The organism is Sphingomonas sp. JUb134, from assembly GCF_004341505.2.
Classification (GTDB): domain Bacteria; phylum Pseudomonadota; class Alphaproteobacteria; order Sphingomonadales; family Sphingomonadaceae; genus Sphingomonas.
The window spans coordinates 1,536,546-1,758,934 of sequence record NZ_SLYP02000001.1; the positions used below are offsets into that span (position 1 = coordinate 1,536,546).

At 67.9% G+C, this 222,389-nt stretch carries 228 protein-coding genes, 2 tRNA genes, 1 pseudogene and 1 riboswitch (2 of these 232 cut by a window edge); of the genes and pseudogenes, 138 read left to right on the top strand and 93 right to left on the bottom strand.

Annotated features, from left to right (window positions below; translation table 11 throughout):
- From rpsL to EDF69_RS07445, 36 genes and pseudogenes are all read left to right on the top strand, one after another.
- Window positions 1-364, top strand: partial view of a 30S ribosomal protein S12 gene (gene rpsL, locus EDF69_RS07270; RefSeq protein ID WP_086129340.1) — the 3' portion only. Its footprint begins 8 nt before the window's first position; 364 of the gene's 372 nt are visible here — the last part of the coding sequence; the start codon falls outside the window, past its left edge; its stop codon occupies window positions 362-364.
- A gap of 52 nt (window positions 365-416) precedes the next feature.
- Window positions 417-887 carry a 30S ribosomal protein S7 gene (gene rpsG, locus EDF69_RS07275; RefSeq protein ID WP_125961416.1) on the top strand — a complete coding sequence of 157 codons (471 nt, stop codon included), beginning with the start codon at window positions 417-419 and terminating at the stop codon, window positions 885-887.
- A 95-nt stretch (window positions 888-982) separates the two neighbouring features.
- A complete protein-coding gene (gene fusA / locus EDF69_RS07280; RefSeq protein WP_132883262.1) occupies window positions 983-3,076 on the top strand; it encodes an elongation factor G in 2,094 nt (697 codons plus the stop codon).
- A 76-nt stretch (window positions 3,077-3,152) separates the two neighbouring features.
- Window positions 3,153-4,349, top strand: coding sequence for an elongation factor Tu (gene tuf / locus EDF69_RS07285; RefSeq protein ID WP_125961414.1), 1,197 nt, complete (start codon window positions 3,153-3,155; stop codon window positions 4,347-4,349).
- Between the two features lie 241 nt (window positions 4,350-4,590).
- The gene (rpsJ, locus tag EDF69_RS07290; RefSeq protein WP_033921125.1) at window positions 4,591-4,899 is read left to right on the top strand and encodes a 30S ribosomal protein S10; all 309 of its coding nucleotides are present in this window, start codon (window positions 4,591-4,593) and stop codon (window positions 4,897-4,899) included.
- 306 nt (window positions 4,900-5,205) lie between these two features.
- Window positions 5,206-5,955, top strand: coding sequence for a 50S ribosomal protein L3 (gene rplC, locus EDF69_RS07295; protein ID WP_125961413.1), 750 nt, complete (start codon window positions 5,206-5,208; stop codon window positions 5,953-5,955).
- 2 nt (window positions 5,956-5,957) lie between these two features.
- On the top strand, window positions 5,958-6,584 hold the full coding sequence (gene rplD / locus EDF69_RS07300) for a 50S ribosomal protein L4 (RefSeq protein ID WP_125961412.1): 627 nt from the start codon (window positions 5,958-5,960) through the stop codon (window positions 6,582-6,584).
- On the top strand, window positions 6,577-6,894 hold the full coding sequence (locus EDF69_RS07305) for a 50S ribosomal protein L23 (protein ID WP_125961411.1): 318 nt from the start codon (window positions 6,577-6,579) through the stop codon (window positions 6,892-6,894). Before rplD ends, EDF69_RS07305 begins: the two co-directional genes overlap by 8 nt.
- On the top strand, window positions 6,894-7,742 hold the full coding sequence (rplB, locus tag EDF69_RS07310; protein WP_125961410.1) for a 50S ribosomal protein L2: 849 nt from the start codon (window positions 6,894-6,896) through the stop codon (window positions 7,740-7,742). Before EDF69_RS07305 ends, rplB begins: the two co-directional genes overlap by 1 nt.
- Window positions 7,743-7,745: 3 nt before the next feature.
- On the top strand, window positions 7,746-8,024 hold the full coding sequence (gene rpsS, locus EDF69_RS07315; RefSeq protein WP_125961409.1) for a 30S ribosomal protein S19: 279 nt from the start codon (window positions 7,746-7,748) through the stop codon (window positions 8,022-8,024).
- Complete coding sequence (gene rplV / locus EDF69_RS07320; RefSeq protein ID WP_125961408.1) at window positions 8,024-8,401, top strand: 50S ribosomal protein L22; 378 nt, start codon at window positions 8,024-8,026, stop codon at window positions 8,399-8,401. The genes rpsS and rplV overlap by 1 nt, the downstream gene beginning before the upstream one ends.
- The gene (gene rpsC / locus EDF69_RS07325; protein ID WP_125961407.1) at window positions 8,401-9,108 is read left to right on the top strand and encodes a 30S ribosomal protein S3; all 708 of its coding nucleotides are present in this window, start codon (window positions 8,401-8,403) and stop codon (window positions 9,106-9,108) included. The genes rplV and rpsC overlap by 1 nt, the downstream gene beginning before the upstream one ends.
- 11 nt (window positions 9,109-9,119) lie before the next feature.
- Window positions 9,120-9,551: a 50S ribosomal protein L16 gene (gene rplP, locus EDF69_RS07330; RefSeq protein ID WP_125961406.1), complete on the top strand. Its 432-nt coding sequence runs from the start codon at window positions 9,120-9,122 to the stop codon at window positions 9,549-9,551.
- 2 nt (window positions 9,552-9,553) lie between these two features.
- Complete coding sequence (rpmC, locus tag EDF69_RS07335; protein WP_125961405.1) at window positions 9,554-9,757, top strand: 50S ribosomal protein L29; 204 nt, start codon at window positions 9,554-9,556, stop codon at window positions 9,755-9,757.
- A 12-nt stretch (window positions 9,758-9,769) separates the two neighbouring features.
- On the top strand, window positions 9,770-10,042 hold the full coding sequence (gene rpsQ, locus EDF69_RS07340; protein WP_125961404.1) for a 30S ribosomal protein S17: 273 nt from the start codon (window positions 9,770-9,772) through the stop codon (window positions 10,040-10,042).
- Window positions 10,043-10,216: 174 nt separating this feature from the next.
- Window positions 10,217-10,585 (top strand): 50S ribosomal protein L14, encoded by a 369-nt coding sequence (gene rplN, locus EDF69_RS07345; RefSeq protein ID WP_125961403.1) that lies wholly within the window; start codon window positions 10,217-10,219, stop codon window positions 10,583-10,585.
- Window positions 10,585-10,899, top strand: a complete 315-nt coding sequence (gene rplX / locus EDF69_RS07350; protein WP_125961402.1) for a 50S ribosomal protein L24 — start codon at window positions 10,585-10,587, stop codon at window positions 10,897-10,899. Before rplN ends, rplX begins: the two co-directional genes overlap by 1 nt.
- Window positions 10,892-11,476 (top strand): 50S ribosomal protein L5, encoded by a 585-nt coding sequence (rplE, locus tag EDF69_RS07355; RefSeq protein ID WP_125961401.1) that lies wholly within the window; start codon window positions 10,892-10,894, stop codon window positions 11,474-11,476. The genes rplX and rplE overlap by 8 nt, the downstream gene beginning before the upstream one ends.
- Before the next feature lie 96 nt (window positions 11,477-11,572).
- Window positions 11,573-11,878 carry a 30S ribosomal protein S14 gene (gene rpsN, locus EDF69_RS07360; protein WP_125961400.1) on the top strand — a complete coding sequence of 102 codons (306 nt, stop codon included), beginning with the start codon at window positions 11,573-11,575 and terminating at the stop codon, window positions 11,876-11,878.
- An 11-nt stretch (window positions 11,879-11,889) separates the two neighbouring features.
- Complete coding sequence (gene rpsH, locus EDF69_RS07365) at window positions 11,890-12,285, top strand: 30S ribosomal protein S8 (RefSeq protein WP_125961399.1); 396 nt, start codon at window positions 11,890-11,892, stop codon at window positions 12,283-12,285.
- On the top strand, window positions 12,285-12,818 hold the full coding sequence (gene rplF / locus EDF69_RS07370; protein ID WP_125961398.1) for a 50S ribosomal protein L6: 534 nt from the start codon (window positions 12,285-12,287) through the stop codon (window positions 12,816-12,818). Before rpsH ends, rplF begins: the two co-directional genes overlap by 1 nt.
- Window positions 12,818-13,177 (top strand): 50S ribosomal protein L18, encoded by a 360-nt coding sequence (rplR, locus tag EDF69_RS07375; protein WP_125961397.1) that lies wholly within the window; start codon window positions 12,818-12,820, stop codon window positions 13,175-13,177. The genes rplF and rplR overlap by 1 nt, the downstream gene beginning before the upstream one ends.
- A gap of 1 nt (window position 13,178) precedes the next feature.
- The gene (gene rpsE, locus EDF69_RS07380; RefSeq protein WP_132883263.1) at window positions 13,179-13,883 is read left to right on the top strand and encodes a 30S ribosomal protein S5; all 705 of its coding nucleotides are present in this window, start codon (window positions 13,179-13,181) and stop codon (window positions 13,881-13,883) included.
- 4 nt (window positions 13,884-13,887) lie between these two features.
- A complete protein-coding gene (rpmD, locus tag EDF69_RS07385) occupies window positions 13,888-14,064 on the top strand; it encodes a 50S ribosomal protein L30 (protein ID WP_132883264.1) in 177 nt (58 codons plus the stop codon).
- A 97-nt stretch (window positions 14,065-14,161) separates the two neighbouring features.
- The gene (gene rplO / locus EDF69_RS07390) at window positions 14,162-14,689 is read left to right on the top strand and encodes a 50S ribosomal protein L15 (RefSeq protein WP_132883265.1); all 528 of its coding nucleotides are present in this window, start codon (window positions 14,162-14,164) and stop codon (window positions 14,687-14,689) included.
- Between the two features lie 208 nt (window positions 14,690-14,897).
- Entirely contained in the window at window positions 14,898-16,265 is a 1,368-nt protein-coding gene (gene secY / locus EDF69_RS07395) for a preprotein translocase subunit SecY (protein WP_132883266.1), read from the top strand.
- A gap of 22 nt (window positions 16,266-16,287) precedes the next feature.
- Window positions 16,288-16,935, top strand: coding sequence for an adenylate kinase (locus EDF69_RS07400; RefSeq protein WP_132883267.1), 648 nt, complete (start codon window positions 16,288-16,290; stop codon window positions 16,933-16,935).
- Between the two features lie 367 nt (window positions 16,936-17,302).
- Complete coding sequence (gene rpsM, locus EDF69_RS07405; RefSeq protein WP_125961391.1) at window positions 17,303-17,671, top strand: 30S ribosomal protein S13; 369 nt, start codon at window positions 17,303-17,305, stop codon at window positions 17,669-17,671.
- An 86-nt stretch (window positions 17,672-17,757) separates the two neighbouring features.
- Window positions 17,758-18,147 carry a 30S ribosomal protein S11 gene (rpsK, locus tag EDF69_RS07410; RefSeq protein ID WP_129342170.1) on the top strand — a complete coding sequence of 130 codons (390 nt, stop codon included), beginning with the start codon at window positions 17,758-17,760 and terminating at the stop codon, window positions 18,145-18,147.
- Window positions 18,148-18,246: 99 nt separating this feature from the next.
- A complete protein-coding gene (locus tag EDF69_RS07415; protein WP_132883268.1) occupies window positions 18,247-19,311 on the top strand; it encodes a DNA-directed RNA polymerase subunit alpha in 1,065 nt (354 codons plus the stop codon).
- 229 nt (window positions 19,312-19,540) lie between these two features.
- Entirely contained in the window at window positions 19,541-19,963 is a 423-nt protein-coding gene (gene rplQ, locus EDF69_RS07420; protein ID WP_132883269.1) for a 50S ribosomal protein L17, read from the top strand.
- 185 nt (window positions 19,964-20,148) lie between these two features.
- The gene (locus tag EDF69_RS07425) at window positions 20,149-22,251 is read left to right on the top strand and encodes a prolyl oligopeptidase family serine peptidase (RefSeq protein WP_425336669.1); all 2,103 of its coding nucleotides are present in this window, start codon (window positions 20,149-20,151) and stop codon (window positions 22,249-22,251) included.
- A gap of 176 nt (window positions 22,252-22,427) precedes the next feature.
- Window positions 22,428-23,987, top strand: coding sequence for a glutamine-hydrolyzing GMP synthase (guaA, locus tag EDF69_RS07430; RefSeq protein WP_132883270.1), 1,560 nt, complete (start codon window positions 22,428-22,430; stop codon window positions 23,985-23,987).
- 300 nt (window positions 23,988-24,287) lie between these two features.
- On the top strand, window positions 24,288-25,427 hold the full coding sequence (locus tag EDF69_RS07435) for a hypothetical protein (protein ID WP_132883271.1): 1,140 nt from the start codon (window positions 24,288-24,290) through the stop codon (window positions 25,425-25,427).
- Window positions 25,420-25,524, top strand: a pseudogene (locus EDF69_RS19945) (hypothetical protein); the annotation flags it as partial. The gene EDF69_RS07435 and the pseudogene EDF69_RS19945, both read left to right, overlap by 8 nt.
- 37 nt (window positions 25,525-25,561) lie before the next feature.
- Window positions 25,562-26,119, top strand: a complete 558-nt coding sequence (locus EDF69_RS07445; protein WP_239555356.1) for a hypothetical protein — start codon at window positions 25,562-25,564, stop codon at window positions 26,117-26,119.
- A gap of 107 nt (window positions 26,120-26,226) precedes the next feature.
- On the opposite strand, the gene EDF69_RS07450 is transcribed toward EDF69_RS07445, so the two are convergent.
- From EDF69_RS07450 to EDF69_RS07470, 6 genes are all read right to left on the bottom strand, one after another.
- Complete coding sequence (locus EDF69_RS07450; protein ID WP_165890015.1) at window positions 26,227-27,810, bottom strand: LA2681 family HEPN domain-containing protein; 1,584 nt, start codon at window positions 27,808-27,810, stop codon at window positions 26,227-26,229.
- A gap of 1,791 nt (window positions 27,811-29,601) precedes the next feature.
- The gene (locus EDF69_RS07455) at window positions 29,602-32,781 is read right to left on the bottom strand and encodes a hypothetical protein (protein ID WP_204991331.1); all 3,180 of its coding nucleotides are present in this window, start codon (window positions 32,779-32,781) and stop codon (window positions 29,602-29,604) included.
- A gap of 297 nt (window positions 32,782-33,078) precedes the next feature.
- Window positions 33,079-33,570, bottom strand: a complete 492-nt coding sequence (locus EDF69_RS19590; RefSeq protein ID WP_239555358.1) for a DUF3883 domain-containing protein — start codon at window positions 33,568-33,570, stop codon at window positions 33,079-33,081.
- Window positions 33,504-33,908 (bottom strand): hypothetical protein, encoded by a 405-nt coding sequence (locus EDF69_RS19595; RefSeq protein ID WP_239555360.1) that lies wholly within the window; start codon window positions 33,906-33,908, stop codon window positions 33,504-33,506. Before EDF69_RS19595 ends, EDF69_RS19590 begins: the two co-directional genes overlap by 67 nt.
- 42 nt (window positions 33,909-33,950) lie before the next feature.
- On the bottom strand, window positions 33,951-34,376 hold the full coding sequence (locus EDF69_RS07465) for a type II toxin-antitoxin system VapC family toxin (RefSeq protein ID WP_132883274.1): 426 nt from the start codon (window positions 34,374-34,376) through the stop codon (window positions 33,951-33,953).
- Window positions 34,376-34,618: a type II toxin-antitoxin system prevent-host-death family antitoxin gene (locus EDF69_RS07470; RefSeq protein ID WP_132883275.1), complete on the bottom strand. Its 243-nt coding sequence runs from the start codon at window positions 34,616-34,618 to the stop codon at window positions 34,376-34,378. The genes EDF69_RS07465 and EDF69_RS07470 overlap by 1 nt, the downstream gene beginning before the upstream one ends.
- A 70-nt stretch (window positions 34,619-34,688) precedes the next feature.
- Between EDF69_RS07470 and EDF69_RS07475 the strand changes: the two genes are divergently transcribed.
- Together EDF69_RS07475 and EDF69_RS07480 are read left to right on the top strand one after the other, a co-directional pair.
- Window positions 34,689-35,870 (top strand): hypothetical protein, encoded by a 1,182-nt coding sequence (locus tag EDF69_RS07475; protein WP_132883276.1) that lies wholly within the window; start codon window positions 34,689-34,691, stop codon window positions 35,868-35,870.
- 34 nt (window positions 35,871-35,904) lie between these two features.
- Window positions 35,905-36,147, top strand: coding sequence for a hypothetical protein (locus EDF69_RS07480; protein ID WP_204991332.1), 243 nt, complete (start codon window positions 35,905-35,907; stop codon window positions 36,145-36,147).
- 53 nt (window positions 36,148-36,200) lie between these two features.
- Here the strand turns inward: EDF69_RS07480 and istB are convergent, their stop codons facing one another.
- From istB to EDF69_RS07500, 4 genes are all read right to left on the bottom strand, one after another.
- Window positions 36,201-37,034, bottom strand: coding sequence for an IS21-like element helper ATPase IstB (gene istB, locus EDF69_RS07485; RefSeq protein ID WP_204991410.1), 834 nt, complete (start codon window positions 37,032-37,034; stop codon window positions 36,201-36,203).
- A 14-nt stretch (window positions 37,035-37,048) separates the two neighbouring features.
- On the bottom strand, window positions 37,049-38,536 hold the full coding sequence (istA, locus tag EDF69_RS07490; RefSeq protein WP_132884630.1) for an IS21 family transposase: 1,488 nt from the start codon (window positions 38,534-38,536) through the stop codon (window positions 37,049-37,051).
- A gap of 567 nt (window positions 38,537-39,103) precedes the next feature.
- A complete protein-coding gene (locus EDF69_RS07495) occupies window positions 39,104-40,462 on the bottom strand; it encodes a PQQ-dependent sugar dehydrogenase (RefSeq protein ID WP_132884390.1) in 1,359 nt (452 codons plus the stop codon).
- The gene (locus tag EDF69_RS07500) at window positions 40,462-40,911 is read right to left on the bottom strand and encodes a DUF2231 domain-containing protein (RefSeq protein WP_132884391.1); all 450 of its coding nucleotides are present in this window, start codon (window positions 40,909-40,911) and stop codon (window positions 40,462-40,464) included. Before EDF69_RS07500 ends, EDF69_RS07495 begins: the two co-directional genes overlap by 1 nt.
- Before the next feature lie 179 nt (window positions 40,912-41,090).
- Between EDF69_RS07500 and EDF69_RS07505 the strand changes: the two genes are divergently transcribed.
- From EDF69_RS07505 to EDF69_RS07515, 3 genes are all read left to right on the top strand, one after another.
- The gene (locus tag EDF69_RS07505; protein ID WP_132884392.1) at window positions 41,091-41,387 is read left to right on the top strand and encodes a hypothetical protein; all 297 of its coding nucleotides are present in this window, start codon (window positions 41,091-41,093) and stop codon (window positions 41,385-41,387) included.
- Between the two features lie 117 nt (window positions 41,388-41,504).
- On the top strand, window positions 41,505-42,824 hold the full coding sequence (locus EDF69_RS07510; protein ID WP_339538019.1) for an erythromycin esterase family protein: 1,320 nt from the start codon (window positions 41,505-41,507) through the stop codon (window positions 42,822-42,824).
- A 94-nt stretch (window positions 42,825-42,918) separates the two neighbouring features.
- Window positions 42,919-43,362: an NIPSNAP family protein gene (locus tag EDF69_RS07515; protein WP_132884394.1), complete on the top strand. Its 444-nt coding sequence runs from the start codon at window positions 42,919-42,921 to the stop codon at window positions 43,360-43,362.
- A 54-nt stretch (window positions 43,363-43,416) separates the two neighbouring features.
- Here the strand turns inward: EDF69_RS07515 and metE are convergent, their stop codons facing one another.
- Both metE and EDF69_RS07525 read right to left on the bottom strand, forming a co-directional pair.
- Window positions 43,417-45,705 (bottom strand): 5-methyltetrahydropteroyltriglutamate--homocysteine S-methyltransferase, encoded by a 2,289-nt coding sequence (gene metE, locus EDF69_RS07520; protein WP_132884395.1) that lies wholly within the window; start codon window positions 45,703-45,705, stop codon window positions 43,417-43,419.
- Between the two features lie 107 nt (window positions 45,706-45,812).
- Window positions 45,813-46,033: riboswitch (cobalamin riboswitch) on the bottom strand.
- Between the two features lie 112 nt (window positions 46,034-46,145).
- Window positions 46,146-48,428 carry a TonB-dependent receptor domain-containing protein gene (locus EDF69_RS07525; protein ID WP_132884396.1) on the bottom strand — a complete coding sequence of 761 codons (2,283 nt, stop codon included), beginning with the start codon at window positions 48,426-48,428 and terminating at the stop codon, window positions 46,146-46,148.
- Window positions 48,429-48,572: 144 nt separating this feature from the next.
- Here EDF69_RS07525 and EDF69_RS07530 point away from each other — a divergent pair, with 144 nt between their 5' ends.
- Complete coding sequence (locus EDF69_RS07530) at window positions 48,573-49,142, top strand: hemerythrin domain-containing protein (RefSeq protein ID WP_132884397.1); 570 nt, start codon at window positions 48,573-48,575, stop codon at window positions 49,140-49,142.
- 57 nt (window positions 49,143-49,199) lie between these two features.
- On the opposite strand, the gene EDF69_RS07535 is transcribed toward EDF69_RS07530, so the two are convergent.
- A complete protein-coding gene (locus EDF69_RS07535) occupies window positions 49,200-50,219 on the bottom strand; it encodes an SDR family oxidoreductase (RefSeq protein WP_132884398.1) in 1,020 nt (339 codons plus the stop codon).
- A 144-nt stretch (window positions 50,220-50,363) separates the two neighbouring features.
- Between EDF69_RS07535 and EDF69_RS19600 the strand changes: the two genes are divergently transcribed.
- The 3 genes from EDF69_RS19600 to EDF69_RS07545 all read left to right on the top strand — a co-directional run bounded on the left by EDF69_RS19600 (window position 50,364) and on the right by EDF69_RS07545 (window position 52,513).
- A complete protein-coding gene (locus EDF69_RS19600) occupies window positions 50,364-50,750 on the top strand; it encodes a hypothetical protein (protein ID WP_239555362.1) in 387 nt (128 codons plus the stop codon).
- Window positions 50,747-51,169: a GNAT family acetyltransferase gene (locus tag EDF69_RS19605; RefSeq protein WP_339538020.1), complete on the top strand. Its 423-nt coding sequence runs from the start codon at window positions 50,747-50,749 to the stop codon at window positions 51,167-51,169. The genes EDF69_RS19600 and EDF69_RS19605 overlap by 4 nt, the downstream gene beginning before the upstream one ends.
- Window positions 51,170-51,277: 108 nt before the next feature.
- Entirely contained in the window at window positions 51,278-52,513 is a 1,236-nt protein-coding gene (locus EDF69_RS07545; protein WP_132884400.1) for a family 1 glycosylhydrolase, read from the top strand.
- A gap of 147 nt (window positions 52,514-52,660) precedes the next feature.
- Here EDF69_RS07545 and EDF69_RS07550 read toward each other — a convergent pair whose 3' ends face one another.
- Window positions 52,661-52,840 carry a hypothetical protein gene (locus EDF69_RS07550; RefSeq protein ID WP_125961375.1) on the bottom strand — a complete coding sequence of 60 codons (180 nt, stop codon included), beginning with the start codon at window positions 52,838-52,840 and terminating at the stop codon, window positions 52,661-52,663.
- 143 nt (window positions 52,841-52,983) lie between these two features.
- On the opposite strand from EDF69_RS07550, the gene EDF69_RS07555 reads away from it, so the two are divergent.
- The 9 genes from EDF69_RS07555 (at window position 52,984) to EDF69_RS07595 (ending at window position 60,654) form a co-directional block, all read left to right on the top strand.
- Window positions 52,984-53,505 (top strand): TPM domain-containing protein, encoded by a 522-nt coding sequence (locus EDF69_RS07555; RefSeq protein WP_132884401.1) that lies wholly within the window; start codon window positions 52,984-52,986, stop codon window positions 53,503-53,505.
- 146 nt (window positions 53,506-53,651) lie between these two features.
- On the top strand, window positions 53,652-54,605 hold the full coding sequence (locus EDF69_RS07560) for a hypothetical protein (RefSeq protein ID WP_132884402.1): 954 nt from the start codon (window positions 53,652-53,654) through the stop codon (window positions 54,603-54,605).
- 164 nt (window positions 54,606-54,769) lie between these two features.
- Window positions 54,770-55,117, top strand: coding sequence for an ArsC family reductase (locus tag EDF69_RS07565; protein WP_132884403.1), 348 nt, complete (start codon window positions 54,770-54,772; stop codon window positions 55,115-55,117).
- A 49-nt stretch (window positions 55,118-55,166) separates the two neighbouring features.
- A complete protein-coding gene (gene panB / locus EDF69_RS07570) occupies window positions 55,167-56,033 on the top strand; it encodes a 3-methyl-2-oxobutanoate hydroxymethyltransferase (protein ID WP_132884404.1) in 867 nt (288 codons plus the stop codon).
- Window positions 56,034-56,101: 68 nt separating this feature from the next.
- Window positions 56,102-56,824 (top strand): tetratricopeptide repeat protein, encoded by a 723-nt coding sequence (locus tag EDF69_RS07575; RefSeq protein WP_132884405.1) that lies wholly within the window; start codon window positions 56,102-56,104, stop codon window positions 56,822-56,824.
- Complete coding sequence (locus tag EDF69_RS07580) at window positions 56,821-58,155, top strand: outer membrane protein assembly factor BamB family protein (protein WP_132884406.1); 1,335 nt, start codon at window positions 56,821-56,823, stop codon at window positions 58,153-58,155. Before EDF69_RS07575 ends, EDF69_RS07580 begins: the two co-directional genes overlap by 4 nt.
- 18 nt (window positions 58,156-58,173) lie before the next feature.
- Complete coding sequence (gene der / locus EDF69_RS07585) at window positions 58,174-59,529, top strand: ribosome biogenesis GTPase Der (RefSeq protein ID WP_132884407.1); 1,356 nt, start codon at window positions 58,174-58,176, stop codon at window positions 59,527-59,529.
- Window positions 59,526-59,729, top strand: a complete 204-nt coding sequence (locus tag EDF69_RS07590) for a sulfurtransferase TusA family protein (RefSeq protein ID WP_132884408.1) — start codon at window positions 59,526-59,528, stop codon at window positions 59,727-59,729. The genes der and EDF69_RS07590 overlap by 4 nt, the downstream gene beginning before the upstream one ends.
- A 145-nt stretch (window positions 59,730-59,874) precedes the next feature.
- Window positions 59,875-60,654 (top strand): SDR family oxidoreductase, encoded by a 780-nt coding sequence (locus tag EDF69_RS07595; protein ID WP_132884409.1) that lies wholly within the window; start codon window positions 59,875-59,877, stop codon window positions 60,652-60,654.
- A 42-nt stretch (window positions 60,655-60,696) separates the two neighbouring features.
- Here the strand turns inward: EDF69_RS07595 and EDF69_RS19800 are convergent, their stop codons facing one another.
- Window positions 60,697-61,635, bottom strand: coding sequence for an aromatic alcohol reductase (locus EDF69_RS19800; protein ID WP_132884410.1), 939 nt, complete (start codon window positions 61,633-61,635; stop codon window positions 60,697-60,699).
- Window positions 61,636-61,700: 65 nt separating this feature from the next.
- Here EDF69_RS19800 and EDF69_RS07605 point away from each other — a divergent pair, with 65 nt between their 5' ends.
- Complete coding sequence (locus EDF69_RS07605) at window positions 61,701-62,129, top strand: winged helix-turn-helix transcriptional regulator (RefSeq protein ID WP_132884411.1); 429 nt, start codon at window positions 61,701-61,703, stop codon at window positions 62,127-62,129.
- A gap of 74 nt (window positions 62,130-62,203) precedes the next feature.
- Here the strand turns inward: EDF69_RS07605 and bfr are convergent, their stop codons facing one another.
- The 4 genes from bfr to purL form a co-directional block, all read right to left on the bottom strand.
- Window positions 62,204-62,695, bottom strand: a complete 492-nt coding sequence (bfr, locus tag EDF69_RS07610) for a bacterioferritin (RefSeq protein WP_125961468.1) — start codon at window positions 62,693-62,695, stop codon at window positions 62,204-62,206.
- 106 nt (window positions 62,696-62,801) lie between these two features.
- Entirely contained in the window at window positions 62,802-62,972 is a 171-nt protein-coding gene (locus EDF69_RS07615) for a (2Fe-2S)-binding protein (RefSeq protein WP_125961363.1), read from the bottom strand.
- A 92-nt stretch (window positions 62,973-63,064) separates the two neighbouring features.
- On the bottom strand, window positions 63,065-64,321 hold the full coding sequence (locus EDF69_RS07620; RefSeq protein ID WP_132884412.1) for a DUF418 domain-containing protein: 1,257 nt from the start codon (window positions 64,319-64,321) through the stop codon (window positions 63,065-63,067).
- Between the two features lie 369 nt (window positions 64,322-64,690).
- A complete protein-coding gene (gene purL / locus EDF69_RS07625) occupies window positions 64,691-66,910 on the bottom strand; it encodes a phosphoribosylformylglycinamidine synthase subunit PurL (RefSeq protein WP_132884413.1) in 2,220 nt (739 codons plus the stop codon).
- A gap of 154 nt (window positions 66,911-67,064) precedes the next feature.
- Between purL and EDF69_RS07630 the strand changes: the two genes are divergently transcribed.
- Complete coding sequence (locus EDF69_RS07630; RefSeq protein WP_132884414.1) at window positions 67,065-67,487, top strand: VOC family protein; 423 nt, start codon at window positions 67,065-67,067, stop codon at window positions 67,485-67,487.
- Window positions 67,488-67,499: 12 nt separating this feature from the next.
- On the opposite strand, the gene EDF69_RS07635 is transcribed toward EDF69_RS07630, so the two are convergent.
- Together EDF69_RS07635 and EDF69_RS07640 are read right to left on the bottom strand one after the other, a co-directional pair.
- Window positions 67,500-67,904 carry a Dabb family protein gene (locus EDF69_RS07635; protein WP_239555364.1) on the bottom strand — a complete coding sequence of 135 codons (405 nt, stop codon included), beginning with the start codon at window positions 67,902-67,904 and terminating at the stop codon, window positions 67,500-67,502.
- 78 nt (window positions 67,905-67,982) lie between these two features.
- Window positions 67,983-69,539, bottom strand: coding sequence for a DUF1570 domain-containing protein (locus tag EDF69_RS07640; protein WP_239555366.1), 1,557 nt, complete (start codon window positions 69,537-69,539; stop codon window positions 67,983-67,985).
- Window positions 69,540-69,674: 135 nt separating this feature from the next.
- Between EDF69_RS07640 and nadA the strand changes: the two genes are divergently transcribed.
- On the top strand, window positions 69,675-70,685 hold the full coding sequence (gene nadA / locus EDF69_RS07645) for a quinolinate synthase NadA (RefSeq protein WP_132884415.1): 1,011 nt from the start codon (window positions 69,675-69,677) through the stop codon (window positions 70,683-70,685).
- Between the two features lie 38 nt (window positions 70,686-70,723).
- Window positions 70,724-71,560 (top strand): AIM24 family protein, encoded by an 837-nt coding sequence (locus EDF69_RS07650; protein ID WP_132884416.1) that lies wholly within the window; start codon window positions 70,724-70,726, stop codon window positions 71,558-71,560.
- Window positions 71,561-71,579: 19 nt separating this feature from the next.
- On the opposite strand, the gene EDF69_RS07655 is transcribed toward EDF69_RS07650, so the two are convergent.
- Both EDF69_RS07655 and EDF69_RS07660 read right to left on the bottom strand, forming a co-directional pair.
- Window positions 71,580-72,482 (bottom strand): transporter, encoded by a 903-nt coding sequence (locus tag EDF69_RS07655; RefSeq protein WP_132884417.1) that lies wholly within the window; start codon window positions 72,480-72,482, stop codon window positions 71,580-71,582.
- Between the two features lie 10 nt (window positions 72,483-72,492).
- The gene (locus EDF69_RS07660) at window positions 72,493-74,382 is read right to left on the bottom strand and encodes an alkyl sulfatase dimerization domain-containing protein (RefSeq protein ID WP_204991333.1); all 1,890 of its coding nucleotides are present in this window, start codon (window positions 74,380-74,382) and stop codon (window positions 72,493-72,495) included.
- A 751-nt stretch (window positions 74,383-75,133) separates the two neighbouring features.
- Between EDF69_RS07660 and EDF69_RS07665 the strand changes: the two genes are divergently transcribed.
- The 6 genes from EDF69_RS07665 to EDF69_RS07685 all read left to right on the top strand — a co-directional run bounded on the left by EDF69_RS07665 (window position 75,134) and on the right by EDF69_RS07685 (window position 80,575).
- Window positions 75,134-75,976, top strand: coding sequence for an MlaA family lipoprotein (locus EDF69_RS07665; RefSeq protein WP_339538021.1), 843 nt, complete (start codon window positions 75,134-75,136; stop codon window positions 75,974-75,976).
- A 229-nt stretch (window positions 75,977-76,205) separates the two neighbouring features.
- Complete coding sequence (locus EDF69_RS07670; RefSeq protein ID WP_132884420.1) at window positions 76,206-77,912, top strand: DEAD/DEAH box helicase; 1,707 nt, start codon at window positions 76,206-76,208, stop codon at window positions 77,910-77,912.
- 99 nt (window positions 77,913-78,011) lie between these two features.
- On the top strand, window positions 78,012-79,037 hold the full coding sequence (locus EDF69_RS07675) for an IS110 family transposase (protein WP_132884636.1): 1,026 nt from the start codon (window positions 78,012-78,014) through the stop codon (window positions 79,035-79,037).
- A gap of 318 nt (window positions 79,038-79,355) precedes the next feature.
- The gene (locus EDF69_RS07680; RefSeq protein ID WP_132882675.1) at window positions 79,356-79,685 is read left to right on the top strand and encodes a hypothetical protein; all 330 of its coding nucleotides are present in this window, start codon (window positions 79,356-79,358) and stop codon (window positions 79,683-79,685) included.
- Window positions 79,686-79,751: 66 nt separating this feature from the next.
- Window positions 79,752-80,174, top strand: coding sequence for a lysozyme inhibitor LprI family protein (locus EDF69_RS19615; RefSeq protein WP_132882676.1), 423 nt, complete (start codon window positions 79,752-79,754; stop codon window positions 80,172-80,174).
- Window positions 80,175-80,182: 8 nt separating this feature from the next.
- A complete protein-coding gene (locus EDF69_RS07685; protein WP_132882677.1) occupies window positions 80,183-80,575 on the top strand; it encodes a barstar family protein in 393 nt (130 codons plus the stop codon).
- 10 nt (window positions 80,576-80,585) lie between these two features.
- On the opposite strand, the gene EDF69_RS07690 is transcribed toward EDF69_RS07685, so the two are convergent.
- Window positions 80,586-80,984 carry a GFA family protein gene (locus EDF69_RS07690; protein WP_132882678.1) on the bottom strand — a complete coding sequence of 133 codons (399 nt, stop codon included), beginning with the start codon at window positions 80,982-80,984 and terminating at the stop codon, window positions 80,586-80,588.
- 159 nt (window positions 80,985-81,143) lie between these two features.
- Window positions 81,144-81,590 carry a hypothetical protein gene (locus EDF69_RS07695; protein ID WP_132882679.1) on the bottom strand — a complete coding sequence of 149 codons (447 nt, stop codon included), beginning with the start codon at window positions 81,588-81,590 and terminating at the stop codon, window positions 81,144-81,146.
- Window positions 81,591-81,792: 202 nt separating this feature from the next.
- On the opposite strand from EDF69_RS07695, the gene EDF69_RS07700 reads away from it, so the two are divergent.
- On the top strand, window positions 81,793-82,107 hold the full coding sequence (locus EDF69_RS07700; RefSeq protein ID WP_132882680.1) for a YdeI/OmpD-associated family protein: 315 nt from the start codon (window positions 81,793-81,795) through the stop codon (window positions 82,105-82,107).
- A gap of 122 nt (window positions 82,108-82,229) precedes the next feature.
- Here EDF69_RS07700 and EDF69_RS07705 read toward each other — a convergent pair whose 3' ends face one another.
- A complete protein-coding gene (locus EDF69_RS07705) occupies window positions 82,230-82,886 on the bottom strand; it encodes a L,D-transpeptidase family protein (protein WP_239555370.1) in 657 nt (218 codons plus the stop codon).
- Window positions 82,887-83,151: 265 nt separating this feature from the next.
- On the opposite strand from EDF69_RS07705, the gene EDF69_RS07710 reads away from it, so the two are divergent.
- The 4 genes from EDF69_RS07710 to EDF69_RS07725 all read left to right on the top strand — a co-directional run bounded on the left by EDF69_RS07710 (window position 83,152) and on the right by EDF69_RS07725 (window position 86,355).
- The gene (locus EDF69_RS07710) at window positions 83,152-83,814 is read left to right on the top strand and encodes a murein L,D-transpeptidase catalytic domain-containing protein (RefSeq protein WP_239434672.1); all 663 of its coding nucleotides are present in this window, start codon (window positions 83,152-83,154) and stop codon (window positions 83,812-83,814) included.
- 486 nt (window positions 83,815-84,300) lie between these two features.
- Window positions 84,301-85,146 (top strand): carboxylating nicotinate-nucleotide diphosphorylase, encoded by an 846-nt coding sequence (nadC, locus tag EDF69_RS07715; RefSeq protein ID WP_132882682.1) that lies wholly within the window; start codon window positions 84,301-84,303, stop codon window positions 85,144-85,146.
- A gap of 61 nt (window positions 85,147-85,207) precedes the next feature.
- Window positions 85,208-85,642, top strand: coding sequence for a hypothetical protein (locus tag EDF69_RS07720; RefSeq protein WP_132882683.1), 435 nt, complete (start codon window positions 85,208-85,210; stop codon window positions 85,640-85,642).
- Window positions 85,639-86,355: a ribonuclease T2 family protein gene (locus tag EDF69_RS07725; protein WP_132882684.1), complete on the top strand. Its 717-nt coding sequence runs from the start codon at window positions 85,639-85,641 to the stop codon at window positions 86,353-86,355. Before EDF69_RS07720 ends, EDF69_RS07725 begins: the two co-directional genes overlap by 4 nt.
- Before the next feature lie 21 nt (window positions 86,356-86,376).
- Here the strand turns inward: EDF69_RS07725 and EDF69_RS07730 are convergent, their stop codons facing one another.
- The 6 genes from EDF69_RS07730 to EDF69_RS07755 all read right to left on the bottom strand — a co-directional run bounded on the left by EDF69_RS07730 (window position 86,377) and on the right by EDF69_RS07755 (window position 91,503).
- A complete protein-coding gene (locus EDF69_RS07730; protein ID WP_132882685.1) occupies window positions 86,377-86,811 on the bottom strand; it encodes a DUF4112 domain-containing protein in 435 nt (144 codons plus the stop codon).
- Between the two features lie 5 nt (window positions 86,812-86,816).
- Complete coding sequence (locus tag EDF69_RS07735; RefSeq protein ID WP_132882686.1) at window positions 86,817-88,295, bottom strand: ABC transporter substrate-binding protein; 1,479 nt, start codon at window positions 88,293-88,295, stop codon at window positions 86,817-86,819.
- A gap of 40 nt (window positions 88,296-88,335) precedes the next feature.
- Window positions 88,336-88,421: transfer RNA gene (locus EDF69_RS07740), tRNA-Leu, on the bottom strand.
- Between the two features lie 64 nt (window positions 88,422-88,485).
- Window positions 88,486-88,764: an integration host factor subunit beta gene (ihfB, locus tag EDF69_RS07745; RefSeq protein WP_132882687.1), complete on the bottom strand. Its 279-nt coding sequence runs from the start codon at window positions 88,762-88,764 to the stop codon at window positions 88,486-88,488.
- Between the two features lie 143 nt (window positions 88,765-88,907).
- Window positions 88,908-90,617 carry a 30S ribosomal protein S1 gene (gene rpsA, locus EDF69_RS07750; RefSeq protein ID WP_125962415.1) on the bottom strand — a complete coding sequence of 570 codons (1,710 nt, stop codon included), beginning with the start codon at window positions 90,615-90,617 and terminating at the stop codon, window positions 88,908-88,910.
- Window positions 90,618-90,879: 262 nt separating this feature from the next.
- Window positions 90,880-91,503 (bottom strand): (d)CMP kinase, encoded by a 624-nt coding sequence (locus tag EDF69_RS07755; RefSeq protein WP_125962414.1) that lies wholly within the window; start codon window positions 91,501-91,503, stop codon window positions 90,880-90,882.
- A 208-nt stretch (window positions 91,504-91,711) separates the two neighbouring features.
- On the opposite strand from EDF69_RS07755, the gene EDF69_RS07760 reads away from it, so the two are divergent.
- The 6 genes from EDF69_RS07760 to EDF69_RS07785 all read left to right on the top strand — a co-directional run bounded on the left by EDF69_RS07760 (window position 91,712) and on the right by EDF69_RS07785 (window position 97,375).
- Window positions 91,712-92,032, top strand: coding sequence for an FYDLN acid domain-containing protein (locus EDF69_RS07760; protein ID WP_125962413.1), 321 nt, complete (start codon window positions 91,712-91,714; stop codon window positions 92,030-92,032).
- A 150-nt stretch (window positions 92,033-92,182) separates the two neighbouring features.
- Window positions 92,183-92,258, top strand: a tRNA-Ala gene (locus EDF69_RS07765).
- A gap of 511 nt (window positions 92,259-92,769) precedes the next feature.
- Entirely contained in the window at window positions 92,770-93,285 is a 516-nt protein-coding gene (locus EDF69_RS07770) for a Csu type fimbrial protein (RefSeq protein ID WP_165889987.1), read from the top strand.
- A 100-nt stretch (window positions 93,286-93,385) separates the two neighbouring features.
- The gene (locus EDF69_RS07775) at window positions 93,386-94,024 is read left to right on the top strand and encodes a fimbrial biogenesis chaperone (RefSeq protein WP_165889988.1); all 639 of its coding nucleotides are present in this window, start codon (window positions 93,386-93,388) and stop codon (window positions 94,022-94,024) included.
- 109 nt (window positions 94,025-94,133) lie between these two features.
- The gene (locus EDF69_RS07780; protein WP_204991335.1) at window positions 94,134-96,422 is read left to right on the top strand and encodes a fimbria/pilus outer membrane usher protein; all 2,289 of its coding nucleotides are present in this window, start codon (window positions 94,134-94,136) and stop codon (window positions 96,420-96,422) included.
- A complete protein-coding gene (locus tag EDF69_RS07785) occupies window positions 96,413-97,375 on the top strand; it encodes a Csu type fimbrial protein (RefSeq protein WP_132882691.1) in 963 nt (320 codons plus the stop codon). The genes EDF69_RS07780 and EDF69_RS07785 overlap by 10 nt, the downstream gene beginning before the upstream one ends.
- A gap of 124 nt (window positions 97,376-97,499) precedes the next feature.
- On the opposite strand, the gene EDF69_RS07790 is transcribed toward EDF69_RS07785, so the two are convergent.
- The 3 genes from EDF69_RS07790 to EDF69_RS07800 all read right to left on the bottom strand — a co-directional run bounded on the left by EDF69_RS07790 (window position 97,500) and on the right by EDF69_RS07800 (window position 98,663).
- On the bottom strand, window positions 97,500-97,685 hold the full coding sequence (locus EDF69_RS07790) for a DUF3606 domain-containing protein (RefSeq protein WP_132882692.1): 186 nt from the start codon (window positions 97,683-97,685) through the stop codon (window positions 97,500-97,502).
- 74 nt (window positions 97,686-97,759) lie between these two features.
- On the bottom strand, window positions 97,760-98,320 hold the full coding sequence (locus EDF69_RS07795; protein ID WP_132882693.1) for a YetF domain-containing protein: 561 nt from the start codon (window positions 98,318-98,320) through the stop codon (window positions 97,760-97,762).
- Between the two features lie 148 nt (window positions 98,321-98,468).
- A complete protein-coding gene (locus EDF69_RS07800; protein ID WP_132882694.1) occupies window positions 98,469-98,663 on the bottom strand; it encodes a hypothetical protein in 195 nt (64 codons plus the stop codon).
- Between the two features lie 346 nt (window positions 98,664-99,009).
- Here EDF69_RS07800 and EDF69_RS07805 point away from each other — a divergent pair, with 346 nt between their 5' ends.
- The 20 genes from EDF69_RS07805 (at window position 99,010) to EDF69_RS07895 (ending at window position 116,605) form a co-directional block, all read left to right on the top strand.
- Complete coding sequence (locus EDF69_RS07805) at window positions 99,010-99,807, top strand: SDR family oxidoreductase (protein WP_274611205.1); 798 nt, start codon at window positions 99,010-99,012, stop codon at window positions 99,805-99,807.
- Window positions 99,808-99,865: 58 nt separating this feature from the next.
- Window positions 99,866-100,741 carry an alpha/beta fold hydrolase gene (locus EDF69_RS07810; protein WP_132882696.1) on the top strand — a complete coding sequence of 292 codons (876 nt, stop codon included), beginning with the start codon at window positions 99,866-99,868 and terminating at the stop codon, window positions 100,739-100,741.
- 89 nt (window positions 100,742-100,830) lie between these two features.
- Window positions 100,831-101,616, top strand: a complete 786-nt coding sequence (locus tag EDF69_RS07815) for an SDR family oxidoreductase (protein WP_132882697.1) — start codon at window positions 100,831-100,833, stop codon at window positions 101,614-101,616.
- Window positions 101,617-101,624: 8 nt separating this feature from the next.
- Window positions 101,625-101,954, top strand: coding sequence for a hypothetical protein (locus EDF69_RS07820; RefSeq protein WP_204991336.1), 330 nt, complete (start codon window positions 101,625-101,627; stop codon window positions 101,952-101,954).
- A 23-nt stretch (window positions 101,955-101,977) separates the two neighbouring features.
- Window positions 101,978-102,739, top strand: a complete 762-nt coding sequence (locus EDF69_RS07825; RefSeq protein WP_239555376.1) for a DUF72 domain-containing protein — start codon at window positions 101,978-101,980, stop codon at window positions 102,737-102,739.
- Window positions 102,740-102,818: 79 nt separating this feature from the next.
- Window positions 102,819-103,676, top strand: a complete 858-nt coding sequence (locus EDF69_RS07830; protein WP_132882699.1) for a type 1 glutamine amidotransferase — start codon at window positions 102,819-102,821, stop codon at window positions 103,674-103,676.
- A 91-nt stretch (window positions 103,677-103,767) separates the two neighbouring features.
- Complete coding sequence (locus tag EDF69_RS07835; RefSeq protein ID WP_165889989.1) at window positions 103,768-104,433, top strand: HAD-IA family hydrolase; 666 nt, start codon at window positions 103,768-103,770, stop codon at window positions 104,431-104,433.
- The gene (locus EDF69_RS07840; RefSeq protein WP_239555378.1) at window positions 104,408-105,316 is read left to right on the top strand and encodes a formate/nitrite transporter family protein; all 909 of its coding nucleotides are present in this window, start codon (window positions 104,408-104,410) and stop codon (window positions 105,314-105,316) included. Before EDF69_RS07835 ends, EDF69_RS07840 begins: the two co-directional genes overlap by 26 nt.
- A 162-nt stretch (window positions 105,317-105,478) precedes the next feature.
- Window positions 105,479-105,604 carry a hypothetical protein gene (locus EDF69_RS19805; RefSeq protein WP_274611206.1) on the top strand — a complete coding sequence of 42 codons (126 nt, stop codon included), beginning with the start codon at window positions 105,479-105,481 and terminating at the stop codon, window positions 105,602-105,604.
- The gene (locus tag EDF69_RS07845) at window positions 105,601-106,053 is read left to right on the top strand and encodes a DUF2243 domain-containing protein (protein ID WP_132882701.1); all 453 of its coding nucleotides are present in this window, start codon (window positions 105,601-105,603) and stop codon (window positions 106,051-106,053) included. The genes EDF69_RS19805 and EDF69_RS07845 overlap by 4 nt, the downstream gene beginning before the upstream one ends.
- 227 nt (window positions 106,054-106,280) lie before the next feature.
- A complete protein-coding gene (locus EDF69_RS07850; protein ID WP_125960615.1) occupies window positions 106,281-106,529 on the top strand; it encodes a glutaredoxin domain-containing protein in 249 nt (82 codons plus the stop codon).
- A 22-nt stretch (window positions 106,530-106,551) separates the two neighbouring features.
- Window positions 106,552-107,586 carry a patatin-like phospholipase family protein gene (locus EDF69_RS07855; RefSeq protein ID WP_165889990.1) on the top strand — a complete coding sequence of 345 codons (1,035 nt, stop codon included), beginning with the start codon at window positions 106,552-106,554 and terminating at the stop codon, window positions 107,584-107,586.
- Window positions 107,587-107,699: 113 nt separating this feature from the next.
- Window positions 107,700-109,922, top strand: a complete 2,223-nt coding sequence (locus tag EDF69_RS07860) for a hypothetical protein (protein ID WP_132882703.1) — start codon at window positions 107,700-107,702, stop codon at window positions 109,920-109,922.
- Window positions 109,923-109,924: 2 nt separating this feature from the next.
- Window positions 109,925-110,665 carry an SDR family oxidoreductase gene (locus EDF69_RS07865; RefSeq protein WP_132882704.1) on the top strand — a complete coding sequence of 247 codons (741 nt, stop codon included), beginning with the start codon at window positions 109,925-109,927 and terminating at the stop codon, window positions 110,663-110,665.
- Between the two features lie 39 nt (window positions 110,666-110,704).
- On the top strand, window positions 110,705-111,757 hold the full coding sequence (locus tag EDF69_RS07870; RefSeq protein ID WP_132882705.1) for a zinc-dependent alcohol dehydrogenase: 1,053 nt from the start codon (window positions 110,705-110,707) through the stop codon (window positions 111,755-111,757).
- Complete coding sequence (locus EDF69_RS07875; RefSeq protein WP_132882706.1) at window positions 111,754-112,497, top strand: SDR family NAD(P)-dependent oxidoreductase; 744 nt, start codon at window positions 111,754-111,756, stop codon at window positions 112,495-112,497. The genes EDF69_RS07870 and EDF69_RS07875 overlap by 4 nt, the downstream gene beginning before the upstream one ends.
- A 142-nt stretch (window positions 112,498-112,639) precedes the next feature.
- Window positions 112,640-113,365 carry a hypothetical protein gene (locus EDF69_RS07880; RefSeq protein WP_239555381.1) on the top strand — a complete coding sequence of 242 codons (726 nt, stop codon included), beginning with the start codon at window positions 112,640-112,642 and terminating at the stop codon, window positions 113,363-113,365.
- Window positions 113,366-113,460: 95 nt separating this feature from the next.
- Complete coding sequence (locus tag EDF69_RS07885; protein WP_132882708.1) at window positions 113,461-114,261, top strand: MipA/OmpV family protein; 801 nt, start codon at window positions 113,461-113,463, stop codon at window positions 114,259-114,261.
- Between the two features lie 259 nt (window positions 114,262-114,520).
- Window positions 114,521-115,582, top strand: a complete 1,062-nt coding sequence (locus EDF69_RS07890) for a DUF47 family protein (protein ID WP_239435436.1) — start codon at window positions 114,521-114,523, stop codon at window positions 115,580-115,582.
- A gap of 9 nt (window positions 115,583-115,591) precedes the next feature.
- A complete protein-coding gene (locus EDF69_RS07895) occupies window positions 115,592-116,605 on the top strand; it encodes an inorganic phosphate transporter (protein WP_132882709.1) in 1,014 nt (337 codons plus the stop codon).
- A 13-nt stretch (window positions 116,606-116,618) separates the two neighbouring features.
- Here EDF69_RS07895 and EDF69_RS07900 read toward each other — a convergent pair whose 3' ends face one another.
- On the bottom strand, window positions 116,619-117,431 hold the full coding sequence (locus EDF69_RS07900; RefSeq protein WP_132882710.1) for an SGNH/GDSL hydrolase family protein: 813 nt from the start codon (window positions 117,429-117,431) through the stop codon (window positions 116,619-116,621).
- Window positions 117,432-117,559: 128 nt separating this feature from the next.
- Here EDF69_RS07900 and EDF69_RS07905 point away from each other — a divergent pair, with 128 nt between their 5' ends.
- Complete coding sequence (locus EDF69_RS07905) at window positions 117,560-117,961, top strand: MerC domain-containing protein (RefSeq protein WP_125960605.1); 402 nt, start codon at window positions 117,560-117,562, stop codon at window positions 117,959-117,961.
- A 1-nt stretch (window position 117,962) separates the two neighbouring features.
- On the opposite strand, the gene EDF69_RS07910 is transcribed toward EDF69_RS07905, so the two are convergent.
- From EDF69_RS07910 to EDF69_RS07935, 6 genes are all read right to left on the bottom strand, one after another.
- Window positions 117,963-118,859 carry a bestrophin family protein gene (locus EDF69_RS07910; RefSeq protein WP_132882711.1) on the bottom strand — a complete coding sequence of 299 codons (897 nt, stop codon included), beginning with the start codon at window positions 118,857-118,859 and terminating at the stop codon, window positions 117,963-117,965.
- A gap of 64 nt (window positions 118,860-118,923) precedes the next feature.
- Complete coding sequence (locus tag EDF69_RS07915) at window positions 118,924-119,910, bottom strand: Gfo/Idh/MocA family protein (protein ID WP_132882712.1); 987 nt, start codon at window positions 119,908-119,910, stop codon at window positions 118,924-118,926.
- A complete protein-coding gene (locus EDF69_RS07920) occupies window positions 119,907-120,884 on the bottom strand; it encodes an MDR/zinc-dependent alcohol dehydrogenase-like family protein (RefSeq protein WP_239555383.1) in 978 nt (325 codons plus the stop codon). The genes EDF69_RS07915 and EDF69_RS07920 overlap by 4 nt, the downstream gene beginning before the upstream one ends.
- A gap of 24 nt (window positions 120,885-120,908) precedes the next feature.
- Window positions 120,909-121,844, bottom strand: coding sequence for a glycosyl hydrolase (locus tag EDF69_RS07925; protein WP_132882713.1), 936 nt, complete (start codon window positions 121,842-121,844; stop codon window positions 120,909-120,911).
- Window positions 121,841-122,647 carry a TIGR04290 family methyltransferase gene (locus EDF69_RS07930; RefSeq protein ID WP_132882714.1) on the bottom strand — a complete coding sequence of 269 codons (807 nt, stop codon included), beginning with the start codon at window positions 122,645-122,647 and terminating at the stop codon, window positions 121,841-121,843. The genes EDF69_RS07925 and EDF69_RS07930 overlap by 4 nt, the downstream gene beginning before the upstream one ends.
- The gene (locus EDF69_RS07935) at window positions 122,644-123,231 is read right to left on the bottom strand and encodes a histidine phosphatase family protein (RefSeq protein ID WP_239555385.1); all 588 of its coding nucleotides are present in this window, start codon (window positions 123,229-123,231) and stop codon (window positions 122,644-122,646) included. The genes EDF69_RS07930 and EDF69_RS07935 overlap by 4 nt, the downstream gene beginning before the upstream one ends.
- A gap of 228 nt (window positions 123,232-123,459) precedes the next feature.
- Between EDF69_RS07935 and EDF69_RS07940 the strand changes: the two genes are divergently transcribed.
- The 8 genes from EDF69_RS07940 (at window position 123,460) to EDF69_RS07975 (ending at window position 131,397) form a co-directional block, all read left to right on the top strand.
- Window positions 123,460-124,572 (top strand): NAD-dependent epimerase/dehydratase family protein, encoded by a 1,113-nt coding sequence (locus EDF69_RS07940; RefSeq protein ID WP_132882716.1) that lies wholly within the window; start codon window positions 123,460-123,462, stop codon window positions 124,570-124,572.
- Window positions 124,569-125,669, top strand: coding sequence for an SDR family NAD(P)-dependent oxidoreductase (locus EDF69_RS07945; RefSeq protein WP_132882717.1), 1,101 nt, complete (start codon window positions 124,569-124,571; stop codon window positions 125,667-125,669). The genes EDF69_RS07940 and EDF69_RS07945 overlap by 4 nt, the downstream gene beginning before the upstream one ends.
- Window positions 125,669-126,772 carry a glycosyltransferase family 4 protein gene (locus EDF69_RS07950; RefSeq protein WP_132882718.1) on the top strand — a complete coding sequence of 368 codons (1,104 nt, stop codon included), beginning with the start codon at window positions 125,669-125,671 and terminating at the stop codon, window positions 126,770-126,772. Before EDF69_RS07945 ends, EDF69_RS07950 begins: the two co-directional genes overlap by 1 nt.
- Complete coding sequence (locus EDF69_RS07955; RefSeq protein ID WP_132882719.1) at window positions 126,769-127,881, top strand: CgeB family protein; 1,113 nt, start codon at window positions 126,769-126,771, stop codon at window positions 127,879-127,881. The genes EDF69_RS07950 and EDF69_RS07955 overlap by 4 nt, the downstream gene beginning before the upstream one ends.
- Window positions 127,878-128,966: a glycosyltransferase family protein gene (locus EDF69_RS19880; RefSeq protein WP_132882720.1), complete on the top strand. Its 1,089-nt coding sequence runs from the start codon at window positions 127,878-127,880 to the stop codon at window positions 128,964-128,966. Before EDF69_RS07955 ends, EDF69_RS19880 begins: the two co-directional genes overlap by 4 nt.
- Window positions 128,963-130,048, top strand: a complete 1,086-nt coding sequence (locus EDF69_RS07965) for a CgeB family protein (protein WP_132882721.1) — start codon at window positions 128,963-128,965, stop codon at window positions 130,046-130,048. Before EDF69_RS19880 ends, EDF69_RS07965 begins: the two co-directional genes overlap by 4 nt.
- Window positions 130,048-131,100: a UDP-glucuronic acid decarboxylase family protein gene (locus EDF69_RS07970; protein ID WP_239555387.1), complete on the top strand. Its 1,053-nt coding sequence runs from the start codon at window positions 130,048-130,050 to the stop codon at window positions 131,098-131,100. The genes EDF69_RS07965 and EDF69_RS07970 overlap by 1 nt, the downstream gene beginning before the upstream one ends.
- A gap of 147 nt (window positions 131,101-131,247) precedes the next feature.
- Entirely contained in the window at window positions 131,248-131,397 is a 150-nt protein-coding gene (locus tag EDF69_RS07975; RefSeq protein ID WP_165889986.1) for a hypothetical protein, read from the top strand.
- A gap of 26 nt (window positions 131,398-131,423) precedes the next feature.
- Here the strand turns inward: EDF69_RS07975 and EDF69_RS07980 are convergent, their stop codons facing one another.
- Complete coding sequence (locus EDF69_RS07980) at window positions 131,424-132,713, bottom strand: MFS transporter (protein ID WP_125960593.1); 1,290 nt, start codon at window positions 132,711-132,713, stop codon at window positions 131,424-131,426.
- A 131-nt stretch (window positions 132,714-132,844) separates the two neighbouring features.
- On the opposite strand from EDF69_RS07980, the gene pgsA reads away from it, so the two are divergent.
- Genes pgsA through EDF69_RS07995 form a run of 3 tightly spaced genes read left to right on the top strand, consistent with a single transcriptional unit; the run spans window position 132,845 to window position 134,102 of the window.
- Window positions 132,845-133,411, top strand: a complete 567-nt coding sequence (gene pgsA / locus EDF69_RS07985) for a CDP-diacylglycerol--glycerol-3-phosphate 3-phosphatidyltransferase (protein WP_132882722.1) — start codon at window positions 132,845-132,847, stop codon at window positions 133,409-133,411.
- On the top strand, window positions 133,411-133,668 hold the full coding sequence (moaD, locus tag EDF69_RS07990; protein ID WP_132882723.1) for a molybdopterin converting factor subunit 1: 258 nt from the start codon (window positions 133,411-133,413) through the stop codon (window positions 133,666-133,668). The genes pgsA and moaD overlap by 1 nt, the downstream gene beginning before the upstream one ends.
- On the top strand, window positions 133,665-134,102 hold the full coding sequence (locus EDF69_RS07995; RefSeq protein WP_132882724.1) for a molybdenum cofactor biosynthesis protein MoaE: 438 nt from the start codon (window positions 133,665-133,667) through the stop codon (window positions 134,100-134,102). The genes moaD and EDF69_RS07995 overlap by 4 nt, the downstream gene beginning before the upstream one ends.
- 36 nt (window positions 134,103-134,138) lie before the next feature.
- Here EDF69_RS07995 and EDF69_RS08000 read toward each other — a convergent pair whose 3' ends face one another.
- On the bottom strand, window positions 134,139-134,795 hold the full coding sequence (locus EDF69_RS08000) for a fasciclin domain-containing protein (RefSeq protein ID WP_132882725.1): 657 nt from the start codon (window positions 134,793-134,795) through the stop codon (window positions 134,139-134,141).
- 109 nt (window positions 134,796-134,904) lie between these two features.
- Window positions 134,905-135,807, bottom strand: coding sequence for a hydrogen peroxide-inducible genes activator (locus EDF69_RS08005; RefSeq protein WP_132882726.1), 903 nt, complete (start codon window positions 135,805-135,807; stop codon window positions 134,905-134,907).
- Between the two features lie 154 nt (window positions 135,808-135,961).
- Between EDF69_RS08005 and epsC the strand changes: the two genes are divergently transcribed.
- Window positions 135,962-136,642 (top strand): serine O-acetyltransferase EpsC, encoded by a 681-nt coding sequence (epsC, locus tag EDF69_RS08010; RefSeq protein ID WP_125960587.1) that lies wholly within the window; start codon window positions 135,962-135,964, stop codon window positions 136,640-136,642.
- Window positions 136,642-136,986 (top strand): DUF2794 domain-containing protein, encoded by a 345-nt coding sequence (locus tag EDF69_RS08015; RefSeq protein WP_132882727.1) that lies wholly within the window; start codon window positions 136,642-136,644, stop codon window positions 136,984-136,986. The genes epsC and EDF69_RS08015 overlap by 1 nt, the downstream gene beginning before the upstream one ends.
- Window positions 136,987-137,093: 107 nt before the next feature.
- On the opposite strand, the gene EDF69_RS08020 is transcribed toward EDF69_RS08015, so the two are convergent.
- From EDF69_RS08020 to EDF69_RS08055, 8 genes are all read right to left on the bottom strand, one after another.
- The gene (locus EDF69_RS08020; RefSeq protein WP_132882728.1) at window positions 137,094-137,417 is read right to left on the bottom strand and encodes a hypothetical protein; all 324 of its coding nucleotides are present in this window, start codon (window positions 137,415-137,417) and stop codon (window positions 137,094-137,096) included.
- A gap of 71 nt (window positions 137,418-137,488) precedes the next feature.
- Complete coding sequence (gene phoB / locus EDF69_RS08025; RefSeq protein WP_125960584.1) at window positions 137,489-138,181, bottom strand: phosphate regulon transcriptional regulator PhoB; 693 nt, start codon at window positions 138,179-138,181, stop codon at window positions 137,489-137,491.
- A 9-nt stretch (window positions 138,182-138,190) separates the two neighbouring features.
- Window positions 138,191-138,889: a phosphate signaling complex protein PhoU gene (gene phoU, locus EDF69_RS08030; protein ID WP_125960583.1), complete on the bottom strand. Its 699-nt coding sequence runs from the start codon at window positions 138,887-138,889 to the stop codon at window positions 138,191-138,193.
- Between the two features lie 10 nt (window positions 138,890-138,899).
- A complete protein-coding gene (pstB, locus tag EDF69_RS08035; protein ID WP_239435476.1) occupies window positions 138,900-139,646 on the bottom strand; it encodes a phosphate ABC transporter ATP-binding protein PstB in 747 nt (248 codons plus the stop codon).
- Window positions 139,647-139,681: 35 nt separating this feature from the next.
- Complete coding sequence (pstA, locus tag EDF69_RS08040; protein ID WP_425336606.1) at window positions 139,682-140,977, bottom strand: phosphate ABC transporter permease PstA; 1,296 nt, start codon at window positions 140,975-140,977, stop codon at window positions 139,682-139,684.
- A complete protein-coding gene (gene pstC / locus EDF69_RS08045) occupies window positions 140,970-142,346 on the bottom strand; it encodes a phosphate ABC transporter permease subunit PstC (RefSeq protein ID WP_125960581.1) in 1,377 nt (458 codons plus the stop codon). The genes pstA and pstC overlap by 8 nt, the downstream gene beginning before the upstream one ends.
- A gap of 7 nt (window positions 142,347-142,353) precedes the next feature.
- Window positions 142,354-143,385 (bottom strand): substrate-binding domain-containing protein, encoded by a 1,032-nt coding sequence (locus EDF69_RS08050; RefSeq protein ID WP_132882730.1) that lies wholly within the window; start codon window positions 143,383-143,385, stop codon window positions 142,354-142,356.
- 73 nt (window positions 143,386-143,458) lie between these two features.
- Window positions 143,459-144,670 carry an ATP-binding protein gene (locus EDF69_RS08055; RefSeq protein ID WP_132882731.1) on the bottom strand — a complete coding sequence of 404 codons (1,212 nt, stop codon included), beginning with the start codon at window positions 144,668-144,670 and terminating at the stop codon, window positions 143,459-143,461.
- Window positions 144,671-144,789: 119 nt separating this feature from the next.
- On the opposite strand from EDF69_RS08055, the gene EDF69_RS08060 reads away from it, so the two are divergent.
- Genes EDF69_RS08060 through EDF69_RS08075 form a run of 4 tightly spaced genes read left to right on the top strand, consistent with a single transcriptional unit; the run spans window position 144,790 to window position 147,375 of the window.
- Window positions 144,790-145,197 carry a hypothetical protein gene (locus EDF69_RS08060; protein WP_239435460.1) on the top strand — a complete coding sequence of 136 codons (408 nt, stop codon included), beginning with the start codon at window positions 144,790-144,792 and terminating at the stop codon, window positions 145,195-145,197.
- A 23-nt stretch (window positions 145,198-145,220) separates the two neighbouring features.
- On the top strand, window positions 145,221-145,514 hold the full coding sequence (locus EDF69_RS08065; protein WP_132882732.1) for an HPr-rel-A system PqqD family peptide chaperone: 294 nt from the start codon (window positions 145,221-145,223) through the stop codon (window positions 145,512-145,514).
- Window positions 145,511-146,374, top strand: a complete 864-nt coding sequence (locus EDF69_RS08070) for an HprK-related kinase A (RefSeq protein ID WP_132882733.1) — start codon at window positions 145,511-145,513, stop codon at window positions 146,372-146,374. Before EDF69_RS08065 ends, EDF69_RS08070 begins: the two co-directional genes overlap by 4 nt.
- Window positions 146,371-147,375 (top strand): nucleotidyltransferase family protein, encoded by a 1,005-nt coding sequence (locus EDF69_RS08075; protein ID WP_132882734.1) that lies wholly within the window; start codon window positions 146,371-146,373, stop codon window positions 147,373-147,375. Before EDF69_RS08070 ends, EDF69_RS08075 begins: the two co-directional genes overlap by 4 nt.
- Before the next feature lie 3 nt (window positions 147,376-147,378).
- Here EDF69_RS08075 and EDF69_RS08080 read toward each other — a convergent pair whose 3' ends face one another.
- The 3 genes from EDF69_RS08080 to EDF69_RS08090 are packed head-to-tail and all read right to left on the bottom strand — an operon-like array spanning window position 147,379 to window position 149,343.
- Window positions 147,379-147,852: an OsmC family protein gene (locus EDF69_RS08080; RefSeq protein ID WP_132882735.1), complete on the bottom strand. Its 474-nt coding sequence runs from the start codon at window positions 147,850-147,852 to the stop codon at window positions 147,379-147,381.
- An 8-nt stretch (window positions 147,853-147,860) separates the two neighbouring features.
- Window positions 147,861-148,652, bottom strand: coding sequence for an SDR family NAD(P)-dependent oxidoreductase (locus tag EDF69_RS08085; protein WP_132882736.1), 792 nt, complete (start codon window positions 148,650-148,652; stop codon window positions 147,861-147,863).
- A gap of 7 nt (window positions 148,653-148,659) precedes the next feature.
- Entirely contained in the window at window positions 148,660-149,343 is a 684-nt protein-coding gene (locus EDF69_RS08090; RefSeq protein ID WP_132882737.1) for an HAD-IA family hydrolase, read from the bottom strand.
- A gap of 75 nt (window positions 149,344-149,418) precedes the next feature.
- On the opposite strand from EDF69_RS08090, the gene glmU reads away from it, so the two are divergent.
- The 10 genes from glmU to EDF69_RS08140 all read left to right on the top strand — a co-directional run bounded on the left by glmU (window position 149,419) and on the right by EDF69_RS08140 (window position 162,479).
- Entirely contained in the window at window positions 149,419-150,777 is a 1,359-nt protein-coding gene (gene glmU, locus EDF69_RS08095; RefSeq protein WP_132882738.1) for a bifunctional UDP-N-acetylglucosamine diphosphorylase/glucosamine-1-phosphate N-acetyltransferase GlmU, read from the top strand.
- 1 nt (window position 150,778) lies between these two features.
- Complete coding sequence (glmS, locus tag EDF69_RS08100; RefSeq protein ID WP_132882739.1) at window positions 150,779-152,602, top strand: glutamine--fructose-6-phosphate transaminase (isomerizing); 1,824 nt, start codon at window positions 150,779-150,781, stop codon at window positions 152,600-152,602.
- 140 nt (window positions 152,603-152,742) lie between these two features.
- Entirely contained in the window at window positions 152,743-154,608 is a 1,866-nt protein-coding gene (locus EDF69_RS08105; protein WP_132882740.1) for a putative bifunctional diguanylate cyclase/phosphodiesterase, read from the top strand.
- A gap of 80 nt (window positions 154,609-154,688) precedes the next feature.
- On the top strand, window positions 154,689-156,389 hold the full coding sequence (locus EDF69_RS08110; protein WP_132882741.1) for an ATP-binding protein: 1,701 nt from the start codon (window positions 154,689-154,691) through the stop codon (window positions 156,387-156,389).
- Between the two features lie 132 nt (window positions 156,390-156,521).
- Window positions 156,522-158,576, top strand: a complete 2,055-nt coding sequence (locus tag EDF69_RS08115) for a carbon starvation CstA family protein (protein ID WP_425336671.1) — start codon at window positions 156,522-156,524, stop codon at window positions 158,574-158,576.
- Complete coding sequence (locus EDF69_RS08120) at window positions 158,573-158,767, top strand: YbdD/YjiX family protein (RefSeq protein ID WP_132882743.1); 195 nt, start codon at window positions 158,573-158,575, stop codon at window positions 158,765-158,767. Before EDF69_RS08115 ends, EDF69_RS08120 begins: the two co-directional genes overlap by 4 nt.
- A gap of 80 nt (window positions 158,768-158,847) precedes the next feature.
- The gene (locus EDF69_RS08125) at window positions 158,848-160,140 is read left to right on the top strand and encodes an Hsp70 family protein (RefSeq protein ID WP_132882745.1); all 1,293 of its coding nucleotides are present in this window, start codon (window positions 158,848-158,850) and stop codon (window positions 160,138-160,140) included.
- Window positions 160,141-160,235: 95 nt separating this feature from the next.
- A complete protein-coding gene (locus tag EDF69_RS08130; protein ID WP_132882747.1) occupies window positions 160,236-160,808 on the top strand; it encodes a putative colanic acid biosynthesis acetyltransferase in 573 nt (190 codons plus the stop codon).
- 85 nt (window positions 160,809-160,893) lie between these two features.
- Entirely contained in the window at window positions 160,894-161,328 is a 435-nt protein-coding gene (locus tag EDF69_RS08135; protein WP_132882749.1) for a hypothetical protein, read from the top strand.
- Window positions 161,325-162,479 carry an SGNH/GDSL hydrolase family protein gene (locus tag EDF69_RS08140; protein WP_132882750.1) on the top strand — a complete coding sequence of 385 codons (1,155 nt, stop codon included), beginning with the start codon at window positions 161,325-161,327 and terminating at the stop codon, window positions 162,477-162,479. The genes EDF69_RS08135 and EDF69_RS08140 overlap by 4 nt, the downstream gene beginning before the upstream one ends.
- A gap of 4 nt (window positions 162,480-162,483) precedes the next feature.
- Here EDF69_RS08140 and EDF69_RS08145 read toward each other — a convergent pair whose 3' ends face one another.
- From EDF69_RS08145 to EDF69_RS08205, 13 genes are all read right to left on the bottom strand, one after another.
- Window positions 162,484-163,752 (bottom strand): hypothetical protein, encoded by a 1,269-nt coding sequence (locus EDF69_RS08145; RefSeq protein ID WP_132882751.1) that lies wholly within the window; start codon window positions 163,750-163,752, stop codon window positions 162,484-162,486.
- Window positions 163,752-164,519, bottom strand: a complete 768-nt coding sequence (locus tag EDF69_RS08150) for a glycosyltransferase (RefSeq protein ID WP_132882752.1) — start codon at window positions 164,517-164,519, stop codon at window positions 163,752-163,754. Before EDF69_RS08150 ends, EDF69_RS08145 begins: the two co-directional genes overlap by 1 nt.
- On the bottom strand, window positions 164,516-165,727 hold the full coding sequence (locus EDF69_RS08155) for a glycosyltransferase (protein ID WP_165889992.1): 1,212 nt from the start codon (window positions 165,725-165,727) through the stop codon (window positions 164,516-164,518). Before EDF69_RS08155 ends, EDF69_RS08150 begins: the two co-directional genes overlap by 4 nt.
- 26 nt (window positions 165,728-165,753) lie before the next feature.
- Window positions 165,754-166,662, bottom strand: coding sequence for a glycosyltransferase family 2 protein (locus EDF69_RS08160; RefSeq protein ID WP_132882754.1), 909 nt, complete (start codon window positions 166,660-166,662; stop codon window positions 165,754-165,756).
- Complete coding sequence (locus EDF69_RS08165) at window positions 166,659-167,960, bottom strand: hypothetical protein (RefSeq protein WP_132882755.1); 1,302 nt, start codon at window positions 167,958-167,960, stop codon at window positions 166,659-166,661. The genes EDF69_RS08160 and EDF69_RS08165 overlap by 4 nt, the downstream gene beginning before the upstream one ends.
- Window positions 167,957-169,180: a WcaI family glycosyltransferase gene (locus EDF69_RS08170; RefSeq protein WP_132882756.1), complete on the bottom strand. Its 1,224-nt coding sequence runs from the start codon at window positions 169,178-169,180 to the stop codon at window positions 167,957-167,959. Before EDF69_RS08170 ends, EDF69_RS08165 begins: the two co-directional genes overlap by 4 nt.
- Window positions 169,168-170,124: a GDP-L-fucose synthase gene (gene fcl / locus EDF69_RS08175; RefSeq protein ID WP_132882757.1), complete on the bottom strand. Its 957-nt coding sequence runs from the start codon at window positions 170,122-170,124 to the stop codon at window positions 169,168-169,170. Before fcl ends, EDF69_RS08170 begins: the two co-directional genes overlap by 13 nt.
- Entirely contained in the window at window positions 170,114-171,181 is a 1,068-nt protein-coding gene (gene gmd / locus EDF69_RS08180) for a GDP-mannose 4,6-dehydratase (RefSeq protein WP_132882759.1), read from the bottom strand. Before gmd ends, fcl begins: the two co-directional genes overlap by 11 nt.
- A gap of 25 nt (window positions 171,182-171,206) precedes the next feature.
- The gene (locus EDF69_RS08185) at window positions 171,207-171,962 is read right to left on the bottom strand and encodes a hypothetical protein (RefSeq protein WP_132882760.1); all 756 of its coding nucleotides are present in this window, start codon (window positions 171,960-171,962) and stop codon (window positions 171,207-171,209) included.
- Window positions 171,959-174,145 (bottom strand): GumC family protein, encoded by a 2,187-nt coding sequence (locus EDF69_RS08190; RefSeq protein WP_132882761.1) that lies wholly within the window; start codon window positions 174,143-174,145, stop codon window positions 171,959-171,961. The genes EDF69_RS08185 and EDF69_RS08190 overlap by 4 nt, the downstream gene beginning before the upstream one ends.
- 11 nt (window positions 174,146-174,156) lie before the next feature.
- Window positions 174,157-174,843 carry a polysaccharide biosynthesis/export family protein gene (locus tag EDF69_RS08195; protein WP_132882762.1) on the bottom strand — a complete coding sequence of 229 codons (687 nt, stop codon included), beginning with the start codon at window positions 174,841-174,843 and terminating at the stop codon, window positions 174,157-174,159.
- Entirely contained in the window at window positions 174,840-176,222 is a 1,383-nt protein-coding gene (locus EDF69_RS08200; RefSeq protein WP_132882763.1) for an O-antigen ligase family protein, read from the bottom strand. The genes EDF69_RS08195 and EDF69_RS08200 overlap by 4 nt, the downstream gene beginning before the upstream one ends.
- Before the next feature lie 130 nt (window positions 176,223-176,352).
- Window positions 176,353-176,496 carry a hypothetical protein gene (locus tag EDF69_RS08205; protein ID WP_165889993.1) on the bottom strand — a complete coding sequence of 48 codons (144 nt, stop codon included), beginning with the start codon at window positions 176,494-176,496 and terminating at the stop codon, window positions 176,353-176,355.
- Between the two features lie 403 nt (window positions 176,497-176,899).
- Here EDF69_RS08205 and proS point away from each other — a divergent pair, with 403 nt between their 5' ends.
- The 3 genes from proS (at window position 176,900) to EDF69_RS08220 (ending at window position 181,615) form a co-directional block, all read left to right on the top strand.
- Entirely contained in the window at window positions 176,900-178,432 is a 1,533-nt protein-coding gene (proS, locus tag EDF69_RS08210; protein ID WP_132882764.1) for a proline--tRNA ligase, read from the top strand.
- 346 nt (window positions 178,433-178,778) lie between these two features.
- Window positions 178,779-181,037: a ribonuclease R gene (gene rnr, locus EDF69_RS08215; protein WP_132882765.1), complete on the top strand. Its 2,259-nt coding sequence runs from the start codon at window positions 178,779-178,781 to the stop codon at window positions 181,035-181,037.
- A gap of 56 nt (window positions 181,038-181,093) precedes the next feature.
- Window positions 181,094-181,615, top strand: coding sequence for a hypothetical protein (locus tag EDF69_RS08220; protein WP_132882766.1), 522 nt, complete (start codon window positions 181,094-181,096; stop codon window positions 181,613-181,615).
- A 75-nt stretch (window positions 181,616-181,690) separates the two neighbouring features.
- Here the strand turns inward: EDF69_RS08220 and EDF69_RS08225 are convergent, their stop codons facing one another.
- Window positions 181,691-181,948, bottom strand: coding sequence for a hypothetical protein (locus EDF69_RS08225; RefSeq protein WP_132882767.1), 258 nt, complete (start codon window positions 181,946-181,948; stop codon window positions 181,691-181,693).
- An 87-nt stretch (window positions 181,949-182,035) separates the two neighbouring features.
- Window positions 182,036-183,778, bottom strand: a complete 1,743-nt coding sequence (locus EDF69_RS08230) for an ABC transporter transmembrane domain-containing protein (protein WP_239555838.1) — start codon at window positions 183,776-183,778, stop codon at window positions 182,036-182,038.
- A 210-nt stretch (window positions 183,779-183,988) separates the two neighbouring features.
- Between EDF69_RS08230 and EDF69_RS08235 the strand changes: the two genes are divergently transcribed.
- On the top strand, window positions 183,989-185,221 hold the full coding sequence (locus EDF69_RS08235) for a polyhydroxyalkanoate depolymerase (RefSeq protein WP_132882769.1): 1,233 nt from the start codon (window positions 183,989-183,991) through the stop codon (window positions 185,219-185,221).
- Between the two features lie 15 nt (window positions 185,222-185,236).
- Here EDF69_RS08235 and EDF69_RS08240 read toward each other — a convergent pair whose 3' ends face one another.
- From EDF69_RS08240 to EDF69_RS08255, 4 genes are all read right to left on the bottom strand, one after another.
- Window positions 185,237-185,623, bottom strand: a complete 387-nt coding sequence (locus EDF69_RS08240) for a YkvA family protein (RefSeq protein WP_239555389.1) — start codon at window positions 185,621-185,623, stop codon at window positions 185,237-185,239.
- Window position 185,624: 1 nt separating this feature from the next.
- The gene (locus tag EDF69_RS08245; protein ID WP_132882771.1) at window positions 185,625-186,101 is read right to left on the bottom strand and encodes a pyridoxamine 5'-phosphate oxidase family protein; all 477 of its coding nucleotides are present in this window, start codon (window positions 186,099-186,101) and stop codon (window positions 185,625-185,627) included.
- 69 nt (window positions 186,102-186,170) lie between these two features.
- Window positions 186,171-188,150: an alpha/beta hydrolase family protein gene (locus tag EDF69_RS08250; protein WP_132882772.1), complete on the bottom strand. Its 1,980-nt coding sequence runs from the start codon at window positions 188,148-188,150 to the stop codon at window positions 186,171-186,173.
- Between the two features lie 147 nt (window positions 188,151-188,297).
- Window positions 188,298-189,326 carry a DNA topoisomerase IB gene (locus EDF69_RS08255; protein ID WP_132882773.1) on the bottom strand — a complete coding sequence of 343 codons (1,029 nt, stop codon included), beginning with the start codon at window positions 189,324-189,326 and terminating at the stop codon, window positions 188,298-188,300.
- A gap of 111 nt (window positions 189,327-189,437) precedes the next feature.
- Here EDF69_RS08255 and EDF69_RS08260 point away from each other — a divergent pair, with 111 nt between their 5' ends.
- Both EDF69_RS08260 and EDF69_RS08265 read left to right on the top strand, forming a co-directional pair.
- On the top strand, window positions 189,438-190,034 hold the full coding sequence (locus EDF69_RS08260) for a type 1 glutamine amidotransferase domain-containing protein (protein WP_132882774.1): 597 nt from the start codon (window positions 189,438-189,440) through the stop codon (window positions 190,032-190,034).
- 87 nt (window positions 190,035-190,121) lie between these two features.
- Window positions 190,122-191,066 (top strand): right-handed parallel beta-helix repeat-containing protein, encoded by a 945-nt coding sequence (locus tag EDF69_RS08265; RefSeq protein WP_132882775.1) that lies wholly within the window; start codon window positions 190,122-190,124, stop codon window positions 191,064-191,066.
- A gap of 3 nt (window positions 191,067-191,069) precedes the next feature.
- Here the strand turns inward: EDF69_RS08265 and EDF69_RS08270 are convergent, their stop codons facing one another.
- The 3 genes from EDF69_RS08270 to EDF69_RS08280 are packed head-to-tail and all read right to left on the bottom strand — an operon-like array spanning window position 191,070 to window position 194,341.
- The gene (locus tag EDF69_RS08270) at window positions 191,070-192,818 is read right to left on the bottom strand and encodes a hypothetical protein (RefSeq protein WP_132882776.1); all 1,749 of its coding nucleotides are present in this window, start codon (window positions 192,816-192,818) and stop codon (window positions 191,070-191,072) included.
- A gap of 7 nt (window positions 192,819-192,825) precedes the next feature.
- Window positions 192,826-194,202, bottom strand: coding sequence for a putative O-glycosylation ligase, exosortase A system-associated (locus tag EDF69_RS08275; protein ID WP_132882777.1), 1,377 nt, complete (start codon window positions 194,200-194,202; stop codon window positions 192,826-192,828).
- Window positions 194,195-194,341, bottom strand: a complete 147-nt coding sequence (locus EDF69_RS08280; RefSeq protein WP_165889994.1) for a hypothetical protein — start codon at window positions 194,339-194,341, stop codon at window positions 194,195-194,197. The genes EDF69_RS08275 and EDF69_RS08280 overlap by 8 nt, the downstream gene beginning before the upstream one ends.
- Before the next feature lie 87 nt (window positions 194,342-194,428).
- Here EDF69_RS08280 and EDF69_RS08285 point away from each other — a divergent pair, with 87 nt between their 5' ends.
- Together EDF69_RS08285 and EDF69_RS08290 are read left to right on the top strand one after the other, a co-directional pair.
- On the top strand, window positions 194,429-195,667 hold the full coding sequence (locus tag EDF69_RS08285) for a TIGR04063 family PEP-CTERM/XrtA system glycosyltransferase (protein WP_132882778.1): 1,239 nt from the start codon (window positions 194,429-194,431) through the stop codon (window positions 195,665-195,667).
- The gene (locus tag EDF69_RS08290) at window positions 195,637-196,464 is read left to right on the top strand and encodes a hypothetical protein (RefSeq protein ID WP_165889995.1); all 828 of its coding nucleotides are present in this window, start codon (window positions 195,637-195,639) and stop codon (window positions 196,462-196,464) included. Before EDF69_RS08285 ends, EDF69_RS08290 begins: the two co-directional genes overlap by 31 nt.
- A gap of 3 nt (window positions 196,465-196,467) precedes the next feature.
- Here the strand turns inward: EDF69_RS08290 and EDF69_RS08295 are convergent, their stop codons facing one another.
- The gene (locus tag EDF69_RS08295; protein WP_204991338.1) at window positions 196,468-196,782 is read right to left on the bottom strand and encodes a hypothetical protein; all 315 of its coding nucleotides are present in this window, start codon (window positions 196,780-196,782) and stop codon (window positions 196,468-196,470) included.
- Window positions 196,779-196,961 (bottom strand): hypothetical protein, encoded by a 183-nt coding sequence (locus EDF69_RS08300; RefSeq protein WP_125960534.1) that lies wholly within the window; start codon window positions 196,959-196,961, stop codon window positions 196,779-196,781. The genes EDF69_RS08295 and EDF69_RS08300 overlap by 4 nt, the downstream gene beginning before the upstream one ends.
- A gap of 90 nt (window positions 196,962-197,051) precedes the next feature.
- Here EDF69_RS08300 and EDF69_RS08305 point away from each other — a divergent pair, with 90 nt between their 5' ends.
- Window positions 197,052-197,669: a S24 family peptidase gene (locus EDF69_RS08305; protein ID WP_132882780.1), complete on the top strand. Its 618-nt coding sequence runs from the start codon at window positions 197,052-197,054 to the stop codon at window positions 197,667-197,669.
- A 3-nt stretch (window positions 197,670-197,672) separates the two neighbouring features.
- Here the strand turns inward: EDF69_RS08305 and EDF69_RS08310 are convergent, their stop codons facing one another.
- Window positions 197,673-197,849: a hypothetical protein gene (locus EDF69_RS08310; protein WP_165889996.1), complete on the bottom strand. Its 177-nt coding sequence runs from the start codon at window positions 197,847-197,849 to the stop codon at window positions 197,673-197,675.
- Between the two features lie 141 nt (window positions 197,850-197,990).
- Here EDF69_RS08310 and EDF69_RS08315 point away from each other — a divergent pair, with 141 nt between their 5' ends.
- From EDF69_RS08315 to EDF69_RS08325, 3 genes are all read left to right on the top strand, one after another.
- The gene (locus EDF69_RS08315) at window positions 197,991-199,961 is read left to right on the top strand and encodes an autotransporter assembly complex protein TamA (protein WP_132882781.1); all 1,971 of its coding nucleotides are present in this window, start codon (window positions 197,991-197,993) and stop codon (window positions 199,959-199,961) included.
- A complete protein-coding gene (locus EDF69_RS08320; RefSeq protein WP_204991339.1) occupies window positions 199,958-204,127 on the top strand; it encodes a translocation/assembly module TamB domain-containing protein in 4,170 nt (1,389 codons plus the stop codon). Before EDF69_RS08315 ends, EDF69_RS08320 begins: the two co-directional genes overlap by 4 nt.
- A gap of 67 nt (window positions 204,128-204,194) precedes the next feature.
- Window positions 204,195-205,970 carry an SLC13 family permease gene (locus EDF69_RS08325; RefSeq protein WP_132882782.1) on the top strand — a complete coding sequence of 592 codons (1,776 nt, stop codon included), beginning with the start codon at window positions 204,195-204,197 and terminating at the stop codon, window positions 205,968-205,970.
- Window positions 205,971-206,067: 97 nt separating this feature from the next.
- Here the strand turns inward: EDF69_RS08325 and EDF69_RS08330 are convergent, their stop codons facing one another.
- Genes EDF69_RS08330 through gltX form a run of 3 tightly spaced genes read right to left on the bottom strand, consistent with a single transcriptional unit; the run spans window position 206,068 to window position 209,018 of the window.
- Entirely contained in the window at window positions 206,068-206,271 is a 204-nt protein-coding gene (locus EDF69_RS08330) for a hypothetical protein (protein ID WP_125960531.1), read from the bottom strand.
- On the bottom strand, window positions 206,271-207,554 hold the full coding sequence (locus tag EDF69_RS08335; protein ID WP_132882783.1) for a citrate synthase: 1,284 nt from the start codon (window positions 207,552-207,554) through the stop codon (window positions 206,271-206,273). The genes EDF69_RS08330 and EDF69_RS08335 overlap by 1 nt, the downstream gene beginning before the upstream one ends.
- An 18-nt stretch (window positions 207,555-207,572) precedes the next feature.
- The gene (gene gltX, locus EDF69_RS08340) at window positions 207,573-209,018 is read right to left on the bottom strand and encodes a glutamate--tRNA ligase (protein WP_132882784.1); all 1,446 of its coding nucleotides are present in this window, start codon (window positions 209,016-209,018) and stop codon (window positions 207,573-207,575) included.
- 40 nt (window positions 209,019-209,058) lie between these two features.
- Between gltX and EDF69_RS08345 the strand changes: the two genes are divergently transcribed.
- On the top strand, window positions 209,059-211,245 hold the full coding sequence (locus EDF69_RS08345; RefSeq protein ID WP_132882785.1) for a ComEC/Rec2 family competence protein: 2,187 nt from the start codon (window positions 209,059-209,061) through the stop codon (window positions 211,243-211,245).
- 396 nt (window positions 211,246-211,641) lie between these two features.
- Here the strand turns inward: EDF69_RS08345 and lexA are convergent, their stop codons facing one another.
- The 6 genes from lexA to EDF69_RS08375 are packed head-to-tail and all read right to left on the bottom strand — an operon-like array spanning window position 211,642 to window position 216,365.
- Window positions 211,642-212,316 carry a transcriptional repressor LexA gene (gene lexA, locus EDF69_RS08350; RefSeq protein WP_132882786.1) on the bottom strand — a complete coding sequence of 225 codons (675 nt, stop codon included), beginning with the start codon at window positions 212,314-212,316 and terminating at the stop codon, window positions 211,642-211,644.
- A 54-nt stretch (window positions 212,317-212,370) separates the two neighbouring features.
- Window positions 212,371-213,549, bottom strand: coding sequence for a molybdopterin-binding protein (locus tag EDF69_RS08355; RefSeq protein ID WP_132882787.1), 1,179 nt, complete (start codon window positions 213,547-213,549; stop codon window positions 212,371-212,373).
- Complete coding sequence (gene moaC / locus EDF69_RS08360) at window positions 213,546-214,013, bottom strand: cyclic pyranopterin monophosphate synthase MoaC (protein ID WP_132882788.1); 468 nt, start codon at window positions 214,011-214,013, stop codon at window positions 213,546-213,548. The genes EDF69_RS08355 and moaC overlap by 4 nt, the downstream gene beginning before the upstream one ends.
- On the bottom strand, window positions 214,010-214,789 hold the full coding sequence (trpC, locus tag EDF69_RS08365; RefSeq protein ID WP_132882789.1) for an indole-3-glycerol phosphate synthase TrpC: 780 nt from the start codon (window positions 214,787-214,789) through the stop codon (window positions 214,010-214,012). Before trpC ends, moaC begins: the two co-directional genes overlap by 4 nt.
- Window positions 214,786-215,781 carry an anthranilate phosphoribosyltransferase gene (gene trpD / locus EDF69_RS08370; RefSeq protein ID WP_132882790.1) on the bottom strand — a complete coding sequence of 332 codons (996 nt, stop codon included), beginning with the start codon at window positions 215,779-215,781 and terminating at the stop codon, window positions 214,786-214,788. Before trpD ends, trpC begins: the two co-directional genes overlap by 4 nt.
- Window positions 215,778-216,365, bottom strand: a complete 588-nt coding sequence (locus tag EDF69_RS08375; protein WP_125960522.1) for an anthranilate synthase component II — start codon at window positions 216,363-216,365, stop codon at window positions 215,778-215,780. Before EDF69_RS08375 ends, trpD begins: the two co-directional genes overlap by 4 nt.
- Window positions 216,366-216,455: 90 nt before the next feature.
- Between EDF69_RS08375 and EDF69_RS08380 the strand changes: the two genes are divergently transcribed.
- Window positions 216,456-216,872: a hypothetical protein gene (locus EDF69_RS08380; RefSeq protein WP_125960521.1), complete on the top strand. Its 417-nt coding sequence runs from the start codon at window positions 216,456-216,458 to the stop codon at window positions 216,870-216,872.
- Between the two features lie 296 nt (window positions 216,873-217,168).
- On the opposite strand, the gene trpE is transcribed toward EDF69_RS08380, so the two are convergent.
- Together trpE and EDF69_RS08390 are read right to left on the bottom strand one after the other, a co-directional pair.
- On the bottom strand, window positions 217,169-218,671 hold the full coding sequence (gene trpE, locus EDF69_RS08385) for an anthranilate synthase component I (protein ID WP_132882791.1): 1,503 nt from the start codon (window positions 218,669-218,671) through the stop codon (window positions 217,169-217,171).
- A gap of 17 nt (window positions 218,672-218,688) precedes the next feature.
- Window positions 218,689-220,632, bottom strand: a complete 1,944-nt coding sequence (locus EDF69_RS08390) for a peptidylprolyl isomerase (protein WP_132882792.1) — start codon at window positions 220,630-220,632, stop codon at window positions 218,689-218,691.
- 124 nt (window positions 220,633-220,756) lie between these two features.
- Here EDF69_RS08390 and tpiA point away from each other — a divergent pair, with 124 nt between their 5' ends.
- Window positions 220,757-221,503, top strand: coding sequence for a triose-phosphate isomerase (gene tpiA / locus EDF69_RS08395; protein WP_132882793.1), 747 nt, complete (start codon window positions 220,757-220,759; stop codon window positions 221,501-221,503).
- 424 nt (window positions 221,504-221,927) lie between these two features.
- Here tpiA and EDF69_RS08400 read toward each other — a convergent pair whose 3' ends face one another.
- Window positions 221,928-222,389, bottom strand: partial view of a choice-of-anchor A family protein gene (locus tag EDF69_RS08400; protein ID WP_132882794.1) — the 3' portion only. The gene runs 570 nt beyond the window's last position; the window shows 462 of its 1,032 coding nt (coding positions 571-1,032); the start codon falls outside the window, past its right edge; the stop codon is at window positions 221,928-221,930.

A 222,389-nucleotide genomic window follows, 5' to 3' on the forward strand; every position in this document is an offset into this window, starting at 1 on the left:
GATCAACCAGCTGGTCCGCAAGGGCCGCGAACTGCAGAAGACCAAGTCCAAGGTCCCTGCGATGGAGCAGAACCCGCAGAAGCGCGGCGTCTGCACCCGTGTGTACACGACGACCCCGAAGAAGCCGAACTCGGCTCTGCGCAAGGTGGCCAAGGTTCGCCTGACCAACCAGCGCGAAGTCATCAGCTACATCCCGGGCGAGGGCCACAACCTCCAGGAGCACTCGGTGGTGCTCATCCGCGGCGGCCGTGTGCGCGACCTTCCGGGCGTGCGCTACCACGTGCTGCGCGGCGTGCTCGACACCCAGGGTGTCAAGGACCGCCGTCAGTCCCGCTCCAAGTACGGCGCCAAGCGTCCGAAGTAAGCCGGCCGCTGTTGCGGTCCATTCAGGCTGAAGTTTTAAAGGAATAAAGCAGATGGCACGTCGTCGTCGTCCCGAAAAGCGGGAAATCCTGCCGGATCCCGTCTACGGGGATCAGGTTCTTTCGAAGTTCATGAATTCGGTGATGCTGGACGGCAAGAAGTCCGTCGCCGAAGCCATTGTCTATGGTGCGTTCGAGACCATCGAAGCGCGCGCCAAGCGTGACCCGATCGGCGTCTTCCACGACGCGCTCGGCAACGTGAAGCCGGGCATCGAGGTCCGCAGCCGCCGCGTCGGCGGTGCGACCTACCAGGTTCCGGTCGAAGTCCGTCCGGAGCGTGCGCAGGCGCTCGCGATCCGCTGGCTGATCGCCTCGGCCCGCAATCGCAGCGAGAACACCATGGCAGCCCGTCTGTCGGGTGAGCTGATGGACGCCGCCAACAACCGCGGCAACGCGGTCAAGAAGCGCGAAGACACGCACCGCATGGCGGAAGCGAACCGCGCCTTCTCGCACTACCGCTGGTAACAGCGGGTCCGGCGGTCTTCCGCTGGCAACACAACCGACCTATATGATGGGGAGCCGGTCACGCCGGCTCCCCACATCGCTAAGGAAGAACGATCATGGCCCGCAGCCATCCGCTCGAGCGCTATCGCAATATCGGCATCATGGCGCACATCGACGCCGGCAAGACGACCACGACCGAACGCATCCTCTATTACACCGGCAAGTCCTACAAGATCGGCGAAGTGCACGAAGGCACCGCGACGATGGACTGGATGGAGCAGGAGCAGGAGCGCGGGATCACGATCACCTCGGCGGCGACCACGTGCAAGTGGCGCGCTGAAGAGGGCAAGGGCGAAGAGCACCTGATCAACATCATCGACACCCCCGGCCACGTCGACTTCACGATCGAAGTTGAGCGTTCGCTGCGCGTGCTCGACGGTGCGGTTGCGTGCTTCGACGGCGTTGCCGGCGTGGAGCCGCAGTCGGAGACCGTGTGGCGCCAGGCGGACAAGTACAAGGTTCCGCGGATGTGCTTCGTCAACAAGCTCGATCGCACCGGCGCGAACTTCTATTACTGCGTGGACACGATCGTCGAGCGTCTCGGCGCGCGTCCGGCCGTGCTGTATCTCCCGATCGGCGAGGAAGGCGGCTTCAAGGGCCTGGTCGACCTGGTCGAGAACCGCGCGATCATCTGGCTCGACGAGAGCCTGGGCGCGAAGTTCGAATATCGCGAGATCCCCGACGAGCTGAAGGAAAAGGCCGCGAAGTATCGCAGCGACCTGATCGAGATGGCCGTCGAGCAGGACGATGCGCTGATGGAAGCGTATCTCGAGGGCAACGAGCCGTCGGTCGCCGACCTCAAGAAGCTGATCCGCAAGGGCACGCTCGAGATGTCGTTCGTTCCGATCCTTTGCGGTTCGGCGTTCAAGAACAAGGGCGTTCAGCCGCTGCTCGACGCGGTGGTCGACTATCTGCCGTCGCCGCTCGACATTCCCGACGTGCAGGGCGTGAAGCTCGACGGCGAGACCGCGGACTCGCGTCCGCCGGAAGACAATGCGCCGTTCTCGGCTCTGGCCTTCAAGATCATGAACGATCCGTTCGTCGGCTCGCTCACCTTCACCCGCATCTATTCGGGCACGCTGACCAAGGGCAGCTACCTGAACTCGGTGAAGGACAAGAAGGAAAAGATCGGCCGTATGCTCCTCATGCACGCGAACTCGCGTGAGGACATCGAGGAAGCACGCGCCGGCGACATCGTCGCCATCGCGGGTCTCAAGGAGACCACGACCGGCGACACGCTGTGCGACGCGTCCAACCCGATCATCCTCGAGCGGATGGAATTCCCCGAGCCCGTGATCGAGCTGTCGGTGGAGCCGAAGACCAAGGCCGACCAGGAAAAGATGGGCATCGCGCTCAACCGCCTGGCTGCCGAGGATCCCTCGTTCCGCGTTTCGACCGACCACGAGTCGGGCCAGACCATCATCAAGGGGATGGGCGAGCTCCACCTCGAGATCCTGGTCGACCGCATGAAGCGCGAGTTCAAGGTCGAGGCGAACGTCGGTGCACCGCAGGTGGCGTATCGCGAATATCTCGCCAAGCCCGTCGAGCTGACCTACACCCACAAGAAGCAGTCGGGTGGTTCGGGCCAGTTCGGTGAAGTCAAGGTTCAGGTGAAGCCGGGCGAGCGTGGCTCGGGCTACCAGTTCTTCGACGAGATCAAGGGCGGTAACATCCCGCGCGAATACATCCCGTCGGTGGAGAAGGGCTTCCGCGAGACGGCGCAGACGGGCTCGCTGATCGGCTTCCCGATCATCGACTTCGAAGTGCACCTGATCGACGGTAAGTACCACGACGTCGACTCGTCGGCGCTGGCGTTCGAAATCTGCGCCCGTGGCGCGATGCGCGAGGCCGCTCAGAAGGCCGGCATCAAGCTGCTCGAGCCGGTCATGAAGGTCGAGGTCGTCACCCCGGAAGAATATCTGGGCGACGTCATCGGCGACATGAACAGCCGTCGTGGCCAGATCCAGGGCACCGACAGCCGCGGCAACGCGCAGGTGGTCGAGGCGATGGTGCCGCTGGCCAACATGTTCGGCTATGTGAACCAGCTCCGCTCGTTCACCCAGGGCCGTGCGCAGTACTCGATGCAGTTCTCGCATTACGACGAAGTGCCGCAGAACGTGGCCGACGAAGTGAAGGCGAAGCTGGCGTAACCCTGAAACAGTCGCTATGGGGCCGCGTTCGCGTGGCCCCTGATGCGGCAGCGGATTCGAATCAGAAGGTAGGAAAATGGCAAAAGCGAAATTCGAGCGGAACAAGCCGCACCTCAACATCGGTACCATCGGCCACGTCGACCACGGCAAGACGTCGCTGACCGCTGCGATCACGAAGATCCTGGCTGAGAACGTTGCGGGTAACGCTGCGGTCGACTTCGCCAACATCGACAAGGCTCCGGAAGAGCGCGAGCGCGGCATCACGATCTCGACCGCACACGTCGAGTACGAGACCGACTCGCGTCACTACGCGCACGTCGATTGCCCGGGCCACGCCGACTATGTGAAGAACATGATCACCGGTGCGGCGCAGATGGACGGCGCGATCCTGGTGGTTGCAGCGACCGACGGCCCGATGCCGCAGACCAAGGAGCACATCCTGCTCGCTCGCCAGGTTGGCGTGCCGACCATGGTGGTCTTCCTCAACAAGGTCGACCTCGTCGACGACGAGGAAATCCTTGAGCTGGTCGAAATGGAAATCCGCGAAGAGCTCTCCAAGCGTGAGTTCGACGGCGACAACATTCCGATCATCCGTGGCTCGGCGACCGCAGCTCTCTCGGGCTCGGACGACAAGCTCGGCAAGGACGCGATCCTGGCCCTCATGGCAGCAGTCGACGAGTCGATCCCGCAGCCGGAGCGTCCGCTCGACAAGCCGTTCATGATGCCGATCGAAGACGTGTTCTCGATCTCGGGTCGCGGCACCGTCGTCACCGGCCGCGTCGAGACCGGCGTTGTGAAGGTTGGCGAGGAAGTCGAGATCGTCGGCATCCAGGAAGCCGTCCGCAAGACCGTCGTCACCGGCGTTGAAATGTTCCGCAAGCTGCTCGACCAGGGCCAGGCAGGCGACAACATCGGCGCGCTGATCCGTGGCGTTGGCCGTGAGGAAGTTGAGCGTGGTCAGGTTCTGGCCAAGCCGGGTTCGATCAAGCCGCACACCGACTTCCAGTCGTCGGTCTACGTGCTGTCGAAGGACGAGGGTGGCCGTCACACGCCGTTCTTCGCCAACTACCGCCCGCAGTTCTACTTCCGCACCACGGACGTGACCGGCACGATCGAGCTGCCGGAAGGCACCGAGATGGTCATGCCGGGCGACGAAGTCGCGCTGGGCGTCAAGCTCATCGCACCGATCGCGATGGACGTTGGTCAGCGCTTCACCATCCGTGAGGGCGGTCGTACCGTCGGCGCGGGCGTGGTCAGCGAAATCAACAAGTAAGCCGCTCACAAGGCGACTGACAACAGCCGCCCGGCATCCCCAAAAAGGGGGTGCCGGGCGGTTGCCTTTTTGTAGAGGCCTCTGTAAGGGCGGCCTTCCAGTTTTTTTGAGTTTCGGCTCTTTCTCCGCCATCCTGGTTTCTACCGGGATCTCAACCCGCCGGCGCTGCGCCTGCGGCACGAGCCCTCAGCTTCGGTTGGGGTGACGGCCGGGGTCGTGACCATTTCGCATCGGTAGGGATATGGACAACAACATCCGCATTCGCCTCAAGGCGTTCGACCATCGCGTGCTCGACCAGGCAGCCGGCGACATCGCCGACACCGCCCGTCGTACCGGCGCGCTGATCCGTGGTCCGATTCCGCTGCCCACGCACATCGACAAGTTCACCGTGAACCGCGGTCCGCACATCGACAAGAAGTCGCGCGAGCAGTTCGAGACCCGCACCTACAAGCGTCTTCTCGACATCGTGCAGCCGACCCCGCAGACGGTGGACGCGCTCATGAAGCTCGACCTCGCCGCCGGCGTTGACGTCGAGATCAAGCTGGCGTAATGCGCCGGCACCGCGACGCTTGGTGATTCACCGGGCGTCGCGCTTTCGCTTCCCGCGCTAAGTCGCGGTAGAGGCTGGGAAAGCAGCTACGGGATACCGAACGGCAGGGGATCATTCGATCAAAGCCGTTGTCCGCGTCCCCGCTATCGAGGGAAAAACAGGCGGTTCGTCCGCGGTGTTCCTCGATGACCGGCCCTGGCGGGGGCGTTTGTCGTGAGGGCTGGGGCTCCGGAGCGTGAAAGCGGCCGGGGCCTTTTTCGTTGGCAAGCTCGCCGGGATGGCGAGCCTCTGTTGGAGGAGTGGGTCATGCGCACTGGCGTGATCGCTAAGAAGATGGGAATGACCCGGTTGTTCCAGGATGACGGGCGCCACGTGCCCGTGACCGTCCTGGCGCTGGAAGAGGTTCAGGTGGTGGCGCAGCGCACTGCGGACCGCGACGGCTATGTCGCGGTGCAGATCGGTGCCGGCACTGCCAAGGCGAAGAACGTCGCCAAGCCGCAGCGCGGCCACTTCGGCAAGGCCGAGGTCGAGCCGAAGATGGAAGTCTGCGAGTTCCGCGTTGCCGAAGATGCGCTGCTGGACGTCGGTTCGACGATCTCGGCGGACCATTTCGTCGCCGGCCAGCTCGTCGACGTGTCCGGCAAGACCCAGGGTAAGGGTTTCGCGGGCGCCATGAAGCGCTGGAACTTCGGTGGTCTGCGCGCGACGCACGGCGTTTCGGTCTCGCACCGTTCGCACGGTTCGACCGGTAACCGCCAGGATCCGGGTCGCGTCTTCAAGAACAAGAAGATGGCCGGCCACATGGGCGACCGCAACCGCACGCAGCAGAACCTCGAGATCGTCTCGACGGACGCTGAGCGTGGTCTCATCTTCGTCAAGGGTTCGGTCCCGGGCCACAAGGGCACCTGGCTGATCGTCAAGGACGCGGTGAAGGTCGCGCGCCATGCCGACGCGCCGTACCCCGCCGGCCTGAAGGCCGTCGCCAACAGCAACGAAACCCCGGCCGAGGCGCCCGCACAGGCGGCTCCCGAGGCGACCGAAGGCCAGGAGGGCTGAACGTGAAGGTCAAGGTACAGACCCTCGACGCCGCCGAGAGCGGCGACATCGAGCTGAAGGACGAGGTGTTCGGCGTCGAGCCGCGTGCCGACATCCTGCACCGCGTCGTGACGTGGCAGCTAGAAAAGCGCCGCGGCACCGCCCGTGGCACCCGCGAGCGTGCGGACGTCGCACGCACCGGCAAGAAGCTCGGTCGCCAGAAGGGCGGCGGCGTCGCCCGTCACGGCGATCGTCGCGCTCCGATCTTCGTCGGCGGCGGTAAGGCACACGGTGCTCGTGTTCGCGACTTCAATCCGTCGCTGAACAAGAAGATCCGCGCGCTGGGCCTGCGCATGGCGCTGTCGAGCCACGCCAAGGCGGGTTCGCTGATCGTCGTCGACGGCCTCACGGTCGAGGACGGCAAGACCAAGGCGCTGACCGGCAACCTGTCGAAGCTGGGCTTCGGCAAGACCGCGCTGGTGATCGACGGCGACGCCGTCGAGACGAGCTTCGCGCTCGCTGCTCGCAACCTGCGGGCCGTGAACGTGCTGCCGGCCGGTGGTGCCAACGTCTACGACATCCTGAAGCATGACACGCTGGTGCTCACCCGCGCCGCTGTCGAAAAGCTGGAGGCGCGCTTCCATGGCTAAGGCAAGCAAGGCGGTCGACGTCCGCCACTACGACGTGGTGCTCGCGCCCCACATCACCGAGAAGTCTACCCTGGTGTCGGAGCAGAACGCAGTCGTGTTCAAGGTGGCGAAGACCGCCTCCAAGCCCGAGATCAAGGCGGCGGTCGAAGCGCTGTTCGACGTAAAGGTCACCGGCGTGAACACGATCGTCGTCAAGGGCAAGACCAAGCGCTGGAAGGGCGAAGCCTACAAGCGCACGGACATCAAGAAGGCGATCGTTACCCTGGCCGAAGGTCAGTCGATCGACGTAACGCAGGGGACCATGGCGTAATGGCACTCAAGCATTACAACCCGACCTCGCCGGCACGGCGCGGCCTGGTCCTCGTCGACCGTTCGGGTCTGTTCAAGGGGCGCCCCGTAAAGGCGCTGACCGAGGGCAAGACCAAGACGGGCGGCCGCAACAACAAGGGTCACGTGACCTCGCGCGGCATCGCCGGCGGCCACAAGCAGCGCTATCGCATCGTCGATTTCAAGCGTCGCCTGTGGGACGTCGAGGGCACCGTCGAGCGGATCGAGTACGATCCCAACCGCACGGCCTTCATCGCGCTCGTCAACTATGGCGAGATCGACGGCAAGCAGAGCCTGGCCTACATCATCGCCCCGCAGCGTCTGGGCGTTGGTGACAAGGTGATCGCCGGTCGCAAGACCGACGTGAAGCCGGGCAACGCGATGGAGCTGGGCCAGGTGCCCGTCGGCACCATCGTCCACAACGTCGAGATGAAGCCTGCCAAGGGCGGTCAGATCGCACGTTCGGCCGGCACCTATGTGCAGGTCGTGGGCCGCGACAAGGGCATGGTCATCGTTCGCCTGAACTCGGGCGAGCAGCGCTACATCCGTGCAGAGTGCATGGCGACGGTGGGTGCGGTTTCGAACCCGGACAACCAGAACCAGAACCTCGGCAAGGCTGGCCGCACCCGTTGGCTGGGCAAGCGCCCGCTGACCCGCGGCGTTGCCAAGAACCCGGTCGACCACCCGCACGGCGGTGGTGAAGGCCGGACCTCGGGCGGCCGTCATCCGGTCACCCCGTGGGGCAAGCCGACGAAGGGTGCGCGCACTCGTCACAACAAGGCGACCGACAAGATGATCATCCGGTCGCGTCACGCGAAGAAGAAGGGCTGATAGATGGCTCGTTCTGTTTGGAAGGGCCCGTTCGTCGAACTGAGCCTGCTGAAGAAGGCGGAGGCCGCTCAGGAAGCCGGTACGCGCGCTGGTCCGATCAAGACCTGGTCGCGTCGTTCGACGATCCTGCCGCAGTTCGTCGGCCTGACGTTCAACGTGTACAACGGTCGCAAGTTCGTGCCGGTGTCGGTCAACGAAGAGATGGTGGGCATGAAGCTCGGCGAGTTCGCTCCCACCCGCTTCTTCCCCGGCCACGCCGCCGACAAGAAGGGTAAGCGCTGATGAGCAAGCAGGCAGCCCCTCGCCGCGTGGGCGAGAAGGAAGCACTGGCAGTCGCCACGCAGGTGCGTGGCTCGGCCCAGAAGCTGAACCTCGTCGCCGGCCTCATCCGCAACCGCTCTGCCGGTGAAGCGATGAACATCCTCGCCTTCTCGAAGAAGGCGATGGCCGTGGACGTCCGCAAGTGCCTCGCTTCGGCGATCGCCAACGCGGAGAACAACCACAACCTCGACGTCGACGCTCTCGTCGTGAAGGAGGCTTCGGTCGGCAAGTCGATCACCATGAAGCGGTTCGCTACCCGCGGCCGTGGTAAGTCGACCCGCATCCTGAAGCCGTTCAGCCGCGTGCGCATCGTCGTTGCCGAGGTGGAGGAAGCGTAATGGGTCAGAAGTCGAACCCCATCGGTCTGCGTCTGCAGATCAACCGCACCTGGGACAGCCGCTGGTTCGCGGAAGGCCATGACTATGGCCGTCTGCTGCTGGAGGATCTCAAGATCCGCAAGTACATCACCGAGACGCTGCCGCAGGCCGCGATCTCGAAGGTGGTGATCGAGCGCCCGGCCAAGCTGTGCCGCGTGTCGATCTATGCGGCCCGTCCGGGCGTGATCATCGGCAAGAAGGGCGCCGACATCGAGAAGCTTCGCAAGAAGCTCGCTGCGATGACCTCGTCCGACGTGTCGCTGAACATCGTCGAGATCCGCAAGCCCGAGATCGACTCCAAGCTGGTGGCACAGGGTGTCGCGGACCAGCTCGAGCGTCGCATCGCCTTCCGTCGCGCCATGAAGCGCGCGGTGCAGTCGGCGCTTCGTCTGGGCGCCGAGGGCATCCGGATCACCTGCGCCGGCCGTCTCGGCGGCGCCGAGATCGCACGTACCGAATGGTACCGTGAGGGTCGCGTTCCGCTGCACACGCTGCGCGCGAACGTCGACTATGCCGAAGCGACTGCACACACCGCCTATGGCGTGTGCGGCGTGAAGGTGTGGATCTTCAAGGGTGAGATCCTCGGCCACGACCCGATGGCGCAGGACCGGCTGATGCTGGAGGCTCAGACCTCCGGCGTGCGTCCGGCCCGCGATGACCGCCGCTAAGGACTAGGAAAATGCTGCAACCAAAGCGCACCAAGTTCCGCAAGGCCTTCAAGGGCCGCATCCATGGCGACGCCAAGGGTGGCACCGCGCTCAACTTCGGCTCCTACGGGCTGAAGGCGATGGAGCCGGAGCGGATCACCGCACGCCAGATCGAGGCGGCTCGCCGCGCGATCACGCGCCACATCAAGCGCCAGGGCCGTCTCTGGATCCGCGTGTTCCCGGACGTTCCGGTTTCGTCGAAGCCTGCCGAAGTCCGCATGGGCTCGGGCAAGGGTTCGCCGGAGTTCTGGGTCGCCCGCGTCAAGCCGGGCCGGATCCTGTTCGAGCTGGACGGCGTTCCCGGCCCGCTCGCGGCTGAGGCATTCGAGCGTGCAGCGATGAAGCTGCCGATCGCGGTCAAGGTCGTTGCCCGTCTGGGCGACACCTCGCACCTGGAGGGTTGAAAATGACCAAGGCAACCGATCTGCGCGCCAAGAGCGACGATCAGCTGACCGAGGAGCTGGGCAACCTGAAGCGTGAGGCGTTCAACCTCCGCTTCCAGGCTGCGACCAGCCAGATGGAAAAGCCGAGCCGCGTCAAGGAAGTCCGTCGCGACATCGCACGGATCAAGACGCTGCAGAGCGAGCGCACGCGCTCGCAGGCCAAGTAAGGGACGACTGACATGCCGAAGCGCGTGCTGACCGGGACGGTCGTCTCGGACAAGACCGACAAGACGGTGGTGGTGAAGGTGGAGCGCAAGGTGAAGCACGCGCTCTACGGCAAGATCATCCGCCGTTCGAAGAAGTACCATGCCCATGACGAGGGCAACGAGTACCGCGAGGGCGAGACCGTGCGCATCGAAGAGACCGCGCCGATCTCCAAGCTCAAGACCTGGAAGGTCGTGGACCGCGTGAACACCCACGCGACCCCGGCCCAGGTGGCGGCGGAGGCCTAAGGGCCTCCACCTCCGGCCTTTCGGGGCCGGAAAACGGGAATTGGGGCAGGGGCTTGCGTTCCTCCCCAGGGACGGCTAGTTGGCCGCTCCCCCTGGCGCGGTTGCCCGCGCCGGGGGTTCGTTTTTGAAGGCGGGCGCCGGTCGGAATCGGGCCCATAGAGAAGGAAGCGCATCATGATTCAGATGCAGTCCAATCTCGACGTCGCAGACAACAGCGGCGCGAAGCGGGTGCAGTGCATCAAAGTGCTGGGCGGCTCCAAGCGCCGCACGGCAGGTGTGGGCGACGTCATCGTCGTCTCCATCAAGGAGGCCGCACCCCGCGGCCGCGTGAAGAAGGGTGACGTGCACCGCGCCGTCATCGTTCGGACCGCCAAGGACATCCGTCGCACCGACGGTTCGGTGATCCGTTTCGACGGCAACGCCGCGGTGCTGGTCAACAAGAACGAGGAGCCGATCGGCACCCGTATCTTTGGCCCGGTGGTTCGCGAGCTGCGTTCGCGCGGCTTCATGAAGATCATCTCGCTCGCGCCGGAGGTGCTGTAATGGCTGCCGCCAAGATCAAGAAGGGTGACCAGGTCATCGTCCTGTCCGGCAAGGACAAGGGCAAGACCGGCGAAGTCGTCCGTTCGATGCCGAAGGACGGCAAGGTCGTGGTGTCGGGCGTGAACATCGCCGTGCGCCACCGCAAGCCGACCCAGGTCAACCCGCAGGGTGGCCTCGAGCGTTCGGAAGCGCCGCTCCACATCTCGAAGGTCGCGCACGTCGTTGACGGCAAGCCGACCCGCGTCCGCTTCGAAGAGCGCGACGGCAAGAAGGTCCGCGTGGCCGTGAAGACGGGGGATGTCATCAATGGCTGACAAGTACACGCCGCGGATGAAGTCGATCTACGACGACCGCATCGTCAAGGCGATGACGGAGAAGTTCGGCTACAAGAACGCGCTCGAAGTGCCGCGGATCGAAAAGATCGTGCTCAACATGGGCGTGGGCGAGGCGACGCAGGACAAGAAGAAGGTCGAGCAGGCGGCTTCCGAAATGGAGCTGATCGCCGGCCAGAAGCCTGTCGTCACCAAGGCGAAGAAGTCGATCGCGCAGTTCAAGCTGCGTGAAGGCATGGCGATCGGCTGCAAGGTCACGCTGCGCCGGGAGCGGATGTACGAGTTTCTCGACCGCTTCATCACGATCGCGCTTCCCCGCGTCCGCGACTTCCGCGGCCTGAACCCGAAGTCCTTTGACGGTCGCGGCAACTATGCCTGCGGCATCAAGGAGCAGATCGTGTTCCCGGAAATCAGCTATGACCGCGTCGACAAGGTGCGCGGCATGGACGTGATCGTCACCACCACCGCCAAGACCGACGACGAAGCTCGTGAGCTTTTGCGTCTGTTCGGCTTCCCGTTCCCGCAGGCGCAGGACGGCGAGCAGCAGAAGGCGGCCTAACCCATTGATGGGATCGCCCCGGCCATCGGTCGGGGCGGTGCCGCAACAAGGGCTTCGGCGCGTTGCCGGGGCCACGACTAGGAAGAGCTTAAGTCCATGGCGAAACTGAGTTCGATCAACAAGAACGAGCGTCGCAAGCAGCTGGTGAAGAAGTACGCCGGCAAGTATGCGAAGCTGAAGGCGCAGGCAGCGGACACCTCGCTGGACGAGACCGAGCGCCTGATCGCGCGCCTGAAGATGGCCGAGATCCCGCGCAACGGCAATCCGACCCGGATTCGCAACCGCTGCGAGGTCACTGGCCGCCCGCGCGCCTATTACCGCAAGTTCCGCCTCGCCCGCGTGATGCTTCGTGATCTTGCCAACCGCGGCATGATCCCCGGCGTCGTCAAGTCGAGCTGGTAAGGACCGTACCGATGGCATTGACCGATCCCCTGGGTGATATGCTCACCCGCATCCGCAACGGCCAGCGCGCGCGCAAGGACTCCGTCCTGTCGCCGGCGTCCAAGCTGCGGACCCGCGTCCTCGACGTGCTTCAGCGCGAGGGCTATATCCGTGGCTACAGCGAAGAGCAGATGGGCCCCGCGGCCGGCGTCCGCATCGAGCTGAAGTATTTCGAGGGTCAGCCGGCGATCAAGCACGTCGCGCGCGTCTCGAAGCCCGGTCGTCGCGTCTACTCGGGCAGCCAGGAGCTGCCGCGCGTTCGCAACGGCCTCGGCATCACGATCGTCTCGACGCCGCGTGGCGTTCTCTCCGACGCCGAAGCGCGCGAGCAGAACGTCGGTGGCGAAGTGCTGGCGGAGGTGTTCTAATGAGCCGCATCGGCAAGAAGGCAGTCCCGGTTCCGGCCGGCGTCACTGCCAACATCGCCGGCCGTGAGCTGAGCGTGAAGGGTCCCAAGGGCACCCTCTCCATGCCGCTCGCGGACGACATCGCCTACGAAGTCACCGACGGTGGCATTTCGGTCCAGCCGGCGAACGACACCAAGCGCGCCCGTGCCTTCTGGGGCATGCAGCGTACCCTGGTGCAGAACCTGGTGACCGGCGTGACCGAGGGCTTCTCCAAGAAGCTGCTCATCACCGGCGTCGGCTATCGTGCAGCAGCGCAGGGCAAGGTGCTCAAGCTGCAGCTCGGCTATTCGCACGACGTGAACTTCGACATCCCCGAGGGGATCGAGGTGAAGACCCCGGATCAGACCACGGTCGAGATCTCGGGCATCGACAAGCAGAAGGTCGGCCAGGTCGCCGCTGAGATCCGCCGCTGGCGGAAGCCGGAGCCCTACAAGGGCAAGGGCATCAAGTACGACGGCGAGTTCATCTTCCGCAAGGAAGGGAAGAAGAAGTGATGTCTACCAAGGGTATGTCGCTGTTCGAGAAGCGCCGCCGCCGCAACCGTACCGCGCTTCGTGCGCGCTCGGGCGGTCGTCCGCGCCTGTCGATCCACCGTTCGGGCAAGCACATCTATGCCCAGGTCATCGACGACGCCGAGGGCCGCACGGTCGCTTCGGCTTCGACGCTGGAAAAGGACGTGCGTGGCCAGAGCGGCGCGAACGTCGATGCCGCCAAGGCGGTGGGCCAGCGCGTCGCGGAGGCCGCAAAGGCTGCCGGCGTGACGCAGGTGGTGTTCGATCGTGGTGGGTTCCTCTTCCACGGACGCGTCAAGGCGCTGGCGGAAGCCGCGCGCGAGAGCGGATTGGAGTTCTAAGATGGCCGACGAGAACAACCAGGCCGAAACCCCCGCCGTCGAGGCGACGGGTGCAGAGGCAGGCGCGCCCCAGGGCCGTGGTCCGCGTGGCGGCCGTGGTCGCGGCGGCGAGCGTGGTCGTGGCGGCCGGGACGGCAACCGCGGGCGTCGCGACGATCGTCGCAACGAGGATGGTGGCGAGGAGCTGATCGAAAAGCTCGTCCACATCAACCGCGTTTCGAAGACCGTGAAGGGCGGTAAGCGCTTCGGCTTCGCAGCCCTCGTCGTCGTCGGCGACGGCAAGGGCCGCGTCGGCTTCGGTCATGGCAAGGCGCGCGAAGTGCCGGAAGCCATTTCCAAGGCGACCGCGTCGGCGAAGAAGGCGATGGTCCGCGTTCCGCTCAAGGACGGTCGCACGCTGCACCACGACGGCAACGGCCACTTCGGTGCCGGTCGCGTGACGCTGCGTTCGGCGCCTGCCGGTACCGGCATCATCGCGGGTGGCCCGATGCGCGCCATCTTCGAGAGCCTGGGCGTGGCCGACGTCGTGACCAAGTCGGTCGGCACGTCGAACCCGTACAACATGATCCGTGCGACCTTCGAGGCGCTGAACGAGCAGACTTCGCCGAAGTCGGTCGCACAGCGTCGTGGCAAGAAGATCGCCGACCTGCTGGGTCGTGGCGGATCGCAGGCTGCCGAGGCGGAAGCCGCGGCGGTGGTGGAGTAATCCCATGGCTACCGTGAAGATCACGCAGACCGGTTCGCCGATCCGGCGCACCAAGGACCAGCGCGCGACCCTCGTCGGCCTGGGCCTCAACAAGATGCACAAGACGGTCGAGCTGAACGACACCCCCGAGGTGCGCGGCATGATCCGCAAGGTGCAGCACATGGTGTCGGTCGAAGGCTGAAGCCTTCACCTTCACCGGTGACAAATAAGGGGAAGGGGGCTATGCGGCCCCCTTCCTCATTTCATCAGCGCGTAAAAAGCGAAAGCGAGTGCAACTCATGAAGCTCAACGAACTCACCGACAACCAGGGCGCCCGTCACCGCAAGATGCGCGTTGGCCGCGGCATCGGCTCCGGCAAGGGCAAGACCGCAGGTCGTGGTCAGAAGGGCCAGAAGAGCCGCGAAGGCGTCTCGATCAAGGGCTTCGAGGGCGGTCAGATGCCGCTCCACATGCGTCTGCCGAAGCGTGGCTTCAACAACATCTTCGCCAAGGATTATGCTGAGGTGAACCTCGGCGCGATCCAGAAGCTGGTGGACGCCGGCACGCTGACCGCGACCGACATCGACCACGCAGCGCTCAAGGCCGTTGGCCTGGCCCGCGGCGGCAAGGACGGCGTGCGTCTGCTCGGCAAGGGCGAGCTGACCGCCAAGCTGACCTTCACCGTCGCCGGCGTGTCGGCTTCGGCCCGCGAGGCAGTCGAGAAGGCTGGCGGCACCGTCAACGTGATCGAGGTCGTGCCGGCTGCCGAGAAGGCGAAGGCCAAGAAGGGCCAGACCCTGGCCGCCAAGAAGGCCGCGCGCGCCTGATCGGCGCCGCCTGAACGTCGTTCGCGTCGGGCCCGTCCGCTTCCGCTCTGCTTCCGGCTTCGGCCGAGCGGGCAGGGGTGGGCGGGCCCGCTCGTTTGAAAGGGCCGCCGGCGTTTCGCCGCGGACCCGTTAGACATCCCGGCCTTAAGCCCTATATGGGCGCCGGGGGTGGGGCATCAGCGCCCGCCAGCATCATCGGGACACATTCATGGCAGCGGCATCCGACGGCCTTGCAACCAACCTGAACCTGGCCAAGTTCGGCCAGGCGACCGAGCTCAAGAAGCGCCTGTGGTTCACGCTGGGCGCGCTGATCGTCTTCCGCATGCTCAGCTACGTGCCGCTGCCGGGGATCGATCCGACCCAGCTCGGCCTGCTCGCCAACCAGACCCAGGGCGGCGTGCTCGACTTCTTCAACACCTTCTCGGGCGGCGCGCTGACGCGCATGTCGGTGGTGGCGCTGGGCGTCATGCCGTACATCACTGCCTCGATCGTCGTGCAGCTCGCCAGCTCGCTGTCGCCGCAGCTCGCCGCGATCAAGAAGGAAGGCGAGTCGGGCCGCAAGAAGCTCAACCAGTACACCCGCTACGGCACGGTCGCGCTGACGGCCGTCCAGGGCTATTTCATCGCCGTCGGGCTTGAGGCGTTCGGCGCTCAGGCTGGCGCACAGGCGGTGATCGAGCCGGGCATGACGTTCCGCATCGCGGCGGTCATCTCGCTGATCGGCGGCACCATGTTCCTGATGTGGCTGGGCGAGCAGATCACCAGCCGCGGCATCGGCAACGGCATCTCGCTCATTATCATGGCGGGCATCGTCGCCCATCTGCCGACCACGCTGGTCCAGCTGTTCGAGGGCAGCCGCTCGGGCACGCTCGATCCGCTCAAGCTCGTGGGCATCACCGTCGCGGTGATCGGCCTCGTCCTGTTCATCTGCTTCATGGAGCGCGCCCAGCGCCGCATCCTGATCCAGTATCCCAAGCGCCAGACCGCGCGCGGGGTGCAGGCGGACCGCAGCCACCTGCCGCTCAAGATCAACACCGCGGGCGTGATCCCGCCGATCTTCGCCTCGTCGCTGCTGCTGATGCCGGTCACCATCACCCAGTTCGCCGGCCAGGCGGCAGAGGGTCAGAGCTGGTGGGGTGATTTCGTGATCAGCCTTAACCAGTATCTCCAGCACGGCAGCCCCGTGTACATGCTGCTCTACGGCGCCGGCATCATCTTCTTCTCGTTCTTCTACACCGCCGTGGTGTTCAATCCGGAAGAGACCGCCGACAACCTCAAGCGCTACGGCGGCTTCATTCCCGGCATCCGTCCGGGCAAGAACACCGAGGCGTATTTCGACTATGTGCTGACCCGCATCACCGTGATCGGTGCGGCCTATCTGGTCATCCTCTGCCTGCTGCCGGAGTATCTGGTCTCGGCGCTCGCTATTCCCTTCTATCTTGGTGGGACTAGCCTTCTGATCGTGGTCAACGTAACCATGGATACGGTGACGCAGATCCAGTCGCACCTGCTGGCGCATCAGTATGGCGACCTGATCAAGAAGGCCAAGCTCAAGGGCGGCCGCGCGCGTCGCTGATCGATCGAAGAGGGGAAGACACGTGGACATCATCCTGCTCGGACCGCCGGGCGCCGGCAAGGGTACGCAGGCGAGCCGTCTGGAGCATGATCGCGGGATGGTGCAGCTGTCCACCGGCGACATGCTGCGCGCGGCGGTGAAGGCAGGCTCGCCCGTGGGGCTGAAGGCGAAGGCGGTGATGGAGGCGGGTGAGCTCGTTTCCGACGCGATCGTCTCGGCCCTGATCGGCGAGCGCCTCGACCAGCTCGAGGAAGGGCAGGGCGCGATCTTCGACGGCTATCCGCGCACCGCGGCCCAGGCCGACGCGCTCGACCTGCTGCTCGAGCATCGCGGCCGTCGCCTCGCCTATGTCATCGAGCTGGTGGTGGACGAGGATGCGCTGGTCGAGCGCATCGTCGGCCGCTTCACCTGCGCGGTCTGCGGCACGGGCTATCACGACAAGTTCAAGCTGCCCAAGGTCGAGGCGACCTGCGACGCCTGCGGCTCGATCGAGTTCAAGCGCCGTCCGGACGACAACGAAGAGACGGTGCGCACCCGCATGGCCGAGTATCGCGCCAAGACCGCGCCGATCCTGCCCGGCTACGAAGAACGCGGGCTCGTCGAGCGAGTCGATGGCATGGCCGACATGGACACGGTCGCCACGCAGATCGCGGAAATCCTCAACCGCTGAGGCGGGCGGGGGCTTCGGTCCCCGCCTTCCTGTACCCCGGCGACGGCCGGGGCCCAGCTACGGCACGGGCGCGACTCTCGCCGGGGCCTCTCCAACTAGACCCCGGCCGGCCCGCTGAAGCGGGCGAACCCCCGGCTCCGGTCCTGTCGCACCCTCTCTCACGACCACCCGCACGCTCCATCGCAAATTTGGTTCCGCCGGGCAGTTGACAGCTTCCCCGCCCGGGCTTACCTGCGCTTTACCCCGACACACCGGTCCCGGCGGCGCGCACGCGTGTCCGCCGCAATCGTGCGTTTCGGGTCAACGCTACGAGATGGGGCGCGCGTATAGCCATGCGGTGCCTCGTGGAGCTGGGAGAATAAAGTTCATGGCACGTATCGCGGGTGTTAACATCCCGACCAACAAGCGCGTCATCATTGCGCTTCAGTACATCCACGGCATTGGTCCTGCGAAGGCCAAGCAGATCACCGACGCGCTGGGCATCGCTGCCGAGCGTCGCGTGCAGGACCTGAGCGATCAGGAAGTGCTGCAGATCCGCGAGACGATCGACGCCAGCCACACCGTCGAGGGTGACCTCCGTCGCGAAACCGCGATGAACATCAAGCGCCTGATGGACCTGGCCTGCTACCGCGGCCTGCGTCACCGCAAGGGCCTGCCGGTCCGTGGCCAGCGCACGCACACCAATGCGCGCACCCGCAAGGGCAAGGCCAAGCCGATCGCGGGCAAGAAGAAGTAAGCGCAGCGCGCTTGCTTCTCCGCAGGCCGGTGAGAGGCTGAACGCCTCCCGGCCTTCGTCACACGATATCAGGTCAGGATTACCCCATGGCACAGGCACCGCAGCGCCTTCGTCGGCGCGAACGCAAGAACATCACCGCAGGCGTCGCGCACGTGAACGCCAGCTTCAACAACACCATGATCACCATCACCGACGCGCAGGGCAACGCGATCAGCTGGTCTTCGGCCGGCATGATGGGCTTCAAGGGTTCGCGTAAGTCGACCCCGTACGCCGCCCAGGTCGCAGCCGAAGACGCAGGCCGCAAGGCTGCTGACCACGGCGTGCGCACCCTGGAAGTCGAAGTGAAGGGCCCGGGTTCGGGTCGCGAGTCGGCGCTGCGCGCGCTGCAGGCCGTTGGCTTCCAGATCACGTCGATCCGCGACGTGACCTCGATCCCGCACAACGGCGTGCGCCCCTCCAAGCGCCGCCGCGTTTGATCGATCCCGTCCGGCCGTCGCGACCCTTTGTTGGCTGCGCGGCCGGATCGTCATTCGGCGCGGGCAGCCCCCGCCTGCGCCCACAACTAGGGGAAGCCCGTGTCTGTCAACGCTAAGAACTGGCAGGAACTCAAGAAGCCCAGCGGCCTCGAGAAGAAGGCTGGTGGCGATTCCAAGCGCAAGGCGACCTTTGTTGCCGAGCCGCTGGAGCGTGGCTTCGGCCTGACGCTCGGCAACTCGCTGCGCCGGGTGCTGCTGTCGTCGCTGCAGGGCGCCGCGGTCACCTCCATCAAGATCGAGAACGTGCTGCACGAGTTCTCGAGCCTGGCGGGCGTGCGCGAGGACGTGACCGACATCGTCCTCAACGTGAAGCAGATCGCGCTCAAGATGCAGGGCGAGGGCGCCAAGCGCCTCCAGCTGTCCATGACCGGCCCGGCCGAAGTCAAGGCTGGCGACATCGCCGTTTCGGGCGACATCGAGGTGATGAACCCCGAGCTCGTGATCTGCCACCTCGACGAGGGCGCGACGCTCAACATGGAACTGACCGCCGAGAGCGGTAAGGGCTATGTGCCGGCTGCGAGCAACCGTCCGGCCGACGCGCCGATCGGCCTCATCCCGGTCGACGCGCTGTTCTCGCCGGTGCGCCAGGTGTCGTACAAGGTCGAGAACACCCGCGTGGGTCAGGAGCTCGACTACGACAAGCTGACGCTGACCGTCGAGACCGACGGCACGGTGACCCCGGAGGACGCGATCGCCTATGCGGGCCGCATCCTTCAGGACCAGCTGGCGCTGTTCGTGCACTTCGACGACTCGTCGGTCACCCGTCAGGCGCCGACCGGTGCTGCGGCTCCGGCACAGGTCGCCGAGTCGGCCGGCGACACCGCGCAGATCAACCGCTTCCTCCTCAAGAAGGTGGACGAGCTCGAACTGTCGGTGCGTTCGGCCAACTGCCTGAAGAACGACAACATCATCTACATCGGCGATCTGGTTCAGAAGACCGAGGCAGAGATGCTGCGCACCCCGAACTTCGGCCGCAAGTCGCTCAACGAGATCAAGGAAGTGCTCTCGTCGATGGGCCTGCGCCTCGGCATGGAAATCCCGGGCTGGCCGCCCGAGAACATCGAGGAAATGGCCAAGAAGCTCGAGCAGGAGATCATGGGCTGATCCGCACGCCCGCAGCGTTGCTGCGGGCGAGACGGAACAGCCCCGGCCGGCGGGCCGGTGCAAACCGGCCCGTTCGACGTCGCGGCTTTGCCGCGACGGGCTCCGGGTTCAGAGCGCTAGGTTTAAAGATGCCGGCATCGCCGGCATGACGGTTTTGATGGGTGGCTCACCGTCCCACCTGGTCTGGGGTTTCCGTGACACGGCCCCTTAACGAACGAAGGAAGATATCATGCGTCATCGCGTTGGCGGTCGTAAGCTGCAGCGTACCTCGGCCCATCGTCTGGCCCTGTTCCGCAACATGTCGGCCGCACTGATCAAGCACGAGCAGATCACCACCACCGTCGCCAAGGCGAAGGAACTGCGTCCCTACGTCGAGAAGCTGGTGACGCTGGCGAAGAAGGGTGGCCTGTCCAACCGTCGTCTCGCCCACGCCCGTCTCCTCGACGATGCGCAGCTGGTGAAGCTGTTCGACGTGCTGGCGACCCGCTATGCCGATCGCAACGGCGGCTACACCCGCATCATCAAGGCCGGCATCCGCGCGTCGGACGCCTCGCCGATGGCGATCATCGAGTTCGTCGACCGCGACGTCTCGGCGAAGGGCCAGGACTCCGGTCCGGTCTTGACCGAAGAGGACTTCGACGAAGCCGCATAATCGGCGACGTCGCCTCCGCTTCTAAGCGGTTGCAAACAAAGAAGGGCCGGGCCAGTTTGGCGCCGGCCCTTTCTTTTTTCTCCGGAGAGCACCTGGTGTCACGACGCGTCTGCGCGACTGCAATGGCTTTGGTTTCGCTGGCGCTCGCCGGCTGCGGCAAGTCCGATCCGGGCTTTCGCGCCGGCATGCCCGGCCTTTCGCAGTCGCCGTCCCACAAAGCCGAGGTAACCATGTCCTACCCCGAAACCCGCCGGGTCGATCAGGTCGACAAGCTCTTCGGCGAAAAGGTCGAAGATCCCTACCGCTGGCTCGAGAACGACGTCCGCACCGATCCCGAGGTGGCCGCCTGGGTCGCGGCACAGAACCGCGTGACCGACGCGTACCTCGCGACGCTGCCCGGCCGCGCCATCTTCAAGGAACGGCTGCGTACCCTCATCGACTATGAGCGCTTCGGCCTCCCGACCAAGAAGGGCGGCCATTATTTCTACACGCGCAACAGCGGCGTGCAGAACCAGTCGGTCCTCTATGTCCGCGACACCCTCGACGGCCCGGGCCGCGTGCTGATCGATCCCAATGGCTGGGCGGCGGACGGCGCCACCGCGCTGTCCGAATGGGTGCCGTCGGAGAACGGCCGTCTGATCGCCTATGGCATTCAGGACGGCGGCACCGACTGGCGCACGCTCAAGGTGCTCGACGTCGCCACCGGCAAGCCGCTCGAAGACGAGGTCAAGTGGGCGAAGTTCACTGCCGTCGCCTGGGCGCACAACGGCTCGGGCTTCTTCTACTCGCGCTTCCCGGAACCCGAACAGGGCGCCGCGTTCCAGGCGCTCAACCTCAACCACGCGCTCTATTTCCACAAGATCGGCACGCCGCAGTCGGCCGACATCAAGGTCTATTCGACCCCGGAGAAGCCCAAGCAGAGCCACGTCGGCCAGGTCACCGATGACGGCAAGTGGCTGGTGATCACCACGTCGGAGGGTACCGACAACCGCTACGAGATCACGCTGATCGACCTGACGGACGCCCGCATGCGGCCCCGCACGCTGGTGCGCGGGCTGGAGAACAGCTGGGATCTCGCGGGCAACATCGGCAGCACCTTCTACTTCGTGACCGACAAGGACGCGTCGCGCGGCCGCATCGTCGCGATGGATGCCGCCGCCTCGACCGATCGCCTGCGCGAGATCGTGCCGCAGGATGAGGCGACGCTGCAGGGTGCAAAGATCACCGGCGGCAAGCTGATGGCGAGCTACCTGGTCGACGCGAAGACCGAGGTGCGCCGCTATACGCTCAACGGTGCGCGCGACGGCGCGGTGCCGCTGCCCGGTATCGGCACGGCCAGCGGCTTCGGCGGCGACCAGGACGATCCCGAGACCTTCTTCGCCTTCACCAGCTTCGCCACGCCCACGACGATCTACCGCTACGACGTCCGCACGGGTCAGGCGACGCCGTGGCAGACGCCGAAGGTTGCGTTCAATCCTGCCGACTATGACGTCGCTCAGCGCTTCTACGGTTCCAAGGACGGCACCCGCGTGCCGATGTTCCTGGTCCGCAAGAAGGGGACGACCGGCCCTGCGCCGACGCTCCTCTACGGCTATGGCGGCTTCAACTCGTCGGTGCTGCCGGCCTTCTCCTCCAATCGCCTGGCGTGGCTGGAGCAGGGCGGGGTGCTCGCGGTCGCCAACATCCGCGGCGGCGGCGAGTACGGCAAGGCGTGGCACGACGGTGGCCGCCTCGCCAACAAGCAGAACGTCTTCGACGACTTCATCGCCGCGGCCGAGGATCTGATCGCGCAGGGCGACACCACCAAGGACAAGCTGGTGATCCAGGGCGGCTCCAACGGCGGCCTGCTGGTCGGCGCGGTCGTCAACCAGCGCCCGGACCTGTTCGCCGCCGCCCTGCCGGCCGTGGGCGTCATGGACATGCTGCGCTTCGATCGCTTCACCGCGGGCCGCTACTGGGTCGACGACTATGGCGATCCGGCGGAGGAAGCCGACTTCAAGGCCCTGCGCGCCTACTCGCCGTACCACAACATCCGCAAGGGCAAGGACTATCCCGCAATCCTCGCCACCACTGCGGACACCGACGACCGCGTCGTGCCGGGCCATACGTTCAAGTACGTTGCGGCGCTTCAGGCGGCAAAGATCGGCGACAAGCCGCATTTGGTGCGCATCGAAACCCGCGCAGGCCACGGCTCGGGCAAGCCGACCGACAAGGTGATCGAGGAATATGCCGACCTCTGGGCGTTCGCGGCCCGCTGGACCGGCATGGAGGTCAAGCCGGTCGAGTAACCTTTCCGTTTGTTTCGAGTAGCCGTCGAGCTTGTCGAGACGGCGTGTCGAGAAACCGGCCGCGGTTCTCTCGACAAGCTCGATCCCTGCTCGAGACGAACGGAAGGCGGGATGCGGAGTAGGGCTCTCGCCAAAGGGGCTGGCAGCGCGCACAAGCTCTGCTATCGCGCGCTGCCATGAGCGTTCATCCCACAGACTCCATCCTGATCGTCGACTTCGGCAGCCAGGTCACGCAGCTGATTGCCCGCCGCGTCCGCGAGGCCGGCGTCTACAGCGAGATCGCGCCCTTCCAGTCGGCCGCCGAAGCGTTCGAGCGGATGCGCCCGCGCGGCGTGATCCTGTCGGGCGGCCCCGCCTCGGTGCCGGAGGAGGGGAGCCCGCGCGCACCCCAGGCGATCTTCGATTCGGGCGTGCCGGTGCTCGGCATCTGCTACGGCCAGCAGGTCATGACCCAGCAGCTCGGCGGCACCGTCGAAAAGGGCATGAGCGGCGAGTTCGGCGAAGCCTATATCGGGGTCGAGGACCGCTGCGGCCTGTTCGACGCGCTCTGGGATGAGGGCGATCGCCATCAGGTGTGGATGAGCCACGGCGACAAGGTGACGGCGCTCGCCCCCGGCTTCCGCGTGGTCGCGACCAGCCCCGGCGCGCCCTTCGCGGTGATCGCCGACGATACGCGCCGCTACTACGGCACCCAGTTCCACCCCGAAGTCGTGCACACGCCGGACGGCGGCCGCCTGATCGGCAATTTCGCGCGCCACGTCTGTGGCCTCACCGGCGACTGGACGATGGCCGAGTTCCGCGAAGCCAAGATCGCCGACATCCGCGCCCAGGTCGGCAGCGGCCGCGTGATCTGCGGCCTGTCGGGCGGCGTCGATTCGGCGGTGGCCGCGGTGCTGATCCACGAGGCGATCGGCGAGCAGCTCACCTGCGTGTTCGTCGACCACGGCCTGATGCGCACCGGCGAGGCCGAGCAGGTCGTCTCGCTGTTCCGCAACCACTACAACATTCCGCTCGTGCACGTGAACGCGGAACCGCTGTTCATGAACGGCCTCGCCGGCGTCACCGACCCGGAGGCCAAGCGCAAGTTCATCGGCAAGACCTTCATCGACGTGTTCGAGGACGAGGCGAAGAAGATCGGCGGCGCCGAGTTCCTGGCCCAGGGCACGCTCTATCCGGACGTGATCGAGAGCGTCAGCTTCACCGGCGGCCCGTCGGTGACGATCAAGAGCCACCACAATGTCGGCGGGCTGCCCGAGCGCATGAACATGAAGCTCGTCGAGCCCTTGCGCGAGCTGTTCAAGGACGAGGTCCGCGAGCTCGGTCGGGAACTCGGCCTTCCCGACGCGTTTGTCGGCCGTCACCCGTTCCCCGGGCCCGGCCTTGCGATCCGCATCCCGGGCGAAGTCACCAAGGAGCGCTGCGACATCCTGCGCAAGGCCGACGCCATCTACCTCGAAGAGATCCGCAACGCGGGCCTCTACGACGCCATCTGGCAGGCGTTCGCGGTGCTGCTGCCGGTCCGTTCGGTCGGCGTGATGGGCGACGGCCGCACCTATGATTCGGTGCTGGCGCTGCGTGCCGTCACCTCGACCGACGGCATGACCGCCCAGGCGTTCCAGTTCCCCGGCGACTTCCTGCCGCGCGTGGCGACCCGCATCGTCAACGAGGTGAAGGGCATCAACCGCGTCACATACGACTATACGAGCAAGCCCCCCGGCACGATCGAGTGGGAGTGACGGATACAAACGGTGGCAATAGCGTAGTTTCGGCGGTGATCTTCGCCTTTGCTTATTCGCCTTCGCTTGATTGCTGTTCTCCTTCATTTCCCACTACCTTCATGCGGACTCACACCATTTATGTCTTTCACAACTAATCTGCGATCACTCTCGAGACGATGTAAAGCCGCTTCGACAAGTGAGAGTGCCCTGGCGTAGGATAGCGTGGAAAAAGGCGGGGCTGCTTTGCTTCCAGAAAGCGACTGACGCTGTTTCCAGGCGGTCCTTGGCAATTTAGCCGAGCTGTTTCAAAGTGCAAAAATGAGCGGGAAAAAGGGTAAGGGCGCGAGGAAAGCGAAGGTAGCCGCTCAGCAGTCAGCGGAGCGTGACGATCTCATCAGGGATGCGGGCGGCTACGACTGGGGCTGGCCCGCCATCGAGATGGTCATGGCCAATATGGAGCTGTCGCAGCGCCTGGCCGCCGGCGGCTTTTCGGGCTGCGGCTATGGCATCATCCCTGATGATCTGCCCTTCATAACGCTCGTTGGCTCCAACATTCGCGGAATGCAGTCCGCGCTCGCGCTGCTGAAGGAATGGACCACGCTGTCTGGACCGAACGCGGTCCGCCTTGAGATCGCTTATGATGGGCCGGGCTACGTGCTCGCGATCTCGCAGCAGGTCGATCTCCTGCGCTGGCGCGTTGCCGGCATCGATACGGTTCGCCAGCCGCTGATGATGGTGACGAGCCATATCAAGCGCATGGATTCGCGGCATTGGATGCTCGATCAGCTCGCCGATTATGCCGAGCAGCCGGTAGCGCCTCTGCGGCTGATTGTGGCGGAGATGCCGGAGAGCGTCTCGCGCGGAGGCGGCAGCCGCGACTTCGGCTTCACGCCTAATTGGGATAACGCCATCCTCCTGCCCGGCATTGAAGTCTATCGGCGGCCTGAGGATCGACCGCCTCACACGATGGCGAGAACCGAGGCCGAATTCGAGGCAAGGACGAAGAATGGTCCGGATCCCGGCTGGCCGCCATCCCCGGAACAGGATCCCGCGAGCGTCGCGAGCGCCCGTGAGCGGCGGCTCGCCGCGTCGATGCCCAAGACGCTCCACGTGCTCCGCAACACTCACCGAGGTGCCGCGTTTCTGGAGCAGGCGTTGGTGCTGCGGTGCGCCCGGTGGCAGGTCGAGCAGGCGATCTGCAATATTCGGTCGGCCGATTTTCTTGCCTATCAGCCAAGCGGTGGACGCAAGCGCCTCGCCATGATCGACGCCGTCCGTCATCGGGTGCTGGAGCCGGCCTCAATGGACGTCGATCTCACCGTCATCTCGAACGACCAGATTAGCGCCCAGATCGGGCTCGACACCGCCTTCCTGTTGCGGCGTCTCGAACCCGACCGTGAGATCGGGGACGCCGTCGCTGAGCGGATCGAGCGCATTCGGGAGCTCGGTTATGGCTGACCCGCCCCTGCAGCGGGCGACGGCGGACCGCCTGCGGGTCTTCATCAGCTCGACAATCGGCGAGTGCGCGACCGAGCGGGAAGCCGCGCGCGCCGCTATCCGGAGTCTCAACTTCGAGCCTGTGCAGTTCGAGCGTGAAGGCGCGCGAGCGGATCTGCGCGAGCGGGCTGGACCATATGGTCGTGCGTCATCGCCCCGACGACGATTTGAACCTTGTCCTTCGGCTAGGCAGCACGCAGCGCCTGCTTTTCACCGTGCGCACCGATGGCAAGAAACCTGAATCCATGTTCGTGGCGCTGGTGATCGGAGCCTTCCTCGACGCCTTTGCAGATGAGCTTTCGGACATTCTCTCGCCCGACCTGTTGGAAGAGGGTGCCGCGATTGACGTCCATGTCTTCGGCCAGGTAGTCGAAAGCAAGACGGTCGCGGACTTTTTTCGCGAAGGTCTCAAGGACAAGCCCGTTGCGACCGCCCGGATCATCGCGAAGGAGGGCGAGGAGCCACCCATCGTGGTCTTTGCGCGGAAGGATGCGATCGAGGCCCTGACAGCGAGCGAGGAACGGGGTGGGGAACTCGAGATCATGCTAGCGCGCGTCCTTGACGAAGTCATCTTCGTTACCACGGGTCGTAGCGTCGACGACGAGATTTTCTCCGCGAAGATCAGAGATCTGCTCATCTCAATCCTGCGATAGCGCGTCACGGCCAAACGGCTCGCCTCAGCCAAATCGGCGCAGCGCGTGGTCGGTTTGCAGAGGTCATCGGAGCGATGGGTCGAGTTGGCGATGGGCAGGGGCCACGACTACCAGCTGGGGTCGCGCCGCTTTCGTCTTTCCTCAAGCGCGTATAGAGGCATCGACCCGATCAGCCGGTCCGGCGCCGCTGCGGCTTTGTTGCGCTCCTCGACGCCGATAGCGAGCGCCAGTTGGATCAACGCTGCCCTCGCGATCTTCATCATCCGGAGCGCTTTGGCTTCGAGCAGATCGCTGTTGATCGACAGGCCTAAGCCGTTGGACGCGGGCAAGGTGAGCATCAGATCCCATGCCCATCCCTCATGGACCTGCAGGTATTTATGCTCGAGCGCGTTGCGGATGTCGTGCAGCTCGCGGGCATCCGCCGCGGTCGTACGCTTGATCTCGTCATCGAACAGCTCCTTCGACAACCAGTAAAGGCCACGCAGTGGCCAGTTTGGATAGGCTTTGAAGCGGTCTAGCAGGCGCGGCTTGCCCTCAACCATCCAGACATTCTTGAAATTGATTCGGTCGGCGATCTTGCCGAGCTTCCAGACATGATCGACGAGGAACGCCACCTTGTCGAGCAACGAGTAAGCGATGCGGTAGGCGGTGCGAACGCGCTCGGTCGCTAACGAATGCGCCGGATAGTCGAGCGTATCGAATAGCCGTACGCCAAGGTCGGAGAAATGGAGCTTGGTGCTATTCAGGCCCTCGTACAGCATAAAGCGTGCTGAGGCATATTCCTGCTTCATCTGGTTGAAGAAGCCGAACACCGGCGCCGGAGTGAAGGCGCCGGGCCGGTCAGCAAACGACTCCATGATCGTCGGCAACACGAGATCGTCGAACGCCGCCACTGTGAAAGCGCCGAGATCATTCAGCGGGTTGAGGAAGAGCCTACGGTCTAGGCACCAGCGTCGATAGGCTCGCTCGGCCTTGCTGCGCCCGAGACCGGTGCCGTCGAGATCCTGCAAGGCGCGTATGCGATCCAGATCGGCCGCCGCGGCATATTCGGCGGCGGTCGCGGCGAACTGCCGCCGCAGGCCGATCTGATCCTCGCCTTCATAAATCGCATCGGGCGCAAGCGCGGCGGCGAAACCATCATGTGCGTGTAGCAGGAGGATCGCTCGTTCACGATCATCCTCCAGCAGCCCGGCATAATGTTTGAGGCCGAAGCCGCGGTTCGCCAGCGCCATCGCAAAATTGGGGACGATTTGCAGCGCCTTGTCCCAGCCCTCGATCGCGTCGACGAAGCGCCCCATGGTGTCGAGTTGATTCGCGCGATTGGTCAGGATCTGGCAGCAGCGGACGATGTCGAGCTCGGCGAAGCCGGGGTGTGCGGCGGCGCGGGACAGCGCCAAGATCTGCTGTTCCCGCTCGGCATGCTCCCAGTCCCAAGAACCGCGCTCACCCGCCAACTCTTCCTTGGCGCTCCAGGCATTCGCGCGAAAATACTCAATGAGAGCACCTTGCCTGGGCGTCAGCTCGCGCTTCGCCAACTCGTCGAGCAGATAAAGCGCGCGTTCCACACCGCGCTGGAACTGCGCGTCGAGTGACGTGTCGACTAAGGTCGCGATATGGTCGAGCGCGGCGTCGGCATCGAGCTTGGCGATCGAACGCTCGCGTAACTTTTCCATTTCCGCCGTTGTCGGCATACGTCGTCCCTTCGTCGGCGGTCCGTGTCCAGTGTGATGACCTGGCATCAGTCGCTCGCGCGGCGCTACGAGCGCCCGCGTCGGCATTTGGGAGGTCGGGTCATCGTCAGCGAAGCAGGTCGGGAAGTTCGTAGAGCAGCTTTAGCGCCTCTGACCAACCAACGTCCGAAAATAGGCGCAGGATCTCGACGAGCGCGGCGCGGCGTGTGTTATCCTCGAAGATCGAGCGGTGGTCGGCGATATAGCGGGTGATCATCCGTACGATGACCGGCGCGGCAAGGCCTTCGTGATGATAGCCCTCGCGCGCGGCCGGGCCTGTCAGCAGCGCATGGAGCGCGTCGAACACGCCGGCCGGATCGCCGGGGATCAGAAACTCGTAGAGTTCGACGAGATGATGGTGTGTCGAAGGTTCGTGTGAGGTCGCCAGCAGAGCGAGCATCGGGCGATAATCGACAAGGAACCGGTGTATGGTGTCGGGGGACGTGAGCCCGACCTTCGCCTCGCGATTGTCGGCATGCGCGCCCGAGCCGAAATAGACCTGGTTCATCAGGTGGCCGATCACCGATTCCGCCGCCTTGTAGGTGGCGATGGCGGCCTCGCGTTCGGCGCCCTCAACCGTTTCGCCCATGACCGCGGCATGGCTGGCGTCCGCAGCTGCCGAGCACGCCTCCAGAATGACCATCGCCGCTTGCTGTGAGCGATCAGCAAGCCCCGCATCGCGCTCCTCACCGCTCGCATAGCGGGCGAAGAAGGCGCCGCGCAGCATCGACAGGAAGGAGGTGGAAAACTCGCGGTGCGCGGCGGGGTCACCGGCCCAAGCCTTGAGCCATTCGAGCGCGATGGCCTCTTCCTGCCAGCACCAGAGCTGCGCGGTCAGGCCGCCGAGCTGTTCGGCGACCTTGTCGCGGCCGGGCTTGTCATCGCGCTCGACCGCCTCACGGCGGGCGCGGACGATCTCGATGATCTCCTTGCATTTATCGACGTCCTGCCAGGTGACGCGCGGCACGACATAGTGGAGGAAAGACGCCAGCACTTCGGTGTGCGGCTCGTCACGCGCCACCTGTTCGGCGAGGTCCCACATCTTTTCCCGTGCGACATGCCATAGCACCAACAAGCGTTGCGCGGCTTGGAGGCGGACCTGGGGCGCGGGATCGGCGAGCATCACATCGAACTTGCCGACAAGTTCGCCATGCGTTTCGCCGAAGCGCCGGGCGAGTTCGACATAGGCCTGGGCGGCATAGACGCGGACTTCCCAATTGCCCCAGCTCAGGCTTGAATCCTCGTCCTTCTGCCTGGGTTCGGGGAAGCGGCTGGCCCACAAGCGCTCGAGAATGCCCAGCAACTCATCGAGCGACGGCAGACCCTCGGTGCCGGGCACATAAGCGTCGGCATCGACGATGCGCTCGACGGCATTGCTTATATGCCCCCAGACGGGCTGCTCGACCTTTTCGTGAAGCGCGGCCGCATTGGCGTCGTACATGCCGATCGTCGCGAGCGTTGCCGTCCACAAGGCGCCAAGCGCAGCCGCGTTGCTGGCTGGGGGCGTCGTCTGCACCAGGTCGTAGAGCGCCTCGGACCGCGACAGCATCTGCGCGTCTACGCCTTCCTCGGTATCGACGCCTTCGCCGGCAAGCAGGCGGCGCGTGACTCCGCGCGACGATCCCCAGCGGATCGACCCCGAGCGCGTCGGAGGATTGCCGGCCAGCTCGTTCCCCGCGACCAGTTCCTCGCGCAGCGCACGCATGGGATCGGTCGCGATCGCGTCGGCATCGATCAGCGACAGGAAGCGGCTTAGTGTGCGGCGCCACCAGCGCTGCTCGGCCTCGTCGGTAAACAGATCGGGCCGCAGCGCTTCGGCCTCGAATGCCGCCCGCTCGGAACGCGGCCGCGACGGATAGACCGCGGCCAGAAGGCGGACCGCGTCGCGGACGATGTCGCCATGGGCCAGGATCGTGATGTTGCATGCGAACGGCCACAGCAGGTCTGCGACCTCGCCAACGCGCTCGGCGCCGACGCCGAGGATCCGCGTCCATACTGCCGGCCCGGCATAGCCGGTCGCCGCCGCACCGACCGTCTCGGCAAAGGCGGCGGGCGAGCAGTCGCGCAGATGCGCGACCAACTGCGCGAGCACATCGTCGTCCTGCGTGCCGTGACGTTCTTCGGTGTCGTCCCAGGCTCTATACTCATGATCGTGGCCGAGCAGGTCGAACGGCGCGCGGCCCGGCACGACGACTTGTTCGCGATCGTCGCCCAAGGGCATCGCGCGATTGGTGTCACCGAGCGATGCCTCGACGATCGCGCGCGTGCCGAGTGGCACCGACAACTCAAGGAGGCGCGTGACCCGCCGGCCCAGATTGTAGCGGCAGTGACGGTAATCCTGGCTGCGGTTGGACGAGAGTGGCATGATCCGGCTCGCCTGCCCGCCCATGAACGAGGTGCTGTTATCGGTGATGTCGCGCGAGAAAAGGACGCTGTAGATCTCGATCGCGAAATCGGCGTCGGCCCGCGCGATCGGCATGATCTGCTCGGAAAGCCAGGTCGCTTCCTTGTCGGCACGGGCTGAGAAATGCGGATCGCGCAGCATGCGGTCGAGCAGCGCGCGAGATGCGGCGGGATCGGACGCGAAGCTCTTGCCGACGAAGCGGATGGCATTGGTCGCGGTCTGCTGCATGGGTGGCTCGGTGGCCAGGCAAAGGCTAGCAGCGCCCGTGCCGCGCGGCCAAAGACATCGAGCAGCTCCGCCTCAGCAAGGTCACCCTTGTCGAATAGTGTGTGGAGCAGGAACCGCGTCGCGTCTGAAAGGTCGCGCGAACCGGTCGCGATCGCTGCATCGGCGACCCGTGCCCAAGCGACCGCCTCGCTCGCCACAACGCTGCCGGCTGTGTCGACCGCAAGCCCGACAAAGCGGGCCAGTCGCGAAAGCATCGTCGCCAGCGCTTCCTCACTCGGGCGGGCTGCAATCAATGCGACCAAGCCCGCGATGTCGGCGGACGTTGCAACGCGCTCGATCGCGGTGCGCAGCGCGACATTGGCAAGCACTGGATCGACCGCCGGGTCAGCGTAGATATCGGCGACGAGCTGCCAGAGCTGCGCCTTGCCGTCGGTGTCCTGGCGCCATAGCCGCTCGATCGCGAAGCGCAGCGCCGGCGCCAGCATCAGCGCAATCGAGCTGTCGCCGCCGAGCTGGCCAATCAGTCGGACCGGGTCATCCCATTCGAGGAAGAAACGACCGGCGACATGGTCGAACAGAACATGATGAGCAAAGCTGACAAGATCGCCGGATTCCGTCAGAACGCCAGTCTGAATCACTGCGTCAAGCTGACTATGTTCGACCACGACCTTGCGTACCGCGAGCCTGCGCCGGGTCACCATCGCGCCGACCGTCATTGCCGTCGCCTGATGTAGGGCAGTGCCAGTGAGCCGGAGATCCTCATAGGCATCGATGAGGTCGGACTGCGTGGCAACCGTGCGGATGCTGTCGGGGCTGGCGCCATCGGCGAGCAATTGCGCGGCGAGCGAGAGGTTAAAGACGTTACGCAGCAGGTCGCGCAACTTGCCGGGCACGGCGGCGACCAAACTGCCGAGATCTGCTGCAGCGGCACCCGCAGTGTCGAGATCTTTGTCTGCCAGCCGCGGCACCTGAAAATGCCGTACATTCGCCAAACCTGCCTCGGCGAAGGCCGGATCGGGCGGCGATCCCGGCATGGCGTCGCGGAACCGTCGCCCATTGCGCAGATCGAAGGTGCGGATTGACGCAATGACGGTCCAGTTCGTGCCAGACGCACTAAGGGTTTCGATCAGCTGCGCGAACACGCCTTCAGCCGGACCACCGCGCGCGGCATCGAGCGCATCGATGATGATCAGCTTGGCGCCTGAACCCGGCGCAGCATCCAGCACTTCGACCAGCGGGTGCTCCAGCCCCAGCTCGGACTGGAGATTTGCAGCGATGGCAACACCGGGGAAGCGGTCCACCGAGAGGAACACAACCGTATCGCCGGCCGCGCGGCGCGCCTCGGCGAGTGCGACCAGGGCACCGGTCTTGCCCGCGCCAGGTTCGCCGATGACGATGAGCGAGCCGGAATCAACCGCTGCGCTAAGGGGGCTATCGCTTACTCGCGCGATAGGTATGCCGCCGGCGATCGGCAGGCGCCTATGACCGGCGAGACGGTTTAGCTCGGCGCCAGTCGCCTCCGACAATCGCCCGAGATCGGCGGTATAGTCAGCCGCGCCCACGTCATTATGGCCGAGCCGGCGAAGCTCGCGCAGCAATCCGGCGCGATCCGCGGGCGCGCCGCTGCCGATCATGCCGCGGATAATGCCCTTCAGGTCGCGCAGCGGCGCCTCGCCGGCGGTTTCTGAACCGTAGAGCCTCACGGCGAGCAGCCGCGATGCCTCACGCCAATTGTCCTCGCCCTCGTTCATCGAGAAACGCGAGACGCGGAACACGCGTGCCATCATTACCAGATCATCGTCGGTCGGTGGCGGCGCGGACATCGACGCCAATGCGGTTCGGGCGTGTGCCTCAAACAGATCGAGCGCCTCTCGCTCCTCCTTCGATCGTCCCGCCTTAGTGGTACTCCAGTGGCCACCCAGGTCGAAGGCACGGCAGCCGCGTTCGAGCGCATCGAGCGTGCGCGGCGCGTCCCCCGCGACAGCCAGTACCGCACGCGCCTTCTTTGAATCGATCTCGACGCCGGCACTGCGTGCATCGACCATCAGCCGTGCAAGTTGACCGATGGTTTTGCCAAGCGGGCTCTTGGCGCTCTTTGCGAGGCCAGCACTAGTCTTGCTCTGCAGGTCGATGCGGCTGGCATCGTCCTGGTCCAGCCGGATGTCGTCGAGCCCGTCGCCGGTTTCGAGCTGGATCGTCGTCGGCAACGCCACATTGGCGAGACCGAAGTGTCCGCCTACCGGCATGCGCGCCAGCAGATGGGCGGCAAGCCAGGTCCCGACCTCGGCCTGGAAGGCCATCCCGGCTTCCGTCGCCCGCCCACCGGCGTTCATTCTAGATGTCGGTGGAGTTTCGCTAGCCAATTGCATCTCCCTAAAGACATGGCGTCGAAGATATTGTTGGAACTGACAACATCCGCAACGTTGTTGACTGCGGAGGGTCAGGGTTGCCACCTCCGACCGCATTGGCTGCCACTTTGACGCCGCGCCAGTTTCCGCCGCACCGCGTTATCTGAATGGACGTCTGCTTTCGGGAGGCAGGCGCTCGGCCCGGCACTTCGTCTATCGGGTATTTTCGCCCCCGCAAGGTGGCAGCCGCTACGGGAAGCTAGCCTGATAGCTGGTCGCCATGAGCGACACATGCGCCTCCAGCGGCGGCCGCAACTCGAATGCCTTTGGCTCCCGCGCAAAATTCCACAATCGCACTAGCCGCCAATCACTGCGTCGCTCCTCCGCAACGGCCAACTCATTGCGCGTGATGTGAAACGGCGTCCGCTCCCAACCATTGGTCGTCTTCACCTCGATCAGACGATCGCTGCCGTCGGTGTCGAAGCTACGGATGTCATAGCCGGCACCGTCGCCATCGACATGCGACACCCAGCGGATGCGCTCGGCGAGATCGGTCCGGCCGGCGGCGAGCAGGCTGGCACGCTCATGAGCGAGGACCCGCTCTTCGCCGGCGCGACCTAGAGCGCGATTGCGGGCATCGCGCTCCGCCACGTCGTACTTCCGCGCGATGAAGGTCATCTGCTCGAGCTCGTCGGGCGGCGGCGCATTGCTGTGCGTGGGTGGCGGCCCGATCCACAGCATTGCTTCCTCCCGGAGCGCTGACGGCGACGGACCCATCGCCATCCGCGCGGCCGGTGCGAGCCAATCTGGATAACGCTGGAGCCAGCGCACCACAGCGAGGCCTGAAAATTGAAAGCCGGCTTGTAGCCCGGGATCCAGTCCTCACCGAGCCCCTTGAGCACGGCGCTGATGTTCTGATTCTTATATTCGATCGAGCCGCGCGGGCGATCGATCAACGCTTGCAGCAGACGGTTGTGCTCGGCCTTGCTGTAGGGCTGCCCAGCGATGTCGTCGCCAAGCATCGCGAAATAGTCCGCCACGATCGCGTCATTCTGCTCGTTGGACCAGTCACCGGCCATGGCGGCTCCCGAGCGGGTGAGCCAAGCTGGAGAAGGCCCGGATCATGCCAGTAACTGCGCCGGCACACCGAGCGCCGGGCCTGCCTCGGCGAGCCGCTGGTCGAGCGTATGCACTGTGGCGCCATGCTCCGACGCAATCGCTAGGTGCAACGCGTCACCGGCGCGAAGCCCCAATGTGTGCTGATCGGCAAACCTCGCCGCCGCCCGGAACTGCCCGCCCGTCACGGGCAGCACCGTGAAGCTCTCGGCGACGAGCTTGTTAAACATGGCGAGTGCTGCCGCGCGCTGCTCCAGGTTGATCTGCCCGGTCCGCAGCTTGATCGCCATGGCGGAAGACGTCTCGGTGACGGTCCAGTCGCTGATCAAAAGCTGGGCTGGATCCTGCTCGGCCAGCCAGGCCTGAACACGCGGCGTCATAGCTTCGTTGGAGAGCGCCGCGACGATCAGCGACGTATCGAGATACTCCATCAGTAGCGATCGCCCTCCCGCATCGACCGCACGAGATCGGCGGCACTCTGGGATTGGGGCGGCATCGCTGACGTCAGCGATTGAAGCAGCGCTGCATCGATCGGCTTGCGCGGCCTGGCCACGGCGGTCAGCCGCGCGACCGGCTTGCCGCGGCGGGTGATGTCGATCGAATCGCCTGCCTCGACCCGGTCGACGAGCTCGCTCAGATGGGCTTTGGCGTCCGCCAGATTGATCGCATCCACGTCACGCTCCTGACCATGTAGATAGTCATATAGCTTATCGGGTTTAAGAATTCCAGCAGGAGGTTGGCCGATGCGGCATGTTCTCACCCGGCAGCAGCTTTATGACATGATCTGGGAACGCGCCGTATCCAAGGTAGCGCCCGAGCTCGGCATCTCCGACGTGGCGCTGCGCAAGCAATGCGTGAAGCACGCCATCCCCTTGCCGGATGCCACGTATTGGGGACGGCTGCATGCCGGGCGCCCGGTCAAGCGTAAAGCGCTGGGCGTTGTACCAAAAGGCGTGAGCGATCGCATCGTGATCGATGCACGCGCGAAGCCGCCGACGCCCGCGCCGATCGAGGCGGCGATCGCGGTCGCCAGACAGCCGGTGGAAGCTGTAGCCGTACCAGAAAAGCTGCATCCGCTTGTCGCCAAGACACTTGCTGCAGCAAGAAAGGCCCAGCCGGATCGCAATGGAGCGATCACTGGTCTTGGTGGGGAGGCCTTTCGGATCCGCGCGCACCCCGACACGCTTGATCGTGTTGGCGCCTTCTTGAACGCACTGGTCCACAACGCTTTGGCCCGTGGCCATCGGTTCGAAGCTGGACGCGAGGGTCTCGAGATGGTCGTCGACGATGAAGCGATCGGCTTTGCCATCTATCAGACCATCCGCCGGTCGCTCCATGTCGCCACGGAAGAGGAGACCCGCCGGCGAGAGCGCTGGGATGCCCGCCATCGCAGTGATTGGGACAATTGGGATAAGCGCCCCTCCATTTCCTATTATGATTTCACGCCGACCGGCGAGATGGCGATCGAGATCGCGGGCTGGTCTCGGTATGAAAATGCCCAGCGGCGGTTCGCCGACACCCGCGCCCGTAAGATCGACAGCCGGATCGATGAGATACTGGTTTCGTTTGCCGCGTTCGCGGCCGGCAGGAAGGTGGAGCGGGAAGAAGCACGGGAACGGGCGCGGCTCGAGGAGATCGCCCGCCAGCGGCGCGCCGAACAGGCACGGCTTGCCAAGATCGAACAGCAGCGGGTGGAATTCCTGGATCGCAAGCTCGCGCAGGCCGGGGAGCGAGATCGGCTACGCACGTTTCTGACGACGCTTCCCGCTGACCAAGTCTCCGAGGAAACATCCGCCATCCAAGCTTTCATCGGATGGGCTCGGCAGCGGTTGAAGAAGATGGACGCCCAGCTGCAGCTTGCGACGATTGCCGACGAGGTCGCCGGCATGGAAGCCTTCGCAACAGACGAAGCCGTGAATGCGTGACAATGATCTGAGCGGTGCGTAGTGCCAGAAATTCGTGTATATTTCTGACATCGTTATGCAGCGACTGACCGACCAGATCATGGCCGATGTGGAAGGCCTGCCCGAGGGCACCGGCGTGTCCGCCAAGGCTCTGCTACATTTTGGAAATCGAGCGGCGGTGGATCAGGCGCTGTCCAGTCTTGCTCGACGCAATTGCTTGGTTGTCAACGGCGGAGCAAAACCAGGCCAGCGGGGCGGAGTAAAAGCAGGCCACTTGAGGCGCGCGCTGACGATATGAAAAGGGCCCCGATCGGGGCCCTTTTCATATCGTTGCCGTCCTCGGCCTGATGGTCAGGAAGATAATATCTCACCGGTGTCCGGGTCGGACAGGGCACTGGCCTGGTTTTGCTCCGCCCCGCGACGTTTGCGTCCGGTGGACTGCTTGAGGCGATAGCTGTCGCCGTTCATGGTCAGGATGGTGGCATGGTGGGTGAGCCGGTCGAGCAGTGCGCCGGTCAGCCGCTCGGAGGCGAGCACCTGCGTCCAGTCCTCGAACGGCAGGTTGGAGGTGATGATGGTCGAGCCGCGCTCGTAGCGCTGCGACAGCACCTCGAAGAGCAGTTCGGCGCCGGTCGGGGACAACGGGACGTAGCCGAGTTCATCGACGACGAGCAGCTTCACGGCCGCCATCTCGCGTTGGAGCTTGAGCAGCCGTCGCTCGTCTCGCGCCTCCATCAACTGGTTCACCAGCGAGGCCGCGGTAGTGAAGGCGACTGTGAAGCCCTTCTGGCAAGCCGCCAGGCCGAGCGCGAGGGCTACATGCGTCTTGCCTGTCCCGCTGTTGCCGAGCGCAATGACGTTCTCGCGGCGCAGGATATATTCGCACCGTGCGAGCTCGACCACCATCATCTTGTTCAGGCTGGGGATGGCGGTGAACTCGAAGGTGTCGAAGCTCTTCACAGCCGGGAAACGGGCTGCGCGGATCCGTCGTTCGATGGTCCGGCGCTCGCGGTCGATGAGCTCCAACTCGATAAGCCGCAACAGGTAGCGCGTGTGGTCGACCCCGCCTTGCGCGCATTCGCGCGCGACCTTTTCGTACTCGCGCAGAACGGTTGGCAGTTTGAGTTGTTTGAGATGATGGGCGAGCAGCACCTGTGGCGTACCTGCGGTCGTGCCCACCGGCATGGCGTCCTTGTCCGTCATGCTGCCAGCACCGCATAGTCGGCCGCGCACGTCGTTTTGACGTCCATCTTGGGCACGTGCGGATACGCCGCTAAATCCAGGCGCGGCGGACGGCGCTCGATACGCGCCAGCGCGATGAGTTTTACCGCGTCAAAACCAGGTGCGCCCAACTGGACTGCCTCGGTCACGGCATCCGTGACGATGGGAAGCGGCATCGCCTCGAGCAGCCGCAGCACCTGGATGAACTCGCGTTTACCCTTGTTGCCCATCCGGGCCTCGAGCAGGTGGCGCAGATGCTGGAAGATGTCCGGCAGGTTCCAGTCCTGAAGGGCTGCCGCCTGGTCGAGCGCACCGGGCTTGGTCTCGATGAGCGCGAGATAGTGCAGTGGGTTGGAGACGAATACGCCTTCGTCGTAGCAACGCGCGTGCCGGGCAATCTCTTCGCCCGCGCATATGATGACGACCTCGTCGACGAACCCCTTCACCATCACGTCGCGGTAGCCGTACGCGGTCGGCACCGAATAGTCGTTGGTCCGGTAGCGCACCATCGCGGTCGACGACACGCGCGCCGCGCGTTTCTCGCATGGCTCCAGTGGTACGGACGGCAGCGTGCGCAATGCCGATACGTCTGCCGCCAGCCGCTCGGCAATGGTCTGCGCGTGCTGACCGGCATGCTCGCCCTGGCGCGTACGGCAGGACTCCTCGAACCTGGCGTTCAGGACATCGAAATTGGCAGCGACCGGCACGGGCACCATGAAGTTGTTGCGCGCAAACTTCACCAGCCCCTCGACCTTGCCTTTGTCGTTGCCTCGCGCTGGACGCGCAAAACGGTCCTGAAACAGGTAGTGGCTGACCAACTCGGTGAAGGCGCGTGTGCGCTCGCGCGTTCCATCGCCGCAGATCTTTGCCACGGCGATGGTTGTGTTGTCGTAGAGGATGGACAGCGGCACGCCCCCGAAGAACGCGAATGCCGACACGTGCCCGTCAAGAAACGCCTCGGTCGTCTCGCGCGGATACGCCTTGAAGAAGCAGGCATCCGACTGCGGCAGCGACATGCAGAAATAGTGGATCTTCATCCGCTCCCCGCCGACGACCGCGACCGCCTCGCCAAAGTCGACCTGTGCATGCCCCGGCGGGTGCGCCAGCGGCACGAAGGTCTCGCGCCCGCGGGCCCTGCACAGCCGCACATGGTCCTTCACCATCGTGTAGCCGCCCGTATAGCCATGCTCGTCGCGCAGCCGCTCAAAGATCCGCTTGGCCGTGTGCTGCTGCTTGCCCGGCGCCTCGCGGTCGGCTGCCAGGATTGCGTCGATAACCGGTAGCAGCGTCCCGAGCTTCGGCTTGGTCGGAGGTTTCGTCCGGCGGTATCCAGGAGGCGCCGAATACAGGCACATCTTGCGTACCGTATCCCGGTTCAGCCCGAACACCTCCGCCGCTTCCCGGCGACTATGCCCCTCGACAAATACAAACCGTCTGACCGCTGCGTAGCTCTCCACGACAAACATCCCCGCCGCTCCGCAAAGGGAGCAGCTTACCAACTGGCCGGATTTTACTCCGCCCCCGACGGCACTGCGCCGGCGGTCCTGTGGCCTGGTTTGTCACCGCCCTTCACACCCCACAGGGTCTCTATCGTCGTCCTCCTGATACGGCATCATCAAGACGCGCACGCGGCTTGGCTTCTTGGTCATGTTAATCCTCCGATAGTTGGAGGATTTCTGATGGTGGCCAGACCTTGCCCGTTCGCGTAGGCGCTGGATTCTGCCGACGCTGACGGTATTTTTAGCCGCGATCTGGGCTCGGGTGTCAGAGCTGGAATGGTGCGCAAAGAGCCAATAGTAGTCGATAGATGGCTTGCGAAGGTTGGTGGAAATTCCTCAACGATATCAGCAGCGTAGGTTTCTGACGGGCCCTGAGCCGGTAGTACTTGAGCGCAGAAATATTTTCTCCAATTATTTCATGTGGTTGATATGGACCAAAACAATCGAGTGGGAATGATCCCCGGCTCGCGCTAAGCGACCCGCATCCGTCCGGCGCACTCCACCCGAGTGCGCCGGACGTTGCGTTTGGGGATGTTACGTCCCGCTAGGGCCGCCGGAGCCGGCAGCGGGAGCCCCGCCGGCATGGCTGATCCGCCACACCGTGTTGCCGACGTCGTCCGCCACCAGCAGCGCGCCGGTGCGATCGACCGCAACGCCCACCGGCCGGCCGCGTGCCTTGCCGTCCTTCAGGAAGCCGGTGACGAAATCCTGCGGCATGCCGGTCGGCCGGCCGCCCTGGAAGCGGATGAACGCCACCTTGTAGCCATGCGGGTCGCTGCGGTTCCAGCTGCCATGCTCGCCCACGAAGGCCCCGCCCTGATAGGCCGCAGGGAAGCTCGCGCCGGTGTAGAAGGCGAGCCCGAGCGGCGCGACATGCGATCCCAGCGAGTAATCCGGGGAGATCGCCTTTGCGACCAGTTCGGGCCGCTGCGGCCGCACCCGCGGATCCACATGCTGCCCGTAATAGCTGTACGGCCAGCCATAGAAGCCGCCCGGCTGCACCGACGTCATATAGTCGGGCACCAGGTCGGGGCCCAACTCGTCACGTTCGTTGATGACGGCCCACAGCGTGTTCGATCCGGGATAGAAGGTGAGCCCGTTGGGATTGCGCAGCCCGCTGGCATATACCTTCAGCAGGCCCGTCGCCGGATCGACCTCCAGGATCGCCGCCCGGTCGCGTTCGGCCTCTTCGCCGCGCTCCATCGCGTTGCTGTTCGATCCGATGCCCACGTACAGGCGGGACCCGTCCGGGCTCGCCGTCAGGCTCTTGGTCCAATGGTGGTTGATCGGCCCCGCCGGCAGGTCGGCCACCTTCACGCCGGGCGCGGTGATCCGCGTCTGGCCGGGCACGAAGGGATAGCGCACGATCGCATCGGTGTTCGCGACATACAGGTCGCTTCCGATCACCGCCACGCCGAAGGGCGCGTTCAGCTTGTCGACCAGCACCGATCGCCCGTCCGGCCGGCCGTCGCCGTTGGTGTCGCGCACCAGGGTGATGCGGTTACTCGGCGGCGGGGCTTCGCCGCTCTTCGCCTGGCCATGCGCCATCGACATGATCCAGTCGCGGATGGGGTCCTTCGGCCGCTGGACCGGCTCGCCGCCTTCCTTCTTCGATTCCACGATCAGCACGTCGCCGTTCGGCAGCGCCAGCACGTTGCGCGGGTTGGCGAGCCCGGTTGCGATCGCCTCGATGCGGAACCCGGCCGGCACGGTCGGGGTCTCGCCCGCCTTCCAGCCCACGACCTTGTAGACGCCCACGTCGGAGATCAGCGCCTCCTTCGGCTCGGGCAGGAGAGGGTTCGGCCCATATTGCGCGTTGGGGTCGATCTTCTGGCCGCCTCCGCAGCCGGCAAGGGCGGAAACGGCGAGCAGGGCTGCCAGGCTGCGCTTCATCACAGGTCTCCCCCCACGCGGCGATTGGCGGATTGCCAGAACCACCCGGCCAGCAGCGCGAGCACGACGGCCAGGATCGACAGCATCAGCCCGGTCGGCACCACCGCCGTCCATCCGTCGCGCGTGTGGACGAAGGAGTTGAACACCTCCACCACCCAGGCGGCGAGGAACAGCAGCGCATGCGCCGCCCACGCGCCCGTGCGCCGCGCGCGCCTGCGGACCGTCTCCACGATCAGCACCACCCCGGCGACCCCGCCCACGACCAGGCCCGTCAGCAACAGCCAGCTGGAGAAGTTGAGCCACATCATGTCGGGTGCGCGGGAATAGGCGATGTCGGTGATCAGCGCGCCGACGAAGCAAGTGATCGAAGCCGGGAGCAGCGCGGAATAGATCCGGTGGCCGAGGACGCCGGGTGGCCGTCGATCGGCGTGCGCGATGCTCTCGGCCATAGGCATGTCCTTCCCTGTGTCTGGGGGGACTACGACCGGAGGGGAAGGGAGTTCCCGCGCGGGCGTCACGCGCGCGCGAAGCTGCCCAAAACGCTGTCTGGTCGATGAATGTCGCGGACGGGCTTCGTTCAGGCCGGCGCGCTTAGCTTCTCCCCATCGAGATTGTGAAGGAGAGGACCATGCGTACGCTGATCATCCTGGCCACTGTGGCCGCTGCGGCATTCACCCCGGCCGCCGCATCCGCCCAGCGCTACGGCTACAACCACGAAGTCCGGCGCGAAGTGCAGGAATGCCGCCGCGAGCTGCGCCGTGCCGACAGCCGCCGCGAGTATCGCCGCGAACAGCGCGAGTGCCGCCGCGAAATCGCAGACGCACGCCGCGACGGCCGCCGCGACTGGCGCCACGATCGCCGCGACTGGCGAGACGATCGCGGCCACTATGGCTGGCGCGACCGTCAGTACGGCAGCCGCTGGTAAGCGATCGACGCCGGGCAGGGGCCACCCCTTGCCCGGCGCGAACGTTCCTGCCGATCCCGGCACCCGAACCAAGCCGCCGCCCCGGCGTTGGTCTCCTGCAACGGGAGCAGGCTAGTGGTGGCAGAAGACGACACGCGCCGGGCGGCGCAGCTGGTGGCAGGCGCTGCCGAACCGCTGCCCCATTTCGACGATCCGGCATTCGGCGCGCTTTTTGATCGCTTCGCCGACGCCCGCGTGGTGTGCTTGGGCGAGGCGAGCCACGGCACCTCCGAATTCTACCGCGCCCGCGCCGCCATCACCCGCCACCTGATCGAGCGGCACGGCTTCACCATGGTCGCGGTCGAGGCGGACTGGCCCGATGCGGCGGTCATCGACCGCACCGTGCGCGCAAAGCCTGCGCCGGCCGAAGCGCCGACCCCCTTCACCCGCTTTCCCGCCTGGATGTGGCGCAATGTCGAGTTCGACGGCTTCGTGGACTGGCTCACCGCCCACAACGCCGAACGGGAGGCGTCCGCCCGCGTCAGCTTCCACGGTCTGGATCTCTACAACATGACGGCGTCGGTCGCCGCCGTGATCGGCTATCTGGAGCGGGTCGATCCGGCCGCCGCCGCCGAGGCCCGCCGCCTCTACGGCTGCCTGAAGCCCTGGAAGGAGCAGCCCGAACGCTATGGCCGCATGGCGCTGAGCGAAGGGCATGGCCGATGCGAATCGGCGGTGGTGCAGCTGCTGCGCGACCTGTTCGCCAACGAAGCCGCCTATGCGCCCGGCGATCCGGACTCGTTCCTCGATGCGGCGCAGAATGCCAGGCTCGTCGCCAATGCAGAGGCCTATTATCGCGCCATGTACTATGGCTCGGCTGCCAGCTGGAACCTGCGCGACGAGCATATGGCCGACACGCTGGAACTGCTGCTGCAGCGCAAGGGGCCGGATGCCAAGGCGGTGGTCTGGGCGCACAACAGCCATGTCGGCGACGCCCGCCGGACCGACATGGGCCAGAGCCGCGGTGAGCTGAACCTCGGCCAGCTGGTGCGGGAGCGCTACGACGGCGCCGCCTGCCTGATCGGCTTCGGCACCCACGCCGGCACCGTCGCCGCCGCCGATGATTGGGACGAGCCGATGCAGATCATGACGGTCAATCCGTCCCGGCCCGACAGTTTCGAACGCATCCTCCACGACAGCGACGCCCCGCGCTTCCTGCTCGATCTGCGCGAGGGGGCGGCAAGCCCCGAACTGCGCGAGGCGCTCACGGCCGAACGGCTCGAGCGCTACATCGGCGTCATCTACCGCCCCGATACCGAACGCTGGAGCCATTATTCCGAGGCGTCGCTGGTCCAGGAATATGATGCCTTCCTGTGGTTCGACACCACGACGGCCGTGCAAGCCACGGCGGCAACCGGTGAGGCGGGGCAGGACGAGACCTGGCCAACGGGACTGTAGAAGGACGACCGCTAAGAGTCGGAACCGCACCGCCGGAGTGGCGCGGGGTCGCGCACGGTGCCTATGATGGCCCGCACCTGTCCGGGAGATCCCAATGCGCTTCCTGCTCGCCGCCTGTCTTGCCGCTGCGGCAATCGCCAGTCCTGCCGCCATGCGTCCGGCGATCGCCCAGTCCGCGGCACTCGATCCGAAGACCGCGGTCTACGAGTTGCGCATCTATTACCCCGCGCCCGGCAAGCTCGCCGGCCTCAACGCCCGCTTCCGCGAGCATACGCTCAAGCTCTTCGCCAAGCACGGCATGCACAACGTCGCCTATTGGAACGAGCAGCCCACGGCGGAAGCCCCCGAGGGGCGGGTCGTCTACGTGCTCGCCTATCCGAGCCGGGAGGCGCGGGAGGCGAGCTGGAAGGCGTTCGGCGCCGATCCGGAATGGCGTGCGGTGGTCGCGACCTCCGAAGCCGACGGCAAGCTGGTGACGAAGATCGACAGCGTCTTCATGACTCTGGCCGACTATTCCCCGCGCCTCCCGCTCCGCTGAGCCGAGGCGGGGAGGCTGCGTGCCGCCGATCCGGCACGCAGCCGCTCTTCAGCGCTAGGCGGCGCGCAGCGTGCGTGCCGCGGCGACCATCGCCTCGATCGCCGGCTTCACCTCGTCCCATTTGCGCGTCTTCAACCCGCAGTCCGGGTTCACCCAGAGCTGCTCGGGCCTCAGATGCTGCTGGGCCAGCCGCATCAGCTCGACCATTTCGGCCTCACCCGGCACGCGCGCGGAATGGATGTCGTACACGCCCGGGCCGATCGCACTCGGGTAGCGATACTTCGCGAACGCCTCCAGCAGCTCCATCTGCGACCGCGCCGTCTCGATCGAGATCACGTCGGTGTCCATCGTACCGATCGACGGCAGGATGTCGTTGAACTCCGAATAGCACATGTGCGTGTGGATCTGGGTGCCGTCCGCCACGCCTGCGGCCGAGAGGCGGAAACAATCCACCGCCCAGTCGAGATACTGCTGCCAGTCCCGCTTCCTGAGCGGCAGGCCCTCGCGCAGCGCCGCCTCGTCGATCTGGATCGCCCGGCATCCGGCCGCCTCCAGGTCCTGCACCTCGTCGCGGATCGCAAAGGCGATCTGCCGGCAGGAGGTCTCGCGCGGCTGGTCGTCGCGCACGAAGCTCCAGTTGAGGATCGTGACCGGCCCGGTGAGCATGCCCTTCACGGGCTTGTCCGTCAGCCCCTGCGCAAAGCGCCACCAATCCACCGTCATCGGGTGGGTACGGCGGACGTCCCCGAACAGGATCGGCGGCCGGACGCAGCGCGAGCCATAGCTCTGCACCCAGCCGTTCACCGTGAAGGCGAAGCCCGCCAGCTGCTCGCCGAAATACTGCACCATGTCGTTGCGCTCGAACTCGCCGTGGACGAGCATGTCGAGCCCGACCACTTCCTGCCAGCGGATGGCGCGCTCGGTCTCCTCGCGCAGGAACTGCTGGTAGCCGGCATCGTCGAGGTTGCCGCGACTATGCTCGGCACGCGCATGGCGTACCTCGGCGGTTTGCGGGAAGGAGCCGATCGTGGTGGTGGGGAAGGGCGGCAGGTCGAGCAGTTCGGCCTGCGCACGCGCGCGTTCGGCATGGCCGGATCGGCGCTCCCGCATGTCCGGCGTCGCCTGCGCCACCCGCGCCTGCACCGCCGCGTCATGGATGCGCGGCGACACCTTCCGGTTCGCTGCCGCCTCCGCCGCCGCCGCGAGTGGCCGGGCCACGCTGTCCCGTCCTTCGTTCAGCGCGCGCTTGAGGACGGTCAGTTCCTCCACCTTCTGAACCGCAAAGGCGAGCCACTGCTTCACCTCGGCGTCGAGCTTGGGCTCGAGCGTAAGGTCCACCGGCACGTGCAGCAGCGAGCAGGACGGCGCCAGCACCAGGTCGCGCGATGCCGCAATCGGTGCCACGCGTTCCAGCACCGCGTTCAGGTCGGCACGCCAGACGTTGCGCCCGTCGATCACGCCCAGCGAAAGCAGCAGGTCCTTGGGTGCGGCCCGCAGGACGGCATCGAGCTGCCCGGGCGCGCGAACGAGGTCGACGTGCAAGCCCTGCACCGGCAGCGCGGTCGCCAGGGCCAGATTGTCCTCCAGCCCGCCGAAATAGGTCGTCAGCATCAGCTTGGGGCCGGACCGCTGAAGCGCCGCATAGGCGCGGGTAAAGGCGGCGCGCTGCTGCTCCGAAAGATCGGTGGCCAGGATCGGCTCATCGATCTGCACCCACTCGGCCCCGGCGTGCGCGAGATGGCCCAGGATCACGCGGTAGAGCCCGAGCACCTCGTCGAGCAGGTCGAACGGATCGATGCCGTGCCCCTTAGCAAGGCTCAGCCAGGTGATCGGGCCGAGCAGCACCGGCCGCGTCTCATAGCCCTGCGCCTGGGCTTCCCGATATTCCTCGACCACCTTCAACCGGCCGAGCGCGAGCTTGCGGCCGGGTTCGATCTCCGGGACGATATAGTGGTAGTTGGTGTCGAACCACTTCGTCATCTCGCCGGCGGTCACCGAACCATGCGCATGGCCGCATCCCGCGTCCTCGCCGGTGGTGCCCCGCGCCATCGCGAAATAGGTGGCCAGGTCGGTGACCCCGTCCGCCGCGCCATAGCGGCTCGGGATCGCGCCCAGCATCACGCTGGTGTCCAGCACATGGTCATAGAGCGAGAAGTCGTTGGACGGCAGCCAGTCGGCCCCCAACGCCTTTTGCCGCGCCCAGGCCGCGGTGCGCAGGCCCGAGGCGGCTTCCTGCAACTCGGCTTCGCCGATCCTGCCGGACCAGAACTTCTCCAATGCGAACTTCAACTCGCGGCGCGGACCGATGCGGGGAAACCCCAAGGTCGCGATCGTCACTGTCATGTCTTCAACCCCGAAGAGGGCGAAGCGCCGGACCGAGCGCAGGCAGGCACGCGCCAGGGATCGCCCGGCCGCACACGCACGCGACCAGACCGGGCACCCCGCCGGTGGACGTTATGGCGTCAGAGGCAGGTCTCCTGGCTCGCGGGTCAGCACGGACGATCCGTCTTCCCAAGACGCGGGACGCCTCAGTGACATGGTTGGATCGCCGCTCGCCGCTTACAGTTGCGGGGGCAGCGCCGGCCTTGCCCCATCAGGAGCGCACCGGCTTCCCGTCTTAGCTCCGGCGCAGGCAAGCGCCCGGCCGGAGAACCTCGACGCACCAAGCATCGGCAAAAATCATGGTCCGGTCAACCATCATATAAAGAAATCTTTATATGACGTCTGCCGAACCCTTTCGCCGGTTGGAAAACGGGGGCGGACGCAGGGGTTCCGCCGCCCGGTCAGAAGGCGTGGCGCATGCCGATTACGACGTTGCGGCCACGCAGCGGCGACTGCTCCTTCACGAAGGAGGTGTGGACGAACGCCAGTTCGTTGAGCAGGTTGCTGCCGCGTGCGTAGAGTTCCACCGCCCGCGCGCCGCCCAGGTCCATGCGATAGCTCAGCGTGGCGTTGAGCATGTCGTAGCCCGCCGTCGGCGTCTCGTAGGAGGCGACCTTGTCCTGCTCGAACGTGCGATAATATTCGACGTCACCCGAAAGCGGTCCGGCGGCAAGGTCATAGCGCGCGCCCAGCCGGCCCGGTGGGATGCGCGGCAGGTTGTCGTCCTCGCGCTTCAGCTTGGCATCGACATAGTCGCCGAACACCGTCACCCGCGACTGGGGCGTCAGCTGATAGCTGAGTTGGCCGTCGATCCCGGCGAAGCGCGCATCCGCCGCCGTGTAGATCAGGAAGTCGTGCGGGACGCCGGTCTCGGTCTCGGTCTCGATCAGGCGCGCGAAGACATAGTCGTCGACCTCCTGATAGAACAGGCCGACCTCGAACTCGAACGGACCGCCCGCCTTGCGCAACGTCAGGTTGATCGCGTCGGTGGTCTCCAGAATGTCTTCGGCGGACAGCCCCTCCTCGCCGAGGATCGGGTTCCCGACCGCAAGCCCGAGTTCGTAGCTGTTGGTCGCCAGGTTGTTGCCGCGCGCGTACAGCTCGCGCACGCTGGGCGCGCGTTCGGTATGCCCCAGTGAAAGCGCGAGGCCATATCCGCGCCCGATGTTCCAGTTTGCTGCAAGCGAGGCGGAGAAGGGATCGTGCTTCACGGCCGGATTCCGGGCGCGGAACGCGTCCACGTCCTCGCGCTCCAGGATCTGCCGCCAGTCCGGCCCATACCATTCGGCAAAGAGGTCCTGCAGCTCGGCATCGAGGGTGATGCGATAGGGCGGCACCGTCACGTCGACTGTGCGCCAGTCCTTGCGAACCGCTGCTTCGACGTCGACCGAGCCGAACGACCGCCGCTCCGACAGGAAGATGCCGAAGTTGTCGGTGAGGTAATCGGGACTTCCGTCAAAGCCATAGGCTCCGTCCGGAAAGGGCTTGTGCCGGTCGTTGACGTTGATGCCGCCGAACCGGCCGTCGGTATATTGCACCCCCAGCACGCCGGTGAAGCCGAGGACGGGCTTGTGCGTCAGCTCGAGACGCCCGTCCCAGACCTCGTTGGTGTAGCGGCTGAACAGCAGCGCGCCGTCGATCTCGTCATGGGCATAGTCGGTGTAGGAGAGGCGCGCGCGCGTGTGGGAAAAGCCCGGCAGCAGGTCGTCATAGTCGGCCCGGACATCGACCCGGTCGCTGCGCAGCTTGATATAGGCCGTGTGGTCGTCGGGGGAGCCGAACGGATCCTCCCAGCTGCCATGTGCCCCGCAATGCAGGTCCAGCCCGTGCGTGTGGCAGACGCCGTTCAGATGGCTGTGGCCGGGCAGCCCATATTCGCTCTCGATGCGCGAATAGGCGGCGCCGACATAGCCCTTGGCGGTGATCCAGGACGCGCCGAACGCATAGCTGGTGCTCTCGGCAAAGGAATCGCGCAGCTTGTCGGAGCCGTAGCTGTCGGGCACGTCATAGTCGTCCGCCGCTCGACGTGCTCCCTCGGCATGGAGGGCGAACTGGCCGATCCCCGCCGTCACGCGGCCGACGACGGTCTTCTCTTCGTCGCCGGTCCTGTATCGCACCTCCGTCGCACCGGTGAGGCCGCCGACCGGCACCACCTTGGGCACCTTGCTGTCGATCAGGTTGATCGCGCCGTTGGTGGCATTGCCGCCATAGCGGGTCGCGGCAGGCCCGCGCTGGATCTCGATGGCGTCGAGCAGCAGCGGATCGGTGGTGATGGCGTGATCCGGCGACACCGACGCCACGTCGAACAGGTTGGCGCCATCGGTCAGCACCTCGATGCGGGGCACCGTCTGGCCGCGGATCACGGGACGCGAAGCGCCCCCGCCGAAATTGTCGAGGTGCACGCCCGGCAGGCCGGCGAGTGTCTCGCCCAGGCCGCCTTCACGGCGATGCGCCAGTTCGTCGCCGGCGAGCACCTGCACCGGCAGGGCATTCTCCTCCTCCGTCTCCAGCGATCGGCCGGTGACGACGATCTCGCGCGTGCCGAGGTGGCCGCGCGCGTCGACTTCCGCCTCTTCACCCCCGGTTACCGCCTCCTGCGCCCACGCCGGGGCCGGCGCACCCGCCGCAAGGACAGTCGTCGTCAGCAGCGCTGCTGCGCCGCGGCGCATGTTTCGAAAACCCATGATCTTGCTCCCCACCTTTTTGACCGGTGTCGTCTAGGTGATGTTATATCGTTAAATCAAGATGCGTAGTGCTCCTGTACGCTCCCGCTGCGGAACGGCCGCGCCACGGCTTTCGTTGAGGCGCAAACGGTGAGGAGCAAGCAGATGGCCACGACACAGCAAGCATCTTCGGGGAATGTCGGCCGCACGGTCGCGATCGGCGCGGCGACGGGAGTGGCCGCCGGCCTCCTCGCCAATTTCCTGCGCAAGGCGGCGGTACAGGCACCGACGGTGATGGCCGGCCGCTGGGACAAGGCACTGGCGGCCGAGCATGCCGCGGCTCTCAAGATCTTCGACCTGCTGGAAAAGACGAAGGACGAGGACACCGCCCGCCGCGCCTTTCTGCTGATGCAGTTGAAGCATGCGATCAGCAAGCATGCGTTCCAGGAAGAGAACGTCGTCTACGCGATGATGCGCGATCAGGGCCTGACCGAGGCGGCGGACCATCTCAATCACGAACATGGCTATGTGAAGCAGTATTTCTTCGACCTGACCGAGATGCCCAAGGACGATCCCGCCTGGCTCCCCAAGCTCAAGGAGTTCCGCGTCCTGATCGAAAGCCACATGCGCGAGGAGGAACAGGACCTCTTCCCGAAGCTGCGCGATCAGCTGTCGGAGACGCAGAACAAGCACATCACCGCCGCGATGAACAAGGAAGGCCTCAAGCTCGCCTGAGGGCGCTTCCCTTCATCCCGGCCGCGGCCGCCGCTCCGAATCCCAGCGGAGCGGCGGTCACCGCTCTGCCTTGCGGCCCCGCGCGCGAACGGCGAGGCCCAGCGCCGCACCCGCCAGGGCAACGGCCCCCAGCGCAATCCCCGGGTGCGTGCGGGTGGCCGTGAAGGCGCTGACCGACCGCCCCTTCTGCTCGCCCTCGGTGACCCCGTCCTTGCCGTCCGGCGCGTAGAGATTGCCCGGGCTCACCGGCACCGGCTGCGCGGGGTTGGCCAGCAGCGCCCCCATGTTCTGCGCGACCCGGTCGAACAGCAGCGGCACCAGCTGGGCGCCCAGCACCTGCAGCTTGCCGACACCGCCAACCGTCAGCGACCGCCGCGGGTGCTGCGCCGCGTCCAGGATCGCGTCTGCCACCAGCGACGGTGCGTAGAGCGGCGGCGGCAGCTGCGCCTTGTATCCGGTCAGGTTGCGACCGTGCTGGGGGAAGGGGGTGCCGACCGGGCCCGGCTTGATGAGGGTGATCGACACCGGCGCACCCTCCGCCATCATCTCCAGTCGCAGCGAATCCGTAAAGCCCTTCACCGCATGCTTGGACGCCGTGTAGGAGGAGATGACAGGGGACGGCATGTCGGAGTTGATCGACCCGACGTTGATCAGCGCGCCGCCGCCGGGCTTCTCCTTCAGGTGGCGCAGCGCCGCCAGCGATCCGTACACCACCCCCCAGTAATTGGTTTCGAACACCTGGCGGTGGTCGGCGGTGGGCGTCTCCAGCGCTGCGGCATAGACGCCGATCCCGGCATTGTTCACCCAGGTGTCGAAGCCGCCGAAGTGGTCGATCGCAAACGCCGCCGCGCGCTCGACTTCCTCCTCCTGGCCGACGTCGGCGACGAAGGTGACGGCGGTGCCGCCGGTGGTCTGGATCTGGTCCCGCACGCGCGCCAGCGCGTCGCCGTCGCGCGCGATCAGCACCACCCGCGCGCCTGCCGCGGCCGCCCGGCGGGCGGTCTCCAGCCCGTGGCCGGAACTTGCGCCGGTGATGACGATCACCTGCTCGGAAAGCGGCTTCAACTGGGCCTTCATGCTACCTCGTCTGGTTGGGCGACGCCGTGGAAGGCGGCGCCGTGCGGGCGCAGAACGAGCCGCCGTTGCGATCCGATCCCTCGCGGCTCTGGCGGCGGCGAGGGCGCTTGGCTATGCGGGCACCTTGCAGGGGAGGGGGCGAGAATGAACGTACGGAACGGCCGGGCCAGGGGCATGAAGCTGGCGGCTGCGGTGCTGCCGCTGCTCTTGGCCGCCTGTTCGGACGAGGCGCCGCGATCCGACCCGGCACTGCCGCCGCACGCCGCCGCGACCAGCCTTCCGCCCGCGATGCTCGGCCGCTGGGGAGAGGACGCGGCCTGCGCCCAGCCGCTCGAGGTGGCGGCGGATCGCATCGCCGACGCCCGCATCGACGCAGTCACCACCGCCGCCGACGGCGCGGTCGACGTCGATACTTCGGCCGAGGTCGACGGCATCACCACGGGGCGGCGCTATCGGCTCGCACGCTCCCGCGGCGAGCGGCTGGCCGTCACCGTCGACGGCATCACCACCACCCGCATCCGCTGCCCGTGACCCCGGTCGAGGCCGGCCCCGCGGACGCCGCCGCCGTGGTCGCGCTGTGGCAGGCGGCCGGGCTGACGCGGCCCTGGAACGATCCCGCTGCCGATTTCGCCCGCGCGCTTGCCGCCGCGGACTCGGCGGTGCTGGTGCTGCGCGACGGCGCGGCGCTGATCGGCAGCGTCATGGTGGGCTATGACGGCCACCGCGGCTGGGTCTATTATCTCGCCGTCGCCCCCGATCGCCGCCGTCACGGGCTCGGCCGCACGCTGATGCTGGCTGCAGAGGCATGGCTGCGCGCCCGCGGCTGTCCCAAGATCCAGCTGATGGTCCGCACCGGCAATGCCGATGCGCTCGCCTTCTACGGTCGGCTGGGGCTCGCCCCGCAGGACGTCGTCACCCTCGGCCGCTTCCTCGCGCCCGAGCCTGCCTGACCGGGCACGCGCGCCCATCCCGAAACCTTCGCGCCGCGGCTCGCGTTCCAGTCCCTGGTCTCGGCCGCCTCGCGCTCACGCGATCCGACCGGCTGCCGGGAGAGGCGGATGGCGCACTTCATGTTCTGCACGGGGATCGAGAGCAGCATCCCCACCATCGACAACGGCCGGGTACGCGTCGACCAGATGGAATCCTGCGGCCATTATGCGCGTTGGCGGGAGGACTTCGACCTGGTCCAGGATCTCGGCATCCACTTCCTCCGCTTCGGCCCCCCGCTCCACAAGACGCTGCTGGGGCCGGGCAAATATGATTGGGAGTTCGCCGACCTCACGCTCGGGGATCTCCGCCGCCGCAACATCACGCCCATCGTTGATCTCTGCCACTTCGGCGTGCCGGACTTCGTGGGCGACTTCCAGAACCCCGATTTCCCGCAGCTCTTTGCCGATTATGCGGCCGCCTTCGCCCAGCGCTACCCCTGGGTGCAGCTCTATACCCCGGTGAACGAGATGTTCGTCTGCGCGGTCTTCTCCGCGCTCTACGGCTGGTGGAACGAGCAGCTTGCGAGCGACCGCGCCTTCGTGACCGCGCTCAAGAACATCGTCTATGCCAACGTCCTCGCGATGCGGCGCATCCTGGAGCATCGCGCCGACGCGCTGTTCATCCAGAGCGAGTCCTCGGAGTATTTCCACGCCGACAGTCCGGCTGCGATCCGCCCTGCCGAGGTGATGAACGCCCGCCGCTTCCTCAGCCTCGATCTCAACTACGGCCGCCGGGTCGACAGCGCGATGTACGAATATCTGCTGGATAACGGCATGACGCGCGAGGAGTACCACCGCTTCCACGGCAACCGGCTGAAGCAGCACTGCATCCTCGGCACGGACTATTACTGGACCAACGAACATCGCATGCACCAGGACGGCCACAGCTGGGCCTCGGGCGAGGTGTTCGGCTACAGCGAGATCACCCGCCAATATTACTGCCGCTACGGCCTGCCGGTGATGCACACCGAAACCAACATCGCCGAGGGGCCGAACGGCGACGAGGGCGTCAACTGGCTGTGGAAGGAATGGGCCAACGTCCTCAGGCTGCGCAACACCGGCATCCCGACGGTGGGCTTCACCTGGTATTCGCTGACCGACCAGATGGATTGGGACACCGCACTCCGCGAAAAGAACGGCCGGGTGACGCCGGTCGGCCTCTACGACCTGGACCGCAACATCCGCCCGGTGGGCAAGGCGTACAAGCAGCTGATCGCCGACTGGCGCGACGTGCTGCCGGCGCAGAGCCTGTGCCTGGTGGTCCCGGTCGTGCCGCCCTCGTGCAGCCACCCCACCGGACCATGACCGCCGGCGAGCCGGTCGATCGCCCGCGCACCGGCCATCTCCCGGCAATCGAAGCGTCCGCTATGCCGTGCCCCTCCAGTCGGGGCTACAGCGCGAGCCTCGGTAGGACGGGGCGAGGGCGGCCGTTTTGGCACGCCTCCTCGCCCGCTATTCCTCGGCCGAGCTGTCCTTGTCGTCGCCGGTCTTGTCGGGCGACTTCTTCTTCGACGCCTTGCGCGCGCCGGTCCCGGTGGCGCCGCCGCGACCGGTGCCGGTGCTGCCCCTCGCACCATCGCCGCCCTTGGTCGTGATCGCGCCGGGATTTCCGCCTGCACCTTTCTGAGCCATGTCGAGTCTCCGTCAGGGAAGACAATGCAACCCGCCGGCCCAGTCCCCAGTTCCGCCGCGGGGCTGACGCCTAGTAGCGGGCAGCCAGCGACCCCAGGTTGCGGACGTTGACGGCAGAACGCCAGCACGCCAGCGTACCTCCCATGAAGCAGCTGACATTGTTGATGCTTGCGCTTGCTGCCGCCTGCTCAGTTGGATCGGCGGGGAATTCCTCTATCGAGGATAGCCGTTCAAGGCAGTCCCCGGCGTCGTCGCAGCCGGCGGTCGTCCCGACAGGGTATGTCACCGATGCCGCCGGCATTATCGATGCCACGCGAGAAGAGGCGCTTTCCAAGCGTCTGTACGCGCTTGAACAGGCGACGGGTCATCAGATGGTCATCGTGACCGTCCCTTCGCTGGACGGGCAGGACATTTCCCACTTCACGACCGCTTTGGCCAACGCCTGGGGGATCGGGCGGGCAGAAAACGACGACGGCGTCGTCCTCCTCGTGGCTCCCAACGAACGCAAGGTACGGATCGCGGTCGGCTACGGCCTTGAGAAAACCCTGCCCGATGCGCTTTGCGGCCACATCATCGAGGAGCAAATGCTGCCTCGCTTCCGGCAGGGCGACCTGGCAACGGGGATCGAAGCCGGAGCGACGGCCCTGATCAATCAGCTGACCTAGACTCGGGATCGCTCGCGTCCCGTCCTCCCGATTGCCTGAGTTGCCGGCGCTGGTGCGGCTGCGCGCAAGTTCCCGATCCCGCTTCACAGCTATCAGCGCCCTCGTTACTGAGGCCGCCACGAATTGGGGCAGTAACTTCGGGGGGAATGACTTTGCGCACCGTGTGGATCAAGGTTCTGGCGTCGGTTTCCGTGTCGATGCTCGCCTGGGGCGCCGTCCCCGCGGATGCGCAGTTCGGCATGCTCGGCGATCTCGCCAAGCGTGCGGGCGTCTCGATGCCCAGCCTGCGCAAGGAACCGATCACCACCAGCCTTCCCGACGCGCGCTGGGGCGATCCCAGCCAGGACGGGTTCGTGCCGCGGGAGCCCAAGCGTAACCTCGCCGAACTGCAGCGCACGCCCAATGGCGGCTTTGTCCTGCAGCCGGGCTATTACAGCTTCCACGACCAGAGCTACTGCCTGCACGCCGGCACCCACGGGCCGGGCAACGGCGACGGCTATCTCTATGCCCCGCCGCTGGGCGCGGCCAAGGATGCGGTGATCACCATCGTCCGCAACTCGGTCCAGCACCCGGAGATCGATCAGCACACCATCCAGGCGCTGCTGTGGGCGATCCTGTCGCGCGCGAAGCTGGAGGACATGTCCAACGAGCATCGCGCCGCCGCCGCCCAGCTGCTGACCCCGCGCCAGCTCGCCGGCCTCAACCGCGGCGTGCTCGACATGCTCTCGTCCGGCCCGATCGCCGACAACCTGCCGGCCGAGGTGCGTGCCGTGCTCCGGGCGGAGGCGGACCTGCGCCAGATGCTGACCACCCCCGGCACCAGCTACAGCGAGCTGGAGCGCGTGGCGGTACTCGCCGGCATGGCGCCCGTGGGCGCCGGCAGCCGCGACGTGCCGACCGGCCGCTGGAGCCACCATCCGGACGGTTATTGGGTCCGCTACCTGCCGAGCAGCTACACCAATACGGTGGTCGAGATCTGGGTCCCCGCCGATGCACCCGGCGCCGGCAAGGAGTTCGACCCTGCCACCCACATCGCCGTCCCGGGCAACACCGCGCGCCAGCGCCTCATCCAGTCCGGCCGCGCCTACCGCGCCAGCTGACCGGGCGCGGCTCGTAGGGGGCGCTGCAGTCATCGGCTAACAGGCTGCCTCTCCCCTCCCTGGAAGGGAGGGGCCGGGGGTGGGTACCGCCGAGGCACTCGGCGGTCGCCTTTCTCGACCCTCGCGGCTACTCCCGGGCCAACCCAAACCACCAAGGACCCGATGTGACCGCCACCCTGTACGGCATCCGCGCCTGCGACACGATGAAGAAGGCGCGCAGCTGGCTGGAGGAGAAAGGCGTCGCCTTCACCTTCCACGACTACAAGACCGCCGGTGTCGACCGGCAGGCGCTGGAGCGGTGGGTCGACCGGCTCGGCTGGGAGGCGCTGCTCAACCGCTCCGGCACCACCTTCCGCAAGCTGCCCGAAGAGCAGCGCGCCGACCTCGACCGCGACCGGGCAATGGCGATCATGCTCGCCAACCCCTCGTCGATCCGCCGCCCGGTGCTGGAGGATGGGGATGCGCTGCTGGTCGGCTTCAAGCCGGATGCCTATGCGCAGCACTGGCGCTGATCGGCGCGAGTGACTGGCGCGCTGGCGCCGCACCCTCTATTCCGCCCCCATGTCCACCACCTCCTCCATCGAGCGCGGCGCGCGTCGTGCCGATCCCGCGTCGCCTCCTCCCAAGCGGCTGACCGTGCCCGCGCTCCGCGCCCGCAAGGGTGCCGATGCCGAGCCGCTGGTGATGATCACCGCCTATACCGCGCGCATGGCGCAGCTGCTCGATCCGCATTGCGACGTGCTGCTCGTCGGCGACAGCCTGGCGCAGGTGATCTACGGCCTGCCGTCGACCGTGCCGGTCACGCTGGAGATGATGGCGGCGCATGGTGCGGCGGTGGTGCGCGGCAGTGCCCATGCGCTGGTCGCGATCGACATGCCCTTCGGCAGCTATGAGGCGAGCCCGGCCCAGGCGTTCGAGAGCGCCGCACGGCTCCTCAAGGAAACCGGCGCCGCCGCCGTCAAGCTGGAGGGCGGGGAGGCGATGGCGCCCACCGTGCGCTTCCTTACCGAGCGCGGCATCCCCGTGATCGGCCACATCGGCCTGACGCCGCAGGCGGTGAACCTGCTCGGCGGCTATGGCGCGCGCGGCCGCAGCGAGGCGGAGGCTGCCAAGATCGTCGCCGACGGCGTCGCGATCGCGGACGCGGGCGCCTTCATGGTCGTGATCGAGGGCGTGCTGGAGCCGATCGCGATCGCAGTGACGGACCGCATCGCCTGTCCCACCATCGGCATCGGCGCGTCGGCGCAGTGCGACGGCCAGGTCCTGGTGGGGGAGGACATGCTCGGCCTGTTCGATCGCACCGCGCGGTTCGTGAAGCGCTACGAAGATCTCGCCGGCCGTATTTCGGCCGCGGTTGAGGCCTATGCGGGGGAGGTGCGGTCGCGTGCGTTTCCCAACGCTGAACACCTCTATCAACCCAGGGTTTGAACGGCTTTCGTTTCCCTTCCCGCGCGGCTAGATAGCGCGCTTCGTTCGCCGCACGCATGGAGTAGGACTTGGCGCTCACCCCCCAGAATAACCAGGCCTTCCTGCGCGAGGTCGACGAGGAGCTGCGGCGCGACCAGGTGGCGAGCTTCGGCCGCCGCTACGGCCTGTGGGTCGCGGTGGCGATCGTCGCGGTGCTGGCGGCGTTCGGCGGCTGGATCTGGTGGCAGCACCACCAGAAGGAGAAGGCGGCCGAACAGGGCGTGCTGCTCCAGCAGGCGATGGACGACCTGGGCGCGAGCAAGGTCAATGCCGCCACGAGCGCGCTCGCCAAGCTCGAGAGCTCGGGCAGCGACGGCTACCGCGCCTCGGCAAAGTTCGTGCAGGCCGACATCCTGCTCAACAAGCAGGACCTGAAGGGCGCCGCCGCCAAGTTCGCGGAGGTCGCAAACGACACCTCGCTTCCGGGCGAGTTCCGCGACCTTGCGCTCCTGCGCCAGACCGCGGCCGAATATGACACGTTGAAGCCCCAGGCCGTCGTAGACCGGCTGCGCGGCCTCGCCAGCAAGCAGAGCCCCTGGTTCGGCAGCGCGGGCGAGATGGTCGCGGTCGCCTATATCCGCCTGGGTCGCCGTGACCTGGCCGGCAAGATGTTCGGGGAAATGGCCCAGACCGAGAGCGTGCCGGAATCGATCCGGCAACGTGCGGTTCAGATGGCGAGTGCTCTTGGCGTAGACGCGCCCGCCTCCAAGGCGCCGACGACCCCCACCTCAGAGGAAAAGAACGCAGGATGAGGACCAGCGCGAAGCTGATGACGGCCGTGGCAGCGCTTTCGCTGCTGGGCGGCTGCGGCATCTTCAAGGGCGATGGCAAGCGCAAGACGCCGATCCTTGGCGAGCGCGTGCCGATCCTGTCCGCGGAGAATGACGTGACGGTCGATCCGTCGCTCGCCGCGGTGCAGGTGCTGCTGCCGCCCCCGGTCGCCAATGCCGACTGGACCCAGCCGGGCGGCAACGAGTCGAAGGCGATGGGCCATCTCGCGCTCGCCGCTGCGCCCAGCCGCGTGTGGACCGCCCGCATTCCCGGCGGCACCACCCGCGTCCGCCTGGGCGCCGCCCCGGTGGTCGCCGGCGGCCGCCTCTACGTCATGGACGTGGAGGGCGTCGTCCATTCCTTCGACGCGACGACCGGCGCTGCCGGCTGGACCGCCAACACCGTCAAGGATGCCGACAACGGCAACCAGGCGGCGCGCTTCGGCGGCGGCGTGAGCGTCGGCGAAGGGCGCCTGTTCGCCACCAACGGCCTCGGCGACGTGGTCGCGTTCAACGTGGCGGACGGCGCGGAGGTGTGGCGCGCCAAGCCGGGTGGCCCGCTGCGCGGTGCGCCCACGGTCGCCAACGACCAGGTCTATGTCGTCAGCCAGGACAACCAGCTGTTCGCGCTGGCGCAGGCAGACGGCACCGTCGTCTGGACTCAGGCCGGCTCCGTCGAGAGCCAGGGCGTGTTCGGCGTCGCCGCCCCCGCCTCGGCGCAGGGTACGGTCGTCGCGGGCTTCTCCTCGGGCGAGCTCAACGCCTATCGCTACGAGAACGGCCGCTCGCTCTGGGCGGACAGCCTCTCGCGCACCAGCGCCACCACCTCGGTCTCCTCGCTCGCCGACATCGATGCGGAGCCGGTGATCGACGCCGGCCGCGCCTATGCGGTCGGGCAGGGTGGCCGCATGGTCGCGCTCGAGGTCACCAGCGGCCAGCGCCTGTGGGAGCAGAACCTCGCCGGCATCTCGACGCCCGCCGTCGCCGGAGAGTGGCTGTTCGTCGTCACCGACGATGCGCGCCTGCTTTGCGTCGCGCGCGGCAGCGGCAAGATCCGCTGGATGCACCAGCTGCCCCGCTACCAGAACGAGAAGAAGAAGAAGGGCCCGATCCTGTGGGTCGGCCCGGTGCTCGCCGGCAATCGCCTGGTGCTCGCCACCTCCGAAGGCCAGCTGGTCTATGCCTCGCCCGAGGACGGCACCGTCAGCGCCACCGTGGAGGCTTCCAGCGGCCCGATCGGCCTGTCGCCGATCGTCGCCAACTCGACCCTTTACCTGCTCGATGACTCGGGCACGATCAGCGCTTGGCGCTGATCGCTGCTGAAAACGGACATGCCGCTTCCTACCGTCGCCATTATCGGACGCCCCAATGTGGGCAAGTCGACGCTGTTCAACCGGCTCGTCGGCAAGCGCCTGGCGCTTGTCGATGACCAGCCCGGCGTCACGCGCGACCGGCGGGAGGGGGATGCGAACCTGCTCGGGCTCGAGTTCCGCATCATCGACACCGCAGGGTTCGAGGATGAAGACCCGCAGAGCCTGCCCGGCCGCATGCGCCAGCAGACCGAGGCCGCCGTCATGGACGCCGACGTCGCGCTGTTCATGATCGACGCGCGGGTCGGCGTGACCCCGCTCGACGAGGAAATCGCCCGCTGGCTGCGCGCCGCCGATCGCCCCGTCATCGTGCTCGCCAACAAGGCGGAGGGCCGCGCCGGCGAGACTGGCGTGATCGAGGCGATGGCATTCGGCTTCGGCGATCCGGTTCCGCTTTCGGCCGAGCATGGCGAGGGTGTGGTCGACCTGTTCGACGCGCTGCGCCCGTTCGTCGACCGCGAGGACGAGGAAGAGCCGGAGGAGGATCCCGAATCCCCCGACGCGCCACTCAAGCTCGCGATCGTCGGGCGCCCGAACGCGGGCAAGTCGACGCTGATCAACCGCATGCTCGGCCAGGACCGGCTGATTACCGGGCCCGAGGCCGGCATCACCCGCGATTCGATCGCGATCGAGTGGGAATGGGAGGGCCGTCCGGTCCGCCTGATCGACACCGCCGGCATGCGCAAGCGCGCCCGCGTGCAGGAGAAGCTGGAGAAGCTCTCCGTCGCCGACGCGCTGCGCGCGGTCGACTTCGCCGAGGTCGTCGTGCTGCTGCTCGACGCCACCCGCGGGCTCGAGGTGCAGGACATCAAGATCGCCGATCGCGTGCTGCAGGAAGGTCGCGCGCTGGTGATCGCCCTCAACAAATGGGACGTGGCCGAAAACGCCTCCAGCCTGTTCAACGGCGTCAAGGGTGCGCTGGAGGAAGGGCTGGCCCAGGCAAAGGGTGTGCCGCTGCTCACCGTCTCGGCCTTCAGCGGCAAGGGCATCGACACGCTGCTCAAGGTTGCGTTCGAGACGCGCGAGGCGTGGAGCCGCCGCGTGTCGACCGGCCAGCTCAACCGCTGGTTCGATCGCGCGATCGAGGCCAATCCGCCGCCCGCGCCTGGCGGCAAGCGCATCAAGATGCGCTACATCACCCAGAACAACACGCGCCCGCCCAGCTTCGTGCTGTTCGGCACGCGCGTCGACATGCTGCCGGAAAGCTACAAGCGCTATCTGATCAACGGCATCCGCCGCGAATTCGATTTCGGCGCGGTGCCGGTGCGACTGAACCTGCGCGCGCCCAAGAACCCGTTCGACAACAAGGACGGATGATCGACGCCCGCGGCCTGCGCTGCCCCTGGCCGGCCCTGCGCCTGGCCAGGGCGCTCCGCCAGGGGGAGCACCCGGAGCCGTTCGAAGTGCTCGCCGATGATCCCAATGCCGAACGCGAGATGCGTGCCGTGGCCGAGGCCGCCGGCCGCCGCCTGATCCGCCTCGCCGACGCACGGTTCGAAGTCCGTCCCGCCGCCTGAGCCGCGGCGGATTGCCACCGGCGACCCGCTGGCGTACCATCACCCCGTTCTCGGGAGTTTTCGAAATGATCCAGCGTCACCGCTAAGGCGGCAAAACCTGCGCCAGCGGAGCGATCCGCCGACCGGACTCTGTTTCGAGAACATCATGCAACGACTGAAGAACAAGACGTGCGTCGTCACCGGCGCTGCGCGTGGCATCGGCCGCGCCATCGCCGCCCGCTTTCACGACGAAGGGGCGATCGTCATCGCGACCGACATCGACGCCGCCATGGGGGCGGTTGCGGCCGCCGAAATCGGCTGCCGGTTCGAACCCCTTGACGTGCGCGAGGAAGGCGACTGGGCGCGGCTGGCCGGCATCGTCCCGGTGGCCGATGTGGTGGTCAACAATGCCGGCATCACCGGGTTCGAGGCGGGCATGGTGCCCCACGACCCCGAACACGCCAGCCTCGCCGACTGGCGTGCGGTGCATCGCGTCAATCTCGACGGCACCTTTCTCGGCTGCCGCTACGCGATCGGCGCGATGAAGGGGGCGGGAAGGGGCTCGATCCTCAACATCTCCTCGCGCTCGGGACTGGTCGGCATCCCGGGTGCGGCCGCTTATGCTTCGTCCAAGGCGGCGATCCGCAACCACAGCAAGACGGTGGCGCTCTATTGCGCGCAGCAGGGCTGGCAGATCCGCTGCAACTCGATCCACCCGGCCGCCATCCTCACCCCGATCTGGGAGCCGATGCTCGGCAGCGGCCCCGATCGCGAGGCGAGGATGCAGGCGTTGGTGGCCGACACCCCGCTCAAGCGCTTCGGCATGCCCGACGAAGTCGCCGCGATCGCGGTGACGCTCGCCTCGGACGAGGCGACCTACGTGACTGGCACCGAGATCCACGTCGACGGCGGCCTGCTGGCAGGGTCCGCCGCTTCCCCCGGCTGACCGCAGCGGCGGGCGCGGCCGACCGCGCCCGCCGCCTTTGGCCTAGCCGCGACCACCTCCCGCCGGGCGGTGCTGCCGCAGCCAGCCGGCGACATCGGTGACGGCGATCCCCTGCGCTGCGTTGAACGTCCGCTCCCGGTCCCAGGCGACCCCGGTATCGCGTGCGAACGCCAGCCGGTAGGCGCGCATGCCGTCCCCCGGATGCGCCGCCGCGTCCGCACGAAGCTGCTCCATGCTCCAGAGCACGCGCTCCACCGGCCGCTCCAGATGCGCCTCCACCCGGTCCGCCAGCTCGGCATAGGAGACGGTGTCGCCCGCCACGTATACGACCTGATCGTCCAGCCGCGGCTGATGCGCCAGGATCGCTGCCGTCAACCGGCCGATGTCCTCAGGCGTGGTCACCGTCAGCCGATGCTCCCAGCTGCCGAGCGCATGCACCCGGTCATGCTCCAGGTCGACCAGCCCGAACGCTGGCTCGAACAGGAAGCTGGTGAACATGCCCGTCGAAACGATTGTCCAGCGCGTGCGCGACTGGCCGCGCAGCAGGTCGCGCACATCGGCCTGCTCGTCGAACACCGGCTGGCCGCTGCCGCGTCCCACCACGTCATAGTCGACGCCGAACTGCCAGGGCACGTATCGCTCCACTCCTGCCTTCAGCACGGCCGCGGTGATCCTGCGCTGGGTGCCGGGCCCGCCGACGAACCCCGTGCAGCAGATCACGGTGTCGAAGCGCGCAAACACCGCGGCAAGCGCGTCCTCCGTCTCCGTCGCCAGGTCCGCGCGAACGATGTCGATGCCCAGGCTGTGCAACCGTGCCTCGATCCGCTCCTCGGCGGCAGGGTCCTGCCGGGGCCGCAGCAGCACGCTCAGCGTGCGTCCGTCCGCCGTGCGCCGGTCGGCGAGCGCCTCCAGCATCGCCATGCCCAGTTCGCCCGCGCCGAGGACGAGCGTGGCATCGGTCTTGGGTTCGGTGTCGTGCATTCGTATCTCCTCCAAAGGGGAGGGGGAGATGGCCCGCCGATCCGCGAGCAAAAGAAGGCACAGGCGTGATACCGCAGCCGAAAAGCAGCTTCGAAGACGTGATCGCCCAATCGCAGGCGGCCTGTGCGGCGCTGAGCGACGCGGACGATGGCCTGAAGCGGGAGGTGCTGGCCCATGCCGGCAACCGCTGGTCGCTGGGCATCGTCCATGCGCTGGGGGTCGCGGGAACGCTTCGCCACGCGGAACTTGCCCGGCGGCTGGACGGGGTCACCCAGCGCATGCTCACCCGCACCCTGCGCCAGCTGGAGCGCGACGGACTGATCGCCCGCCACGACTATCGGGAGGTGCCGCCGCGGGTCGACTATCGGCTGACGGAGCTTGGGCGCGGGCTGCTGGTGGGCATGCTGCCGCTCTGGACCTGGGTGATCGACAACGCAGACGCGTTTCGAGCCGCCCGACGCCGATTCGACGGCGCGGATGCGGACCAGGGCTGAGCCAATCCCTCCGCGCACAAAAAAAGGGCCGGCGTCGCCGCCGGCCCCATCTTTTCGGAAACGGGTAGGGAGGCTCAGCCTTCCTTCACGTCATATTCCGACTTCGCATTGAGGGCGATGTAGTTCTCCAGGCCCATGCGCTCGATCATCTCGAACTGGCGCTCCAGCGTGTCGACATGCTCTTCCTCATTCTCGAGGATCTCGGCGAACAGGTCGCGGCTCACGAAGTCGCGGACGCTCTCGCAGTACGCAATCGCCTCGCGCAGCTGGGCGACAGCCTCCAGCTCCAGGGCCAAATCGGCCTTGATCGCCTCGACCACGGTCTCGCCGATGCGCAGGCGGCCGAGCAGCTGGAAATTGGGCAGGCCGTCCAGGAAGAGGATGCGCTCCGCCAGCCGATCGGCGTGCTTCATCTCCTCGATCGATTCCTCGCGCTCGAACTTGGCGAGCTTGTACACCCCCCAGTGGTCGAACATCCGGTAGTGCAACCAATATTGATTGATCGCCGTCAGCTCATTGCGGAGCGTTTCGTTGAGAAACTCGACGACCTTGGGATCACCCTTCACGTTCACATGCCCTTGCTGGTAAATTATGGGCGTGAATCTACGGTGCTGATCCCGGTTTGAACAGGCGGAAAACGGCAGAAATCTGCGGTTTTTCTACCTGCAAGCGTCACGCAATCGCGCGCTCCTCGTCGATGATCTCGCGTGCGAATGGCACGCATTGTCCGCACTTCGCCTGCCGGCCGAGAGCGCGATAGGCCTGACAGGCACTCATCGCGCCGGACCGCGCAGCCCGCCGGACTTCGTCTTCCCGAATCGCATTGCAAACGCAGACGACCATTGCCGATTCCTTGTTGACCGGGACCGGGTAGCGCCATTGCGAACTGCTCGCAACTGTTTTGCGACGCATTCGCAAATCGGTATGCCGAACCGTCAGCCGGGCAGCGCGGCGGTCCTCCGCATCGGCTGCAGTTCGAGTCGCGCCAGCGAACGCCACAGCCACTCGAACGGCCCGTAGCGAAAGCGCGACAGCCACGCCGGGGACCACAACAGCATCGCCGCCCACATCGCGAACACGATCGGATAGAGCGCCGCGCGCGAAAGCGTCCCGTACCAGCCCAGGCCATAGCCGTAGAAGAGCGTGGTCATGACGATGCTGGTGGTCAGATAGTTGGTGAACGCCATCCGCCCGGCCGCAGCGAGCCGCTCGGTGAGCCCGCCGCCCGGCCGCGCCACCAGCAGGATCAGGCACGCCCAGCCCAGGATCATCGGCACGCGCAGCAGCGCGGCGAGGGGCATGGTTGCGGTCGCCACCGTCAGCAGGTCGAAATCGCGCGAGACCAGCCATGCCGCGAGCAGCGCATAACCCGGGATGCCCACGCCGAAGCCCACCAGCATCCACCGCGCATAGCGCGCCCGCGACCAGCCGCCCGTCAGCATGCCCGACCGCAGCCCCGCCATGCCCAGCAGCAAGTATCCCAGCGTCTCCGCCCCCACGAACAGCGTGGTCGACAGCAGATGCGCCAGCTCTTCCCAGCGATGCGCGACCAGGCCGCTCCAGCTGCCGCGATGCAGCGCCAGTTCCTCCTGGATATGGGCAGGGCCGGGGACGCCCATGGTGTCGATAAAGGCGCGCAGCGACTTGGCGGCTTCGGCGGCCTTGGCGGGGTCGGGGTCATGGATGCCCGCCTGCATCGCCATCACGCCCAGCGGCATCATGGCGTACAACAGCCACGCCACCCCGGCGAGCACCAGCCCGCGGGTCACCAGCGCCCGCACGCTCGCGTTGCGGCACGTATAGGCGATCGCCCCGATCACCGCATATTGGTTCAGAATGTCGCCCCACCACAGCAGCAGCAGATGGGCGATGCCGAACACGAACAGCCAGGCCATGCGCTGGAAGTGCACCCGCGCCGGGCTCTCGCCCTTGGCCACGGCCCGGTCGATCACCAGCAGCATCGACGCGCCGAACAGGAAGCTGAACAGCCCCCGCATCTTGCCGTCGAACAGCACGAAGTTGACTAGATAGACGGCCAGGTCGATCCCCTGGTGCCCGCCATAGGCCTTGGGGTTCGTGTACGCCGCATCGGGCATCGCGAAGGCCACGATGTTCATCAGCAGGATGCCGAGCACGGCCACCCCGCGCACCGTATCCAGCGACCCGATCCGGTCCGCCTGCGTCGTCGCCATACCCGTTCCCCCACTCGCCCCGACGCGGTTCTAGAACAGGATCGCGGCCGGCAGAAGTCGAACCCGCCCCGACCCCTTCTTCTCCCGTACCCCGGCGAAGGCCGGCGCCCAGTCGGGAAGGCGGATGAAAGGGGCAACCCGCTCCCGCCTACGTGAAACCGCTGCAAAGCACGGGCCGCCGTGCCTGGGTCACACGTATTCCTGCGCAGGCAGGAATCCAGGGCCAGGCAGACCAACGCCTCGCGGTGCTTGGAACCCTGGGCTCCTGCCTTTGCAGGAGCACGGCCAGGCGCTTCGCAGAGGTCTCGCCTGCGCGGCGTGCGTGGGGTGGGCCGGGGCTGCCTCGATCGACAGCCCCTGGCGGTTCCGTCAGGCGAGGGCGGCGTCGCTGCCCATCAGGTTGGGGAAGAAGCCCTCGTGCGCCGTGCGCAGCGCATCGAGCGACACGACGAAGTCGCCATCGGCCAGCTCGAAGATCAGCCGGCTGCCGATGGTGCGGCCGATCGGCTCCGCGTCGATCCCGGCCGCCTGCGCGCCCTTCAGGAAGTCGAGCAGCGCATGGTCGTGCACCGTCACCAGATACACGCCCTGGTCCTCGCCGAAGAAGGAGCAGGCGTGGTCGTACGGCTGCTTCTTGTCGAGGATCGCGCCGATGTTGCCGGCCAGCGCCATCTCGGCGAGCGCCACTGCGAGGCCGCCATCCGAGACGTCGTGCGCGGCCGTAACCACGCCCGCGGTGATCGCGGCGCGCAGATAGTCGCCGGTGCGGCGCTCGGCATCCAGGTCCACCGGCGGCGGCGGCCCATCCTCGCGGCCGTGGATCTCGCGCAGCCACAGCGACTGGCCGAGGTGGCCGGAGCGATTGCCGAGCGCGATGATGATGTCGCCGGTCTGCTTGAAGGCGATGGTCATCGACTTCTCCCAGTCGGCCATCAGCCCCAGGCCGCCGATTGCCGGCGTCGGCAGGATCGCCGAGCCGCCGCCGGTCGCCTTCGACTCATTGTAGAGCGAGACGTTGCCCGACACGATCGGGAAGTCGAGCGCGCGGCAGGCCTCGCCCATGCCCTCCAGGCATCCCACGATCTGGCCCATGATCTCCGGCCGCTGCGGGTTGGCGAAGTTCAGGCAGTTGGTGATCGCGAGCGGGGTCGCGCCCACCGCGGTCAGGTTGCGCCATGCCTCGGCCACCGCCTGCTTGCCGCCCTCGACCGGGTCGGCAAAGCAATAGCGCGGCGTGCAGTCGGTGGTGATCGCCAGCGCCTTCTTGGTGCCATGCACGCGCACCACCGCGGCGTCGCCACCGGGGCGCTGCACGGTGTCGGCGCCGACCATGTGGTCGTACTGTTCCCAGATCCAGCGCCGGCTGGCGATGTCGGGCGATCCCATCAGCTTCAACAGGTCCGCCGCCGGATCGCCGCAGGCCGGCACGTTCGTCAGCTCTGCCGGCTTCGGCGTCGGCACGTGGGGACGGTCGTAGAGCGGCGCTTCGTCGGCGAGCGGGGCGAGCGGAATGTCGGCAACCGTGTCGCCCTTCCACTTCAGCACCATGCGGCCGGTGTCGGTCACGCGGCCGATGATCGCGAAGTCGAGTTCCCACTTGCGGAAGATCGCCTCGGCGAAGGCCTCGCGGCCGGGCTTCAGCACCATGAGCATGCGCTCCTGGCTCTCCGACAGCATCATTTCATAGGGCGTCATGCCCTCTTCGCGCTGGGGAACATCGTCCATCACCAGCTCGATGCCGACGCCGCCCTTGGACGCCATCTCGACCGAGGAAGAGGTGAGGCCGGCAGCACCCATGTCCTGGATCGCCACGATCGCGTCGGACGCCATCAGTTCCAGGCACGCCTCGATCAGCAGCTTTTCGGTGAAGGGGTCGCCGACCTGGACGGTGGGACGCTTCTCCTCCGAATCCTCGCCGAAGTCGGCCGAGGCCATGGTCGCGCCGTGAATGCCGTCGCGGCCGGTCTTCGACCCCACATAGACGATCGGATTGCCGACGCCCGAGGCGGCCGAGTAAAAGATCTTGTCCGTGTCGGCGACGCCCACGGTCATCGCATTGACCAGGATGTTGCCGTCATAGGCGGGGTGGAAGTTCACCTCGCCGCCCACGGTCGGCACGCCCACGCAGTTGCCATAGCCGCCGATGCCGTGGACCACGCCCGCGATCAGGTGGCGCATCTTGGGATGGTCGGGCCGGCCGAAGCGCAGCGCGTTCAGGTTCGCGACCGGCCGAGCGCCCATGGTGAACACGTCGCGCAGGATGCCGCCGACGCCCGTCGCCGCGCCCTGGTAGGGCTCGATGTAGGACGGGTGGTTGTGCGACTCCATCTTGAAGATCGCCGCCTGGCCGTCGCCGATGTCGACCACGCCCGCATTCTCGCCCGGGCCGCAGATCACCTGGGGTCCCTCGGTCGGCAGCTTCTTGAGGTGAATGCGGCTCGACTTGTACGAGCAGTGCTCGGACCACATCACCGAGAAGATGCCCAGCTCCGTCAGATTGGGCTCGCGTCCCATCGCGTGCAGGACGCGCTCATATTCCTCGGGGGAAAGGCCGTGCTCGGCGACGATCTCGGGCGTGATCTGGGTCATGCGCGAGCCCTTAGCGACACCGGCGCGAACGGGCTAGAGGGCAGGCGCGCAGACCCGGGCCGGGTGCGGGATTTTCGCCCCTGCCGGACAAGCCGCTTGCCAGGACCGGCGCCCCGCTCGACCATGGCGCGGAAACCGATGGAGGAGCGTGCACATGCAGCAGCAGATTTCGGTCATCACGCTCGGCGTCACGGACCTGCACCGATCCCGGCTCTTCTACATGCACGGCTTCGGCTGGACGCCCGTGTTCGAAAATGCGGAGATCGTCTTCTACCAGATGAACGGGCTGGTCCTCGGCACCTTCGATCGCGCGGCGCTGGAACGCGACATGAACCGGTTCGGCTCCGGGGCGGGCGGCGCCTTATCGCTGGCGCATAACGTGCCGGCCCAGACGGACGTCGAACCCGTCATGGAGCAACTGGTCGCGGCGGGCGGGTGCATCCTCCGCCCGGCGGATGCCCCGCCGCACGGCGGCTATCGCGGCTATGTCGCCGATCCGGACGGGCACGCCTGGGAAATCGCGTGGAACCCGGCCTGGGTCATCGACGAGAACGGTTTCGTCACCTTCGCGGCCTGAGCCCGCCGCGCCTCACACGTCGATGCTGTCGTAGACCACGACCCGCGCCCACAGGTCGCCGCACGTCTCCACGAAGCGCTTGTGGACCGGGTGATCCTGGTACCGCGCCTGGTCTGCCACCGTGTCGAACACCATCAGCTCGGACACATGATAGCTGCTGTCCACCACCGAACGCTGCTCGGTGGGGGCGGGGACGCCGACCCGCAGCTCCCGGATCTCGGGGATCGCGCGCAGCGTCTTGAGGCCGGCGATCAGCTTCTCCCGGTCGCCCGCGCGTCCCGGCTCCTTCAGCCAGAAGAAGACGTGATGCACCATCTGGCCCTGCCGGGGCGCCGCCGCGGCCGCGGCGTGCGATCCGAGCACCGGCAGCCCCAGTGCCGCACCCAGCCCCATCCATCCTCGGCGGTTCACGATCATGCCTGTCTCCATCCTTGCCGCGCCTGCGATCGGGTTCGCAGGCGGTGTTTGCTCGTGCGGGTCGTGCCAGTCGGCGCTTCAGTCGGCACCGCCACCTTGCGCACCTTCCGCCTCCATCGCCGCCACCACCTCCTTGCCGGACTTCTTCGCGTCTAGCAGGGCCAGCAGCCGCGCTGCGCCATTGTCCGGGGCGGCGTGCGCCGAATAGGCGAGGGGGCGCAGCGCCCGCTTGGCGTCGTCCACCCGGTCGTCGATCAGCGACTGGTGCGCATAGGCGAAGCGCACCGCGTCGTCCTGCGGCACCAGTTCATGCGCGCGGGCGAGCGCCTGCTTGGCGTTGGCGGTGGGCACTGCGCCCGCCATGCCGAAGCTCGAATAGAAGAGCAGCAGCGTATAGGCGTCGTTGGGGTCGATCTTGTTCGCCTTCAACAGCCAGCTGCGCGCCTCCTTCCACGCGGCCGGGTCGGTCGTCTGCGCCTCGCGCGCCCGGTTGAGGAGGACCTGCGCCTTGTAGACCAGCGCCTGGGAGGAGTTCGGGTCGATCGCCAGCGCGCGGTCGGCCGCCGCTTCGGCCAGGTCATAGCGGCGCGCGTCCAGCGCCATCTCGGCAAGCCAGCCCTGAACGACCGCGTCCCCCGGATAGCGCGCGCCGATCGGGATCGCGTCCTCCAGGATCGGCTGCGCGGTCTTGGTATTGACCCCGCGGTCCGACCGCATGCGCAGGCCGATCATCGCCTTCTCGCCGGGGCTGAGCGGCCGTACCTGCACCACCGGCTTCGGCAGCTTGTCCAGCCCGAACCGCAGCGCGGGGAAGGTCCGCCCCTTCAGCCGCGCGTTCAGCTCCTTGTCGAGCTGCTTCAGGTCGCCAAACGCCTCGCGCGCGGCTTCGACGCTCGGCTTTCCCTGGTTCACCGCCGCCAGATATTTGGCGAACTGCGCCCGCCGCTCGGGCGGTGCCGCGATGGTCAGATAGTGGGTGAGCAGCCAGCCGCGCGCGTACAGCCCGTCCATCTGATCCCTGCGGATCGTGCTCATGTTGACGGAGAGAAGCTCGGAGGCGGGGAGCGGATCGCCGTGCAGCAGCGAATAGGCGCGATGCTGCGCGGGCTTGCCGATCCAGGCCGTCTCCTTGTCGAACGACACCGTCGACAGGAACTCCGCATAGCCTTCGGAGAACCAGGCCGGATAGGCGGCGGCGAAATTGCCCAGCAGCAGGTGATGGGCATATTCGTGGAACAGCACGATCCGCGCCTGCTCGCGATCCGATCCCTCGCCGCCCAGCCCGCGCTGCGGGGTGAAGGCCACCGAACCGCTCGCCCGCCCGTCGTAGAAGCCGGCGATGTTGGCGCTGTTCGAACCGTACAGGCGCCGCACCGCACTGTCATTCGGCACGACATAGAGCGTCACCTTGTTGGACTCGTCCTCCGGCCGCGCCGCCACGTTCTGGAAATAGCGGAAGACGCCGTCGAACAGCTCCAGCTCCTCGGCCCGCTCCTTGACCGACTCCGCATTGCCCTCGGCAAAGACGATGAAGTGCTTCGAGGTCGCCTGGTACCACTCCGCCCTGGCCGGCGCCGCCGCCGTCGTCAGCGCCAGGCCCAGGATCATCGACGCAAGCCGTATCGACCGACGCATTCGTCCTCTCCCCCTTGTCCCTGACGCGCAGCCTATCGAGCGCGGTCGCGCGTGTCAGCCATCTTGCCGCACCGTGCGCAAATGGCCATGTGGGCGCTTTGTGGCCCGCATCATGGGCACGCGGGGGAAGTTGGAATGGACGCACGCAACGGCATCGGCGGCAACTTGGCCGGCGTCGACCTGCTGGGAGAAATCGACCGGCTGCGCAAGGAGCGCAACGCCGTCATCCTCGCGCATTATTACCAGAAGCCGGAGATCCAGGACCTCGCCGATTTCGTCGGCGACAGCCTCGACCTGTCGCGCAAGGCCGCGGCCACCGATGCCGAAGTCATCGCCTTCTGCGGCGTGCGCTTCATGGCAGAGACCGCCAAGATCCTGAGCCCCGAAAAGATCGTGGTGCTCCCCGACATGGCCGCCGGCTGCAGCCTGGAGGACAGCTGCCCGCCCGAGCAGTTCGCCGCCTTCCGCGCGCAGCACCCGGACCATATCGCGCTCACCTACATCAACTGCTCGACCGAGGTGAAGGCGCTCAGCGACATCATCGTCACCTCGTCCTCGGCGGAAAAGATCCTCAGCCAGATCCCGCCCAGCCAGAAGATCCTCTTCGGCCCGGACCGCAACCTGGGCGGCTATCTCGCGCGCAAGACCGGGCGCGACCTGCTGCTGTGGCCGGGCGTGTGCATCGTGCACGAGGCGTTCTCGGAAACCGAACTGCTCAAGCTCAAGGCGGAGCATCCCGGCGCGCCGGTCGCGGCCCACCCGGAATGCCCGGCGGTGATCCTCGACCACGCCGACTATGTCGGCTCGACCCGCGGTATCCTGGAGTACGCCCAGACCGTGCCCGGCGACACGCTGATCGTCGCGACCGAGCCGCACATCATCCACCAGATGGAAAAGGCGATGCCGGAGAAGCGCTTCATCGGCGCGCCGGGTGCCGATGGCAACTGCAACTGCAACATCTGCCCGTACATGGCGCTCAACACGATCGAGAAGCTCTACCTGGCGCTCCGCGATCTGGAGCCGCGCATCGAGATCGAGGAGAGCCTGCGCCTGAAGGCCAAGGTGTCGCTCGACCGCATGCTCGGCATGGCGAGCGGCACGGTCGGCATGGGCGACCTCGGCCCCGTCCGCGTCACCGGAGACTGATGGCCCACGCCTGACCCCACCCGCGAGAGGAAGTTCCCATGCCGCATCCGAGCCCCTGGCAGCACCATCGTAGCAGCAGCATCGCCGACGACATCGACTTCGAGATCAAGGGCCAGGAACTCCAGTTCCTGGAGATCGAGCTCGACCCCGGTGAAAGCGCGGTGGCGGAGGCGGGCGCGCTGGTGTGGAAGGATGCCGCGGTGGACATGACCACAGTGTTCGGCGACGGCAGCGGCGGGCAGGGTGCCGGCTTTATGGGCAAGCTGCTCGGCGCCGGCCGCCGGCTGGTGACCGGCGAGAGCCTGTTCACCACCGTCTTTACCCACCAGGGCCATGGCAAGGCGCGGGTCGCCTTCGCCTCGCCCACGCCCGGCGCGATCCTGCCGCTGCGGCTGGGCGACCTCGGCGGGCGGCTGATCTGCCAGAAGGACAGCTTCCTCGCCGCCGCCAAGGGCGTGTCGATCGGCATCCACTTCCAGAAGCGCGTGCTCACCGGCCTGTTCGGCGGCGAGGGCTTCATCATGCAGAAGCTGGAGGGCGACGGCTGGGTCTTCGTCCAGATGGGCGGCACCGTCGTCGAACGCACGCTCAGCGCCGGCGAGGAACTCCACGTCGACACCGGCTGCCTGGCGGCGATGACCGACACGGTGGATTTCGACCTGGTGACGGCCGGCGGCGTGAAGAGCGTGCTGTTCGGCGGCGAGGGCCTGTTCTTCGCCCGCCTGCGCGGCCCCGGCAAGGTCTGGATCCAGTCGCTGCCCTTCTCGCGCCTGGCAGGCCGGATGCTGGCGGCCGCCGGCAGCCGGGGCGGCCAGAACCGCGGCGAAGGCTCGATCCTCGGCGGCCTCGGCGACTTCGTCGGCGGCAACAACTAGGGCAAGCGCGCGCGTCCGGTCAGAACGCTCTGTTCAGGTTCACCGAAAAGGTGGTGGCCGAGGGCGTATAATCCTTCTTCGCCACGGAGCGGGTAAAGGCGAGGTTGATCGCCGTCGCCCGGTCCAGACTGACGCTGCCGCTCGCCCCGAGCCTCAGCGTCTGCTGCCGGTTGTCCTGCCCGACGCCGTCGACTTTGGTGGTCCCGCCATGGGCATAGACTGCGTCCAGCGACAGCCAGGCCCGGTCGCCGACGTCGTGGCTGAGGTGCCCGTCGACGCCGAACAGGGCTTTTTGCTGCAGCCTGCCGTCGCCTCGATATTCGTCGTTCGCCCCGAACAACTGGACGTTGCCGTTCACGGCAAGGAGCGTGCGCGGGCCGAAGTATTTCCCGTACGAAAGCTGCGGCTTCACCATCCACCGGTTCTTGCCGATGTTGAGGAGACTTTCCGCGTCATAGGCTCCGGTCGGCGCCGTCACGCCGATCGACCCGGTGAGATAGGCGTCCGGCTGCCACGTGGCGAACTCGCGGCGGGTCAGGGCAGGCGCGCCCGCGATGTTCATGACGAAGACGGCGTTCACATCGCCCAGGCCCTCGCTGTAGGTCTGTAGGTTCGTCCCATCCAGGCGTGCCGTCACGAAGCCATAGGGGACGATCAGCTGAACACCCGCGGCCTGGCCCGCGATGCCGAAGGACCGCGCATAGCGCGCGATCGGCACATGCGCGTCCACCGATACGCCCTCGATCGGCAGCGACGGATCAACCGAGGCCTCGGTGTTCGAATAGGTATAGTAGAGGAACAGGATGTTCGTATCGACGGGGACATTCTCCCAGTCCCGGGCGCCCTGGGCGAAGGCGGATGGGGACGCCAGGATCAGCCCGCCGGCCAGGGCGGTCGCGAACGCGGCATGGTGCTTGCTCATGGGCGCGACCTCACGGCGTCACGATGTTGAAGAAGATCGGGAAGGTGTCGAGGTTGGAGAACAGCCGGGTGACCGCGCTGCGATCTCCCGAAATCTTGATCGAACCGTCGCCGATCGCCCGATCGAAGCTGGTCTGGCCTAGCGTGATCGCGTCCAGCGTCTTGCGCGACAGGGAAAGGGTTGCCGTCGCGTCCGAAGATGCGTCGGCCTTGCGATGGGTGAGCGCGCCACCCCGCACCGTCACGACATGGGTCTCCGCCGGGTCGGAGAACACCCAGTTGAGCTTGAGGTCTCCGCTCGAAGCAGCCTTGGGACCGTTCAACCGGATGCCCAGATAGTCGAAGTACATGGCGAGCGGCATGGCCTTGATCGTATCCGGGGATGCCGTCCCCCCGGCGCCCTTGGGAACGCCGTTGCGCAGTTCGAAGGCGCCCATCAGCATCGCGTTGCGCCACGTTCCGTTCTCGGACTGGAAGCCCATCTGGTCGAGCGTCTCGGCAAGGAGGGCCTTGCCCGCCGCCGACTGCGGGTTCGCGAAGACGACGTGCTTCATGAGTTCGGCGACCCAGCGATAGTCGCCCTGGGCAAAGGACGTGCGCCCCAGCGCGATGACCTTGTCCTCGCCGCCCATCGAGGCGACGTATTTCCTCGCGGCTTCCACGGGAGGCAGGGGGTTCAGGTTCGCCGGGTTCCCGTCGTAGAACCCCATGTAGCGCTGATATACCGCGCGCACATTGTGGCTCATCGAGCCGTAATAGTCCCGGTTATACCACTTCTTGCCGAGTGCCGGCGGAAGGGTCTTCAGTTCCTCGGCGATCTCCATCGGCGTGTAGCCGAGGTTGATGAGCCGCAGCGTCTGATCGTTGATGTACCGGTACATGTCCCGCTGGTCGGCAAGCATGGCCGAAATCCGCGCGGTGCCCCAGGTCGGCCAGTGGTGCTGCGCGAACAATACCTCGGTGGTGGCGCCATAGCGGGCGATCGTGTCGTCGAGGTATGAGGACCAGACGCTGGGGTCGCGCACCTGCGCGCCCCGGATGGTCAGCACGTTGTGCAGGGTGTGCGTCGCGTTCTCGGCGGCGCCGAGCGCGCGATAGGCGGGAATGTACATGTTCATCTCCGCCGGCGCTTCGGTTCCCGGCGTCAGCTGGAACTCGATCAGCAGCCCGTCGATGGTGACCTGTTCGACTGCTTTCCCGCCCGCGCCGATGCTGTCGGTCGGCGCGATCAGGCCCACGGTGCCGCGGGAGGTGGTCTTGCCCAGGCCGGCGCCGACCTGTCCGGTCGGGCTCTTCGGAAGCAGGGCACCGTACATATATTGAGCCCGGCGGCTCATCGCGGTGCCGGCATAGACGTTTTCCGAGACGGCGTGCTCCAGAAAGCCGTCGGGCGCATAGATCTTCACCTTTCCGGCGAGAACATCCGCTTCGCTGACGACGCCTTTCACGCCGCCATAATGATCTACGTGAGAGTGCGAGTAGATCACGGCAACGACGGGCCGGTCGCCGAAATGCTTCCGATAGAGCGCCATTGCGGCCGCCGCGGTCTCGGAAGAAATCAGCGGATCGACGATGATGAGGCCTGACTTGCCCTCGATGATCGTCATGTTGGAGAGGTCCAGGCCGCGGACCTGGTAGATATGTTCGGAAACTTTGAACAATCCGGCAATATTGTTCAGCCGCTCCTGGCGCCACAAACTCGGGTTGACGGTCGCCGGTGCTTGCGCGTTGTTCTCGAACGCATAGGACTTCATGTCCCACACGACCTTGCCTTCCGCGTCGCGAATGACATCGCTGAACGCTTCAATAAGCCCCTTTTTCGCATCCTCGAAATCGGAGGTGTCGGAAAAGTCGAGGGTTTTGAGGAAGCGCTCCTGCGACTCCATCGTGGCCGTGGTCACGCCCTGTTGCTCCTGTGCCTGGGAGAGCGCGGGGCACAAAAAGAGAAACGGCGCCGAAAGGACGCGAGCCAGCGATCTCATGAAACAACACCCCTGTTGATCAATACGACTACAAGTATAGAGTAGAATTGTTCCGCTGCATTTTCATGGCACCAGCGTTATTGTGGCTGAAGTTGCGGCATCGTGCTTTTTCGGCACTGGCCCGCCAGCCGTCGTTCCAAGCTGCCGGTTCCGAACCACCCGCGTGCAGGCTTCCTATCGGCCGCTACCAGGCGTGGTAGGCGGGCAGGGTTGGGGCACCGTCGCTTCGCCGCGCTCGATCCTCGGCGCCCTCGGCGACTTCGCCGGCGGCAGCAACCAGGCAAGTTGGGGGCCGCCATGGCCCGCTCTTTTCCCCCCCGAGACCCAGCCGCACGCGCTTCGTGCGCCGATTATCCCTATGCCGTTTGGCTTCGAAAGCGCATGTTACCGGTTGCGGTGCTTCAGATTCGGGTGAAGCCGGTCAGCAGGATGATGAGCGTAGATGTTGACGGTATCCGGTGCGCTACTGCTCGCGGTCATCCCCCTGGGCTCAGTGCCGGCGGCGGATTTCCCGACCGCGGCGAGCGCTGCCTCGGCAACCCCGGCTTCGCCTTCCGTCCTGCTTGTCGATCCGGCCCTCCTTCCGGCGCAGCCGCTTCAGTCCCAGTCCAGCACGGCTGCTCCGCCGGCGGTCGTTCCGGTTCAAGTCTCGCCGGACTCGCCGGGTACAGTGCCCCCGTCGGACGCGGCTTCGCCCGTCCAGCTGCCGCCTGCCGAAGAGGCGGCGCACGGTGACATCGTCATCACGGGGCGCCGGGAGCCGGCAGGAGACCCGCTGCGCGCGGTGAATGCCGAGTCTTTTGCCGTCACGCAGAAGGTCGACGACACCGTCATCGGACCTGTCGCAAGAACCTACAAGAAGACTGTGCCCAGCCCGATCCGCAAGGGGATCCACAACTTCCTGTACAACATCCGTGAACCGATCGTGTTCTTGAACTTCTTGCTTCAGCTCAAGCCTGGGAAGGCAGCGGAGACGGTCGGCCGCTTCGTGATCAATACCACCGTCGGCGCTGCCGGGTTCGTGGACATGGCCAAGCGGAAGCCGTTCCACCTGCCGCGGCGGTCGAACGGGTTTGCAAACACGCTGGGCTATTATGGCGTGAAGAACGGGCCGTTCCTGTTCCTGCCCCTGGTCGGCCCCACGACCGTCCGGGACTTGCTGGGCGGCGCCGTCGATCGGCTGGTCCTGCCGGTCGGCGTCGGCAGTCCGTTCACGAGCCTGAGCTATTCGGTGCCCGCCGGGGTCCTGGGCGCGCTCGATCATCGTTCGGAATTCGATCAGACGCTCAAGGACCTGCACGACAACTCGCCCGATCCCTATGCCGCAACCCGGGCATTCTACCTCAATCGACGCCAGGCCGAGATCGACCAGTTGCGCGGGCGCGTCGAGGGCGATCCCGCCGGCATGTCGGGGCCGCCGCCGAGCGTGAACCCGTTCGTTCCCGAGTATCTGGAGCCGAAGCCAACCCCAGCCCCGGCGCCCGAACCCTCGGAGCCGGTCGAGGGAAACTGAGCCCGGCAGGTTGCGTGGTCCGGTCCTACCAGCGCGCGCCGCGAACGGCGTGGTTCGCGCTCTGATGAGGACGGAACGAACGGGCGGAGTCCGAAGCGCGATCGGCCTTGTGCGCTAGTGTCGCATCCGCCCCAAGCCGCGCCCTGGGGCGCCGCCGGCCTCCCGCGCCGGGACTCTCCGGTACCGTAAGCCCTTGTGCCACGGCTCGGAAAGGGCCATTTGCGCCTCCATGCCCTTTGGTAAAGTTCCCGAACCGCTCGCCGCGGCGCTTGTTGCGCGTGGCTATGAAGCGCCCACGGCCGTCCAGGCCGCCGTCGTCCAGCCCGAAGCCGAAGGGCGCGACCTCATCGTCTCCGCCCAGACCGGCTCCGGCAAGACCGTCGCCTTTGGCCTCGCCATGGCTCCGCAGCTGCTGGGGGAGGATGGCGCGATCGGCCCCGCCGGTGCTCCGCTGGCCATTGCCATCGCCCCGACCCGCGAGCTCGCCCTCCAGGTCGCGCGCGAGCTCGGCTGGCTCTATGGCCAGACCGGCGCCCGCATCGCCACCTGCGTCGGCGGCATGGATCCCTCGCGCGAGCGTCGCAGCCTCAGCCACGGCGCGCACATCGTCGTCGGCACCCCGGGCCGCCTGCGCGACCATCTCGAACGCGGCGCGCTCGACCTGTCGGCGATCCGAGTCGCAGTGCTCGACGAGGCCGACGAGATGCTCGACATGGGCTTCCGCGAAGACCTGGAGCAGATCCTCGACGCGACCGCCGACGGCCGTCGCACGCTGCTGTTCTCCGCGACCATGCCGCGCCCGATCGTGGCGCTTGCCAAGCGCTACCAGCGCGACGCGCTGCGCATCGAGACGCTGTCCGCTGATCGCGGTCACGGTGACATCGCCTATCAGTGCGTGACGGTCGCCCCGTCCGACATCGAGCACGCGGTGGTGAACCTGCTGCGCTTCCATGAGCCGGACACCGCCTTCCTCTTCTGCGCCACCCGTGAGGCGGTCCGCCGCCTGCACGCGAGCCTGGTCGAGCGCGGCTTCGACGCCGTGGCGCTCTCGGGCGAGCACAGCCAGAACGAGCGCAACCACGCGCTCCAGGCGCTGCGCGATCGCCGCGCCCGCGTGTGCGTCGCGACCGACGTCGCCGCGCGCGGCATCGATCTGCCTTCGCTCAGCCTGGTGATCCACGTCGAACTGCCCCGCGATGCAGAGGCGCTTCAGCACCGCTCCGGCCGCACCGGCCGCGCGGGCAAGAAGGGCATTGCCGCGCTGGTCGTGCCCTATCAGCGCCGCCGCCGCGTCGAGATGATGCTGCGCGGTGCCAAGATCAACGCCGAGTGGGTCGAGGTGCCGAGCGCCGACGCCATCCGCGAGGCCGATCGCGAGCGCCTGCTCGCCAAGCTCAGCGACACGGTGGAGCTGGACGAGGAGGATCGCGCACTGGGCGCCCGCCTGCTCGAAGGGCGCGAGCCCGCCGACATCGCCGCGATGCTGGTGCGCGCCTATCGCGCCAAGCTGCCCGCGGCCGAGGACCTCGTCGGCGGCAACGACCGCGGCGAGCGTGGTCCGCGCGACGACGGCCCGCGTGCCGGCTTCGAGGACAGCGTCTGGTTCCGCATGAACATCGGCCGCCGCCAGAACGCCGATCCGCGCTGGCTGCTGCCGCTGCTGTGCCGCCGCGGCCACATCACCAAGGGCGAAGTGGGCGCGATCCGCATCGCCGCGGACGAAACCGCCTTCCAGATTCCGCGCGCCGTCGCCAGCCGCTTCGTGGCCGCGATCAAGCGTACCGCGGGCGAGGGCGACGACGACCTGCGCGTGCTGCCGATGGACGGTCCGCCGCCCCCGGGCAGCACCGGCGGCCCGCGCCCGCCCCGCGGCGGCCCCAACCAGCCGCGCCACCACGCCCGCCCGTTCCGCCCCCGCGGCGGCCCGCGCGGCTAACCGAAAAGGGGGCTTCGGCCCCCTTTATGGATGGCTCGCCCCTTATCTGAACCGTTGTTGCTTCACGACAGCGGGTCGTTTGCGGAAGGAGCGAAGGTCATGGACATTTCTGTGCTCGGGATCGATCTTGGCAAGAACAGCTGCAGCGTGGTTGGGCTGGACGCAATTGGCAAGGTTGTCGTCCGCCGACGAATGCGGCGCGAGACAGTCATCACCTACGCGGCGACCTTGCCGGCCTGCGTTGTGGCGATGGAGGCCTGCTGCGGTGCGCATCACATGGGACGTGCCTTGGCGCGACAAGGCCATGCGGTACGATTGATGTCGCCGGAATACGTCCGCCCTTACGTCAAGGCGCAGAAAAACGATGATCGTGATGCCGAGGCGATCGCCGAGGCGGCGACACGGCCGACTATGCGGTTTGTCGAGCTAAAGACCGAGGAGCAACTCGACATGCAGACGCTCCATCGTATCCGTGACCAGCTTGTCGGAGACCGCACCTCCCTGATGAACCAGATCAGGAGCCTCCTCCTCGAACGCGGTTACATCGTCCCACAGGGGCGTGCAAAGCTTGCCCTTCGGCTGGGTGAGATGCTGGATGGTGACGAACCGGTACTCGGCTCCCGCATTCACCGGCTGGTGAGCGACATGCGCCTGCGCTGGAGCGCGCTCGACGAACGGATCGCAGATCTCGATGCCGAGTTCACCGATGCGGCTCGGGCGGATGAACGGACACGGCGATTGCTGACCATTCCCGGCATCGGTGCGCTTAATGCCACTGCGCTGGTGGCAGCGATCGGGGATGCCCGGACCTTCGGGCGCGGGCGCGACCTTGCCGCATGGCTGGGCTTGGTGCCGCGGCAGGCAACGACCGGAGGCAAGCCGCGGTTGCTCGGTATCACCAAACGTGGGAGCCGTTACCTGCGCAAGAACCTGATCCAAGGTGCGCGTGCGTCCCTGCCGGTCATGAGCAAGAGCGATACGCGACTTGGCGCCTGGCTGCGCGGTCTCCTCTCACGTTCTCATCACAACACCGTCGTGGTGGCATTGGCCGCCAAGATGGCGCGTATCGTGTGGGCGCTGCTGCGACACGAGCGCACCTACGATCCGGTTGCACAAGCAGCCTGAACAAGCTCGGCCGGCGCGCCTTGCGCCAGCTAAATGATGTCTGCGGGAGGTGAGTGAAAGATGGCCTGACAGTCGACCGGTGTCCCGGAACCCTATGGCTAAAAATGGCACTCGATGCCGGCCCCTTTATGAGGACCAGGACGCGCGGATCTCCATCTTGGCCAACAACCTCGTGTTGGAAGGCCGGATACGTTTTCGCAGACTGCTCAGAACATCAGACACAAACCGCTTGCCGACGGGGCGAGCCATACGTTTTTGTGCCCGCCGCACCTCGGCAGGCGCGTTGCTAGCGTGCCGGACATGCGGCATCCTCCGCCGATGCAGCCGGCCCTTCCTTCCACGATCATCGCAGCCCTCGCGCTCGCCCTGGCCGGATACGCGACGGGCAGGGCGGCGCCCGCGCCGTTCGAAATCGTGGTTCGAGGGCCAGCCGCCGACTGCACCATCGAAGCCGGCGGGCGCACGGTCACCCCCCAGGAACTGCTCGCCACCGCCCGCCCCGAAGCGAAGCCCGGACGCAGCGCCCGCATCCTGCTGAACACGAACGACGTCCCGTATCGCTGCATCGGCGGCGCGATCTACAGCTTGCAATCCGCCGGCTTCGAGGAGGTCACCGTCCTCGATCCGCAACGCCGCCCGCTGATGTAGCGCAACGCCGATCCCGTCTTCTGGTCGGCACGGCATCGCTGCAACCGGCAATTCCAAGGACTCCCCATGCCCCTGTTCGCGCTCGCCCTGTTCCTCCAGTCGGCGGAGCCCGCGTCCTGCCCCGGCGCCGACACGCCCTCGGTCGACGCCTGCGCCTCCGCCGAACTCGCCGCGGCCGATGCCGAGCTGAACCGCTATTACCAGGCCGCGATGCGCCGGCTGCGCAGCGAAGGGGAGGCGCAGACCGCCAAGGAACTGGTGGAGGCCCAGCGCGCCTGGATCCGCTATCGCGACGCCGAATGCGCGAGCGTGTACCAGAACTGGATCGGCGGCACGATCCGCACCCACATGGGCATCACCTGCCGCACCCGCCTCACGAAGCTGCGCACCCATGTGATCTGGAGCCACTGGCTCACCTACATGGACAGCACCCCGCCGATCCTCCCGCGCCCGGACCTCGCCTCCGTGCTCCAGGACCAGGCGCGATAGCCGCGTCCGTGACCAAGACCCTCACGCTCGAAGGCGCCCGCATCCGCGACATCGCTTCCTTCTATGCCGAGGTGAACCGCGTCTTCATGGCCGGAGAGGACTGGACGCTGGGCGAAAGCCTCGACGCGTTCGAGGACCTGCTGCACGGCGGCTATGGCGCGATCGCGGGCCGGGAACCCGTGCGGCTCGTCTGGAAGGACCTGGAGACGAGCCGATCGGCGCTCGGGTCAGAGGCCACCGCCGCCCACCTGCGCGCAAAGCTCCAGCGGCCCGACCGCTTCGACGTGGCCCGAATCCGCCGCCAGCTCGACGCGGTCGAGCGCGGCGAGGGGCCGACCTACTTCGACACCATCCTCCACATCCTCGCCGACCATCCCAACATTGAACTGGTCGCCGCCTAGCTGCGTCGCGCTAGGCGAAGTGCTCCATCCCGTCCGCGGACACGGTGACCCAGCCGTGCTTGCGGTCTTCCCACACCGAGTACTGCGGGGCCGGAAAGCCGGGATCGGCAAAGGCGCCCACCGCAACTGCCGTCAGCCCCGGCATGCCCTGGCTCGCATAGACCAAAGTCGCGCCACAGGTGGGGCAGAACCGAAAGCGCGCCACCGCGCCGCTGTCGCCCTGCTGGGTCCAGGTCCGGAACTCGCCGGCAAGCGCCACCTGTGCGTCGGGCCAGCGCGCCTGCACGGCAAAGGCGCTGCCGCTGCGCTTCTGGCACTCCAGGCAATGGCACACCGACACCCGCACCGGCTCGCCCGTGCAAGTCGCCCGCAATTGTCCGCACCGGCAGCTTGCAACCCGAACCCGCATCCCGCCTTCCCAAGGAACGGAGCGTCTCCGCACCGCCCTGGAGCGGCCGCCCGTTCTCGCCTGGCAGGCTACGCCGTTCGCGCGCCCCTCGCCAGCATCGCGAGCCCGTAGCCGAATACAGGAAGCGGCCTGTTCCTGCGGGTGCCAGTCTGGCGAACCCTAGGCTTTCTTCATGGCGCGCGGATCCCGGCAGAGGATCGTCGTCCCCTTCATTTCGACTTCCGCGCGCTCGCCGGGCAAGGCCTCGATTTCGGCCTTCCCCTTCCCGGTGGATACGGTGAGGATCATCGGGCCTTCGATCCGGCAGAGAAAGTTCTTCTTCTGTTGTTCGCAGGCCTTTTGCAGGCGCGCATAGTCCTCGACCGTTGCGCTGTCCCCAGCCGGCTGCATGCCGAAGGAGACCAGGGTACTGCCGCCGAACAACACCGTCTTCAGCCCTGCCAGCGTGTTGACGCGCCATTCCCCAGTGGTCTGCCCCTGCCGTCCCTTCTCGATCGGGGCCATGCCGAGTTGCGGCGCAAGCCGCTCGCAGAAGCTGGCCTCCTGGGCCGCAGCAGGCGCGCCCGCAATGAGGAAGAAGCCCGCGGCGATGGGATGAAGCTTCAAAGTCCTTGCCCCCCGGAAGGATGAATGTGGAGAATCCAGCGCTAGGCGGGGAGCGTGACACTTCGATGAAGCCGGTAGTTCCTTCCTTTGAGTGGCGCATCGCGCGCCCGGAGCATTGCGGTTCTGATTGCGCGCGCGACAATGCGTGCGAATATCCGCCGGCCCGGCACAGTGCGGCCGGCTCCGGAAGTCGGGAGATCCCATGGCTGACTCGTTTCCGCACGGCACGGTCCACGACGCGCCCGAGGATCTTCAGGCCGCCGTGCAAGCAAGCGCCGACCTGTCGTCGCGCTGGCAGGCCCTGACGCCCCTTGGTCGCAACGAGTTCATCTGCTGGGTCACGGACGCGAAGCAGGCAGCGACGCGCCAGCGCCGCCTAGAGCGAATGGGCGAGTCGTTGCTGGCCGGCAAGAAGCGGCCCTGCTGCTGGGCAGGGTGCACGCACCGGACCGACAAGGCGCCAGGGCGGTGGCAGCAGGCGGTCCTGATCGAGGGGCGCCACAAACGCGGCAGTTAGCCGATCGCAAGCCCACGCCGCTGGCGAGATCCGCGGGCCGCGACCCGACACGTCCCGTGCCCAGACCCGGCCGCTCCTTCAACGGCAGGGGTCATGCGCCGGATGCGTCCGCCAGCCCCGGCTCAGGGCGCCGTCGCGGTACGGATGCCGCGGCCGGGCACCACGTCCTGCGAAGCGGTCACCGTGCCTGACATGGACGATTCGAAATTTTCGGCCGGCAGCGGCGGGGCGGAAAGCGGGTCGTAGGGGTCGTTGTTGATCGAAACCAACGCGCCCATCTCGGTCGCCGCGAACAGCTTCTTCGCAAAGGCCGACGGCAGTCGGACGCAGCCGTGCGAGGCCGGGCGGCCCGGGATGTTGCCCGCGTGCAGCGCGATGCCGTCCCAGGTCAGCCGCTGCATGAACGGCATGGGTGCGTCGTCATACAGGTTGGATTTGTGCATCACCTTCTTCTGAAGGATCTCGAACTCGCCGGTGGGCGTTTCATGACCGGGCTTGCCCGTAGAAACGGTGGACACGCCGATCAGGGTGCTGCCGCGGAACACATAGGCCCGCTGCAACGGGATGCTCACGGTCACCGTCACCGGTTCCGAAGTGTCGCCGCCGTCCTTCCAAACAAACTGGCCTGGCTTCAGCGCCTGGCTGGACGCAATGTCGAATTGCGCGATCGCTTCCTGCGCAAAAGCGGGGGCTGCCGGCAGACAAAGGGCGAGCGCCCCGGCCGCCAGCCAGGCGCGACAATTGCGAATGTTCATTACGCACCTCAACATCATCATCATGCGGGTGGGGGGAAGTGCGACCCATCCGCTTCACATCTTTCTAAACGTAGGTAAGTCTATTTTGTGCCATTGACAGGCGAGAAAGAATCTGCCGCCCGTGCAAGGGAACCTTCCTCAACCTGCCAACCGTGCGATCCTGCGATGAGCCGCGGCATGGCTGCGGCAGAGCGCGTGCGCGAGTAGGAACTGTTTGGAATTCTTGGCTAAAAGGGTGTCGGGCAGCGCGATGCGGTGTCCAGAGCGGGCTTCAGGGCAGGACATCCACGTGCACAACATCGTCGAAACGGCGCCCTCGCGCCGCGCATTCCTCACCTCTGGTCTCACGGTCGCGGGCGCCGTGGTCGCATCCGGCGCCTTCGCCTCGCCGGTCCGCGCGGCCGTGCCGGCGGCCCCCGTCGCCCCGCTCACCTCGCCGCGCATGGTGCGCCCCGCGCTGTTCCGCCGTGCGGTCGCTGCACTCCAGGCGCATGGCGGCCGCGTCGCCAATCGCGACCGCATCGCCATTGCCGATTTCGCAGCCTCTTCGTCGGTGCCGCGCTTCCACCTCGTCGACCTCATCAACGGCCAGACGACGACGCTGCTGGTCGCGCATGGCAGCGGCTCGGATCCCGCGCACAGCGGCTATCTCCAGCGCTTCTCCAACCTCAACGGCTCCAACGCCTCGTGCGAAGGCGCTTTCCTCGCCTCCGACTATTATGTCGGCAAGCATGGCAAGTCGCAGCGGCTGATCGGTCTCGATCCCACCAACAACAATGCGCTCGATCGCGCCATCGTGATCCACGGCGCCTGGTATTCCAACGCCTCGATGCTGCGCACCCATGGCAAGCTCGGCCGCAGCCAGGGCTGCTTCGCCGTCGGTGAAAGCGAGCTGGCGCAGGTGTTCGGCCACCTCGGCAACGGCCGCATGCTCTACGCGGCCAAGGTCTGACGGCACGCCCGGGCCACACGCCCGGGCTGTCCTACACGCGCCGGCGTCGCCACAGTCCTCTCCGCACCGGGAGAGGACTGCCATGGCCGATCACGCGAACCGCGTCCGGACGCCTTCTAAACGACACCGCGACTGCGCCCCGGCGGGTATTGCGCGCGCTTTCGGCTTCCACCGTGTTCCTGCGCAGGCAGGAACCCAGGGCCCGGCAGAGCCACGCTCCCCCCTTCGCACGCACACCAAGGGATCGGCCGTGCCTGGGGTCAGCCACCTCCAGCAGCATCCTGGCGCGGGCGATCGACGCCCGGCACCAGCCGTTCTTGGCCTAACCTTAGCCTAACCTTCCGCAGTGCAGCACGCCGCGCGGCAGGCCCCGGACACCGGTGCGCCACGCGTTCTTCGACTGACTTCCGACGCACTTTCCGCCTTGCGGCGGCTCTCCCGGGCACGCTACCGCGCGCCCTTCCTCACGTCCGGCGGAGAACGCGCATGCACTGGTCGCTCGAAGGTTTCGATCTGAATCGCTTCGTCCGCGAGACGCTTGCCGAGGATCTGGGGGAGGGGGGCGACATCACCTCCGCTGCCGTGATCCCCGCCGATGCGCGCTTCGCCGGCGTCATGGACAGCCGCGACGCCATCACGGTCGCGGGCCTCCCGATCGCGGAAGCCTTCTTCCGCGCGCTCGATCCGCAGGTGGAGATCGAGGCGCTGGTGCAGGACGGCGATCGCGTCGCCGCCGGCTCGCACCTGCTGCGCCTGCGCGGCAACGCCCGCGCGCTGCTGACGGCCGAGCGCTCGGCGCTCAACACCGTGCAGCATCTCTCCGGCATCGGCACGCTCACCGCCACCTATGTCGACGCGATCCGCGGCACCGGCGCCACGCTGCTCGACACACGCAAGACGCTGCCGGGCCTGCGCCGGCTGGAGAAATACGCCACCCGCATGGGGGGGGCGACCAACCACCGCATGGGCCTGTGGGACTCGGCGATGATCAAGGACAACCATGTCGCGGTGGCGGGCGGCGTCGAGGCCGCGGCGCGCCGCGCGGCGGAGGCTGGTATCGCCTCGATCATCGTGGAGGTCGACCGGCTCGACCAGATCGCCCCCGCGCTTGCCGGCGGCGCCACCCACCTCCTTCTCGACAACATGGACCCGCCGACCTTGCGCGCCGCGGTGGCGGAGGTCGCCGGACGCGTGCCCACGGAGGCCTCCGGCGGGGTCCGGCTCGACACCATCGCCGCGATCGCCGCGACCGGCGTCACCTATGTGTCGGTCGGCCGGCTCACCCAGTCGGCGCCCGCCGCCGATATCGGGCTCGACTTCACCGCCCTCTAATTCGCTTGCCGAAAGGGGCGGGTCGGCTAGGTTCGGCGCTGTTTACAGGGGGAGAAACACCATGCGTCCCAAGTCCATTCAACGCTTCGACATCTTCTATCTGGGCGCGCTGGCGCTCGGCCTCGTCAGCACGGCCATCGGCTGGAACGCCACCATGGAGCGGATGCAGGCAGACGCCGCCACTGCCGCCATTGCCACGCCCGTCATGCTCGGCAGCGTGATCGTCGGCTTCGGTATCTCGCTGCTGCTGTGGTTCTTCACCTCGCGCATGCGCAGCAACATCGCCCGGTGGATCGTGGTGATCTTCTTCGTGATCGGCGTGATCTCGCTGCTGTTCACCCTCCTGAACGGAGCCTATCCGGGCGGCTTCACCGGCATCCTCAGCCTCGTCTCGACCGCGCTTCAGGCCGCCGCCGTCGTCATGCTGTTCAAGCCGGACGCCGTCGCCTGGTTCAAGGGGCAGCCGACCGGCCCTGCGGAAACGCCGTTCGAATGATTCGCCTCTGGCACAAGGCGGCGATGCTCCTCGCCGCCGCGCTTCCCGGCACCGCGCTGGCACAAAGCACCCAGTGCAGCGTGCCGGCGGCGCTGCCGCGGCCGCATGCCGACCTGCCGACCCCCAAGCAGCCGCGCCGGGTGATCCCGATCGGCAGCTATACGCTCGCGCTCACCTGGTCGCCGCAATATTGCCGCGGCAAGCGGGCAGGCGACGACAGCTTCCAGTGCGGCCAGGGCAACCGCTTCGGCTTCACCCTGCACGGCCTCTGGCCGGACGGGGAGGGGAAGACGTGGCCGCAATATTGCAAGCCGGTAGCGCTGCTGCCCCAGCCGGTGGTGCGCAAGAACCTGTGCGCGACGCCCTCGGTGCAGCTGCTCCAGCATGAATATGCCAAGCACGGCAGCTGCATGGGGGTGACGCCCGCGGCCTATTTCGCGCGCTCCAACGCGCTCTACGGGCGGCTGCGCTTCCCGGACATGAACGCGCTTTCGCGCCGCTCGCGCCTCACCGCCGGCCAGCTGGCGCAGGCGATCGCCCGGGCGAACCCCGGCATCGCGGCCAACATGATGCGGATCACCGCCACCCGCGACGGCTGGCTGGACGAGGTCTGGCTGTGCCTGGACAAGCGGCTGCGCTACCGCGCCTGCCCGGCGCACCAGGGTGGCCTCACCAGCAACGCCCCGCTCAAGATCTGGCGAGGCGGCCGGTAACGGCCAGCGCCCCGCGCGCGGTCACGGGTTGTCAATCGTGGCCGTGCCGGGGTGGTGCTTGTCCAGGTGCCGCTTGATGATGCGCAGGTTGCGGGTGTTCGACCGGAACAGCAGGTCGGGCACCGCACCCACCACCGGGATCAGGCCCACCGCCCAGTCGACGCCGACATTGCCGGCCATGCGCGCCATCTGGAGCTTGGACATGCCCAGGTTGCGGGCTTCCCAGATCATGTAGCTGCCCATCGCGGCGCCGATGAAGCTGCCGCCCACCGGTAGCAGGTTGAAGAACAGGTCGAGGCCGACCGGCACCTTGATGCCCGGGATCACGAAGCTGCGCTCCAGCAGCCGCTCCAGGGCCACCAGCCGCTTGCGCACGGCAGCGGCGTCGCGGCCCAAGGGCACGACTTCGGCCAGGCGGTCGAACGCTTCGGGCGGGATGCGGGAGGTGCGGTTCATGGATCTTAGCTGGGGTCGCCGCGCAGGTGATTCAACGGGTGCCACGCGCGCGGGTTCGGCGTCCAGGCGCGCAGCCGCGGCGACACCAGCGACCACCGCAGTGGCAGGGCGATCGGCACGAAGCTCGCGTCCGCCGCCAGCGCCGCGTCCCCGTCCGCCAGCAGCCGCCCGCGTGTCTCCGCGTCCGGCGCATCGGCGGCGCTGTCGATAATCGAGCGGATCATCGGGTCGCAGGCGACACAGGCGTTGTCGAGGTACCAGCGGCCCGAATCGAGCGGCGCAACCTTGTCGACCAGGCGCAGGTCCGCGTCCGGGGCATCGATCGCCACCCGCTCCACGGGCAAGCCAATGGCGCGCAGGGACCGGCCGATGCCGCGCCACAGCAGGTTGCCGCCGGGTCCCTCCGGCAGTGCGATTCGGAGCGGCGCCATGTCCGGATGGTCCGCCATCCAGATCGCGACCCGCGCCCGCGCCTGCCCGATGGTGTCCTCCGTCGGTGTGGCGGGCCACGGGAACGCGGCAGGCGCGGCTGCGGAGTCGAGCTGCGCCGGGAGCAGCGTGGTGGCAGGCGTCCATTCCTCGCGCACCCCCGCCGCAATGGCGCTCCGGTCGAGCGCGCCCGCCAGCGCGGTCCGGTTGGCGGTCTCGGCCAGGAAGCCCTGTCGCCGCGCGACGGCCAGTCCGAACAGCCCCACCGCCGGATCGACGCGGATGCTCTCCCGCGCGACCTCCGCGACGGCCAGCAACGGCCAGTCATCCACGCCCCCGCCCAGTACCAGGTCGAGGTCGCCCCGCGTAAAGCGCAGCACCGCGCGCGCTGCCCGGTCCCCGCGCAGCTCGATCCTCTCGGCGGGGCTGGGCAGCGTGTCCGCATCCTCGTCGTCCAATCCGCGGATCGGCCGCAGCTGTTGCGCGCCGCGCGCCGGCTGGCCAAGCTCGAATGGTCCCGTCCCTCGCAGCCCGCGTGCCTGGAAGATGGCAAGCTCCGGCTGCGCGAGAAGCTTCAGGAACTCCGGCTGCGGCCGGCGCAGGCGGATCTCGACCACCTCCGGCGTCATCTCGACGATCTCGTCGACCAGCCGCAAGGCACCGGCCAGGGGCTTGTGGTGCGCGGGGCGGACCGCCCGCTTCAGCGTCGCCACGACCTCGCTCGCGGTGACGCGGTTGCCGTCCGGCCACCGCGCGTCGCCCAGGCGAAAGATATAGCTCTGGCCCTCGTCGATCACGATCCAGCGCTCGGCAAGCGCAGGCTCCACCTGGCCGGCGGCATCGAAGCGGACGAGGCCCTGTGCCGTCGCGCCCATCAGCACGCGCTCGGCGGGGGAGAGCTCCGTACGCGAAGGATCGGCCACCCGAGCCGTTCCGCCCACGACGCTGACCGCCACCGCCGTATCGTCGGGCCGGCGGTCGCAGCCGCCAAGCGCCAGCGCAGCCGCGGCGAGCAGCAGCGGGAAGCGGGCGTGCGAGAAGGGGAAGGGCGCCATGGCCCCTTCCTGCCATCGAAGGCGGCGGAGCGCCACATGGTGGTGCGGACGGCGGGACTCGAACCCGCACTCCTGTTCGGAAGCCGATTTTAAGTCGGCTGCGTCTACCGGTTTCGCCACGTCCGCATGGCGGCACGGGAACCGCAAGGCTGCATCCGCGTCAAGCGCGGCGTTGCGCCAAGGCGGAACGTCACACGTTCAGGCGCGCGCGCATTTCCTTGCCGGGTTTGAAATAGGGGACGCGCTTGGCATCCACTTCGACGGTCTCGCCGGTCCGCGGGTTGCGGCCGGTCCGGGCATCGCGTGCGCGGGTAGAGAAGGCGCCGAAGCCGCGTAGTTCGACGCGACCGTCCGCCTTCAACTGTTCGACGATGCTGTCGAAGAAAACGGTGACGATCCGTTCCACGTCGCGCGCGGAGAGGCCGGGGTTCTCGGCGACCAGGCGCTGTACGAGTTCAGATCGGATCATGTCGGCCTCATCATCCCACCAAGCATTGGCGGAAGCGGTCATTACGCAGGGGAACCGAACAGCTAATTCGGCAGGAGCCGAACTGCAACACAAGTTAAGGCATTTGCCGCGGCGGGAAGCAACTTCCCGCCGCGGCGCAATGCTTAGCGGCCTTCGCCGCGGGCCTTAAGGGCCTCGCCCAGGATGTCGCCCAGCGACGCGCCCGAGTCGGACGAGCCATACTGTGCAACCGCCTGCTTCTCTTCGGCGATCTGCATCGCCTTGACCGAGAAGGTCGGCTTCTTGGAGCGGTCGAAGCCCGACACCATCGCGTCGAACTTCTGGCCGACCTGGAAGCGCTCCGGACGCTGCTCGTCGCGGTCGCGGCCGAGGTCGGTGCGCTTGATGAAGCCGGTCGCGCCATCTTCACCAGCCTGCACTTCGAGGCCCGCGTCGCGGACTTCAAGCACGGTGACGGTGATGATCGCACCCTTGTTGAGACGGTCGCCCGTGGTGGCAACGCCCACCGCCGGCGCGCCGCGCTCGAGCTGCTTCATGCCGAGCGAGATACGCTCCTTGTCCGGCTCCACTGCGAGCACGACGGCCTGAACCATCTCGCCCTTGCGGTGCAGGTTGAGCGCGTCCTCGCCCGAGATGCCCCAGGCGATGTCCGACATGTGGACCATGCCGTCGACGTCACCGTCCAGGCCAACGAACAGGCCGAACTCGGTCGCGTTCTTGACTTCGCCCTCCACGGTCGAACCGACCGGGTGCTGCTCGGCGAAACGCTCCCACGGGTTCGCCTGGGCCTGCTTGAGGCCGAGCGAGATGCGGCGCTTTTCCTGATCGACCTCGAGGACGATGACTTCGACCTCCTGGCTGGTCGACACGATCTTGCCCGGGTGGACGTTCTTCTTGGTCCAGCTCATCTCGGACACGTGGACCAGGCCTTCGATGCCCGGCTCCAGCTCGACGAACGCACCATATTCGGTGATGTTGGTCACGCGGCCCGCCAGCTTCGCGCCGACCGGATACTTGACCGACGCGCCATCCCACGGATCGCTCTCAAGCTGCTTCATGCCGAGCGAGATGCGCTGCGTGTCGCGGTTGATGCGGATGATCTGCACGCGCACCGTGTCGCCGATGTTCAGCATCTCGGACGGGTGGCCGACGCGCTTGTAGCTGAGGTCGGTAACGTGCAGCAGGCCGTCGATGCCGCCCAGGTCGACGAACGCACCATAGTCGGTGATGTTCTTGACGACGCCGTCGATCACCTGGCCCTCGTGCAGCGACTGGATCAGGCCCGAACGCTGCTCGGCGCGGGTCTCTTCCAGCACCGCGCGGCGCGAGACGACGATGTTGCCGCGCTTGCGGTCCATCTTGAGGATCTGGAAAGGCTGCGGGATGTCCATCAGCGGCGTGACGTCGCGCACCGGACGGATATCGACCTGCGAGCCCGGCAGGAAGGCCACGGCGCCCGAGAGGTCGACCGTGAAGCCGCCCTTGACGCGGCCGAAGATGACACCCTCGACGCGAGCCGACTTGGCGAACTCGGTTTCCAGCTTGTCCCAGGCGGCTTCGCGACGGGCGCGGTCGCGGCTGAGCATCGCTTCGCCGTTCGCGTTCTCGACGCGGTCGACATAGACCTCGACTTCGTCGCCGACCTTCAGGTCCGCCTTCTGGCCCGGCGCTGCGAACTCGCGCAGCGGCACGCGGCCTTCCGACTTGAGGCCCACGTCGATGACGGCGAGGTCGTTCTCGATGCCGGTGACGGTCCCGATGACCACGCGGCCTTCGAAGCTGTCGGCCTGACCCAGGGTCTGGTCAAGCATCGCCGCGAAATCGTCGCGGCTCGGGTTTGCCAAAGAGGCCATTAGAGTTCCTGGTTCCTGTACGTTTTTCCGGCCGGCCGGTTGGTTCCGGCGGTCTTTGACCGGCGTCGCCGCGGCGGCCGAATGCCGGTCGCGGCATTCGTCGGACGCTTGCTGCAAAGGCCTGCAATTTCATGCGAAAAAGGGCGCGTGAGGAATCGCCTCCGCGCCGGCCCCGCGAGCAATCGCTCGTCGAACCCCGCACGCATAGCCCGAATGCAAGCAATTCGCAAGCTTGAGGGGGCGGCCGGACCGGTGCCCCCGATCAGGCGGCGACGCGTGCGTCCACCAGTTCCACCGCGCGCTGAACGGCGGCCTCGATCGACAGGAAACTGGTGTCGAGCGGGGCGGCGTCCGCGGCCATCATCATCGGCGCATTGGCACGCCCGGCATCCCGCTCGTCGCGTGCGCGAATGTCGGCCAGAACCTTGTCGTAGGTGACGGGCGAGCCCTGCTTCTGAAGCTCCAGGTGGCGACGGCGTGCTCGGATGGCAGGCGTCGCCTTCACGAACAGCTTGGCGTGGGCGTCAGGGGCGATCACCGTGCCGATGTCGCGACCGTCGAGGACGGCGCCGCCCGGTTGCGCCGCGAAGCGCCGCTGGCGTTGGAGCAGCGCGGCGCGCACCAGCGCATGCGCGGAGACGACCGACGCGATCTGGCCGACCTCGTCGCTCCGCAGCCACGGATCCTCAAGCAGCCGATCCTCAAAACCGCAGGCGGCGATCGCATCGGCTTCGCGCTCGGGCGTGAGCTTGTCGCGGAGCACGGTTGCGGCGACGGCACGATAGAGCAGCCCGGTGTCGAGATGGGGCAGGTTGTAGTGGCGGGAAAGCGCCCGGGCGATGGTGCCCTTACCCGACGCGGCGGGTCCGTCGACTGCAATGATCATGGGCGACCCCTTGCCGCAACCGGAGCGGTCGTCAAGCGGCCGGGCGCGGCGGGCCGCAGATCTGCCTCGCCTCGAAGCATCCGCCGTCGCTGGGCCGGCGGCAGGCGGCGGTTTTTGACAGCGCCCTTGCGCTATGGCAAGGCGCGCGCCACTTCTCGGGCACCAGTCCCGATACCCAAAATCCCACACCGAAAGGCAAGAGCGGCACATGGTGAAGCCGGAATGGGGCACGAAGCGGACGTGCCCGAAATGCGCGACGCGCTTCTATGACCTGGGCAAGGAAGATCCCGTCACCTGCATCGAATGCGGCGTGACCTGGAATCCGGAGCCGATCCTGAAGTCCAAGCAGCCGCTTCCCTTTGAAGCTGCCAAGCCCATCAGCGAGAAGGAGGCGGACAAGGACGCCGATCTCGGTGACGAGGATCTGGACATCGACGGTGAGGATGAGCCCTCGGCCGACGATGACGTCGATCTCGGCGGCGACGACGATCTGGGCGTGAACACCCAGGACGAAGACGAGGAAAACTGATCCTCGCGCTGGCTGCTGCCGGCGATTTTAAAAAAGGTGCGGCAAGCGTCGAAAAGACGCTTGCCAAACCAAAAGGGCCCGCTTAGAGGGCGCCTTCCCCGGACACGGGGTTCCCGGAGCCGCTTCGGAAACGAACGGCAAAAACGGCGTGGGGCCGTAGCTCAGCTGGGAGAGCGTCGCAATGGCATTGCGAAGGTCAGGGGTTCGATCCCCCTCGGCTCCACCATTCAAGCGCCGGATGCGCTGAAACCCGCCCTCAGGGCATTCTCTGCACGTCTCGGCCTCATCAGACCAGGTCTTGGCAATGCCGCACGAGACGGATGCGCCATCCGGCGTTCCTCGTGCACCCTCTATGCGTGCGATGCCGAACCTCGTTGTGTGAGAAGAGCGCCGGCTCAAGCAGTCGGCATCAGCTAAACGGATTCTGCACCGACCCCTGCCACCCGCCGACTGCAGGGTCGGTGCCGTCAGACCAAGTGCCGTCATCGCCTTTCCCTTGATCGGCTTCCCCTCGTCGCCCCCATGCCGGGATGTCTCGCGAGAGCGAGGCACCATGCGGTTCCGACCCGGGATCCCCGGCGAAGACCAACACGCAGTTCCGCAAGCCTTCGGCGAGTGAATTCTGGATCAGCCGCGCGACGCGGCGCCGCTCAGGTACGCGGATCGGGGCCTTGCGGGTTTGCCCGGATGGCCGCGCGTGCTCCCTCCTTCAGTATGTCGGCGAAGGGAGAAGCTCTATGATCTGTGCGCGTATAGCATTGGGCATTCTGGGACTGATACCGGCGGGCATTGCGCACGCGCAGGTCCACACCGCGACGGGCGAACTGGAGGTGAAGCTTCTCGTCACCTCCTCCTGCGAGGTGTCGGGCTCTTCCACCGGCGGCGTCGGTACGGCGGTGCTCGATTTCGGCAGCACGGACCTGCTGTTGGAAGCGATCGACGCCGATACCGGCACCACCGGCGTGCAGACGTTCGACGTTCTGTGCAATCCCGGCGTGGCCTACACCCTCGGGTTCGGTCCCGGACAGAATGCCACCGAGGTCGCCAACCGCGCGATGAGGCGGGACGGTGGCGACGAACTCGTCCGCTACCAGCTTTATACCACTGCCGCGCGGTCGGCCGTGCTCGTGAGCTACGCAGGGACGGGTACGGGCACGAAGATACCCGTCCAAGTCTTCGGCCGCGTGCCGGCCCAGACCGCTCCGGTTCCCGGAAACTATCGGGACGTCGTCACGGTAACCGTCACTTTCTAGCTCGGGGGCCATCATGCTTCGAACCGTCGCCGCCACGGCATTTTTCACCCTCCTGACACCCGCGCCTCTCCTTGCGCAAACGGCATTGCGCGTCACACCCTTGGCAGTTGATGTGACGGCGCCCGCACAGGCATCGTCGGTCACGCTTCAGAATACCGGGCGGGAGCCGATCTCCTTGCAAATCCGGATCTTCGACTGGTCGCAGGCCGGTGGCGAGGACAAGCTTGTGCCGACCACGGACGTGGTGGCGAGCCCACCGGCCGTCAGCATTCCCGCAGGAGCCGCCTATACGGTCCGCATCGCGCGGACCGGCAACACCGACGCTGCGGGCGAGAAGAGCTATCGCATGTGGGTCGACGAACTACCCCGGCCAACGCCCAGCCGCGCCGGCGGCGGGGAAGTCGACGTGCGGATTCGCTATGACCTTCCGGTCTTCTTCCATCCCGCGGGTGTCAGGACCGAACTCAGCTGGCGCGCGTATCGCACGGGCTCCGAACTGGTGATCGAGGCGACCAACCGCGGATCCCGTCATGCCCGCATCCAAGACCTGAAGCTCCAGACCGCAAAGGGCAACGTCAGCTTCGGCGAGGGCCTCGCGGGATACGTTCTGGCTGGATCAACGCGGCGATGGACCCAGCCCATCGCCAAGCTGCCATCAACCTCTGATGGAACTGCCACCGTTGTTGCCGGAGTCAGCGGGAGTGAAACGCGCCAGCCCGTCACGATCGCGACCCGATAGGCAGCGCTTCCGGCCGATATCCCTCTTAATTGCGACTTGCCTGTCGCTCGGCGTTGCAAGCAGCGCCTTGGGCCAGTCGCAACCATCGGCCGGCGACACTGTCCCGCTCGTGCTCGAGGTGCGGGTGAACGGCCTTCGGTCGGAATTGCTATGGCAGTTCGATCGTCTGGCGGACGGCAGCCTCGCTACCAGCGCCGAGCGGCTGCGGCTCCTGGGTTTCGATCTGGCGAGGTTGGGTGTCCCGCCTGATGCGTCGGTGGTCCGACTCGCTGACCTGCGGGGCGTCACCTATCACTACTCCGAAGCGACCCAATCGCTGGAAATCGACGCAAAGGACGATGCGCTGACGCCGGTGGTGCTCGATGCGGCGAACGCCCCGGAGCCGATCGATCTGGACAAGTTGGAGACGCATCTGGGTGCCGTACTGAACTACGGCCTGTTCATGGACGTCTCGCGTGAGGGCTATCACGCCAGCGGCCAATATGATGCGCGGCTGATGACGGGAGTCGGCGTATTCTCCAGCAACGGCTATGCGAACTACACAACCGCCGGCTCCTCCCGCTTCGAGCATGTCCGCCTCGACACCAGCTGGCGGTATGTCGATGCGAAACGGGTCATCGCGTTTGCGGCGGGCGACGTGATCAGCGACGGCGGCGATCTCGGTCAGATCTATCGACTAGGAGGCCTGCAAGTCCGCCGCGAGTTCGGAGAGCGTCCGGATATCGTGACGACCGCGCTTCCGATCCTGAGCGGAACCGCCGCCGTCCCTTCGATGGTGGATCTCTACGTAAACGGGCTCCGATACTACAACGGTCAGGTCGGGCGCGGACCCTTCGAGTTCCGTTCGCTCCCCAATCTCGGCAACGGTGCCACCGCCACAGTGGTCCTGACGGACGCCACCGGGCGCGAGACACGCATCGAGAAGCCGATTTTCTACGTGCCGGACCTGCTGCCCAGGGGCATGCTCGACTTCTCGCTCGAGGCGGGCTTCCCTCGCCTCAACTACGGCATCGACTCGTTTGATTACCTTGATGACGTGGCGGCGTCCGGTACACTCCGATACGGCGTCAACGACTGGCTGACGGCGGGCGCGCATGTCGAGGGCATGCACGATTTTCTGAACGGCAGCGCCGAGGTGATCGTACGGGTCGGCGGTCTCGGCTCCATACGGGCGAGGGGCGCTGCCAGTCATTTCAGGGAAGTCACCGACCATCGCTTCGCGATCGATGCGAGCGCGCGCATTTACGGCGTCAATCTCTACGCGGGCATAGATCGTGCGAAGACCGGGTATCGCGATCTCGTCGGGGTCACCAGCATCAAGGCCGATTTCGGCCCAATTGATACACTGCCCCGTCCCGTGCCCGTCGGCACGGAACCGGCACTCCAGTCTTTTTCCACCAAAACCGACAGGGCTGGCGCCAGCTTCAGCCTGTTCGATACCGGGTTCGCCCTCAACTACACGCGCATGAAGCTTCCGCAGCAGGATCTGAAGCTGATCAGCGGGTCTTTCTCACGGACGCTATTCGGCCGGCTTTCGGCGTGGGGGAACGCCTACAAGGATGTCGGCGACCGCTCGGATTATGGCGTGTTCTTCGGCTTCAGCCTGTCGTTCCAAAACCGTGTGTCGGCCACGACCAGCTTCTCGAAGACGCAATCGGGCTCCATGCTCACCATGCGCGCCAACCGGGCGACGGACGGCACGCCCGGCTCATGGGGATGGACCGTCTCGGACTCCGAAATCCTTTCCGGCCGCGGGACAGGGTATCGCGCAGCGACCGTGCGCTATCTCGGCCGCGCCGCGACCCTCGAAGGCGGCATCGAGCAACAGGGCAGCGTCGTGCGCCTGACCGGCTATGCGGAAGGGTCGGTGGTTGCGATGGGCGGCGGGGTCTTCCTCGCGCCGCGAATCGACGACGGCTTTGCGATCGTCCGTGGCGGGGGCGCGCGTACCCCAGTCCTCGCCAACAGGCGCGAGGTCGCACGCACAAACCAGTCGGGCAAGGCGCTGGTGCCGTACATCCCGGCCTACCAGCGCAGCACGATCGGCATCGATCCCGTAAACCTGCCGGTCGACCTCAGGCCCGCCCGTACCGAGGCGGTCGTGGTACCTGCGGATCGGGCAGGGGTGATCGTGGACTTCGGCGTCGCCCCGATCGCCGCAGCCGTCGTCACCCTCGTCGATACGGACGGCGCACCCCTTCCGGTCGGTGCGATCGCCACGCTCGAAGACGGGGAGCCCACCGTCATCGGATATGACGGCCAAGCGTATGTGGCGGGTCTGAAGGCCAGCAACCGCCTCACGGTGGAACTGGAGAATGGTGGGCAGTGCTCGGTGACCTTTGAGTACCGGCCCGTCTCCGGACAGCAGGTAAAGATAGGACCCTTGATATGCCGCTAGCCGATCCGGGTCCTGTCGTGCTGGATGCGAAGGGGAAGGTCCTTCTCCTGCTGCTGGTCTGCATGTCTGGGCTGATGCTGCTCCTTCTGCCGGAGCGTGCGCAGGCCAATGTGGTCTGCTCCGCAAACAGCGCCGGCCTGAATTTCGGCTCCGCACTGAGCGCCAGCGCAACCATTTCCTACAATTGCACCAACTACGATCCGACGCCCGTCACCTTCACGCTCTGCGCCGGTATCGGCAATCCCAGCTACCCGGGCACGGCAGACCAGCCGAAGCTGCTGAACGGCAACCAGACGGTCAATTTCAACCTGTACACGGATGCTGCCGGGGCGAATGTGTGGACCAAGAACAACCCCATCACGACGACGGTGACCATCGCCCCGAACGGCGCGAGCGTCTCCGGCGTTTTCCAGTTCTTCGGCAGGATACCTCCGGGACAGCAGGCACCCGTCGGCACCTATACTGCGGCCTTCTACAATACCGTTCTGGGCTTCATGCAGACAGGCGTGCCGACGTGCGAGCGGTCTGGACAGTCCGGCCTCTCAGGCATTGATTTTACCCTGAGCATCCAGGCGTCCATTGCCGACACCTGCAACCTGGGTACCATCGGGGCCGTCGACTTCGGCGCACAGCCGGGACTTTGGAACCGCGTCGATGCCACGGGATCGGTTCAGCTCAGTTGCCCCTCCGCCAGGGTATGGGCGCTGCGCTTCGACGGCGGACGCTATGCGTCGGGCGGCGACCGGCGGATGCGGAACGCGGCAGGGGACCATGTCGTCTATCGTCTGTACACCGACGCTGGCAGGAACAGCACACTGGGTATCGATGGAACGATCAACGGCGTCGGCACGAGCGCGGTGCAAAGCATTCCCGTCTATGGACGGATCGAGGCAGGGGCTCCGCCAGCGATCGGCAACTATTCGGATTTCGTCGTGGTGACCCTGAGCTTTTGAAGCGGGCGCCTGCGGCTAGAGCCGCAGGACTCCCAGCAGCATCAGGATCAGCACGGTGCCTAGCGCCGAGATCAGCAACGAGCGCAGGCAGCCGATCCTTGAAGAGAAGAGCAGGAACAAGGCCCTAGCCCTTCAGTTGCTCTGCCGCTGCGTCCAGAGCCGCGCGATCGTTGCCGATGCGGGCGATCAGATCGCGTGCCTGCTCCGCATGCAGGCCATGCTTGCGGGCGAAATACTCGACCTCATAGGGTTCTTCGGCCGCCACCGTCCGGCGATCGGCGCCGCCAACCTTGGTCTTGTCGTCTGCCATTTCCAGCCTCCTGATAGGTAGAACTGGAATCCGCGGCACTGCGGACTGGTTCCCGCGCACCGACCGAAGGAGCGTCAGTTGATCTCGATCCGCACCGTCTGCACTCCAGGCGCAACGGCGATGTCGACGACCTTGGCGCCGCCTTCCGACTTGATCACACTGACCTTGCCGTTGCGCTCCAGGTGCGCCTGCTTCACGCTTGCGGAGTCCGCCACACCTTCCTCGCGCAGCGCCTCGCTGAGGTCGCGGTCGGTCATATGGGCGGCACGGAGCATGTGCTCGTCGACGATGCCTTCGCGGATCAGGATCTCGTCGCGTCCTTTGATGAGATGCCCGAAGCCATGCCACCGCACCGCAACGGCCGAGACCAGCCAGTGCAGCGCGACCACGGCGGCGATGGCCGCAAGCGATGGCAGGATGGGCGCGTTGCCGGTGATCGCGCGGCTGGCGATCGATCCTATGACGATGCCGACGATTACGTCGAACGCGCTCGCCCGGCTGAGGAAGCGTTTCTTGCCGATGCGGACGATCGCGAGCGTGGCGACATAGAGGACGACTGCGCGGCAGGCCATCTGCCCGGCCGAAAGCGCCTGCGTCTCACGCCCGATGCCCAGCAACAGTTCTGCCAAGTCCACGTCGTCCCCTTTCCTGCTGCCAATCCGATCGCTTAACGCGGGAAGCGGGCCGCAGTGCGGGCCGGCAGGAAAATAGAAGGGCGACCGGGCTGTGGGCGAGCGGAGCTCCGGAGCAAGGTGTAAAGACCGTCGACCCGGATCGGCCCGATCACTCGTCCTTGCGCTCAGCCGTCCCCGCTACTCCGAGCTTTGCCGCGACGCGCTGAACTTCTTCGTCGGAAGGCGCGGCCGGAAGCGCTTCGCCGGGGGCAAGGGCTTCGTCGGGGATGCCGGGACTCGTCCCCGCGATGCTTTCGTCCCGCGCGCGTTCGTTCGGGCCGTTGCTGATCTTGCGCTCGTCCATTGGGAACCTCCGTGTGTATCTGGTCAACGCACAGGTGCCGCGGATTGCGCCATCGATGTCGCGGTTTTCAGGGTAGAGCGATCCTCGTCCGGCATCGCGAAACCTTTGATGCTGCCGCCCGTTCGGGGTTTTCCCAATCAGGAGACAGACAGTGAGCACAGGCGAACCTTCGCGCCGGGCGTTGCTTGGCGGGGCAGCGTTGGGTTTGGCGGCCACTGCCGCCCCCGGATTGGCCCAGGGCGCAGGCCCGGGTGCTGCGCCGGCTCCGCTGCGGGATCCGCGGAGCAAATATACGGCCGGGCCCTTTCCCGAACAGCGCCAGCCCTGGCCTGGCCTGCAGAGCAAGATGAGCCCGCGGCCGGATTGCGGGGAGACCAGCTACAAGGGCTCGGGCAAGCTCCTGGGTCGAAAGGCGCTGATCACCGGCGGCGACAGCGGCATCGGGCGTGCGGCAGCCATCGCCTATGCCCGGGAAGGTGCCGACGTCGCCATCAACTACCACCCGGACGAGGAGCCGGATGCCCGCGAGGTGGTCGCCCTCATCCGCGAGGCGGGCCGCAAGGCAGTGGCCATCCCCATGGACATTCGCGGCCTCGACAATTGCAGGCGCATCATCGCGCGCGCAGTGGAAGGGCTGGGCGGCCTCGACATCCTCGTCAACAATGCCGCCTACCAGCAAAGCAAGGCGGACATCTCGGATATCAGCGACGAGCAGATGGTCCGGACGTTCGAGACCAACATCTTTGCGACCTTCCGCCTCAGCAAGAGCGCCATCCCGCACCTGAAGCCGGGTGCCGTGATCATCAACACGGGCTCGGTGAACAGCTATGATCCGGGCGAGGAATTGCTCGACTATGCCTCGACCAAGGGCGCGATCCTGATCTTCACCAAGGGGCTCGCCAAGCAGCTCGCCAAGAAGGGGATCCGCGTCAATATGGTGGCGCCGGGTCCGTTCTGGACGCCGCTGCAAGTCGCCGGCGGGCAACTGCCCGGCAAGCTCGGCGAGTTCGGCAAGGACACGCCTCTGGGACGCGCCGGCCAACCGGCGGAACTGGCGGCGCATTACGTGCTTCTCGCCTCCGACGATTCGAGCTTCACCACCGGTGGCGTGGTCGGGGCGAATGGCGGGAAGGGGAACCCCTGACGTCGCCAAGCCGGCCGCGAGCGCGGGAACTCCTCTGGTTCCCGCGGCTTGAGCCGGCATGACCGATAACGAATGGATCGCCGCGGGTTGGACGAGCCGGCAGGTGCGGGCGAACGGCATCGAGTTGCATGTCGTGGAGGCCGGACCGGGAGACGGGCAGCCGCTTATCCTGCTGCACGGGTTCCCGGAATTCTGGTGGGCCTGGCGCAAGCAGATCCAACCCTTGGCCGATGCCGGCTTCCGGGTGATCGTCCCGGATTTGCGGGGCTATAATCTAAGCGAGGCGCCGCAGGGTCTCGCCTCCTACGATCTCGACGTGCTGGCAGCCGATGTGGTTGCCCTGGCCGAGGCTCTCCACGTGCCGCGTTTCAACCTCGTCGGCCACGACTGGGGCGGGGTGATCGCCTGGTGGGTCGCGGCTCGCCACGCCGGCCATGTCGAGAAGCTGGTGATCCTCGACGCGCCGCATCCGGACGTATGGGGAGCGCAGGCGCTCAAGCACCCGACCCAGGCGCTGCGGAGCAGCTATGCCATGTTCTTCCAGCTTCCGTGGCTGCCGGAAGCCGTGTTCGGAAGCTTCGACTTTGCAGGTTTGCGCACGATGATGGAGGGCTCGGCCGCTCCCGGCGCGTTCGAAGCGGGAGCGCTCGACCGCTACATGCAGGCCTGGCAGCGGCCGGGGCGGTTTACCGCCATGCTGAACTATTATCGCGCGCTTCGGCATCGGAGGTCCGGCGGATCGGCGCGGATCGCGGTGCCCACGCGGATCCTGTGGGGCGGAAAGGACAGCTTCCTGGAGCCGCATGTCGCACGCGCGAGCCTGGGGCAGTGTGAGCAGGGTGACCTGGAGATCCTGGAGGATGCGACCCACTGGCTGCATCTCGAGCAACCCGAGCGGGTGACGGCGCGGATCCTCGACCACCTCCAATCTTGAACCCGCCGTGATGACCGGCTGGCGGGGCGGGATAGAAGCGCCCCCGGGATCGTTCGGACGTCACAAGCTTGGATAGTGGGGCTGATGGCATGCGCTTTTCGGGACAGGTGGCGTTGGTAACCGGCGCGGGCTCGGGCATCGGCAAGGCCGTTGCCCTGCGTATGGCGGAAGAAGGCTGCGCAGTCGGGGTGCTGACCCACACCGCCGAGGATGCCGAACAGGTTGCCCGCCAGATTGCGGATGCAGGCGGTCGCGCCCTGCCGCTCGTCGCGGATGTCTCCGCCGAGGACCAGGTGAAGGCTGCGGTCGCCGATCTCGTGCGCGCCTATGGGCGGCTCGATCATGTGTTCGCGAACGCGGGCATCAACGGCGTCTGGGCGCCGATCGACGAACTCGGGCCCGACGAGTGGGACCGGACCATCAACACCAATCTGCGGGGCACCTATCTCACGCTCCACTATGCCGTGCCGCACCTGAAGCATGCGGGTGCCGGCGCCATCGTCATCACGGCATCGGTGAACGGCACCCGGATATTCTCGAACGCCGGCGCGACAGCCTACAGCTGCACCAAGGCGGCGCAGGTCGTGATGGCGAAGATGCTCGCGCTGGAACTTGCCAAGTTCCGGATCCGCGTGAACGTGATCTGCCCGGGGCAGATCGAAACCGACATCGAGGAGAGCACGACGCACCGCGACGCGGCGGTGGCGGGCGAACCGGTCGAATATCCGGAAGGGAAGATCCCGCTGACCGATGGGGAGCCTGGCACGTCCGACGAAGTGGCGGACCTCGTCCTTTTCCTGCTTTCGGATCAGGCACGGCACATCAGCGGCACACCGGTCTGGATCGACGGAGCGGAATCGCTGCTCGTCGGGTGAGAGAACTGGTGGACGATTTGCAGCCCCGCTGGCTCGTCGAGCTCTTCCTGCCGACCACGTCCAATGAAGGCGCCCCCTTCGCACGCGAGATGTTCGACCGGGTACGCGATGAGCTTCTGCAGGCGTTCGGTGGCGTCACCCTGTTCAGCCGGAGTCCGGCCGAGGGGCTTTGGGCGGAGGGGCGCGACGACGGCACCGCCCGTGATCGGATGATCACGGCAGAGGTCATGGTCGATGACGTGGACCGGGACTGGTGGGCGCGGTACCGGCGCGATCTGGAAGCCCGGTTTTCGCAGGAAGAGATACTGATCCGCTGCTATCGCATATGGACGCTCTAGGAGCGGGTAGCACAGCGGCGCGGTTGCGGATCGGTACCGCGGGCTGGTCGATCCCGCGCGAAGCCGCCGAGGCCGTGCCGGGCGAGGGAACCCATCTTCAGCGCTACGCGCGCCGGTTCGACGCCGCGGAGATCAACAGCAGTTTCCATCGCCCGCATCGTCCCTCCACCTACGCGCGGTGGGCGGCGAGCGTCCCGCCGCACTTCCGCTTCTCGGTCAAGCTGCCGAAGACCATCACCCATCAGCACAAGCTGGCCGGCTATGGCGATCTGCTGGGGCGCTTCGCCGACGAGGTCGCGGGCCTCGGCAGCAATCGCGGGCCGACGCTCGTGCAACTGCCGCCCAGCCTTGCATTCGAGCCGGCGGTTGCGGCCACATTCTTCACGGAACTGGCCGCGCGGTTGGGGCCGGCCATCGTCTGCGAACCCCGGCATCCCAGCTGGTTCGAGGAAGCGGCCGAGCGACTGCTCCGCGACCATGCAGTCGCGCGCGTGGCTGCCGACCCTGCGGTTCATCCCCGCGCGGCCGAGCCGGGTGGATGGGCGGGGATGGCCTATTTCCGGCTGCACGGGTCGCCGGTCATCTATCGGTCCTCGTACGACGGGACCGCCATCACTCGCCTTCACGACGCAATGGCCGAGGCGGACACCGCCGCCGCCGAGTGCTGGGCGATCTTCGACAACACGGCGTCCGGCGCGGCGCTTCCCAACGCATTGCAGCTCACCGAGTCCTTTGGAACCGATAAGGATCGGATCCAGGGCTTGGGGGGCAACCATTTGGGATAGTTGACGTTTCAGCTCCTTCGACCTGGCAGGGCAAGCCTGTCCGCCGCCCGTTCCCATCCCCTGTTGTCGGCGAGCGTCCATGCGTATCCTTGTCGCCGAGAGTGAGCCGCCCGCCGCCCGCGAGAAGCGGCGGGACAGTGTCGGCCGCAGTTCCGGCGAGACCTTCCTCAAGCGCCTGGGCGACTTGGCGCCGGACGCCAGTTGTGACCGCGTGAAGCCGGCCGACCGCGGAAGCAGGGTGCCCGATGCCGTAGGGCTGGAGGGCTATGATGCGGTGTTTCTCACCGGTTCGCCGCTGCATCTGTACGAGGACACGCCCGAGACGCGCCGCGAGGTCGACTTCATGCGCGCGGTCTTTCAATCCGGCACGCCTGCCTTCGGTTCGTGCGCCGGGCTGCAGGTCGCGGTGGTTGCGGCTGGCGGCACGGTTCGGGCGATGCAGGAGCGGCGGGAGGCGGGCTTTGCACGCCGGATCGCGCGCCAACCGGCGGGGGAGGGGCATCTCCTCCTCGACGGGCGCCCGCCGGTCTTCGATGCGCCGGCGATCCACACCGACGAGGTCGACGCGCTTCCCGAGGGTGCCCGGTTGCTGGCATCGAACTCGGTGACGCGCGTCCAGGCAGCCGAGATCCGCCACGGGAACGGCATCTTCTGGGGCGTGCAATATCATCCGGAAATCTCGTTGCGCGAAGTCGCCGCTGCCCTCCGCCGCCAATCGGAAGACCTGATCGAGCACGGTCTCGCCCGGGACGAGCAGGACGTGGAAAGGCATGCCGCGCTGGTAGAGGAACTGCACCGCCAGCCCGACCGGCGCGATCTCGCCTGGCGGCTCGGACTGAACGAGCAGGTGACGGATGCGACTGCGCGTATGACGGAATTGCGCAACTTCCTCACCCATCTGGTGCTGCCGACCCGGTCCGCCCGGGGCCGCGCCTGAGCGGGGCCGACATCCGCCGGTCCTTCCGGCGCATTCGTGCGTTGAGCCTCGGCTTTGCCGCCATCACCTTTCCGGAAGGGAACCGTCCGACGTGAAATATCGAGCCGTATTCTTCGACGTCGACGGGACGCTGGTCGACAGCAACGACATGCACGTGCTCGCCTGGGAGGAAGCATTCCGGAGCATCGAAGCCGATTTCGACCGCGCGACCATCCACGGCCAGATCGGCAAGGGCAAGGACATGCTGGTGCCGACGCTCATCCCCGATGCGGACGCGGACTTGATCGAAAAGCTCGGGGAGGCGCATGGCGCGGTCTTCAAGCCCGACCTGCTGGAACAGGTGCGGCCGTTTCCTGGTGCGCATGACCTGCTCGCCCGCGTCCATGCGGCGGGGCAGAGGGTGGTGCTTGCCTCGTCCGCGTCGGCCGAGGAGGTCGATCATTATCTCGACCTGCTCGATGCGCGCGACCTCGTCCAGGCGACCACGAGCTCCGGGGACGTCGAACATACCAAGCCGGCGCCCGACATCTTCGTGGCTGCACTGAAGAAGGTGGCGCCACTGTCCGCACAGGAGGTGTTGGTGGTCGGCGACAGCCCCTATGACGTGGAGGCTGCCAGCAGATGCGGTATCGCGACGATCGCCTTGCTATCCGGCAAGTTCCCCGCGGAGACGCTCCGCGAAGCAGGCGCGATCGCGATCTACGACGATGTCGCGGCGCTGCTTGCGGAGTATGACCGCTCCCCGTTGGGACGCTGAGCAGATGTCCGGCTCGCGCGACGAGGACCTGAAAAGCGAGGGCGGTCCAGAGGCCGAGCCCGTGGAAGGGTTGACCGAGGAGGAGGTCGATTCCGTCGACGAGCGCCGCTCGGGCTCGCCCAAGGTCGTCCACGAGGTCATCCGGCTCCAAGGCGACGAGGAGCTCGGAAGGCCGCTGGCCTCCCTGATCTTGTCCGGCTTTGCGGCAGGGGTGGGTCTCAGCGCATCGATCCTGGCCGAGGCGTTCTTGCAGGAGAAGCTGCCCAAGGAACCCTGGGCGGAGTTGATCTCCTCCCTCGGCTATTCGGTCGGCTACGTGATCGTGATCCTGGGCAACCTGCAGCTGTTCACCGAGAACACGGTGACGGCGGTGCTTCCGCTCGCCACTCACCCGACGCGGCGGAACCTTGCCCGGCTGCTTCGTCTCTGGGTCACCGTCCTGGTCGCCAACCTGGTCGGCACCTTCTTCGTCGCCTTGCTGGTCGCTCATCAGATCATCGTCGGGCCGGAGCAACTCTCCGCCACGCTGGAGGTCTCGCGCTCGCTGCTCCGGCATGATGCGATGACGACGCTGATGCTGGGCATGCCGGCTGGCTTCCTGGTGGCGTCGATCGCATGGATCCTGCCGAATGCGAGAGGCAGCGAGTTCTGGGTAATCGTCCTGATCACCTATGTGATCGCCCTGGGCGGCTTCAGCCACGTGGTCGCCGGATCGGGAGAGGCCTGGCTGCTCTGGCTGCAAGGAGAGCTGGGGCTTTCGGACGCCATCGGCCGTATCATCCTGCCGTCATTGCTGGGCAACATCATCGGCGGCACCGGCCTGTTCGCGGTGCTCGCCCACGGCCAGGTGCACGGGGAGCTTGATCCGGACGAGGGCGAATAGCGGCAGTTCCTGAGTGCCGGAACCCTGGCGCCGGCCACGCGTCTGCACGGGATGGCAGTAAGGTTCAGGCACCTCGCCGGGATCGCCCTCCTGGCGCCCGCGGCGCTCCTCCCGGTGCCGGCGCTCGCATGTACCCTGTGTCATTCGCCCCAGGCGACGTCCGTGCGCGAACGCCTGCTGGCGGGCGACCTGTGGTGGAATGCCTGCGCCGTCGCGTTGCCGCTGACGCTCCTGCTCGCGGTGATCGCTCTGGTCCTGCGGGAGCCTGAGGAAAGGTCCCGGTCATGATCGCCAGCCGCCGACCGCTTCTGTCCGCCGGCCTCGCACTCGGCATGGGCATGGGCGGCTTCGTGGACGGGATCCTGTTCCACCAGATCCTGCAGTTCCACAACATGCTGTCCGGCCGGATTCCGAATACCGACTATGTCGGCGCCAAGGTGAACATGGTGTGGGATGGCTTCTTTCACGCCGGTGTCTGGATGCTCACGGCCATCGGCATCGCGCTTCTCTGGCGCGCGGGGCGTCGGCGCGACGCCGACCTGTCTGGGCGCCTTTTCAGCGGGTCCCTGCTGATCGGCTGGGGCCTGTTCAACTTGGTCGAGGGGGTGATCGATCATCACCTGCTTCAACTTCACCACGTCTATGAACCGGCCGGGCTCTCCGTGTGGGACGGCCTGTTCCTGCTCTGGGGAGCAGGGATGGTCGCGGTCGGCTGGTGGCTGTGTCGGCGCCGCTGAGGGCAGCGAATGCCGGCCATCTGCCCGGCAGGGCGCAACGCTTGCGACCGCGCTGCGTTCTGGACTGGACGAGCGGCCCTTCAGCCACTCCCTCTCTGTCGCGACGAGGAAACCCCCGAGATGCCCGCGATGAACGATCGTGGCCTGTCGAGCCCGCGCCGAAGAGCCGTCCCCACCATTCCGTCCGCCGAACAGGATTTTGGCCGACGACGCAAAGGAGCCGACCGATGAGCACGGAACGTAAGGCAACGCTGTACCGGATGGTGCTGCCGGAGCACACCTGCCCGTTTGGCGTGCGTGCCAAGGCCATGCTGGAAGCTGCCGGCTACGAGGTCGAAGACCATCTGCTCCGTTCCCGCGAGGAAGTGGACCGGTACAAGGAGGAGCAGGGCGTTTCCACCACGCCGCAGGTGTTCATCGACGGGGAACGGATCGGCGGAAGTGACGATCTCGAGCGCTTCCTTGCCAGCAACTGAGCCCCGACCGGAAATCCGGGACTTGAAGATCGTCCTGGTGCTTGGCGGCGGCAACGCCCTCGGCGCCTATCATGCCGGCCTGTACGAGGCGCTCCACGATGCCGGCATCGAGCCGGAGTGGGTCGTCGGCACCTCGATCGGCGCGGTCACGGGCGCGATCATCGCAGGCAATTCTCCGGAGGACCGGGTGGACCGCCTCCGCAAGCTCTGGCGCCCGGCGGACGAGCAGGGCTGGCCGATGCCGTGGGACATGCTGCCGGAGGGGTGGCGCCGGACCGGTGCCGTGGTGGAAACGCTTCTGACGGGTCGCGCCGGACTGTTCGGGCCGCTCGGCTCCTATCCCGCATGGCGGCAGGCGGACGGGGCCGCGGGCTCGCCCGCCGTCTACGACACGCATGCGCTGAGCAGCACGCTTCAGGATCTTGTCGACTTCGACCTGCTCAACCGCGGCCCGATGCGCATGACGGCCGTCGCGGTCGACATCGAAACCGGTGAGGAGGTTCTGCTGGATACCGCCCGGCAGCGGCTGTCGGCGGATCATATCCGCGCGAGCGCAGCCCTGCTGACCGCCTATCCGGCGGTGGAGGTGGACGGCCGCCTTTTCGGAGACGGCGGACTGTCGATGAACCTCCCGATCGATCCGGTGATGCTCGACTCCGGTTCCACGCCGATCCTGTGCATCGCGTCGGACCTTCTTCCGCTCTCCTCGCGCCGGCCCAAGACCATCGGTGAGGTTGCCGGGCGGATGCAGGACCTCGCCTTTGCGGCCCAGTCCCGCAGGACGCTCTCGCGCTGGCGCGCCTTTTTCGAGAATGGCTGCCCGGGGCGCGAGACGTGCCGCTCGGTCGCGCTGGTGACCACGGCCTATCGTGATCAGGAGCAAGAGGTTGCCGGCAAGGCGATGGACTTCTCCCCGCGATCGGTGCTGCAGCGGTGGAACAGCGGACGCCGGGACGGCGATGCACTCGTGCATCGGCTGCGGTCTGACGAATTCACCCGCGGGCAGGACGGTCTCACCATTCACGATGCTGCCGGTGACGGCAGAATTACTGCTTGAACTAACGTACGTTAAAAGGTTCCAACAATTCGTCGTGAGTTTCCTTTTCTTAGGGAACAACCCGATCGCTGGCGGGATTGGAGGGCATCGCAAAGCAGAAGAGGGAGGTGTTGATGGCGTCAACGGCGATCTCGAAGGAGATGCTGCCAGTCAGCCCCTACTTCCTGGCGCTGCGAGAAGATCTTCGTCGCCCAAGAAAGCCGCTTGCCCGGTTCCGATCGGGTGAACTCGAGGTGGAGGTGGTCGCCGCCCCCGACGGTGTCTTCGCGCTCGTGCAGCGTCCCGGGAATGGGGGGCTCGCGCTACGGGCGGCCTTTATCGCCGCACCGTTTGAATGCCAGGTGCTGGATGCCCAACCCGGCGAATCCGCTCGCCTTCGGGTGACCAGCGGCATGGGGGAACACCACATCGTCTTCGCGATCGGGTCGGAGGCGCTGGAGATCCTGCGCATCACCGTCTGCCTGACCCCTGAAACGTCGATCCTCATCCCCTTTGCGCCGCGGGACCTCTACCCCCTCGGGCGCGAGGATGATCCGGTTGCCGCAAGCGGCACGGTCGAAGCGGCCCAGCGGGGCTTGAACGGCGGGCTGATCTACTTCCGCATCGACGAGCCCGCCTTCGGCAATGTTCTCTACTTCCAGAACCTCACCGCGCTGAACGACTACTACCGCGACACGGGCACCAAGCCGGATGGCGTCGTGGGCGGGGAATGGCCCGAGCTCGGCTATCTCCTGCCGACGCCCGAGCGCGACCAGGATCCGGCTTCCGCGGCGCTGGAGGCGGGCAAGACCGTCACGATCTCCGACGCGATCGTGGTGTTCCGCTACATGGCACCGCCGGACGAACGGGAGTCCGCGCGCCAGTTCATCCAGATGCTAGGCACCGCCTACAAGGCCCTGGAGCTTCCGCCGGTTCAATATCGCGACTGGGCGGATCGAGCGGAACGGGCCGCCCGCGACTTGGACGAGGCGCCGGAGGCGACCATCCGCCACTATGGGCACCGCTACGTCCATCCGTATACCGGGGCGGAATATCCCGACATCATGGTCCAGATGTCGGTGATCACCGCCCTGCACGACTGGGGCAAGTGGCGAGGCGAACCGCATCCCTTGGAAGCCGAACTGAAGGCCGGCCTGCACAAGTTCTACGACCCAAAGCTCGCCACGCTGCGCCGCTATCTTCCCAACGTCGGCAAGGACAAGGACGCCGACGCGGTCGACAGCTGGTACCTGTACCACCCGCTGCTCAACCTCGGCATCCTGGCGCTGGACGGCGACGCGGATGCGCGGGAGCTGTTCCTGTCGTCCCTGGAGTACGGCATCCGGGCGGCGCAGCATTTCGATTATCGTTGGCCGATCCAGTACAACGTCACCGACTTCTCCATCATCGAGAAGACCGCGCCTGCCGACGGGCGGGGGCAGACAGATGTTGGGGGCATTTACGCCTGGGTCATGCTGCAGGCGTTCGAGCTGACCGACGACAAGCGGTATCTCGACGAGGCTCGGGCCGCGATCGAAGCGGCAGTGGGACTGGGGTTCAACATCAACTACCAGGCCAATCTGACCGCCTGGGGCGCCGCCGCCTGCATGCGCCTCTGGCGGATCACCGACCGCGAAGTCTATCTTCAGCAGAGCTACGTCTATCTCGCGAGCTTCTTCCACAACAGCGTGTTGTGGGACAGCCAGATCGGCCATGCCGAGAGCTACGAGACCTTCCTCGGGGTAACCTGTCTTCAGGATGCCCCATACATGGCGATGTACGAGTGCTTCGACACCTTCGTCGCGTTCGAGCGGTTTCTGAACGACAGCGGCCCGGAACTCGAACCCGAAGCGCGCATGCTGATCAGTGAGTATTGCAAATACGTCCTGTCGCGTGCCTGGTACTATTACCCGGACGCACTGCCGGCCGAGGCAGTGGCGGACCAGCAGCGCGAGTCCAACGGACACATCGACCCGAAGCTCTCCTTCCCATTGGAAGACCTGTATCCCGACGGGCAGCAGGCGGGGCAGGTCGGCCAGGAGGTCTATGGCGCCGGCGCTGCGTTCATCTTCGCATCACGAGCCTTCCACGATGTCGAGGGTGCACCCTTCCGGATCTACTGCGACTATCTGCTGCGACGGATCGAGCGCACCGGTGAGCGCGCCGTGACGATCACCCTCGACGGGGTGGAGACCTGTACCGCCAACCTTCGGCTCGTGCGGCTGAAGCGGCGCAAGCTTCCCAAGAGCAGCGTCACCACTGCGGGTGGCGATTCGGTCCGCCCACACAGCAGTTCGGAAGACCGCACCGACTACAACGTGCCGGCCAACGGCCGCATCGTCCTAAGCTGGGAATAAACATGGCGATCGAGCATACGTCGCTTGCGGGCAAGCGCATCCTTCTGACGGGCGGTACCACCGGGATCGGTCGCGCGACGCTTGCGCTCCTTGCCGGGCAAGGTGCGCGTGTCCTCACCTTCGGGCGAGACCAGCAGGCATTGGACCAGGCGCTCGCAAGCGCGGGCGGCGGGCAGGACCTGTTCGGTATCACGGCGGACGCGGCGACCAAGGAGGGGATCGAGGCCGTCTTCCAGGCCGTCGACGAGAAGCTCGGCGGCATCGACATGCTCGTCGCCTGCGCGGCACTGGGCGCCGATCCGCTGGACGAGATGGCGGACGAGGATTGGCGCTACGTGGTCCAGACCAACCTGATTGGGTATCTCGCGTCGGCCAAGGCGGCGATGACGCGGATGGAGGCACAGGGCGGTGGGCACCTGCTCTTCGTCGGATCGATCAGCACCGAGATCAAGGCGGAGGGCGAGAGCGTCTATTCCGCGACCAAGGCCGGGGTTCAGGCGTTCGCCGAAACCCTCCGCAAGGAAGTCGCGGACAAGAACATCAAGGTCAGCGTGATCCAGCCGGGCTCGGTCGACACCGACATGCAGGAGTGCAGCCCGGAAGAGAAGCGGGAAGCGGTGGCCAAGCAGGAGATGCTCCAGGCCGAGGAGATCGCCGAGGCGATCCTGTTCGTTCTCAGCCGCTCCTCCGCCTGCGACGTCGTCAATCTGCGGATCGAGCCCCGCGTGCAGAAGACGAGCTGAACTTCCCGCCCCATCCCACAACAAGGAGCCGGCCGCTCGATGAAGGCTGCACTCAAGACCGCCGAAGGCACGTTCGTCGTCACCGAGGTCGAGCGGCCGATCCTGCCCGCATCCAACTTCGTGCTGGCACGCGTGCGTGTGGCGGGCATCTGCGGGACTGACCTGCGCCACTGGAAAAAGCACGAGCCGGAACTGGAATGCCATATCATGGGGCATGAACTGGCCGGCGAAGTGGTGGAAGTCGGCGAGGGCGTCACCAATGTGAAGCCCGGCGACCGCGTCGTGATCGAGACGGTCATGGGCGATGGTGTCTGCGACTATTGCCGCATCCAGCGCTACAATATCTGCGAGCACCTCTACGACGTGCGGACCCAATATGTGTCGCGTGCCTATGGCGAATATGTCGCCGGCCCGGCCGAAAAGTTCTACAAGCTTCCCGACCATGTGAGCTTCGAGGAAGCGTCGCTGATCGACACCTTTTCGGTGTGCCTGCACGCGCAGCATTTGTCCGGGCTCGGCATCAACGACACGGTGGCGGTGATCGGCGCAGGACCGATCGGCCTTGGGCAGATGATGCTCGCGAAGGCGAGCGGCGCGGACGTGATCATTTGCGACGTGGTGGAGAGCGCGCTCGAACTGGCACGGGAGCTGGGCGCCGATGCGGTGGTGAACAGTGCCACCGAGGATGCCGTCGAGCGGGTGAAGGCCTTCACCGGCGGACGCGGCGCGGACATCGTCTTCGAATGCGCGGGCGGCGAGTCGATGCCGCAGACGCTGCCCCAGGCCACCAGGATGGTGCGCCGTGCCGGCAAGGTCGTGATCGTCGGCGGCTTCGATGCGGGCGAGACCGCAATCCCGCTCGAATGGCAGCGGATCCAGATGTCCGAGATCCAGCTGATCCCCAGCGCCAGCTTTGCCATGCACCAGATCTATCGCGAACAGGGAATGGTGCTGGACCTGATCGCGAAAGGACGCATCGACGTGAAGAAACTGATCACCCATCGCTTCCCGCTCGACCGGATCAACGAAGCCTTCGACACGGCCGATCGCAAGCAGGAAACCGGCGCGGTCTTCGTGGCGATCACCTTGTGATCGACGCGTCGATCCTTGCGGGCAGGCGGGTCCTGATCACGGGAGGCGCCGGTGGTGTCGGCCGGGCGGTCGCTGCCCGCATGATCGCGGCAGGGGCGCACATCCTGATCACCGATCGCCCGGAGGCGGACCTTGCCGGCGCGGCGGCGGAGCTCGGCCGCGGCGCACCGCTCCACGCCTTCGCGGCCGATCTCTCGACCAGTGCGGGCATCGCTGCGCTCTTCGGGGCGGTGGACGAGAAGCTTGGCGGCCTGGACATGCTCATCGCCTGTGCCGGCGTCGGATCGGGACCGCTCCTGGAGATGGACGATGCCGGCTGGCGCTACGTGCTCGAAAGCAACCTTGCGAGTTATGTCGGCTGCACCCGCGCCGCCATCGAGCGGATCCGTGCCGCCGGGATCGACCATGGCATGATCGTCCTCGTCGGCTCGATCAGCGTCCACATCAAGGCGGTGGGCGAGAGCGTCTACAATGCCGCCAAGGGCGGCGTCGCCTCCTTTGCCGAGACGCTGCGCAAGGAACTGATGCCGGAGCGCATCCGCCTGACGTTGATCGAACCCGGCGCGATCGGATCGGCGATGCAGCCCTACTCGGCCGAGGAACGCAGCCGCTTCATCGAGGAATTCCAGATGCTGCCGCCGGCCGAGGTCGCCGATGCCATCCTCTATGCGGCGACGCGACCCCGCGGCGTGGATGTCGTGACGCTGCGCATCGAGCCCTTGCACCAGAAGATCTACTAGGGCGTCACCCTTCGAACGAGGCGATTGCTCGCCCGAGACCGCCGCAACCCGCAGCATCGCTGCGCGTTCTGCCGCCATGTCCAGCTTCGCGCCTTCGCACGCATCGCCCGCCGATTCGGCGCCTCGCATTGCCGTCCTCCTGATGGCGGTTCTGCAGATCCTGACGCCGGTGCTTCCGTCGCTGGGGATCGGTGAGCCGATCGGTTCCCAGTCCGACGAGGTCCGGACGCTGATCACGCCGGCAGGCTGGGCGTTCTCGATCTGGGGCCTGCTCTACCTCGGATCGATGCTGTTCGCGATCTACCAGGCGCTTCCGGGGCAGCGGAACGACGCGTTGGTAGCGCGATTGCGGTGGCCCGCGGCAGGGGCGTTCCTGGGCAATGCCCTTTGGGCTGCCTACACGCAGGTTGCCGGGCTGACGGTGATCTCGGTGGTGATCATCGTCTGTGCGCTGCTGTGCCTCCTCACTGCCTATCGCCGCATCTCTGATTGGAAGCCGCGCTTCACAACTGGCCAGCGCTGGCTTGCGGTTCTGCCGCTGAGTGCGCTCGCGGCCTGGCTGACCGCGGCGACCATCGTGAACATCGCGGCGGCGCTGCGCTTTCACGGGGTGGAGCTCGAAAACGGTGCGGTGGTGACGGCGCTGGTCGTGCTGGTGGGCGGCATCATCGCGGCAGCGGCGCTGATCCGCGGCTGGGGCAACCCGCCCTTTGCGCTCGTATTCCTCTGGGCGCTTGCCGCCATCTATGCTTCCGGCGGGCAGCAGGCCGGCGTCGTCGCGGCCTCCACTGCGGCCGCCGCGCTGCTCGTCGTCGCTGGCGCTTTGCTCGGTCTTCGGCGTACTGGCGCTTCTCGCTGGTTCGGGTAAGTTCTTGTGAGAACGACTTTCCGGTAAGCCGAACGCCGCAAGAAGCCTTGTGCAGGGAAGCTCCGTGATCCGCAGGTGAGGAGGTACCGTCTGCCATGAGGCCGAGCGACGCACTCAGATATACCGGAAGGGCGTTATCGCTTGCCCTGCTCGCGACGGGCCCCGCGGCATATGCCCAGGAGGAGAGCGAGGAACGCGCTCCGTGGAGGACCCGGATCGCACTGGGGCCTCAGCTCGTGCCGAGCTTTCCGGGATCCGACTCGGTCAGCGTGCGCCCGCTGATCGACATCGCCCGCGCCCGGGGCGATGATCCGTTCCCATTCGAGGCGCCGGACGAGGGCTCCGGTCCCATTCTGGCGCGCAGCAACGGGTGGCAGTTCGGCGTCGCATTCGGGTTCGAAGGCGATCGCTCGCGCAACGATACCGACGGGGTGCTGCCCAAGGTCGGCTTCACCGTCGAACTCGGCGGGTTCGTGCAATATGAGGTGGCGCCAGCGTTCCGCCTCCGGACCGAGTTCCGGCAGGGGTTGGGCGGCCATGAAGGGCTGATCGGTACCGTAAGTGCAGACTATGTCGCGCGCGACGGCGACCAGTGGCTGTTCTCCCTGGGGCCGCGCGCCACCTTCGCCAATGGTCGCTACCACCGCGAATACTTCGGCATCAGCGAGGAGACCGCGGCAACGACGGGGCTGCCCGCATACGACGCGGAGGGCGGCTTGCAATCGGTAGGGGGGACGGCCGGCCTCATCTTCCAGGTGACCCCACGCTGGGGGCTTTACAGCTACGCCAAGTACGACCGTCTGGTGGCGGATGCCGGCCGCTCCCCCGTCGTGCGCAACTTCGGCTCGCGCGACCAGCTGTCGGGCGGCGTCGCCTTGAGCTACACCTTCCGGTAAGCCGGCGCGGCTGACGGGCGCGGCATTGCCGCGGCTCGTCCGGCCGACCTCCGGCGATGCATCGCCCGCACCTTCCATTAAGGCTTTCGCGGGAAGGTGCCGGACATGCACCGTTCAGGATCAGGGCACGGCCTCACCGGATTGTCTTGCGCCGAGGCAGGCGCAGATTGTAACGGGCCCCGCCCGCCACGGAGTTCCCTTCATTCCCCAGATTGCCGCCCTGCCGTATCGTTCCGAAGGTCCCACCAGGGACGCGTCCGTGCGCGTCCTGCTGGTCACCTCGCGCGAGACCAAGCGGTGGGTGATCCCGAAGGGCAACCTGGACAAGGGCGAGGCGCCGCATGCCGGCGCCGCGCGGGAGGCGGAGGAAGAGGCCGGTGTTCTCGGCCTCGTCTGCCCGACGTCGCTAGGATCGTATCGCTATCGCAAGCGGCGGCGCAACGGCGCCTCGCTGATGATCGACGTCGAGGTGTTTCCGCTGGCGGTCAGCCAGGAACTCGACAGCTGGAAGGAACAGTCGGAGCGCGAGCGTCGCTGGTTCAGCTTGCCCGAGGCTGCGGCCGCGGTCGAGGAGCCGGACCTGCGCGAACTGATCCGTTCCTTCGGGCCTTCGGAAATGAAAGCAGCAATACGGCGCACCGATCTGCTCAGCACGGTGGCCGAAAAGTCTAAGGTGAATCGCATGTTCGGATGGTTTCAACGGCTGCTTCCGAAGACCGGAAATTTCTTCGATATGTTCGAGGCGCATGCCCGGACCGTGACGGCGGGTGCGGATGCGCTCGCGCGGCTGCTGCAGGACGGCAATCGCGACCACATCCAGGAGGTGATCGAGCGCGAGCACGACGCCGACGACATCATCCGCGAGGTGTTGCGCACCGTGCGCGAGACCTTCCTGACGCCGTTCGATCGCGGCGCGATCATCAGCCTGATCGGCTCGATGGACGACGCCATCGACGAGATGCAGGCAGCCGTGCAGGCGATCGACCTCTACGAGGTCACCGAGTTCGAGCAGGAGATGAAGGACATGGCGGCGATCATCGTCGACGCGTCCCGGATCACGGCAGAGGCGATGCCGCTGCTGCGCGACCTTGGAAGCAATGGCGGGCGTCTTCACGAACTGACCGAGCGCCTCGTCCGCATGGAAAGCCACGCCGACGAGATCCACACGGCGGGGCTGAAGCGCGCGTTCAAGGAACTGGGGCCGGAGGATGCGTTGCGCTTCTCGGTCCAGCGCGAGATCTACAAGCATCTCGAGCGCATCGTCGACGCGTTCGAGGACGTGGCGAACGAGATCGACGGCATCGTCGTCGACCACGCCTGACGCGCCCCCATGCACGAACTTGCCCTGCCGCTGCTGATCGGGTTGATCCTGGTCGCGCTTGCGTTCGACTTTCTGAACGGCCTGCATGATGCGGCGAACTCGATCGCGACGGTGGTGGCGACGCGGTTGCTGCGCCCGGTCCACGCCGTCGCCTTTGCCGCCGTCTTCAACTTCGCGGCCTATTTCCTGACGATCGCCTTTCCGGCCCTGCACAAGGTCGCCGACACGATCGGCCAGGGGCTGATCGACAAGGACCTGATCACGCCGGCGGTGGTGTTCGGGGCACTCGTCGGCGCGATGTTCTGGAACGTGGTGACCTGGCTGAAGGGGCTGCCGTCCTCGTCCAGCCATGCGCTGGTCGGCGGCATGATCGGCTCGGGCGTCGCCCATGCGGGACTGACCGGCATCCAGTGGAGCGGCCTCAACAAGACCCTCATCGCGATCGTGCTGTCGCCCACCATCGGCATGATCCTGGCGATGCTGGTGATGCTGATCACGAGCTGGCTGTTCTCCCGCGCCAGTTCGCGCACGGCGGAGCGGTCGTTCCGGGTCCTGCACCTTCTCTCGTCCGGCGCCTATTCGCTCAGCCACGGACTGAACGATGCGCAGAAGACGATGGGGATCATCACCGTGCTGCTCTATTCGACCGGCTATCTGCACGGCGCGTTCGAGGTGCCGCACTGGGTGGCGATCAGCTGCTACATCGCGATCGCGCTCGGTACGCTGACGGGTGGGTGGAAGATCATCGAGACGATGGGCTCGCGCATCACCAAGCTGTCACAGCACCAGGGGTTCAGCGCCTCCTTGGCCGGCTCTATCGTGCTGTTCTGCGCGTCGCTGCTCGGTATTCCGGTATCCACCACCCACACCATTACCGGCGCGGTGATCGGGGCGGGTACCGCGCGGCGTGCCTCGGCAGTGCGCTGGGGCGTGGCGAGCAGCGTGGTGGTCGCCTGGGTCATCACCATCCCGGCGTCGGCCGCGGTCGGTGCGCTCTTCTACCTCCTGACGCGGCTGTTCTGAACGGCAGCCGCGCTTATCGCGGCAAGCTCGCGTCGAGCGCCTCAGCGATGGCACGCATGCCGTCGCGGTTGGGGTGGTACGGAACCGGACCTTTCCCCTCCGCTGCATAGCCACTCGTCCAGGGCTCCGCGTCACAGACGTCGTGTTCCCGCGACAGCGCGGAGGCGCGGATCAGGCCGGCGCCCGCCCGGCTCGCGGCTGCGGCGGTCGCTTCCTCCAGGCGGCCCGCCGTCCTCCGCAGCAATTCGGCCTGTTCCGGCGAGACCGGCGTTCCCGCACAGGGCTGACCGTCCGGCAGCAGGCTGAGATAGTCGACAAACACCAGCCGGGCACGCGGTGCGCGCCGATGCACCTCGGCGGCGATGCGGTCGAAGCTCTGCGCGAGCCGCGTCCACGCCTGCTCGGTCGGCGGCTGCATCTCGCGCCCGGCCGAGGCGTTCATCAGGCTGCCGACATAGTTTACGTCGTTGCCGCCGATCGTGACCGTCACCAGCGCCGTGTCGGGCGTGAGCGCGTCCAGCTGCGCGGCCAGCTCGTTCCAGGAACCCAGGATGTGCGCCGTGGTAGCGCCCGAGCAGGTGACGTCGACCAGCGTCAGCCCGCGCATGCGGGCGAACTGGTGCGCGTAATTGTTCGTCGATCGGCCGCAGCGGGCAGCGGGGGTGGCGACAGGCTCGGGGATACCGGGGCCGGCCGCAAAGGAACTGCCCATCGCGACATAGCGGGCGCCCGCGCCGAGAGCGGGCGGGACAGGCGCATGCGCGCACCCGGCGAGTGCCGCCAGGGGCAATGCGCATCCGAGCCAGCGGTTGATGGAACGGCGCATGATCCTCTCCTTCTCTGATGCGGAGGGTAGCGGCTCCGCCGAGAGGCACGCAACCTTTCCCACGGGCGCCCTTGACGTTCATGATACAAAGTATCATTTCCCGCGCTCGTTGGCGTTGAGGTGCAAGCATGGAACGACAGATGGCCGCCCGGCGGCAGCAATGGCTGGACGGCGCAGCGATGGGGGCATCGCTGCTTTGCCTGGCGCACTGCCTGCTGCTGCCCGTGCTCATCGTCGCGGTCCCGATGCTCGCTGCGTTCCTGACGCTGCCGGAGAGCTTCCACGCGCTCGCTTTCGCCTTTGCCGTGCCGACGAGTGCGGTGGCGCTGGGGCTGGGCTTTCGCCGCCATCGCCACCCGCTGCCGCTGGTGATTGCCGCGCTCGGGCTGCCGCTGCTGGGTGCCGGCGCGTTTCTGCCCACCGGACCCGTGGTGGAGACGGCGCTGAGCGTCGCCGGTGCGCTGCTGTTGGCCCTGGGACACGGCTGGAACTGGCACGCGAGCACCCGCCCGCCGGCCGTCGTCGGCTGAGCTAGAGCAGCACCGCATCCTTCGGGAGGAGCGGCGGCGGCAGATCGGTCCGTCCCACGGCTGCCAGCAGTTCCCGCTCCACCGTGCGGACGAGGGCGTCCAGCGGCAGGTCGTTCGTCTCCTGCCCGAACGGGTCTTCCATCTCATCCCCCAGCGCATCGAGCCCGAAGAAGGTATAGCAGACCACCAGTACGACTAGCGGCGTCCACCAGCCTAGCGATTGCGCCAGCGCGAAGGGCAGCAGCAGGCAAAAGGTATAGGCCGTGCGGTGAAGAAGCAGCGAATAGGCGTAGGGCAGGGGCGTCGCCTTGATGCGTTCGCATCCGGCCTGCACCTGAGCCAGGCCGGTCAGCGGTTGTTCCAGCACCGAGTAGCGGATGTCGCTGATGTGGCCGTCCTGCACGAGCCGGCTGCATGTGCGCCCCACCGACCGCAAGGCCGCATCGGTCGGGTTCGGCTGGTCTGCCCAGTCCTTCCCGTCAAACCAAGGGAGGATCGCGGCCGCTTCGGGCTTGCCGCGAAGGCGCGCTGCCAGACCGTGGCTGAACCCCACGAGCCCCATCAGCAGCGGCGTTCGGATCTCCGGCGCAAGGTGCGCGGTCTGGCGGGCGAAGGTGCGAACTTCGATGATCAGCTGGCCCCAGAGCTTCCGACCTTCCCACCAGCGGTCGTAGCACGCGTTGTTGCGGAAGCTCATGAAGATCGAGAGCGCGAGGCCGATCAGGGTGAAGGGTATCGCGCCGAGCTGTGTGAGTATGGCTGGCGTGCGCGCGGCGAGCAGCACGGCGGCGCTGGCGATCAGCAGCATCGCCGCCAGGCGAGGGGCGATGCTGCCGATGATCGATCCGCGTACGCGAAACAGGATATCCCACAGCGTGGGTCGACGAAGGACGATCATGGGCGATCCTCAGGAACGTTCCCCGCCGGTTCCGCCATATGCTTGAGTCGGTGCAAGCCCCTCGTCAACGACCGTAGATGCGGTCGAGCACCTCGGCACTGCGCACCAGTTCTTCCGCATCCTCGGTGAAGCGGGGCGAGCGGGCCAGGCGCTCGGCCCAGTCCGCGCCGGCGCGACCGCCCCACGCGTCCGGTGCCTCTGCAAGCAGATGCCGTGTGGTGCCCTCGAATCGTTCGGCGCGGAAGTCGTAGAAGGAGCCGTTGAGGTTGCGCAGCGCCGCGGCGCCCGCGGTGCCGTAGAAGCTTGCGTCGATCACCGCGTCCTGGCCGGCGGGCAGGCGCCACGAGCAGGCGAGGCGTACCACCGTACCGCCCGCCAGCATCACGGTGGCGACGGCATAGTCCTCCACCTGGCGATCTGGATCGGCGAGGGGGTGGCCCCCGCTCGACAGGTGAGACGTGACCTCCCGCACTTCCGGGAAGCCGAGCGTCCAGAGCGCCAGGTCGACCAGGTGCACCCCCAGGTCCATCACGCAGCCGCCGCCCGACAGAGCAGGATCGTAGAACCACGGCTTGTCCGGGCCATAGGCGTTGTGAAAGGTGAGGTCGATCGCGTGGACATGGCCGAGCGCGCCGTCGCGCACCAGCGGCGCAATTTGCTGCATGCCGGCGGTGAACCGGTAGGAGAAGTCCACCGACAGCAGCCGGTCGGCTCGCCGCGCGGCATCGACCACCGCGCGCGCCTCGGCGGCGCTGCGGCCGAGCGGCTTCTGGCAGAAGACGGCGCAGCCCGCCTCCAGTGCCTCGATCGACTGGCTGGCGTGAAGCGCGCTCGGGCTCGCGATCACCACGCCGTCGAGGCCGAGCGCCAGCATCGCGCCGAGCGAATCGACCACCGCTGCGTCGGGGGCGAGCTTCTGCGCCTCCGCCACCATCTCGGGCGAGGGATCGCTGATCGCCGCCGCCTCGACCGCGCCGGTGGCGAGCATCGCCTCCATGCGGTGGCGGCCGATCCAGCCGACGCCCAGGAAGCCGAGCTTCGGGCGGGTCATGCGGCGTCTCCGAACGTCACCAGCGCCTTCACGAAGCCGTCGGGCTTGTCGCGCGTGGCAAGCAGCGCCTCGTCCAGCCGGTCGAGCGGATAGCGGTGGGTATAAAGCGGCGTCGGGTCGAGCCGACCGGAGGCCACCGCCTCCGCGGCTTCCCGCAGTCCGCGCAGGTTCACCGCTGGGTCGCGCTCGTGTGCGCTGGCAATGTCGATGCCCTTCCAGTTCCACATCTGCATGTTGACCTGGCGCGGGCCGTCCTGGTGATAGCCCGCGATCACCAGCCGGCCGCCCTCGCGCACCAGCTCGCCCGCCAGATCGAGCGGCCATTGCTTGCCGACGCATTCGATCACCCGGTCGCAGCCGCGCCCGTCGGTCAGCCGCTTCACATCCTCCAGGATGCGCCAATGGTCGTCCATGACGATCGTCTCGGCCGCGCCATAGTGACGGGCGAGATCGAGCGACGACTGGCGACGCGAGATCGCGATCACCCGCGCACCCGCCTCCGTCGCCAGCCGCGTCAGCACCGCGCCCAGGAAGCCGATGCCGACGATCGCCACCGTCTGCCCCGCCTGCACGTCGGCGCGGCGGAAGATGTTGAACGCGCAGCCCAGCGGCTCGCCGGGGAAGGGCTTGCCGGCCAGCGCCTCCGGAAGCTTCACCAGCGCGTCGACGTCGGCGACGTCATATTCGGCGTAGCTCTTGCCCGACAGCATCGCCACGCGGTCCCCGATCGCGACGCCAGTCACATCGGACCCGAGCGCATCGACCACGCCCCAGCCTTCATGCCCCATGCCGCCCGGTTCGCCGGGGAACTGCGACCAGGGCTGGCCTTCGAACGGCTCGACGTTGGAGGCGCAGACGCCGCAGCCTTCCAGCTTCACCCGCACCTGGCCTGGGCCAGGCTCGGGCAGGGCGACCTGCTGCAGTTCCATGGTGGCGGGCGCGGCGAGCACCGCCGCGCGCATCGTTTCGGTCATCGTCATTCCTGGTTGGACCTAGGATCAGGCGCGCACTTCGAGCGCGGGCTCGGCCGCGGCCTGGACGCCGCCCGCCGGGGCATAGCGGTCGATCATCCATGCGCAGAAATCGGCGAACTGCTGCGGCTCGTACGGCGGGCTGGTGTGGTGCTTGCCCGGGCCCAGATGCTCGGGCGTGAAGCAGAAGGTGACGGTCACGTCGAAGTCGGCGATCGCCTCCATCTGCCGGTCGAACCAGTCGAGCGCATTGGGGCGGAAGCTGTCGGCCCAGCTCAGGCCTGTGCGCAGCTTCTTCGTACCGAGCCGCTTCATCCACGCGACCGCCTCGTCCAGGCGCGGGTCCTCATAATGGAACCACTGCATCAGGCCCATGTCTGAGGCGACCTTGGCATAGTCGTCGAGCGCGGGCTTGGGGGTACCGTCCTCGCGGATCAGCCCCATGTAGAAATGGCGGTAGTAGCTCGACCCTTCCGCCTCGCGATGGCGGGTGGTGGCGCCCCAGCTCTGCGGCAGGTCGTAGAGCGAATACCAGAAGATGCGCGGCACGCGGCCGATCAGAAGCTCGGCAGTCCGGTTGACGCCGAACACCTGCACCTCTTCGGCGCCGAACGAGCCGACCCCGACCTCGGTCACCCAGATCGGCTTGTCCGTCACCGCTTCGATCTCGGCGATCTTTTCAGGCCAGGCGTGGATCGGCCACAGGTTCCAGTCGAGCGGAAAGCCGTGCACCGCGACCGCATCGACGGCGTCGAGCACGCCGCGTGCCTCCATCCGCTGCACCCAGGCCGGGTCGATCGGGGACATGCCGCCGAGCACGCGCGTGACTGCCGGATTGATCGCGTGGATCGCGTTGCCCGCCCGAACCATCGTGTCGGCGAAGATCGCCCACTCGGGATCGAGCTCGGGATCCCAGTGCGACTTGTTGTTCGGCTCGTTCCAGAGCATCGCGGCTTCGATCACTTGGCTTCCCCCTGTTCCGGCCCGCGGGCCGGGTAGACTGCCGCAGGGCCGTATTCCGCATAGGGAACCGGCGCCACGCGGCACAGATAGACGTCGCGTTCCGGGCGCGCCTCGACGGTGAAGCCCGAGGCGCGCAGCATCGCCTCCGACGCGGCATGGTTTGGCGCCCACCAGTTGGTCCAGTCGTGCGCATACTCGCGCTCGATGAAGTGCATCTTGGGATAGCCCGGATCGTCGAAATAGGCGGGCGCGTCATAGGTGCCCGGCACGTAGAAGGGGTGATCCTCCGGCACCTCGCACACCTCGTCGGACCCGCGCTGCAGCGTCTGGAACAGCATCATGTCGCGGGCGACATGTTCGCGGATGAGGTCGAGTGCCAGCAGCGGATGACGCAGGTGGTAGAGCACGCCCATGAAGATCACGAGGTCGAACTTCTCGCCCAGTGACGCGACGTCATAGACGGACAGCTTGGCGAACTCGACGCCGGTGAAGCCCAGCGCCTCGGTCGCGAGCCGTGCCTGCGCCAGGTAGCGTTCGTCGCTGTCGATGCCGAGCACCCGCGTGGCGCCGCGCCGCTTCATCTCCACCGAGTAGAAGCCGGCGTTGCAGCCGATGTCGAGCACGGTCTTGCCCGTCATGTCCTCCGGCAGGGCAGGGCCGAAGCGCTCGAACTTGAATCGGGGATAGTCGCCCAGGAAATGCTCGGGCGCGGTCTGGATGCCGTTCCCTAAGTCGATGTTGTGGAACCAGGGCGCGAGCCGCGCCACTTCCTCGCGGAGCCGATCGGTGGGCATCTTGGTCATTGCGGCACCTCGTTGAGCGTGACGATGCGGCCCTGGCCTCCTGCCAGTGCCAGCGTGGTAAGCGAACCCGGCGCACAGTCGAACGCGAGCAACCGGTCGAGTCCGAGCCCAAGGACCTGCGCGGCCACGCCGCGGATGATGTCGCAGTGACTGACGCAGAGGATCATGCCGCCGTCGCCTTCGAGCGAGGCGATGTGCGCCGTCGCGCGCGTGACGGCCGCCGCCATGGTTTCCCCACCTGGGGTAGAGGCGGTCGCGCGCTCCGCGTTCCAGCGGTCCCAGTCCGGATCGCCATCAAGGCTGTCGAAGCTGCGGCCGGTCCAGGCGCCGAAGTCGACCTCGTCCAGCGCGTCCACCAGGGTCACGGGCAGGCCGTGGCGGGCGGCGACGATCTCCGCGGTCTCCCGCGTGCGGCGGCGGGGGCTGGCGTGGATCGCGCGGAGCGGCGCGGAGGCGAGGCGCTCGGCAAGGCGCTCGGCTTCTGCGCGGCCCGCGGCGTTGAGCGCGATCTCCGACCGGCCGCTCAGAACCGCGCCGACCTCATCATGGCTTCCGTGACGCGCAAGAAGGACGGTCGCGCTCAATGCGCGCCCGTAGAAGGCAGGATCAACATAGATGCTGCAATCGCATCGCGTCCCCCTTTGGTTCCCCGCTCCGGGAAAAATGTTTCCCGCCCGGAATGATTTTCGGGAACAAAGATGAAGAAGAAGCGCTTCTTCTTCCGGGTCGCAAGCCATTGAACAGGCTTGGGACGGTCAAGTCAACGCAGGCACGGCTGGGGGATGCAGTCGGTGTCGAGAGCGGGAGGAAGAATGGAACGAGTTCTCATCACCGGGGGGGCGGGATTCATTGGACGCTTCGTCGCCGACGAACTTCTGGCACGCGGCAACGAAGTGCGGGTCCTCGATAGCCTGATCGAGCAGGTCCATGGCGCGACCGACGGCTCGCAGATGCTCAACAAGGAAGCCGAGCTGATCCGCGCCGACGTGCGCGACAAGGATGCGGTGCTGAAGGCGCTCGACGGCGTCGACAGCGTCATCCACCTGGCGGCCGAAGTCGGCGTCGGCCAGTCGATGTACGAGGTCGAGCGCTATACCTCGACCAACGACGTCGGCACCGCGGTGCTGTTCGAGGCGCTGATCGACAAGCCGGTCCGCCGCGTCGTCACCGCCTCCTCCATGAGCATCTATGGCGAGGGCCTCTACCGCGACGCCGATGGCGCGCTAGTTGAGAACGCCGAGCGCAAGACGCTGAAGGACGGCCAGAAGAATTGGGAGCCCACCGACGCGCAGGGCCGCCCGCTCAGCCCGGTCGCGACCCCGGAGTGGAAGCGCCCGAACCTGGCGTCGATCTACGCGCTCAACAAATATGTGCAGGAACGCACGACCCACATCATGGCCGAGCCCTATGGCATTGAGGGTGTGTGCCTGCGTCTGTTCAACGTCTATGGCCCCGGCCAGGCGCTGTCGAACCCCTACACCGGCGTGCTCGCGATCTTTGCGTCACGCTTCCTCAATGGTCAGTCGCCCCTGATCTTCGAGGACGGTGAGCAGCGCCGCGACTTCGTTCATGTCAGCGACGTGGCACGCGCCTTTGCCGACGCCCTCTTGCTGCCGCAGGCAGTCGGCGGCACGTTCAACATCGGCTCGGGCAACCATCGGTCGGTCAAGGAAGTGGCCGAGGAACTCGCCAAGGCGATGGGCAAGAACGACCTGACCGCGGAAGTGGTGGGCAAGGCGCGCATCGGCGATATTCGCCACTGCTTCTGCGACACGACGCTGGCGGCCGAGAAGCTCGACTTCCGCGCGAAGCAGGACTTCCAGCAGGGCCTGGCCGAGCTCGCGGAGTGGGTGGCGCAGCAGACCGCGCAGGACCGCGTCGAGCAGATGCGCTCCGAATTGGAAAAGCGGGGCCTGGTGGCATGACCGGGCAGGAGAGCGCCGCGGCGGACCCGCGGCCGATCCTGGTCACCGGCGGTGCGGGCTTCATCGGATCCAACCTCGCCGACCGGCTGGCCGGCGAGGGGCACCGCGTGCTCGTCTATGACGCGCTATCGCGAGCGGGGGTCGACACCAACCTCGCCTGGCTGCAGCAGCGGCATGGCGACCGCATCGACTTCCTGCACGCCGACATTCGCGACGAGGCTCGGCTGGCGGATGCCGCGGCCGGTGCCAAGGCGGTGTTCCACTTGGCCGCACAGGTGGCGGTGACCACCAGCATGGTCGATCCGCGCGACGATTTTGCGATCAACATCGCCGGCACGCTCAACCTGCTCGACGCGATTCGCACGCGCTCGCCCGAGACGCCGGTGATCTTTGCATCCACCAACAAGGTGTACGGCGACCTGATCGACCTCGACTTCGTGCTGGAGGATCAGGCCTATCGTCCCGTGGACGCGGAAGTGCGCGCGCACGGCATCGGCGAGGCGCGGCCGCTCGACTTCCACACGCCGTACGGCTGCTCCAAGGGCGCGGCCGACCAATATGTGCTCGACTACGCCCGCAGCTTCGGCCTGAAGACCGCGGTGCTGCGGATGAGCTGCATCTATGGTCAGCGCCAGATGGGCACCGAGGACCAGGGATGGGTCGCCCATTTCCTGATCCGCGCGCTCGAGGGCAAGCCGATCACGCTCTACGGCGACGGTCATCAGGTTCGCGACATCCTCGACGTGTCGGACGCGGTCGACGCCTATGTCGCGGCATGGCGCAACATCGACGCCGTCGCGGGCCAGGCGTTCAACCTGGGTGGGGGCCCGGACAACGCCATCAGCCTGCGCCAGCTGCTGGCCTATATCGGCGAAGTGCTCGGCCGCGAGGTCGACCTGAGCTTCTCCGACTGGCGCGCGGGCGACCAGCGCTATTTTGTCGCGGACACGCGCAAGGCGCAGGCGGCGCTGGGCCTCGGCAAGCGCATCGACTGGCACGACGGCGTCGCGCGGCTAGCCCGCTGGCTGGCGGAGGCGCGCGGCATCAACGCGCCCATCGGCGTCCCGGCGGCGGATGCGCCGGCAGGGGCTGCTTGATGGCGGCGCGGATCCTGATCACCGCCGATGCCGTGGGCGGGGTCTGGCAATATGCAACCGACCTCGCCTGTGCGCTCGCTCCCCTCGGCTTCGCGCCGACGGTAGCGGTGCTCGGGCCGGAGCCGAATGCCGCGCAGCGCGCGCCGGTCGAGGCGGCGGGCATTCCGATCCTGGAGACCGGCCTGCCGCTCGACTGGCTGTGTGACGGCCCCGTGCCGGTGCGCGAGGCCGGCGAGGCACTGGCGAAGCTGGTGCGCGAGCAGGGGTTCGACCTCGTCCACTGCAACATGCCGACGCTGGCGGCGAGCGGCGCGTTCGGCGTGCCGGTGGTCGCGGTGGCGCACGGCTGCCTCGCCACCTGGTGGGACGCCGCCAATGGCACCAAGCTGCCGCCGGACTATCGCTGGCAGCGCACGCTGACCGAACAGGGTTTTCGCGCGGCCAGCCGTGTCGTGGCGCCGACCGCAGCGTTCGCCGCGGTGATCCAGCGCACCTATGGCCTCGCCGACCTGCCGCTCGCCGTCCACAACGGCCGCCGGCCGCTGTGTGTGGGCGAGGGCGCGCCCACCGACTGCGTCTTCACCGCCGGCCGGCTGTGGGACCAGGTCAAGCAGACGCGTCTGCTCGACCGCGTGGCCACCCGGCTGCCGGTGCCGTTCCACGCGGCCGGCGCGCTGGTGGGGCCGCATGGCGAGCAGGTGCCCGCCGACCATCTCCAGCCGCTCGGGCTGTTGAGCGAGGCGGAACTGGCCGAGTGGCTCGTCCAGCGCCCGATCTTCGTCTCGGCCGCGCGGTTCGAGCCGTTCGGGCTGGCGGTGCTGGAGGCGGCGGCTGCCGGCTGTCCGCTGGTGCTCGCCGACCTGCCGACCTTCCGTGAGCTGTGGGACGGCGCGGCCGTCTTCGTGGCGCCACAGGACGAAGGCGGCTTCGTCGCCGCGATCGAGGCGGTCCGCGCCGATCCCGCGCGCCGCCTTGCGCTGGGCGAGGCCGCGCAGGCGCGCGCGGGCCGCTACACGCCGGCGGCAGTCGCGCGCGACATGGCCGCACTCTACCGCGACCTGCTCGATCCCGCCGCAACCCTCACGCGGAGTGCCGCGGCATGAAGATCGCCTATTTCACCCATTCGCTGCTGTCGTGCTGGAACCACGGCAACGCCCATTTCCTGCGCGGCGTGCTGCGCGAGCTGATCGCGCGCGGTCACGATGTCCGCACGCTGGAACCGGAAGGCAATTGGAGTCTCGCAAACCTGCTCGCCGACGGTGGCGAGGCGGGGCTGGAGCCCTATCGCACCGCCTATCCGGAGCTGTCGTCGCAGAGCTTTGCGCCCGGCACCGATCCGGTCGAGCTGGTCGACGATGCCGAGCTGGTGATCGTCCACGAGTGGAACGACCCTGCGCTCGTCGCCGCCATCGGCGACCTGCGCAAGCGCGGCGGCCGCTTCACCCTCTTGTTCCACGACACCCACCACCGCGCCGTGAGCGATCCCGACGCGATCCGCGCCTTCGATCTCTCCGGCTATGACGGCGTGCTCGCGTTCGGTGAGACGCTGTCGGAGGTCTATCGCCGCTGGGGCTGGGAAGGACGCGTCTGGACCTGGCACGAGGCCGCGGACACCCGCCACTTCCACCCGCCCGTGCACGAAGGCACGCGCGAGGGGCTGGTGTGGATCGGCAACTGGGGCGACGGCGAGCGGACGCAGGAGCTGGAGGACTTCCTCTTCCGCCCGGCCAATGCCGCGGGCCTGCCGCTCGACATCTACGGCGTGCGCTACCCGGACGAGGCCAAGGCGATGCTTGCCTCGCACGGCGCGCGCTATCGCGGCTGGGCACCTAATGCCAAGGCGCCGGAAATCTTCGCCCGCCACCTCGCCACCGTGCACGTGCCGCGTCGTTACTACGCGACGATCCTGCCCGGCATCCCCACCATCCGCGTGTTCGAGGCGCTCGCCTGCGGGCTGCCTTTGGTGTCGGCGCCGTGGGAGGATGCCGAGGGGCTGTTCCGCCCCGGCACCGACTATCTCGTCGCCCGCGACGGCGCCGAGATGACCCGCCACCTGACGGCGTTGCGCGACGATCCCGACCTGCGCGCGAGCCTCGCCGCCGCCGGGCTGGAGACGATCCGCGCCCGGCACACCTGCGCCCACCGCGTCGACGAGCTGCTCGCCGTCGTCGCGACCCTCGGCGCCCCGCAAGTTGAGAGGAACGTGGCGTGAAGATCGCCTTCTACGGATCCAGCCTCGTGTCGTCCTATTGGAACGGTGCGGCCACCTATTATCGCGGCATCCTGCGCGACCTGGCGCAGCGCGGCTACCAGATCAGCTTCTACGAGCCCGACGCCTTCGACCGGCAGAAGCATCGCGACATCGACGCACCCGATTGGGCACGCTCGGTGGTCTACCCGGCGACCGAAGAGGCGATGCGCGGCGTCCTTGCCGAAGCGGCCGACGCCGACATCGTCGTCAAGGCGAACGGCGTCGGCGTGTTCGATCGCGAGCTGCTGGAGGGCATCGTCGAGCATGCCGCGCCGCAGGCGCTCAAGATCTTCTGGGACGTCGACGCGGCTGCCACGCTCGACGAGATGCGCGCCGACGCGGACCATCCTGTGCGCCGCGCGCTGCCGGACCTCGATGCGGTGTTCACCTATGGCGGCGGCCCGCCGGTTGTGAACGCGTACAAGGGCTTCGGCGCCGCCGACTGCGTGCCGGTCTACAATGCGCTCGACCCGACGACCCATTTTCCGGTCGAGCCCGACCCCCGCTTCGCCTGCGATCTCGCGTTCCTCGGCAACCGCCTTCCGGACCGTGAAGCGCGCGTGGAGGAGTTCTTCCTCAAGGCCGCCGCGCGCTTGCCGGAGCAGCAATTCCTGATCGGCGGCAACGGCTGGGAGACCAAGGCGATGCCCGGCAACGTCCGCCACCGCGGCCACGTCTACACGGCCGAGCACAACGCCTTCAACTGCACGCCACGCGCGGTGCTGAACGTGGCGCGCGACAGCATGGCCAACGTCGGCTTCTCGCCCGCGACCCGCGTCTTTGAAGCGGCGGGCGCTGCCGCCTGCCTCATCACCGACGCCTGGGAAGGCATCGAGCAGTTCCTGATCCCCAACGAGGAAGTGCTGGTCGCGCGTGACGGCCAGGACGTGGCCGACCATCTCGCGGCGCTTACGCCAGAACGCGCGCAGGCGATCGGCCAAGCGGCGCTCAAGCGCGTGCTCGCCGAGCACACCTACACGCTGCGCGGCGCGCAGGTGGACCAGCTGTTCCAAGCGCATGCCGAGCGGCAGCGGGAAGTCGCATGAAGCTCGTCGTCCTCGGCCTCTCGCTGTCGTCCTCGTGGGGCAACGGCCATGCCACCACCTTCCGCGCGCTGCTCAAGGCTTACGCCGCGCGCGGTCACGACATCCTGTTCCTGGAGCGGGACGTGCCCTGGTATGCGTCGCATCGCGACCACGTCGATCCCGACTATTGCCGGCTGAAATTCTACGCCGATCTGGACGGGCTGGACGCCTGGCGCGAGGAGATCGCGGGCGCCGATGCGGTGATCGTCGGCTCCTATGTGCCGGAGGGCGTAGCGGTCGCCCGCTATGTCCAGCAGGTCGCTGAGGGCGTCACCGCCTTCTACGACATCGACACGCCGGTGACGCTCGCGAAGCTCGAACGCGGCGACTTCGAATATCTCTCGCCGGAGGTCATCCCCGGCTACGACCTCTACCTGTCGTTCACCGGCGGGCCGACGCTGGAGCGGCTCGAGCGCACCTATGGATCGCCGGCGGCGCGTGCCTTCTACTGCTCGGTCGACCCGGCGCTCTACGCGCCGACCGGCACGGAGAAGCGCTGGGACCTCTCCTACCTCGGCACCTACAGCGACGATCGCCAGCCCACTCTGGAGCGGCTGCTGATCGAGCCGGCGCGCGCGCTGCCGCACCGCCGGTTCGTGGTGGCGGGGCCGCAATATCCCGACACCATCGACTGGCCGGCGAACGTCGAGCGGATCGATCACCTGCCGCCGTCCGAGCACGCCGACTTCTACTCGGCGTCGCGCTTCACCCTCAACGTGACGCGCGCGGACATGATCGCGGCGGGCTGGTCGCCGTCGGTGCGCCTGTTCGAGGCGGGCGCGTGCGGAACCCCGATCGTGTCGGATCGCTGGGAGGGGATCGAAGACCTGTTCGCACCCGGCCGCGAGATCCTGCTGGCGGATGATGGCGCCGCCGTGATCGCCGCGATCGAAGGGGCGGATGCCGCGGCAATGGGGGAGGCGGCACGCGCCCGCGTGCTGGACGCCCACACCGCTGCGCACCGCGCCGCAGAATTGGAACTGCACCTCACCGAAGCGGCAGCACGACAGGTGCCGCAGTCTGCTTTGGCAGGAGCCGCCTGATGAACGACATAAGGGACAAGAAGGAGCGGAACATGGCGCAGAACGAAGCTGGAGTGGCGCTGGTCGCGGGCGGAGCGGGCTTTATCGGCTCGCACCTCTGCCGGGCGCTGGTGGATCAGGGCTATGAGGTGCTGTGCCTCGATAACCTCCAGACGGCGCGTCCGTCCAACCTGCGGCTGCTGGAGGCGCTGCCCAACTTCACCTTCGTGGAGGCGGACATCGTCAACCCGCTGCCCCAGGCGGTGCTGGAGCGGGCCGATCGCATCACGCGCATCTACAATCTCGCCTGCGCAGCCTCGCCGCCGCAGTACCAGGCCGATCCCGAGCACACGATGCTCACCAACGTGGTCGGCACCAACCACCTGCTGCGGCTGGCCGAAAAGACCGGCGCGCGCTTCCTGCTCACCTCCACCAGCGAGGTCTATGGCGATCCGGAAGTCCACCCGCAGGCGGAAGGTTATCGCGGCTGGGTGAGCTGCACCGGCCCGCGCGCCTGCTATGACGAGGGCAAGCGCGCTGCCGAGGCGCTGACCTTCGACTATGCCCGCATGAACCGCGCGGAAGTGCGCGTGGCCCGCATCTTCAACACCTATGGCCCGCAGATGCATCCGGATGACGGCCGCGTCGTCTCCAACCTGATCTGCCAGGCGCTGTCCGGCCGCGACATCACCGTCTATGGCGACGGCAGCCAGACGCGCAGCTTCTGCTACGTCTCCGACATGGTCGATGCGCTGATGCGGCTGATGGAAAGCGACATCAATCCGATGGAGCCGGTCAACCTCGGCAATCCGACCGAGTTCACCGTCAACGAGCTGCTGGAAAAGGTGCTGGTCGCGACCGGTGTCGAGGGCCGGGTGACCTACAACCCGCTGCCGCAGGACGATCCGCGGCGCCGCCGTCCCGACATCAGCCGTGCCAAGGCGGTGCTCGGCTGGGAGCCGACCGTGCCGCTGGAGGATGGGCTCGCCCGCACCAGCGCCTGGTTCGCGGAAGAACTGGGAGTCGAGTTGGCCCGGCCGGAGATCCAGGAGCCGCTGCGCGCCCGCGCCTGATCGAACTCCTAGAAACGTCGTGCCCCGCTCCGGCAGCCGCCGGGGCGGGGCGTTTCATATCGGGACGCCCAGCGCCACCGACGAAGGTGCAAAGCGTAAACGGCGTGTTAACCTGTTCCTATGGACCAACGACACGCGCACTCGCCTGTGGCCGTTTCCGGCCCACCGCATCCCTTTCGCCGTGCTCTGGCGGATGCTCGCAAGGCATCGAAGGACGCCAGCAGCGAAGAGGATCTGAAGCTCTTCGTCCTGAGCTTCACCGCCTTCTTCGTCTGCTTCTACACCTTCCTGTTATAGCCGCGCTTGCGGCTTGACCCGGCGGTTCAGTCGCATGCGCAGTGCAGCTTCCAGGCCAACCAGGCGGAGAGCACGCACATGCCGGCGACCACCAGCAGCATGTCCTCCGGCGTCACTCCGGCCGCGCTGACGGCGCTCACCACGATCGCGCCGATCGTCATCGCGCCTGCGTTGACGATGTTGTTGGCCGCCACCGTCCGCGCCGTCTGGTCCTTGGTCACCGTGGTGGTCAGGAAGGCGTAGAGCGGCACCACGAACATGCCGCCGGTGACTGCGACGGCAAGCATCGTCAGCAGCAACCCGACCGCGCGCGGCAGCGTGATAAAGTCGTAGAAGCCATACAATGTGCCGGCCGGCGCCTGCACCCAGCCGCGCGCCTCCAGCGACAGCGCGATCACGGCGACGCCCATCGCGATCACCGAGCCCGGCGCATATTTCGCCGAGACCTTGCCGCGCAGCAGCGCGTTGATGACCACCGAACCGATCGCCACCCCGACCGAGAAGATCGCGATGGTGAGGCTGGCGACCCGCTCGTTGGCGGTGAGCACGTTCTTCACCAGCGGCGGGAAGATCACGATCATCACCGACGCGATGGTCCAGAAGAAGCTGATGGCGAGGATCGCCAGGAACAGCCGCCGGATGTGCATCGTCGCCGCGACCAGCTTCCACGAGGAGGTGATCGGGTTGTAGTTGAGCTTCAGTTCGGCACCCAGCCGGGGGGCCGCGGGCACCATGCGGCCCGTGATCCAGCCGATCACCGCAACCCCGATCACCAGGATCGCCGAAGCCTCGACGGAGATCCATCCTGCGATCACCGTTCCCAGCAGGATCGAGAGATAGGTGCCGGCTTCCACCAGCCCGGTGCCGCCCAGCACCTCATCCTCTTTCAGATGCTGCGGCAGGATCGCGTATTTGATCGGCCCGAAGAAGGTCGAGTGGGTGCCCAGCAGCAGCACGGCGCCCAGCATCATCGCGAGGCCGAGGTTGATCCACCCGGCCTGCGCCACGAACACGCCCGCCGCGCCGAAGATCATGATTCCGATCTCGGCCGTCTTCACGATGCGGATGATCCGTGCCTTGTCGCTCGTGTCCGCGAGCTGGCCGGACAGCGCCGAGAGGACGAAGAAGGGGATGATCCCGATCGCCGTCGCCAAGGCGTTGAAATTCTGTTCTGCCTGCGCGTCCGAGAAGATCTGGTAGGTCGCGAACAGAACGATCGCCTGCTTGAACAGGTTGTCGTTGAAGGCACCCAGAAACTGCGTGACGAACAGGGGAAGGAAGCGGCGCTTCCTGAGCAGCCCGAGCGCATTCAGCATCGTGTCGTCAGTACCTTGTGTCGTTGCATCGCGCAGGCTTGATGCCCGTAGCCATAGCCCAGCGTGGCAAGCGGCTTCAATGCGCGATTAAAGCTTCTCCCCGCTCGCGCCCCGGTGCTAGACCCCGGCGGGTGCTGACGCTTCCCAATATCCTCACGCTCTCGCGGATCTTCGCGGTGCCCCTTCTGGTCGCGTTCCTCTGGTGGCCGCAATGGCATGCCGGCTACGCGATCGCCTTCGCCCTCTACTGCCTGATGGGCGTCACCGACTATTTCGACGGGTATCTCGCCCGCTCGAACGGCACGGTGTCGAAGCTCGGGGTGTTCCTGGATCCGATCGCCGACAAGATCATGGTCGCTGCCGTGATCCTGATGCTGGTGGGAACGCGGCACGATACCGCCCTCATCACCGGCATCCACCTGATCGCCGCGCTCGTCATCCTGCTGCGCGAGATTGCCGTGTCGGGCCTGCGCGAGTTTCTTGCGGGGCTGCAGGTCTCGCTGCCGGTCTCCAAGCTCGCCAAGTGGAAGACGACGCTGCAGCTCGTCGCGTTCGGGGCGCTGATCCTGGCCGGTGCGGTCCCGGACATCCTGTGGGTCCGCGCGGTCGGGCTCGCCTGCCTCTGGGGGGCTGCCGTCCTGACCCTTGTTACCGGCTGGGACTATCTGCGCGTCGGCCTCCGGCACATGGACAGCTGATGGCGCTTGCCATGCTCTATTTCGCCTGGGTGCGCGAGACGATCGGGACCGGGGCGGAGAACGTCGATCCTCCCGCGGACCTGACGACGGTCGAGCACCTCATCGACTGGCTCTCGACTCGCAGCCCTGCGCACGCCGAGGCCCTGGCCGATCGCGCGCGGCTGCGTGCTGCGGTCGACCAGCGCTTCGTGCCGCTCGAAGCTTCCATCAGCGGAGCCCGCGAAGTCGCGATCTTCCCCCCGGTGACCGGCGGATGATCCGCGCGCTGGTCCAGTCGGAGCCGATCGACCTCGCCGCCACGCTCGCGGCGGTGGAAGGCAGCGGTTCCGGCGCAGTCGCGAGCTTCTCCGGCTTCGTGCGCGCGGATGACGGCGTGCGCGAGCTCGCGCTGGAGCATTACCCGGGCATGACCGAGGCCGTGTTGCACGCCCTCGCCGAGGAGGCGGTCGCGCGCTGGCAGCTGCACGCGGTTGCGGTGGTCCATCGCGTCGGCCCCATGGCTCCCGGCGAGCGGATCGTGCTGGTGGCGACCGCCGCACCCCACCGCCATGCGGCGCTGGAGGCCTGCGCATTCCTGATCGATCGGCTCAAGACCGATGCGCCGTTCTGGAAACGCGAGCGTCGCGAAGAGGGTGCGCGCTGGGTCGCAGCCCGCGATGGCGACGCGGGCGCGGCCGACCGCTGGCGCTAGAAAGGGGGGAGGAGGGCGAACCCTCCTCCGAAAAGGTCAGCCGAGCTTCGGCACGAGCACGCCGTTCACGACGTGGAAGACGCCGTTCGACTGGTCGACGTCATAGGTCGTCACGTAAGCCTTGGTGCCATTCGCATCCGTCAGCGTGATCGCGCCGTTCTCCAGGCCTGCGGTGAGCGGCTGGCCCGCGACCGTGGTCAGCGTCAGCGTCCCGCCGGCGCTTTCGATCTGCTTCTTGAGCGTCACGGCATCGAGCTTCCCCGACACCACATGGTAGTTGAGGATCTTGGCGAGCGTCGCCTTGTTCTCCGGCTTCAGCAACGTGTCCATGGTGCCGGGTGCAAGCCGGCCGAACGCATCATTGTCGGGCGCGAACACGGTGAAGGGGCCCGGGCCGGCGAGTGCCGCATCGACGCCGGCGGCCTTGAGCGCGTTGACCAGCGTCGCCAGGTTCGGCGCTGCAGCCAGGTTCTCGACGATCGGCTTGGTGGGCGCCATCTGCGCGCCGCCGACGGCCGGGTTCGGCTTGGCGGCTGCTGCTGCATCGGCGGGTGCGGCGGTGGTGCCGGGCGCGGCCGGCGTGGTCTGCGGAGCCGTCTGGGGTGCGGGCGTCGCGGTCGTGGTCTGCGCCAGCGCCGGCGCCGCGGTAGCGGCAACGACGGCCAGAGCGGATACGATCGGAAGACGGAACATCAGTTTCTCCTCAACAGGGATGGATTGCGCGACTGCGGCGCAACGCCTGGGGAGGGCGATCGGACCTCCCCAGGGCCCAGCTTGTCCACCCTGTCGGGATGAGTCGTGGTCAGCGCGCGGTGGAGAGCACCCCCGCCAACAGTCGGAAGTCGCGCTCGCGCGGGGAGGCGCGGCGCCACACCAGCGCGATCTCGCGCGATGCCTTGGGTGCGTCGATCTTGCGGGCGACCACCTGCGTATGATCGAGGATGCCGGCATCCACCGCCATCTCGGGCAGCATCGTGTGGCCGAGACCGTTGTCGACCATCTGGACGATGGTGTGGAGCGAGGTGCCCAGCATCGTCGCCCGTCCGCGCAACTCCGGATGCGGGCAGGCGCGTAGCGCATGGTCCTTCAGGCAGTGGCCGTCCTCCAGCAGCAGCAGGCGGGCGGCGTCGATGTCGTCCGCCACCATCGGCCCGGCCCCCGGACGCGCGTCGCCCTGCGGCACCGCCAGATAGAGCGGGTCGTCGAACAGCGGCGCCACCTCGACATCGCCACAGGCAAAGGGGAGGGCGAGCAGCACGCAGTCGGAGCGCCCGTGGTGCAGCGCTTCGCACGCCGCCTGGCTCGGCTCTTCGCGCAGGAACAGCTTTAGGTCGGGATAATCCTCACGCAGCCGCGGCAGGATGCGGGGTAGCAGGAACGGGGCGATGGTGGGGATCACGCTCATCCGCATCTCGCCCGACAGCGGCCGCCCGGCGGCGCGCGCCATGTCGGCGAGCTCCTCCGCCTCGCGGATCACCGTGCGCGCCTTGTCGACGATCGCCTCGCCCAGCGGCGTGAACCGCACGACCCGCCGCGTCCGCTCGACCAGCGTGACCCCGATCAGCGTTTCGAGTTCGCGAATGCCCGCCGACAGCGTCGATTGCGTCACGAACGACGCCTCCGCCGCGCGTCCGAAATGGCCCGCATCGCGCAGCGCGACGAGATACTGGAGCTGCTTCAGGGTAGGCAGATAGGTGGTGCTCATGGCACCGTCTTATCGGCGGTGTCGATCAAGTTCCAGCGATTGAGCGAGCGGAGCGCTGATGCGTCGAACAGGCGTGTCGCGCGTTCCATATCGCGGTTGCTGGAAATTCCGCAGCAGGAGTCCTAAATGGCCTCGAAACGGGGAAGGGACTAGCATGGTCGGCCGGCTCGGCGCGTATCTGGATTCGATCAAGGCCCGGGACCCGGCGCCGCGCTCGCGTGCCGAGATCCTGCTGTACCCGGGTGTCTGGGCGCTCGGCTTCCATCGCATCGCACACCGCCTGTTCCAGGCGCGGCTGTTCTTCCTCGCCCGCGCGGTGAACCACCTCGCGCGGTTCCTGACGGTGATCGACATCCATCCGGGCGCGAAGATCGGCCGCAATTTCTTCATCGATCATGGTTTCACGGTGATCGGGGAGACGGCGGAGATCGGCGACAACGTCACCATATACCAGAATGTAACGCTCGGCGGGACCAGTCCGGACAACGGCATCGCCGGCAAGCGGCACCCGACCATCGGCGATGGCGTGATCATCGGCTCTGGTGCGCAGGTGCTGGGGCCGATCCAGGTCGGCGCGCGCGCGCGCGTTGGCGCCAACGCCGTCGTCACGCGCGACGTGCCGGAGGGGGCGGTGATGGTCGGCATCCCGGCGCGGCCGACATTGGTCGATTCCACCGCCTATCAGCGCGACTTCGTACCCTACGGCACACCGTGCCGAGAGATGCAGGACCCGCAGGCGCAGAAGATCGAGACCCTGCGCTGCGAACTGGAAGCCTTGCGCCGCCGCCTGGATGCGGCGGTGGCCGAGGCCGAAGAGCATCGCAACCGCGCCTGATGGGAGTCGTCACCCCCTTTCCGGCAAGCGCGGGACGTCCGAGCCAGACGGGGTTCGAACGTGCCGAACTGGCGCGTATCCTCGACCTCTACGGCCGAATGGTCGCAGCCGGGCACTGGCGCGACTATGCGATCGATCTGGGGCGCGATGCGGCCGTGTTCTCCGCCTTCCGGCGATCTGCCGAGCGGCCGGAGTTCCGCATCGAGAAGCGCCCGGCGCTCCGCAACCGGCAGGGCATGTGGGCGCTGGTCAACGAAGTCGGCGCGGTGCTGAAGCGCGGGCACGAGCTTGGGCCCGTGCTGGCGCCGGTGGAACGCCGCCTGATGAAGCTGGTCGAGGACTGACACCGCACCCGACGCGCCGTGTTCGCGTCCGGCACCCCTGAATGCACCAACGCGCGCCCTCCGCTCGGGAGGACGCGCGCTGCTGACGTCGTTGGACGCTTAAAGGCTTACTTGCCGCCCGGATTGCGGCAGCTGTCCTTCACGGTGCGCGAGCACACCGGATAGTTCTGCTGTGCGGCCGGCGCCGGGGTGGTCGACGGCGGTGCAAAGGTCACCGGACCGGTCGTGGACGGCGTCATCGTCGACGAGGGCACGCCGGAGGTCGTGTCGGTGCCGGTGGTGGTGGTCGTATCGGTGCCGGTCGTCGTGGTCGTGTCCGACGTCGTGCCGGTCATGTCACCAGTGGTGGTCTGTCCGGTGGTGCCCGGGGTCGTCTGGGCAACCGCGGCGCCGCTGAGCGTGAGGGCGGCGGCAAGAGCAAGGAGTTTCATTGTATCTTCTCCTGGAACTGGTTCTGGCCGACCCTCAACGCGCGATTTTCGGAATCTTTCCGTAACGATTCTCAGTTTCCCGCATCCAGCGCATAGCCTGCCGACCGGACGGTGCGGATGATGTCCGGCATTCCCTCGCCATTGATCGCCTTGCGCAGCCGCCGGATATGGACGTCCACCGTGCGCGTCTCGATCTCCGTATCCCGTCCCCACACCGCGTCCAGCAGCCGCTCGCGCGAGAACACCCAGCCGGGATGCTGCAGGAAGTGCTTGAGAAGGCGGAATTCGGTCGGGCCCAGCGGGACGAGTTCGCCCGCGCGGCGCACCTTGTGCCCCACCGTGTCCATCTCGATGTCGGCATAGCTCAGCGTCTCGCCGGCAAGGGCGGGGCGCACGCGACGGAGCACGGCCTTCACGCGCGCGACCAGCTCGCGGGGCGAGAAGGGCTTGGTGACATAGTCGTCCGCACCCGTCTCCAGGCCGCGCACCCGGTCCTCTTCCTCGCCCCGTGCGGTCAGCATGATGATGGGCACGTTCGCCGTCTCGGGCGTGCGGCGCAGGCGCCGGCACACTTCGATTCCCGACAATCCCTCCACCATCCAGTCGAGCAGCACCAGGTCCGGCGTGCCCTCGCGCGCCAGCAGCAGGGCCTCTTCGCCGTCCGGCGTGTGGCGGACGTCGAAGTCCTCGCGGCGGAAATGATAGGCGAGCAACTCCGCCAGTGCCGCGTCATCCTCGACGAGCAACATGCTTGGCTTGGCCATGGCGGTCCCTCAGCGGTTCGATGTGTCGGCGGTCTCGCGGTCGGCGAGGTACCGGCCGGTTGCCGCGAAATAGACCATCTCGGCGACGTTGGTGGCGTGGTCGCCGATGCGCTCCAGGTTCTTGGCTACGAACAGCAGGTGGGCGACCTGGCCTACGGTCCGCGGGTTCTCCACCATGAAGGTCACCAGCGTGCGGAAGATGCTGTCGTAGAAATCGTCCAGCGCCCGGTCGCGCTCGCACACCGCAACGGCAGCCTCCGCATCTCGTGCAGAGAAGGCATCGAGGACGTCATGGACCATGTCGCTCGCCATCTGCGCCATGGCCGGCAGCAGCGAGACCGCCTCGATGCGGTCGTCGCCCTGGTGGATCATCGGCACGCGCTTGGCGATGTTCTTGGCATAGTCGCCGATGCGCTCGACCACCGCCGCGATCTTGAGCGCCGCGACCACCTCGCGCAGGTCGTCCGCCATCGGCGCGCGCAGCGCGATCACCCGCACCACCAACCGCTCGACCTCTGCCTGGATGGCGTCGATCTTCGCGTCGGCGCTGCGGACTTCCTTCGCCAGCGTCGGATCGTTGCGCTGGAGCGCGAGCATCGCGTCCGAGATGCCCTGCTCGGCAAGGCCGCCCATCTGCGAGATCAGCGCGCGCAGGTGCCCGATCTCCTCGTCGAACGCCTTGACGGTGTGTTCGTGGCCCGTGGGCATGCTCGTCTCCTCAGCCATAGCGGCCGGTGATGTAATCCTTGGTCCGCTCCTGGCGGGGATTGGTAAAGATCTCGGACGTGACGCCATATTCCACCAGATTGCCCAGGTGGAAAAAGGCGGTGCGCTGCGACACGCGCGCCGCCTGCTGCATGTTGTGGGTGACGATCACGATCGCGTAGCGGCCGCGCAGCGCGTGGATCAGCTCCTCGATCTTGGCGGTGGCGATCGGGTCGAGCGCCGAGCAGGGCTCGTCCATCAGGATCACCTCCGGATCGACCGCGATCGCGCGGGCGATGCAGAGGCGCTGCTGCTGGCCACCCGACAGCGCCGTGCCGCTGTCCGAAAGCCGATCCTTGACCTCGTCCCACAGGCCCGCGCGCCGTAGCGAGCGCTCGACGATCGCCTCCAGGTCCGCGCGGCTCGGGGCAAGCCCGTGGATGCGGGGGCCATAGGCCACGTTCTCGAAGATCGACTTGGGGAAGGGGTTCGGCTTCTGGAACACCATGCCGACGCGGGCGCGCAGCTGCACCACGTCCATCGACTTGTCGTAGATGTCCTCGCCGTCCAGGCGGATGTCGCCGGTCACGCGCGCGTTGCCGACGGTGTCGTTCATCCGGTTGAGCGTGCGCAGGAACGTCGACTTGCCGCAGCCAGAGGGGCCGATGAACGCGGTCACCCGGTCCATGTCGACTTCGATCGACACGTCCTTGATCGCCTGCTTGTCGCCGTAGAAGACGTTGACGTCGCGCGCCGACATCTTCGGCGCTGCGGTGTCGGATGTGGGGCTATGGTTCACCAGCGGGTCTCGAAACGGTTGCGGAGGTAGATGGCAAAGGCGTTCATCGCGAGGAGGAACGCCAGCAGCACCAGGATTGCTGCCGACGTCTTCTCGATGAAGCCGCGGCTGACCTGGTCGGACCAGAGGAAGATCTGCACCGGCAGCACCGTCGCCGGCGCGCTCAGGCCGTCCGGCGCCTGGACGATGAAGGCGCGCATGCCGATCATCAGCAGCGGCGCGGTCTCCCCGAGCGCGCGCGCCATGCCGATGATGGTGCCGGTCAGGATGCCCGGCAGCGCCAGCGGCAGGACGTGATGGAACACCACCTGCACCGGGCTTGCCCCGACACCCAGCGCCGCGTCGCGGATCGAAGGCGGCACCGCCTTGATGGCGTTGCGCCCGGCGATCACGATGACCGGCATGATCATCAGCGCGAGCGTCAGGCCGCCGACGATCGGCGCCGAACGCGGGAGGTTGAAGGTGCCGAGGAAGAGCGCCAGGCCCAGCAGGCCGAAGATGATCGAGGGCACCGCCGCCAGATTGTTGATCGACACCTCGATCAGGTCGGTCCAGCGGTTCTTGGGCGCATATTCCTCCAGGTAGAGCGCGGAGAGCACGCCTACCGGGAAGGCGATCAGCAGCGTGATCGCCATGGTGAGCAGTGAGCCCTTGAGCGCGCCCCAGATGCCGACTGCGGTGGGATCGGTGGAGTCGGCGCCCGTCAGAAAGCCCCAGTTGAAGCCGCTGCGAATCGCGCCGGCTGCCTTCAGGCGCTGGACCATCTGCTCGGCGGCAGGCTCGCCGGTCGCCTTATACGCTTCCTCGATCCCCGGGGCCGCAGGCACGTAGAGCGCCGCGCGGCGCGTCAGCAGGGTCGGGTCCGCCTTGATCGCATCCCGCACCGTCAGCCAGGCGCTTTCGGCGATGACCGGCTGGTCCTCGCCAAAGGCCTTCACCGCGGCGAGGCCGGTCACCCCTTCCAGCCCTGCGCCAGACAGCGCCAGGTCGGCGCCCGCGGTCGCGAGCTGGGCCGGAGCCACTTCCAGCTGCGCTGCCGGGAAGTCGATGGGCAGGGCGACCTGCACCCGCTGGAAGCCGCCGATGCCGGCCGTCAGCATCGACACCAGCAGGAAGGCGAGGAAGCCGGCGGACAGCAGCACCGCCAGCAGCCCCATCAGCCGGAAGCGACGCTCGGCAGCGTAGCGGCGACGGATGCGCCGCTGCATCGACTGCGTATTCCAGTCCGTCGGGCGGCGCTCGGCCGGCTCGTGGCCGGCGGCGGGGACGCCCGCGACGAGGGGGCTATTCATAGGCTTCCCGATAGCGCTTCACGACGCGCAGCGCGACGATGTTGAGGAGCAGGGTGACGACGAACAGCGTCAGGCCCAGGGCGAAGGCGGCGAGGGTCTTCGGGCTGTCGAACTCCGCCTCGCCGGTCAGCAGGTCGACGATCTGCTTGGTGACGGTGGTGGTGCTCTCGAACGGGTTGAGCGTGATGGTGGCGGCGCCGGAGGCGGCCATGACGACGATCATGGTCTCGCCGATCGCGCGGCTGACGGCGAGCAGCACGCCTGCGACCACGCCCGGCAGCGCCGCGGGGAGCAGCACGCGGCGGATCGTCTCGGACGTGGTGGCGCCCATCGCCAGGCTGCCGTCGCGCATCGAGCGGGGGACCGCCGCGATCGAGTCGTCGGCCATGGACGAGACGAACGGGATGATCATCACGCCCATCACCAGCCCTGCCGAAAGCGCGCTTTCGGAGCTGGCATAGGGCATGCCCAGCATCACCGCGAGATCGCGGATGGCGGGACCGACGGTGAGCGCTGCGAAATAGCCGTAGACCACGGTCGGGATGCCGGCGAGGATCTCCAGGATCGGCTTCATCCAGCGCCGGGTCGTCGGCCGGGCATATTGGGTGAGGTAGATCGCGCTCATCAGCCCGAACGGGATCGCGACCAGCATCGCGATCACCGCGCCGATGAAGAAGGTACCCCAGAACAGCGGCACGGCGCCCAGCGTCTCGCCGGGGTCGCTCGCCCGGATCACCTGCGGGCTCCAGCGGGTGCCGAACAGGAAGTCCGTGATCGGCACGATCGAGAAGAAGCGTCCGCTCTCGAACAGCAGAGACAGGAAGATGCCGAGTGTGGTCAGGATCGCGATCAGCGAGGCGCCGAGCAGCAGCAGCATGACCGCGCGCTCGACGCGGGTGCGTGCGCGGAATTCCGGGCGGATCCGCGTGAAGGCAAAGGCCGCACCGGCAAAGGCGAGCAGCAGCGCCACCGCCGTCCCGATCCAACGATAGCGCGCCTGCGCCGTCGCAAAGACCGGCGCCAGCGGCTCCGAGGCGGGGTTGAACGCGCCATAGGCGGTGCCGTTGGCAAGCGCGCGTGCCTCGGCCAGCACCGCCGCACGCTCGAAACCGTCGGTGGGAAGGGTGGCTGCGGCCGGGCTCGCCAGCACGGCCTCCTGCGCCAGCTGCGGGGCGACCGCGGACCAGACGGCCAGGAACAGCAGCGCGGGGATCGCCACCCACATCGCCATGTACCAGCCGTGCTGGCTGGGCAGCGAGTGGACGCGCCCGGCACCCAGCCGCGCGAAGCTGCCGGCGCGCGCGCGGGCGACGATCCAGCCGATCAGCGCCAGGCCGATCAGCAGGAAGAAAAGGGCAAAGCTGCTCATGGGCGGATCAATGCAACTTCGTGGGATCGAGGGGCGTGCTCTGCGCGACCGTCGCGCGGGAAGCGGACCGGACCGCGTCCGGAGCGGCGATCATGCCGCGCCGGGTGAGCGGACCGTCGGGGTTCCAGGAGTCGGCATAGCGCGTCAGGAAGTCGGCCATGCCGGGGACCGCGCGCAGGTGCGCCTTCTTCACATAGATGAACAAGGGGCGCGCGCCGGGATAGCTGCCGTCCGAGATCGTCTGGTAGGTCGGCGTGACGCCGTCGAGCGGCACCCCGTGCAGGCGGCTGCGGTTTTCCTCCAGATAGCTGAAGCCGAACACGCCGATCGCATTGGGGTTGGTGGAGAGGTTCTGCACGATCAGATTGTCGTTCTCACCCTTGTCGACGTAGGCAGCGTCGTCGCGAATGCGCGTGCAGACGTCTTCGTAGCGTTCCTTGTTGCTCTCCTTGAGCGCCTTCGCCTCGGGCAGGCCGGCCTCGCAGGCGGGGACCATCACCAGCTCGACCAGGGCGTCGCGCGTGCCGCTGGTGGAGGGCGGGCCGAACACCTGGATCGGCAGGTGCGGCAGCGACGGGTTCACGTCGCTCCAGAAGCGGGCCTTCTGCGGCTTGCCCAGCGGATTGGCGGCGAGGGCCAGATACACGTCGCGGTCGTTGAGCTGGAGCTTGGGGCCGTTGTTCGCCTCTGCTAGCACGACCCCGTCGACGCCGACCTGGACTTCCATCACCTCTTTCACGCCGTTGGCGATGCAGCCCTGCATCTCCGACTTCTTGATGCGGCGCGAGGCGTTGAGGATGTCGGGATGCTGCGGGCCGACGCCCGCGCAGAACAGTTTCACGCCGGCCCCGGTGCCCGTCGACTCGATCACCGGTGCGCGCAGTGCGGGATTGGCGTTGATCATCGCCTCGGCAACGGCAGTGGTGAACGGGAATACGGTCGAGGAGCCGACCACCCGTATCTGGTCGCGCGAAACGTTGCGATCGCACGCCGCGAGCGCGAGCAGCGCAGCGGTGGCAATCGCGATACGGCGGATCATCGTCGTCATCTCCACAGCGGGCGAGGGACTCGGCCGTCCGTTGCTGCCGCCCTTCCGTACGTTGGTTGCGCTTTTATGACACTGCGCCGTCATCCGCCCTCGGCAAAATCACGGTGACCGTCGTTCCGACGCCCACTGTGCTTTCGATGTCGAGCCGCCCACGATGTCGCTCGACGATGTGGCGCACGATCGAAAGGCCAAGGCCCGTGCCGCCGACGGAACGGCTTCGGCCCGCATCGACGCGATAGAAGCGTTCCGTCAGGCGGGGCAGGTGCTTGGCCGGGATGCCTTCGCCCTGATCCGTCACGCGAAGCCGGACCATGTCCTCCATCGGCTCCAGCTCCACACGCACCGGCGTACCCGGGCGCCCATATGCCATGGCATTGCCGACGAGGTTGTGGATCAGCTGCGACAGCTGCGCGCGGTCGCCCTTCACCGCCGGCACCTCCGCAACCTCCAACACCAGGTCGGCACCCCGGCCGCCGTGCAGGTCCACCAGCGCGCCGCGCACCTCTCGCACCAGCCCGTCGAGTGCGACCGTCGTGTCCGGCGCACGGAACTTGCCCGCCTCGATCCGCGACAGGGAGATTAGTTCGTCGATCAGTCGCTGCATGCGCCGGGTTTCGTCGAGCATGATGCCGAGGAAGCGGTTGCGCAATTGCGGGTCCTCGCCCGCTTCTTCACGCAGCGTCTCCGCAAAGCCGCGCAGCGAGGCGAGGGGGGTGCGCAGTTCGTGGCTGGCGTTCGCCACGAAATCGACGCGCATCCGCTCGGCGGCATAGAGCTGGGTCTCGTCGACGAGCTGCACCAGGCGCCGCTCGTCGCCCAGGGGGCGCACCCGCATCTCCCAGCGCTGCTCGCGCGTGCCGATGCCGACCAGATGGGTGGTGCTGCCGGCGTCTTCCGCCGGGTCCGCGATCAGCCGCTCGGCAGCAGCAGGGTGGCGGATCGCGATGCGGACGTCCTGGCCGACGATATGGGCGCCCAGCAGCGTGCGTGCCGCCTCGTTCGCACAGGCCACGCGCGTGCCCGCCGTCACCAGCACCGGGCCCGCCAGCGCGTCGATCAGCGCCTGGACGCTCGGTTGCTCGGGACGGGAGCGGGTGGGAGGCCGCGGCACGCTTTCCGGCGCCTCGCCCGATGCCGCGATCAGGACGGCGGCGAGCCCGGCGACGGCGGCCACCACGACGGCATTGATGTCGGCGCCCAGCAGGAAACCGGCCGCGGCACCGCCAATCGCGACCCCCGCGGCGACGAGCGTGCGAATCCCTGAACCGATGGCCATGGGCGCCCTATAGGCCAGCCGGAGGCCAGCGGAAACGTCCCGCGGCGATACGGTGCATCCCGAGGCGACCCCGTGCTTGGGGATTGCGCATTCGCGTCGCTTCCAACACACAGGCCCTCGTGAGCGACGAGCAGACACCCGAGGGCGAAGGCGCCCGCTCCGGCCTGGGCCGACGCACGCTGCTGCTGGGGGCGGCTGGCGCCTCTGCGGTGGTGTCGATCCGCCCGGCGCTGGCGAACACCGCCGCGTCGGTGTCGCTGTGCGAGATCCCGGTGCCCGATCCCGGCCGCGCGGGCAGCTATGTCGCGCCCAACGGCGACCTGGTGCCGCCGGGCACCCGCGGTGCCTATCCGGCCGCCCGCCGGCCGTTCAAGGCCGCGGACGTGAAGCGCGCGCTCAACAACGGCATCAACCTGCCGGGCACCACCAGCGACCAGTCGCGCGCCTACACCAACTACATCCGCCGCCTGCAGTCGGGGACGAGCGGGTTCACCTGCTTCGCTTCCCTGCAGATGCCGCGCGGCTGAACGGCCCCGCGGCGTCCACCCGCATGGCGGCGGAGGCAGGCGACGGCCCGGTGCGGTTCCGCGCGCCGCCGGCGGGCGTGCTGCGCATCGTGCCGCTCGACGAACTCACGGCGATCTATCATCGCGCTTCCGGCCAGACCCATCTGGTCGCGCCTCCCGTGCCGGAGATCCTGGCCGCCCTGGCCCAAGCACCCGCCTCGATCGAGGAGCTGCTCGCCCGGCTGGCGGCGCGCTACGACCTTGCCGATCCGGACGCGGAGGCTTTGGGCGCTCGCGTCGCCGAATTGGTCGGGCTCGGCCTGGTGCAGCGCGGGTGAGGCACGTCTTTCAGCTGCGGATCGGCCCGGTCGGCTTTCGGGTCGGTGCCGACTGGCGCGAACCCATCGAGACGCTGGCCGCGCTGTACGACGACTATCCCAAGCCGCACGACGGCATCCCCGATTTCTCCGTCCGCCTGTTCGCCGCGCGCCGCTGGCGGCGGTGGGTGCGGCCGTCGATCACGATCGGCGGTGACTATGTCCTGCCCGACGCCGCGCCCTTGCCGCTGCCGCTCGGGCTGCTCGCGGCCGAGATGGGAATGAACCTGCAGATGGCGCTCGGCCAGCGCCGCTACCTCCTACTCCATGCCGCGACGGTCGCGCGCGACGGTCGGGCGCTGCTGATGACGGGCGTCTCGGGCGCGGGCAAGTCGACGCTGGCTGCGCTGCTGATGGCGCGCGGCTGGCGGCTGATGGGTGACGAGTTCGCGCTGCTCGATCCCGCCACCGGTCTGGTGCACGGTTTCCCGAGGCTGGTGAGCCTCAAGAACCAGGCGATCGGTGTCGTCGAACAGGCGCTGCCGGCGGGCAGGTTCGGCCCGCTCCAGCCGGACACCCCCAAGGGCGACATCCGCCACCTGAAGCCGGATGCCGCATCGGTCGCGGCCATGGACGTTCCCGCGCAACCGGCGGCGATCCTCTTTCCAAGCTTCGGCCATGCGCCCGACGTGCGGCCGGTGCCGCCTGCCGAGACGTTCGTGCGGCTGACCCAGGCGTCGACCAACTATGTCGGGCTTGGCGAGCGGGGCTTCGACGCGCTTACCCATTTGGTCGCAACCGTGCCCGCGCAGGCCATCGACTATCCGGACACGCAGACGGCGGTCGAGATGGTCGAGCGGCTGTGGGAGCAGGCGGCGTGAGCGGCGCCTTGCTGGTCCGGGCGCTGCGCGATCCCACCACGACCCGCGAGCTGGACGCCGCCGGCTGGACCGGCCTCATCGCCGCGGCGCGCGCGGAACAGATCCTCGGCACGCTCGCCCACCGGCTGCATGGGCTCCCCATGCCCGCCACCGTCGAACGCATCCTGGCGGACGCCCGCGCCACAGCCGAGCAGGGCCGCACGCTCGCACTGTGGGAGGCGGAGATGGCGGCACAGGCGCTGCTGCCGCTCGGCATCCCCGTCGTGCTGTTGAAAGGGACCGCCTATGTCGCCGCCGGCCTTTCGGCGGGGCAGGGCAGGAGCATCGGCGACCTCGATATCCTGGTGCCCCGGGATAGGCTCGATGCGGTCGAGGCGGCGCTGCTGGCGGCCGGATGGGAATGGGTGAAGCCCGACGCCTACGACGACGCCTATTACCGGCGCTGGATGCACGAGCTGCCGCCGCTGATCCACCGCGAACGCGACCGGATGATCGACGTGCACCACACGATCCTCCCCCTGACGGCGCGCCCCAGCCCAAACGCAGACGCGTTGCTGGCAGACAGCGTGCCGCTCGCAAACGGCCTGTGCGTGCTGTCGGCTGAAGACATGGTCTGCCACGCCGTCGCGCACCTGTTCGCCGACGGCGATCTTGCCGGCGGGCTCCGGAACCTCTGGGATATTCACTGCCTGCTCGACGCCTTCGAAGCGCCCGAGGCGCTGGCGCGGCTGCGCGCACGCGCATCGCTGCACCAGATCGCGACGCATCTGGAACGGGCGTTGCGCTTGGGGCAAGCGCTGTACGGGGAAGGGGCGCGATTGAGCGCGACCGATCGCCTCTACGTTCGCCGCCTGCTCGCTCGCGACGGGTGGGGGCGACCGACCGCCAGGGCAACGCGGACCGCCTTCTACCTTCGGTCGCACCTGCTGCGCATGCCGCCGGGGATGCTCGCCCGCCACCTGTGGACCAAGTGGCGCAAGGGACATCGGGTCACGCCCTGACGATCACTCCGTGACGATCACCGGCTCATGCTTGATCGGGAACCGGACCGAACGCGCGAGGAAGCACAGGCGAGCGGCTTCCTCGTGCAGCGCGCGGGCATGCTGTACATTGTCGCCCGCGCCGATGGTGACTTCCGGCCGCAGCGTCACCTGCGCGAACTGGCCGGAGCCGTCGGCATTCTCCGCCATCACGCCGGTCGCCGCATCGCGATAGGCGAGCACGCGAATGCCCGCGCTTGCGCAGAGGTGGAGGTACCAGAGCTGGTGACACGCGGCGAGCGCACCGACCAGCATCTCCTCGGGATTCCAGCGACCCGGATCGCCGCGGAAATCCGGATCGGACGAACCCGCGATGTCGGGCTTGCCGGGCGTGGTCAGCAGGTGATCGCGGCTATAGCCGGCATAGCTCTCGGTGCCCGACCCGGTGTTGCCGGTCCATTCGACGGCCACGGCGTAGCGATGCTCCCGGCTGGCCACCTATGGCCTCAGTGGTAGCGGTCAGCGGTGCGGTCGCGCGAACTATTGGGAGCGATCTTCGCCTCCGCAGCCATATAGGCTTCCCAGTCGCGAATGTCGGGCAGGGAGGGGATGCACACCGGCTCTTCCATCTCCAGCGCGCGCAGCGACGCGACCACCAGGTCGTCCGCCTGCATCACGCGCTCCGGCGGGAAGTTCTCGATGGCATTGCCCGCCACCGCGTGAAAGTCGGTCGCGATCACGCCGGGGATCAGCAGCTGCACCCGGACGCCGCTGTCCGCCAAGTCCAGCTGCATGGTGCGGGTGAAATAGGCGACGAATGCCTTGGTCGCGCCATAGCCGGCGTTGCCGGCGAACTGCATGAACAGCGTGCCCGAGCCAACGTTGATGATGGTGCCGCGACCCTCGCTACGCATCCGCGCCGCCGCCGCGTTGGCGAGCCGCGCGAAGGCAAGCACGTTCACCCGGATCATCGACTCCAGGGCGGCAGCATCGAGGCCGCCGACCGCGCCCCGCGCGGCGAAGCCGGCGTTGTTGACGAACAGGTCGATCGGATCGCCTTCCGCCAGCCGTGCTTCGACCGCGGTGACGCCTTCCGGCGTCTCCAGGTCGGCAGGCAGCACCTCGACCACGATGTCGTGCGCCTCGCAGAGTTCCTCCGCGAGCGCCTCCAGCCGATCGGCGCGACGGGCGACCAGCACCAGGTCGTGGCCGGTGCGGGCGAGGTGGGTGGCGAAGCTCTTGCCGATGCCGGCGGAGGCGCCGGTGACCAGGGCGGCGGGGCGGGTGGAATTGCTCATGGGCGGCTCAACGCGCGACCGTGCCCAGCCGCTCCAGCACCGGCAGCAATTCGTCGTACCCGTCGATCACCGCGTCTGCCTCCAGCTCCTCGACCGGCTGCATCAGGAAGCCGAAGCTGCATGCGACGGAGGGGATGCCCGCGTTGCGCGCGGCGCCCGTGTCGTAGATCGAATCCCCAACGAACGCTGCGCGCCCGCCGCCGCAGCGCCGGATCATCTCGTCGATCGGCGCGCGGTGCGGTTTGCCGAAGCCCTTGCCCATGGTGTCGCCCCCGACCAGGCAGGCGAAACGATCGCGAATGCCGAGCTTGCGCAGCAGTTGCTCCGCCAGCGCCTCCAGCTTGTTGGTGACGACCGCCACCTTGACGCCGCGCGCCTCCAGCGCGTCGATCGCATCCATTGCGCCCGGAAAAGGCGCGCTCTCTACCGCGATATGGCTCTCATAATGGTCGAGCAGCAGGCGGTAGAGCCGGTCGAGTTCCATTTCGGAACAGCCGCCGGTGCTCGCCATCCCCTGCATCAACATGTGCCGTGCACCGCCCCCGATCATGGTGCGCACCGCATCCCGCGCAAGCGGGGGGCGGCCGGCATCGGCAAGCGCATGGTTGAGCGCATTGGCAAGATCGCCGCTGGTATCCACCAGCGTTCCGTCCAGGTCGAAGCCGACGATGTCGAAAGGGAAATCCGTCATGACGGGGCTCATGCGGGCAAGGCACTGGCAAAGGCAAGATCGGCGTGGCAGGGCGCAGATGCCTCGGAGACGTTCATGACCCCTCGACCCATCGCCGCGATCATTCTTGCCGCCGGCAAGGGCACCCGCATGCAATCCGACTTGCACAAGGTGCTTCATCCCGTCGCCGGCCGCCCCATGCTGCTGCACCTTATCGACAGCGTCGCCGCGCTGGCGCCGGACCGCAGCGTGGTGGTGGTGGGTGCCGGCCGCCAGCAGGTCGAGGCTGCCGTGGCCCCGCTCGGCATCGCCACCGCGCACCAGGCGCAACAGCTCGGCACTGGCCACGCGGTCGCCCAGGCGGAGGCTGCGCTCGACGGGTTCGATGGCGACGTGCTGGTCCTCTACGGCGACGTACCTCTGGTCTCGACCGCTACCATGCGGCGGATGCTGGATCGGCTGCACGGCGAAGATGCGCCTGCGACGGTCGTGCTCGGCTTCCGTCCCGCAGATCCGGGCGCCTACGGCCGGATCATCGCCGAGGGCGACCACATCGTGAAGATGGTCGAGTTCAAGGACGCGACTGCCGAAGAGCGCGCGCAGACCCTGTGCAATTCGGGCTTGATGGCGGTGCGCTCGTCGGATCTGTTCGCGCTGCTCGCGCGCGTGGGCAACGACAATGCCGCAGGCGAATATTACCTGCCCGACGTGGTCATGCTGGCCGCTGCCGACGGGCGTACCTCGGCGGTGATCGAGACCGATGCGGCGGAGGTGGCCGGCGTCAACAGTCGCGCCGAGCTCGCGGGGATCGAGGCTGCGTGGCAGGCGACGCGCCGCGCGCGCGCGATGGCCGAAGGGGCAACGCTGGTCGCGCCGGAGACTGTCTGGTTCGCGCACGACACGCAGATTGGCCGCGACGTCGTGATCGAGCCGAACGTCGTGTTCGGCCCCGGAGTCCGTGTCGCTGACGGGGTGACGATCCGAGCGTTCAGCCATCTGGAGGGCGCGATCGTCGGCGAGGGCGCGGAGATCGGCCCCTATGCGCGGCTGCGGCCCGGTGCGGTGCTGGAGCCGGAGGCGAAGGTCGGCAATTTCGTCGAAATGAAGAATGCGGTGCTCGGCCGCGGCGCCAAAGCCAATCACCTGACCTATCTGGGCGACGCGGAGGTCGGCGCGGGTGCAAACATCGGCGCGGGCACGATCACCTGCAACTACAACGGCTTCCTCAAGAACCGCACGCGCATCGGCGAGGGGGCGTTCGTCGGCTCCAACAGCGCGCTGGTGGCGCCGGTCACGATCGGTGCGGGTGCGATGGTGGCGGCCGGGTCGGTCATCACCCGCGACGTGGAGCCGGATGCGCTGGCGGTGGCGCGGGGAAGCCAGGAGGTGCGGTCCGGCTGGGCCGCACGGTTCCGAGAAAAGATGGCGGCACTGAAGGCCGCGGGGAAGCGATAGCATGTGCGGAATTGTGGGTATCATCGGCGGCGGCGATGTCGTGGACAGCCTGGTCGACGGGCTGCGGCGGCTCGAGTACCGCGGCTATGACTCGGCCGGGGTCTGCACCGTCCATGATGGCGTGCTCGATCGCCGCCGCGCCGAGGGCAAGCTCGCCAACCTGGTCCGCGAATTGCGCGACGCGCCGCTTCCCGGTGCCACCGGCATCGCCCACACCCGCTGGGCGACCCATGGCGCGCCGACCACCGCCAACGCGCATCCCCATGCGACGGGCGAGGTGGCGCTGGTCCACAACGGCATCATCGAGAATTTCAAGCCGCTTCGCGACGCCCTGATCGCCCGCGGGCGCGAGTTCCACAGCCAGACCGACAGTGAGGTCGTCGCCCATCTCGTGAGCGAGCGGATCGAGGCCGGCGATAGCCCGCAGGATGCGGTCAAGGCGGTGCTGCCCCAGCTCCACGGCGCCTTTGCCCTCGCGATCCTGTTCCGGCAGTTCCCGGACCTGCTGATCGGCGCGCGCCTCGGTTCGCCGCTGGTGGTCGGTTATGGCGACGGCGAGACCTATGTGGGGTCGGACGCGCTCGCGCTGGCCCCGCTCACCCAGCGCATCTCCTATCTGGAAGAGGGCGACTGGGTAGTCCTGACCCGCGAGGGCGCGCAGGTCTACGACAAGGACAACAACCCGGTGGAGCGGCCGATCACGATCAGCGGCGTCACCGGTGCGCTGATCGACAAGGGCAACCATCGCCACTTCATGCTCAAGGAGATCTATGAGCAGCCGGTGGTCGTCGCCCAGACGCTGCGATCGTACCTCCGTCCCGTCGAGGAAAAGGTCGCGCTGCCCGACATGGACTTCGACCTGTCCAGTGTCGAGCGGGTCGCGATCGTCGCCTGCGGCACGGCCTCCTATGTCGGCATGATCGGCAAATACTGGATCGAGAAGTTCGCGCGCCTGCCCGTCGAGGTCGATGTGGCGTCCGAGTTCCGGTACCGGGATCCCGTGCTGCTGCCCAACACGCTGGGGGTAGTCGTCTCGCAGTCCGGCGAGACCGCAGATACGCTGGCCGCGCTGCGCCACATGAAGGCGAACGGCGTGACCACCGCCGGCATCATCAACGTGCCGACGAGTTCCATGGCGCGCGAGGTCGACCTGCTGCTGTCGACCCATGCTGGGCCGGAGATCGGGGTGGCGTCCACCAAGGCGTTTACCTGCCAGCTGGCGGTGATGGCGGCGCTCGCGGTCAACCTCGCCTGCGCCAAGGGCAAGCTGACGCCGGAGGAAGAGCGGGAGATCGTCCGCCACCTGGTCGAAGCGCCCGCGGCCATCAACGCCGCGCTCGGCCACGACTCCGAGATCCAGCGGATGGCAGGCACCATCGCGGGCGCACGTGACGTCCTCTACCTCGGTCGCGGGCCGGATTATCCGCTCGCCCTGGAAGGCGCGCTCAAGCTCAAGGAAATCAGCTACATCCATGCCGAAGGCTATGCCTCCGGCGAGATGAAGCACGGCCCGATCGCGCTGATCGACGAGCATGTGCCGCTGATCGTGCTCGCGCCGTCGGGACCGCTGTTTGAAAAGACGGTGTCCAACATGCAGGAGGCCCAGGCCCGCGGCGCCCAGGTGGTGCTGATCTCGGACGCGGACGGTCTGGCGCTGGCCGGCGAGGATGCGGTCGCGACCATCGAGATGCCGAAGGTTCATCCGCTGATCGCACCGCTGGTCTATTCGGTGCCCGTCCAGCTGCTCGCTTATCACGTTGCAGTGGCGAAGGGGACGGACGTCGACCAGCCGCGCAACCTCGCCAAGTCCGTCACGGTCGAATAGCTTCAGGGCGGTCGCCGCAGAAAAAAACCAATCCGGCGCGACGTTTACCTCGCTGTAACGCGCCGCCCGTTAAGCTTCCGTCCATTTGGTGAGGGAGTCGGGCCGCGGTGCGGGTACTGATTGTAGACGACGAACCGGCGATGCACGAGTCCTACCGGCATGCGTTCCGCAGGCCGGAGGGCGAACGCTCTCTGTCGGCCATGGCGGCCGAGCTCTTTGAGGAAGGTGACGCCGGGGCTGCGCCTCTGGAGCCGGCTGCGGAACTCGAACTCGTGCATGTTTCCCAGGGGCTGGAGGCAGTCGCTGCGGTCGAAGAGGCCGTACGCGCCGGTCGGCCGTTCGCCGTGGCGTTCATCGACGTCCGCATGCCGCCCGGCATCGACGGCAAGGAGACGGCGCAGCGGATCCGCGCCATCGATCCGGACGTAAACCTGGTGATCGTCACCGGCTTCTCGGACTTCGCGCCGGCCGAGATTTTCCGCGCCGCCGGTCCGGCCGACAAGATCTTCTACATCGCCAAGCCGTTCGAGGCGGTCGAGGTGGTGCAGACCGCAACCGCGCTCGCGCACCGCTGGCAGCTGGACCGCGAGCTCGCGGCTACGCGCGCGGCGCTGGCGGAAAAGGTCGTGCAACTCAAGGAACAGGCGCGGGAGCTCGCCGCGAACGAGAGCAAGGCGGCTCATATCGCCAGCCACGATCCCCTGACCGAAGCGCCCAACCGGCTCGCCTTCCTGCGCGCGCTCAGCGAACGCGTGCATGTGCCGGGTTGCTTCGCCGTGGCAATGCTCGACATCGACCGGTTCAAGACGATCAACGACACCTTCGGCCATTTCGCCGGCGATGAAGTGATCCGCACCGTTTGCAACTTCCTTTCCGAGCAGATCGGCGAGGAGGGCTTGGTTGCCCGGCTGGCCGGTGACGAATTCGGGTTGATGATGTCCGTGTCCGGTGAGGACGAGGCGGTGATGCGCTGCGAGCGGCTGCTGCGCGCCTGCTCGGGCACGCTCAGCATCTTCGGCCAATCGGTGCAGAACACCGCCTCGATCGGCCTCGTGGTGGCCGACGCGGATCATGAGCGCGACTCGGTCGACATCATGCGCCGTGCAGACCTGGCGCTGAACGAGGCGAAGCGCGCAGGGCGGAACCTGGTCCGGGTGTTCGACGAGAGCATGGACGAGTCGGTCCGCTTCCGCCGCCAGATCGAGACCGGGCTCGGCCAGGCGATGGCCAACGGCGAATTGTCGCTCGTCTATCAGCCGATCTTTGCCCGCGGCGGATTGGAAGTGGTCGCGTTCGAGGCGTTGCTCCGCTGGTGCAGCCCCGAGCATGGCATGATCTCTCCGGGTATGTTCATCCCGGTGGCCGAGGAGAGCGGCCTGATCCACGACCTCGGCGACTGGGTCGTGGAGGAGGCGCTGGAGGCGGCGAAGCGCTGGCCCGGACAGTTCGTTTCGGTGAACTTCTCCCCGCGCCAGTTCCGCCGGCAGAATTTCGTCGCGCAGCTGGTGGCGCAGGTCCAGCGGGCCGGCGTTTCCCCGAACCAGCTGCAGATCGAGATCACCGAGACGGCACTTGCCGAAAACGCCGAGCGTGCCGCCGACACCCTCTACCGATTGCGGCAGATGGGCTTTCGCGTCGCGATCGACGATTTCGGTACCGGCTACTCCAGCCTGTACAACATCCGCACCTTCGCGCTCGATACGCTGAAGATCGACAGCAGCTTCGTGGACGGCATGGGCCGCGAGCGCGAATCCGCCGCGATCGTGCACTCGATCATCCACCTGGGCCGCGCGCTGGGGCTGGAGGTCGTGGCTGAGGGCGTCGAGAACGAGACGCAGCTCCAGGCGCTGCGCCTGGCAGGCTGTTCTCAGGTCCAGGGCTATTACCTCTCTCCGCCGCTGGTCGCCGATGATGCCGTGCGGCTGGCGGAGGGCGGCAGCGTGCTCGAACCGCAGACGCCCTGCGCACCGGAGGCGCAGGTGCCGGGTACCGGCACCACCGGCTGATGCCTCGGCGCCGGCGTGCGCGTCAGAGCTGGCGCCGCCACCTGCGTAGGGCGGGCCCGACGTCCCTGTCCGGCAAGCTCGTGTGGATCCTCACCGGCATCGGTGTGGCGGGCACGCTCGGCATCGCCCTGATGCTGACGCTGGTGCTCACCCCCGGCTTTCGTCAGTTGGAGGATCAGGCGATCCAGCGTGAGACGGAGCGCGCCGCCGCCGTGCTGGACACGCTGCGCCTGCAGGTCGAGGCGGCTGCCCGGACGGTCGGTGAGACCGGTGGCGCCCAGAAACCGGCAGTGCGGCTGGTGGAGGAAAGCCGGCGTGCCCGGCTGCTCGTGCCGGATGATCCCCTCGACGCCCAGCGTACGGCCGAGGCCTTGCGCGGCATCGATCCGGTTGCAGCCCTGTCGGACGCGGACGCCGGCAGCTTCTTCGTCTCCAACGGCGGCACGCTGAGCGCCGTCGGCATCGCCCGCGTGCTCGTCCCCTCGGCTATCGTCCCCACCTATGTCGCGGTTGCCGAGCCCGTGCACCGCGCGCAAATCCAGCAGCGCCTCCAGCGCGCGGTCCGGCTCGTGCCGATGGGTGCCGCCACTCCGCGGGTGGACCGACACCGCGATGGTCTCGACCTTCGCGTGCCGGTCCCCGGCTGGGACGGCCGCCCCGCCGCGGGCGTTGCCTTCTCCATCGACCGGAACCTCTGGGGACTCGGCAGCAAGCTGCTGATGTACGCCGCCGCGGGCGTCACCGCGCTGATGCTCCTGCTCCTCATCATGCTCCGGCGCATCTTCCACCGGTTGGTGCTGCAACGGCTGCATTCGGTCGAGCGGCACATGCATCAGATCGGCGACTCCGGCTCGATGGCGACGCTTCCGGATCCGGTCACCCGGGATGAAATCGGCTCGCTCGTGGCCAGCTTCAATGCGATGCTCGGCCAACTCGCGAGCCTCCGCGAGCAGCTGGAAGTGCAGTCCTTCCGTCTCGGCCGGACCGAAAGTGCGGAAGCCGCGATGCACAACGTCCGCAACGCGCTGAACCCGATCAGCACCATCCTGTCGAAGGGGCTCACCCACGCGCTGCCCGTCGATCCGGCCACGATCGATCGCGCGCTGAACGAGCTTGGAGAGCCGGGGATCGAGCCCGAGCGCCAGGCGAAGCTCGCTGCGTTCCTGCGCGCTGCGCTCGACGCCGAGCGGAGCGCGCGCGCGGAGCGGCTCTCGCAGCTCGAAATGGGGCGCGACGCGCTGCAGAATGTGCTGGAGATCATCGGCAGCGGCTCCCAACGGGATCAGGGTCGGCTCCCGCTGGAGATCTGCGACGTCACGCAGTTGATCGCCCGCAACGGCGCGATCGCGCGCTATTCGCGCGAGTTGTCCATCGCCACCGTGTTTCCGTCCAAGTCCTGCCTGGTGCGCGCGAACCGCGTGATCCTGAGCCAGGTCATCGGGAACCTCTTCTCCAATGCGGCGGAGTCGATCGCAGCCGCAGGAACGCCCGGCGCAAGCATCCGCGTGTCCATCACCGAACGGGAGGGCCGCGTAGAGGTGGTCATCCGCGACAATGGCGAGGGCTTCGACCCCGCGGATGCACCGGCGTTGTTCCAGCGCGGCTTCTCGACCCGCAAGAACCGCTCCGGCGGCCTCGGGCTGCACTGGTGCGCGACGTCGATGATGGCGATGGGCGGTGCGCTTCGGCTGGAGAGCGAGGGCTGGGGGAAGGGAGCGCGCGCGGTGCTGACGCTCCAGCGGGCGCAGGCGCCGGCCCAAGCGCCGGAAATCGCCGCCTGAAGAGCGCGGCGCCTGTCGCCTCCTTCCAGACTTTGGTAGGGGGCCGACGAGACGGAATGCCGCATCCGCGCGATGCGGTCGCGCGCCGCCGAGGCGGCGGGCGCATCGAAGAGAGGATGCACGGTGACGGCGATTTCCAAAGCAGGCTGGGCGGCGCTTGCGCTGTTGGCGGCGGCCGCGCTCGGCGTGGTCGCCTTTTCCCGCGGTGAGGCGGTCAACGCGCTGTGGATCGTCGTCGCTGCGGTCGCGATCTACCTGATCGCCTACCGCTTCTACGCGCTCTACATCGCCCGCCATGTGATGCGGCTCGATCCCGCGCGCGCGACGCCTGCGGTCCGGCGCGCGGACGGGCTCGACTATGTCGCCACCGATCGCAACGTGCTGTTCGGCCACCATTTTGCGGCGATCGCCGGGGCGGGGCCGCTGGTGGGTCCGGTGCTCGCGGCGCAGATGGGCTACCTCCCCGGCACCCTGTGGATCCTGGCAGGCGTCGTGCTCGCGGGCGCGGTGCAGGACTTCATGGTGCTGTTCATCTCGATGCGGCGCGACGGCAAGTCGCTGGGCGAGCTGATCCGCATCGAAATGGGCCCGGTACCCGGCACCATCGCGCTGTTCGGCGCCTTCATGATCATGGTGATCATCCTCGCGGTGCTGGCGCTCATCGTGGTGCGCGCGCTCGCGGACAGCCCCTGGGGCATGTTCACGGTAGCGGCCACGGTGCCGCTCGCGATCCTGATGGGCATCTACACGCGCTGGCTGCGGCCGGGAAAGATCGGCGAGGTCTCGATCCTCGGCTTCGTCGGCCTGATCCTCGCGATCGTCTATGGCGGGCAGGTGGCGGCGTCGCCCACCTTCGGGCCGCTGTTCACCTTCTCGGCGGTCGAGCTGTGCTGGATCCTGATCGGCTATGGCGCGGTAGCCTCCGTGCTGCCGGTGTGGCTGCTGCTGGCGCCCCGCGATTATCTCTCCACCTTCCTCAAGATCGGCGCGATCGCCGCGCTGGCGATCGGCATCGCGATCATGGCGCCGCCGCTGCGCATGCCCGCGGTGACCCAGTTCATCGACGGCAGCGGCCCGGTCTGGTCCGGCGCGCTGTTCCCGTTCCTGTTCATCACCATCGCCTGCGGCGCGGTCTCGGGCTTCCATGCGCTGATCGCAAGCGGGACCACCCCCAAGCTGATCGCCAGCGAGGGAGACGCCCCCTTCATCGGCTATGGCGCGATGCTGATGGAGAGCTTCGTCGCGATCATGGCGCTGGTCGGTGCCTCGATCCTCGATCCTGGCGTCTACTTCGCCATGAACAGCCCGGCAGCGGTGCTGGGCACCGACGTCCATTCCGCGGCCACGGCCGTCACGGCGATGGGCTTCCCGGTCACGGCCGAGACGCTCGCCCAGACCGCCAGCGACGTCGGCGAGACCACGATCGTCTCGCGCTCTGGCGGGGCGCCCACGCTGGCGGTCGCGATGGCGCACATCTTCAGCCATGTCGTGGGCGGCAAGGCGATGATGGCCTTCTGGTACCACTTCGCCATCCTGTTCGAAGCGCTGTTCATCCTGACTGCGGTGGACGCGGGCACGCGCGCGGGCCGCTTCATGCTCCAGGACCTGATCGGTCTGGTCGTCCCACGCTTCCGGGAGGCGTCGGAGATCGTGCCGGGCGTGGTCGCGACCGCGCTGTGCGTCGCCGCCTGGGGCTTCTTCCTCTACCAGGGCGTCACCGATCCGCTCGGGGGCGTGAACACGCTGTGGCCGCTGTTCGGCATCTCCAACCAGATGCTGGCGGCCGTGGCGCTGGTGCTGGCGACGGTCGTGCTGTTCCGCATGAAGCAGCAGCGCTTCGCCTGGGTGACGATGGTGCCGGCCGCCTGGCTGCTGGTCTGCACGGGCAGCGCGGGCTTGTTGAAGCTCTTCTCGGCCGATCCGAAGGTCGGGTTCCTGGCGCACGCGGCGCGGTACGGGGACGCGCTCACCAGCGGCCAGGTGCTGGCGCCCGCCAAGGACCTCGCCGAAATGCGCCGCATCGTGTTCAACGATCGCATCGATGCAGGGCTGTGCGCGATCTTCCTCGCGGTGGTATTCTCGATCGTCTTCTACGGCATCCGCACCTGCCTCCAGGCGCGGCGGATCCCCCGGCCGAGTGTGACGGAGATCCCGCCGACGCTGGCGCGGGTGGAGGCGGCGGAATGAGCCGGCTCGCCGCCCTTGCGGCACGCGTGCGGGAAACGGCCCACCTGATGGTCGGCATGCCCTCCTATGCTGCCTATCGCCTGCACATGGAGCAGCATCACCCCGAGAGGCCCACCATGAGCGAGGCGGAGTTCTTCCGCGACCGGCAGCAGGCCCGCTACGGTGGCAAGAACGGTGGCCGCTGCTGCTGACCGGCAGAACTAGCTCCGAGCGAACAGATGACCGTCAAACGGCTTGAGCCGGCCAGCCGAGCGTGTAGGGCCGCACGCCCATGTCGCACGCACGCCCTACCGCCCTCGGCCTAGATTTCGGCACCACCAACTCCGTTGCGGCCGTGGCCCGGGACGGCGCGGCCGACCTCGTCCTGCTGGACGCACCCGACGGCCCGGATGCGGTGTTCCGATCCGCGCTCTGCTTCTGGCAGGACGACGCGGTGCCCGGCGGCGTCGCATCCGAGGCTGGCCCTTGGGCAATCGCCGAGTATCTCGAATATCCGGAGGGCAGCCGTTTCCTCCAGTCGTTCAAGTCGGTCGCGGCGAGCAGCGCCTTTGAACAGGCGACCGTCTTCGATCGGCGCTACCGCTTCGAGGACCTGGGCCGTCTGTTCCTCGACAAGCTCGCCGCACGGGCCGGCGGCGCGCTTGGCGGCATCGGCCGGGTCATCGTGGGAAGGCCGGTGGAATATGCTGGCCATAGGCCCGACGAAGCCCTGGCGCGCACCCGCTATGACGCGATGTTCGCCGCGCTGGGGGCGGAGATCCACTATGTCTACGAACCTGTCGGCGCGGCGTTCAGCTACGCGGCGCGCATCGAGGATCCGGCCACCATCCTGGTGGCCGATTTCGGCGGCGGCACCAGCGACTTCTCCGTCGTCCGCATCGCGGCACCGGGCGCCGAGCGCCGGTGCGAGCCGCTCGGCCATGCCGGTGTCGGCATCGCCGGCGATCGCTTCGACTATCGCATTCTCGACCATCTCGTCCTGCCGCTCTTGGGCAAGGGCAGCAGCTATCGCTCGTTCGACAAGGTGCTGGAGATCCCGCGCGGCTATTTCACCGACTTCGCCGATTGGTCGCGGCTCGCGCTGATGCGCAACCGCCGCACGCTCGCCGAACTCGACAAGCTGCGCCGAAGCGCGCTCGATCCGGATGCGGTCGGGCGCATGATGGCGGTGATCGAGGAGGAGCAGGGCTTCCGCCTCTACGACGCCGTCGGCCGGGTGAAGCGCGACCTCTCTGCAGCGGAGAGTGCCAGCTTCCGGTTCGCCGGCGGCGGGCTGTCGATCGAGGCGGAGGTCACGCGCGCGCAGTTCGAGGCGTGGATCGCGCCCGACGTCGCTCGCATCGAGGCGGCCGTCGACGCGGCCCTGGCAGCGGCCGCCGTGCCACCGACCGCGATCGACCGCGTGTTCCTGACCGGCGGCACCTCGCTCACGCCCCGCATCCGGCGGCTCTTCACCGAGCGGTTCGGCGAGGAGAAGATCGCCAGTGGCGGCGAACTGACCTCCATCGCGCACGGCCTGGCATTGATCGGCGAGCAGGAGGATGTCGCTGCCTGGGCAGTCTGAGGCGTCATCGCTGTAGAAGATGCGGGCAGAGTAGTTATGCTCCCCCCCGGGGGCGGTCGTGACGGGTGCTGCGGTCCGCGTCGGGGGAATGGGCGATGGATCGAGGGACCGGCACTTCGCGACCGCTGGAGACGGCCGAGCGGCACCAGCCGAGCTTCTCGCTCGGCAATCGGCTGTCGCGGGTGGGGTGGGGGATCTGCTGGCTGATCCTTGCCCGATGGACGCCGCCGCCGCTCCATCGGTGGCGTTGCATGTTGTTGCGCCTCTGGGGCGCGGAGATCGGCCGCGGCGCACGCATCTATGGCTCGGTCCGGATCTGGCACCCCGCGAACCTCGAGGTCGGCGACGGTTCGGTGCTCGGCCCCAGGGTCCGCTGCTACAACCAGGGGCGCATCACCATCGGGCGGTCGGTGGTCATCTCTCAGGACGCGAGCCTCTGCGCCAGCACGCATGACGTGGTCGATCCCGTGTTCCCGGTCCGCCTGCGGCCGATCCGGATCGAGGATCACGCCTGGGTCGCAGCGGAAGCCTTCGTCGGGCCGGGCGTTCGGGTGGGGACGGGGGCCGTGCTCGGCGCGCGGGGCGTGGCGATGCGCGATCTCGCGCCATGGACCTTCTTCTCCGGCAACCCGGCCCAACCGCTGAAGCCTCGACCGCAGCTTCCATAATAACCAGAGCGGTACATTTCTTCTTTCCTACACGAGTGATTCCGGATCACACCTGCCGCGGATTTTCACCCTCGGGAGGCTCCGCATGTCTTCTTCCATCCCCATCGACGTACCCGCGCCGTTCGTCCCGGCCGTCGGACTATCGTTCGGCCAGCCGGGAGCCGACGCCGTGTTCGTGGACGCCGCCAATCCGATGCCCGTGCGGCTGGCGCGCGGCCGGGCTGCCGCATCGCCGTTGGCGGGGACCGCGTCCACGTCCGGCCGGGTCGGGCCGTTCGTGCCGGAACTCGATCGCCCGATCCACCTCACCCTGTCCGGCAACTGGTCCGGCAGGGTGCGCGTGCTGCGGTCCGTCGACGGCGGTGCCACGCTCGATCCGCTGACGCTTGCCGGCGAGTCGTGGGGCCTGTTCACGACCAACGCCAATGAGCCGGTCGCGGAGGAGAGCGTCGCCGGCACGAGCTATTATCTCGAGCTTTCGTTGCTCAGCGGCGCGGTCACCTATCGGGTGGCGCAATGAGCGCGGACCTGCTGGCGCGCGGGATCGGCGCCCGCGCGCATGCCGTCGCCCGGCGCAGCGCGCGTGAAACCGCGATGCGGGCTGCTGCGGCCATCCCCCTCGGTACGCTCCCCTGCTTCACCGTGGCGGCAAGCCCGCCGCTCATCACCGCGACGGACGCTGCCGCAAGCACCATCTCCGCCGCCGTCCGGGTGACGGCGACCAACGCCTGCTTCCGCGTGACCGGCACGCCGATCGTGCCAGTGGCGGCCGATCCCTCCACCTATGGCGCCTCGGACGGAGCAGGAGGCACCGGCTTCACACGCCCGATCCAGTGGGAGTGGATGAGCGACGCTGCGCAAGTCGAACTGCTCGTGTTGAAGCACAATGCGTTGTTCGATCTCTTCGTCGACGGCCAGCTGGTCCAGGATGGCGCGTTCGCCACGCCCGCGACGGGGGATCGGCGGCTGGTGAAGCTCGACTGGAGTGCCACCGGCGATCCCCGCCGCCCGCGGCACTACCGGCTGGCTGGGATCAACCTGCTGTTCGGTGGCCTCTATCTCGACGCTGCCGGCAGCGCTTGGTTCCCTGGCGACTCGGCGCGACGCGGGCTCATCGCCATCCTCGGCGACAGCTATAGCCAGGGCACCGGCGCGCCCTCGGTGGCGCGGACCTGGGCGGCTGCTGCCGCCGCTCAGCTCCAGATGGATGCGTGGAGCGACGGCGTGGGCGGCGCCGGGTGGAACAGCGGGGGCGCGAATGTCCCGGCCTTGCGGGTGGCGAAGGGCGTCGCCGCCCTCACTCGGGCACCCGATCTGCTGGTGACCGCCATGGGCTACAACGACTTCGCCGCGGATGCGCCCGCTCTGGTCAGCCTGCGCACGCGCTATGACGCATGTCTGGCCGCGATGCGGTCGGCATGGCCGGCTGCCCGCGTGGTGACGCTCGGGCCCTGGACACCGCTCGGCCCCACGACGGCGCTGGGGCGGGTGAAGGCGGCGCTGATCGAGGCAGCGGCCGCCCACGGAGCGGCGTTTCTGGATATCGAGAACTTCGTCGGCGTCGGCAACCGCAGCATCTACACCGCGGCGGACAACGTCCATCCGACCGCAGCCGGCCACCTCTACCTCGGGCGCCGCATCGGGCAGGCGATCGCGGAGGCGCTGGCGTAGCCGGCTAGAGGGGGACGCCCGCCGGTCGGCCCCACGCGGGCCGGCAGGCAGGCGCCGCTTCCGTCGCAGCGCCGCTCTCGACGGCACGGGCCGGACGAGCCGCAGCCCGGCAGGCGACGATGAAGTAGTAGGTAAGCAGGGAGGACTCGATCGACAGGAAGCTGCCGGAAATCGCGGTGGACAGCAGCAGGTGGAGCAGCGCCGCGGCCGCCTCGCGTCGTCCGGAGAACACAAGCGCCGCAACTCCGACGAACGCGGCGGCGAGTGCAGCGACGCCCAGCACGCCGAAGTAGAGCAGGACTTCGTAGATGCCGTTGGTGATCTTCGCCTCACCGGTGCGCTCGGCATAGCCGGTGGCGTCCGCCACCAGTTCGGCCGCACCGATCGCGACGCCTGCGGGATTGGCGGCGAGCGTCTCCACCACCGGCGTGAGCGGCGCCACGGTGCGGCGATAGGTAGATGCCTCCGCCTGGACCGCCGCGTCGTTGCGCAGGCGCTGCTCGATCGCGCCACCCTGCACCCCCGCCACCAGCACGGCGAGCAACGCCAGCACAAGCGCGCCGCGCCGCGAGCGGCCGAGCAGGATCGTGCCGATGGCGGCGGCCAGCACCAGCAGGCCGAGGGACTGGGTCAGCAGGAGGGCGGCGAGCAGCACCCCCGCCGGGCGCAGCGCGCGCCGGTGCTGGAGGAAGTCGATGAAGGCGAGCGTCCCCAGCACCCGGCCGCACATCGACGGTTCGTAATAGAGGCCGATCGCCCGCACGTCCCATCCGGGCTCCATTCGGAGATAGCCGTGCACCAGGTCGATACCCAGCAGGGGCGCGACAAGTTCGAACCCCACCAGGCTTCCGGCCAATCCTGCCATGAGCCACTGGGCACCCGCTACCACGAGGATCATCGACGCGAGAGCGAAGGGCGCCGGCAGTTGCAGCGGCCGGTTGCTGAGGAATGCCAGGCCGATCAGCACCACGGATGCAGCCCACAGGGCATAGGATTGCAGGAATGCCTCGGGAGCGGGGAGCAGCGCCGCCTCCGCCAGCGACGCGCCGAGGAACAGCAAAAGCGGCCACAGCAGCAGGGCTGCGGCGATGGCCAGGGGCGCCAGCGACAGGCGAACCTCGCGTAGGGAGACCAGCAGCACGACCGCCGCCGCGAGCCCGCCCAGAGTGACGGCGTAGCTCCCGACTTCCCCAACCCGCACATAGAGGCCCAGCACGCTCGCCCCCGCCAGCAGCCGGAGCGGCACGCGTTCCCGCGGATGCAGGCGCAGCATCAGCGTGCCGATCCACGCGGCGCGATGCTGGTGAGCAGCGTGAACACCGCCGAATGGAGCGCACGCCGTCCGGCGCTCACCGCCACCTTCCATCGCGGCAGGCGCAGCACCGCACGCTGGATGGCAGCCGCTTCGCGGATCAACGGCCGCTTGTTGCTGGACATGGCGCCGCGCTCGAACCGGTTCACCCCGATCGTCTCGGCGAAGCTCTCCATCCGCGCGCCCGCCACCGCCATGCGCGTCAGTGCATCATAGTCGCCGCACACCCGGTATTGCTCGCTGAACGGGTGGCGAAGGTGCAGCGTGCGCCGGACGAAGGTCGCCTGGTGCAACCCGGGCTGGCCGTGCCACAGATACCGCGGCGGCTTGGCCGGTCGCGCGAGGACGCGCGCGCCGAATTCCATCTGCGACCCGAAGAAGGCAATGTCGGGGGCACCCGACGCTGCCATCGCCGCCGTTGCGCGAGCGAGCGCGTCAGGACCGATCAACCGGTCACCCGCATTGAGGAACAGCACATGCTCGCCGCGGGCAAGCCGCAGCCCCTTGTTCATGGCGTCGTAGATGCCGCCATCCGGCTCCGATCCACCCCGCGCGACGCCCTGATCCAAGAGCGCCTCCACCAGCGGCCGGGTTGCGTCCGTCGACGCGCCATCCACCACGATCCACTCGAAGTGCCGCAGGCGCTGATCGCCGAGCGAGCGTCGGGTCCGCTCCAGTCCCGCCCGGTCATTGCGCACGATCGTGATGATCGACAGCGGGACGCTCATGCCGCGGCCTGCGTGCCGGCAGGCCGAAGCGCACGTGCGTACACGCCCATATAGGCGTCGAGCATCGCGGCTCCCGACCAGATCTGCCGCGCCCGCCGTGCCAGTTCGGCAGGGGAAATGCCGTCATAGAGCGTCGCCTCACGGCCGGAGCGGACCAGCGCCAGCGCTTCGGCTGCGGACTGTACGCAGCGGCCACCGACCAGCGCGAGCATCTCGCGGGCCGCGCTGGAGGGATAGGCGAGCACATAGCAGCCTGCGCTCAGCGCCTCGATGATGGTGAGCGGGGCGTTGTCCATGCGGGAGGGAAACAGCAGCCCGCGCGCGCCTCCAAAGAGCGTCGCCAGCGCCGCTCGGGAGCGGACCTCGCCATGCTCGACGGCAGCGGTGTCGCGAAACGGGTTGCCGCGGCCGACGAGGCCGACCGTGACGCCGGGCTCCCCCGCCAGCGCACGGACGAGCCCGGGGTCGATCTTGCCCGGCGCGGCGAGATCCGATGCGCAGAACAGGTGTCCGCACCGGTCCGTTGTCGGGAGGACAGGGCCCAGCGCCGCTTCGAAATCCCGGTCGAGCGCGTTCGGTACGCAGACCACCTCCAGTTCTGGAAAGATGCGGGCGTGGTCCTGCTCGAGGTGGCGGGAAGGGCAGACGATCGTCAGGCGATCGCCGAGCATCCGCAGCGCTTGGTGCCGCGCCCGGCGGGTTGCCGCGGACCGGTCCAGGAGGCTCGGCAGGTCCTCGAAGCGCCGCTTCCCGCACTCGCCGCAGCGTCGCTCCCAGCCGGAACAGTCACGCACGAAGCCGCAGCGACCGGTCAGCAGCCACCAATCGTGGGCGGTGATCACCACCGGCTTGCCGCTATCCCGCAGCATCCGCGCTAGACCGGCCCATCGGACGTACCAATGATGTACCGCGTGCAGGTGGATCACGTCCGCTTCGTTGACGGCGTGCCGAATCGCCGCGACTCCGGCTGTCGCGATCTCCCGGCCGCCCAGCAGATGCGCTGCGAAGTTCGCGAGCACGACGGGCCGGGAGCCGATCATCTCAATCTCGGGATCGGCCAATGCCTGCGGGTCCGGCGCGATCCCCGACCCGTAACCGTAGAGCAGGCGCGGTTGGTGCCCGGCACCGCGTAGCCGCTGGTGCAGATCATAGGCTACGCGTCCGGCGCCGCCCTGGGTGGCGCGGATGTTGAGGGCCAGGATTCGCAAGGAAGGAAAAGCCGCGCTGCCGCGCATCAGCCTTGCCCTCCCCGCGGGCCGGAGACTGCGCGCAGCGCGAGTGCCGGCGTCCGCTTCAGCGCCCGCTCGGTCGGGCATCGGAGCAGCGAGCGGAGCATGTAGGGGAGCGCCGCGCGCGTGCGTTCGAAGCGGCTTTCGATCTCCGCGAGCGTCCACAGATGCTCTGCTGCGACATAGCGCTGCTCCGCCTCGCTCGACGCCATCGCTGCCGCGCGGCGATGGACCAGCGCATGCCCCGTCTCGACGGCCCGCGCGGAAGTCGTGATGCGGGCGTGCGGCCCCACGTCGAGGAGGGTGAGCGGTTCGGGGAGGAAGGCGAAGCGGCCGCGCCGGCTCAGCCGCAACCAGAGCTCCCAATCCTGGCAGCTCGGCAGTTCGGGATCGAAGCCGCCCACCGCGCGAAAGGCCTCGGCTTGGACGCAGACGCTTGAGCAACTGCCCACGAAGTTCCAGCCAGCGATTGCCACGCGCAGCGGCCACCGCTCGGGCGGCGCACGTCCTACCGTGCCCCGGCCCGTGCCCGCGCCGGACCGCGTGAGCCGGGCGCGGTTGTAGGACAGCACGGTAGCCGGGGAGGCGAGCGCGGCGCAGTGGCTCGCCAGCCGATGCGGCAGCCACCAATCGTCGGAATCCAAAAAGGCGAGTATATCCCCCGACGCCTGCCGCGCCGCGAGATTGCGCGCAGCCGCTCCGCCGGCGCTCCGCTCCTGGCGCAGCAGCCGCGCGTCCGGCGTGGCTGCGACGAACGCGGCGATCCGCCCCGCTTCCTCGGGGGAGGAGCCATCGTCCACGACTAGGATCTCCTGCGGGGGATCGGTCTGGGCCGTCACGCTGGCAAGCGCGCGGGCGAGCTTGTCGGCGCGATCGCGGGTAGGGACGATAACGGAGATGCGCGTGCCGCTCATGCTGCGGGCGCTCCGATGGAGGGGAAGGGTCGGGGCAGGTGAATGTGCGCACCACGGCGCGCGACCGTGGCGACCAGCACCGCGATGCCCAGCGCCTGCCCCAGCAGCGATGCGTGGAGCACTGCCGCAAGAGGAGCACTGCCGGCCCGGGTGAGGATCGTTGCGACAACTGCGGTGACGCAGAGCGCGATGCCGCCGCTCAGGCACCGCTGCCGCAGCCAGTCCCCGCCCAGGGCTGCGATCGAGCAGTGGCTGTAGGCGGCGACACAGGCGGTGACCGCGGCAAGCGGGACCAACTGGGGCCTTAGCGAAAGCGCCAGTTGCACCAGCGTTAGCTCGCCGATCTGCGGCACCATTGCCGCGACGGGTGCAAGCAGGAGCAATCCCGCAGCGTTGAGCGCGAAGACCAGCACTCCGGAAGCGAGTGCCGGACGCAGGTCGAACGTCCGCCGGCTCCCGCTGTCATAGTAGCGTTTGAGCCGGGTGGTGACGGTTACCGACAGGAGGGCGACCTCCAGCCCCAGGATGCGCTGATACAGCGCCACCTGAGGTGTCGCAGTGCCGTTCCCCAGGCTCGCCACGATCAGGATCGGCGCGTTGAAGGTTGCAGTCGCGACGAACGTCTCGATTCCGACCAGGCTCGATCGGCGGAGTAGGATCGCCAGGCCTGCCGCCACCTGGCGGACCCGCGCGCGCGCCAGCATCGCCGCCCCCTTCGCCCAGCTCGCCCCCGTCCGGGCGGTCGCGATCGACAGCAGGAACCCCACGAAGGTGGCGAGCAGGTACAGCAGCAGCGCCCCCTCGACGTCCACCCGCACGGCTCCCGCAAGCGACAGCGCCACGCCCACGCAGAAGAACAGCGCCGGCGCTGTTTCGACGAGGATCGCGGCGGCGACGCGTTCCTGCAGCAGCAACAGGTGACGGTTGAGGTAGGCCAGCTGGAACAGGAGGTTCGCCGCGAAACCCAGCAGGAGCGCCGCCGTCGACACCTCTGCTCGCCAGCCGTGCACCAGTAGCAACGGCAGCAGCAATGCCGTCGTGGCAAGCCGGAAGCCAAGGCTCCAGAACACCAGCACTCGTGTCGCTCGGCCGCGATGAGCCAGCCGGAACTGGTACCGGCCGATCCCGAAGTCGGCTGCTTGTGCCGCGATGCTGGCGATCGACAGCACCAGCGAGTAGCTGCCGAAGCCCTGAACCCCCATGGCCTGGGTGATCAGCACCAGCGCTGCCGCCTGCGCGGCAAGCCCCAGCCCCTTGATCGCAAAGCTGGCCACAGCCCCGGCTGCCCGCCCGCTCATGCGGCAACCGCCTCCACCTGCGCGACGAAGCCGGCCAGGATCGCCCGGCGGCTCCAGCGTGCCTCGGCCCGCCTGCGAGCCGCGATCCCCATGGCCGCCGACCTGGGACCATCGTCGATCAGCGTGGCGATCGCCTCGGCCATGGCGGCGGGGTCGCCCGGCGGCGTTACCAGCCCGCATCCCTCCACCTCGCGCGCGAGGCCCGATCCGGCGGCTGCGGTAGCCACGACAGGGTGCCCGCTCGCGAGCATGTTCGCGAGCTTGGATGGCAGCACCAGATCGGCCGCTCCGGCGGCCTGCGGCAGCAGGTGCACGCTCGCCAGACCCAGCAGCGCACCCATCCGCTCGGCGGGTTGGAGGGGATGAAACTGGATGTTGGTGAGGGCCGCGGCCCGTGCTTCCAGCATGGCTCGGTTCGGCCCCTCGCCGCAGATGACGAAGACGATGTCCTCGCGATGGGCGAGCCGGTGCGCCGCCTCGACCAGGATCTCGATGCCCTGCTTGTTGGCGATGTTGCCGGAATAGAGCGCGACGTGCCGGTTCCCCAGACCCCATTCGCTGCGGTATCCGGATGGCACGTCCAATGGCGCGATCGTATCCAGCTCCGCCCAGTTGCGGAACTCGACCACACGCTCGGCCGGAACGCCCTTCTGCTCCAGGCGGCGGCACATCTGCGGCGAGATGCTGCTGACAGTCTGGGCGGATCTCAGTGCCATTGCCTCGAAGGCGTGTGCCAGTCGCGCAAGTGGACCCGCGCCCTCCAGCAGGCCCGTCGCAAATGCTGCCTCCACTTCGAAATCCTGGACGTGGATCCACAGCGGCGCGCCCGCGATCCGCGCCGCCAGCTTGGCGACGGGAACGGACAAAAGGCAGGGCGCCACCGTCAGTACCAGCTGCGGTCGAAAGCGGGCTGCCGCTGCCAGCATCGGGGGCAGGGCCGCGAGCGCAAAGCTCAGGTGATGCGCCACCCGGCGGGCGCCTGATGGTTGCCTGGGCACATACAAGGGGCAGCGCCAGATCGTCGTCGTGCCGCGCGTTTCGCGGCTGTAGAGCGTGCGCGAACATCCCGGGGCGAGTGCCCAGCCGGGATAATAGGGCTTGGCAGTGACCAGCTGCACCTCGTGGCCCGCCGCTGCCAGGGTCGCAACGGCTCCTGCCGTATAGGGCCCAATTCCAACGGGTTCCGGCGCATGGTTGATGCCCAGGATCAGGATGCGCATGGCCGTACCTGCTGCTGATAATGGGCGTACACCTGGGCGATTCCGTCGCGCAGCCCGATGCGAGGCTGCCAACCGGTGGCCCGTAGGCGGCGGCTGTCGAGCAACTTGTGCGGTGTGCCGTCGGGCCTCGTCCGGTCGCAGCGGATGCCGCCTGCGAATTCCACCACCTCCGCCACCAGGCGGGCCAGGTCGAGGATGGAGATATCCTCGCCGGAACCGATGTTTACATGGTACTCTTGCGAGTAGATGTGCATCAGGTGCACGCACGCATCGGCAAGATCGTCCACGTGCAGGAACTCGCGACGAGGCGTGCCGCTGCCCCAAATCTCCAGCGCGTCGGCACCGCTCAGCTTTGCGGCATGCGCCTTCCGGATCAGGGCCGGAAGGACGTGGCTCGTCTCCAGGTCGAAGTTGTCGCCCGGGCCGTAGAGGTTGGTGGGCATGACCGAGATGAAGTCGCAGCCGTGCTGGCGACGATAGGCCTGGCAGAGCTTGATGCCCGCGATCTTGGCTACCGCGTACCATTGGTTGGTCGGCTCCAGCGGCCCGGTGAGCAGCGCTTCCTCCGGGATCGGCTGGTCGGCGAACTTCGGGTAGATGCAGCTGGACCCCAGCAGCATCAGCTTGCCGACGCCCGTGCGGTACGCCGCCTCCACCACGTTCGCCTCGATCAGCAGGTTGTCGTACAGGAAGTCCGCCGGCGCGCGATCGTTGGCGAGGATGCCGCCGACCTTGGCCGCCGCAAGGAAGATGGCATCGGGACGATGGGCCGCCATCCACCCCTCCACGGCACCCTGCCGCCGGAGGTCGAGTTCGGCACGCCCGGCGGTGAGGATCGTGCAGGCTTCGCGCCCGAGCCGCCGGACCAGCGCGGAGCCGACCATGCCGCGATGCCCTGCGACCCACACGCGCTTGCCGGCGAGGGGGAAGCCGTCACTCGGCACTGCACCGCTGCTCCCGTGCGACGGCGATCAGGTCTTCGCGCACCATTTCGGCGCACAGGGCATCCCACTTGGTGCCGTGCTCCCAGCCCAGACGCTCGCGTGCCTTGCTCGGGTCGCCGATCAGCAGGTCCACTTCGGTCGGCCGGAAGTAGCGCGGGTCGACCTCCACCAACGTCTGGCCGGTACGCGCGCAGACGCCGGTCTCGGCCACGCCGGATCCGCGCCATTCGAGCGGGAGCTCGACGAGCTCGAATGCCTTGGCGACGAAGTCACGCACCAGCGTGGTTTCGCCGGTCGCCAGGACGTAATCGTCCGCCCAGTCCTGCTGCAGCATCATCCACATGCCGCGGACATATTCGCGGGCATGGCCCCAATCGCGCCGCGCATCGAGGTTGCCGAGGTAGAGCTTGTCCTGGAGCCCCAGCTTGATGGCAGCGGCCGCTCGGGTGATCTTGCGGGTGACGAAGGTCTCGCCGCGCAACGGGCTCTCATGGTTGAAGAGGATCCCGTTGGAGGCATGCACACCGTAAGCCTCGCGGTAGTTCACGACCATCCAGTAGGCGTAAAGCTTGGCGGCGGCATACGGGCTGCGCGGGTAGAAGGGTGTGGTCTCGCGCTGCGGTACTTCCTGCACCAGCCCGTAAAGCTCCGAGGTGGACGCCTGATAGAAGCGCGTCCTGTCCCCCAGCTTGAGCAGCCGGATCGCCTCCAGCAGCCGGAGCGTGCCGACTGCATCGGCATTGGCGGTATATTCCGGCGTCTCGAAGCTTACCGCGACATGGCTCTGCGCGGCGAGGTTGTAGATCTCGTCCGGCTGCGTCTCCTGCACCACCCGGATCAGGTTGGTGCTGTCGGTCATGTCGCCATAGTGGAGGATGAAGCGGGGCTCCTCGACATGCGGATCCTGGTAGAGATGCTCGATCCGCGACGTGTTGAAGGAGGAGGATCGCCGCTTGATCCCGTGCACGGTGTAGCCTTTGGACAGCAGCAGCTCGGACAGATAGGCGCCGTCCTGGCCGGTGATGCCGGTGATCAATGCGGTCTTGCCGGTGCTCACGGTTCGTTCTCCCCCTGAAAGATCGTCAGCGTCTGGTTGTCTGCTCCACGTCTCTTGTCCGTGCGTTCGGGCCGGTCGACGCGCAGGTCGCGCGCCACAGGTGAGATGCGGCCTGCCAGGCGCCGCGGTCGAACAGGGTCCGTACCGTCGCCGCGACGGCTTTGCAGTCGACGGGCATGCCGCCGGCGCGGGCCCGCTGCAGCACTGCGATCCGCCGGGCGAGTGGTGTGCCGGAGAGGGCGCCGGTGCTCGCGACAAATGCTTCCCGCCAGTTCGATGCAGCCAGGAGGTGCGTCGCCAGTGCCGAACGGCCAGCGGGCGAGGCTTCCAACTGCAAGAGCGCCGCATGGATGGCCGCGCTGCGCTGCCCGGTACGCAGCAGCGCGTCGAGCCGCTCGGCCGCAAGCGCGTAGTCCTGCGCTTCCAGGCCGACACCCAGCCAATAGAGCTGCGCGGCCGGATTGCGCCATCCGAGCCGCGCGCTGACCGCAAAGGCATCGTGCGCAGGTAGCGGATCGCCCGACTTCAGGTCCACCGCACCCAGCAAGGCGCTCGCGCCAGCGTTCATCGGGCTGGCGGCGACCGCGGCTGCCGCGCGAGCGCGCGCCGCCATCGGATCGGCCGAGACGAACGCCTCCCGCGCCGCCCGGATTGAGGCACCGGACGCGAGACGTGCTGGCAGCAGGCCGAGCGGCACGCCCATACGGTCGGCGGCACTGGCGAGGCACGCAAGCGCTAGCGGCACGGGGCCTACGATCGTCAGGATCGCACGCGCGCTCATTCGGCCGCCTGCCGGAGCGTGTCGGGCTCGCCATAGTTGTAGTAGCCGCTGCGGTAGTAGCGTTGGCCGGCGCCAGCCTTCCGCAGGTCGAACTTGGTGAGCACCACGCCCAGTATGGCGGCGCGTTCGGCGCGCAGCCGGCGCAGCGCCGCCTTGGTGGCGCCCCTGCCGCGACGCCCTGCCTCGACCACGAACACCGTCGCCTCCGCCTGCGCGGCGAGCGTCGGCGCATCCGCGAGGCCGAGCACCGGCGGCGCATCGAGCACGATCGCCTCGAACCGCTCCACCAGCGTAGCCATCATCTCCGCCATGCTCGCGCTGCCAAGGAGCTCCGCAGGGTTCGGCGCCGCCGGACCCGCCGTCAGGACAGCGAAACCGAGCGCCTGCGCGTGCTGCAACGCGCTTTCCAGCCGTGCCTCGCGGGCGAGCACGTCGCTCACTCCGCAGCCGTTCGGAAGGTCGAGCATCCGGTGGAGCGACGGCCGGCGAAGATCGAGGTCGACCAGCACGACCCGCTTGCCGAGGCGCGCGAGGCCGGCGGCGATCGCATAGCTCGAGGTCGACTTGCCTTCGCCCGGCTGGCTGCTCGTCACCAGGAGCGTACGCGGTAGCCCGTGCGGGCTGGCATGCAGCAGCGCGCTGCGCAGCGCATTATACGCCTCGCCGGCGGGGGACCGTGGCCGCGCCGCCTCGGCCGCGATGTCCTGGACCAGCGGAATGGCTCCCAGCAGGGGGAGGCCCAGCTTGCCCTCGACCTCATCAGGTGCCCGCACCGCGTCGTCGAACTGCTCGCGCACCAGCACCGCCGCGCCTGCCAGGATCAGGCCGAGTGCCAGCGCGGCGACCAGGTTGAGCGCCAGTTTCGGTGAAGAGGGGGCAAGCGGCGGCTCGGCCACATCGACGATCGACAGGTTGTTCGCGTTGATCCCCGCTGCGGCGCTCAGCTCCTTGTAGCGCTGGAGCAGCCCGTCATAGAGGGTGCGATTGGTGTCCGCCTCCCGTGCCAGGATGGCGTAGCGCACGCTGCGGTCCTGCTCGGCAAGCGTAGCTCCCTTAAGCGCGTCCACCTGCTCCGCCAGCGCGCGTTCGCGGCCCAGCGCATCGCGATACTGGTCGTGGATCGAGCTGCGGATGGCCGTCGCAAGGGTGGAGACCTGCCGGTCCAGCTCCGCCTGCTGGGCCTCCAGCTGGCGCACGCCGGGATGCCCGCTCAGGTGGCGTGCGCGTTCACGCTGCAGCTCGGCGGCGCCGGCTGCGCGCTGCTCCAGCAGTCGTTCGACGGCCTGATTGCCGAGTACCTCCGGTATGTTGAGGACGGGCACCTGCGCGATCGAGCGCCACTTCTGTTCGGCGGCGATGCGGGCGGCGCGGGCGTCATTGGCGGCGGCGTTCAGCTGTACGAGGCTGGCCGCGGTGACCGAGCCCGGCATGCCGGAGGGCGATCCTTCATCGGCGTCCGCGGTTCGGATGAGCCGGGCCGCTCGCGCATAACGGGTCAGGGCGCGCTCCGATTCCTCCAGCCGCAGCTTTGCGGCCGCCAGCTGGCGCGACAGGAATTCGCGCGCATATGCGGAGCTGTCGAACTTCCGCTGAAGGTTCGCCTCGATGAACTCGCCAGCGTAGGCGTTGGCGACGCGTGCGGCGATCTCCGCGTCGGTGCTCTCGAACGCGAGCCTGGCGACGCGGGAGTTGCGCGGCAGTTCGACGGCGAGATGCTCCTGGAGCAGCCGCAGGGTCGCTTCCCGGCTGCGGGCGGTTCCGGCTGCGGTCGGCGCCTCCTGCGGCAGCGGTGCCTCCATCGCACGAAAGAAGGCGGCATCACCGAACAGCTTCAGCCGCTCCGCCACCCGGATCGCGAGCGCCCGGCTCCGCAACACGTCCGCCTGGGTCTGAAGAAAGCGCTCCGCATCGGCATAGCCGGCCTGCGGCTGCACCTCGGTGCCTTCCAGCACGCGATCGGCTTCCTGGTCGATCTGGATGCTGGCGGTTGCGACATATCTGGGGCTGATCAACAGCGTCACGATCAGGCCGCCAAGCAGTGCCGTTGCCAGCGTCGCGGCGATGAGCAGGCGATTGCGGCCGAGCATCGCGAGCAGCGCCGTCAGGTCGAAGCGGAGGGTCGCGTCGGGCGCCGGTTCCGCGGCTCGGGGCAGGGGAGCGACGGGTACGGAGGCGAGGGACAAGGCCGGCGCTCCTAGAAGGTGCGGAACGCGCTGACGAGCGGCGCGGTGGTGAGGAAGTCGCGGAAGGCGCCTTTCACGGCGTCGAAGCCCACGACCACCACGTCGCCGCCGAGCAGCTCCGGATCGGGTGCCCGGCCGTTGCGGATCGCGGCTACGTCGAACACGGCGCCCGCGCGCCGGCCATCGATCGTACGGAACACCACCACTTCCTGCAGCCGTGCGACTCGCGTCGGACTTCGGGCGCGGGCCAGCGCCTCCAGCAGGGTCGGCGCACCCGTGATGTCGTAGACGCCGGGCATGGTGACGTTGCCCTCCACCGTCACCTGCTGCGAGACGGAGGCGGTGACCGTGACGGTGACCTGCGGGTCGACCAGATACTCGGTGCCGAGTCGCTCGGCGATCTCGCGGGAGAGCTGATGCGCCGTCTTGCCGCGGGCCTGCACGGTTCCGACCAGGGGCATCAGCAGGTTGCCGGACGCGTCGACCTGCACGTCGCGCTGCGACAGCTCCGGCTCCTGGAAAACGGTGATGGCGAGCACGTCGAGCGGGCCGATGCGGTATGCGGCGCGGGTGGTGCCGGACGCAGGCGGCGGGATCACTGCATAGGCAGCGGGCCCGTGCGGAAGCCCCGCGCGCGGCGACTGGCAGGCGGGAAGCAGCCCTGCGGCGAGCAGGACGATCGGACGCAGGCGCATCATGCGACCCCTCCGGATCGCGGCGGATGGGCGAGCATGCCGGCTGCGATTGCGGCGACGCAGGCGAGCGTCATCGCCCGCATCGGGTAATCGACGAAGGCGTGCAGCGCGAAGATGCCGAGTGTGGCGAGCGCAAACAGCAGCTGGGCACGGCGCTCTCGCTCAATGCCGGCGCGCAGCAGCGGCGCGGCGCGCCGAAGGATCGCGGCGACGGCCGCGAGCAGCAGCAGCGGGGCGGCGGCTCCGGCTTCCAGGGTGAACTCCAGATAATCGTTGTGCGCGCGATTGGCGGGGGAGGAGTCCACTGTCTCCAGCCGCTCGGCCGCGGCAAAGACCGGGACGAAACTGCCGAATCCAGAGCCGGCGGGCCAGCTCCGCGCGATCGCATGCAGCGTGTCGATTCGGAGATCGGCGCGATTGTCGGGCGCCAGCGCGAACCGTTGCCAGCTATGGCGCAGTGCCGGGCTGCCGCTGGCGAGCGCCAGCGCCGCGCCGCCGATCCCCAGTGTCGCAGCCGCCCAGCCGAACGCCCGCCGCCGGTCGAAGCGCCAGGGCCGCAGCGTCAGGGGCGCGAGCATCACCGGCACGAGAACCAGCATCATCCCGGCGCGCGAGCGGGTCAGCGCCACCGAGAGCAGCAGGAACAGCGCCAGCATCGACCAGGCGAGGCGCGCAGAGAGAGTGCGCAGCAGTTCCGGACGCGAGAAGGCCAATGCGAGCATCGCGACCAGCCCGGCGAGCAACAAGTCGGCAGCGGCGTTGCGATTGGCGAACAAGCCGCTGGCGTACGTGAAGCCGCGGCTGCCGTAGAAGCGGAGCCCTCCCGCACTTCCCCTCGCCACCTGCACCACGCCGACGATGGCCGAGAGCGTGGCGGCTGCGATCACCACCGCGAGCAGCCTGGTCCGCTCGGCAAGCGGAGCATGGATCACGAACGTGAGCACCACCAGCGGCGGGATCAGGGACAGCGCCGAGGCGAGGGTGCGGTCCGGGGTCATCGACAGCGGCATCCACTGCCCGGCCGCTCCGACGAGTTGGAGCGCGGCAAGCTCCGTCTCGCGTCCCGGAAGTCCCTGCCAGAGCTGGGGCGGCAGGGGCACGAGCTGCAGGAGCGCAACGCCCGGCAATGCCGCGGCGAGGATGATCGGCAGCCGATCGACACGGACTGGGGCCTCTGCGGGGAGGAGCGACCAGAGGATCGCAGCACCGATCGCGGCGAGCTCCACCGCCAATTCCGTACGGGGTGCCGGCGATCCGCCGCCCCCGATCAGCAGCCCGACCGTCACCAGTCCCAGGCACAATGCCGCCCGGACGTCCGGCAGGCCCGTCCTCCCGGCACGATCCGCGCGTGCCGCCGCATTCCACGTTGTTGCCGAGATCATGGACGCAACTCGCGCAAGCACGGTTCCGCTCCGGCCGGAGCGACCGCGACAGGAAGGGAGCGGGCGCCGGCGGTTGCCGGCGCGCCATGCGATGTTCGGATCGCGCCGGTTGGCGGCGCGATGCCGGCGATCAGCCTTCGCTGTCGGGTTGGCCCGAAGCCGCCATGGCGACGGTCACCGCGACTGCCGTGCCGATGCCAAGGCCGAGGAAGAGCGGCAGCCCGATCAGGCGATTGGCTTCGGCCACCGGCGCGACTGCGCGCCGGGATGCCACCGATCGTTGCGCGGCCGCACGCATTCGTGGAAGCGAATCCTCAGACCTCTGGGCGGCCGCTGCGCTTGCGACGCTTCCGAGCGTCACCGCGATAAATATGGCTGCTTTCAGCACTCCCCCGCTTAGCGACATCCGATCCCCCGATTCTCTGTCTATAGTTAACACTATCGTAATCGGATCAGTTGGCAACATGTACAATCAAGAAAAACTGCCGGTAGAGCATTGATGGACTGCCCCAAACCGGGTCAGTCTACAGGATCTCTTCTTTCCCGTCGTTGCACCCGGCCAAGTAAATCGGAGTTGCAGGCCAAGAACCCGGGACGCGCGAAAGAACCACATCCGGTGCCGCGGATTGCGCGTGGGTAGATGACGCGGCGCTCGGACGGCGCTATCGGCGCTTTCCATGAAACACGCGCTCCCCGTCACTCGCGAGGCCGACTTCGCGGCCTGGTACCAGTCCGTTATCACCGAGGCCGACCTCGCCGAGGAATCCGGCGTGCGCGGCTGCATGGTCATCCGGCCCTGGGGCTATGGCATTTGGGAACGCATCCAGCGGCTGCTCGACGACCAGATCAAGGCGACGGGTCACGAGAACTGCTATTTCCCGCTGTTCATCCCGCTGAGCTACTTCGAAAAGGAAGCCGAGCACGTCGAGGGCTTCGCCAAGGAGATGGCGGTCGTCACCCACCACCGCCTGGTGGCGGACGGGAAGGGCGGGCTGGTGCCGGACCCGGAAGCGAAACTCGAAGAGCCGCTGGTCGTGCGGCCGACGTCGGAGACGGTGATCGGCACCGCCTTTTCGCGCTGGGTGCAGTCGTGGCGCGACCTGCCGGTGCTCATCAACCAGTGGGCGAACGTCGTGCGCTGGGAAATGCGCACCCGCATGTTCCTGCGCACCAGCGAGTTCCTGTGGCAGGAGGGGCATACCGCCCACGCCACCGCCGAAGAGGCGCGCGAGGAGACGCTCAAGATCCTGGAACTCTACCGCCGCTTTTCCGAGGATTGCCTGGCCGTTCATGTGATCGCGGGCGAGAAGCCGGAGAACGAGCGCTTCCCGGGCGCGGTCGCCACCTACAGCATCGAGGCGATGATGCAGGACGGCAAGGCGCTGCAGGCCGGCACCTCGCACTTCCTGGGCACCAACTTCGCCAAGGCGCAGAACATCCGCTTCCAGAACGCGAACGGCGAACTGGAACTGGCGAACACCACCAGCTGGGGCGTGTCGACGCGCATGATCGGCGGCGTCATCATGGTGCACGGCGACGACGACGGCCTGCGCGTGCCGCCCAAGATCGCGCCGTGGCAGGTGGTGATCGTGCCGATGCTGCGCGACAAGCCGGAGGACGAGGAAGTCGTCGGCTATTGCCGCGAACTGCAGGCGGCACTCGCCGGCCAGAGCGCGCTCGGCGAGCCGGTGCGTGCGCTGCTCGACCTGAAGCCCGCCAAGGCCGCAAACAAGCGCTGGGGCTGGGTGAAGAAGGGCGCGCCCATCATCGTCGAGGTGGGCCCGCGCGATGCCGCGGGCGGCAACGTCTCGGTGCTGCGCCGCGACCGGCTGTACCGCGAGGACGGCAAGCTCGACAGCGCGATCCTGCCGCGCGACGGCTTCGTCGGCGAGGTCGGCGCAACGCTGGAGGCGATCCAGACCGCCCTGCACGACCAGTCGGTCGAGAAGCTGCGCGCCCGCATCACCCCGGTGGACGACTGGGCGGGCGTGGAGGCGCATTTTGCGGAAGGCGTCGTGAACCCGGGTTGGGTGGACGTGCGCTGGGTGCGCCCGACCGGCGCCGAGCTCGATCAGGTGGTCGAGCGGCTAAAGGCGCTGAAGCTCACCATCCGCAACGCGCCCACGGCGCAGACCGGCCATGACGAAGGCCCGTGCGTCTTCACGGGGCGTCCGTCGGTCGAGCGGATCCTGATCGGCCGCGCCTATTGAGCGATCAAAGGTGAGGGGGACTTCCCCTCACCAAAGCCGTGTTCCGCCTGCGCGGAAGCACGACAGGGTAGCGGCCACACGGCGCGGGAGCCTCCCGCTCCATGCCCTCAGCGGTGGTCGTCCGAGGTGTGGCCGGTGTCGCGGCGGCGCCACAGGAACAGGAAGGCCGCCGCGACGACCAGGACGATGAACACGACGATCATTTGATTGGTGGGCATCTACGCACCTCTTCTGAAGCCCCCGCTTCGCGAGCAGGCTAGGTGCCCAGGAGTTAACGGGCGGTAAGTTCAGCGACGGTCACGCAGTCCATTGGCCTTGCGGCCCCGCGCGCCTATCTTTGCGCCACATGGCAAAGAAACAAATCGCCCCCGGCCTCCCGACGCGCGAGCAGATCCTCGACTTCATCACCACGTCGGACACGCCGGCCGGGAAGCGCGAGATCGCGCGCGCCTTCGGCCTTTCGGCCCAGCAGAAGATTTCGCTCAAGGCGCTTCTGAAGGACATGGCGGACGAGGGGCTGATCGACAGCGCCCCCGGTCGTGCCTTCCACAAGATGGGGGGCCTTCCGAAGGTCACGGTGCTGCGCGTGGCCGATGTCGACGACGGCGGCAGCGTCTGGGCCGTGCCCGAGCGCTGGGAGGCGGAGACGCCCCCGCCGCGGCTGCGCATCCGGGAGAAGGGCAAGCGGTCGGCGCTCGGCGTCGGCGACCGCGTGCTCGCACGCACCGAGGAGGCGGGCTCCGGCTGGATCGCGCATCCGATGAAGACGCTCGCGCGCGGCGAGGAACTGATGCTGGGCGTCCTCCACGAAGAGGGCGGCAAGCTGTGGCTCCAGGGCGTGGAAAAGAAGGAGCGCCGCGACATCATGGTCTCGGATGCCGGGGGCGCAAGCCCGGGCGACCTGGTTCTCGCTGAAAAGGCGGGGCGTCCGCCGCGGATCACCGCGCGCGTGACCCAGCGGCTGGGTGACCCCTTTGAAGCGCGCAGCTTCTCGTTGATCGCGATCCACAAGCACTCGATCCCCGACGTGTTCGGCGCCGAGGTGATCGAGGAGGCGGAGCGCATCGCCAAGGCGCCGCTGGGCGACGACCGCGAAGACCTGCGCGACCTGCCGATCGTCGCGATCGACCCCGCCGACGCGCGCGACCATGACGATGCCGTCTGGGCCGCGCCCGATGACGATCCCTCGAATCCCGACGGCTGGAAGGCGATCGTCGCGATCGCCGATGTCAGCTTCTACGTGCGTCCGGGCGGCGCGCTCGACCGCGAGGCGCGCAAGCGCGGCAACAGCGTCTATTTCCCCGATCGCGTCGTGCCGATGCTGCCGGAGACGCTGTCCGCCGACGTGTGTTCGTTGAAGGAGGGCGTGGATCGCGCCGCGCTTGCCTGCCACCTGCAGGTCGCAAAGGACGGCAAGCTCAAGGGCTGGCGCTTCACCCGCGCGGTGATCCGCGTCGCGGCGAACATCGCCTACGAGGACGCGCAGGCGGCGATCGACGGCACCGGTGACAAAGTGGCACCGGAGCTGGTCGACACCGCGTTGCGCCCGCTCTGGGATTGCTGGCGCGCGCTCTACAAGGCGCGCGAAGCCCGCGAGCCACTCGACCTCGACCTGCCCGAGCGCCGGATCGTGCTGGATGAGAAGGGGCGGATCCTGTCGGTCGCGCCGCGCGAGCGGCTCGACGCGCACAAGCTGATCGAGGACTATATGATCGCGGCCAACGTCGCCGCCGCCAAGGCGCTGGAGGGGAAGAAGGCGCCGGTCATGTACCGCATCCACGAGCCGCCGAGCCGCGAGAAGCTGGTCGCGCTCAAGGACTATCTCGAGACGTTCGACATCCCCTTCGCGCTGGGGCAGGTGGTGAAGCCCGCCACCTTCAACCGCATCCTCGACAAGGTGGGGGAGGCGGCGTTCCGCCCGCAGGTGATGGAGCAGGTGCTGCGCTCGCAGACCCAGGCTTATTACGGGCCGGCGAACCACGGCCACTTCGGCCTGTCGCTCGGCAGCTACGCGCACTTCACTTCGCCGATCCGCCGCTATGCCGACCTGGTGGTGCATCGCGGCCTGGTCGCCTCCTATGGCCTTGGTCCCGGCGGCGTCGCCGAGGACATGGCGACGATGGAGCGCACTGGCGAAGTCATCAGCGCGCTGGAACGCCGCGCGATGGAGGCGGAGCGCGAAACGGTGGATCGCTACGTCGCCGCCTATCTGTCCGAGCACGTCGGCAGCGTCATGGAGGCGCGAATCACCGGTGTGCAGAGCTTCGGCTTCTTCGCGACGGTGGACGGCATTGGCGGCGACGGGCTGGTGCCGGCCCGCGATCTCGGCCGCGAATATTTCCGCTACGATGAGAAGGGCCAGCGGCTGGTGGGCGACCACAGCGGTGAGGAATTCACGCTCGGCCAGCGCCTGCCGCTTCGGCTGGTCGAGGCGAACCCGGTGTCGGGCGCGCTGCGCTTCGAACTGGTCGACGGCAAGGGATCGGCCGGCGGAGCGCCTGACGGCGGCGGTCGCGGCGATCGAGAGCCGAGCCGCCGGCCGCCAAGGGTGCTGAAGCGCCGCGGGCGCCCGGGCAACATCCGCCACCAGGGACGCAAGCGCTAGCCTCTTGCCCGGGACCCCGCTTCCCGCCACACCCGGTGGCGGGGACATGGGGGATAATGATGAAGCGGATGCTGGTAGCCGTGGCCGTACTGATGGCGTCGACGGCCGCCGCCGAGGAGCCTGCGCGCGCGCCCGATGCAGTGCGACAGCTGGAGGGCTGCTGGACGGGCAGGGGCGAGGTGATGGGCAAGCCGGTTACCATCGCCGTCGAGGCTCGCCCGGTGGCGCTCGGCGCGATTTTAACCCTCGATGCGAGCAGCGTCGCGGTCGCCGATCCTTCGGACCGCTATGCCGCGCATCTGGTGTTCGGCGGCGGCAAAGGGGCTGGCGAGGTGATCGGTTTCTGGTCCGACAGCTTCGGCGGCAGCATGACGGCGACCGGCACGGGCTCAGTCCAGCCCGCCGGCTTCGACATCAGCTACCCGTACTCCGACGCGGAATTCGTCAACCGGTGGCGTCCGGCCGGCGAGCAGCTCGGATGGACCATCATCGCGCGCGACGCGAAGGGCGGCGAGCAGCCGTTCGCGAGCTATGCGCTACGCCGCGTCCGTTGCGCGCCCGCCAAGCCCCCGCAATAGGTCGCTAGCCGTACGGCCTTGGACAGCCCTGGCGCCCCTGCCGGCGAGACGGCAGGGGCCGGGTCTCCTGTGCCGTTAGCGGGTGCCGCGCGACCGACGAGCCTGCTCCAGCGCGTCCTGGTTAGCCCTGTCGATCTCCGTCCATTCGGCCCTGGTGTGGCAGACGCGTTTCCCCGCCAGGATGCTGCCGGTGACCTGCATACGCCGGCAGATCTTCTTCTCGGAAGCCTCCGATCCCGGCTGATCCACCGCCGCGCCTTTGTCGTTCCCCTGCGCGAGCGCCGTGCCTCCGCTCAGTGCGCCAAGAAGAACCGCAAGAATCATCGTTCGCATCATACCCTCCTGAAAGTCCCGAGCGGAAGGTAACGCGGTGACCCGGTAGAGGAAGCGCTATTCGCTTCTACGGTACTAGTGGGTCCTTCAGACGGCCTGGTTGAACTGCAACGCCGCCAAGCGCGCGTAGAGGCCGCCGCGGGCGATCAGTTCGCCATGGGTGCCGCTCTCGACGATCCGCCCTTCGTCCATGACGATGATGCGGCCGGCGGCGCGCACGGTGGCGAGACGGTGGGCGATCACCAGCGTGGTGCGGCCGGTCATCAGATGCTCCAGCGCGTCCTGCACCAGACGTTCGCTCTCGGCATCGAGCGCGGAGGTGGCTTCGTCCAGCAGCAGGATCGGGCTGTCGCGCAGCAGGGCGCGGGCGATCGCGATCCGCTGGCGCTGGCCACCCGACAGGCGTGCGCCGCCTTCTCCCAGGAAGGTGTCGAGCCCTTCCGGCAGCGCGCGGAGGAACTCGCTGGCGTTGGCGGCATCCGCCGCTGCCCAGATCGCCTCGTCGCTCGCGTCCCAACGGCCGTAGCGCAGATTGTCGCGCGCCGAGGCACCGAAGATCACCGTCTCCTGCGGCACCATGGCGATGCGCGCGCGCACTTCTGCCGGATCGGCATCGCGCACGTTCACCCCGTCGACCGACACCGCGCCGCTCGCCGGATCGTAGAAGCGCTGGAGCAGCTGGAACAGCGTCGACTTACCCGCACCGGACGGCCCGACCACCGCCACCGTCTCCCCGGGTGCGACCTCGAGCGAGAAGTCGGTGAGCGCCGCCACGTCCGGGCGGGTGGGATAGCGGAACGCGACGTTCGCGAAGGCCAGCGCGCCCTGTGGCGGCTGCGGCAGCGCCACCGGATTGGCCGGGGCACGGATTTCGGGCTCCTGGGCGAGCAGCTCGGCGAGACGGCCGGCGGCGCCCGAAGCGCGCAGCAGGTCGCCATAGACCTCCGTCAGCGCGCCGAACGAACCGGTCACCAGCGCCGCGGTGATGACGAAGGCGGTCAGCGCGCCGCCGGTCGTGCGGCCCGAGGCGACGTCGCTGACGGCATCCCACAGGATCAGCGTGATCGCACCGAACAATAGCCCGATCACCATCGCGGTCATGATCGCGCGGGTGCCGAAACGGCGGCGCGCCACGCCGAAGCCCGCCTCCACCGCCGACTGGAAGCGCTCCGCCTCGCGCTTCTCCTGCCCGAACGCCTGCACGATCTTCATCGCGCCCAGCGTCTCCGACGCGATGGCGCCGATGTCGGCGATCCGGTCCTGGCTGGAGCGCGACAGCTTGCGCACCCGCGAGCCCATCCAGATGATCGGGGTCACCACCAGCGGGATGCCGATGATGAGATAGGCGGCCAACTTGGGTGCAAGCGCGAACAGGTAGATCACGCCACCGATGCCGATCAGCAGGTTGCGCAGCGCGGTCGAGACGGTGGTGCCGACGATCTGCTCGACGATGGCGGTGTCGGCGGTCAGGCGCGACGCGATCTCGGACGGTCGGTTCTCCTCGAACCAGCGTGGCGGCATGCGCAGCAGGTTGCGATGGACCGCCGCGCGCATGTCGGCCACGGTCCGCTCGCCCAGCCACGACACGAAGTAGAAGCGGCCGGCGGTCGCGAACGCCAGCGCAACGACGACGAACAGCAGCCCTTCGAAATAGCCGCCGATCTGCGACGGATCGGCCCCGGCGGCAAAGCCGTTGTCGACCACCTTCTGGAAGGTGCGCGGGATCCACAGCGTCGCCATTGCCGCGATCAGCAGCGACACCAGCGCCGCGGCAAGCTGCAGCTTGTAGCGGATGGTGAAGCTCCACACGAGCTTTAGGGCGGGCAACATGCGCGTGGTCGGTTCGGCCGATGCGGCGCGCTGCGAGGAACGGAGTGCCATGCCGCCCGACTAGCGCGAACCGCTGCCGGGCGAAACCTCTGCGCGACGGCGTGCGTTCTGGTAGACGAGTGCCCGATGATTGCAGCCGCTTCGAAGTGGCTTATATCGTGGAACAAAGTGCCGTCCTGCGCGGGCGCGCTGGCGAAGGACGGTTTCTTGATGTTGTACGACGCTTACGAATTTCAACGATCGATGCTGGCTGGTGCCAGCGCCATGGCGAACTTCGGCGCGGGCCTGCTCCAGAACCCGGCGAACCCGTTTTCCTATTTCGGCGGCGGGCCGGTGCTTGCGTCTGCCTTGGAAGTCTTCGCGCATGCGGCTGCCCCGCGCGGCAAGCCGGCCTTCGGCATCACCCAGACGGTGGTCGACGGCCGGGACGTCGCGGTTCGTGAAGAGATCGTGTTGCGCAAGCCGTTCGGTCAGCTCAAGCACTTCGTCCGCGAGGGGGTGACAGGTGGGCCCAAGCTGCTGATCGTGGCGCCCATGTCGGGCCATTACGCGACGTTGCTGCGCGACACGGTGCGGCGGATGCTGGTCTCGGCCGACGTTTACATCACCGATTGGCGCGATGCGAAGCTGGTGCCGCTGTCGGATGGCCGCTTCGACCTCGACGACTATATCGATTACCTCACCGACTTCCTGGCCGCGATCGGGGCAGAGGGGGATCCCCGCGCGCATGTGCTGGCGGTGTGCCAGCCGTCGGTCCCGGCCTATGCGGCAACGGCGGCGATGGGCCGCGATCGCCACCCGAACCGCCCCTATACGCTCAGCATGATGGGCGGCCCGATCGACACGCGCGAGGCGCCGACCGCCGTCAACACGCTCGCGACCGAGCGCCCGCACGCCTGGTTTGAACAGAATGTCATCGCGACCGTGCCGATGACCTATCCGGGCGCCGGCCGGCGGGTGTACCCGGGCTTTCTCCAGCTCGCCGGCTTCATGAGCATGAACCTCGGCAACCACATGATCTCCCACTGGGAGATGTTCAAACATCTGGTCGAGGGCGACGGCGACAGCGCATCCGCGACCAAGGACTTCTACGACGAATATCGCTCGGTCTGCGACATGACCGCGGAGTTCTACCTCCAGACGATCGAGCTGGTGTTCCAGACCCACGCGCTGCCCAACGGCACGATGACGCATCGTGGCCGCCCGGTGGACCCGGCGTCGATCACCGACACCGCGCTGCTGGCGATCGAAGGGGAACGCGACGACATCTCCGGCCTGGGACAGACGCGGGCGGCGCTCACGCTAGCAAAGGCGCTTCCCGAGGAGATGAAGCAGTATCATCTGGCCGAGGGTGTCGGCCATTACGGCATCTTCCACGGCTCGAAGTGGCGCAACCGCATCGCGCCGGTGCTGGAGGGCTGGATCGCGCAGCACGGCGGCTGAAGCCGCCGCCAGCTTTCAGTCCCAGGCAGTTCTGGCCCAGTGCCACGCCGTCCAGGCGAGCACCGCCCACAGCATCACCACCATCGCCAGCCCGGCCCAAGAGACCGGGCGGCGAGAGGCTGCCTCGGCCGTCGCGCGGTGTTCGACCAGCAGCGACGCCGGCACCATCCGCGCGATCAGCCAGAGACCCGCAGGAATCAGCAGCGCGTCGTCAACCAGCCCCAGCACCGGCACGAAGTCCGGCACCAGGTCGATCGGCGACAGCGCATAGGCGGCGATCACCAGCCCCAGCAGCCGTGCGGCGAGGGGTGTGCGAGGGTCGCGCACCGCCAGCCACACGGCGTGCGCTTCCACCCGCACCCGGTGGGCGAGCGAGGGCCCGACGAAACGTCGGGCGCGCAAGCTAGAGCGTAACCCGCGTGTGGCTTCCGGCTTCCTCGTCATAGATGGTGTTGCCCGTCAGCATCTTGAGCTTGCCGGTGATGCTGTGGTCGGTTTCCCAGATCTCGGCATCGGTCAGGTCGAAGCGCAGCATCAGTAGGTTCGGATCCTGGCGCCCGCCTTCGTACCAGGCCTCGACCTGCTTGTTCCAATAGCGGTCGATCACCGCCGGGTCGCTCTCGGTCGTCAACGTACCGCGCAGCGACGCATAGAGGTCGTGGTTCTTGGACACGAACTGGACGGTCGCGGGGCCGCCAGCGGCTGCGCGATTGTCCTTCTTCGTGTAGAACCAGAACTCGCTGTCGGCGTCCTCGTCCAGCACCGCGTACATCGGCTCGAAGTGCTCGCGGTTGGTGGTGGTGCCCAGCATCACATAGGGGCTGGCGGCCATCGCCTTCCACATCTGCTCGCGGATTTCCTTCGGGCTCTTGTCCGGCATCATTGTCCTCCTTGAATGGCTCAGGGAGGACAACGAGCGGGGGCGCGGCGGTTTCCACGCCGTTCCGCATCACGCCGGGTTATGCTTCGCCAGGAAGCTCTCCAACGCCTTCAGGAACTCCAGCCGGTCCTGCTCGCGGGAGAAATGATGGTCGGCGAGCGGCTGCTCGATATAGTCGACGGGCTTGCCCGCGCGCTTCAGCCGCTGGACCAGGGTTCGCGACTGCCGCACCGGCACCACCCGGTCCTTGACGCCGTGTACCACCAGCAGCGGCGTGCCGAACCCCGCCGGATTGTTGATCGGCGATACCGCCGCCAGGTCCGGCGCCTGCCGCTTCAGCCAATCGCGCCGTGCGCCCGAATAGAGGAAGCGGCTGTCGTAGCGGCGCATCGCATTGAGGTCGGAGACGCCGGCAAAGGAAACGGCACAGCGATAGAGCGTCGGATCGCGCTCGGCAGCGCGAAAGGCCGCGTAGCCGCCATAGGAGGCGCCCACCATGCACACCCGCTTCGGATCGGCGATGCCCTGCTTGGCGAGCGCGGACACCGCATCGTTCAGGTCGTCCTGCATCGCCAGGCCCCATTGGCCCTCGCCCTTTTCGGTGAAGGGCGTGCCGTAGCCGGACGAGCCGCGGTAGTTGGGCTGGATCACCGCATAGCCGCGGTCGGCGAGGAACTGCGTCCACCAGTCCCATTCCTCGGTGTCGCGTGCGAAGGGGCCGCCATGGGGCAGGACGATGAGCGGCAGGTCGCGGCCCGCGCCCTTGGGCGTCGTGAGCACCGCCGCGATTTCGAGGCCGTCGCGTGCCTTGTAGCGGATCGTGCGAACCGGATGCAGCCGCTTCATCCCGATCTTCGGGTTGGTAAAGCCCAGGTCGGTGAGTGTGTCGGTCGCCTTGTCATAGAGGAAATAGGCGCCCGGGGAGTCGGACCCGCTCGCCAGCAGGATCACGCGCGACTGGTCGCGGCTGAACGACACCAGCCGGACCTGCGCGCCGCGGATCCGGTCTCCGAGTTGCTTGGCCAGCTTGGCGATCTCCGGATCGATCCAGTGCTGCTGCGGCCGGTCTGTGCGGGTGCCGACGCCCAGCACTCTCGATCCGCCGCTGTCGGAGATCACACCACCCAGGTCGAAGCCCTCGGTCGCCATCAACTGCTTGCCACGGGTCATCGTCTCCAGGTCCAGCTCGTAGAGCGCGCTGAACCCCTTTTCGTCGTCGGCGATCGTCACCGCCCCGCCGGTGTCGCCGAGGAACAGCGCCGGGACCATCAGGGAGCCGTCATCGTCGCGGTCGACCGTCCGGAAGCGCCCCCGGTCACCCGCGCGGTACAGCAGCCGCCGGCGGCGCCCGTCATCCGATTGGCCGATGCCCATGCGCACCGCGCCCTTGCCGTCGGCGTACCAGGCCATCACGCCGGGCTGGCCCTCCATCACGCGGGTGCGCTTGCCCGTGGCCAGGTCGAAAAGGTCGACCCGCGGCCAGAGGCCGGGATCGTTGCTGTAGATGGACGTCTGGTAGCCCAGCAGCACCCGAGCCGTACCGTCGTTGGCAGCCCAGAGGATGTTGTCGCCGTTCTGTGCCGCGCTGTCCTTCGCCAGAACCTGCACCTTCTGGCCATCGGCGCTCACCGCCACCGCACGGGTGACGTACCAGTCCTCGTCTCCGACCGGACTGGTCCGACCGATGCCGATCACCAGCCAATCGTCATTGACCCAGCGCCACCAGTTCAGGTCTGCCTCGCCCAGGCCTGCGTATCGCGGCGGCCCGCCGTCGACGGGAATGATGGCGAGGTACAGCGTGCCGTTGAGCGCCACGCGGGCGGCATAGGTTTTGCCGTTCGGGGAGAGCTCTGGCGATTGCAGCATCGGAAGGGCGGCGAAGTCCTCGATCGGCCTCGGCGCGCGCTTCGCGGCGACCTTAGTCTCTGCCGGTCCGGCCGAGCCGGCCGGCGGCAGCGGCTGTCCTCCCGCCGCTAGCGCCGCGCTGGCGAGTGCCAGCAGACCCGCACCGGTCGCGGCTCGACCGGCTGCCCAACGTCCCTTGATCATCATTCCCCCCCTCAGCCGGCGCCCCCGCGCCGGACCGGCCATGCTGGCCAGGCACTCGGCACAAGGCAAGCCCGCGCGCGCGGGTCACCACCAGAAGGGATGAAGAATGACGAACGCCGCACGATGTGCCGTGCGGCGGGGAGAGGGTCAGGCGGCCTTGCGCTCCGTCGCCTCCGCCAGGATCTCCTCTTCGACTTCCGCCTCGAGGAAAGCGATCAGGCCGCGTTCGAAGCGGCTCAGATAGCGTTTCGCCCGCGGCAGCCGCAGCGTTTCCCGAAACTCGGTCTGGCCGTGTTTCACCAACTCGATCAGCCGCGGGTGGACATAGGATTTGCGGGCGATCGCCGGCGTGTTGCCGAGCGCCTCCACCACCGGTTCCAGCATCGTCTTGAGGCTGATGTCGTGCGGTGCCGTCGCCAGTGCCTCGAATGCCAGCACGCTCGCGCCCCAGGTGCGGAAGTGTTTGGCGGTGTAGTCGGCGCCCATCGCCTCGCGGATGTAGCAGTTGACGTCGGTGGAGGTGACGGGATGCGTCTCCCCTGCGGCGTCCACCCAGCGGAACAGGTGCTGCCCCGGCAGATCCTGGCACCGCTTCACGAAGCGGATCAGCGAGCCGTCGGTGACGGTCAGCGTGCGCATCTTGCCCGACTTGGCACGGTATTGCAGCTTCAGCCGATCGCCCTTCAGCGTCGCGTGCCGCTTGCGCAGCGTGGTCGCCCCGAAGCTCTTGTTCTCCTTCGCATAGCCCTCGTTGCCGACGCGTACGCGGCCCAGGTCGAGCAGCCGGACGACCGCCGCGACCGCGCGATCCTTGTCCAACGTACGGTGGCGAAGGTCCGCTTCGACCTTGGCGCGAAGCTTGGGCAGCAGGTGGCCGAACTGGGCGCAGCGGTCGTACTTCTCCGCCTCACGCGCTTCGCGAAAGGCGGTGTGGTAGCGATATTGCTTGCGGCCTCGCTCGTCCCAGCCGATCGCCTGGATATGGCCGAACGGGTCGGGCGAGAACCACGCGTCGCGATATGCGGGGGGCAGGCCGATCGCGTTCAGCCGGTCGATCTCGTCACGATCGGTGATGCGGGTCCCGTCCGTCCCGAAATATCCCCATCCGTGACGCATCTTGCGGCGGGTGATGCCCGGCTGCGCGTGGTCGATGAACTGTATTTCCCCGCCTGTCATTGGATCCTCTCGATTGTCGCTCCCAATGCGCCGCTCGTCGCTTCGTTCCGGAACCGCGAAGGGTGCGGCTTGTTCGACCTTGGCGTTCCCCAACAGGATAGGAGAATTCCAATGGCAGACCTTGGCGATGCGCGCGTGCTGATCCTGGCGGCCGACGGATTCGAGGAATCCGAGCTGTTCGAGCCGCGGCAGGCACTGCTCGACGCGGGTGCGACCGTCACCCTGGCCTCGATCAAGACCGATGCCATCCAGGGAGTGGTGCACGACACCGAGAAGGGAAAGACGATCACGCCCGACCTCAAGCTGGAGGACGTGGACGTCGACGACTACGACGCGCTGCTCCTGCCGGGCGGCGTCGCCAACCCGGACAAGATGCGGATGCAGGACCGCGCCGTCGAAATCGTCGGCGAGTTCATGGACGAGGGCAAGATCGTGGCCGCGATCTGCCACGCGCCCTGGCTGCTGGTGGAGGCCGACGTGGTCGACGGCCGCCGCGTCACCAGCTGGCCTTCGGTCCGCACCGACCTGGAAAACGCCGGGGCCGACGTGGTGGATGAACAGGTGGTCGTGGACGAAAACCTCATCACCAGCCGCAAGCCCGACGACATTCCCGCGTTCAACCGCGCCCTGATCGAGGCGCTGGAGAACGACCTCGCCGAAGACGAGGACGACGACGTGGACGCGGAGGCAGGCTCCGGCGACGATTGAGCGTTGCGGGCGGCCGGCTCGCCCGGGCGCCCGTTTCTGCTATGACGGTGCTGGCGGCGCGGGGCCGCTCCAGCTTGAGGATCGCTCATGCGCCTGTCCGCCGTCATCACCGTTGTCCTGCCCCTGTTGGTCGGGGCCGCCAGCGGCCCGCTCGCGGCCCAGTCCGGCGGCCCGTTCACGGTTGCGGAGACTGGCCGCAGCTACGGGCGCCTCCAGGATGCGGTGGGCGCGATCGGCGCCGGCACGGGCATCATCCGGATCGCGCCTGGCACTTATCGCCAATGCGCGGTGCAGGAGCAGGGGCGGATCACCTATGTTGCCGCCGAACTCGGCAGGAGCGTGTTCGAGCGGATCACGTGCGAGGACAAGGCGGCGCTGGTGCTGCGCGGCGCCGGCGCACGGGTCGACGGGCTGGTCTTCACCCATCTCCAGGTGGCAGACGGCAATGGCGCCGGCATCCGCATCGAGAAGGGCGATCTCGCCGTCGCGAACACCCGGTTCATCGACAACCAATCCGGCATCCTGTCGGCAAGCGACCCGACCGCCACGATCACCGTGGATCGCTCGACCTTCGCTGGTCTTGGCAAGGACCCGACCGGCAATGGTGCGCACGGCATCTATGTGGGCGGATATGGCGCGCTGACGGTCACGCGCTCGCGCTTCGAACGCGGCACGGGCGGGCATTATCTCAAGAGCCGGGCACCGCGCGTGACGATCGTCGACAACAGCTTCGATGACAGCGCGGGGCAGGGGACGAACTACATGATCGACCTGTCCAACGGCGCGACCGGGCGCATCGCGGGCAACAGCTTCGAAATGGGCCCGAACAAGGACAATTACTCGACCATGATCACCGTCGCGCCCGAAGGGGCGGAGAACTCCTCGACCGGGCTGGTGGTCGAGAACAACCGCGCCTGGCTGACCCCCGCCTTCCGCTGGAAGACCACCTTCGTGGGCAACTGGTCCGGTGACCGCGTGACGTTGCGCAACAACCAGCTTGCCGAGCGGATCGCGCCCTATGCCGATCGCTAGCGATCACGTCGCCAGGCGCGACCCCAGCCAGCCGGCAAGATACTCCAGGCACGCGATCCGCCGCCACAGGCCGGAATCGGTGATCCGCTCCATGTCGAAGTAGCGCCGCATCGCCGGGAACTCGGGGTCGATCACCCGGTGCATATAGTCGGGCGACAGCAGCCCGCCGTGCTCGTCGCCCATCGGCCGCAGCCGGCGCTGGACCGCATAGCTGTGCTGGCGCACCCAAGCCGGCCGGATGCGCGAGGACCATTCGTCGAACCGGTGGCGCAGGCTCGGCGGCCCGGCGAAGTCGTGGCCGTAGGCGGAAGGATAGCCGGCGAGCACCGGGTCGATCGCCGCCAGCAGCCGCGCCTCGAACGCCCCGGCGTGCTTCGCGGTCATCGGCAGCGTCAGCGCGGCCGCGACCAGCTGATGGTCCAGGAATGGCATCAGATAGGCGCCGTGCTGCGCCTCCAGGCTGATCTCGCGGCCGAACAGCGCCCGGCAGCGCACGCGCGGATAGGCCTGCTCGGCATGGGTGCGCGACATGCTGGTCCGGGCGTCCGGCAGGCCGAGCGCATTCGCGATCTTGGCCGCGATCCGGTCCAGGAACGCGCGTCCGTCGAAGCCCGGCGTCGCGTCTCCTGGTGTGAAGCGCGCAAAGAAACTGCGGGCGATGGTCCTCGCGGTCAGCCGCCGGTCGGGCAGCAGGAAGAAGTCGCGATAGACCTCCCCACATCCGCCCGAGGCCGCAAGGCTGCCGTTCGCGTGCCGGCGAAGCTGGGCTGCGGCATGGCCGCCGTTGTCGAAGATGTTGCCATAGGTCGGCAGCCCGTCGAACTGATGGAAGTTCGCCTCCACCTGCGCCGGGAATGCCTCGGGCGTCATCGGCGCGGCGGACTTGTCGATCCAGTCGACTGCGAAGCCCTCTGCCCGGCCGATTGCCTGCGCGATCCGAACGTCCGCGCTACCCTCCGGCCCATAGACATAGACGGATGGCGTGCTGCCGGCCGCACGCAGCCCCGCGAACAGCAGCCGCGAATCGATCCCGCCGGAAAGCGGGCAGTGAATGCGGTCGCCGTACGCAGCGACATAGGGCGCCACCGTCGCGCGCAGGCGCGCCGCATGCTCGGCGACGCGATCGGGAAGGGCGCTCCGGCTTGGCGCGTCGGGCAGCGGCTTCGCGGTCGCGTGGCGGGTCACGCCGTCGCGGGTGAGCTCCAGCACCCATTTCGGCCCCAGCGTCTTTAGTTCGGCGAACACCGTGTCGTCGCCGATCGGCACCACGTTGAACGCGTGTTCGTACACCCCCTGCGCATCGAAGCGGACGCTCGGCAGCGCCTGCAGGGCGGCGAGCAGCGAGGTCGAGAAGATGCGCTGTTCCAGGTCGTGGAACAGCTGGAACGCCCCGAAATAGTCGCCGAACAGGAACGCGCGGCCGTTCTTGCGTACGACCGCCACGAACTCGCCGCCGATCCGCGACCAGTCCAGCGCCGGCAGCTCCGTCTCGCGCAGCAACGCGGCAAGTGCCGGCGTCCCGAGGCGGCCGTCGAACACCAGCGTTCCGGCGACCGCTACCAAGTCGTCGGCCGCGACCAGCAAGCCTCCCGCACCGCCGCTCGGCGGCTCGAAATGCAGCAGCGACCAGCCGGGAAAGCTGTGGCGGGTGGGGCTGGCCAGCCCGGCCCGCGCCCCTTGCGCCTGCGCCGCCGCGAACGCCTCCTCGCAGGAGGGGCCGCTGTCCGTGCGTGCGAGAAACAGTCCCCCCATCGCTCCCCTATCCCTCCGCCGGCTGGAGTGGCGCCGCGCCGGGCCTCGGTCGCGCCTGCCGGATCGGGCGCCACTGGCTCTCCGCACGCTTGCGCGCGAGATAGCCGTCGAGCCCCATCTGCGCGCCCAGCAGCATGAAGACGAAGGGATTGAACGCGATCGCCACGAACGCCGCGCCCAGCAGGTAGATGAGGTGCGCGTGCTGCAGCGCCGTCGCGAGCGGCGAGGCCCAGGCAAGCTCCGGCGGCGCCTGGGAATAGCGGCGGCGCAGCAGTTCCATCCGGAACAATCCGCCGAGGTGGATCGCCAGCCACAGGGCCAGGCCGAAATAGCCCTGCTCGCCGAGCATCTCGAAATAGGCGCTGTGGTAGGCGCGCGCCTGGTCGACCTCGAGCGCGCGCTCTACCGTCGCGTTGTTGCGGTCGCCGACGGTGGCGACCGTGTCGTAGCGGATGCGGTTCTGGCGATAGGCGTCGAACCCGCCGCCCATCGGGTGATCCCGCACATAGTCGAGCGTCCACTGCCAAACGGCCAGCCGGGTCGAGGCGGACGTGTCGGCCTGATAGCTGCGGATGGTCTCCATGCGCTCCGTGAAGGTGGAGGGAAGCAGCGGCACCGCGATCAGCGCTGCCGCTCCCAGTGCCGAAAGGTAGAGCACCCGCCGCTTCACCTCGCGCAGCATCAGCACCGCGAGCAACCCGACGCACAGCAGGCCCGTTCGTGCCGAGGTGCCGACCGGGATCAGCAGGCAGGCGAAGCTCAGCGCATAGCAATAGGTCCGCACCCGCCAGTCGGGCGGAAAGATCGTCCCATGCCGGGTGAACCACAGGATGATCGGAATGATCGCGATCGCGACGGTGGAGATGGTGCTGCTCTCGTAGAGGCCCGAATTGTTGGAGACCATGAGGTTCAGCTCGCCATAGCCGCCGCCGGTCACCAGCGTCTTGATGGCGCCCACCACGATGATCGAGGCTGCCGACAGGAGCATGAACAGCAGCAACGCCTCGATCCTCAGGCGCGTGCGCAGGGTCAGCGGCAGGAAGATGGCGAACGCCATCGCCTTCCATACCCAATCCCACTTGTACCGCGCCTCCATCGGGAAGTCGGCGTGCGCCGTCGTGTACCAGCACCAGCCGATCAGCATCATCAGCAGCACCTGCCGAGGAGCGATCCGCAGGCCCCGCTTGTCGTCGGCGAGCAGCCATCCGCCCACCGCAAAGGCGGCGGCGATCGCGGAGATCGGCACCGAGTTCAGCAGCAGGTAGGTCAGCCGCTGCGGCGAAACGATGTCGATATAGGCATAGGCCAGCACGAACAGGAACGGCCGGCGAAAGCCGAAGGCGAACAGCGCTGCCAGGAAGCCGACAAAGGCAAGATCACGCACCGAAGCGGTTCCTGCGCCGCGGCTTGGCGGGCTCGGATGCGGGGGGCGTCTCCCGGTCCAGGTCCGGCCGCCGCAGCAGCAGCCAGGCGGCCAGCAGCATCAACCCGTGCGAGAGACCAAGCGAGAAATTGTCGATCATCGTCCCGCTTTCTTACCTCTCGCCGCCCAGCAACTGCACAAGCACGGTTGACGCAGCGTTAAATGCTTTAGAGGCAGGACACCAGCCATGCGGATCCTGCACGTCCTTGATCATAGTCTGCCGCTGCACAGCGGCTATACCTTTCGCACGCGCGCGATCCTGAAGGCGCAGATCGCGCGCGGCTGGACCGTAGCGGGCGTGACGGGGGCACGGCAGGGCGGCCACGCCGCCCGGGAGGAGGACGTCGACGGGCTGCACTTCTTCCGCACCGATCCGCCGGAACCCGCCCGCGCGCCCCTGGGCGAACTGCGCGAGGTGGCGGCCCTCGCCCGGCGCGTCGAGCAGGCGGTCGACCGGTTCAAGCCGGACGTGCTGCACGCCCATTCGCCGGTGCTCGACGGGCTGGCGGCGCTGCTCGTGGCCCGCCGCCGCAAGCTGCCGCTCGTCTATGAGATCCGCGCCTTCTGGGAAGACGCCGCTGTCGGCAACGGTACCGGGCGTGAAGGCTCGTTCCGCTACCGGGCGATCCGCCGCCTCGAAACCTGGCTCGTGCGCCGCGCGAACGCGGTCGCCGTGATCTGCGAGGAACTGCAGCGCGACCTCGTCGCGCGCGGCATCGATCCCGCTCGCATCTTCGTGTCCCCCAACGGCGTGGACATGACGCTGTTCGGCGACCCGCCGCCGCCGGACGCGGCGCTCGCCCGCGAACTGGGGCTGGAGGGAGAGACGACCGGCTTCATCGGCAGCTTCTACGACTATGAAGGGCTGGACGATCTGATCGCGGCGATGCCGGCGCTGGTAGCCAGGCGCCCGCGGTTGAAGCTGCTGTTGGTGGGCGGTGGCCCGATGGAGGCCGCGCTGCGCGCCCAGGCCGCGGCGTCGCCGGCGTCGGACGCGATCCGCTTTGTCGGGCGGGTCCCACACGAGGCGGTGGAGCGCTACTATGGCCTGGTCGACGTGCTGGTCTATCCGCGCAAGCACATGCGGCTGACCGACCTTGTCACGCCGCTCAAGCCGCTGGAGGCGATGGCACAGCGCCGGCTGGTGGCGGCTTCCGATGTCGGCGGGCACCGCGAGTTGATCCGGGACGGCGATACCGGCACGCTGTTCCCGGCCGACGATCCGCACGCGCTTGCCGAACGGGTCGCCGCGCTGTTCGAAGACCGGGGAGAGTGGGACGCGATGCGCACCCGCGCCCGCGCTTTCGTCGAGCGCGAGCGTAACTGGTCGTCAAATGTTTCGCGCTACGAACCCATATACCACGCGCTTATCAGAGGCTTCGCAACGGACGCACCATGGACGCCACAGTCGCTCCCCGACGCTTGAGCCTGCCCGCCGCCACCGCTGCCGCCGTTCTCGGCGGGGGCGTCGTCGCGCTGATCGTGCTGCTGCTGCCCACCGCGCTCCTGGAGCGGCAGGTCGGGGCTAGCGGGCTGCCGGACGTCCTCGCCGCAGCCGCGCCGCCGCTCGGGATGACGGCGCGGCTCGCGCTGATGCTGTTCCTCGGCGGCATCGCTGCGGGACTGATGTGGGGGCTGGGCCGGATCGTATTCGGCAAGCTGCCCCTGGTGATGACGCTGCCGACGATCCGCCATCCAAGACGAGCCGCGCCGCGGGAGATCGCGGCCATCCCGGTCCTGCGTCGCGGCGATGCGCATCCGGACGCCCCGGCGCGTGCGCCCGTGCTCGCGATGCGCGACCTCGGCACGCCCTTTCTGGAGGTGACGGCGGCGAGCACGGCCGCGGCGGTCCCGGCCGAGCCGATCGAGCAGGCGCTGCCGGAAGACCTGGACCTCCCACTCGCTGCCTTCGACCCGGACGCCATTCCGGTGCCGGTCGAGCCGCCCCGGCCGCTGTTCCACATCGATGCGGCGTCCGGGGAAGGTGCCGATGCGGTGCTGCTGACCCGTCAGATCCGCGCCGGTTTCGCCGCACCGCCCGAGCCCGAACCGGAGCCGCCGGTCGAGGAAAGCTCGACGCGCGCATTGCTTGTCCGGCTCGAGCGGGGGCTTGCGCGGCGGGAGCGGGGCGAGGGCGCCCCCCAGCTCGCGCGCGGCAGTGCGGGAGACGAGACGCTGCAGGCGACGCTCGCTTCGCTCAGGCGCTGGGCCATCAGCGCCTGAAGTTCAGCGTTCCTCCACCGTCAGGACTTCGATTTCGGCGCAAAGCCGGTCGCCATCGGTTTCGCTCGACAGCAGGGCAAGGTCGGCGACTAGGTGCCCGCGCAGCGGCAGCTCTGCCTCGGGTAGGGCCTGAAGCCAGGCCTCTAGTTCCGCTGTCGCCCTCCCGGCCAGCCGGACCCGGTGGCGCGCGCCGTTGAAGGTGGCGCTCGCCCAGGGCGTGCTTTCGATGCCGTCGATCGTGATCCCGTGGCCGCCTGCCTGACCGGCCAGCAGCAGCCGGCGTTCCAGCAAGGTCGTCACGTCCGGCCCGCGGCTCATGCGCGGCCCTCCTGCTCGGCGATATAGGTCTCGATCCGCGCCACCGTGTCGGGCCGCGGTTCGCGTCCGTTGCGCAGGTCGCCGACCAGTCGCGGGTCGTGCACCGCGTTCCGCCCGAACAGCGTCGGCGGCATGCCGCTCGCGTGCAGGAACCGGTCGATCTTCTGCAGAATTGTCACCTGACAATCTCCTGATTCGCATCTTTCTGTTCCGGTTCTGTTCTCGCAAATCCAACTTGTCTAGGAAGATTCCTACGGCTACCAAGAGGCGTGGAACCCGAGCAGCAACGCACGGTGCTCGCCGCGCTGGCGGCAGAGCGGGGCGAGAGCCTGGCCGCGCTGTCGCGACTGCTCGGACGCAACGCCGCTTATCTTCAGCAGTATCTGGAGCGCGGCAGCCCGCGCATGTTGCGCGAGGAGGACCGCGAGAAGCTGGCCCGCTACTTCGGCGTTCCGGAAGCGCGGCTGGGAGGTCCGGCGGTGCCGCACACGGTCGCGATCCCGCGCCTGGACCTTGCGGCCTCCGCGGGACCCGGCGCTCTGGTGGAACTGGAATCCGCCGCACCCTTGCGCCTGGATGGTGAGTTCGTCCGCCGGCTCGGCGCGCGGCCGGAGGCACTGTCGATGATCGCCGTGCGCGGCGACTCGATGGCGCCGACGCTGGAGGACGGCGACTCGATCCTGGTCGACACCGGCTCGCGCGATGGCGGGGAGGGCGTCCAGGTCGTCCGCCACGAAGGGGTCCTGCTGGTGAAGCGCCTGCGCAAAACCACGGACGGCACTGCTCTCGTCAGCGACAATCCTGCGTACCCGCCGATCCCGGTGCGCCCGGGCGACCGGCTGGAGATCGTGGGCCGCGTCGTCTGGCTGGCCCGGCGCCTGCGCTGACCGTCAGCGGCGGTCGATCAGCCACACCGCCAGCGCGATCGCGACGCCCGCCGCCGCGCCGACCAGAAAGCCGATCGTCGGCTGGTGGAAGCCGACAGCGCCGAGGATGGTGCCGCCGAGCACGCCGGTCGCGATGGCGAAGCCGCCGGCAGCGGTGTTGCGGGAGGGGCGCGGGTCCATGCCATGCCTCTGCCATGTCGATGCCGCGCGCGCCAGCCATGCGACACCACCCCAACGGACCGCCCCGTGCGTGCGGCGCATCGCGCGCCGTCGTGCCTAAACGATTGGCGGGCGCCGTGGAGTCGGTCTAGGGAAGCCACTATGTCGTGGCCCTCCCGCCGGCTCGTCCTGCTCGCTGCCGCCGGGTGCGTCACCGCACTCGCGTCTGCAGGCGCGCGTGCGCAGCAGGCGCCCGCCACGCCGGCCCCTTCGGACGACCTGGGCTCGACCCTCGATCCAGCCTCGCCGCTGTCGCCGATGCCCGACATCGGCGTCGACTGGCCCGATCTGTCGCCGGACCCCGCAGAGGCGACCGCGTCGATGGACCAGACGGCCGACCTGGCGACGGTGGAGCGCCGCTACGGCTATCGCGTCCTCGGCATCGAGGGGATCGGCGGCGACTTGTTCCGCGAGCGCTTCGACGAACTGTCGACGTTGCGGGCGAACGAGGCGCATGCCGCCAACGTGGCCCAGATCGATCGGCGCGCGCGCGAGGATGCAGCGCTGCTCAACGACCTGCTGCGCAACGAAGGCTATTTCGACGCGCGCGTGACGACGACGACGTCAGCGGAGGAGGGCAAGCTGCTCGTCACGCTGCAGGTCGAGCCCGGGCCGCTGTATCGCTTCCAGCAGGTGACGCTGCCGGGCGCCGAGGAAGCAGGTGCCAAGGCCCCGGCGCTCGCGACCGCGCTGGGTGTGAAGCCGCAGGACCCGGTCAACGGCGACGCGATCGAGGCGGGCGAGAAGCGGTTGCGCACCGCCGTCGGGCGGGAGGGGTTCCCCTTCGCGCGGGTGCGACCGCCGGTGGTGGTCGTGGATCATGCGACGCGCACCGCCACGCTGGAGATGCCGGTCACTCCCGGCGGGGAACGGCGCTTCGGCCGCATCAGCACGCCCGACGCGCGCGTGTTCGACGGCGAGCATGTGCAGGAGATCGCCCGCTTTGCTCCCGGCGATCCGTACGACGCGGCGGAGGTGGACGACCTGCGCCGCGCGATCATCCAGACGGGCTTGGTGTCTTCGGTCCGCGTGCGGGAGGTGGAGGGGCTTTCGCCCGGCTCCGTCGACCTCAACGTCTTGCTCGAGCCGGCGCCGCCGCGAACGATCGCCGGCGAGCTGGGCTATGGCACGGGGGAGGGGGCGCGCGCAGAAGCGAGCTGGACGCATCGCAACCTGTTCCCGCCAGAGGGGGCGCTGACGGTACGGGGCGTGCTCGGCACCCGCGAGCAGCTGGGTGCGCTCACCTTCCGCCGCAACAACTTCCGTGCACGCGACCGGGTCCTCACGGGTCAGATCTCCGCCTCGCACGTGGAGCGCGACGCCTATGAGGCAGATACCTTTTCCGTCTCGGGCGCGCTGGAGCGGCAGACCAACATCTTCTTCCAGAAGACCTGGACGTGGTCGCTCGGTGCCGAGTTGGTCGCCACCGACGAACGCGACGTGATCGTCTCCACCGGCGAGCCGCGGCGGCAGACCTATTTCATCGCGGCTGCGCCCACGTCGCTCAACTACGACGGGTCGGATGACCTGCTCAATCCGACCCGCGGCTTCCGGTTGGGAGCGCGGGTGAGCCCGGAACTGTCGCTGTCGGGCAAGGCGTTCGGCTATACCCGCGCGCAGATCGACGCCAGCGCCTACCAGCCCGTTCGCGATGGGGTGGTGGTGGCAGGGCGTGTGCGGCTGGGCTCGATCCTTGGTGCGCCGCGCGATGCGGTGGCGCCGTCCCGCCGCTTCTACGCGGGTGGCGGCGCGTCGGTGCGCGGCTATGGCTATCAAGACATCGGCCCGCGCGACCCGAACAACGACCCGATCGGCGGGCGCAGCCTCGCGGAATTTTCGCTGGAGGCACGCGTGCGCGCCTTCGGCAACTTCGGCGTGGTGCCGTTCCTCGACGGCGGCAACATCTACACCTCGACGCTGCCCGACTTTTCCGGCTTCCGCTACGGCGCGGGCCTGGGTGTCCGCTATTATTCCAGCTTCGGGCCGATCCGCATCGACGTGGGAACGCCGCTCAACCCGCAAAAGGGCGACGCGCGCGTCGCCGTCTACGTCTCGCTGGGGCAGGCATTTTGAGCGACGAGGACACGCCCGAAGCGCCGGTGGTCGCCGTGCGTCGGCGCGGGCGTTGGGCGCGGCGGATCGCGGGCGCGCTGCTGCTGGTGCTGGGCGCGATCGCGGCGCTCCTGCTGCTGCTCGACACGGGGCCCGGCCACCGTCTGATCGCAAATCGGGTGGCTGCGCTCCAGCCCAAGGACGGCATGCGCTACCGCATCGGCCGCATCGAGGGCTCGATCTACGGCCGGGCGCGGCTGATCGACGTGCGCGTCTACGATCCCAAGGGGCTGGTCTTCCGCGCGCCGGTCGCCAACCTCGACTGGAGCCCGTTTGCCTGGTTTTCGAACCGGCTCGACATCACCCGCCTGGTGATTCCGCGCGGCATCCTCGCGAAATTGCCGCAGCCGCGCCCGACGGGTCGCAAGGGGCCCATCCTTCCCGGGTTCGACATCCGCATCGGCGCCCTCCGCATCGATCGGCTGGAGGTGGAGCCCGCAGTCACGGGCGTGGCGCGCGTCGGCCGGCTACAGGGCCGGGCCGACATCCGCTCCGGCCGCGCGCTGGTCGATCTCGCCGCGCGCATCGACGGCAGCGATCTGTTGCGCGTCCATCTGGATGCAGAGCCCGACCGCGATCGCTTCGAGGTCGCCACCCGCGCGATCGGCCGCGCCGACGGCGTCCTGGCCCGGCTCTCGGGCATCCGGTGCCCGCTGACCCTGCGCATCGACGGCGACGGCACCTGGACCCGCTGGCAAGGCAGCGCGCTCGGGATCGCCGGCGACACGCGCGTCATCGATCTCACCCTCGGCAATCGTGCGGGCGCCTATACGCTCGGCGGCACGCTCGCGCCGGCATCGCTGCTCCACGGCAAGCTCCAGCGGCTGTCCGCACCACGCGTCCTCGTCAACGGCGCTGCGACGCTGGCCAATCGCCGGCTGGAGGGACGGCTGGGCCTTCGCTCCCGTGCGCTCGCGCTGGAGGCGGAGGGTGGCCTCGACCTCGCACGCCGCGGCTATCGCGACCTGCGCCTCCACGCGCGGCTGCTTCAGCCGACGGCGCTGTTCCCGAACATGTCGGGCCGCAACATCGAACTGCGCGCGATCCTGGAGGGGGAGTTCGCGACCGCCGCGTTCGACTATCGGCTCACGGCCGATCGCCTCGCGTTCGACGACACCGGCTTCGAGGGTGCTCGTGCCAGCGGCAAGGGCCGGCTTTCGCCGGCGCCCGTGACGGTGCCGATCCGGGTGACGGCCCAGCGCGTGACCGGCGTGGGAGACGTCGCGGGCGGCATCCTTCGCAACCTGTCGGTCGACGGCGCGCTGAAGGTGACCGCGCGCACGCTGACGGGCACGAACCTTCGGCTGCGCTCGGACAAGCTCAACGGCACGATCATGCTGGTGCTCGATCTGCGGAACGGGCGCTATGAAGTCGGGCTCACCGGCGGGCTCCGGCGGTACCTGATCCCAGGGCTCGGCATCGTCGACGTCCAGTCGCGGCTGACGGTGGTGCCGGGCCCGAACGGGCGGGGGACGCGGATCGTCGGGCGGGGTGCCGCGCAGATGGTGCGGCTGGACAATGGATTCTTCCGCTCGCTCACCGAAGGCCTGCCCCGAATCACCACCGGGCTTGAGCGGGGCGCCGATGGCGTGCTCTACTTCCGCAACCTCGTCCTGACCTCGCCGGGGCTGACGCTCAGCGGCAACGGCTTGCGGCGGCGTGACGGCACCTTCCGCTTCGTGGGCCAGGGCCGCCAGCGGACCTATGGCCCGGTATCGCTCGTGCTCGACGGGCGTATCGAGAAGCCGACGCTCGACCTGCGCTTCCAGCGGCCGAACGACACGCTCGGGCTCCGCGACGTGACTGCGCACCTCGATCCGACGGCGGAGGGCTTCGCCTTCACCGCTGGGGGCGGCTCTCGTCTCGGCCCGTTCACGGGCGCCGGGCGCATCCTGCTCCCGCGCGGCCAGGACGCGAGCATCGCCGTCGATCGCCTGGACGTGAGCGGCACCCGCGCGAGCGGCGCGATCGCGATCGTCGAGGGCGGGTTCGACGGACGACTGGCATTCGGGGGCGGCGGCCTCTCGGGCGAAATCCGCTTCGTGCCCCAGGGCGGCATCCAGCGCATCGACATCGCCGCCGATGCTCGCAACGCGCAGTTGGGCGGGCAGGGACGGGTGCGCACCGGCCGGCTGGAGGCAAGCCTGCTGCTCGATCCGGATAGGACCACGATCGATGCCACCCTGACGGCGCAAGGGCTGCGTCGTGGCGCGCTCTCCATCGCGCGGCTTGCCGCCAACGCCAAGCTGCGGGGCGGCGAGGGCGAGGTGCGGGCTTCCATTGCCGGTTCTCAGGGGCGCGCCTTTGCGATCCAGTCGGTCACCCAGGTGACCGCCGACGAATATCGCGTGCAGGCCCAGGGTAGCCTCGACGGCCGCACGCTTCGGCTCGAGACGCCGGCGGTGATCCGGCGCGAGGCGGACGGCGGCTGGCGGATCGCGCCGACCCGCTTCACCTTCGCCGGCGGGGAGGCGCAGGCGTCCGGCCGCTTCGGCGGCGGCGACACGGAAGTCGCGTTGCAACTCACCCGCATGCCGCTGACGGTGCTGGACATCGGCTATCCCGGGCTGGGCCTCAGCGGCAACGCCTCGGGCAAGCTCGATTATGCCCTACGTGACGGCGTGCCGAGCGGCCGGGTCAACATGACGGTGCGCGGCCTGTCGCGCGCCAGCTTGGTGCTTGCCTCGCGACCGATCGACATCGGCCTGGCCGCCGTGCTCGACTCCAACAAGATCGGCGCGCGTGCGCTGTTGGCCAGCGGCGGCAAGATCATCGGCCGTGCCCAGGCCCGGCTCGCACCGCTGGGGAGCGGCGGCACGCTGGCCAGCCGCATCGCCAATGCACCGCTCGCCGCGCAGCTCCGCTACGACGGCCCCGCCGATACGCTGTGGCGGGCTACGGGGATCGAGCTGTTCGACCTTTCCGGGCCCCTCGCGATCGGCGCCGATGTCAGCGGCCGGCTGGCCGATCCGCAGATCCGCGGATCGCTCCGGGCCACCAACGCCCGGATCGAGAGCGGCGCCACGGGCACGGTCCTGACCCAGGTGAACGCGCAAGGCCGCTTCGGCGGATCGCGGCTGGTGATCGACCGCTTCTCCGCCAGCGACGGTCGCTCGGGGCAGGTGAGCGGCACCGGCACGTTCGATCTCGCGGCCGTGCGCGGCTTCGGCATCGACCTGGCGCTGGAGGCGCAGCGCGCCCGGCTGATCAACACGGACACGCTGGCCGCCACCGTCACCGGCCCGATCACCATCCGGTCGGACGGATCGGGCGGCACCATCGGCGGCGAAGTGCGCCTGAACGAGGGCCGCTATCAGCTCGGCAAGGCGTCGGCGAGCGCACCCCTGCCGCGCATCGCCATTCGCGAGATCAACCTGCCCGGCGGCGACGAGCAGGACGAGGTTCCCCGCCGCCCGTGGCGGTTGAACCTGCAGGCGCGCGCCAGCAAGGGGCTGATGGTATCCGGCCTCGGCCTCAGCAGCGAATGGTCTGCCGATCTTACCATCCGCGGCGAGCCCACCAACCCGTCGATCCGCGGTCGTGCCGACCTCGTGCAGGGCGATGTCGAGTTCGCGGGCCGCGAGTTCGAGCTGGAGCGCGGCAACATTCGCTTTGATGGGTCCGTGCCCGCGAACCCCGCGCTCGACATCTCCGCTGATGCGGACGCGGAGGGATTGAACGCCAACATCCGTGTGACCGGCACGGCGCTCAAGCCGGAGATCGACTTCACCAGCACGCCGGCGCTGCCGCAGGACGAGCTGCTTTCGCGGCTGCTGTTCGGCACCTCCATCACCAACCTCTCGGCGCCGGAGGCGCTGCAGCTCGCAGCCGCGGTGGCGGCGCTGCAGGATGGGGACACCGGGCTCAACCCGATCAATGCCGTGCGCCGCGCGACCGGGCTTGACCGCCTGCGCATCCTGCCGGCCGACCCGCAGACCGGGCAGGGCACGTCGGTCGCTGCGGGCAAGTATCTGACGCGGCGCTTCTATGCGGAGATCGTCACCGACGGGCAGGGCTATTCGGCGACCAACGTGGAGTTCCGCGTCACGCGCTGGCTCTCGCTGCTCTCCTCCATTTCCACCATCGGTCGCCAGAGCGCTAACCTTCGCGTTTCGCGGGATTATTGATCGGCACCTCCGGCGCGGTCGGGCGTTGAGCACAGCGGAAAACTGGTGCTGGGGGACCCGCGTTCGCATGACAACGCCGCAAATCCTGTCCGTCTGCGTGCTGACGGGCATGATGCTGCTCTTCATCTGGGGGAAGTTCCGCTACGATGTGACGGCGGTCATCGCCCTGCTCGCGGCGATCGGCTTGGGCCTGGTGAAGCCGGAGGACGCCTTCAGCGGCTTCTCCGATGACATCGTCGTGATCGTCGCCTCCGCGCTGGTCATCAGCGGCGCCGTCCAGCGCTCCGGGGTGATCGAACGGATGCTCCGGGTGGTGCAGAAATATGTGACCCGGCTGCCCTCGCAACTCATGGTGCTGTGCGCCTCGGTGGGATTCGCTTCCGCGCTGGTGAAGAACATCGGTGCGCTCGCTATGTTGATGCCCGCCGCCTTTCAGATGGCGAAGCGCTCCAAGAGCTCGCCTTCGGCGCTGCTGATGCCGATGTCGTTCGCGTCGCTGCTGGGCGGCCTCATGACCCTTGTCGGCACCTCGCCGAACATCATCGTCAGCCGCGTGCGCGAGGACATGACGGGCACGCCGTTCCGCATGTTCGACTATCTGCCGGTGGGCCTTGGCCTGACGCTCATGGGACTAGTCTTTCTCCGCTTCGGCTACCGCCTGCTGCCGGGCGACCGTCGCGCCGCGCCGACGATGGGCGAGGCGCTGGACATCCAGGACTATGTGACCGAGGCGCGCGTCGCCGAGCGATCGGAGGCGGTGGGGGAGACCATCGCCGCCTTTGTCGCCCGCCACGGCCATGACGTCACCGTCACGCAGGTGCTGCGCGCCGGGATCCGCACGACACCCTGGCGCGAGCTCGAGCTCCGCGCCGGCGACGTGCTGATCCTGGGCGGCGCACCCGACACGCTCGAACAGGTCATCGCCGGCGACGGGCTGGAGCTGGAGGGGCACGACCGCGCCCAGCCGCAGGGCAGCGAGCACGACGAGGTCGGCGTGATCGAAGCCGTGCTCGGCGCCGACTCGGTGCTCGTCGGCCAGACCGCCGGACGCATGCTGCTCCAGGCCCGCTATGGGGTGAACCTGATTGCGATCTCGCGCCGGGGCGAGCGGCTGACGCGCCGCCTCGCGAACACCGTGCTCTGCCCCGGCGACGTGGTGGTGCTGCAGGGGCCGCTCGGGCTGCTGCCGGAGCGACTTCGCATGCTGGGCTGCCTGCCGCTCGCCGAACGCTCGCTGCGGCTGGGCAACGCGCGCAAGGGGCTTCTGCCGCTGGCGGTGCTGGCGGTCGCGATGGCCGCGACGGCCAGCGGGCTCGTCCCGGTGGCGGTCGCCTTCTTCGCGGCTGCGGCCGTCGTGATCCTCACCGGATCGCTGCCGGTGCGGGACGCATATAGCCATATCGAATGGCCGATCCTGGTGATGCTGGGCGCGCTGATCCCGGTTAGCGATACGCTGCGCACGACGGGCATGAGCGACATCATCGGCGTCTGGCTCGCGCAGACGGCGGCGTCGCTCCCTGTCTGGGGTGCGGTGGGCCTGATCTTGGTCGCCGCGATGGCGGTGACGCCGTTCCTCAACAACGCGGCCACCGTGCTGGTGATGGCGCCGATCGCCGCCACGTTCGCAGGCGATCTGGGGTACCGGCCCGAGGCGTTCCTGATGGCGACGGCCGTGGGTGCGGGCTGCGACTTCCTCACCCCGATCGGGCACCAGTGCAACACGCTGGTGATGGGCCCCGGCGGCTACCGCTTCGGCGACTATGCGCGGCTGGGGGCACCGCTGTCGGTGCTCGTCCTGCTGTTGGGGACGCCCTTGATCCTGTGGGTATGGCCGGTGCACTGATCCGGCCCGGGAGGGTGCATCGGGTCGCGGCGCTATGGGCCGGGCGCTCCTGGGAACGGCAGGACCCCGGAAGAGAGGCTGCCTGGCGGCGGAGTCGTTAGCCGCGCATCCGTCGTGCGATCAGGATCGCGACCAGCCCTGCGACGGCGGTGACGGTGCCGGTGAGCACCCAGTCATATTGGTCGATCATGAAGCTGGAGGCCGGCCAGCGGATGATGCCCACCCCCTGGCCGATCCAGAACAGCCCGACGATCGCCGCGACCGCGCCGGCGATCATCAGCAATCGTCGGGACACGCGCATCAGCGCTGGCCGATCTCGACATAGTCGCGCTGCGTCGGGCCCGTGTAGAGCTGACGCGGACGACCGATCTTCTGCGCGGGATCCGAGATCATCTCGTTCCACTGCGCGACCCAGCCGACGGTGCGGGCGAGCGCGAAGAGCACGGTGAACATCTCGGTCGGGAAGCCGATCGCCGACAGGATCACGCCCGAATAGAAGTCCACGTTCGGGTAGAGCTTCTTGTCGATGAAATACTGGTCCTTGAGCGCGATCTGCTCGAGCTCGCGGGCGGTATCCAGCACCGGATCGTTGATGCCGAGCTTGTCCAGCACCTCGGTCGCGGCCTTCGACAGCACCTTCGCGCGCGGGTCGAAGTTCTTGTAGACGCGATGGCCGAAGCCCATCAGGCGGAACGGATCGTCCTTGTTCTTTGCACGCGCGATGTACTCGGGGATGCGATCCGGGGTGCCGATCTCGCGCAGCATGTTGAGCGCCGCCTCGTTGGCGCCGCCATGTGCCGGGCCCCACAGGCAGGCGATACCGGCCGCGATGCACGCGAACGGGTTGGCGCCCGACGAACCGGCGAGACGCACGGTCGAGGTCGAAGCGTTCTGCTCGTGATCGGCGTGGAGGATGAAGATCTTGTCCATCGCCGATTCGATGACCGGATCGACCTCATACTCCTCGGCCGGCACGCCGAAGGTCATGCGCAGGAAGTTGCCCGTGTAGGACAGCTTGTTGTCCGGATAGAGGAACGGCTGGCCCACCGAGTACTTGTACGCCATCGCCGCGATCGTCGGCATCTTGGCGATCAGGCGGTGGCTGGCGATCTGCCGCTGCACCGGATCCGTGATGTCGGTCGAGTCGTGGTAGAAGGCGGAAAGCGCGCCGACGACGCCGCACAGGATCGCCATCGGGTGGGCATCGCGACGGAAGCCACGATAGAAGTTCGCCAGCTGCTCATGCACCATGGTGTGGCGCGTGATGGTGTTGGTGAACTTGTCCAGCTCGCCCTGGTTCGGCAGCTCGCCGTTCAGCAGCAGGTAGCTGACTTCCATGAAGCTCGACTTTTCGGCGAGCTGGTCAATCGGGTAGCCGCGGTGCAGCAGCACGCCCTGATCGCCGTCGATATAGGTCAGGCCCGACTCGCAGCTCGCGGTCGAGGTGAAGCCGGGATCGTAGGTGAAGGCGCCGGTCTGCGCATAGAGCTTGCGGATGTCGATGACGTCCGGTCCGACCGTGCCCGAGAGCACCGGATAGTCACCGTCCTTGCCCGCTACCTGCAACTTGGCGGTCTCGCTCATCGGGTGTCGTCCTTTCGTTCAGTGGTTGGCCGGAACGGCCATCTGGTCGGCGATGCGGCCGAGGCTTTCCTCGCGGCCGAGCAGTTCGAGAACGTCGAAGATGCCCGGCGAGGTGCGGCGACCGGTCAGTGCGGCGCGAAGCGGCTGTGCGACTGCACCCAGCTTCACTCCGGCTGCGTCCGCCACGCTGCGTACCGCATGTTCTGTCGTCTCCGTATCCCACCGCTCGACCGCGTCAAGCGCCGTGTGCAGCTGCGAAAGCAGCGCGGGCGCATCGCCGGCCAACAGGGGCGCCGCCGACTCCTCGATCGGCAGCGGGCGAGTGGCGAACAGGAAGGCGGTGTTGTCTGCGAGTTCGTTGAGATCGGCCGCGCGCGGCTTCAGCGCCGGCATGGCGCGGCGCAGCAGATCGAGCCCCGCTGCGTCCGGAGCCTGCGGCAGGCGCGCCGCGACGAGATCGGCGAGTCGAGCGTCGTCCGCCTCGCGAATATAGTGGCCGTTGACGTGCGCGAGCTTCTTGAGATCGAAGCGCGCGGGCGAGCGGCCGACGCCGGCGAGATCGAACACCTCCACCGCGCGATCGCGGCTGATGATCTCCTCGTCGCCATGGCCCCAGCCCAAGCGCAGCAGATAGTTGTTGAGCGCTTCGGGCAGGATGCCGAGTTCATCGCGATAGGCGTCGACACCCAGCGCGCCGTGGCGCTTGGAAAGCTTGGCGCCGTCCGCCCCGTGGATCAGCGGGACGTGCGCATAGACCGGGTCCGGCCAGCCACCCTCGACGGCGTCCATCGCGCGGATCAGCGCCAGCTGCCGGAACGCGTTGTTGAGATGGTCGTCGCCGCGGATCACATGGGTCACGCCCATGTCATGGTCGTCGACCACCACCGCCAGCATGTAGGTGGGGGTGCCGTCGGAGCGCAGCAGCACGAAGTCGTCGAGCTCGGCATTGGCGACGGTGACGTCGCCCTGCACCCGGTCCGGGATCGTGACCGCGCCGTCCTTCGGCGCCTTCAGCCGCACCACATAGGGCGCGCCTTCCGGTGCGGTGGCGGGATCGCAGTCGCGCCAGCGGCCGTCGTAGCGGATCGGCTTGCCCTCGGCCCGCTGCTGCTCGCGCAGCGCCGTCAGTTCCTCGGCGGTGGCGTAGCATTTGTAGGCATGGCCGGCGGCGAGCAGCTGGTGCGCGACTTCGGCATGGCGGTCGGCGCGCGAGAACTGGAACACGGCGTCGCCGTCCCAGTCGAGGCCCAGCCAGCGCATGCCGTCCAGGATCGCCTCGATCGCCGGCTCGGTCGAGCGGGCGCGGTCGGTATCCTCGATCCGGAGCAGGAACCTGCCGCCATGGTGGCGGGCATAGAGCCAGTTGAACAACGCGGTGCGCGCGCCGCCGATATGCAGGAACCCCGTGGGGGAGGGGGCGAAGCGCGTGACGACTGCGCCTTCAGGCGAGGTTCCGGTATCCATACTTGCGCGCAACTGCGCCTGCTCCCAAGCTCGAACAATCATGGCCACATCAGCCGCGCCCGCCCCTAGCACGGCCCCTCCGAGGCTTCAAATCAACCGGCGGGTGTATTTTTTGCATGTGGTCGAGCGGTGGCTTGAAGCCGAGCGGGACCAGTTGCCGCTGTGGATCCCCGTGGCACTCGGCACGGGCATCGCCGCCTGGTTCGTGCTGCCCAACGTTTCCTCGTGGATGGCGTTCCTGCTCGGCGCGCTTGGAGTCGGGGCCGCGGGCATCGTCTTTCCGCCGGCCGGGCGGCTCGGGCGGATCGTCGCGGGTGCCGGGCTGCTCGCCGCGCTCGGCTGCGCGCTGGTGTGGTGGCGTGCCGAGCGCGTTGCGGCGCCGGTGCTGGCGCGGCCCGGCGTCTTCGCCTTCACCGCGCGGGTAGAGCGGGTGGAGCCCCTGCCTGCGCGCGAGCTGGTGCGGCTGCGGCTCGCGCCGGTCGACATGCCCACGCTGCCGCCGATCGTGCGGGTCAACGTGCCGCAGGATGCGCTGCCGGCCGGCGCAGGCTCCGGCGCCGTGTTGCGGCTGCGTGCCCGACTCGTGCCCCCGCCGCCGCCTGCCGTACCCGGCGCCTATGACTTCACCCGCGTGGCGTGGTTCGACCGCGTCGGCGCGACGGGCCGCGGCTTCGCGCCGATGGAGGTGGTGACGCCGGCGGTCACCCCCGGCGCCGGGCTGCGCAACCGCCTGACCGCCCACATCCAGCAGCAGGTGCCCGGCAGCGAGGGCGGAGTCGCGGCCGCGCTGGTGACCGGAGACCGGGGCGCCATCGGCGAGGACGCGGACGAGGCGATGCGCCGCGCGGGCCTCGCCCACCTGCTGTCGATCAGCGGCCTGCACGTGACGGCCGTGGTCGGCGCGACCATGTTGCTGTTGCTCCGCGTGCTCGCGCTGGTGCCGGCGCTCGCCTTGCGGGTGCGCCTGCCGCTGGTGGCGGCCTCGGGCGCGGCGCTGGCGGCGATCGGCTATACCTGGCTGTCGGGGGCCGAAGTGCCGACCATCCGCTCCTGCGTCGCCGCGCTGCTGGTGCTGGCGGCGCTCGCGATGGGGCGCGAGGCGATCACCTTGCGGCTGGTCGCGACCGGGGCCTTTCTGGTGCTGTTGCTGCTTCCAGAGTCGCTCGCCGGTCCCAGCTTCCAGCTGAGCTTCGCCGCCGTCACCGCGATCGTCGCGCTCCACGAACACCCGCGGGTTCGCGGCTGGTTCCAGGCGCGCGACGAAGGTCTGCCGCGCCGGCTTCTGCGCGGGCTCGGCTCGCTGCTGCTGACCGGCATTGCCGTGGAGGCGGTGCTGATGCCGATCGGACTGTTCCACTTCCACAAGGCCGGGCTTTACGGGGCGCTCGCCAACATCGTCGCGATTCCGCTCACCACCTTTGTCGTCATGCCGGCGGAGGCGCTGGCATTGCTGCTCGATCTCCTCGGCCTCGGGGCGCCGGCCTGGTGGGTGGTAGAGCGCGCCCTGTCGCTGCTGCTGTGGATCGCGCAGACGGTCGCAGCCGCCCCGGGCTCCGTCGCGGCACTGCCGTCTATGCCGGGCGGGGCGTTCGGGCTGATGGTGGCAGGCGGGTTATGGCTGGCGCTGTGGCGTACCCGCACGCGGCTGCTGGGGCTGGCGCCGTTCGCGGCCGGGGCACTGTGGGCGCTCGCGACGCCCGCGCCGGACCTGCTCGTCACCAGCGACGGACGGCACCTCGCCATCCGCAGGCCCGAGGGGGGCATGGCGATCCTCCGCGACCGGGCAGGCGACTATGTGCGGGACACCCTAGGGGAAGGGGGCGGTGTCGAGGGCGAGCTGCCCCCGCTCGCCGAGCAGCCTAACGCCCGCTGCACCGCCGACGTCTGCGTCGTCGATGTTGCTGCCCGCGATCGCGTCTGGCGCGTCGTCGCCACCCGCAGCGGCTACCTGCTTCCGGTGCGCGACCTGATCGCCGCATGCCGCGACGCCGACATCGTCGTCAGCGAACGCCGCCTCCCGCGTGGTTGCACCCCGCGTTGGCTGCGGCTCGACAGACCGGTGCTCGCCCAAACGGGCGGCGTCGCCATCCGCTTCGATCCGCCCGAGGCGCGCCGCGTTCGAGCGCCCGGGGATCAGCACCCGTGGATCACCCCGCCGACGACGGCGCCCGTGGCGGATCGCTGGCCGCGGCGCAGAAGGAGCGGCCGGGACCACCCGTCTCCCTGACGCCGCACCGCGCCAGCTATCCACCTCCGCCTCGTCATTCTGACAAAGGCCGGGGTTGCTAGCCTCTCCCACGGCACCCGCCACGCATGCTCCTGCGGAGGCAGAAGCCCAGGTTGGGGTGCTGCACGTCGTTGTCCTGCTTGGACCCGGACCGCCGCCTACGCAGGGACTCGGCGTATCCGTACCTCTGCTCCGATGGCGAGGGTCCTGCCTCCGCGGGGCAGGATGATGTGCGCCGGGCCACCTCCCTCGCGGAGCGAACTCCCACGAGCCGCAGGCTGTGGCTCTTTGCAGAGCCCGCATCCCTTCGCCCACACGCGCAATGAAGACGGACATGAGCCGGGTCTCGCGGGTCAGTGGCCGCCACCCGGCTATAGGAGGGGCCCAGCTTCCGCCTCAGTAGCGGCGCAGCAGCCCTGCAAGCTTCCCCTGCACCCGCACCTGATCCGGGCGATAACGCTGCGGATCATAGCTGCGGTTGGCCGGGTCGAGGCGGATCATCGCGCCTTCGCGGCGGAAATACTTCAGCGTCGCCTCGTTCTCGTCGATCAGCGCGACCACGATCTCGCCGTCGCGCGCCGCGTCGGTGCGGCGAACCAAGGCATAGTCGCCGTCGAGAATGCCGGCCTCGACCATCGAGTCGCCCGCGACCTCCAGGGCGTAATGCTCGCCCGAGCCCAGCAGCGCGGCCGGCACCGGCAGCATCTGCTGGCCTTCCATTGCCTCGATCGGGACGCCGGCGGCGATGCGGCCGTGCAGCGGGATCTCGATGACGTCGTTGGCGGGAGCGGGCGGCGCGACCGGCGCGCTTCGGGCGGGCGCCGTCTTGGCCGGCGCTTTCTTGGCCGCCTCGGGCCGGTCCGGCATCCGCAGCACTTCCAGCGCGCGGGCGCGGTTCGGCAGACGGCGGATGAACTGGCGTTCCTCCAGCGCGCTGATCAGGCGATGCACGCCCGACTTCGACTTGAGGTCGAGCGCTTCCTTCATCTCCTCGAACGAGGGGGACACGCCGGTTTCCTTCAACCGGTCGTCGATGAAGCAGATCAGCTCGTGCTGCTTGCGCGTGAGCATGCGGTCCTCCGTCGGAACAGATATGGAACCTTTAGGAAACGGAGCCGCCCCCTGTCAACCGATATCCAGGATTTCCACCGAGTCGCCCGCGTTTGCCGCGGCCGCATGGGGAGGACGCACGATCAGGCAGTCGGCCCGGGCGAGCGTGCGCAGCATGGAGCTGTCCTGCGCGGGGGCGGGAAAAGCCACCCCGTCGCGCAGCTCCGCGCGCAGGTGGTCGGCCCTCCGGTCGTTCGCGGCCAGCGGCGCGCCGAGCGGCACCATGCGCCGCCGCGACAGCGGATCGGCCGCGCCTGCGAGCGTGCGCACCAGCGGCAGCAGGAACAGCGTTGCCGTCACGAACGCGGACACCGGATTGCCCGGCAACCCCAGCACGACGGCGTCGCCGAGCCTGCCCGCCATCATCGGCTTGCCCGGCCGCATCGCGATGCGCCAGAAGTCGATCCGCGCGCCTGCCGCCTCCAGTGCCGGCCGCACCAGATCATGGTCGCCGACCGAGGCGCCCCCCGTCGTCACCAGCACATCGGCATCCACCCCGGCGAAGGCGGCCGTGAGTGCGGAGAGGTCGTCCGGCAGGATTCCCAGGTCGATTCGTTCGACGGGCAGCCCCCCGAGCAGGCCCGCCAGCAGCACGCCGTTGGACTCCGGAAGCCCGGCGTCGGGGGGTGAACCCGGCGGCACGAGTTCGTCCCCCGTGGCCGCGATCGCCACCCGCACCCGGCGCCGGACGGGAACCATGCCGTGTCCGCCGACCGCCAGCAGCGCTGCCGCAGCCGGCGTGATCGCCGCACCTGCCGACAGCAGCCGCTCGCCCGCGGTGAAATCCAGCCCGGCCGCACGCACGCTGCTGCCGCGCCGCGGCGGCCCTTCGCCCGCGAGCATCAGACGGGCGCCGTCGCGCGCTGCCTCTTCCTGCACGAGCACCGTGTCGGCGCCCTCGGGCAACGCGGCCCCCGTGAAGATGCGCGTTGCCTGGCCCCGGTCGACGCGGCCGCCGAACGGACGCCCCGCAGCGGACTCGCCGATGACCTCCCACGGTCCCGGCAGGTCGTCGAAGCGGATCGCGTAGCCGTCCATCGACGACAGCGCGCGCTCGGGCTGAGTGCGCAGCGCCGGCAGGTCGTCGGCTGCCCAGCGGCCGATGGCGTCGCGGATCGGCACCGTCTCGACGGCGACCGGCTGGGCCAGCCCCAATACCCGCGCCTGCGCCTCGTCGAGCGGCAGCAGGCTCACGCCTGCCAGTCTCCGGACTTGCCGCCCGACTTGGCGAGCAGGCGCACGCCCCCGATCACCATGCCGCGGTCGAGCGCCTTGGCCATGTCATAGACGGTGAGCAGCGCGACCGATACGGCGGTCAGCGCCTCCATCTCCACGCCGGTCTTGCCGTCCGTCGCGCAGGTCGCGGTCGCGACGATGCCGTTCGCCTCGATCGTCAGGTCCAGCACCACGCGAGTGAGCGGCAGGGGATGGCACAGCGGCACCACGTCGCTGGTGCGCTTGGCCGCCATGATCCCGGCGACCCGCGCCACCGCAAGCACGTCGCCCTTCTTCACCAGCCCGTCGCGGATCGCCGCCAGCGCCTCGTCCGACATGGCGATGCGGCCGGTGGCGGTCGCCTGCCGCGCCGTCACCGCCTTGTCTCCCACGTCCACCATGCGGGCATGGCCCTCCGCGTCGAGGTGGGTGAGGCCGGTCATCGGGTCAGCGCGCGGGTCGCCGCCTCGACATCGTCCTGCCGCATCAGCGCCTCGCCGATCAGGAAGCAGTGGATGCCGTGCTCCGCCATCGCGTCCAGGTCGGCGCGGCCCGTCAGCCCGCTTTCGGCCACGAAGGTGCAGCCCTCCGGCGCGTGCGCGACCAGCTCATAGGTGCGATCGAAGTTCACGGTGAAGTCGCGCAGGTCGCGGTTGTTCACCCCGATCAGGCGCGTCTTGAGCTTGAGCGCGCGCTCAAGCTCCGGATAGTCGTGGACCTCCACCAGCACGTCGAGCCCGCGCTCCAGCGCCGCCGCCTCGATCTCCGCCATCTGCCGGTCTTCCAGCGCCGCCACGATCAGCAGGATCGCGTCCGCTCCCAGTGCGCGCGTCTCCGCCGCCTGCCAGGGATCGATGACGAAGTCCTTGCGCAGCACCGGCAGGTCGCAGGCAGCGCGCGCCGCGACCAGAAAGTCGTCGGAGCCCTGGAAATACTCCTCGTCCGTCAGCACCGACAGGCAGGCCGCACCGCCCGCCCGATAGGCGCGCGCGTGGGCCGGCGGGTCGAAGTCGGGACGGATCAGGCCCTTCGACGGGCTCGCCTTCTTGATCTCGGCGATGATCGCATGCCCCTGCTTGGCGTCGAGCGCGGCGCGAAAGCCCCGCGGCGGCGTCTGCATGCCCGCCCGGCGGTCGAGCTCCTGCACCCCTGCCATGCTCTTGCGGGCGGCGACCTCGGTGCGCTTGGTCTCGAGGATCTTCGAAAGCATCGTGCTCATGCGTAGGCAATCCATGCGTCCAGAAGGCGCCGGGCGGCACCGGAATCGATCGTGTTGGCGGCAAGCACCGCCCCTTCGGCAAGGTCGCTCACCTTGTCCGCGATGACCAGGGCGGCGGCCGCGTTCAGCAGCACCGCGTCCCGGTAAGCGCTTTCCTCGCCTGCCAGCAGCCGGCGCAACGCCAGCGCATTGTGCGCGGGGTCCCCGCCACGCAGCGCGTCGAGCGGGCTCGCCGGCAGGCCGGCGTCCGCGGGCGTGATCCGGTCGGGCAGGGCGACCGAACCGATGCGCACCACGCGGGTGGGGCCAGCGATCGAGATCTCGTCCAGCTCCTCCTCGCCCGCGATCACCGCGGCGGCCGTGGCGCCCAGGCTTTCCAGCGCCTCCGCATAGAGGGGCGCATAGTCGGGACGTGCGATGCCGATCAGCTGGCGCTCGACGTGCGCAGGGTTGGCGAGCGGACCCATCAGGTTGAACACGGTGCGCCGGCCGATCTTCTGGCGCAGCGGCTGGATGCGTCGCATCGCCGGATGGTGGTTGCCCGCGAACAGGAAGGCGATGCCGATGTCCGCCAGTGTCTGCTCGGCCATCGCCCCGGCGCGCATCATGTCCAGGCCGAGCGCTTCGAGCGTGTCCGCAGCCCCTGCCTTGCTGGATGCAGCGCGGTTGCCGTGCTTGGCCACCGGCACGCCGGTTGCCGCCACGACCAGGCTCACGGCGGTGGAGACGTTCAGGGTATGGTGCCCGTCGCCGCCGGTGCCGCAGACGTCGATCGCCCCGGGCGGCGCGTCGATCGGCACCATGCGGTGGCGCATCGCGCGTGCGGCCTCGGCGATTTCGATGCTGGTTTCGCCGCGCTCGGTGAGCCCGACCAGGAAGGCGATGATCGCCTCTTCCGACGCCTTCCCGTCGAGGATCGCACCGAACGCCTCGGCCGCGCTCTCGTGCGACAGCGGCGTCTCCGTCGACGGCAGCAGGACGGTGGTCGTCATGCCGCGCGCTGCTTCGGTGAGATGCCGGTGCTCTTCAGCCAGTTCGCAAGCATCGCATGGCCATGTTCGGTGGCGATGCTCTCCGGGTGGAACTGAACGCCGTGGATCGGCAGGCTCACATGGCGCACGCCCATGACGCTGGCATCGCCGGCGGTGCAATTGACCACCAGCGACTCCGGCACCTCCGTCACGATCAGCGAGTGGTAGCGGGTCGCGGTGAAGGGGCTGGGGAGCCCCTCGAACAATCCGGTGCCGTCATGCTCGACCGGACAGGTCTTGCCGTGCATCAGCCCGCCGCGCACTACCTTGCCGCCGAAATGCTGGCCGATCGCCTGGTGGCCCAGGCACACGCCCAAGAGCGGCCGACCGGCCTCCGCACAGGCGGCGACTAGGTCCAGCGAGACACCCGCCTCGTTCGGCGTGCACGGCCCCGGCGAGATGAGGAAACCTGCGGCATTGCTCGCGAGCGCCTCTTGGGCGGTCAGCGCGTCGTTGCGCACGACCTTCACCGGCGCACCCAGCTCCATCAGGTAATGGACCAGGTTCCAGGTGAAGCTGTCGTAATTGTCGATGACAAGGATCATGGCTTTGCCATAGCGCCGCCGCAGTCTGGCGCAACGCTGCGCTGGACCCGATCGTTGGTCGGGCGTGTGTTTTGCGTTCAGGAGGTTGGCATGGTTCGTTGGATTCTCGTGGCGGCGCTGGCGGCATCCCCGGCCATGGCCCAGGAAGCCGAGAAGACCAGCAGCGCGCCCCCGCAGCGCACGCGCAGCGTCACCGTCTATGGCAAGGAGGAATGCCCCAAGCCGGAGACGGAGAACGAAGTGGTCGTCTGCGCCCGCAAGGACGAGAGCGAGCGCTTCCGCATCCCCAGCGAGTTGCGCAACCCGCCGTCCCAGGAGGCCGCCGCGCAAAGCTGGGCGAATCGCGCCGAGACGATGATGGAGGTCAACCGCGTCGGCCTGCCCGACAGCTGCTCGCCGGTCGGCACCGGCGGCCAGACCGGCTGCAACCAGCAGCTGCTCCGTCAATGGTACCAGCAGCGCAAGGCGCAGCAGCAGGCGGAGCAGTTCCCCCGCGCCGGCGACTGATCAGGATCGGGAGGGGGACCGGAACCTGCATCGTACCCCGGCGGAGGCCGGGGTCCAGTTGCGGTGACTTGGCAGTCCTCGCTAACCGACGGCCCGTGCCGGACTGAGCTGGCGCTTGCCGGCCATCTCCCGATCCCCTGCCGTCCTCCTGCGAAGGCGGGAGCCCAGGGTTCCGAAAGCCAGCCGTCGTTGTCCTGCTAAACTCTGGATCCCCGCATTCGCGGGGATCCAAGGTGGGTGGAGGGGCCCACGCTTTTCCAGAGTCCTCTGCCGGAGCGGGCGAGCCTCCCGACCCGCTATTGCCCGAAGCGGGGGCTGCTCGCCTGGGCGATCGCCTCGCGCGCGGCGGCGAGCAGCGCGCTCGCCTTGGCCTCGCACTCGCGCTGTTCATAGTCCGGGTTGCTGTCCGCGACGATGCCGGCGCCGGCCTGGACGTGCATGGTGCCGTCCTTGACCACCGCGGTCCGCAGCACGATGCACGAGTCCATCGATCCGTCGGGCGAGAAATAGCCGACGCCGCCTGCATAGGCGCCGCGCGTCTCCCCCTCCAGCTCGGCGATCACCTGACAGGCGCGGACCTTGGGCGCGCCGCTGACGGTGCCCGCCGGAAAGCCTGCGAACAGCGCATCCAGCGCGTCGTGATCCGGCGAGAGCCGGCCGACCACGTTCGACACGATATGCATCACGTGGCTGTAGAACTCGATGCCGTAGCTGTCGGTCACCCGCACGCTGCCCGCCTCGGCCACGCGGCCGACGTCGTTGCGGCCCAGGTCCAGCAGCATCAGATGCTCGGCGCGCTCCTTGGGATCGGCGAGCAGGCTGGCGCGGTTTTCCGCATCCTGCACCGCCGTTGCACCGCGTGGCCGCGTGCCGGCGATCGGACGGATCGTCACTTCCCCGTCGCGTACCCTGACCAGGATCTCCGGGCTCGATCCGATCAGCGCAAAGCCCGGCAGGTCGAGGTGGTAGAGGAACGGCGACGGATTGATCCGCCGGAGCGCGCGATAAAGCTCGAACGGCGGCAGCGTGAAGGGCGCGGTGAAACGCTGCGCCAGCACCACCTGAAAGATGTCGCCCGCGCTGATATACTCCTTCGCGCCTGCCACCATCTCCGCGTAGCGGCCAGGGGCCAGGGCGGGGGTGAGCGCGATCTCCTGCGCTTCCTGGCGGGCGGGTTCCGGAAGCGGCGTGCGGGCGAGCCGAGCGGCCACGTCCTCGATCCGCGCCGAGGCGGTGGCGATCGTCGCCTCCGCCTCGGCCGATCCGGGCCACACCGGCGCCACCAGGAACAGCGCGTCCGAAAGGCGATCGAACACCATCAGCAGCGTCGGCCGCACGAACACCATGTCCGGCAGGTCGAGCGGATTGGCGGGCGGCCGATCGAGCTTCTCGACCAGACCGATCGTCTCATAGCCGAAATAGCCGACGAGGCAGGCAAGGGCGCGCGGCAGTGCCTCGGGCACGTCCATCCGGCACGAGGTGACGAGGGTGCGCAGCGCTTCCAGGGTCGGCTCGGCGCACGGCTCGAACGCATCGCGGTCGGAAAGCCAGTTGCGGTTGATCGTTGCCTCGGCGCCGGTCGCGCGGAACACCAGGTCCGGCGCAAGCCCGATCAGGCTGTGGCGTCCGCGCACCGATCCGCCCTCGACCGACTCGAGCAGGAAGTCGCCGCGGCCGGGCTCGATGAGCTTGAGCGCGGCGGCCACCGGCGTCTCGGTGTCCGCCACCAGCCGCTGCCACAGCAGCGCCGGCGTGCCCGCGGCAAGCGCTGCCTGCGCGCCCTCGCGTCCTTGGATCAAAGCTCCGTTCCCCAGCGTCAGTTGGCCGCGCCGCCCTGGCCGGCGAGCGTCGTGCGGACGCGGGCGACGGCGGCGTCGTTCTTGGTCACGCCGACGTTACGGCGGACCGCCTCGGCGAACTGCTCGGCATATTCCTGGCCGACGACCTGGCCCAGGCCGCCGCGCGCGGAGGCGATGGCGCGCTTGTCGCCGCTCGCGTCGCCGGGCGTGATGCTGTCCAGATACACCACGAACCAGCCGCCGTTGCCCGGTGCCGCGATCAGCCGCGCCTTCTTCGGCGCCATCGCGAACATCAGCTCGACCGGCGGCGGCACGTTGCCCTGCTGGGCGGCGAGCTGCGCACGGGTGGCGGTCAGCGGCGTGGGTGCCGGCACCTTCAGGCCGGATGCGGCCACCGCCTGGGCGAGCGGCGTGCCGCCGTTCACCTTGGCGAGGATCGCCGCTGCGGCCTTGCGCGCTTCCTGTTGCGCGCGCTCGGCGACGAACGCCTTCTGCACGACGTCGCGGACCTGCGCGAGCGGGCGGGGAGCTGCCGGGAGTACCCGGTCCAGGCCGACTACCGCGAAGCTGCCGTCCTGCTCGATCTGGACGATCTGCGGTGCGTCGCCCTGCTCGGCGCCGAAGCCGGCCTCGATCACGCGGGCGAGCGCCGGGTCGGCCGGGGTGTTCGGCTGGTCGGGGTTGGTGCCCGCGCTGGTGACGGGCGCGGTGCTCTGTGCGGTGAGCTTGGCCTCGCTCACCACTTCCGCAAAGGTGGCGCCGTCGTTGATCGCGCCGTCGATCTTCTCCTGCACCGCGTTGATCGCGCCCGCCGCCTTGCTGCGGCTCAGTTCCGCGACCAGCTCGGGACGGGCCTGCTCCAGCGTCTTGCCGGCGACCTTGCTCACCTTCTCGACGCGCAGCACGTGCCAGCCGAGCGGCGAGCGGACCGGGCCGACCACGGCGCCTTCACCGGCTGCAAAGGCAGCGGTGGCGATCGCCTGCGAGGTCTGTGCGCCCAGTGCCGCCTTGTCGAGGTCGCTGAAGCTCGCGGCTTCCAGCCCGGCCGCGCGGGCAGCGGCGTCGATCGCGGTGCCGCCCTTGACCTTGGCCGCCAGCTGGTTCGCGGCATTCTGGTCGGCCAGCACCACCTGGCGGACGGTGCGGCGCTCGGTTGCGGCGAAGCGGCTGGCGGCGGCGCGATAGGCCTGGGCGATCTCCGCGTCGGTCGGCGCCGCTTGCGCTGCAACGCTGTCGGCACGCACCAGGGCATAGCGGATCACGCGCCGCTCCGGCACCGTGTAGCGCGCGCGGTTCTTGGCGTAGAAGGCGGTCAGTTCCGCGTCCGTGGGCGGGTTGCCCTGCGACACCGCGGCCGAAGGGATCAGCACGATCTGCCCCGCACGCTTTTCCAGCAGCAGCGAGGCATAGGGCAGCGCGATCTGCTCCGGAAGCTGGGTGGCACCCACCGTCGGGCTCACCAGCCACTGGGCCAGCATGTCCCGGCCGATCGCCTCGCGCAGGCCCGCAGGGGTCATGCCGCGTTGCGCGATCGCACGCTCGAAGGTCGCCTGGTCGAACTTGCCGTCAAAGCCCTGGAAGGCGGGGATGCTCGCGATCTGCCCGTCGACCAGCTTGTTGTTCACCGCCATGCCGACCTTGTTCGCGAACTTTTCCAGCGCGATCGAGGTGACGAGCCGCTGAAGGATGTTCTCCACGCCGCCCGCTGCGATCAGCTGCTGCATGTTGACGTTCGGGTCGCGCTGGCGGGCGCCTTCCAGCTCCTGCTGCACCTGCTTGGTCAGCTCGGCGTCGTGCACCTTGTGGCCGCCGACCTTTGCGACCACATCGCTGGATGCGCCACCCGGGCGCAGGCCGCTGATGTCGCCCGCGGCGAACGCCAGGGCGATCACGACCAGGAACGCGAGTGCGATCCCCTTGCCGAGGGTCGAGTTGAGAAACCGCCTGACGAATGCGAGCATCGAAGAGCTACCGATCCTGCCGGAAGAAAAGAACGGGTCGCTTTAGGGCGCAGGCTGCGCGGCTTCAAGCTTGTGCGGGCAGCAGGGCTTGGTATCGCCGGCAACAGACACAAAGGAGATGGGCGTGACGCGACGCAAGCTGGTGACCGGCAACTGGAAAATGCACGGGCTGCGTGCCCAGTTGAAGGAAATCGCAGCGATCGAGGCCGCCGCGGCCGCTCACCCCCATGTCGACGTGGCGTTGTGCGTGCCGGCGACGCTGATCGCCGCCGCGGTCGATCACGCGCAAACGGTGCGGATCGGAGCGCAGGACGTCCACGAGAACGAGCACGGGCCCCACACCGGCTGCGTGTCGGCGGCGATGCTGGTCGAGGTGGGTGCCCAGACCGTGATCGTCGGCCATTCGGAACGCCGCGCCGACCAGAACGAGACCAGCCACGACGCCTGGGCCAAGGCCGCCGCTGCCCGCAAGCAGGGCATGCACGTGATCCTGTGCGTGGGCGAAACCGAAGCGGAGCGCAACGCCGGCCGCGCCGAGCGCGTCGTCCAGGCGCAGATCGAGAAGTCGGTGCCCGAGGATGCCGACGGCGACTGGTTCACGCTTTCGTACGAACCCCGCTGGGCGATCGGCACTGGCCGTACGCCTACGACCGAGGAGATCGCCTCGATCCACGCGATCGCTCGCGCGAAGCTGCGCATGATGGTCGGCGACGCCGCCGATCGCATCCGCATCCTGTACGGCGGCTCCGTCACGGGGGACAATGCGGCCAAGATCCTGGCGGTGGAGAATGTCGACGGCGCGCTCGTCGGCGGTGCCAGCCTGACTGCGGAGAAGTTCGTGCCGATCATCCAGGCGGCCGCGGCGGCCTGAGCGGGCGCGGCGCCGGCGGTCTGCGCGGGCTCAGGCTCGGATCGAAGCGCGCCGACACGAACCCGCCACCCGTACCCCGGCGAAGGCCGGGGCCCAGTCGGGACGACGGTCGAAACTCGCGCATCGGTGCGGCCCTCTCGCACCCTGCCGGGAACTGTTCCAGGGGGGGCATCTCCTACCTCCGTATCCCCGCGAAGGCGGGGATCCAGGGCCAAGCAGAGCAACGACTGGCGGTTTCCGAAACCCTGGACTTCCGCCTTCGCGGGAGCACGGCGGGATTTGCAGTGAGTGTTTGTCCAACGCGCAAACAGCGCTAGTCAAACGGCAGAGGGTTCACCGGGTCCCGGCATTCACCGTGGTACTGTCTTCCCGTCAAAGGCGCCCGGTGCCGATCAGCTTCGGCCGGCTGCGCCTGCTCCCAGACTTACGCCGCAGCCCCGCGCCGGCGACGCAGCAGCAGGGCCGCCATTGCCAGCCCGGCAAGCATCAGCGCCCAGGTGCCGGGCTCCGGCACCGGCTTCGGGCCGCCGGGATCGGTCGGGGTCGTGGGCGTATAGCCGCCGGTATAGGTGCCCAGGTGGAACTCGCCGTTCTGCACCAGGCTGCCGAACACGGCCGATCCCTGGATATAGTTGCCGGTGTTCGCAGCGGCGCCCGGCGCCAGCACCGATCCGCCCCAGGCGGTGGTCAGCGACAGGTTCTTCGCGTCGGCGAAGTTCCAGATGACATGCTCGCCGAGACCCTGGGTGCCGCCGAGAAAATTGTCGTTCAGCACAATGTTCGCGCCGCTGACGTTGACGATCGCGGTGTCGGCGCCGTTGAGGTTGAACTGGATTTCGCCGATGCGGTTGAGGTCGTCAGCCGTCAGGTTGAACACCGCGACGCC

Bases quoted from the DNA above. Each gene is read 5' to 3' on its own strand.
- phoU (WP_125960583.1), bottom strand. From the start codon at position 138,889: ATGCCCACGGGCCACGAACACACCGTCAAGGCGTTCGACGAGGAGATC.
- EDF69_RS19800 (WP_132884410.1), bottom strand. From the start codon at position 61,635: ATGCACGACACCGAACCCAAGACCGATGCCACGCTCGTCCTCGGCGCG.
- EDF69_RS07670 (WP_132884420.1), top strand. From the start codon at position 76,206: ATGCCCTTTGGTAAAGTTCCCGAACCGCTCGCCGCGGCGCTTGTTGCG.
- EDF69_RS07950 (WP_132882718.1), top strand. From the start codon at position 125,669: ATGGCGGCGCGGATCCTGATCACCGCCGATGCCGTGGGCGGGGTCTGG.
- EDF69_RS07450 (WP_165890015.1), bottom strand. From the start codon at position 27,810: ATGCCGACAACGGCGGAAATGGAAAAGTTACGCGAGCGTTCGATCGCC.
- EDF69_RS08345 (WP_132882785.1), top strand. From the start codon at position 209,059: ATGGCCACATCAGCCGCGCCCGCCCCTAGCACGGCCCCTCCGAGGCTT.
- EDF69_RS08020 (WP_132882728.1), bottom strand. From the start codon at position 137,417: ATGAAACTCCTTGCTCTTGCCGCCGCCCTCACGCTCAGCGGCGCCGCG.
- EDF69_RS07770 (WP_165889987.1), top strand. From the start codon at position 92,770: ATGATCTGTGCGCGTATAGCATTGGGCATTCTGGGACTGATACCGGCG.
- rplV (WP_125961408.1), top strand. From the start codon at position 8,024: ATGAGCAAGCAGGCAGCCCCTCGCCGCGTGGGCGAGAAGGAAGCACTG.
- EDF69_RS07840 (WP_239555378.1), top strand. From the start codon at position 104,408: ATGACCGCTCCCCGTTGGGACGCTGAGCAGATGTCCGGCTCGCGCGAC.
- EDF69_RS07965 (WP_132882721.1), top strand. From the start codon at position 128,963: ATGAAGCTCGTCGTCCTCGGCCTCTCGCTGTCGTCCTCGTGGGGCAAC.
- guaA (WP_132883270.1), top strand. From the start codon at position 22,428: ATGAGCGTTCATCCCACAGACTCCATCCTGATCGTCGACTTCGGCAGC.
- EDF69_RS07845 (WP_132882701.1), top strand. From the start codon at position 105,601: ATGATCGCCAGCCGCCGACCGCTTCTGTCCGCCGGCCTCGCACTCGGC.
- pstA (WP_425336606.1), bottom strand. From the start codon at position 140,977: ATGAATAGCCCCCTCGTCGCGGGCGTCCCCGCCGCCGGCCACGAGCCG.
- moaC (WP_132882788.1), bottom strand. From the start codon at position 214,013: ATGACCGGCCTCACCCACCTCGACGCGGAGGGCCATGCCCGCATGGTG.
- rplN (WP_125961403.1), top strand. From the start codon at position 10,217: ATGATTCAGATGCAGTCCAATCTCGACGTCGCAGACAACAGCGGCGCG.
- nadA (WP_132884415.1), top strand. From the start codon at position 69,675: ATGGACGCACGCAACGGCATCGGCGGCAACTTGGCCGGCGTCGACCTG.
- EDF69_RS07615 (WP_125961363.1), bottom strand. From the start codon at position 62,972: ATGGTCGTCTGCGTTTGCAATGCGATTCGGGAAGACGAAGTCCGGCGG.
- EDF69_RS07580 (WP_132884406.1), top strand. From the start codon at position 56,821: ATGAGGACCAGCGCGAAGCTGATGACGGCCGTGGCAGCGCTTTCGCTG.
- EDF69_RS07705 (WP_239555370.1), bottom strand. From the start codon at position 82,886: ATGATGATGATGTTGAGGTGCGTAATGAACATTCGCAATTGTCGCGCC.
- fusA (WP_132883262.1), top strand. From the start codon at position 983: ATGGCCCGCAGCCATCCGCTCGAGCGCTATCGCAATATCGGCATCATG.
- proS (WP_132882764.1), top strand. From the start codon at position 176,900: ATGAAACACGCGCTCCCCGTCACTCGCGAGGCCGACTTCGCGGCCTGG.
- EDF69_RS07895 (WP_132882709.1), top strand. From the start codon at position 115,592: ATGCACGAACTTGCCCTGCCGCTGCTGATCGGGTTGATCCTGGTCGCG.
- EDF69_RS07620 (WP_132884412.1), bottom strand. From the start codon at position 64,321: ATGGCGACGACGCAGGCGGACCGGATCGGGTCGCTGGATACGGTGCGC.
- EDF69_RS08280 (WP_165889994.1), bottom strand. From the start codon at position 194,341: ATGATCGACAATTTCTCGCTTGGTCTCTCGCACGGGTTGATGCTGCTG.
- EDF69_RS07920 (WP_239555383.1), bottom strand. From the start codon at position 120,884: ATGACCGAAACGATGCGCGCGGCGGTGCTCGCCGCGCCCGCCACCATG.
- EDF69_RS07640 (WP_239555366.1), bottom strand. From the start codon at position 69,539: ATGCGTCGGTCGATACGGCTTGCGTCGATGATCCTGGGCCTGGCGCTG.
- panB (WP_132884404.1), top strand. From the start codon at position 55,167: ATGTCCACCACCTCCTCCATCGAGCGCGGCGCGCGTCGTGCCGATCCC.
- der (WP_132884407.1), top strand. From the start codon at position 58,174: ATGCCGCTTCCTACCGTCGCCATTATCGGACGCCCCAATGTGGGCAAG.
- EDF69_RS07630 (WP_132884414.1), top strand. From the start codon at position 67,065: ATGCAGCAGCAGATTTCGGTCATCACGCTCGGCGTCACGGACCTGCAC.
- pstC (WP_125960581.1), bottom strand. From the start codon at position 142,346: ATGAGCAGCTTTGCCCTTTTCTTCCTGCTGATCGGCCTGGCGCTGATC.
- EDF69_RS08250 (WP_132882772.1), bottom strand. From the start codon at position 188,150: ATGATCAAGGGACGTTGGGCAGCCGGTCGAGCCGCGACCGGTGCGGGT.
- EDF69_RS07980 (WP_125960593.1), bottom strand. From the start codon at position 132,713: ATGCTGAATGCGCTCGGGCTGCTCAGGAAGCGCCGCTTCCTTCCCCTG.
- EDF69_RS08310 (WP_165889996.1), bottom strand. From the start codon at position 197,849: ATGGACCCGCGCCCCTCCCGCAACACCGCTGCCGGCGGCTTCGCCATC.
- EDF69_RS19590 (WP_239555358.1), bottom strand. From the start codon at position 33,570: ATGCTGTGGATCGGGCCGCCACCCACGCACAGCAATGCGCCGCCGCCC.
- rpsC (WP_125961407.1), top strand. From the start codon at position 8,401: ATGGGTCAGAAGTCGAACCCCATCGGTCTGCGTCTGCAGATCAACCGC.
- EDF69_RS07885 (WP_132882708.1), top strand. From the start codon at position 113,461: ATGAGGCCGAGCGACGCACTCAGATATACCGGAAGGGCGTTATCGCTT.
- rpmC (WP_125961405.1), top strand. From the start codon at position 9,554: ATGACCAAGGCAACCGATCTGCGCGCCAAGAGCGACGATCAGCTGACC.
- rplR (WP_125961397.1), top strand. From the start codon at position 12,818: ATGTCTACCAAGGGTATGTCGCTGTTCGAGAAGCGCCGCCGCCGCAAC.
- istA (WP_132884630.1), bottom strand. From the start codon at position 38,536: ATGTTTGTCGTGGAGAGCTACGCAGCGGTCAGACGGTTTGTATTTGTC.
- EDF69_RS07735 (WP_132882686.1), bottom strand. From the start codon at position 88,295: ATGGCGCCCTTCCCCTTCTCGCACGCCCGCTTCCCGCTGCTGCTCGCC.
- EDF69_RS07555 (WP_132884401.1), top strand. From the start codon at position 52,984: ATGAAGCAGCTGACATTGTTGATGCTTGCGCTTGCTGCCGCCTGCTCA.
- EDF69_RS07650 (WP_132884416.1), top strand. From the start codon at position 70,724: ATGCCGCATCCGAGCCCCTGGCAGCACCATCGTAGCAGCAGCATCGCC.
- EDF69_RS07755 (WP_125962414.1), bottom strand. From the start codon at position 91,503: ATGATCATTGCAGTCGACGGACCCGCCGCGTCGGGTAAGGGCACCATC.
- EDF69_RS19595 (WP_239555360.1), bottom strand. From the start codon at position 33,908: ATGGCCGGTGACTGGTCCAACGAGCAGAATGACGCGATCGTGGCGGAC.
- rpsJ (WP_033921125.1), top strand. From the start codon at position 4,591: ATGGACAACAACATCCGCATTCGCCTCAAGGCGTTCGACCATCGCGTG.
- tuf (WP_125961414.1), top strand. From the start codon at position 3,153: ATGGCAAAAGCGAAATTCGAGCGGAACAAGCCGCACCTCAACATCGGT.
- EDF69_RS07515 (WP_132884394.1), top strand. From the start codon at position 42,919: ATGCGCTTCCTGCTCGCCGCCTGTCTTGCCGCTGCGGCAATCGCCAGT.
- EDF69_RS08225 (WP_132882767.1), bottom strand. From the start codon at position 181,948: ATGCGAACGATGATTCTTGCGGTTCTTCTTGGCGCACTGAGCGGAGGC.
- EDF69_RS07805 (WP_274611205.1), top strand. From the start codon at position 99,010: ATGAGCCCGCGGCCGGATTGCGGGGAGACCAGCTACAAGGGCTCGGGC.
- phoB (WP_125960584.1), bottom strand. From the start codon at position 138,181: ATGGCCAAGCCAAGCATGTTGCTCGTCGAGGATGACGCGGCACTGGCG.
- rplO (WP_132883265.1), top strand. From the start codon at position 14,162: ATGAAGCTCAACGAACTCACCGACAACCAGGGCGCCCGTCACCGCAAG.
- EDF69_RS08150 (WP_132882752.1), bottom strand. From the start codon at position 164,519: ATGAGCGTCCCGCTGTCGATCATCACGATCGTGCGCAATGACCGGGCG.
- rnr (WP_132882765.1), top strand. From the start codon at position 178,779: ATGGCAAAGAAACAAATCGCCCCCGGCCTCCCGACGCGCGAGCAGATC.
- EDF69_RS07590 (WP_132884408.1), top strand. From the start codon at position 59,526: ATGATCGACGCCCGCGGCCTGCGCTGCCCCTGGCCGGCCCTGCGCCTG.
- EDF69_RS07790 (WP_132882692.1), bottom strand. From the start codon at position 97,685: ATGGCAGACGACAAGACCAAGGTTGGCGGCGCCGATCGCCGGACGGTG.
- EDF69_RS08090 (WP_132882737.1), bottom strand. From the start codon at position 149,343: ATGACGGATTTCCCTTTCGACATCGTCGGCTTCGACCTGGACGGAACG.
- EDF69_RS08015 (WP_132882727.1), top strand. From the start codon at position 136,642: ATGGGAGTCGTCACCCCCTTTCCGGCAAGCGCGGGACGTCCGAGCCAG.
- EDF69_RS07970 (WP_239555387.1), top strand. From the start codon at position 130,048: ATGAACGACATAAGGGACAAGAAGGAGCGGAACATGGCGCAGAACGAA.
- EDF69_RS08050 (WP_132882730.1), bottom strand. From the start codon at position 143,385: ATGATCCGCCGTATCGCGATTGCCACCGCTGCGCTGCTCGCGCTCGCG.
- rplQ (WP_132883269.1), top strand. From the start codon at position 19,541: ATGCGTCATCGCGTTGGCGGTCGTAAGCTGCAGCGTACCTCGGCCCAT.
- EDF69_RS07700 (WP_132882680.1), top strand. From the start codon at position 81,793: ATGGCTGACTCGTTTCCGCACGGCACGGTCCACGACGCGCCCGAGGAT.
- EDF69_RS07940 (WP_132882716.1), top strand. From the start codon at position 123,460: ATGGAACGAGTTCTCATCACCGGGGGGGCGGGATTCATTGGACGCTTC.
- EDF69_RS08245 (WP_132882771.1), bottom strand. From the start codon at position 186,101: ATGCCGGACAAGAGCCCGAAGGAAATCCGCGAGCAGATGTGGAAGGCG.
- rpsA (WP_125962415.1), bottom strand. From the start codon at position 90,617: ATGGCCTCTTTGGCAAACCCGAGCCGCGACGATTTCGCGGCGATGCTT.
- EDF69_RS08315 (WP_132882781.1), top strand. From the start codon at position 197,991: ATGTCGTGGCCCTCCCGCCGGCTCGTCCTGCTCGCTGCCGCCGGGTGC.
- trpD (WP_132882790.1), bottom strand. From the start codon at position 215,781: ATGACGACCACCGTCCTGCTGCCGTCGACGGAGACGCCGCTGTCGCAC.
- lexA (WP_132882786.1), bottom strand. From the start codon at position 212,316: ATGCTCACGCGCAAGCAGCACGAGCTGATCTGCTTCATCGACGACCGG.
- EDF69_RS07830 (WP_132882699.1), top strand. From the start codon at position 102,819: ATGCGTATCCTTGTCGCCGAGAGTGAGCCGCCCGCCGCCCGCGAGAAG.
- EDF69_RS07675 (WP_132884636.1), top strand. From the start codon at position 78,012: ATGGACATTTCTGTGCTCGGGATCGATCTTGGCAAGAACAGCTGCAGC.
- rplB (WP_125961410.1), top strand. From the start codon at position 6,894: ATGGCACTCAAGCATTACAACCCGACCTCGCCGGCACGGCGCGGCCTG.
- rpmD (WP_132883264.1), top strand. From the start codon at position 13,888: ATGGCTACCGTGAAGATCACGCAGACCGGTTCGCCGATCCGGCGCACC.
- gltX (WP_132882784.1), bottom strand. From the start codon at position 209,018: ATGGATACCGGAACCTCGCCTGAAGGCGCAGTCGTCACGCGCTTCGCC.
- rpsE (WP_132883263.1), top strand. From the start codon at position 13,179: ATGGCCGACGAGAACAACCAGGCCGAAACCCCCGCCGTCGAGGCGACG.
- rplF (WP_125961398.1), top strand. From the start codon at position 12,285: ATGAGCCGCATCGGCAAGAAGGCAGTCCCGGTTCCGGCCGGCGTCACT.
- EDF69_RS07730 (WP_132882685.1), bottom strand. From the start codon at position 86,811: ATGAACCGCACCTCCCGCATCCCGCCCGAAGCGTTCGACCGCCTGGCC.
- EDF69_RS07595 (WP_132884409.1), top strand. From the start codon at position 59,875: ATGCAACGACTGAAGAACAAGACGTGCGTCGTCACCGGCGCTGCGCGT.
- EDF69_RS07900 (WP_132882710.1), bottom strand. From the start codon at position 117,431: ATGCGCCGTTCCATCAACCGCTGGCTCGGATGCGCATTGCCCCTGGCG.
- EDF69_RS08255 (WP_132882773.1), bottom strand. From the start codon at position 189,326: ATGACAGGCGGGGAAATACAGTTCATCGACCACGCGCAGCCGGGCATC.
- EDF69_RS08140 (WP_132882750.1), top strand. From the start codon at position 161,325: ATGAGCGCGGACCTGCTGGCGCGCGGGATCGGCGCCCGCGCGCATGCC.
- EDF69_RS08335 (WP_132882783.1), bottom strand. From the start codon at position 207,554: ATGAGCGAGACCGCCAAGTTGCAGGTAGCGGGCAAGGACGGTGACTAT.
- EDF69_RS08265 (WP_132882775.1), top strand. From the start codon at position 190,122: ATGCGCCTGTCCGCCGTCATCACCGTTGTCCTGCCCCTGTTGGTCGGG.
- EDF69_RS08135 (WP_132882749.1), top strand. From the start codon at position 160,894: ATGTCTTCTTCCATCCCCATCGACGTACCCGCGCCGTTCGTCCCGGCC.
- EDF69_RS07495 (WP_132884390.1), bottom strand. From the start codon at position 40,462: ATGAAGCGCAGCCTGGCAGCCCTGCTCGCCGTTTCCGCCCTTGCCGGC.
- EDF69_RS07525 (WP_132884396.1), bottom strand. From the start codon at position 48,428: ATGGGTTTTCGAAACATGCGCCGCGGCGCAGCAGCGCTGCTGACGACG.
- ihfB (WP_132882687.1), bottom strand. From the start codon at position 88,764: ATGATCCGATCTGAACTCGTACAGCGCCTGGTCGCCGAGAACCCCGGC.
- rplE (WP_125961401.1), top strand. From the start codon at position 10,892: ATGGCTGACAAGTACACGCCGCGGATGAAGTCGATCTACGACGACCGC.
- EDF69_RS08105 (WP_132882740.1), top strand. From the start codon at position 152,743: ATGCACGAGTCCTACCGGCATGCGTTCCGCAGGCCGGAGGGCGAACGC.
- EDF69_RS07535 (WP_132884398.1), bottom strand. From the start codon at position 50,219: ATGAAGGCCCAGTTGAAGCCGCTTTCCGAGCAGGTGATCGTCATCACC.
- EDF69_RS07865 (WP_132882704.1), top strand. From the start codon at position 109,925: ATGGCGATCGAGCATACGTCGCTTGCGGGCAAGCGCATCCTTCTGACG.
- EDF69_RS07690 (WP_132882678.1), bottom strand. From the start codon at position 80,984: ATGCGGGTTCGGGTTGCAAGCTGCCGGTGCGGACAATTGCGGGCGACT.
- EDF69_RS07475 (WP_132883276.1), top strand. From the start codon at position 34,689: ATGCGGCATGTTCTCACCCGGCAGCAGCTTTATGACATGATCTGGGAA.
- EDF69_RS07910 (WP_132882711.1), bottom strand. From the start codon at position 118,859: ATGATCGTCCTTCGTCGACCCACGCTGTGGGATATCCTGTTTCGCGTA.
- rplX (WP_125961402.1), top strand. From the start codon at position 10,585: ATGGCTGCCGCCAAGATCAAGAAGGGTGACCAGGTCATCGTCCTGTCC.
- EDF69_RS07720 (WP_132882683.1), top strand. From the start codon at position 85,208: ATGCGTCCCAAGTCCATTCAACGCTTCGACATCTTCTATCTGGGCGCG.
- EDF69_RS07760 (WP_125962413.1), top strand. From the start codon at position 91,712: ATGGTGAAGCCGGAATGGGGCACGAAGCGGACGTGCCCGAAATGCGCG.
- EDF69_RS08270 (WP_132882776.1), bottom strand. From the start codon at position 192,818: ATGGGGGGACTGTTTCTCGCACGCACGGACAGCGGCCCCTCCTGCGAG.
- EDF69_RS08085 (WP_132882736.1), bottom strand. From the start codon at position 148,652: ATGAGCAATTCCACCCGCCCCGCCGCCCTGGTCACCGGCGCCTCCGCC.
- rplP (WP_125961406.1), top strand. From the start codon at position 9,120: ATGCTGCAACCAAAGCGCACCAAGTTCCGCAAGGCCTTCAAGGGCCGC.
- EDF69_RS07550 (WP_125961375.1), bottom strand. From the start codon at position 52,840: ATGGCTCAGAAAGGTGCAGGCGGAAATCCCGGCGCGATCACGACCAAG.
- EDF69_RS08290 (WP_165889995.1), top strand. From the start codon at position 195,637: ATGGACGCCACAGTCGCTCCCCGACGCTTGAGCCTGCCCGCCGCCACC.
- EDF69_RS08160 (WP_132882754.1), bottom strand. From the start codon at position 166,662: ATGAGCGGCACGCGCATCTCCGTTATCGTCCCTACCCGCGATCGCGCC.
- EDF69_RS08145 (WP_132882751.1), bottom strand. From the start codon at position 163,752: ATGCTGCGCCTGCATCCGCGGGAACGCGTGCCGCTCCGGCTGCTGGCG.
- EDF69_RS08330 (WP_125960531.1), bottom strand. From the start codon at position 206,271: ATGCGCGTGTCCCGACGATTGCTGATGATCGCCGGCGCGGTCGCGGCG.
- EDF69_RS07955 (WP_132882719.1), top strand. From the start codon at position 126,769: ATGAAGATCGCCTATTTCACCCATTCGCTGCTGTCGTGCTGGAACCAC.
- EDF69_RS08390 (WP_132882792.1), bottom strand. From the start codon at position 220,632: ATGCTCGCATTCGTCAGGCGGTTTCTCAACTCGACCCTCGGCAAGGGG.
- EDF69_RS08325 (WP_132882782.1), top strand. From the start codon at position 204,195: ATGACAACGCCGCAAATCCTGTCCGTCTGCGTGCTGACGGGCATGATG.
- EDF69_RS07860 (WP_132882703.1), top strand. From the start codon at position 107,700: ATGGCGTCAACGGCGATCTCGAAGGAGATGCTGCCAGTCAGCCCCTAC.
- rpsQ (WP_125961404.1), top strand. From the start codon at position 9,770: ATGCCGAAGCGCGTGCTGACCGGGACGGTCGTCTCGGACAAGACCGAC.
- EDF69_RS08185 (WP_132882760.1), bottom strand. From the start codon at position 171,962: ATGAGCGCGCGTGCGATCCTGACGATCGTAGGCCCCGTGCCGCTAGCG.
- EDF69_RS07930 (WP_132882714.1), bottom strand. From the start codon at position 122,647: ATGACCAAGATGCCCACCGATCGGCTCCGCGAGGAAGTGGCGCGGCTC.
- EDF69_RS07655 (WP_132884417.1), bottom strand. From the start codon at position 72,482: ATGAGCAAGCACCATGCCGCGTTCGCGACCGCCCTGGCCGGCGGGCTG.
- EDF69_RS07680 (WP_132882675.1), top strand. From the start codon at position 79,356: ATGCAGCCGGCCCTTCCTTCCACGATCATCGCAGCCCTCGCGCTCGCC.
- EDF69_RS08235 (WP_132882769.1), top strand. From the start codon at position 183,989: ATGTTGTACGACGCTTACGAATTTCAACGATCGATGCTGGCTGGTGCC.
- EDF69_RS07785 (WP_132882691.1), top strand. From the start codon at position 96,413: ATGCCGCTAGCCGATCCGGGTCCTGTCGTGCTGGATGCGAAGGGGAAG.
- purL (WP_132884413.1), bottom strand. From the start codon at position 66,910: ATGACCCAGATCACGCCCGAGATCGTCGCCGAGCACGGCCTTTCCCCC.
- EDF69_RS08130 (WP_132882747.1), top strand. From the start codon at position 160,236: ATGGATCGAGGGACCGGCACTTCGCGACCGCTGGAGACGGCCGAGCGG.
- rpsM (WP_125961391.1), top strand. From the start codon at position 17,303: ATGGCACGTATCGCGGGTGTTAACATCCCGACCAACAAGCGCGTCATC.
- EDF69_RS07455 (WP_204991331.1), bottom strand. From the start codon at position 32,781: ATGGCCTTCCAGGCCGAGGTCGGGACCTGGCTTGCCGCCCATCTGCTG.
- EDF69_RS07915 (WP_132882712.1), bottom strand. From the start codon at position 119,910: ATGACCCGCCCGAAGCTCGGCTTCCTGGGCGTCGGCTGGATCGGCCGC.
- EDF69_RS08260 (WP_132882774.1), top strand. From the start codon at position 189,438: ATGGCAGACCTTGGCGATGCGCGCGTGCTGATCCTGGCGGCCGACGGA.
- EDF69_RS07905 (WP_125960605.1), top strand. From the start codon at position 117,560: ATGGAACGACAGATGGCCGCCCGGCGGCAGCAATGGCTGGACGGCGCA.
- EDF69_RS08125 (WP_132882745.1), top strand. From the start codon at position 158,848: ATGTCGCACGCACGCCCTACCGCCCTCGGCCTAGATTTCGGCACCACC.
- EDF69_RS07465 (WP_132883274.1), bottom strand. From the start codon at position 34,376: ATGGAGTATCTCGATACGTCGCTGATCGTCGCGGCGCTCTCCAACGAA.
- secY (WP_132883266.1), top strand. From the start codon at position 14,898: ATGGCAGCGGCATCCGACGGCCTTGCAACCAACCTGAACCTGGCCAAG.
- EDF69_RS08195 (WP_132882762.1), bottom strand. From the start codon at position 174,843: ATGATGCGCCTGCGTCCGATCGTCCTGCTCGCCGCAGGGCTGCTTCCC.
- EDF69_RS08055 (WP_132882731.1), bottom strand. From the start codon at position 144,670: ATGGCCATCGGTTCAGGGATTCGCACGCTCGTCGCCGCGGGGGTCGCG.
- EDF69_RS07545 (WP_132884400.1), top strand. From the start codon at position 51,278: ATGGCGCACTTCATGTTCTGCACGGGGATCGAGAGCAGCATCCCCACC.
- EDF69_RS08375 (WP_125960522.1), bottom strand. From the start codon at position 216,365: ATGATCCTTGTCATCGACAATTACGACAGCTTCACCTGGAACCTGGTC.
- EDF69_RS07815 (WP_132882697.1), top strand. From the start codon at position 100,831: ATGCGCTTTTCGGGACAGGTGGCGTTGGTAACCGGCGCGGGCTCGGGC.
- EDF69_RS07505 (WP_132884392.1), top strand. From the start codon at position 41,091: ATGCGTACGCTGATCATCCTGGCCACTGTGGCCGCTGCGGCATTCACC.
- EDF69_RS08230 (WP_239555838.1), bottom strand. From the start codon at position 183,778: ATGTTGCCCGCCCTAAAGCTCGTGTGGAGCTTCACCATCCGCTACAAG.
- glmS (WP_132882739.1), top strand. From the start codon at position 150,779: ATGTGCGGAATTGTGGGTATCATCGGCGGCGGCGATGTCGTGGACAGC.
- EDF69_RS08200 (WP_132882763.1), bottom strand. From the start codon at position 176,222: ATGATCTCGGCAACAACGTGGAATGCGGCGGCACGCGCGGATCGTGCC.
- EDF69_RS07530 (WP_132884397.1), top strand. From the start codon at position 48,573: ATGGCCACGACACAGCAAGCATCTTCGGGGAATGTCGGCCGCACGGTC.
- EDF69_RS07870 (WP_132882705.1), top strand. From the start codon at position 110,705: ATGAAGGCTGCACTCAAGACCGCCGAAGGCACGTTCGTCGTCACCGAG.
- istB (WP_204991410.1), bottom strand. From the start codon at position 37,034: ATGCCGGTGGGCACGACCGCAGGTACGCCACAGGTGCTGCTCGCCCAT.
- nadC (WP_132882682.1), top strand. From the start codon at position 84,301: ATGCACTGGTCGCTCGAAGGTTTCGATCTGAATCGCTTCGTCCGCGAG.
- EDF69_RS07500 (WP_132884391.1), bottom strand. From the start codon at position 40,911: ATGGCCGAGAGCATCGCGCACGCCGATCGACGGCCACCCGGCGTCCTC.
- EDF69_RS08005 (WP_132882726.1), bottom strand. From the start codon at position 135,807: ATGAGCACCACCTATCTGCCTACCCTGAAGCAGCTCCAGTATCTCGTC.
- EDF69_RS08285 (WP_132882778.1), top strand. From the start codon at position 194,429: ATGCGGATCCTGCACGTCCTTGATCATAGTCTGCCGCTGCACAGCGGC.
- rpsN (WP_125961400.1), top strand. From the start codon at position 11,573: ATGGCGAAACTGAGTTCGATCAACAAGAACGAGCGTCGCAAGCAGCTG.
- EDF69_RS08380 (WP_125960521.1), top strand. From the start codon at position 216,456: ATGGTTCGTTGGATTCTCGTGGCGGCGCTGGCGGCATCCCCGGCCATG.
- EDF69_RS07945 (WP_132882717.1), top strand. From the start codon at position 124,569: ATGACCGGGCAGGAGAGCGCCGCGGCGGACCCGCGGCCGATCCTGGTC.
- EDF69_RS07725 (WP_132882684.1), top strand. From the start codon at position 85,639: ATGATTCGCCTCTGGCACAAGGCGGCGATGCTCCTCGCCGCCGCGCTT.
- EDF69_RS07435 (WP_132883271.1), top strand. From the start codon at position 24,288: ATGAGCGGGAAAAAGGGTAAGGGCGCGAGGAAAGCGAAGGTAGCCGCT.
- rplC (WP_125961413.1), top strand. From the start codon at position 5,206: ATGCGCACTGGCGTGATCGCTAAGAAGATGGGAATGACCCGGTTGTTC.
- EDF69_RS19615 (WP_132882676.1), top strand. From the start codon at position 79,752: ATGCCCCTGTTCGCGCTCGCCCTGTTCCTCCAGTCGGCGGAGCCCGCG.
- EDF69_RS08165 (WP_132882755.1), bottom strand. From the start codon at position 167,960: ATGAGCGGGCGGGCAGCCGGGGCTGTGGCCAGCTTTGCGATCAAGGGG.
- pstB (WP_239435476.1), bottom strand. From the start codon at position 139,646: ATGTCGGCGCGCGACGTCAACGTCTTCTACGGCGACAAGCAGGCGATC.
- glmU (WP_132882738.1), top strand. From the start codon at position 149,419: ATGACCCCTCGACCCATCGCCGCGATCATTCTTGCCGCCGGCAAGGGC.
- EDF69_RS07880 (WP_239555381.1), top strand. From the start codon at position 112,640: ATGGCGGTTCTGCAGATCCTGACGCCGGTGCTTCCGTCGCTGGGGATC.
- EDF69_RS07305 (WP_125961411.1), top strand. From the start codon at position 6,577: ATGGCTAAGGCAAGCAAGGCGGTCGACGTCCGCCACTACGACGTGGTG.
- metE (WP_132884395.1), bottom strand. From the start codon at position 45,705: ATGACAGTGACGATCGCGACCTTGGGGTTTCCCCGCATCGGTCCGCGC.
- rpsS (WP_125961409.1), top strand. From the start codon at position 7,746: ATGGCTCGTTCTGTTTGGAAGGGCCCGTTCGTCGAACTGAGCCTGCTG.
- EDF69_RS08120 (WP_132882743.1), top strand. From the start codon at position 158,573: ATGAGCCGGCTCGCCGCCCTTGCGGCACGCGTGCGGGAAACGGCCCAC.
- EDF69_RS07425 (WP_425336669.1), top strand. From the start codon at position 20,149: ATGCCCGGCCTTTCGCAGTCGCCGTCCCACAAAGCCGAGGTAACCATG.
- EDF69_RS07995 (WP_132882724.1), top strand. From the start codon at position 133,665: ATGATCCGCGCGCTGGTCCAGTCGGAGCCGATCGACCTCGCCGCCACG.
- EDF69_RS07560 (WP_132884402.1), top strand. From the start codon at position 53,652: ATGACTTTGCGCACCGTGTGGATCAAGGTTCTGGCGTCGGTTTCCGTG.
- EDF69_RS08065 (WP_132882732.1), top strand. From the start codon at position 145,221: ATGGCGGCGGAGGCAGGCGACGGCCCGGTGCGGTTCCGCGCGCCGCCG.
- rpsG (WP_125961416.1), top strand. From the start codon at position 417: ATGGCACGTCGTCGTCGTCCCGAAAAGCGGGAAATCCTGCCGGATCCC.
- rpsK (WP_129342170.1), top strand. From the start codon at position 17,758: ATGGCACAGGCACCGCAGCGCCTTCGTCGGCGCGAACGCAAGAACATC.
- moaD (WP_132882723.1), top strand. From the start codon at position 133,411: ATGGCGCTTGCCATGCTCTATTTCGCCTGGGTGCGCGAGACGATCGGG.
- EDF69_RS08170 (WP_132882756.1), bottom strand. From the start codon at position 169,180: ATGCGCATCCTGATCCTGGGCATCAACCATGCGCCGGAACCCGTTGGA.
- EDF69_RS07800 (WP_132882694.1), bottom strand. From the start codon at position 98,663: ATGGACGAGCGCAAGATCAGCAACGGCCCGAACGAACGCGCGCGGGAC.
- EDF69_RS08295 (WP_204991338.1), bottom strand. From the start codon at position 196,782: ATGAGCCGCGGGCCGGACGTGACGACCTTGCTGGAACGCCGGCTGCTG.
- EDF69_RS07635 (WP_239555364.1), bottom strand. From the start codon at position 67,904: ATGATCGTGAACCGCCGAGGATGGATGGGGCTGGGTGCGGCACTGGGG.
- EDF69_RS07850 (WP_125960615.1), top strand. From the start codon at position 106,281: ATGAGCACGGAACGTAAGGCAACGCTGTACCGGATGGTGCTGCCGGAG.
- EDF69_RS08220 (WP_132882766.1), top strand. From the start codon at position 181,094: ATGATGAAGCGGATGCTGGTAGCCGTGGCCGTACTGATGGCGTCGACG.
- trpC (WP_132882789.1), bottom strand. From the start codon at position 214,789: ATGAGCACGATGCTTTCGAAGATCCTCGAGACCAAGCGCACCGAGGTC.
- EDF69_RS19600 (WP_239555362.1), top strand. From the start codon at position 50,364: ATGAACGTACGGAACGGCCGGGCCAGGGGCATGAAGCTGGCGGCTGCG.
- EDF69_RS08000 (WP_132882725.1), bottom strand. From the start codon at position 134,795: ATGTTCCGTCTTCCGATCGTATCCGCTCTGGCCGTCGTTGCCGCTACC.
- epsC (WP_125960587.1), top strand. From the start codon at position 135,962: ATGGTCGGCCGGCTCGGCGCGTATCTGGATTCGATCAAGGCCCGGGAC.
- rpsH (WP_125961399.1), top strand. From the start codon at position 11,890: ATGGCATTGACCGATCCCCTGGGTGATATGCTCACCCGCATCCGCAAC.
- EDF69_RS07810 (WP_132882696.1), top strand. From the start codon at position 99,866: ATGACCGATAACGAATGGATCGCCGCGGGTTGGACGAGCCGGCAGGTG.